The 189180-nt window shown below is 60.1% G+C and carries 177 protein-coding genes, 2 tRNA genes and 2 pseudogenes (1 of these 181 cut by a window edge); 67 read left to right on the top strand and 114 right to left on the bottom strand.

The window, feature by feature from the left end; genetic code table 11:
* A protein-coding gene (locus AEQ63_RS17140) for a LysR family transcriptional regulator (protein ID WP_064364196.1) crosses the window boundary here: on the bottom strand, nucleotides 1–312 show its 5' portion. It extends 603 nt beyond the left edge of the window; the window shows 312 of its 915 coding nt (coding positions 1–312); the start codon lies at nucleotides 310–312; its stop codon lies off the left edge, out of view.
* A 104-nt stretch (nucleotides 313–416) separates the two neighbouring features.
* Between AEQ63_RS17140 and AEQ63_RS17145 the strand changes: the two genes are divergently transcribed.
* From AEQ63_RS17145 to AEQ63_RS17155, 3 genes are all read left to right on the top strand, one after another.
* The gene (locus AEQ63_RS17145; protein ID WP_064364197.1) at nucleotides 417–1016 is read left to right on the top strand and encodes a short chain dehydrogenase; all 600 of its coding nucleotides are present in this window, start codon (nucleotides 417–419) and stop codon (nucleotides 1014–1016) included.
* A 135-nt stretch (nucleotides 1017–1151) separates the two neighbouring features.
* On the top strand, nucleotides 1152–1805 hold the full coding sequence (locus AEQ63_RS17150) for a COG3650 family protein (protein ID WP_064364198.1): 654 nt from the start codon (nucleotides 1152–1154) through the stop codon (nucleotides 1803–1805).
* 95 nt (nucleotides 1806–1900) lie between these two features.
* Nucleotides 1901–3514, top strand: coding sequence for an NAD(P)/FAD-dependent oxidoreductase (locus tag AEQ63_RS17155; protein WP_064364199.1), 1614 nt, complete (start codon nucleotides 1901–1903; stop codon nucleotides 3512–3514).
* Nucleotides 3515–3630: 116 nt separating this feature from the next.
* Here the strand turns inward: AEQ63_RS17155 and AEQ63_RS17160 are convergent, their stop codons facing one another.
* Nucleotides 3631–4725 carry a PLP-dependent cysteine synthase family protein gene (locus tag AEQ63_RS17160; RefSeq protein WP_064364200.1) on the bottom strand — a complete coding sequence of 365 codons (1095 nt, stop codon included), beginning with the start codon at nucleotides 4723–4725 and terminating at the stop codon, nucleotides 3631–3633.
* Nucleotides 4726–4975: 250 nt separating this feature from the next.
* Here AEQ63_RS17160 and nhaA point away from each other — a divergent pair, with 250 nt between their 5' ends.
* The 5 genes from nhaA (at nucleotide 4976) to AEQ63_RS17185 (ending at nucleotide 8945) form a co-directional block, all read left to right on the top strand.
* Nucleotides 4976–6163, top strand: a complete 1188-nt coding sequence (gene nhaA, locus AEQ63_RS17165; RefSeq protein ID WP_042608212.1) for a Na+/H+ antiporter NhaA — start codon at nucleotides 4976–4978, stop codon at nucleotides 6161–6163.
* A 120-nt stretch (nucleotides 6164–6283) separates the two neighbouring features.
* Nucleotides 6284–6553 (top strand): hypothetical protein, encoded by a 270-nt coding sequence (locus tag AEQ63_RS17170; protein WP_042608213.1) that lies wholly within the window; start codon nucleotides 6284–6286, stop codon nucleotides 6551–6553.
* Nucleotides 6550–7290 (top strand): zeta toxin family protein, encoded by a 741-nt coding sequence (locus AEQ63_RS17175; protein WP_064364201.1) that lies wholly within the window; start codon nucleotides 6550–6552, stop codon nucleotides 7288–7290. Before AEQ63_RS17170 ends, AEQ63_RS17175 begins: the two co-directional genes overlap by 4 nt.
* Nucleotides 7291–7489: 199 nt before the next feature.
* On the top strand, nucleotides 7490–8683 hold the full coding sequence (locus tag AEQ63_RS17180) for an S-type pyocin domain-containing protein (protein WP_064364202.1): 1194 nt from the start codon (nucleotides 7490–7492) through the stop codon (nucleotides 8681–8683).
* A 10-nt stretch (nucleotides 8684–8693) separates the two neighbouring features.
* Nucleotides 8694–8945, top strand: a complete 252-nt coding sequence (locus AEQ63_RS17185; RefSeq protein WP_042608216.1) for a pyocin S6 family toxin immunity protein — start codon at nucleotides 8694–8696, stop codon at nucleotides 8943–8945.
* A gap of 72 nt (nucleotides 8946–9017) precedes the next feature.
* Here the strand turns inward: AEQ63_RS17185 and AEQ63_RS17190 are convergent, their stop codons facing one another.
* The 6 genes from AEQ63_RS17190 to dinG form a co-directional block, all read right to left on the bottom strand.
* Nucleotides 9018–9482, bottom strand: coding sequence for a glycine zipper 2TM domain-containing protein (locus AEQ63_RS17190; protein WP_016771369.1), 465 nt, complete (start codon nucleotides 9480–9482; stop codon nucleotides 9018–9020).
* Nucleotides 9483–9658: 176 nt separating this feature from the next.
* On the bottom strand, nucleotides 9659–10306 hold the full coding sequence (pdxH, locus tag AEQ63_RS17195; RefSeq protein WP_064364203.1) for a pyridoxamine 5'-phosphate oxidase: 648 nt from the start codon (nucleotides 10304–10306) through the stop codon (nucleotides 9659–9661).
* Between the two features lie 24 nt (nucleotides 10307–10330).
* Nucleotides 10331–11434, bottom strand: coding sequence for an OmpA family protein (locus tag AEQ63_RS17200; RefSeq protein WP_064364204.1), 1104 nt, complete (start codon nucleotides 11432–11434; stop codon nucleotides 10331–10333).
* 113 nt (nucleotides 11435–11547) lie between these two features.
* Nucleotides 11548–12693, bottom strand: coding sequence for an EstA family serine hydrolase (locus AEQ63_RS17205; protein WP_042608219.1), 1146 nt, complete (start codon nucleotides 12691–12693; stop codon nucleotides 11548–11550).
* A gap of 210 nt (nucleotides 12694–12903) precedes the next feature.
* Nucleotides 12904–15372, bottom strand: a complete 2469-nt coding sequence (locus AEQ63_RS17210) for a beta-galactosidase (protein ID WP_064364205.1) — start codon at nucleotides 15370–15372, stop codon at nucleotides 12904–12906.
* Between the two features lie 95 nt (nucleotides 15373–15467).
* Nucleotides 15468–17612, bottom strand: a complete 2145-nt coding sequence (gene dinG / locus AEQ63_RS17215) for an ATP-dependent DNA helicase DinG (protein ID WP_024011911.1) — start codon at nucleotides 17610–17612, stop codon at nucleotides 15468–15470.
* A 97-nt stretch (nucleotides 17613–17709) separates the two neighbouring features.
* Between dinG and AEQ63_RS17220 the strand changes: the two genes are divergently transcribed.
* The gene (locus AEQ63_RS17220; RefSeq protein ID WP_064364206.1) at nucleotides 17710–18174 is read left to right on the top strand and encodes a CopD family protein; all 465 of its coding nucleotides are present in this window, start codon (nucleotides 17710–17712) and stop codon (nucleotides 18172–18174) included.
* A 209-nt stretch (nucleotides 18175–18383) separates the two neighbouring features.
* On the opposite strand, the gene AEQ63_RS17225 is transcribed toward AEQ63_RS17220, so the two are convergent.
* The 4 genes from AEQ63_RS17225 to AEQ63_RS17240 form a co-directional block, all read right to left on the bottom strand.
* On the bottom strand, nucleotides 18384–19142 hold the full coding sequence (locus AEQ63_RS17225; protein ID WP_042608222.1) for a collagen-like triple helix repeat-containing protein: 759 nt from the start codon (nucleotides 19140–19142) through the stop codon (nucleotides 18384–18386).
* A complete protein-coding gene (locus AEQ63_RS17230) occupies nucleotides 19135–19416 on the bottom strand; it encodes a DUF1145 domain-containing protein (protein WP_064364207.1) in 282 nt (93 codons plus the stop codon). The genes AEQ63_RS17225 and AEQ63_RS17230 overlap by 8 nt, the downstream gene beginning before the upstream one ends.
* Nucleotides 19417–19576: 160 nt before the next feature.
* Nucleotides 19577–20299, bottom strand: a complete 723-nt coding sequence (locus AEQ63_RS17235) for an OmpA family protein (RefSeq protein WP_042608224.1) — start codon at nucleotides 20297–20299, stop codon at nucleotides 19577–19579.
* Between the two features lie 90 nt (nucleotides 20300–20389).
* Nucleotides 20390–21085, bottom strand: a complete 696-nt coding sequence (locus AEQ63_RS17240) for an OmpA family protein (protein WP_024011908.1) — start codon at nucleotides 21083–21085, stop codon at nucleotides 20390–20392.
* A gap of 198 nt (nucleotides 21086–21283) precedes the next feature.
* Here AEQ63_RS17240 and AEQ63_RS17245 point away from each other — a divergent pair, with 198 nt between their 5' ends.
* From AEQ63_RS17245 to AEQ63_RS17260, 4 genes are all read left to right on the top strand, one after another.
* Nucleotides 21284–21781, top strand: coding sequence for a DUF6231 family protein (locus AEQ63_RS17245; RefSeq protein ID WP_042608225.1), 498 nt, complete (start codon nucleotides 21284–21286; stop codon nucleotides 21779–21781).
* 4 nt (nucleotides 21782–21785) lie between these two features.
* Complete coding sequence (locus AEQ63_RS17250; RefSeq protein ID WP_064364208.1) at nucleotides 21786–22262, top strand: YchJ family protein; 477 nt, start codon at nucleotides 21786–21788, stop codon at nucleotides 22260–22262.
* 121 nt (nucleotides 22263–22383) lie between these two features.
* Nucleotides 22384–22869, top strand: coding sequence for an LEA type 2 family protein (locus AEQ63_RS17255; protein WP_042608227.1), 486 nt, complete (start codon nucleotides 22384–22386; stop codon nucleotides 22867–22869).
* A 5-nt stretch (nucleotides 22870–22874) separates the two neighbouring features.
* Nucleotides 22875–23078 carry an SEC-C metal-binding domain-containing protein gene (locus AEQ63_RS17260; RefSeq protein WP_003198420.1) on the top strand — a complete coding sequence of 68 codons (204 nt, stop codon included), beginning with the start codon at nucleotides 22875–22877 and terminating at the stop codon, nucleotides 23076–23078.
* A 218-nt stretch (nucleotides 23079–23296) separates the two neighbouring features.
* Here the strand turns inward: AEQ63_RS17260 and AEQ63_RS17265 are convergent, their stop codons facing one another.
* A complete protein-coding gene (locus AEQ63_RS17265) occupies nucleotides 23297–23854 on the bottom strand; it encodes a cysteine hydrolase family protein (protein WP_064364209.1) in 558 nt (185 codons plus the stop codon).
* A gap of 201 nt (nucleotides 23855–24055) precedes the next feature.
* On the opposite strand from AEQ63_RS17265, the gene AEQ63_RS17270 reads away from it, so the two are divergent.
* From AEQ63_RS17270 to pdeM, 10 genes are all read left to right on the top strand, one after another.
* A complete protein-coding gene (locus tag AEQ63_RS17270; protein WP_064364210.1) occupies nucleotides 24056–26506 on the top strand; it encodes a penicillin acylase family protein in 2451 nt (816 codons plus the stop codon).
* Nucleotides 26507–26920: 414 nt separating this feature from the next.
* Nucleotides 26921–27952 (top strand): ligase-associated DNA damage response exonuclease, encoded by a 1032-nt coding sequence (locus tag AEQ63_RS17275; RefSeq protein ID WP_042608229.1) that lies wholly within the window; start codon nucleotides 26921–26923, stop codon nucleotides 27950–27952.
* Nucleotides 27949–29637, top strand: a complete 1689-nt coding sequence (locus tag AEQ63_RS17280) for an ATP-dependent DNA ligase (protein WP_064364211.1) — start codon at nucleotides 27949–27951, stop codon at nucleotides 29635–29637. The genes AEQ63_RS17275 and AEQ63_RS17280 overlap by 4 nt, the downstream gene beginning before the upstream one ends.
* Before the next feature lie 353 nt (nucleotides 29638–29990).
* A complete protein-coding gene (locus tag AEQ63_RS17285; RefSeq protein WP_042608231.1) occupies nucleotides 29991–30773 on the top strand; it encodes a transporter substrate-binding domain-containing protein in 783 nt (260 codons plus the stop codon).
* Nucleotides 30774–30829: 56 nt separating this feature from the next.
* A complete protein-coding gene (locus AEQ63_RS17290) occupies nucleotides 30830–31558 on the top strand; it encodes an ABC transporter permease (protein ID WP_042608232.1) in 729 nt (242 codons plus the stop codon).
* Nucleotides 31555–32265: an ABC transporter permease gene (locus AEQ63_RS17295; RefSeq protein ID WP_042608233.1), complete on the top strand. Its 711-nt coding sequence runs from the start codon at nucleotides 31555–31557 to the stop codon at nucleotides 32263–32265. Before AEQ63_RS17290 ends, AEQ63_RS17295 begins: the two co-directional genes overlap by 4 nt.
* Before the next feature lie 27 nt (nucleotides 32266–32292).
* Entirely contained in the window at nucleotides 32293–33411 is a 1119-nt protein-coding gene (locus AEQ63_RS17300; protein WP_064364212.1) for a succinylglutamate desuccinylase/aspartoacylase family protein, read from the top strand.
* A gap of 12 nt (nucleotides 33412–33423) precedes the next feature.
* The gene (locus tag AEQ63_RS17305) at nucleotides 33424–34188 is read left to right on the top strand and encodes an ABC transporter ATP-binding protein (protein ID WP_042608235.1); all 765 of its coding nucleotides are present in this window, start codon (nucleotides 33424–33426) and stop codon (nucleotides 34186–34188) included.
* A gap of 191 nt (nucleotides 34189–34379) precedes the next feature.
* On the top strand, nucleotides 34380–36869 hold the full coding sequence (locus tag AEQ63_RS17310; RefSeq protein ID WP_064364213.1) for a ligase-associated DNA damage response DEXH box helicase: 2490 nt from the start codon (nucleotides 34380–34382) through the stop codon (nucleotides 36867–36869).
* Nucleotides 36866–37519, top strand: coding sequence for a ligase-associated DNA damage response endonuclease PdeM (gene pdeM / locus AEQ63_RS17315; protein WP_442965716.1), 654 nt, complete (start codon nucleotides 36866–36868; stop codon nucleotides 37517–37519). Before AEQ63_RS17310 ends, pdeM begins: the two co-directional genes overlap by 4 nt.
* Nucleotides 37520–37562: 43 nt before the next feature.
* Here pdeM and AEQ63_RS17320 read toward each other — a convergent pair whose 3' ends face one another.
* Both AEQ63_RS17320 and dcd read right to left on the bottom strand, forming a co-directional pair.
* Nucleotides 37563–37772, bottom strand: coding sequence for a hypothetical protein (locus AEQ63_RS17320; protein WP_016771389.1), 210 nt, complete (start codon nucleotides 37770–37772; stop codon nucleotides 37563–37565).
* 107 nt (nucleotides 37773–37879) lie between these two features.
* Nucleotides 37880–38446, bottom strand: coding sequence for a dCTP deaminase (gene dcd, locus AEQ63_RS17325; protein ID WP_007940589.1), 567 nt, complete (start codon nucleotides 38444–38446; stop codon nucleotides 37880–37882).
* Nucleotides 38447–38801: 355 nt separating this feature from the next.
* On the opposite strand from dcd, the gene AEQ63_RS17330 reads away from it, so the two are divergent.
* Both AEQ63_RS17330 and AEQ63_RS17335 read left to right on the top strand, forming a co-directional pair.
* Nucleotides 38802–39011, top strand: a complete 210-nt coding sequence (locus AEQ63_RS17330) for a cold-shock protein (RefSeq protein ID WP_002554837.1) — start codon at nucleotides 38802–38804, stop codon at nucleotides 39009–39011.
* A 130-nt stretch (nucleotides 39012–39141) separates the two neighbouring features.
* Nucleotides 39142–40596, top strand: a complete 1455-nt coding sequence (locus tag AEQ63_RS17335; RefSeq protein WP_064364215.1) for a toxin-antitoxin system YwqK family antitoxin — start codon at nucleotides 39142–39144, stop codon at nucleotides 40594–40596.
* Nucleotides 40597–40646: 50 nt separating this feature from the next.
* Here AEQ63_RS17335 and AEQ63_RS17340 read toward each other — a convergent pair whose 3' ends face one another.
* On the bottom strand, nucleotides 40647–41654 hold the full coding sequence (locus AEQ63_RS17340; protein WP_042608238.1) for a DUF481 domain-containing protein: 1008 nt from the start codon (nucleotides 41652–41654) through the stop codon (nucleotides 40647–40649).
* A 165-nt stretch (nucleotides 41655–41819) separates the two neighbouring features.
* On the opposite strand from AEQ63_RS17340, the gene AEQ63_RS17345 reads away from it, so the two are divergent.
* The 4 genes from AEQ63_RS17345 (at nucleotide 41820) to AEQ63_RS17360 (ending at nucleotide 46592) form a co-directional block, all read left to right on the top strand.
* The gene (locus AEQ63_RS17345) at nucleotides 41820–42173 is read left to right on the top strand and encodes an MGMT family protein (RefSeq protein WP_064364216.1); all 354 of its coding nucleotides are present in this window, start codon (nucleotides 41820–41822) and stop codon (nucleotides 42171–42173) included.
* 43 nt (nucleotides 42174–42216) lie between these two features.
* Complete coding sequence (locus tag AEQ63_RS17350; RefSeq protein WP_042608240.1) at nucleotides 42217–43776, top strand: AmpG family muropeptide MFS transporter; 1560 nt, start codon at nucleotides 42217–42219, stop codon at nucleotides 43774–43776.
* A 129-nt stretch (nucleotides 43777–43905) separates the two neighbouring features.
* A complete protein-coding gene (locus AEQ63_RS17355) occupies nucleotides 43906–45621 on the top strand; it encodes a proline--tRNA ligase (protein ID WP_064364217.1) in 1716 nt (571 codons plus the stop codon).
* Between the two features lie 17 nt (nucleotides 45622–45638).
* Nucleotides 45639–46592, top strand: coding sequence for a hypothetical protein (locus tag AEQ63_RS17360; RefSeq protein WP_042608242.1), 954 nt, complete (start codon nucleotides 45639–45641; stop codon nucleotides 46590–46592).
* Nucleotides 46593–46686: 94 nt separating this feature from the next.
* Here the strand turns inward: AEQ63_RS17360 and dinB are convergent, their stop codons facing one another.
* The gene (gene dinB / locus AEQ63_RS17365) at nucleotides 46687–47748 is read right to left on the bottom strand and encodes a DNA polymerase IV (protein WP_042608243.1); all 1062 of its coding nucleotides are present in this window, start codon (nucleotides 47746–47748) and stop codon (nucleotides 46687–46689) included.
* Between the two features lie 279 nt (nucleotides 47749–48027).
* Here dinB and AEQ63_RS17370 point away from each other — a divergent pair.
* From AEQ63_RS17370 to AEQ63_RS17390, 5 genes are all read left to right on the top strand, one after another.
* Nucleotides 48028–48104 (top strand) — tRNA-Met (locus AEQ63_RS17370).
* Between the two features lie 221 nt (nucleotides 48105–48325).
* A tRNA-Met gene (locus AEQ63_RS17375) sits at nucleotides 48326–48402 on the top strand.
* Between the two features lie 279 nt (nucleotides 48403–48681).
* Complete coding sequence (gene mprF / locus AEQ63_RS17380) at nucleotides 48682–51321, top strand: bifunctional lysylphosphatidylglycerol flippase/synthetase MprF (RefSeq protein WP_064364218.1); 2640 nt, start codon at nucleotides 48682–48684, stop codon at nucleotides 51319–51321.
* Nucleotides 51321–52616, top strand: a complete 1296-nt coding sequence (locus AEQ63_RS17385; RefSeq protein WP_064364219.1) for a virulence factor family protein — start codon at nucleotides 51321–51323, stop codon at nucleotides 52614–52616. Before mprF ends, AEQ63_RS17385 begins: the two co-directional genes overlap by 1 nt.
* A 552-nt stretch (nucleotides 52617–53168) precedes the next feature.
* Nucleotides 53169–53480, top strand: coding sequence for a DUF3077 domain-containing protein (locus tag AEQ63_RS17390; RefSeq protein ID WP_064364220.1), 312 nt, complete (start codon nucleotides 53169–53171; stop codon nucleotides 53478–53480).
* Between the two features lie 162 nt (nucleotides 53481–53642).
* Here the strand turns inward: AEQ63_RS17390 and AEQ63_RS17395 are convergent, their stop codons facing one another.
* Nucleotides 53643–55484: a potassium transporter Kup gene (locus AEQ63_RS17395; protein ID WP_371857548.1), complete on the bottom strand. Its 1842-nt coding sequence runs from the start codon at nucleotides 55482–55484 to the stop codon at nucleotides 53643–53645.
* Between the two features lie 349 nt (nucleotides 55485–55833).
* On the opposite strand from AEQ63_RS17395, the gene rimO reads away from it, so the two are divergent.
* From rimO to tsaA, 6 genes are all read left to right on the top strand, one after another.
* Nucleotides 55834–57171 (top strand): 30S ribosomal protein S12 methylthiotransferase RimO, encoded by a 1338-nt coding sequence (gene rimO, locus AEQ63_RS17400; protein ID WP_042607049.1) that lies wholly within the window; start codon nucleotides 55834–55836, stop codon nucleotides 57169–57171.
* Between the two features lie 322 nt (nucleotides 57172–57493).
* Nucleotides 57494–57967 (top strand): GNAT family N-acetyltransferase, encoded by a 474-nt coding sequence (locus AEQ63_RS17405; RefSeq protein WP_064364221.1) that lies wholly within the window; start codon nucleotides 57494–57496, stop codon nucleotides 57965–57967.
* A gap of 184 nt (nucleotides 57968–58151) precedes the next feature.
* Complete coding sequence (locus AEQ63_RS17410) at nucleotides 58152–58862, top strand: rRNA pseudouridine synthase (RefSeq protein ID WP_042607046.1); 711 nt, start codon at nucleotides 58152–58154, stop codon at nucleotides 58860–58862.
* Nucleotides 58863–58932: 70 nt separating this feature from the next.
* Nucleotides 58933–59403, top strand: coding sequence for a DUF1456 family protein (locus AEQ63_RS17415; protein WP_064364222.1), 471 nt, complete (start codon nucleotides 58933–58935; stop codon nucleotides 59401–59403).
* Between the two features lie 129 nt (nucleotides 59404–59532).
* Nucleotides 59533–60303, top strand: coding sequence for an SDR family oxidoreductase (locus tag AEQ63_RS17420; RefSeq protein ID WP_064364223.1), 771 nt, complete (start codon nucleotides 59533–59535; stop codon nucleotides 60301–60303).
* 183 nt (nucleotides 60304–60486) lie between these two features.
* Nucleotides 60487–61185 (top strand): tRNA (N6-threonylcarbamoyladenosine(37)-N6)-methyltransferase TrmO, encoded by a 699-nt coding sequence (tsaA, locus tag AEQ63_RS17425; RefSeq protein WP_064364224.1) that lies wholly within the window; start codon nucleotides 60487–60489, stop codon nucleotides 61183–61185.
* A gap of 156 nt (nucleotides 61186–61341) precedes the next feature.
* On the opposite strand, the gene fpr is transcribed toward tsaA, so the two are convergent.
* Nucleotides 61342–62121 (bottom strand): ferredoxin-NADP reductase, encoded by a 780-nt coding sequence (fpr, locus tag AEQ63_RS17430; RefSeq protein ID WP_007908723.1) that lies wholly within the window; start codon nucleotides 62119–62121, stop codon nucleotides 61342–61344.
* 132 nt (nucleotides 62122–62253) lie between these two features.
* Here fpr and AEQ63_RS17435 point away from each other — a divergent pair, with 132 nt between their 5' ends.
* Entirely contained in the window at nucleotides 62254–63180 is a 927-nt protein-coding gene (locus tag AEQ63_RS17435; RefSeq protein WP_042607042.1) for a LysR family transcriptional regulator, read from the top strand.
* Here the strand turns inward: AEQ63_RS17435 and AEQ63_RS17440 are convergent.
* The 3 genes from AEQ63_RS17440 to AEQ63_RS17450 form a co-directional block, all read right to left on the bottom strand.
* The gene (locus AEQ63_RS17440) at nucleotides 63177–63539 is read right to left on the bottom strand and encodes a diacylglycerol kinase (RefSeq protein WP_042607041.1); all 363 of its coding nucleotides are present in this window, start codon (nucleotides 63537–63539) and stop codon (nucleotides 63177–63179) included. The two genes, AEQ63_RS17435 and AEQ63_RS17440, sit on opposite strands and share 4 nt — an antisense overlap.
* 74 nt (nucleotides 63540–63613) lie before the next feature.
* A complete protein-coding gene (gene erdR / locus AEQ63_RS17445; RefSeq protein ID WP_027611090.1) occupies nucleotides 63614–64264 on the bottom strand; it encodes a response regulator transcription factor ErdR in 651 nt (216 codons plus the stop codon).
* A 224-nt stretch (nucleotides 64265–64488) separates the two neighbouring features.
* A complete protein-coding gene (locus AEQ63_RS17450; protein WP_064364225.1) occupies nucleotides 64489–65235 on the bottom strand; it encodes a tRNA-uridine aminocarboxypropyltransferase in 747 nt (248 codons plus the stop codon).
* A 189-nt stretch (nucleotides 65236–65424) separates the two neighbouring features.
* On the opposite strand from AEQ63_RS17450, the gene AEQ63_RS17455 reads away from it, so the two are divergent.
* Nucleotides 65425–65850 carry a PA3611 family quorum-sensing-regulated virulence factor gene (locus AEQ63_RS17455; RefSeq protein ID WP_042607039.1) on the top strand — a complete coding sequence of 142 codons (426 nt, stop codon included), beginning with the start codon at nucleotides 65425–65427 and terminating at the stop codon, nucleotides 65848–65850.
* Here AEQ63_RS17455 and AEQ63_RS17460 read toward each other — a convergent pair whose 3' ends face one another.
* Nucleotides 65851–66048 carry a hypothetical protein gene (locus AEQ63_RS17460; RefSeq protein WP_039762578.1) on the bottom strand — a complete coding sequence of 66 codons (198 nt, stop codon included), beginning with the start codon at nucleotides 66046–66048 and terminating at the stop codon, nucleotides 65851–65853.
* Nucleotides 66049–66387: 339 nt separating this feature from the next.
* Between AEQ63_RS17460 and AEQ63_RS17465 the strand changes: the two genes are divergently transcribed.
* Nucleotides 66388–67503 (top strand): TIGR00730 family Rossman fold protein, encoded by a 1116-nt coding sequence (locus tag AEQ63_RS17465; protein WP_042607038.1) that lies wholly within the window; start codon nucleotides 66388–66390, stop codon nucleotides 67501–67503.
* A 60-nt stretch (nucleotides 67504–67563) separates the two neighbouring features.
* Here AEQ63_RS17465 and recX read toward each other — a convergent pair whose 3' ends face one another.
* The 31 genes and pseudogenes from recX to AEQ63_RS17615 form a co-directional block, all read right to left on the bottom strand.
* Nucleotides 67564–68034 carry a recombination regulator RecX gene (gene recX / locus AEQ63_RS17470; RefSeq protein WP_042607037.1) on the bottom strand — a complete coding sequence of 157 codons (471 nt, stop codon included), beginning with the start codon at nucleotides 68032–68034 and terminating at the stop codon, nucleotides 67564–67566.
* An 8-nt stretch (nucleotides 68035–68042) separates the two neighbouring features.
* Entirely contained in the window at nucleotides 68043–69101 is a 1059-nt protein-coding gene (gene recA, locus AEQ63_RS17475) for a recombinase RecA (protein ID WP_024011876.1), read from the bottom strand.
* An 83-nt stretch (nucleotides 69102–69184) separates the two neighbouring features.
* Nucleotides 69185–69685 carry a CinA family protein gene (locus AEQ63_RS17480; RefSeq protein WP_064364288.1) on the bottom strand — a complete coding sequence of 167 codons (501 nt, stop codon included), beginning with the start codon at nucleotides 69683–69685 and terminating at the stop codon, nucleotides 69185–69187.
* Between the two features lie 67 nt (nucleotides 69686–69752).
* Nucleotides 69753–70271 carry a lysis system i-spanin subunit Rz gene (locus AEQ63_RS17485; protein ID WP_064364226.1) on the bottom strand — a complete coding sequence of 173 codons (519 nt, stop codon included), beginning with the start codon at nucleotides 70269–70271 and terminating at the stop codon, nucleotides 69753–69755.
* Nucleotides 70250–70816, bottom strand: a complete 567-nt coding sequence (locus AEQ63_RS17490) for a glycoside hydrolase family 19 protein (RefSeq protein ID WP_064364227.1) — start codon at nucleotides 70814–70816, stop codon at nucleotides 70250–70252. The genes AEQ63_RS17485 and AEQ63_RS17490 overlap by 22 nt, the downstream gene beginning before the upstream one ends.
* A gap of 36 nt (nucleotides 70817–70852) precedes the next feature.
* Complete coding sequence (locus AEQ63_RS17495; protein WP_064364228.1) at nucleotides 70853–71068, bottom strand: hypothetical protein; 216 nt, start codon at nucleotides 71066–71068, stop codon at nucleotides 70853–70855.
* A 9-nt stretch (nucleotides 71069–71077) separates the two neighbouring features.
* Nucleotides 71078–72280, bottom strand: coding sequence for a hypothetical protein (locus AEQ63_RS17500; RefSeq protein ID WP_064364229.1), 1203 nt, complete (start codon nucleotides 72278–72280; stop codon nucleotides 71078–71080).
* Nucleotides 72281–72331: 51 nt separating this feature from the next.
* Nucleotides 72332–72763, bottom strand: a complete 432-nt coding sequence (locus AEQ63_RS17505; protein ID WP_080902454.1) for a phage tail assembly chaperone — start codon at nucleotides 72761–72763, stop codon at nucleotides 72332–72334.
* Between the two features lie 2 nt (nucleotides 72764–72765).
* A complete protein-coding gene (locus AEQ63_RS17510) occupies nucleotides 72766–73506 on the bottom strand; it encodes a gp53-like domain-containing protein (protein ID WP_042607032.1) in 741 nt (246 codons plus the stop codon).
* A gap of 29 nt (nucleotides 73507–73535) precedes the next feature.
* Nucleotides 73536–74087 carry a tail fiber assembly protein gene (locus AEQ63_RS17515; protein WP_042607031.1) on the bottom strand — a complete coding sequence of 184 codons (552 nt, stop codon included), beginning with the start codon at nucleotides 74085–74087 and terminating at the stop codon, nucleotides 73536–73538.
* Nucleotides 74088–74094: 7 nt separating this feature from the next.
* Nucleotides 74095–75191, bottom strand: a pseudogene (locus AEQ63_RS17520) (phage tail protein).
* A 122-nt stretch (nucleotides 75192–75313) separates the two neighbouring features.
* Entirely contained in the window at nucleotides 75314–75817 is a 504-nt protein-coding gene (locus AEQ63_RS17525) for a hypothetical protein (RefSeq protein ID WP_042607030.1), read from the bottom strand.
* Complete coding sequence (locus AEQ63_RS17530) at nucleotides 75814–76965, bottom strand: hypothetical protein (RefSeq protein WP_064364230.1); 1152 nt, start codon at nucleotides 76963–76965, stop codon at nucleotides 75814–75816. The genes AEQ63_RS17525 and AEQ63_RS17530 overlap by 4 nt, the downstream gene beginning before the upstream one ends.
* Before the next feature lie 13 nt (nucleotides 76966–76978).
* Complete coding sequence (locus AEQ63_RS17535; RefSeq protein ID WP_042607028.1) at nucleotides 76979–77578, bottom strand: YmfQ family protein; 600 nt, start codon at nucleotides 77576–77578, stop codon at nucleotides 76979–76981.
* On the bottom strand, nucleotides 77566–78612 hold the full coding sequence (locus AEQ63_RS17540; RefSeq protein WP_064364231.1) for a baseplate J/gp47 family protein: 1047 nt from the start codon (nucleotides 78610–78612) through the stop codon (nucleotides 77566–77568). Before AEQ63_RS17540 ends, AEQ63_RS17535 begins: the two co-directional genes overlap by 13 nt.
* Entirely contained in the window at nucleotides 78602–79000 is a 399-nt protein-coding gene (locus tag AEQ63_RS17545; protein ID WP_064364232.1) for a phage GP46 family protein, read from the bottom strand. The genes AEQ63_RS17540 and AEQ63_RS17545 overlap by 11 nt, the downstream gene beginning before the upstream one ends.
* Nucleotides 79000–79509: a phage baseplate assembly protein V gene (locus tag AEQ63_RS17550; RefSeq protein WP_064364233.1), complete on the bottom strand. Its 510-nt coding sequence runs from the start codon at nucleotides 79507–79509 to the stop codon at nucleotides 79000–79002. Before AEQ63_RS17550 ends, AEQ63_RS17545 begins: the two co-directional genes overlap by 1 nt.
* Before the next feature lie 142 nt (nucleotides 79510–79651).
* Nucleotides 79652–80695, bottom strand: a complete 1044-nt coding sequence (locus tag AEQ63_RS17555) for a phage baseplate assembly protein (protein ID WP_064364234.1) — start codon at nucleotides 80693–80695, stop codon at nucleotides 79652–79654.
* 4 nt (nucleotides 80696–80699) lie between these two features.
* Nucleotides 80700–81935: a DNA circularization protein gene (locus AEQ63_RS17560; protein ID WP_064364235.1), complete on the bottom strand. Its 1236-nt coding sequence runs from the start codon at nucleotides 81933–81935 to the stop codon at nucleotides 80700–80702.
* Entirely contained in the window at nucleotides 81922–83820 is a 1899-nt protein-coding gene (locus AEQ63_RS17565; RefSeq protein ID WP_064364236.1) for a hypothetical protein, read from the bottom strand. Before AEQ63_RS17565 ends, AEQ63_RS17560 begins: the two co-directional genes overlap by 14 nt.
* 130 nt (nucleotides 83821–83950) lie before the next feature.
* A complete protein-coding gene (locus AEQ63_RS17570; protein ID WP_064364237.1) occupies nucleotides 83951–84247 on the bottom strand; it encodes a phage tail assembly protein in 297 nt (98 codons plus the stop codon).
* Nucleotides 84244–84591, bottom strand: coding sequence for a phage tail tube protein (locus tag AEQ63_RS17575; RefSeq protein ID WP_007908779.1), 348 nt, complete (start codon nucleotides 84589–84591; stop codon nucleotides 84244–84246). The genes AEQ63_RS17570 and AEQ63_RS17575 overlap by 4 nt, the downstream gene beginning before the upstream one ends.
* A 66-nt stretch (nucleotides 84592–84657) precedes the next feature.
* Nucleotides 84658–86154, bottom strand: coding sequence for a phage tail sheath subtilisin-like domain-containing protein (locus AEQ63_RS17580; protein WP_064364238.1), 1497 nt, complete (start codon nucleotides 86152–86154; stop codon nucleotides 84658–84660).
* Nucleotides 86154–86336 (bottom strand): DUF2635 domain-containing protein, encoded by a 183-nt coding sequence (locus AEQ63_RS17585; RefSeq protein ID WP_064364239.1) that lies wholly within the window; start codon nucleotides 86334–86336, stop codon nucleotides 86154–86156. The genes AEQ63_RS17580 and AEQ63_RS17585 overlap by 1 nt, the downstream gene beginning before the upstream one ends.
* Entirely contained in the window at nucleotides 86333–86917 is a 585-nt protein-coding gene (locus AEQ63_RS17590) for a phage tail terminator protein (RefSeq protein WP_064364240.1), read from the bottom strand. The genes AEQ63_RS17585 and AEQ63_RS17590 overlap by 4 nt, the downstream gene beginning before the upstream one ends.
* Nucleotides 86918–87120: 203 nt before the next feature.
* The gene (locus tag AEQ63_RS17595) at nucleotides 87121–87966 is read right to left on the bottom strand and encodes a putidacin L1 family lectin-like bacteriocin (protein WP_065615275.1); all 846 of its coding nucleotides are present in this window, start codon (nucleotides 87964–87966) and stop codon (nucleotides 87121–87123) included.
* A 25-nt stretch (nucleotides 87967–87991) separates the two neighbouring features.
* Nucleotides 87992–88162, bottom strand: coding sequence for a Com family DNA-binding transcriptional regulator (locus AEQ63_RS27330; protein WP_082367881.1), 171 nt, complete (start codon nucleotides 88160–88162; stop codon nucleotides 87992–87994).
* 38 nt (nucleotides 88163–88200) lie between these two features.
* Entirely contained in the window at nucleotides 88201–88545 is a 345-nt protein-coding gene (locus AEQ63_RS17600) for a phage holin family protein (RefSeq protein ID WP_064364242.1), read from the bottom strand.
* Between the two features lie 139 nt (nucleotides 88546–88684).
* Nucleotides 88685–89089, bottom strand: coding sequence for a tail fiber assembly protein (locus AEQ63_RS17605; RefSeq protein WP_064364243.1), 405 nt, complete (start codon nucleotides 89087–89089; stop codon nucleotides 88685–88687).
* A 132-nt stretch (nucleotides 89090–89221) separates the two neighbouring features.
* Entirely contained in the window at nucleotides 89222–89638 is a 417-nt protein-coding gene (locus AEQ63_RS17610) for a hypothetical protein (protein WP_042607003.1), read from the bottom strand.
* A 518-nt stretch (nucleotides 89639–90156) separates the two neighbouring features.
* Entirely contained in the window at nucleotides 90157–90891 is a 735-nt protein-coding gene (locus AEQ63_RS17615) for a LexA family transcriptional regulator (protein WP_042607001.1), read from the bottom strand.
* Between the two features lie 211 nt (nucleotides 90892–91102).
* On the opposite strand from AEQ63_RS17615, the gene mutS reads away from it, so the two are divergent.
* Entirely contained in the window at nucleotides 91103–93685 is a 2583-nt protein-coding gene (gene mutS / locus AEQ63_RS17620; RefSeq protein ID WP_042607000.1) for a DNA mismatch repair protein MutS, read from the top strand.
* A gap of 163 nt (nucleotides 93686–93848) precedes the next feature.
* A complete protein-coding gene (fdxA, locus tag AEQ63_RS17625; protein WP_064364244.1) occupies nucleotides 93849–94172 on the top strand; it encodes a ferredoxin FdxA in 324 nt (107 codons plus the stop codon).
* Nucleotides 94173–94701: 529 nt separating this feature from the next.
* Here the strand turns inward: fdxA and rpoS are convergent.
* The 8 genes from rpoS to AEQ63_RS17660 form a co-directional block, all read right to left on the bottom strand.
* The gene (rpoS, locus tag AEQ63_RS17630; RefSeq protein WP_042606998.1) at nucleotides 94702–95712 is read right to left on the bottom strand and encodes an RNA polymerase sigma factor RpoS; all 1011 of its coding nucleotides are present in this window, start codon (nucleotides 95710–95712) and stop codon (nucleotides 94702–94704) included.
* Between the two features lie 106 nt (nucleotides 95713–95818).
* A complete protein-coding gene (locus AEQ63_RS27340; protein ID WP_041478115.1) occupies nucleotides 95819–96688 on the bottom strand; it encodes a peptidoglycan DD-metalloendopeptidase family protein in 870 nt (289 codons plus the stop codon).
* Nucleotides 96689–96899: 211 nt separating this feature from the next.
* Nucleotides 96900–97535, bottom strand: a complete 636-nt coding sequence (locus AEQ63_RS17635) for a protein-L-isoaspartate(D-aspartate) O-methyltransferase (protein ID WP_160768345.1) — start codon at nucleotides 97533–97535, stop codon at nucleotides 96900–96902.
* 38 nt (nucleotides 97536–97573) lie between these two features.
* Complete coding sequence (surE, locus tag AEQ63_RS17640; protein ID WP_042606997.1) at nucleotides 97574–98323, bottom strand: 5'/3'-nucleotidase SurE; 750 nt, start codon at nucleotides 98321–98323, stop codon at nucleotides 97574–97576.
* Nucleotides 98311–99369 carry a tRNA pseudouridine(13) synthase TruD gene (gene truD / locus AEQ63_RS17645; RefSeq protein WP_064364245.1) on the bottom strand — a complete coding sequence of 353 codons (1059 nt, stop codon included), beginning with the start codon at nucleotides 99367–99369 and terminating at the stop codon, nucleotides 98311–98313. Before truD ends, surE begins: the two co-directional genes overlap by 13 nt.
* Nucleotides 99366–99839, bottom strand: a complete 474-nt coding sequence (ispF, locus tag AEQ63_RS17650) for a 2-C-methyl-D-erythritol 2,4-cyclodiphosphate synthase (protein WP_042606995.1) — start codon at nucleotides 99837–99839, stop codon at nucleotides 99366–99368. Before ispF ends, truD begins: the two co-directional genes overlap by 4 nt.
* A 53-nt stretch (nucleotides 99840–99892) precedes the next feature.
* Nucleotides 99893–100738, bottom strand: coding sequence for an S-formylglutathione hydrolase (fghA, locus tag AEQ63_RS17655; protein WP_064364246.1), 846 nt, complete (start codon nucleotides 100736–100738; stop codon nucleotides 99893–99895).
* Between the two features lie 96 nt (nucleotides 100739–100834).
* Complete coding sequence (locus AEQ63_RS17660; RefSeq protein WP_064364247.1) at nucleotides 100835–101947, bottom strand: S-(hydroxymethyl)glutathione dehydrogenase/class III alcohol dehydrogenase; 1113 nt, start codon at nucleotides 101945–101947, stop codon at nucleotides 100835–100837.
* Between the two features lie 116 nt (nucleotides 101948–102063).
* Here AEQ63_RS17660 and AEQ63_RS17665 point away from each other — a divergent pair, with 116 nt between their 5' ends.
* On the top strand, nucleotides 102064–102960 hold the full coding sequence (locus AEQ63_RS17665; RefSeq protein WP_064364248.1) for a LysR substrate-binding domain-containing protein: 897 nt from the start codon (nucleotides 102064–102066) through the stop codon (nucleotides 102958–102960).
* 87 nt (nucleotides 102961–103047) lie between these two features.
* Here AEQ63_RS17665 and ispD read toward each other — a convergent pair whose 3' ends face one another.
* The 23 genes from ispD to rpsB form a co-directional block, all read right to left on the bottom strand.
* On the bottom strand, nucleotides 103048–103755 hold the full coding sequence (gene ispD, locus AEQ63_RS17670; RefSeq protein ID WP_064364249.1) for a 2-C-methyl-D-erythritol 4-phosphate cytidylyltransferase: 708 nt from the start codon (nucleotides 103753–103755) through the stop codon (nucleotides 103048–103050).
* Nucleotides 103752–104030, bottom strand: a complete 279-nt coding sequence (gene ftsB / locus AEQ63_RS17675; RefSeq protein ID WP_007964293.1) for a cell division protein FtsB — start codon at nucleotides 104028–104030, stop codon at nucleotides 103752–103754. The genes ispD and ftsB overlap by 4 nt, the downstream gene beginning before the upstream one ends.
* Nucleotides 104031–104199: 169 nt before the next feature.
* On the bottom strand, nucleotides 104200–105489 hold the full coding sequence (eno, locus tag AEQ63_RS17680; RefSeq protein ID WP_064364250.1) for a phosphopyruvate hydratase: 1290 nt from the start codon (nucleotides 105487–105489) through the stop codon (nucleotides 104200–104202).
* A 155-nt stretch (nucleotides 105490–105644) separates the two neighbouring features.
* The gene (gene kdsA, locus AEQ63_RS17685; protein ID WP_064364251.1) at nucleotides 105645–106490 is read right to left on the bottom strand and encodes a 3-deoxy-8-phosphooctulonate synthase; all 846 of its coding nucleotides are present in this window, start codon (nucleotides 106488–106490) and stop codon (nucleotides 105645–105647) included.
* A 4-nt stretch (nucleotides 106491–106494) separates the two neighbouring features.
* Nucleotides 106495–108126 carry a CTP synthase gene (locus AEQ63_RS17690; RefSeq protein ID WP_016771462.1) on the bottom strand — a complete coding sequence of 544 codons (1632 nt, stop codon included), beginning with the start codon at nucleotides 108124–108126 and terminating at the stop codon, nucleotides 106495–106497.
* A 274-nt stretch (nucleotides 108127–108400) separates the two neighbouring features.
* Nucleotides 108401–109729, bottom strand: a complete 1329-nt coding sequence (gene tilS, locus AEQ63_RS17695; RefSeq protein ID WP_064364252.1) for a tRNA lysidine(34) synthetase TilS — start codon at nucleotides 109727–109729, stop codon at nucleotides 108401–108403.
* Between the two features lie 131 nt (nucleotides 109730–109860).
* Nucleotides 109861–110808 carry an acetyl-CoA carboxylase carboxyltransferase subunit alpha gene (locus tag AEQ63_RS17700; RefSeq protein WP_016771465.1) on the bottom strand — a complete coding sequence of 316 codons (948 nt, stop codon included), beginning with the start codon at nucleotides 110806–110808 and terminating at the stop codon, nucleotides 109861–109863.
* Between the two features lie 139 nt (nucleotides 110809–110947).
* Nucleotides 110948–114469 carry a DNA polymerase III subunit alpha gene (gene dnaE / locus AEQ63_RS17705; protein WP_064364253.1) on the bottom strand — a complete coding sequence of 1174 codons (3522 nt, stop codon included), beginning with the start codon at nucleotides 114467–114469 and terminating at the stop codon, nucleotides 110948–110950.
* Nucleotides 114470–114545: 76 nt separating this feature from the next.
* A complete protein-coding gene (rnhB, locus tag AEQ63_RS17710; protein WP_042606986.1) occupies nucleotides 114546–115172 on the bottom strand; it encodes a ribonuclease HII in 627 nt (208 codons plus the stop codon).
* Nucleotides 115173–115183: 11 nt separating this feature from the next.
* Complete coding sequence (gene lpxB / locus AEQ63_RS17715) at nucleotides 115184–116314, bottom strand: lipid-A-disaccharide synthase (protein WP_064364254.1); 1131 nt, start codon at nucleotides 116312–116314, stop codon at nucleotides 115184–115186.
* A 2-nt stretch (nucleotides 116315–116316) separates the two neighbouring features.
* Nucleotides 116317–117093 carry an acyl-ACP--UDP-N-acetylglucosamine O-acyltransferase gene (gene lpxA / locus AEQ63_RS17720; RefSeq protein WP_064364255.1) on the bottom strand — a complete coding sequence of 259 codons (777 nt, stop codon included), beginning with the start codon at nucleotides 117091–117093 and terminating at the stop codon, nucleotides 116317–116319.
* Nucleotides 117090–117530, bottom strand: coding sequence for a 3-hydroxyacyl-ACP dehydratase FabZ (gene fabZ / locus AEQ63_RS17725; RefSeq protein WP_016771469.1), 441 nt, complete (start codon nucleotides 117528–117530; stop codon nucleotides 117090–117092). Before fabZ ends, lpxA begins: the two co-directional genes overlap by 4 nt.
* A gap of 106 nt (nucleotides 117531–117636) precedes the next feature.
* Nucleotides 117637–118692, bottom strand: coding sequence for a UDP-3-O-(3-hydroxymyristoyl)glucosamine N-acyltransferase (lpxD, locus tag AEQ63_RS17730; RefSeq protein WP_042606983.1), 1056 nt, complete (start codon nucleotides 118690–118692; stop codon nucleotides 117637–117639).
* A gap of 3 nt (nucleotides 118693–118695) precedes the next feature.
* A complete protein-coding gene (locus AEQ63_RS17735; protein ID WP_003222140.1) occupies nucleotides 118696–119199 on the bottom strand; it encodes an OmpH family outer membrane protein in 504 nt (167 codons plus the stop codon).
* A gap of 45 nt (nucleotides 119200–119244) precedes the next feature.
* Nucleotides 119245–121635 (bottom strand): outer membrane protein assembly factor BamA, encoded by a 2391-nt coding sequence (gene bamA, locus AEQ63_RS17740; protein WP_042606982.1) that lies wholly within the window; start codon nucleotides 121633–121635, stop codon nucleotides 119245–119247.
* Nucleotides 121636–121709: 74 nt separating this feature from the next.
* Complete coding sequence (gene rseP / locus AEQ63_RS17745; protein WP_064364256.1) at nucleotides 121710–123062, bottom strand: sigma E protease regulator RseP; 1353 nt, start codon at nucleotides 123060–123062, stop codon at nucleotides 121710–121712.
* A gap of 54 nt (nucleotides 123063–123116) precedes the next feature.
* The gene (gene ispC, locus AEQ63_RS17750) at nucleotides 123117–124307 is read right to left on the bottom strand and encodes a 1-deoxy-D-xylulose-5-phosphate reductoisomerase (RefSeq protein WP_064364257.1); all 1191 of its coding nucleotides are present in this window, start codon (nucleotides 124305–124307) and stop codon (nucleotides 123117–123119) included.
* A complete protein-coding gene (locus AEQ63_RS17755) occupies nucleotides 124304–125110 on the bottom strand; it encodes a phosphatidate cytidylyltransferase (RefSeq protein ID WP_064364258.1) in 807 nt (268 codons plus the stop codon). Before AEQ63_RS17755 ends, ispC begins: the two co-directional genes overlap by 4 nt.
* The gene (gene uppS, locus AEQ63_RS17760; protein WP_039762463.1) at nucleotides 125110–125865 is read right to left on the bottom strand and encodes a polyprenyl diphosphate synthase; all 756 of its coding nucleotides are present in this window, start codon (nucleotides 125863–125865) and stop codon (nucleotides 125110–125112) included. The genes AEQ63_RS17755 and uppS overlap by 1 nt, the downstream gene beginning before the upstream one ends.
* Nucleotides 125866–125879: 14 nt before the next feature.
* Nucleotides 125880–126437 carry a ribosome recycling factor gene (frr, locus tag AEQ63_RS17765; protein WP_007954771.1) on the bottom strand — a complete coding sequence of 186 codons (558 nt, stop codon included), beginning with the start codon at nucleotides 126435–126437 and terminating at the stop codon, nucleotides 125880–125882.
* Nucleotides 126434–127177 (bottom strand): UMP kinase, encoded by a 744-nt coding sequence (pyrH, locus tag AEQ63_RS17770; protein ID WP_003222124.1) that lies wholly within the window; start codon nucleotides 127175–127177, stop codon nucleotides 126434–126436. Before pyrH ends, frr begins: the two co-directional genes overlap by 4 nt.
* 207 nt (nucleotides 127178–127384) lie before the next feature.
* Nucleotides 127385–128248: a translation elongation factor Ts gene (gene tsf / locus AEQ63_RS17775; RefSeq protein WP_016771476.1), complete on the bottom strand. Its 864-nt coding sequence runs from the start codon at nucleotides 128246–128248 to the stop codon at nucleotides 127385–127387.
* Nucleotides 128249–128439: 191 nt separating this feature from the next.
* Nucleotides 128440–129177 (bottom strand): 30S ribosomal protein S2, encoded by a 738-nt coding sequence (gene rpsB, locus AEQ63_RS17780; protein ID WP_003222119.1) that lies wholly within the window; start codon nucleotides 129175–129177, stop codon nucleotides 128440–128442.
* A gap of 373 nt (nucleotides 129178–129550) precedes the next feature.
* Here rpsB and map point away from each other — a divergent pair, with 373 nt between their 5' ends.
* The 3 genes from map to dapC all read left to right on the top strand — a co-directional run bounded on the left by map (nucleotide 129551) and on the right by dapC (nucleotide 134476).
* On the top strand, nucleotides 129551–130333 hold the full coding sequence (gene map, locus AEQ63_RS17785) for a type I methionyl aminopeptidase (protein WP_042606978.1): 783 nt from the start codon (nucleotides 129551–129553) through the stop codon (nucleotides 130331–130333).
* 40 nt (nucleotides 130334–130373) lie between these two features.
* Nucleotides 130374–133076: a [protein-PII] uridylyltransferase gene (locus tag AEQ63_RS17790; protein WP_064364259.1), complete on the top strand. Its 2703-nt coding sequence runs from the start codon at nucleotides 130374–130376 to the stop codon at nucleotides 133074–133076.
* Between the two features lie 200 nt (nucleotides 133077–133276).
* Nucleotides 133277–134476 carry a succinyldiaminopimelate transaminase gene (gene dapC / locus AEQ63_RS17795; protein ID WP_064364260.1) on the top strand — a complete coding sequence of 400 codons (1200 nt, stop codon included), beginning with the start codon at nucleotides 133277–133279 and terminating at the stop codon, nucleotides 134474–134476.
* A gap of 46 nt (nucleotides 134477–134522) precedes the next feature.
* Here dapC and AEQ63_RS17800 read toward each other — a convergent pair whose 3' ends face one another.
* A complete protein-coding gene (locus AEQ63_RS17800; protein ID WP_042606975.1) occupies nucleotides 134523–136154 on the bottom strand; it encodes a Na+/H+ antiporter in 1632 nt (543 codons plus the stop codon).
* A 295-nt stretch (nucleotides 136155–136449) separates the two neighbouring features.
* Here AEQ63_RS17800 and AEQ63_RS17805 point away from each other — a divergent pair, with 295 nt between their 5' ends.
* The 4 genes from AEQ63_RS17805 to AEQ63_RS17820 all read left to right on the top strand — a co-directional run bounded on the left by AEQ63_RS17805 (nucleotide 136450) and on the right by AEQ63_RS17820 (nucleotide 139632).
* Nucleotides 136450–136812, top strand: coding sequence for an ArsC family reductase (locus AEQ63_RS17805; RefSeq protein WP_141681006.1), 363 nt, complete (start codon nucleotides 136450–136452; stop codon nucleotides 136810–136812).
* 31 nt (nucleotides 136813–136843) lie between these two features.
* The gene (dapD, locus tag AEQ63_RS17810; protein ID WP_042606974.1) at nucleotides 136844–137878 is read left to right on the top strand and encodes a 2,3,4,5-tetrahydropyridine-2,6-dicarboxylate N-succinyltransferase; all 1035 of its coding nucleotides are present in this window, start codon (nucleotides 136844–136846) and stop codon (nucleotides 137876–137878) included.
* Nucleotides 137879–138025: 147 nt separating this feature from the next.
* Entirely contained in the window at nucleotides 138026–139231 is a 1206-nt protein-coding gene (locus tag AEQ63_RS17815) for an aminotransferase class V-fold PLP-dependent enzyme (RefSeq protein ID WP_064364261.1), read from the top strand.
* Nucleotides 139228–139632 (top strand): SufE family protein, encoded by a 405-nt coding sequence (locus tag AEQ63_RS17820; protein WP_064364262.1) that lies wholly within the window; start codon nucleotides 139228–139230, stop codon nucleotides 139630–139632. The genes AEQ63_RS17815 and AEQ63_RS17820 overlap by 4 nt, the downstream gene beginning before the upstream one ends.
* A gap of 104 nt (nucleotides 139633–139736) precedes the next feature.
* On the opposite strand, the gene tcdA is transcribed toward AEQ63_RS17820, so the two are convergent.
* Complete coding sequence (gene tcdA / locus AEQ63_RS17825; protein WP_064364263.1) at nucleotides 139737–140555, bottom strand: tRNA cyclic N6-threonylcarbamoyladenosine(37) synthase TcdA; 819 nt, start codon at nucleotides 140553–140555, stop codon at nucleotides 139737–139739.
* A gap of 214 nt (nucleotides 140556–140769) precedes the next feature.
* Between tcdA and AEQ63_RS17830 the strand changes: the two genes are divergently transcribed.
* The 4 genes from AEQ63_RS17830 (at nucleotide 140770) to AEQ63_RS17845 (ending at nucleotide 146014) form a co-directional block, all read left to right on the top strand.
* Nucleotides 140770–143361, top strand: a complete 2592-nt coding sequence (locus tag AEQ63_RS17830) for a glycosyltransferase (protein WP_064364264.1) — start codon at nucleotides 140770–140772, stop codon at nucleotides 143359–143361.
* Between the two features lie 239 nt (nucleotides 143362–143600).
* On the top strand, nucleotides 143601–144752 hold the full coding sequence (gene dapE / locus AEQ63_RS17835; RefSeq protein ID WP_042606970.1) for a succinyl-diaminopimelate desuccinylase: 1152 nt from the start codon (nucleotides 143601–143603) through the stop codon (nucleotides 144750–144752).
* Entirely contained in the window at nucleotides 144752–145561 is an 810-nt protein-coding gene (locus tag AEQ63_RS17840; protein WP_042606969.1) for a putative RNA methyltransferase, read from the top strand. The genes dapE and AEQ63_RS17840 overlap by 1 nt, the downstream gene beginning before the upstream one ends.
* A 75-nt stretch (nucleotides 145562–145636) precedes the next feature.
* Nucleotides 145637–146014 carry a hypothetical protein gene (locus AEQ63_RS17845; RefSeq protein WP_064364265.1) on the top strand — a complete coding sequence of 126 codons (378 nt, stop codon included), beginning with the start codon at nucleotides 145637–145639 and terminating at the stop codon, nucleotides 146012–146014.
* Nucleotides 146015–146105: 91 nt separating this feature from the next.
* Here the strand turns inward: AEQ63_RS17845 and AEQ63_RS17850 are convergent, their stop codons facing one another.
* On the bottom strand, nucleotides 146106–146315 hold the full coding sequence (locus tag AEQ63_RS17850; protein WP_007908870.1) for a cold-shock protein: 210 nt from the start codon (nucleotides 146313–146315) through the stop codon (nucleotides 146106–146108).
* Nucleotides 146316–146553: 238 nt separating this feature from the next.
* Here AEQ63_RS17850 and plsB point away from each other — a divergent pair, with 238 nt between their 5' ends.
* The 3 genes from plsB (at nucleotide 146554) to AEQ63_RS17865 (ending at nucleotide 150285) form a co-directional block, all read left to right on the top strand.
* A complete protein-coding gene (plsB, locus tag AEQ63_RS17855) occupies nucleotides 146554–149055 on the top strand; it encodes a glycerol-3-phosphate 1-O-acyltransferase PlsB (RefSeq protein WP_064364266.1) in 2502 nt (833 codons plus the stop codon).
* Between the two features lie 117 nt (nucleotides 149056–149172).
* Complete coding sequence (locus tag AEQ63_RS17860) at nucleotides 149173–149568, top strand: YbaY family lipoprotein (RefSeq protein ID WP_042606966.1); 396 nt, start codon at nucleotides 149173–149175, stop codon at nucleotides 149566–149568.
* Nucleotides 149569–149595: 27 nt separating this feature from the next.
* Nucleotides 149596–150285 (top strand): DUF4197 domain-containing protein, encoded by a 690-nt coding sequence (locus tag AEQ63_RS17865; RefSeq protein WP_064364267.1) that lies wholly within the window; start codon nucleotides 149596–149598, stop codon nucleotides 150283–150285.
* A gap of 7 nt (nucleotides 150286–150292) precedes the next feature.
* Here AEQ63_RS17865 and AEQ63_RS17870 read toward each other — a convergent pair whose 3' ends face one another.
* The 3 genes from AEQ63_RS17870 to AEQ63_RS17880 form a co-directional block, all read right to left on the bottom strand.
* Nucleotides 150293–151672, bottom strand: a complete 1380-nt coding sequence (locus tag AEQ63_RS17870) for a Fic family protein (RefSeq protein ID WP_064364268.1) — start codon at nucleotides 151670–151672, stop codon at nucleotides 150293–150295.
* Nucleotides 151673–152247: 575 nt separating this feature from the next.
* On the bottom strand, nucleotides 152248–155319 hold the full coding sequence (locus AEQ63_RS17875; protein WP_064364269.1) for an efflux RND transporter permease subunit: 3072 nt from the start codon (nucleotides 155317–155319) through the stop codon (nucleotides 152248–152250).
* A gap of 6 nt (nucleotides 155320–155325) precedes the next feature.
* Nucleotides 155326–156426 (bottom strand): efflux RND transporter periplasmic adaptor subunit, encoded by a 1101-nt coding sequence (locus AEQ63_RS17880; protein WP_064364270.1) that lies wholly within the window; start codon nucleotides 156424–156426, stop codon nucleotides 155326–155328.
* A gap of 94 nt (nucleotides 156427–156520) precedes the next feature.
* Here AEQ63_RS17880 and AEQ63_RS17885 point away from each other — a divergent pair, with 94 nt between their 5' ends.
* Nucleotides 156521–157156 (top strand): TetR/AcrR family transcriptional regulator, encoded by a 636-nt coding sequence (locus tag AEQ63_RS17885; RefSeq protein WP_064364271.1) that lies wholly within the window; start codon nucleotides 156521–156523, stop codon nucleotides 157154–157156.
* A 107-nt stretch (nucleotides 157157–157263) separates the two neighbouring features.
* On the opposite strand, the gene AEQ63_RS17890 is transcribed toward AEQ63_RS17885, so the two are convergent.
* Nucleotides 157264–158046, bottom strand: a complete 783-nt coding sequence (locus AEQ63_RS17890; RefSeq protein WP_064364290.1) for a class I SAM-dependent methyltransferase — start codon at nucleotides 158044–158046, stop codon at nucleotides 157264–157266.
* 92 nt (nucleotides 158047–158138) lie between these two features.
* On the opposite strand from AEQ63_RS17890, the gene AEQ63_RS17895 reads away from it, so the two are divergent.
* Entirely contained in the window at nucleotides 158139–158759 is a 621-nt protein-coding gene (locus AEQ63_RS17895) for a hypothetical protein (RefSeq protein ID WP_042606960.1), read from the top strand.
* A gap of 3 nt (nucleotides 158760–158762) precedes the next feature.
* On the opposite strand, the gene AEQ63_RS17900 is transcribed toward AEQ63_RS17895, so the two are convergent.
* The 7 genes from AEQ63_RS17900 to ppc form a co-directional block, all read right to left on the bottom strand.
* Nucleotides 158763–159455, bottom strand: a complete 693-nt coding sequence (locus AEQ63_RS17900) for an extensin-like domain-containing protein (protein ID WP_042606959.1) — start codon at nucleotides 159453–159455, stop codon at nucleotides 158763–158765.
* Nucleotides 159456–159457: 2 nt separating this feature from the next.
* Nucleotides 159458–160294, bottom strand: coding sequence for an isocitrate lyase/PEP mutase family protein (locus tag AEQ63_RS17905; protein ID WP_064364272.1), 837 nt, complete (start codon nucleotides 160292–160294; stop codon nucleotides 159458–159460).
* 30 nt (nucleotides 160295–160324) lie between these two features.
* Nucleotides 160325–161185 carry a DUF72 domain-containing protein gene (locus tag AEQ63_RS17910; RefSeq protein WP_064364273.1) on the bottom strand — a complete coding sequence of 287 codons (861 nt, stop codon included), beginning with the start codon at nucleotides 161183–161185 and terminating at the stop codon, nucleotides 160325–160327.
* Nucleotides 161185–161493 carry a hypothetical protein gene (locus tag AEQ63_RS17915; RefSeq protein WP_042606956.1) on the bottom strand — a complete coding sequence of 103 codons (309 nt, stop codon included), beginning with the start codon at nucleotides 161491–161493 and terminating at the stop codon, nucleotides 161185–161187. The genes AEQ63_RS17910 and AEQ63_RS17915 overlap by 1 nt, the downstream gene beginning before the upstream one ends.
* Nucleotides 161494–161802: 309 nt before the next feature.
* Nucleotides 161803–162477 carry a tRNA (adenosine(37)-N6)-threonylcarbamoyltransferase complex dimerization subunit type 1 TsaB gene (tsaB, locus tag AEQ63_RS17920; protein WP_064364274.1) on the bottom strand — a complete coding sequence of 225 codons (675 nt, stop codon included), beginning with the start codon at nucleotides 162475–162477 and terminating at the stop codon, nucleotides 161803–161805.
* Between the two features lie 95 nt (nucleotides 162478–162572).
* Nucleotides 162573–163223: an adenylate kinase gene (gene adk, locus AEQ63_RS17925; protein ID WP_042606954.1), complete on the bottom strand. Its 651-nt coding sequence runs from the start codon at nucleotides 163221–163223 to the stop codon at nucleotides 162573–162575.
* Between the two features lie 300 nt (nucleotides 163224–163523).
* Complete coding sequence (gene ppc / locus AEQ63_RS17930) at nucleotides 163524–166154, bottom strand: phosphoenolpyruvate carboxylase (protein WP_064364275.1); 2631 nt, start codon at nucleotides 166152–166154, stop codon at nucleotides 163524–163526.
* Between the two features lie 212 nt (nucleotides 166155–166366).
* Here ppc and AEQ63_RS17935 point away from each other — a divergent pair, with 212 nt between their 5' ends.
* The 4 genes from AEQ63_RS17935 to AEQ63_RS28255 all read left to right on the top strand — a co-directional run bounded on the left by AEQ63_RS17935 (nucleotide 166367) and on the right by AEQ63_RS28255 (nucleotide 170756).
* Complete coding sequence (locus AEQ63_RS17935) at nucleotides 166367–166711, top strand: hypothetical protein (RefSeq protein ID WP_042606952.1); 345 nt, start codon at nucleotides 166367–166369, stop codon at nucleotides 166709–166711.
* 355 nt (nucleotides 166712–167066) lie between these two features.
* The gene (locus AEQ63_RS17940; protein ID WP_024011747.1) at nucleotides 167067–167471 is read left to right on the top strand and encodes a DUF4398 domain-containing protein; all 405 of its coding nucleotides are present in this window, start codon (nucleotides 167067–167069) and stop codon (nucleotides 167469–167471) included.
* Nucleotides 167472–167526: 55 nt separating this feature from the next.
* On the top strand, nucleotides 167527–168315 hold the full coding sequence (locus AEQ63_RS17945; protein WP_042606951.1) for an OmpA family protein: 789 nt from the start codon (nucleotides 167527–167529) through the stop codon (nucleotides 168313–168315).
* A 197-nt stretch (nucleotides 168316–168512) separates the two neighbouring features.
* Nucleotides 168513–170756, top strand: coding sequence for a hypothetical protein (locus tag AEQ63_RS28255; protein ID WP_152972385.1), 2244 nt, complete (start codon nucleotides 168513–168515; stop codon nucleotides 170754–170756).
* Nucleotides 170757–170824: 68 nt separating this feature from the next.
* On the opposite strand, the gene AEQ63_RS17955 is transcribed toward AEQ63_RS28255, so the two are convergent.
* The 15 genes from AEQ63_RS17955 to AEQ63_RS18030 all read right to left on the bottom strand — a co-directional run bounded on the left by AEQ63_RS17955 (nucleotide 170825) and on the right by AEQ63_RS18030 (nucleotide 188198).
* Nucleotides 170825–171154 carry a hypothetical protein gene (locus AEQ63_RS17955; protein WP_064364277.1) on the bottom strand — a complete coding sequence of 110 codons (330 nt, stop codon included), beginning with the start codon at nucleotides 171152–171154 and terminating at the stop codon, nucleotides 170825–170827.
* On the bottom strand, nucleotides 171151–172056 hold the full coding sequence (locus tag AEQ63_RS17960; protein ID WP_064364278.1) for an alpha/beta hydrolase: 906 nt from the start codon (nucleotides 172054–172056) through the stop codon (nucleotides 171151–171153). Before AEQ63_RS17960 ends, AEQ63_RS17955 begins: the two co-directional genes overlap by 4 nt.
* A gap of 150 nt (nucleotides 172057–172206) precedes the next feature.
* Entirely contained in the window at nucleotides 172207–173457 is a 1251-nt protein-coding gene (locus tag AEQ63_RS17965; protein ID WP_166554750.1) for a flavohemoglobin expression-modulating QEGLA motif protein, read from the bottom strand.
* Nucleotides 173458–173641: 184 nt separating this feature from the next.
* The gene (locus AEQ63_RS17970; protein WP_039762412.1) at nucleotides 173642–174355 is read right to left on the bottom strand and encodes a TetR/AcrR family transcriptional regulator; all 714 of its coding nucleotides are present in this window, start codon (nucleotides 174353–174355) and stop codon (nucleotides 173642–173644) included.
* Between the two features lie 105 nt (nucleotides 174356–174460).
* A complete protein-coding gene (lysS, locus tag AEQ63_RS17975; RefSeq protein WP_042606948.1) occupies nucleotides 174461–175963 on the bottom strand; it encodes a lysine--tRNA ligase in 1503 nt (500 codons plus the stop codon).
* Between the two features lie 114 nt (nucleotides 175964–176077).
* A protein-coding gene (gene prfB, locus AEQ63_RS28265; RefSeq protein WP_152972386.1) for a peptide chain release factor 2 occupies nucleotides 176078–177173 on the bottom strand; the annotation gives its coding sequence in 2 pieces (ribosomal slippage) (nucleotides 176078–177100 and nucleotides 177102–177173; 1095 coding nt in all).
* Between the two features lie 310 nt (nucleotides 177174–177483).
* A complete protein-coding gene (locus AEQ63_RS17990; protein WP_064364280.1) occupies nucleotides 177484–178485 on the bottom strand; it encodes a response regulator in 1002 nt (333 codons plus the stop codon).
* A 48-nt stretch (nucleotides 178486–178533) separates the two neighbouring features.
* A complete protein-coding gene (locus tag AEQ63_RS17995) occupies nucleotides 178534–179544 on the bottom strand; it encodes a chemotaxis response regulator protein-glutamate methylesterase (RefSeq protein WP_042606945.1) in 1011 nt (336 codons plus the stop codon).
* Entirely contained in the window at nucleotides 179541–181811 is a 2271-nt protein-coding gene (locus tag AEQ63_RS18000) for a hybrid sensor histidine kinase/response regulator (RefSeq protein ID WP_064364281.1), read from the bottom strand. The genes AEQ63_RS17995 and AEQ63_RS18000 overlap by 4 nt, the downstream gene beginning before the upstream one ends.
* Nucleotides 181808–182491 carry a chemotaxis protein CheW gene (locus AEQ63_RS18005; protein ID WP_064364282.1) on the bottom strand — a complete coding sequence of 228 codons (684 nt, stop codon included), beginning with the start codon at nucleotides 182489–182491 and terminating at the stop codon, nucleotides 181808–181810. Before AEQ63_RS18005 ends, AEQ63_RS18000 begins: the two co-directional genes overlap by 4 nt.
* Nucleotides 182488–183759 carry a CheR family methyltransferase gene (locus AEQ63_RS18010; protein WP_064364283.1) on the bottom strand — a complete coding sequence of 424 codons (1272 nt, stop codon included), beginning with the start codon at nucleotides 183757–183759 and terminating at the stop codon, nucleotides 182488–182490. The genes AEQ63_RS18005 and AEQ63_RS18010 overlap by 4 nt, the downstream gene beginning before the upstream one ends.
* Nucleotides 183756–184292, bottom strand: coding sequence for a chemotaxis protein CheW (locus AEQ63_RS18015; protein WP_064364284.1), 537 nt, complete (start codon nucleotides 184290–184292; stop codon nucleotides 183756–183758). Before AEQ63_RS18015 ends, AEQ63_RS18010 begins: the two co-directional genes overlap by 4 nt.
* Nucleotides 184292–185914 (bottom strand): methyl-accepting chemotaxis protein, encoded by a 1623-nt coding sequence (locus AEQ63_RS18020; RefSeq protein WP_064364285.1) that lies wholly within the window; start codon nucleotides 185912–185914, stop codon nucleotides 184292–184294. The genes AEQ63_RS18015 and AEQ63_RS18020 overlap by 1 nt, the downstream gene beginning before the upstream one ends.
* Nucleotides 185915–185991: 77 nt before the next feature.
* The gene (locus AEQ63_RS18025) at nucleotides 185992–187080 is read right to left on the bottom strand and encodes an acyltransferase family protein (protein WP_236705272.1); all 1089 of its coding nucleotides are present in this window, start codon (nucleotides 187078–187080) and stop codon (nucleotides 185992–185994) included.
* 5 nt (nucleotides 187081–187085) lie between these two features.
* A complete protein-coding gene (locus AEQ63_RS18030; protein ID WP_152972387.1) occupies nucleotides 187086–188198 on the bottom strand; it encodes an acyltransferase family protein in 1113 nt (370 codons plus the stop codon).
* A 914-nt stretch (nucleotides 188199–189112) separates the two neighbouring features.
* Between AEQ63_RS18030 and AEQ63_RS28270 the strand changes: the two are divergent.
* Nucleotides 189113–189180 (top strand): annotated as a pseudogene (locus AEQ63_RS28270) (Hcp family type VI secretion system effector); the annotation flags it as partial.

Consider the following 189180-nt stretch of genomic DNA (forward strand, 5'->3'; position numbering starts at 1 on the left):
CTCGCCGAGCGACACCGGAACGGTCATGCGCACGGGGCCAGCCATGTCGTCCTTCAACCGCGCCAAAGCCTGCCGTGCGCGTTCAACCTGAACCACCAGCGCCTGCGCTTGCGGCAGCAGCGCCGCCCCCGCCGCCGTCAGGCTCAAACGGCGGGTGGTGCGTTGCAGCAACACCACACCGAACTGCGCTTCCAGCTGGCTGATGCGCTTGGACAACTGGCCCTTGCTGCAGCCCAACTGCTGCGCCGCGAGGGTGAAACTGCCGGCCTCGATCAGTACGGCGAATGCGGCGAGGTCATCCATTTCGCTCATGGATTGTTTCCAATTGAAAACCAAAGGTTGCCCATTAGTGCGCTTATCCGCGGAAAAAACCACCCTAAACTGAAACCTCATTCACTCACTTGGGGTACAGCTCGATGAAGATTCTGTTGATAGGCGCCGGCGGCACCATCGGTTCGGCGGTGGACAAAGAATTGTCGCAACGCCACGAAGTCATCCGTATCGGTCGTAACAGCGGTGACTTGCAAGTGGATATCAGCGACAGCGCCTCGATCCGCAAGCTGTTCGAACAGACCGGCAAGTTCGATGCGCTGATCTGCGCGGCGGGCAACGTGACGTTCGCAGCGCTGGACGAGATGACTGCAGACAGCTTCGCCCTCGGCCTGAAAGACAAACTGATGGGCCAGGTCAACCTGCTGCTGATCGGTCGCGAGTACGCCAATGACGGCGCCTCGTTCACCTTCACCACCGGCGTGCTCAGCTACGACCCAATTCGCAGCGGCGCCTCGGCAGCGCTGGTCAATGGCGCAATCGACAGCTTCGTCCGCGCCGCCGCCATCGAACTGCCGCGGGGCCTGCGGGTGAACTCGGTGAGCCCGACCGTCCTGACCGAAGCTCTGGGCAAATACGCGCCCTATTTCCGTGGCTTCAAGTCGGTTCCTGCAGCGGACGTCGCATTGGCCTACGCGAAAAGTGTCGAGGGATTGCAAACCGGGCAGACGTTTCACGTCGGTTAAGAGCAAAAGATCGCAGCCTTCGGCAGCTCCTGCACAGGGCTTTATGGTTCCCTGCAGAAACTGCCGCTGGCTGCGATCTTTTGCATTTGGGGGTCAGGCTGCGTAACGTGGCAGCACTTGTCTGGAGAGCCAAAGATGCGTGTTGCCCGTTCGTTCGTCCTCGTTGCCCTGCTGCCGTTGTTTGCCGCCTGCCAGTTGTTCGACGGCCAGCGTGCAAGTGTGTCCCATGCCGGGCAGACGCGGATGCAGGGGCAACTGACCGCCGCCGACGGCAAACTGGTGTTCCAGCCGTGTCAGGAGCAGCGACAACTGGTGGTCAATGACATCGGCGGCACCAGCGTCCTGCAAGAGGCCGCCACCCTCGCCGACGAGCAAGGCAAGCTGTTTGCCGATGTGCGCGGCAAGGTCTCCGGCGATCGCCTCGACCTGGGCCAGTTGTATCGCGTCGAACGCTCGGGCACAGCCTGCGATGACCCGAATTTCAAACTGTTGATCCTGCGCGCCGCCGGCCATGGCCCGGAGTGGAACGTCAAGGTCAGCGGCAAAGGCATGGTCATCGAGCGCGACGGCCAGCCCCCGCTCGCCGTGCCCTATGTGGAAGAGCAACTGGGCGACGGCCGCTTCAATCTCAGCAGCGAAGCCAACAACCAGCGCATCGAATTATGGGTCGCGCCGCAGCGCTGCGTCAACAGCAGCACCGGCAGCGTGCAGCACATGAGCGCCGAGTTGCGCATCGACGGTCAGGTGCAGCGCGGCTGCGGCTATTTCGGCGGCGCGCGCAACGACTGATCGTTTTTCCCCCACGGATCCGCTCGCGGCGGCTTATAATCGCCGCCTTCAAACGCCCTGGCGCAGTTGTGCGCCCCGCGAATCCGGATCCCGCCATGTTACGAATCACCGAACTCAAGCTGCCAATCGACCATCCCGAAGAAGACCTGCGCGCCGCCATCGTGCAGCGTCTGGGCATCGCCAGCGATGATCTGCTCGATTTCACCTTGTTCAAGCGCAGCTATGACGCGCGCAAAAAGTCCTCCGAACTGTGCTTCATCTACACCATCGACCTCAACGTACGCGATGAGGCCCGGGTGTTGGCCAAGTTCGCCGACGACCGTAACGTCAACGTGGCGCCGGATGTCAGCTACAAATTCGTCGGTCAGGCCCCGAGCGATCTCGGCCAGCGGCCGATCGTCGTCGGTTTCGGCCCGTGCGGTATCTTCGCCGGTCTGCTGCTGGCGCAAATGGGCTTCAAACCGATCATTCTCGAACGCGGCACCGAAGTCCGTCAGCGCACCAAGGACACCTGGGGCCTGTGGCGTAAAAGCGTGCTCAATCCCGAGTCCAACGTGCAGTTCGGCGAAGGCGGCGCGGGTACATTCTCCGACGGCAAACTCTACAGCCAGATCAAGGACCCGAAATTCCTCGGGCGCAAGGTTCTGCATGAGTTCGTCAAGGCCGGCGCGCCGGAAGAAATCCTCTACGTCAGCAAGCCGCACATCGGTACGTTCCGCCTGACCGGCATGGTCGAAAACATGCGCGAGCAGATCCGTGAACTGGGCGGTGAAGTGCGCTTTCAGGAGCGTGTTTCCGACGTGCTGATCGAAGACGGCCAACTGCTCGGCGTGCAACTGGCCAGCGGCGAAACCCTGCATTCCAAACACGTGGTTCTCGCCCTCGGCCACAGTGCCCGCGACACCTTCCGCATGCTCCATGGCCGTGGCGTGTTCATGGAAGCCAAGCCGTTCTCGGTGGGTTTCCGCATCGAGCACCCGCAATCGCTGATCGACCGTGCACGTCTGGGCAAATACGCCGGCCACCCGAAACTCGGCGCTGCCGATTACAATCTGGTGCACCACGCCAGAAATGGCCGTTCGGTCTACAGCTTCTGCATGTGCCCGGGCGGCACCGTGGTCGCGGCGACGTCCGAGCCCAATCGTGTGGTCACCAACGGCATGAGCCAATACTCGCGTAACGAGCGCAATGCCAACTCCGGCATCGTCGTCGGCATCACCCCGGAAGTCGATTACCCGGGCGGCCCGCTCGCCGGTATCGAGTTGCAGGAACGCCTCGAATCCCACGCGTTCATCCTTGGCGGCAGCGACTACAAGGCCCCGGCGCAACTGGTTGGCGATTTCATCAACGGCAAGCCTTCGACCGAACTGGGCGAAGTCGAGCCGTCGTACAAGCCGGGCGTGGCGCTGGGTGATCTGGCTCTGGCGCTACCGGATTTTGCCATTGAAGCAATCCGTGAGGCTTTGCCGGCGTTCGAAAAGCAGATTCGCGGTTATTCGCTGCACGACGCCGTGCTGACCGGGATCGAGACCCGCACTTCGTCGCCGCTGCGCATCACCCGCAACGAGTCGCTGCAGAGCATGAACGTCAAGGGCCTGTTCCCGGCCGGGGAAGGCGCGGGCTACGCCGGCGGGATTCTCTCGGCGGGCGTCGACGGGATTCGCATTGCCGAGGCCGTGGCTCGCGATATCCTCGGCCTTACTGACTGATACAAAACCCTTGTAGGAGTGAGCCTGCTCGCGATAGCGGCGTGTCAGTCAGCATTTATGGCGTCTGACACACCGTTATCGCGAGCAGGCTCACTCCTACATTTGATTGGGGCGTGTCAGATATTCGCGCGCAACACAGAGGTCGGCAGCGCCTCTCCGCGCTCGGCACTCGCCGCCACCGCTGCAATCAAATCACCCAAGTCATACCCCTGTGCTTTCAGCCAATCCTGATCGTAGTACGTGTCGGCATACCGCTCGCCGCCATCGCACAGGATCGCCACGATTGACCCAGAATGCCCTGCCGCTTTCATCTGCTGCGCCGCCATCAGGGCGCCGATCAGATTGGTCCCGCTCGAGCCGCCGACATGCCGCCCCAAACGCTGCGCCAGATAATGCATGGCCGCCAGCGACAAAGCGTCCGGCACCTTGACCATCGCATCGATGACCTTGGGCAGAAACGATGCTTCCACCCGAGGCCGGCCAATGCCTTCGATGCGCGAGCCGCAGTCCAGGCGCAGGCTCGCATCACCACTCTGATAGAAATCGAAGAACACCGAACGCTCGGCATCGGCACACAACACGCGGGTGCAGTGCTGGCGATAGCGCACGTAACGCCCGAGGGTGGCGGTGGTGCCGCCAGTGCCGGGGCTGGAAATCAGCCAGGTCGGCTCAGGGTGTTTTTCGAAACGCATCTGCTGGAAGATCGACTCGGCGATGTTGTTGTTCGCCCGCCAGTCGGTGGCGCGTTCGGCGTAGGTGAACTGGTCGATGAAGTGACCGCCATGCTCGCGGGCCAGACGCTCGGATTCGGCGTAGATCTGCGTCGGATCCTGCACCAGATGGCTCTGGCCACCGTAGAAGGCAATCTGGGCAATCTTCTCTTTCGAAGTGGTCGCGGGCATCACCGCGATAAACGGCAAACCGAGCATGCGCGCGAAATACGCTTCGGAAATCGCCGTCGAGCCGCTGGACGCTTCGATCACCGGCGCGCCGGGTTTCAGCCAGCCGTTACACAGCGCGTAAAGGAACAGCGAACGGGCCAGGCGATGCTTGAGGCTGCCGGTCGGGTGGCTGGATTCGTCCTTGAAATACAACTCGATGCCGGCAAAACCGGGCAGCGGCAAAGGGATCAGGTGGGTGTCGGCGCTGCGCTGGAAATCCGCCTCGATGATGCGGATGGCTTCGCGGGCCCACTGTCGGTTGTCGCTCATGGTCTCGTTTCTCATGGAATCGGACAGGAGATGGGTCTCCTGAAAAAGGTCTTGCGCAAGCTTAGGAAATATCCCGCAGACGGCAAAGATACAGCTGAGTCTCAATGTGTCAGGCAACTGCTAGGCTCAATGCTTACGAGCCAGACAGCCTGTAACGCCATATAACAAAAAAGAATATAACTTTTGTTTTAACAACTAACGGTACGGGTTAGGGTAGCCCACCTTTTTCACCAATCGATGGAGAGCGACCTTGCCTCTGCGTAGCACTTTCACGCGTTTCTTTCAGTTGGAAGCTGCCAGCGGTCTGTTACTGATCGCCGCAGCCATTCTCGCCCTGATCATCAACAACTCGCCGCTGTCGTGGCTGTACACCGGCCTGCTCGACACCCCGGTGGTGGCGCAGATCGGCGCGTTAAAAATCGCCAAACCCCTGCTGCTGTGGATCAACGACGGTCTGATGGCGCTGTTCTTCCTGCTGATCGGTCTGGAAGTCAAACGCGAAGTGCTCGACGGTCAGTTGTCCAAGCCCTCGCAGATCGTCCTGCCCGGCGCTGCGGCGATCGGCGGCATGCTGGTGCCGGCGCTGATCTACTGGTTCCTCAACCGCGACAACCCCGCCGCCCTGAGTGGCTGGGCCATTCCGACCGCCACCGACATCGCTTTCGCCCTCGGCGTATTGGCGCTGCTCGGCAAGCGCGTGCCGGTCTCGCTGAAACTGTTCCTGATGACCCTGGCAATCATCGATGACCTCGGCGCCATCGTCATCATCGCGATTTTCTACTCTGGCGAACTGTCGACCCTTTCGCTGGGCCTGGCGGCGGCCTGCATTGCCGCGCTGGTGGCGATGAACCGGCTCGGCGTGGTCAAGCTCGGGCCGTACATGATCATCGGCCTGATCCTCTGGGTCTGCGTGCTCAAGAGCGGTGTCCACGCCACATTGGCCGGTGTGACCCTGGCTTTCTGCATCCCATTGCGGACGAAAAATGCCGAGCCGTCGCCACTGCTGACCCTCGAACACGCGCTGCACCCATGGGTCGCCTACGGCATCCTGCCGCTGTTCGCTTTCGCCAACGCCGGCCTGTCGCTGAGCGGCGTCACCGTCGAAAGCTTCACCCACGACGTACCGATGGGCATCGCCATCGGCTTGCTGTTGGGCAAGACCATCGGCGTGTTCGGTCTGACCTGGCTGGCGGTCAAGATCGGCATCGCCGCCCTGCCCCAAGGCGCCAACTGGGGCCAGGTCCTCGGCGTCGCGATCCTCTGCGGCATCGGCTTCACCATGAGCCTGTTCGTCGGCTCGCTGGCCTTCGAACCCGGCGTGAGTGATTACGCAGGAATGGATCGGATGGGCATCCTCACCGGCTCGATTCTCGCGGCGCTGATTGGTTATGCGGTGACGGCGGCGGCGAGTCGTAGGGTCACGATACAAACTTCCTGAGGTTTATTGCGGCCAATGGCATAGCCCCTCACCAGACGAGGGGCTTGGCTCTAAGCCTTGCAAATGTGCTATATCTTGCGCATCAAACAGCCATCTACGCAGCACAGCTTGGAGTCATTCATGTCGCGCAAAGCCGAAAAACGCCCAATGACTGACGATCAGATTGCCGTTCAGGAGTCGCGAATTCCTGACATCGCTCTAAAGGCCTTCAGCAACGCCTACAAAATGGCACTTGCAAACGGCGCAGCGGTGCTTGTCGCTAAAGATGGTCAGCTGCTTGAAGTGACCGAGAAGACTTCCATTGTTTTGCGGTCGATTGGCGCCTACGGCAATCTGAAAAGCGGAACGCGTCTGCACATCAAAAAATCCTCAAAACAGGTTACTTCTTGAGCACACCGAGAATACGGATATTCGCGGGACCGAACGGATCCGGGAAAAGCACATTCAATCGACTTGTCCCTGCGCATCTGCTGGGCAACTACATAAACCCTGACGACATCGAACGCTCAATTAAAGATACCGGGTATTTTGATTTCAGTTCTTATCGCATCGAAGCACACAAAGCCGAGCTGTTCGACTTCCTACGTGCTCACCCCCTTCTGAAAAAATCGCCTCATTCGCAGGCAAAGCTTGATGACCTCGCAATTGACGGAGTCCGGCTCAACTTTTCGAATACTGAAATCGACTCGTACGTGGCGTCAGCACTCTGCGACTTCATCCGTAGATCGCTGATAAAAGAGCGCATCAGCTTTACTTTCGAAACCGTCATGTCCTCCGCAGACAAAGTCAGCCTTCTCGTTGAAGCGAATAAATCCGGCTATAGGGTCTACGTCTATTACGTCGCAACAGCGGACCCGCAGATCAATATTGCGAGAGTTGCATACCGCGTTTCCCGAGGCGGGCATAACGTGCCTGCTGAAAAGATTGAGGCTCGATACTGGCGATCTCTAGAGCTTTTATCCGAAGCTATCCTGACCTCCAACCGAGCCTATATCTTCGATAACTCTGATGAAGGCAGTGAAGGTTTGACGCAGATAGCTGAAATTACGGATGGCGAACTGATAGAAATCAAATCAGACACCCAGCCACCGTGGTTCAAGCAGTTCGTGCTGGATAAATTGCTTTAGATTGGTTCTAAAATCATTTTGCCGATTGGTTACGCTGAATGTGAATAACAGACAGCCCCCCGCTCTCCGTGATTACCTCGCCCACGTCGAACAATCCCCACGTCTTTAGCGACGCGTCCTACAGCCGCGCTTTCCCCGCTTCGATAACGTCGTGCAACTCCTTTCGAGGGGCTGTCGATGGTGAACGAAGGGACGATCAGTGGCGCGGTACAAGGACATTCCCCGGGTGCAAAACCCACCGGAGGGCGACGGACATCACGTTACCTGGCGGTATATGACGGCGGCTGAACTGGCCGAGCGCGAAGCCGGGCAAAATGCCTACGATGCGATGCTGGCGCGGCAGGAGGCTTTCGAGCGCAGCCGGGAAGTGGCGGCGAAAAAACCTGAAACTGTGCGTGCCGGGTGCGTATTCGCCAAGTCCTGCAAGTTGCCGGATGCGATCATCGATTACAGCAATCCTTCCGGCATGGTGCCGACCGACAGCCTCAAGGATTACGGCGAGCTGATCCTGCTCGGCGCTCGCGAAGCCGACGCAAGCGGCGGCATTCCACTCAAGAAAATCAGCGCCAACGCGATCCCGATCGGGTTTGGCAGTCTGGCCTTGGCAGGCTCGGCTTTTGAAGCGCTGCCGGCGCTAGTCTCCAGTGCGGTGGCTGCACCCTTGGTCGGGCTGGTTGCGCTGCTGATCCCGTCAAGCCTGGGCGACAGCGCGCTGTACACCGATGAGCAACTGAGCACACTCAAACAAGCCAGAACACGCGTACGCCTGCGCGTCGAGCAACAGGCCGATGGCAGCCTCAAGGGTTACGGTTTCTACACCGGCAAGAACCGCGATTGGGAAATGGTCGATGTCGTGCAGTTCACTGCACGCGGCGACCGGTTCGTTGCCGATCTGGGTGAAGGCGTCGAACTGCTCTGGACCCCGGCGGTGGATGGCTCGGACATCCTCGGCATTCCGGCGCTGGAGGCTGCCCCGCAGGCACCGCATATCTGGGTGTATCCACCGACGAAAGCGGCGGACGGGATTCTGGTGAATCCGGTTTATCCGCCGGAGTATCGGGATTTTATTCTGGTGTTTCCGGCAGATTCTGGCGTGAGGCCGATCTACGTTGTGCTCAGCCGTGCTCGCGACCATGCTTATTACGGCCATCCAAAAACGCTGCCCGCATTCCCTGATGCAGTCAAAGTGAAATCGAAGTCGTCAGTACAAGGTGGTGGAAAACAGCGAGCACGTTGGGTAGACCGCAAAGGTCGAATTTACGAATGGGATTACAAAAGCAACGCCGTAGAAAAATACGACAAATTAGGAACGACTCATTTAGGTGAGTTCAATCACTTGACAGGTGAACAAACGGGACCCGCCGATCCAAAACGAAAAACCTCCAGAAATTAAGGATTGAAACATGCGCTTTCTTTCGATTACCGGATTCTTCCCTGACGAAGTTCAAGATGACTCCTTGCAGTTCGAGCTGGATATCACAGGCAGCGAGATGAATGAAAGAGTCGCCCAGCTCATTGAATCCAAGCCCTTGGGTGAGGTGGAACCCGGCGAGTTGTTGTTGACTCAGGATCAGGTAACCGCACTGGAAAATCTGCTCAGCGTCAGTTTCCCAAAGGGCCTCGAATACTTCATGGGGACCTGCGTCAAATACTGACTGACCCACTCACAAGCAAAGAAAAACCCCGACCAGTCACCTGATCGGGGTTTTCTTTACTCGGCTTCCCGCTTAGTGCGAAACGCGGCTGGTCCCGCCAACGGTGGAAATCCGTACCCGCTCGCCAACGCGGAACACTTCATTCTCCTGAACCTGCTGCACATAGGCGCGCATGCTGCCGTCGTCTTCGCGGACAGTAATTTCCACGCCCTGGGTGCGGGTCAGGCCTTCTTCGGTGGCCGAGCCCAGCAGGCCGCCGGCCACTGCGCCAATGACCGCAGCAACGATGCTGCCCTTGCCGCCGCCGATGGCGCTGCCGCCGACGCCGCCGACCACTGCGCCTGCTGCGCCGCCGATCGGGGTTTTGGTGCCTTCGATTTTCACCGGTCGCAGGGATTCGATGGTGCCCATGCGAATCGTCTGCACACGACGCGCTTCGTCACGGGAGTAGGAGTCGCCGGTGAGGCTCGATTGGCAGCCGGTCAGCAACATCGCCATCGTGGAAAAGGAAGCAACCAGCAGAACAGACTTACGCATAGCATCAACTCCAAAAGAACATGTGTTCATTAAACTCCGTGGCCTGGCGTCTGTCACGACACCCCCCGGATAAAATTGGCTTCCATTCAGGCTGGGTACAGATGCCGCGAGCGTTCACTTAAAGTAGCGTGAAATCACCGATCCGCCATCTCCCTTCATCCCGCTCGGTAGACTGCTCAGGGTGCCAGACGTTCAAGAATCCACTCGGCGCCCTGCAGCCGGTAGTTGAGGCGATCATGCAGGCGGCTCGAACGGCCCTGCCAGAACTCGATGCGCTCGGGCAGCAAACGGTAACCGCCCCAGTGTTCCGGGCAGTGCGGCTGACTGTCGCTGAAGCGCTGCTCGGTGGCCTTGAGCAAATCTTCCAGCTCGCCACGACCGTCGATGACGCGGCTCTGCGGTGATGCCCAGGCGCCCAGGCGGCTGCCCAATGGACGCACCTGATAATAGGCATCGGACTCTTGCGGCGTGACCTTTACCACCCGCCCTTCGATGCGCACCTGGCGCTCCAGGGTTGGCCAGAAGAACGTCATGGCGGCAAACGGGTTGGCTGCCAGATGCTGGCCCTTGGCGCTGTCGTAGTTGGTGAAAAAGGTGAAGCCCTGCTCGTCCAGGCCCTTGAGCAACAGAATGCGGCAATGCGGACGACCGTCGGCATCGACCGTAGCCAGGGTCATGGCATTGGCTTCCACCGGCGCCTGCTCGGTTTTCACCGCATCGGCGAACCACTGATGAAACAACGCAAACGGCTCGGCCGGGGCTTGCGCCTCGGTCAAACCGTCACGGGTGTAATCGCGACGCATATCGGCCAGAGCCTGGGTCATGGCGGATTCCTTTTCGTTAGCGGATCACTTTTTCGCGGCGTCGGCTGCGGCGACTTTCTTGTCGGTCGCGGCGGCTTTGGCTGGCGCAGCCTTTTTCGCCGCAGCTTTGGCCGGAGCCTTTTTCGCTGGAGCCTTGGCGGCAGCTTTCTTGGCTGGCGCCTTTTTCGCCGCCGGCACAGCGGCTTTTTTCGCAGCAGGCGCCGGGGTAGCCGGCTTGGCCACTGGTTTGACGTCTTGCGCAGCGACCATCGTTACCGGCTTCGGCGCTGGCATGTTGTATTTGCTCAGCAGTGCCACCATGGTGTTTTGCGGAGTCACCAGCAGTTCGACACGGCGGTTCAAGGCCCGGCCTTCAACGCTGTCGTTGGCCGCACGCGGCGCTTCCGAACCCATGCCGCGCAGCATCAGGCGGTCACGCTGCAAGCCGCTGAGACGGAAGATCGCTGCCACCGATTGCGCACGTTCCTGGCTCAGCTTGATGTTGGCCGGCGCAGCGCCGCTGGTGTCGCTGTGACCGAGCACCAGCACCGCCGTTTTCGGGTCGGCTTCAAGGATCTTCGCCACGCGAGTGAACGGGCCGAGGGCGACAGGCAGCAGCATCGCCGGACGGTCCGGGTTGAACGAGCCTTCTACCGGCGCCGTCACTACCAGCACGTTGTCGCGACGTTCGAGTTGCAGGTTGCTGTCCTTCACCGCTTCACGCAGACGCGGTTCGTAGTCGTGGAGCCAGGCTTGAGTCACCTTCGGATCCGGCATCGGCACGGCTTTGGCGGTTGGCTGATCCTTACCGCCGAACGGCCACCACCATTTGCCATTGGACTCGGCCTCGGCTTTGGCCACCTCGACCGGTTTGGCTTCAGGTTTGACCTCGGCTTTCAGATCAGCTTTTACCGCTTCATCGCTGGAACCGAACGGCCAGTACCACGGGTTGCTGCTCTCGGCTTTGGCCACTGGTGCGGTCGCCGCCGGTTTCAACGGAGCGGGGGCCGGAGCCGGATCTTTGGCCGCGACTTTGTCGGAAGAACCGAACGGCCACCAGCTGCCGCCGTCCGCGTCGTTTTTCGGGTTCTGTGCGCAACCGGTGATCGCTACACACAGGGCCAGGGCGAGGGTCTTTTTAGATGACATTGAAAATCCACAAAATGAAGTAATGAAAAATCAGAGCACTTTCGCCCGGATAAACAGCCGTTTTGAAACGAAAATCCCTTCGAGGTTCCGATCCTGGAACCTCAGTCGAAGCTTTACAGACAAGTGGCAAGCACCCGCGCCAGCTTTTGCGCGCGCGGATCCATCAAAACGTAAGGCCCCAAAGTATTGGTCACGAAACCGAAGGCGACATCGCGCTCGGGATCAGCAAAACCGATCGAGCCGCCCGCCCCCGGATGGCCGAACGCGCGCGGGCCGAGGCCGTAGGTGGCGTTGGCCACGTCCGGCTGATCGAGCATGCAGCCGAGGCCGAAACGGGTGCGGGTGAGCAAGGTTTTGTCGTCGCCGAGGCTGTGCTCGCGGGTCAGCTCCTCAAGCATCTCGCTTTCGAGCAGACTGCCGTCGAGCAGGCCGGCGTAAAACCCGGCGAGGCTGCGCGCATTGCCGTGGCCGTTGGCCGCAGGCTGCTGCATGCGGCGCCATTCCGGCTTGTTGGTGCTGGTCAGCACCGACGGCGGATTGGTGAAGGCGCGGGTAGTCATGGCAGTCGGTTCGCGCATGGTCACTTGCAGCAGGCGCTGCGCCGCGGCGTCGCCGGCATTGCCCTTGCCACGGGCGATGTGCGCCACGCGATGAAACTCTTCGTCGGCCAGGCCCACATGGAAATCCAGCCCCAACGGCTTGGCAACCCGAGCGACGATCGACTCGCCCGGCCCACGCCCGTCGGCGCGGCGCAGCAATTCGCCGACCAGCCAACCGTAGGTGATCGCGGCATAACCGTGACCGGTGCCCGGCGTCCACCACGGCGCTTCGGCCGCAAGGGCGTCGACCATGGTTTGCCAGTCGTACAGGGCTTCAGGGGCGAGCAATTCGCGCAGCGCCGGCAGGCCGGCCTGATGGCAGAGCAATTGGCGCAGGGTCACCGATTCTTTGCCAGCGGCGGCGAATTCCGGCCAGTAGCGGGCAACCGGGGCATCGAGTTGCAACTTGCCTTCGGCGACCAGTTGCAGCGCGGTGACGGCGGTGAAGGTCTTGGTGCAGGAGAACAGATTGGCGATGGTGTCGCTGTGCCAGGCTTCGGTGCCATCCTTGTCGGCGGTACCAGACCAGAGGTCGAGGACGGTTTCTCCACCGACCTTGATGCACAGGGCTGCGCCGCGTTCCTGGGGATCGTCGAAGAGTGCGGCGAAAGCCTCGCGCACCGCTTCGAATTGAAGCTCGTAATGTCCCTGAATCTGCACCCGCAACTCCCCCGCGAAAACGCTCTACAAAGTGGTCCGCATTGTTCCAGCCCTTGAGGGATTTGGGAACAGGCGCGGGCCAGACGGTTGATCGGCAATTTGTGTTGATCCCTTCGCGAGCAGGCTCGCTCCCACACTGGATCTCAACAGCAGCGGAGATCCCCTGTGGGAGCGAGCCTGCTCGCGAAGAACGATAACGCGGTCTGAAACCTAGTGACCATTCCCCGAATGCCCGCCCGCTTGCGCAGCCCCCGGCGCTTTGCCAGCCTCGGCCTTGCGCCCGCCTTCAGCCTCGGTATTCGGCGTTTTCTGCGCCACCTTGCCCAACTGCTCCAGCGCTTGCAGATTGCTTTTGCGCACTGCCTCGACAAATCCCTGATACGGCAGATCGGTGACGCCGACCAGTCCGAAATGGCCATTCTCGCCGTCGAGCAACCGGCCAGTCACCGGTTGGTCGAGATACTGGAACCAGTGCACGCCGACAATCGACGGCTCGCTCAGCGCCTGTTTGAGGAAGTTGGCATAGGCCGGGCCGCGATCCTCTTCTTTGGCCAATTGCGTCACGCCGCCCCAGAACGGGCCGCGGTCAGCCGAGCCGAAGTTGAATTCGGTGATCAGCACCGGTTTGTCCAGCGCTGCCAGCGCGGCGAAGTCGTAACCGTCCTGCGGCTTGAGCGTGTACATGTTGAAGCTCAACACATCGCAATACTGCGCGCAGGACGCCACGGCCTCAGGCGTGCTGATAGCGAAGCGACCGCCCAGCAGCATCTGGTTCGGCGCGTGCCATTTCAGCGAATCAGAGATGGTCTTGAAATAGGTGTCGGCGAAGACCTTCTGGAAGTAGTTGAAATCCGCTTCGATCTCCGGATGTTCAGGATTGGGCAGCGGCGGCACGAAGCCCGGGTCTTCCATCAACTCCCACGCCGGCAGCTCGATGCCCCACGCCTTGGACAGTCCGGCCTGATTGCGGTACTTGTCGCGCAATTGCTTGAGAAAGGCGCGTTTGGCCGGCACGTCCGTGGTCATTTTCAAGGTGCCGTAAGCCAGCGCGTAGCGAGCCTTCGGATCGTCACCGGGGCCGGCCCAGGCCAGCTCGTTGTCGGCGTAATAACCGATCAGCCACGGATCGTCGCGGTGATCGCGGGCGGCAATGGCTACGGCGCGCTCGGTGGCCATGGCGAAACGCGGATCGAACGGGTCCGGCATGCCGCCCCACCAGTCGCTACCGGTGCTGATGCTGGCGTAATCGCCGACGATCGACAGCGGCAAGGTGTACGGCACGCGCTCAGCGTCCGCCAAGGACGGCGCGCTCCAGTTGCCAACCGTATTGAAACCCCAGGCTTGCAGGCGGTCGAGGGTATGGCGAGCCCAGCGTTCCTCATCAATCGTGGCTGTACACGGAGCGGCTTGCGCGCTGGACGTTTGCACCGCGTCGGTCTGCGCCGCTTCGGCGATACCTGACTTCGGCTCGGCAGGCGCCGCCACAGACTCAGCCGCCTGCACCGAACTGGCCTCAGCCGCGCCTGCCTTCGCCGCTTCGGCGATCCCGGCCTTGTTGTCGCTGTCCGGTTGACACGGTTCGCCGTACAGGCGTTGCAGATTGGCGCCATAGAAGTCGTACCAGCGGCCGTTGCCGTAGCCACGCCCCTGATCGACGCCGTTACCGCCACGGTTGTCGCCCTCGCCGAAATGCGCAGCCAGCGGGTCGCCGTTCTTCGGCAGTGATTCGAACATGTATTCGCGACCCGCTACGTAGGTCTGGTTGACTTGCGGGCTGACGGTGTTGACGCCAAGCGAGTAGAACGGATGGCCTTCAGGGGTCACCAGATACCAGCGGCCATCGCGTTTTTCCGTGCGGAAGAAACCGCTGGACTTGAACGCCGGGCCCTTGTTCCAGCCGCCGAATTTGTCCAGCGAGGACTTTTCGCGCTCGGCCAGCCAACTGTTCAGTTGTTGCTGTTCTTTGCTGGCGGCGCTTTTCAGCTGCTCGTCGCTGCTGACTTTCTCCGGCCATTTGCTGCGGGTCGACTGCCCGTAAGTATCGAGCAGATTGCCGTACACCGCCTGCGTCACCGACTCGCCGTCCTGCACGCCGAAACGCTCGAGCAACAGGCTCTGCGCAACTTTCGGCTGATCCATCGACAGGCTCACCGACACCACCTGGCTGCGGTCGATCTCGCCCGTGCTGCTGGCCAGCAGGATGCGCTGGCCGTCAACGGTCATCGGCATCGGCGGCCCGGCTTTCATGCCCTGACTCAGCGGCGTCGAAGCCACCAACGGCACCAGCAAGGTTTGCGCGGGGCCGGCCGGCAGATCGACGCGGCTGAGCAAAGTCCGGCCATCGTTGCTCTGGATCTGCACATAAACCGTCACCGCCCAGTTCATCGCACTCTGCAGGCGCAGGGTCATCATCCCGGACTGCGACCAGTCCCAGGCGCCGGTCTGCGGTGTCAGGCGCAAGGTCGGCCGGGCGACCGGGTTGAATGTCACCCGACGCAGCACTTCGCCTTCCGCAGTCTGTTCGGCATTGGCCTGCGGCAGGTCGGCGTTTTCCGTGGCGACCTTGACCACATCGGCCGGGCGCACGAAGTTGAACAGCGTCTGCTGACCGGCGGGCGCGGCCAGCAACGGCGCGGCAAAGATCAAGGCGAAAACAGCGGGCAACGAACGGCGGATCATAAGAACGGAGTTCTCCCTAACGACCAGTCAAGGCCAGTGGAAAAGTGCTGGCAGAGAGATAGACAACGCGGCGGGCCAATCGGCCCACCCGTGTCTCAGGATATTTCACGACGGAAAGGCGGCAACGCATTGAGGATCGCCTTGCCGTAGCGCTGGGTGACCAGACGCCGGTCGAGCAAGGTGATGGTGCCGCGATCTTCTTCGGTACGCAGCAGACGGCCACAGGCCTGAACCAGTTTCAGCGAGGCATCGGGCACGGAGATTTCCATGAACGGATTGCCGCCGCGCGCTTCGATCCACTCCGACAACGCAGCCTCGACCGGATCATCGGGCACCGAGAACGGAATCTTGGCGATCACCACGTGCTCGCAATAAGCCCCCGGCAAATCGACACCCTCGGCGAAACTGGCCAGCCCGAACAGCACGCTGGAATCACCGCCATCGACCCGCGCCTTGTGCTTGTTGAGGGTTTCCTGTTTCGACAGGTTGCCCTGAATGAACACTTGTTTGCGCCAGTCGCGGTCGAGGCCGTCAAAGACGTCCTGCATCTGCTTGCGCGAGGAGAACAGCACGAGGGTGCCGCGCGAACCTTCGACCAGATCCGGCAGTTCGCGAATGATCGCCGCGGTATGGGCGGCGGCGTCGCGCGGATCGGCCTTGAGATCCGGCACGCGCAACACGCCGGCATCGGCATGATGGAACGGGCTCGGCACCACCGCCGTAACGGCTTTTTTCGGCAGGCCGGCGCGCATGCGGAAACGATCGAAAGTGCCCAGCGCCGTCAGCGTCGCCGAGGTCACCAGACAGCCGTAAGCGACGTTCCACAAACTGCGCCGCAAGGTTTCCGCCGCCAGAATCGGACTGGCGTTGACCTCGATGTCGAACAGCGAGCCGCTTTCGGCCAGGGTCAGCCAGCGCGCCATGGGCGGGCTGTCTTCCGGGTCTTCGGCGGTGAACGCGGTCCACAGCTCCCAATTGCCGGAAGCACGGGACAACAGGCTGCCGAACAGCGGATACCACTCTTCGGCCTGATTGCTGGCAATGCCGATATTGACCTCGCCATCCATGCCTTCCTTGAGCAGATCGGTCAGACGCTGGAACAGGTCGTTGAGGCGCGAATAGCCTTTTTTCAGCTCGATGCCCATCTCGCGCATGTCCTCGGGAATCACCCCGCCGACGAAGCGGTGACGCGGGCGCTCTCGGCCTTCGACGTCTTCGCCGGGTTTGAAATCGGCGATCTGCTCGCACGCGGTGAACATGAACTGCTGCTGGGTCTTGATCTCCCGCGCCAGCTCCGGCACCTGCTCGATGAGCTTGCCGAGATCGCCCGGCAACGGGTGCTGGGCAAGCAGTTTGGTGAGGTTCTTGGCGGTGGTTTCCAGCCAGTCGGCGGTGGAGCGCAGGCGCGTGTAATGGGCGAAGTGGCCGATGGCCTTGTCCGGCAGGTGGTGGCCTTCGTCGAACACGTAAATGGTGTCGCGCGGATCCGGCAGCACGGCGCCGCCGCCCAGAGCCAGGTCAGCCAGGACCATGTCGTGGTTGGTGACGATCACGTCGACCTTGCCCATGCCTTCGCGGGCCTTGTAGAACGCGCACTGGCCGAAGTTCGGGCAATGCCGGTTGGTGCACTGGCTGTGATCGGTGGTCAGGCGCGCCCAGTCGGCGTCTTCCAGCGCGTTCGGCCAGCTGTCACGGTCGCCGTCCCACTTATTGCCGGCGAGCTTTTCAATCATGCTGGTGAACAGCTTCTGGCTGGCCTCGTCGACTTCGATCTTGAAGCCTTCTTCCTCGAACAGCTGCGCGGTGGCGGTCTGCGCGTGGCCTTCCTGCAGCAGCATGTCGAGTTTGGACAGGCACATGTAGCGGCCACGGCCCTTGGCCAGGGCGAAACTGAAATTCAGCCCGCTGTTGCGCATCAGGTCGGGCAAATCCTTGTAGACGATCTGCTCTTGCAGGGCGACGGTCGCGGTGGCAATCACCAGACGCTTGCCAGCCAGTTTCGCCGTGGGGATCGCCGCCAGGCTGTAGGCCACCGTCTTGCCGGTACCGGTGCCGGCTTCCACCGCGACAATCGCGGGGTCGCCACTGCGCCGGCCTTCATCGTCGGTGTCGATATCGCCGAGTACCTTGGCGATTTCGGCGATCATCAGGCGCTGGCCATAACGCGGCTTGAGGCTCTTGGCCTCTAGAAAACGCGAATAGGCGCCCTGGATCGTGGTTTTGAGTTCAGTGCTGATCATTGAGTGTCGGGCGCAAAACGCTGGATAAATTTTCAGTAGTTTGGTTCGGCGGCTATCATACCCCGCTAATCGATCCCGCGCAGAACGGAGTGACCCAATGACACCTTTTAGCCTCGTTTATCCCCTGCATGTCCTCGCCGCTCTGGTGTGGGTTGGCGGCATGTTTTTCGCCTGGATGGTCTTGCGCCCTGCGGCTGTGAAGGCTCTCGAGGGCCCCGCTCGCCTGACCCTGTGGGTGGAAGTGTTTCAAGGTTTTTTCCGCTGGGTCTGGGTTGCGGTGATTCTGTTGCCGATCAGCGGCGTAGGCATGTTGCACTTGCAGCAGGTCGGCTTTGAGACCGCACCGAAGTATGTGCAGGTGATGATCGGTTTGTATGTGGTGATGACGGCGCTGTTCATCCGCATTCAGGGGTTGATGCTGCCGGAGTTGCGCAAGGCGGTCGAGGCAAAGGACTGGCCGGCGGGTGCGGCGGTGCTGGGGCGGATTCGGCGGGTGGTGGGGCTTAATCTGCTGGTCGGGTTGGTGCTGGTGGCGGTGGCTGCGGCTCGGCCGATGTTCTGACAATCTGCGACTCAAAGATCAAAAGCCCCTCACCCTAGCCCTCTCCCAGAGGGAGAGGGGACTGATTGGGGGATATTGAGGAGTTACGTCGACTTGGAAGATTTTCGCTGAATCCATAGTCGACCTGGCCTTCCAGGTCGATGGATAGCGACAGACACCTCGGTCGGCGCCCTCTCCCTCTGGGAGAGGGCTGGGGTGAGGGCTCGCCTTTAGAGACGCTGCACGGTTACGGCACCCGCCGCCCCTGTCGGCCCAGGCTGCCCATCAGCCCCGGCCTTGCCGTTCTTGCCGCCATCGGCGCGGTACACCAGGCAACCCTTGGACTTGCCGCCCTTCCCCGCTTTACCACCGACACCCGCCGGGCCGCCGGCACCGCCAGCCACGTTGACCTTGATCAGCTCGGCCGGGAAATCCCGTGGCACGGCAAGGCGCACCAGCGCACCCGGCGCGCCCGGCTGGCCATCGCTGCCGTCACTGCCATCGGCGCCGTGGCCAGCCGAACCATAGGTGCAGCCCGGATCTTCACCGTTGCCGCCGTCGAGGCCGACGAAACCCGGTGCGCCGGTGCCGCCACGGGCATCGACGGTCAATTGCGGCGCGCTCAGGGCCTGAAATTGCAGGTTCAGATTGCGCCCGGCCCGGGCAGCCTTTTCATAAGTGCCGGGGGCGCCGCGTGCGGTGATCTGGCTGCCGTCGCTCAACTCGGCGCGCTTGACCTTCAGCTCCAGCGCCTGTTCCGCCGGCACGATGGCGATGCGCGCTTCATGGCCAAGGCGCAGTTCATCGATGTTCAATTCGGTCACGTTGGAGGGGATCAGCAAAGTGCCGTAATCGGCAACTTCCAGCTTCTCCAGTTGCAGGGTGCTGGTGGTGTTGGGCAAGCGCATCAGCGAATTGCTTTGCACGTTGACGACCTGGGCGCAGGCCAGTGGACTGATGAATGCAGCGAGCAGGCAGAGTTTACGCATGGGAAGAAGCCTCCGGAGCGGCCGGGGCCGGGATGGTTTGCAGATGGAAAACGCCGAACAACAGAATGCGCCCACGATCACGCCAAGGATGCGGACGCCCCTTGAGACTGCCATTGCACAGCAGCACTTCGAGTACGTGAATCAGCAACAACAGAGCGCCAGCCAGATTGACCAGCAGATGCAGCGGATGGACGAACGGCACCAGTTGATTGGCCAGTACCACGCAGCAGAACAGCAGGGTCAGCAAACGCCCCAGCCCCCAGAACACCTTCATACGCTCCCCCGTGTTGCGAATTATTCTTTGCACGCACAGTACCGGCTTCTGCGGGGGATAAGCCAGAGGGAAAAATGAAATTTCTACAAACAGCGGGTAAAAGGCTGCCGAGCCGATGATTTCGGCCCGGCAGCTCTAGCCTGCGGACTACAGACCTTTCCTAACGATTGATGTGCAGCTCGACGCGGCGGTTTTCTGCGCGACCTTCATCGCTGGCGTTATCGGCCACCGGTTCACTCTCGCCTCGCCCTTCGCTGGTGAGCTTGTTCGGCGCCAGGCCCTGACTGAGCAGGTACGCAGCGACACTGCTGGCACGGCGTTCCGACAATGCCTGGTTATAGGCGTCGGAGCCTTTGCTGTCGGTATGCCCGATGACTTTGATGCTGACCACATCGGCATTGCGCAGCTTGTCCATCAAAGTGTCGAGCTGGGCTTTTGCTGCCGGGGTCAGATCGGATTTGTCGAAATCGAACAACACGTTGCCGGCATCGCTCAGGGTGATCACTTCGGTTTGCGGGGCCGGTTCGACCGGTTTTACTGCGACCGGATATTGCGGCCGTGGACAACCGCGGTGATCGACTTCGGTGTTTTCCGGCGTGTCCGGGCAGCGGTCGCGGCGGTCGAACACGCCGTCGCTGTCTTCGTCGCCATCCTGGGCATAACAGATCAGCCCCCCGGTGACGATGCCCAATGCCGCGCCGCCACCGGCCCAGCCGGCGCTTTCAATGGCACCAAGACCGCCGCCGACCAGGCCGCCAAGCAGGCTGCAGATCGGCCACGTACGTTGATTGAGGGGGGCGGTGCCATCGCTGTGAGTGGCACAACCGGTGAGCAAGCTGCCAAGCAGCAGCACCGGCAAGACGGACCTTGAGAAAACACGCATTTGTGAACGCTCCTGTGTACCGGCCCATACCGGTTACACAGGAGTAAAGACCCGCATCCGCGACTGCACAAGCCGCGGATGCGAGAGGGGCTAGCGGACGATTTTGATTTCGGTGCGACGGTTCTGCGCGCGACCATCGGCCGACTTGTTGTCAGCGACAGGCTGGCTTTCACCAAGGCCCGACACCGAAACGAAGCTGGCACGCGGTACGCCCTGCTGGATCAGGTATTCCACCACCGAGTGCGCACGCCGATCCGAGAGTTTCTTGTTGTAGGCATCGCTGCCGACACTGTCGGTGTGACCGGTCACGGTCAGTTGCGCGGTGGAGGACTCCTGTTTCAGGCGATCGGCGACTTTGTCGAGCACTTGCTTGTCAGGGCCGGTCAGCGTGGCTTTGTCGAACTCGAAGTGCACATCACGAATGACGATGGTTTCCTCCTTGACCACAACCGCTTCTTCGACCACTGGCGCAGGCGTCGGTGGTGGGCAACCGTCAGCATCGACCTGCACACCTTTTGGCGTGCCCGGGCACTTGTCGCGACTGTCCGGCACGCCATCGCCGTCCTCATCGCCATCACCGTGCACCCAGCAATAAGCCGCCGCCGTGCCGCCAACCAGCAGCGCACCATAACCGGCCCACGAAGCGCTTTCCGTCGCGCCGAGACCGGCACCGACCACACCACCGACCGCCGCACAGGTCGGCCAGTCGGTTTTCTGCAAACCTGCACAACCAGTCAACACACTGGTTAGCAGAACCAAGGGTAATGCTGTCCGAACTATGCTCATCTAGTTTTCTCCTGAGGGATCGGCTTGAAACCGATTCAGGGATTAAAGACCGGAGTTTTAATCTCCGCCAGCAATAGGCCACCGCTGTTTGCGACCGTGTTCACAGAGGTTTGCCACTTTTAAGGAAAACCACGCAACCGGGCGCTTTGCCGCCGCAGTCTGGCAGGCTAGTCTTGGCGGTCTGACTGAGGAGCTTCGATGAACGTCGCCATTTCTTCGCGCACGCCGCAACAGGCGCTGGCCGCTTTGCTGGATCGCTACGCCCCGGCTCGTCTGCTGCTGATCGGCGCCAGCGCATTTCCAGCCTTGGACGCCTTCAAGCAGGCGCACCCTGACACCTTGGTGGCCCACGCCGCGCCCGGCGCATTGCCTGCCGAACTGGCCGCGCAACGCTTCGATCTGGCGCTGGTAGTCGATTGCCTGGAACATTTGCCCAAGCGCGACGGCCTGAACCTGTTGGGCGGCATCCGCAATCTCAACGCCAGTCGCATCGCGGTGCTGGCTGATCTCGCGGCCAGTGGCTGGCAGGAAACCGATTTCTATTCGCTGGCACTGCAGGCCAGCGAGCGTTTCCAGCGCGACGAGCAGGTGCTGACGCTGTTCACTTACGATCTGCTTGACTACAAACAAGTCCCCGACTGGCTCAATTCACGCTTCTGGGCCAATCCGGAAAATTTCGGGAAATACTGGTGGTAATGCAATGAGTACAGCCATTTGCCCATGCGGCAGCGGCAATCTGCTGGATGCCTGCTGCGGCCCTTATCATGACGGCCACCCGGCACCGTGCGCCGAAGCCTTGATGCGCTCGCGCTACAGCGCTTATGTGCTGGGGCTGATCGACTATCTGGTGGCGACCACCCTGCCCGCCCAGCAAGCGGGATTGAACCGACAATCGATCAGCGACTGGAGTGCGCAAAGCACCTGGCTCGGTCTTGAGGTCGAAAGCTCGGAAGTCTTTGGCGGTCAGCCGGAACATGCTTTCGTCACCTTCACTGCGCGCTGGCACGATACCCAGGGCGAGCACAGTCACCGCGAGCGCTCCTCGTTTGTGCAGAACGCCGGGCGCTGGTATTTCATCGATCCGACGGTGCAGATGAAATTGGGGCGCAATGACGGCTGCCCTTGCGGCAGCGGGCAGAAGTTCAAGAAGTGCTGTGCGGGTTATTTCGGCGCTTGAGCTGAAGATCAAAAGATCGCAGCCTTCGGCAGCTCCTACACGTGATTTGCGTTCATTCTGTAGGAGCTGCCGAAGGCTGCGATCTTTTAGCGTCTAGACTGGCAACAAAGGGAGTACAACCATGCTCGGTCGCCGGCGCACATTAAATTTTCTGCTGTTGATGCTGATCGTAAACCTCGGCGGCTGTGCCTCGTGGTTCAGTGATGACAGCGTGGAACCCGCCGTGCATCTGGTGAAAGTCGAGGTGGTACGGGCCAAACTGCTCGAGCAGAAATTCATCCTGCACTTTCGCGTCGACAATCCCAACGACAGCGACCTGACCGTACGCGGTCTGGAATACCGCATCCATCTGGCCGACATGCTGCTCACCGAGGGCGAGCATGAGCACTGGTTTACCGTCGGGCCGAAGCGCAGCGCCTATTTCAAAGTGCCGATCCGCACCAACCTGTGGCCGAAGATCAAACAGGTGGTGAAACTGCTGAAAAATCCGAATCAGCAGATTCCCTATCGATTGCAGGGGGAAATGGAAACTGGTTTATTCATCGCCCACTACGTGCACCTTGAGCGCAATGGCGTGATAATCCCCGCCGATCTAACTCCGGAGTGACCTCGATGACCCAGCAACCTCATGTCCATGGCCCTGACTGCAACCACGATCATGACCACCATCACGATCACGACCATGGCCATGTCCACGGCCCGAACTGCGGCCACGCCCACCAGGAACCGGTGCGCAACGCCCTGAAAGACGTCGGCCGCAACGACCCTTGCCCGTGCGGCAACGGCAAGAAATTCAAGAAGTGCCACGGCGCTTGATGTCACTGGCGAAGATCTTCTTCGCCTGACACACCGCCTTCGCGAGCAGGCTCGCTCCCACAGTGACCGCGTACCGATCTCCTGTAGGAGTGAGCGTGCTAGCGATGGGGCCGGCACATCCGAAATTGATATCGCCTGATCAAACGCTATCGCGAGCAGGCTCACTCCTACAGGAGCGAGCCTGCTCGCGAAAGCGCCGGTCCATTCACCTAAAAACTTCAGTCTGCCGCCAACAGCTGCGCACTACTGACCACCGTCGCGTACTCCCCATGCAGATTCCCCAGCGACATCCCGTGCACCTCTTCAGCGGTACGTGGCGTGCCGAAATAATCGGCTTTGTCGAAGGTAAAACACGCATCCTCTGCCACCCATGTGTCGAACCCCAGGTTGCCCGCAGTGCGCGCCGTCGACTCAACAGAGTTATTGGTCGCCACACCAACGATGATCAGTTGCCCGATCCCAGCCTCACGCAACTGCGCCTCCAGCCCACTGGCACAAAACGCGTCCGGCAGTTGTTTCTGGATCAGCCATTCCCCGACCTGAGGCACAAATCGCTCTTGAAACTCCACTCCGGCCTGCTCGGGCCAGAACACCGAGTCAGGTGAGCGCGACAAATGCTGCACGTGAATCACCGGGCGCCCGCGCAGGCGCCACAGCGCCAATAACTCAAGCATTCGCTCTTCGGCCTGAGGATTATTACGCCGCCCCAGACGCGGATGCAAAATGCCTTTCTGCTGGTCGATGATGATCAGCGCAGCGTTGCTTTGAAGCTCCATAGCGATCTTTCTCCTGACAGGTCTCGGGACTTATTCCGTAGTTCAACATCAGCGCTTTCCCACAAGCAACTGTCACGCCTGTGACCGATCAGCCGACAACTGCACAAATAACCACTCGCCCCGCTTGCGCGGCCCTCGCGCCCTCACTAACGTAGCGGCTTTATTGCGCCCCCAGCCTTATACCCCCGCAGGAGCTTCGCCATGGCCTCGCCAGCCCTTACACATTTTCTTCCCCGGTTCGGCGTTGCCGCAGCAGTGGCCGGTGTTCTCGGTTTGTCCGGTTGCCAGACCTGGAACGCCCAGGACAGCCTGCCGCCGACCTCCGGCGTGCAACCGCTCAAGGGCCTGGCGCAGAACGTGTCGGTGCGGCGCAATGCGATGGGCATGCCGTTGATCGAGAGCAACAGCTTCCATGACGCGCTGTTCAGCCTCGGCTATGTCCACGCCAGCGACCGCATCAATCAGATGGTCACCCTGCGCCTGTTGGCCCAGGGGCGGCTGGCGGAAATGTCCGGCGCGGCTATGCTCGATGCCGACCGCTACATGCGCGCGGTCAATCTGAAGAAGAGCGCCGGCGAGCTCTACAAGGCCTCGTCGCCACGCCTCAAACGCTTCTTCGAGGTGTACGCACGGGGCGTCAACGCCTACCTGTTCCGCTACGCCGACAAGTTGCCGGGCGACCTCGCTGCCAGCGGTTACAAACCGGAATACTGGAAACCGGAGGATTCGGCGCTGATCTTTGCCCTGCTGAATTTCAGCCAGTCGGCCAACCTGCCGGAGGAAATCCAGTCACTGGTGCTCGCGCAAACCGTGACCACTGACAAACTCGCCTGGCTGAGCCCGTCGGCGCCCGATGAAAATCTACCGGTGGCCGAAGCCGACAAGCTGCAAGGCCTCAAGCTCAACGGGCAGATTCCGGGCCTGACCGAACTGAGCAGCGCCAGCCAGCAGCTGTCGGCGCTGAACCTGCTCGCCACACCGACTGCGAACAACTGGGCGATCGCCCCGCAGCGCAGCCGCAGCGGCAAGAGCCTGCTGGCCAGCGACGCGCACGGGCCGCTCGCTGCGCCGTCGTTGTGGAGTTTCGTGCAGATCCGCGCGCCGAAATATCAGGCCGCTGGCGTCACGGTTGCCGGCCTGCCGATGGTGCTCGGCGGCTTCAATGGCAAAGTGGCGTGGAGCATGACCAGCGTGCTCGGCGACAATCAGGACCTGTTCCTCGAGAAAATCCGCCGTCAGGGCAGCAGCCTGACTTATGAGGTCAACGGCAAATGGCAGCCGTTGGGCGTGCGCAACGAGACCTACTTCGTCAAAGGCCAGCGACCGATTCGCGAAGCCGTTTACGAAACCCGCCACGGCGCGCTGCTCAACAGTGCCCAGGCAGCGGCGCAAGGCAGCGGCTTCGGCCTCGCGTTGCAGACACCGAATTTCACCGACGACAAAACCCTGGATGCCTTCTTCGATCTGACCCGCGCGCAAAACGTCGAGCGCGCTTCGGACGCCAGCCGCGAAATCCGCGCCATTACCCTGAATCTGGTATTCGCCGATGCGAGCAATATCGGCTGGCAAGTCACCGGCCGCTTTCCCAACCGCCGCGAAGGCGAAGGCCTGCTGCCCTCGCCGGGCTGGGACGGTCGCTACGACTGGGACGGTTACGCCGACCCGATGTTGCACCCCTACGATCAGGACCCGGCACAAGGCTGGCTCGGCACCGCCAATCAGCGTGTGATTCCCGACGGTTACGGCATGCAGTTGTCGAAATCCTGGGCGGCACCGGAGCGCGGCGAACGCCTGGCGGAAATGGCGGGAGGCGGCAAGCACGACAGCCGCAGCGTGATCGCCATGCAGTACGACCAGACCACCACCTTCGCCGCCAAGCTGAAAAAAGTCTTCGAAGCACCGGGCATGAAGCAACCGCTGAAACAGGCGATCGACGCCCTGCCGGAAGCCGAACGCAGCAAGGCGCGCGAAGCCTTCACGCGCTTGATGGCCTTCGACGGCAAGCTCAGCCCGACCTCTGCGGATGCAGCGATTTATGAGTTGTTTCTGCAGGAAAGCATGAAGCAGATTTTCCTCGACGAACTGGGGCCTGAATCCAGCCCGGCGTGGAAAGCATTTATGACCAGCGGCGAACTGTCCTACGCGGCGCAGGCCGATCATCTGCTGGGGCGTGAGGACAGTCCGTTCTGGGACGATGTCCGTACGCCGCAGAAGGAAGACAAAGCGGTGATTCTCGCCCGTAGCCTCGCGGCGGCCATCACTGCCGGTGACAGCCAGTTGGGCGGCGATCATCGCGCCTGGCAGTGGGGCAAATTGCACAGCTATGCGTGGAAGAACAGCAATGGCCAGACCGTTCGCGGGCCGTTGGCGGCCGGCGGCGATCACACCACGCTGAACACTTCGGCGTTTGCCTGGGGCCAGGACTTCGTCACGACCCGTGCGCCGGCGATGCGTTTTATCGTCGACTTCGGCCAGAGCGAACCGCTGATGGCGCAGAACGGTACGGGGCAGTCGGGCAATCCGCTGAGCCCGAATTATCTGAACGGGATCGATGCGTGGCTCAAGGGTCAGTACATCGGCTTGCCGATGCAGCCGCAGAACTTTGACCGGGTGTATGGCAAGGCCCGTTTGACCCTGACTCCCGGCAAGTAAAGCAAAGATTAACAGCCCCTCACCCTAGCCCTCTCCCGGAGGGAGAGGGGACTGATTGGGGGATGCTTGGGTCTTGCGCCGACCTGAAAGAGAGACGGTGAATCCAACATTGGATCAGGCTCAAGGCTGTGCCGGATCCATATTCAATTCGGTCCCTCAGGTCGATGTACCTCACCAGACACTTCGGTCGGCCCCTCTACCAGAGGGAGGTGAATCCAACATTGGACCAGGCTCAAGGCTGTGCCGGATCCATATTCAATTCGGTCCCTCAGGTCGATGTACCTCGCCAGACACTTCGGTCGGCCCCCTCTCCCTCCGGGAGAGGGCTGGGGTGAGGGTAGCGCTTTAAAGCCAATCGAACTTCCAGCCTGACACCCGCCTCATAGCTAACAAGCCCCCCATTCCGGTCACAACATGGATCTTGTTATCGCCCGACCTGAAGGTCTCTACTGCCCCGCCGGGGATTTCTATATCGATCCCTGGCGACCGGTCGAGCGTTCGGTGATCACCCATGCCCATGGCGATCACGCGCGCACCGGTAATCAGCATTACCTGTCGAGCAGCGCCAGCGCCGGGATTCTGCGCGCGCGCCTCGGTCAGGATATCCAGTTGCAAACTCTCGATTACGGCCAGCGCCTCACCCACCACGGGGTCACTCTGAGCTTTCATCCCGCCGGGCATGTCCTCGGTTCGGCGCAGGTGCGTCTGGAATACGGCGGCGAAGTCTGGGTCGCGTCGGGCGATTACAAGGTTGAGCCGGACGGCACCTGCGCCCCGTTCGAACCGGTGCGCTGCCACACGTTCATTACCGAATCGACCTTCGGCCTGCCGATCTATCGCTGGCAGCCGCAGGCGCAGATTTTCGACGAGATCAATCAGTGGTGGGCGGCCAATATCGCCGCCGGCAAGGCCAGCGTGCTGTTCTGCTATTCCTTCGGCAAGGCCCAGCGGATTCTCCACGGCATCGACGAAACCCTCGGGCCGATCCTCAGCCACGGTGCAGTCGAACCGTTGAACCGCGTCTACCGCGACGCTGGCGTGTACCTGCCGCCGACGATCTACGCGGGCGACGTGAAAAAAAGCGATCCGATCATGCGTCAGGCGCTGGTCATCGCCCCGCCGTCGGCGGGCGGCAGCACGTGGATGCGCCGTTTCGGCGATTTCAGCGATGCCTTTGCCAGCGGCTGGATGCGCCTGCGCGGCACTCGACGTCGGCGTGGTGTAGATCGTGGTTTCGTCCTGTCCGACCACGCTGACTGGCCCGGCCTGCTCTGGGCGATCAACCAGACCGGCGCCGAACGGGTCATGGTCACCCACGGCTCGATCGGCGTGCTCGTGCGCCATTTGCGCGAACAGGGCCTCGATGCCCAAGGCTTCACCACTGAATACGGCGATGACGAAGAAGACATCGCCGTCGAACCCACCGTTGCCGAGACTTCCCCATGAAAGCCTTCGCCGAGTTATATGCCGAACTCGATGCGACCACGTCGAGCAACGCCAAGCTGGCGGCGATGCAGGCCTACTTCGCGCAGGCCGCGCCGGAAGATGCCGCCTGGGCGGTGTATTTCCTTTCCGGTGGGCGGCCGCGACAACTGGTTCCGGTGCGCATCCTCCGCGAGCTGGCGGTGGAAGTTTCGGGGCTGGAGCCGTGGTTGTTCGAAGAGAGCTATCAAGCCGTCGGCGATCTGGCCGAAACCATTTCTCTGGTGCTGCCGGAAAATTCGCACAGCTCCGAGGCCGGTCTCGCCGAATGGATCGAAGACAAGCTGCTGCCATTGCGCGGTGAGACGCCCGAGTACTTGGCGCGGCAACTGCCAATGTTATGGGCGGAGCTGGATCGGGCGAGCCTGATGCTCTGCATCAAGTTGATCACTGGCAGTTTCCGGGTCGGCGTGTCGAAGTTGCTGGTCACCCGCGCCCTCGCCTCGATGGCCGGGCTCGACAGCAAACGCGTGGCCCAGCGTCTGGTCGGGTACACCGATCTGTCGAACCGGCCGAACGCCGCCAGCTATCTGAAACTGATCGCCCCCGAATCCGCTGATGAGCACGCCCAGCGCGGCGGCCAGCCCTACCCGTTTTTTCTCGCCCACGCCTTGGCGCAACCGGTCGAGGAATTCGAAGCACTGCTCGGTCCGGCCAGCGACTGGCAGGTGGAATGGAAGTGGGACGGCATCCGCGCGCAAGTGGTCAAGCGTGACGGCAAGCTGTGGGTATGGTCCCGCGGCGAGGAACTGGTGACCGAGCGCTTCCCCGAATTCGATGTGCTGGTGCACGGCTTGCCCGACGGCACGGTGATCGACGGTGAAATCGTCGTGTGGAAGAGCACTCATCCGACCACCGAAGACGCCTTCGATCCGCAATCCGATGAGCCGCCGGCCGTGCAACCGTTCGCCCTGTTGCAACAACGCATCGGTCGCAAAACGCTCGACAAGAAGATTCTTGAAGAAGTGCCGGTGGTGGTACTCGCCTACGACCTGCTGGAATGGCAGGGCGAGGACTGGCGTAATCAGCCGCAAGCCAAACGCCGTGCGCAACTCGAGGAGGTGATCGCGCGCTGCAACAGCCCGGTGCTGCTGCCCTCCCCTGTACTGACCGGCGAAGACTGGTTCGATCTCGGGCGCCAGCGCGAGGCATCACGCAAACTCGGCGTCGAAGGCATGATGCTCAAGGCCCGCGATTCGTTGTATGGCGTCGGTCGGACCAAGGACATGGGCGTGTGGTGGAAATGGAAGGTCGACCCGTTCAGCGTTGATGCCGTGCTGATTTACGCACAGCGCGGACACGGCCGCCGCGCCAGTCTGTACAGCGATTACACCTTCGCCGTGTGGGACGGTCCACCCGAATCCAGCCAGCGCTCGCTGGTGCCGTTCGCCAAGGCCTATTCGGGGCTGACCGATGAAGAGATGCGCCAGGTCGACAGCATCGTGCGCAAGACCACAGTCGAAAAATTCGGCCCGGTGAGCAGCGTAAAACCGAGTCTGGTGTTCGAACTCGGTTTCGAAGGCATCGCCCTGTCGCGCCGCCACAAGAGCGGCATCGCCGTGCGCTTCCCGCGCATGCTGCGCTGGCGCAAGGACAAGACCGTCGAAGAAGCCGACAGCCTCGCTACCCTCCAGGATCTGCTCGCCTGAGCGAAACCCTGTGGCGAGGGAGCTTGCTCCCGCCCGGCTGCGCAGCAGTCGCAAAGCCTGCACAGCAGATTTCTCAGGCAAAGCGCCGGGGAGTGCTTCGCCCCCCAGCGGGAGCAAGCTCCCTCGCCACAGGTAATGGCTGCCACCAACTCAACGTGCGCTCGCAAACGGTGCAGGAAAAACGCCGCGCCCGTTTCCGGGCATCCGGTTGCCCTTGCCCCTCGTTACTGAACCTTTTAAAACACCTGTTCGGCACTCTGGTTCGGAAATTGCTACTTTCTATAGGTCGTAAGCGTTGCAGTAACAATAATTCTGCGCCACAAGCGCTCATATTGGTTCTTAGGGATTGAATAATGAAAAAAGCATTGCTGACCCTTTCTGCACTGGCGTTGTGCATGGCCGCCGGCTCCGCGCTGGCCAAGGAATACAAAGAGCTGCGCTTTGGCGTTGACCCTTCGTACGCACCGTTCGAGTCGAAAGCGGCCGACGGCAGCCTGGTCGGGTTCGATATCGACCTGGGCAACGCGATCTGCGCCGAACTGAAGGTCAAGTGCAAGTGGGTCGAAAGCGATTTCGACGGCATGATTCCGGGCCTCAAGGCCAACAAATTCGACGGTGTGATCTCGTCGATGACCGTGACCCCGGCGCGCGAGAAGGTCATCGACTTCTCCAGCGAACTGTTTTCCGGCCCGACCGCCTACGTGTTCAAAAAGGGTTCAGGCATCACCGCCGACGTCGCCTCGCTCAAGGGCAAGACCGTTGGCTATGAGCAAGGCACGATTCAGGAAGCCTATGCCAAAGCCGTACTGGACAAGGCTGGCGTGAAAACCCAGGCCTATCAGAACCAGGATCAGGTGTATTCCGACCTGACCTCCGGCCGTCTCGACGCCGGTATCCAGGACATGCTGCAAGCCGAACTGGGCTTTCTGAAGTCGCCGAAAGGCGCCGATTACGAAATCAGCCAGCCGGTCGACAGCGAATTGCTGCCAGCCAAAACGGCTGTCGGTATCAAGAAAGGTAACACTGAGCTGAAGGCGCTTTTGGATAAAGGTATCAAAGCGTTACACGACGACGGCAAATACGCCGAGATTCAAAAGAAACACTTTGGCGACCTGAATCTGTACAGCGGCAAATAATGCCCCGGCGCCCATCCTCGATGGGCGCCTTTTCCATCCGCTCAGGTTGCTGATTTATGTTTGAAACCCTCCTGCAAAATCTGGGGCTGGCCTCGTTCAGTCTGCAGGGCTTCGGCCCGTTGCTGCTGCAAGGCACCTGGATGACCATCAAATTATCGGCGATGTCGCTGCTGGTGGCCGTGTTGCTCGGCCTGCTCGGCGCCAGTGCCAAACTGTCGAAAGTCAAACTGGTGCGCCTGCCCGCGCAGCTCTACACCACGCTGATTCGCGGCGTGCCGGACCTGGTGCTGATGCTGTTGATCTTCTACAGCCTGCAAACCTGGCTGACCACGCTGACCGACTACATGGAATGGGAATACATCGAGATCGACCCGTTCAGCGCCGGCGTGCTGACGCTGGGCTTCATTTATGGCGCGTATTTCACCGAGACCTTCCGGGGCGCGATCCTCGCGGTACCGCGTGGTCAGGTCGAAGCCGCCACCGCGTATGGCCTCAAACGCGGCCAGCGGTTTCGCTTCGTGGTGTTTCCGCAGATGATGCGTTTCGCCCTGCCGGGCATCGGCAACAACTGGATGGTCATGCTCAAGGCCACCGCACTGGTGTCGATCATCGGCCTCGCCGATCTGGTCAAGGCCGCCCAGGACGCCGGTAAAAGCACCTATCAACTGTTCTACTTCCTGGTTCTCGCCGCCTTGATCTATCTGCTGATCACCAGTGCTTCGAACTTCATCCTGCGCTGGCTCGAACGCCGCTACGCCGCCGGTGCCCGGGAGGCCGTACGATGATCGAACTCCTGCAGGAATACTGGAAAGCCTTCCTATATACCGACGGCCAGAACATCACCGGGCTGGCGATGACGATGTGGCTGCTCACCGCGTCGATCGGCATCGGCTTCATCGTCTCGATTCCACTGTCGATTGCACGGGTATCGCCGCACTTCTACATCCGCTGGCCGGTGCAGTTCTACACCTACCTGTTCCGCGGCACGCCGCTGTATATCCAGTTGCTGATCTGCTACACCGGCATCTACAGCCTCGCCGCCGTGCGCGAACAGCCGATCCTCGACAGTTTCTTTCGCGATGCGATGAACTGCACGATCCTCGCCTTCGCCCTCAACACCTGCGCGTACACCACGGAGATTTTTGCCGGGGCGATTCGCAGCATGAACCACGGCGAAGTCGAAGCGGCCAAGGCTTATGGCCTGACCGGCTGGAAGCTGTATGCCTACGTGATCATGCCGTCAGCCCTGCGCCGTTCGTTGCCTTACTACAGCAACGAAGTGATCCTGATGCTGCACTCGACCACGGTGGCGTTCACCGCGACCATTCCCGATATCCTGAAAGTCGCACGGGACGCCAACTCGGCAACGTTCCTGACTTTCCAGTCGTTCGGCATTGCCGCGTTGATCTACCTGACCATCACCTTTGCGCTGGTCGGCTTGTTTCGCCTCGCCGAACGCCGTTGGCTGGCCTTCCTCGGGCCGACTCACTAGCACCGGTTTGACAATAAAGAGATAACAATGCGCCACCAGATCCATGACCTGCTGGCCCCGCTGCCGGGGACCGCACGGCAGATTCACAGCTTCCACTTCGGCCCACAGCAGGCCAAGGGCAAGGTTTACATTCAGGCGTCGCTGCACGCCGATGAACTGCCGGGCATGCTGGTCGCCTGGCACCTCAAGCAGCGTCTGGCCGAACTTGAAGCCGCCGGTCGCCTGCGCAGCGAAATCGTTCTGGTGCCGGTGGCCAACCCGGTCGGCCTCGAACAAGTGCTGATGGACGTGCCGCTGGGCCGCTATGACCTGGAGAGCGGGCAGAATTTCAATCGCTGGTTCGTCGACCTCAGCGAAGAAATCGGCAACGCCATCGAAGGCCAACTCAACGATGATGCGCAGCACAACCTTGAACTGATCCGGGCCAGCCTGCGCAACGCCCTCGCCCGTCAGACGCCGACCACGCAACTGCAATCCCAGCGTCTGACCCTGCAACGCCTGGCTTGCGATGCCGACATGGTGCTGGACTTGCACTGCGATTTCGAATCGGTGGTGCACCTGTACACCACGCCCGAGGCGTGGCCGCAGGTCGAGCCGCTGGCGCGCTATATCGAAGCCCAGGCCAGCCTGCTCGCTACCGACTCCGGCGGCCAGTCGTTCGACGAATGCTTCACCCTGCTCTGGTGGCAATTGCGCGAGCGCTTCGGCGAGCACGTCGAGATTCCCCTGGGCAGTTTCTCGGTGACCGTCGAGTTGCGCGGCCAGGGCGACGTCAATCACCCGCTGGCCAGCCGCGACTGTCAGGCGCTGATCGATTACCTGATCCAGTTCGACGCCATCGTCGGCGAAACCAAGCCGCAACCGCCGCTGCCGTACCCGGCCACGCCGCTGGCCGGTGTCGAACCGGTGACCACGCCCGTCGGCGGCCTGCTGGTGTACTGCGCAACGCCCGGCCAATATCTGGAAGCCGGGCAGCAGATCGCCGAAATCATCGACCCGATCCACGACAAGGTCACCCCCATTCATTGCACCGCCGCCGGCCTGCTGTACGCGCGCTCGCTGCGACGCATGGCCACCGCCGGCATGGTCATCGCCCACGTCGCGGGCGCCGAAGCCTATCGCAGCGGCTACCTACTTTCGCCTTGAGGATGCTCGTCCATGTACAAACTGACCGTTGAAGGCCTGCACAAAAGCTATGGCGATCATCAGGTGCTCAAAGGCGTTTCGCTCAAGGCCAGGACCGGCGACGTGATCAGCCTGATCGGCGCCAGCGGCTCGGGCAAAAGCACCTTTTTGCGCTGCATCAATTTTCTTGAACAACCGAATGACGGCGCCATGAGCCTCGATGGCCAGGCGATCCGCATGGTCACCGACCGCCACGGCATGCACGTCGCCGACGCCAATGAACTGCAACGCCTGCGCACACGGCTGGCGATGGTGTTCCAGCATTTCAACCTGTGGAGCCACATGACCGTGCTGGAAAACATCACCATGGCCCCGCGCCGGGTGCTGGGCTGCAGCAAACAGGAAGCCGAGGATCGCGCCCGACGTTATCTGGACAAAGTCGGCTTGCCGGCGCGGGTCGCCGATCAGTACCCGGCGTTTCTCTCCGGCGGCCAGCAACAGCGCGTGGCGATCGCCCGGGCGCTGGCGATGGAACCGGAAGTGATGCTGTTCGACGAACCGACCTCGGCACTCGACCCGGAACTGGTCGGTGAGGTGTTGAAAGTGATTCAGGGTCTGGCCGAAGAGGGCCGGACGATGATCATGGTCACCCACGAAATGAGTTTTGCGCGCAAGGTGTCGAATCAGGTGCTGTTTCTGCATCAGGGTCTGGTGGAAGAAGAAGGCGCGCCGGAAGAGGTGCTGGGCAATCCCAAGAGTGAACGCCTGAAGCAGTTCCTCAGCGGTAACCTTAAATAACGCCGTGCACATCTCCACTGTAGGAGTGAGCCTGCTCGCGATAGCGTCATCACATCCAATATGATGTAACTGACACACCGCTATCGCGAGCAGGCTCACTCCTACAGGGGACCGCGCAAGCCACAAAAATCAAACTTGTCGCCACGCTTCGCTGTCTCTGAAACAACACCTCCAGAGCGCACGCAGCCGGCATGGCGAAATCCCCCGACTTTGCAAAAACCTGGTTCAGCGCTCGCGCCTGGAAGCCGTTCGCCTTTCAGAAACAGGTGTGGGCGGCGGTGAAAAACGGCGAATCCGGCTTGCTCCACGCCAGCACTGGCGCCGGCAAAACCTATGCGGTGTGGTTTGCCGCGCTCAATCGCTTCGCCCGCTTGCAGCCGCCCGTGGCCACGCCACGCAAACGCAAACCGCCGGCCGAACCGCTGACGGTGCTGTGGATCACGCCGATGCGCGCCCTCGCCGCCGACACTGCCCGCGCACTGCAAACCCCAGTGGATGATTTGCAGATTCCGTGGAGCATCGGCCTGCGCACTGGCGACACCAGCAGCAGCGAACGCGCTCGTCAGGGCCGGCGCCTGCCGACCACCCTGATTACTACACCTGAAAGCCTGACCCTGCTGCTCGCCCGCGCCGACGCGCGCACGGCGTTGTCGACCCTGCGCATGATCGTCGTTGATGAATGGCACGAATTGCTCGGCAACAAACGCGGCGTGCAGCTGCAACTGGCCCTCGCCCGTCTGCGTCACTGGCAGCCGGAAATGATCGTCTGGGGCGTTTCCGCCACCCTCGGTAATCAGTCCCACGCCGAGCACGTGCTGATCCCACAGGGCGGCGGCGTGAGTGTTCAGGGCAAAAGCGAAAAAACCCTGCAGGTCGATACCCTGCTCCCACCGGCCACCGAGCGTTTTCCGTGGGCCGGACACATCGGTCTGAAGATGCTGCCGCAAGTGGTGGCCGAACTCGACGCCTGCGCCAGCAGCCTGGTGTTCACCAACACCCGCGCGCAGTCGGAGATCTGGTATCAGGCGCTGCTGGAATCGCGGCCGGACTGGGCCGGGTTGATCGCGTTGCACCACAGTTCACTGTCCCGCGACACCCGCGACTGGGTCGAGCAGGCGTTGAAGAATGGCCAATTGAAAGCCGTGGTGTGCACCTCAAGCCTGGATCTGGGCGTGGATTTCCTCCCGGTCGAGCGCGTGCTGCAGATCGGCTCGGCGAAAGGGGTCGCGCGGTTGATGCAACGCGCCGGGCGCTCCGGCCACGCACCGGGGCGCACCTCGCGGGTGACGCTGGTGCCGACCCACAGCCTTGAACTGATCGAAGCGGTCGCCGCACGCGATGCCGTCGAGCAACGGCGCATCGAGCCACGCCTGTCGCCGCACAAGCCGTTGGATGTGCTGGTCCAGCATTTGGTCAGCATGGCCCTCGGCGGTGGCTTTATTCCTGAGGATCTGTACGAAGAAGTCCGCGGCGCCTGGGCTTATCGCGACCTGACACCGGCGGACTGGGCCTGGGCATTGGCTTTCGTACGCCACGGCGGGATGTCTCTTACAGCGTACCCGGACTACCGCCGGGTCGAGCCGGACGAACACGGCGTCTGGCGTGTGCCGGATGCACGTCTGGCGCGGCGCCATCGCATGAGCATCGGCACCCTCGTCAGCGACGCGAGCATCAACCTGAAATTCTGGAGCAAGGGGGGCGGCGGCAAACAGTTGGGCAGCGTCGAGGAAGGCTTTATCGCGCGACTGGAACCCGGCGATGGTTTCCTCTTTGCCGGCCGCTTGCTGGAGCTGGTGCGGGTAGAAAACATGACCGCCTACGTTAAACGCAGCACCGCGAAAAAAGCCGCCGTGCCACGCTGGAATGGCGGGCGCATGCCGTTATCCAACGAACTGGCCGAAGCGGTGGTGGCGCGTTTCAGCGCCGCTGCTCAAGGTCATTTCAACGGCCCGGAGATGCACGCGCTGCGACCGCTGCTGGAAACGCAGATACGCTGGTCTGGGTTGCCCACCACGGAAAATCTGCTGGCCGAAGTGCTGAAATCCCGCGAAGGCTGGCACCTTTTCCTCTATCCATTCGCCGGGCGCCAAGTGCATCTGGGGCTGGCGAGCCTGCTGGCGTGGCGCGTCAGTCAGCGCCAGCCTGTGACCTTCTCGATCGCGGTGAATGACTACGGCCTGGAATTGCTCAGCGCCACGCCGGTGGACTGGGCCACCCATCTCGACGCACACCTGTTCAATGCCGATGACCTGTTGCTGGACGTGCTGGCCAGTCTCAATGCCGGCGAACTGGCGTTGCGCCGCTTCCGTGAAATCGCGCGGATCGCCGGGCTCGTGTTCGCCGGGTATCCCGGCGCACCGAAGAGTACGCGCCAGGTCCAGGCGTCGAGTGGCTTGTTTTTCCAGGTGTTCAAACAATACGACGCCGACAATCTGCTCTTGGCCCAGGCCGGGGAAGAAGTCCTGCGCGAAGAACTGGATATTCGCCGCCTGGAACAGACACTGGCGCGCATCAATCAGATGAAACTGGACGTGCATCAGGTTAAACGTCCTACACCATTGGGGTTCCCGCTGTTGGTGGAGCGGATGCGCGAGAGCATGAGTTCGGAAAAACTGGCTGACAGGATCAGAAGAATGGTCGGTGACCTGGAAAAAACTGCTGATAACGGCAAATCGTCGTGAGCGCCTACCCGGTGCGCCTCGCCGGCGAAGAATTGTGGTTACTGCCGGAGAAAGCGCTGTACTGGCCCGCGCAGGAGGCGTTGCTGATCGCCGATGTGCATTTCGGCAAAGCGGCGGCCTATCGCAGCCTCGGCCAGCCAGTGCCGCATGGTACGACCGCGAGCAATATTGCGGTGATCGACGCGCTGCTGGCGCGGCTGCCGTGTCGCCAGTTGATCTTCCTCGGCGATTTTCTGCATGGGCCCGGCTCCCATGTCCCGACCACACTTAATGCGCTGGGAGAATGGCGCGCGCGGCACGCTGACCTACCGATGACGCTGATTCGCGGCAACCACGACAAACGCGCTGGCGACCCACCGGCCTCGCTGAATATCCGCGTGGTACCCGAGCCGCTATTGCTCGGGCCATTCGCCTTGCAACATGAACCCGATCCGCATCCCGAACGGCACGTGCTCGCGGGACACGTTCATCCGGTTTATCGATTGCACGGCAGAGGCCGGCAGAGCTTGCGCCTGGCCTGTTTCAGATTGGGTGAGCGCATCAGCCTGATGCCGGCGTTCGGTGCGTTTACCGGCGGCTATCAGGTCGAGCGCGACGACAGCTGTAAAGTCTTCGTAATCGGCGACAACGAAATATGGCCCGTCAGCTAGATCGCAGATCGATCGGGTTGACGGGCCATATTAATGAGTAGGGTCAGGCAACTGGCGCCGGAGGCGGTTCGTCCGGCAGCGTTGGTTCGCCTGGCTCGGTCGGTTGTTCGTTGGGAGTATCAGGATCGGGCTGACCGGGCACGCCGCCGGACAGGCTCAACGACGGATTCGCCAGTAGCGACCAGGCCAGTACGCCTATCTGATTGGGCTCAAGCCTTGCCAGTTCAGCGCTGATTCGCGGGTCGATCTTCATAGGGCACTCCTCAGTGAAGGCCCGAATTTGTGTGTAACAAAAACGGGCAGTACACCCCATAGAGTGTCTGCCCGCCAAAGAATTCCCGACATCCGTCGGATGGTCGATCAGGTACGCGGCAAGGTCACGCCACGCTGGCCCTGATACTTGCCGCCACGATCCTTGTAGGAAACTTCACATTCCTCGTCGGATTCAAGGAAGAGCATCTGCGCCACGCCTTCGTTGGCGTAGATTTTCGCCGGCAGGTTGGTGGTGTTGGAGAATTCCAGGGTCACGTGACCTTCCCACTCAGGCTCGAGCGGAGTGACGTTGACGATGATGCCGCAGCGCGCGTAGGTGCTTTTACCCAGGCAGATGGTCAGCACATTGCGCGGAATACGGAAGTACTCGACGGTGCTGGCCAGGGCGAAGGAGTTCGGCGGGATGATGCAGACGTCGCTGTGGATGTCGACGAAGCTGCCGGCGTCGAAGTTCTTCGGGTCGACGATCGCCGAGTTGATGTTGGTGAACACCTTGAAGTGGTTGGTGCAACGTACGTCGTAACCGTAGCTCGACACGCCGTAGGAAATCACCCGGCTGTCGTCGCTGCCGCGCATCTGGCGCTCGACGAACGGTTCGATCATGCCGTGTTCCTGCGCCATGCGGCGAATCCACTTGTCCGATTTGATGCTCATGGCGGGGTTGTCCTGAATAGCGAGGTGGAAAAATTCTGTCCGGCATCTTACCGGGCGCGTCGCCGCGATCAAAGTGCGCAACGCAATTCTCGGCGAACACCCCGTATTTACGAGATGTGGCGACGAACAGCCGCACCGCCGATCCCTAAAACACAGAATCCTTTGCAAGAAACATTGGCACGTTCCGGAAAAAGGGTTAAGGTGGCGTCACTGTGTTGCTTGTGTCACTGAGAATCTCTACACGATATGTTGAATTTCGATCCAACCATCTACAAGAATTTTTCCTGCTCTTTGCACTCAGTCTCGGCCAGGGTTCTTCCTGAGTCGCAGTTATCTTTGTTCAAGGAGTTACACCATGTCTAATCGCCAAACCGGTACCGTTAAGTGGTTCAACGATGAAAAAGGCTTCGGCTTCATCACTCCACAATCCGGTGACGACCTGTTCGTTCACTTCAAAGCTATCCAATCCGACGGCTTCAAAAGCCTGAAAGAAGGCCAACAGGTTTCTTTCATCGCTACCCGCGGTCAGAAAGGCATGCAAGCTGAAGAAGTACAAGTTATCTAACTTGTAGCTTCTTTAGAAAAGAGCCCCGCCCTTAAAAGCGGGGCTTTTTTGTGTCTGTATATTTTGTTTGCCCCTCTTTTTGCCTCCGCTCTATATGATCCGCGCCCTGGAATCACATGGAAGAAGCAGGATGCAATTCATCTCTTGGAGCACATTCAACGCGTTGCTGTTGGCGTTCGCCCCCCCTCTGAATGCAGAGACCAAATCTGATCATCCGACGGTGATTCTCGACATGAACCCTCGTGCGACATATCTGGCGAAAGGACCAGAAGTCAATGGCCACTCTTCGATGCAACTCAGAGGCGCAGCGCTCCTGACGCTCTCGACTCCTCACGCCTGCGGCAGCAACGAGGTCTATTTGACTCCAGAATCATTGGGCATTCCGAACGAATCATTTCGACGAGCGCTCGGCGAAGTCCAAGACTTGATCGACCAAAAAATCCCCCTGATTCTGACGCTCTCTGCTTGCGAGCGAAAACGCGCCTTCTTCGAAAAGGTACGCCCCTGCACTCCTGAGGAGTGCGCAGACCTGACGAACCCTCTGGCAGACGACAAGCTTTATCTGGACGAGCACCTCAAGCCGATCGGCGAAGGCCTGGCGTTGTACTACCTGAAAATGCCAATGTCCTATGACGAAGAAAAACAGGCGTGGCAAGCACAAATTTTTTACCGGGACACGCGAAGTCTAAGCAGCGAGCATTACGTCGACAGAGAAGACTTCGCTTCAGCGAAACCCGTTCTGACATACAAAGCTTACTATCGAAACGGAAAACCCCGCCGGACCTACCAGAATGATGCTAACGGCCTGCGTCAGGGCGAGGCGCTGACATATTCCGAACAAGGCGTCGTCATCAAGCGTGAAAACTACCTCAACAACCATCTCGAGGGTTGGCAATTTATCTATCACGAGAATGGCAAAATCGCTGAGTCCTATAACTGGCATCTGGGCAGGCACGTAGATGGCGAGTATCTCGAATACGACGAGGACGGGGCGCTGATCGGACGCAGCAGTTATCGAAATGACGTCCTCGACGGCCCTGTCCTTAGCTACCATTCAAATGGACAGGTCAAGTACGAAACCGTTTACATCAACGGCAAAGCTCAAGGACCGGATAATTCTTATTTTGACAACGGAGCCATTGAGACTTCCCGCACCAATTTCGACAGCAAGCCAGATGGTTGGATAACCACTTACTTCATCGACGGGACTGTCAAAGAGAAGCAGTTTTATAGGAACGGCATTCAACGAAGCTATGAGCAATGGAATGAGCAAGGCAGGCAAACCTTGCAGTGGCAGTGGGATGAAAAACATCGCCAACAGGGCGACTTCAAACAGTGGTACGCGACCGGCCAGCTTAAAGAACATCGAAAATACAAAGACGGCAACCTTCACGGATCATCCACGACATGGCACGAAAACGGTGAGATGGCTTCATTTACCGATTATATCGATGGTGCCGAGCATGGACCGATGCGCTTCTTCAGGAAAGACGGCAGCCTGAGCTACCAATGCCAATATCAGATGGGCGTCAGGCAGGGAGAATGTGTTTCGATTCCCGTCAGCAAGACCAAAGCAGAAAGCTGACAATGAAAAGCCCCGCAATCACGGGGCTTTCTCCTTTCTAGCGCAGGTGTTTACCAAGCGACGCCAAACCCTGCGGTATAGCGGGTCTTGTTCAAATCGGCATCGTTGGTGCCACTGATGATGTCGCGCTCGGCCTTGAGATTGAGCGAGGCCCATTCGGTGACCTTGTAGCGCAGGCCCAGCTCGGCATCCAGTGCGTAATCGGCGACGCCCGACAACGGCTTGCCGACTTCGCCATTGGTGAAGAACTCGACTTTCTTGCCGATCAGGTAGCGGTTGTAGTCCCACTTCATCGCGACGGAATAGAAGTTGTCCTTGCTGCCATCGCGGTATTCATAGTCGGTGCGGTTAAGCAACGAACCCAGCGAGAACGCGCCCAGTTCGTCGTCCCAGAACTGGTAGCCCGGACCGGTACCGACCACACGCTGACGCGCCAGCTCTTCGATGTGATCACGCTTGTAGTTGATGCGCCCCTGCCAGAACCACTGATCGGTGAGGAAGCGGTCGAGAGAGTATTCGGCGCGCCAGTTGTTGGTGGTGGTTTCCGCATCCTGCACTTCGCGGTTGTACTCGCCCTCAGCAATATGCCGCCAGCGACCATGGCGAGCGGAAGTTTTGAAGCCAACATCGTAATCGTCGGTGTCCTTTTCGGCGCGCTGATAGTCCAGCGCCAGGTCGACGTTGCCCTTCCACACCAGGTCGGTGACGATCGGCTTGGGCTTGAGGATCTGCTGAATGCTCGCCAGCTCGACTGTCTTCGGCGCCTCGCCATTGGCCAGGGTGACCTTGCCGTCGTCGGCCGCCGTGAGCGATTTCGACACTTCGCCGGCATAGGCGTCCTGCTTCACCAGCAAGTGCTGATCGCTGTCGAGGGTCTTGACCTCTTTCCAGTCAATTGCCACGGCACCGGCGTATTTGGTCTGGATCAACAGCTTGCCGCCGTCAAAGACCGTGATAGTGCCACTCAACTTGTCGCCGTTTTTCAACCAGACGGTGTCGGCAAGCAGGGGCGTGGACGTGCTGAAAACAGCAAGGCACAACAAGGTTCTGGGGAACATAAGCAGACCGGGGGCTCAGAGTTGGCGAAAAGGGTCGGCATTATCCGTAGGATTTTGCCCATGACAAGGACTGACCGGACTATTTCAATTGAGTTCATTTCTCAACTGCGCCCCAAGCGATTACCCTTGTCACCATTGTCACGCCAATGCTCAGGAGCCGCGTACGTGAAAGACCCGCTCGACAGCGTCGAAAACGATGCGCAAATCCGACGCACGGCGCTCTACTCGACGCTCGCGCAAGTGCCCGAAGGCAAAGTCGTCAGTTATGGACAGCTGGCCGAACTGGCCGGACTGGGCCGCGCCGCGCGCTGGGTCGGGCGCACCTTGAGCCAGTTGCCCGGCGACACCAGGCTGCCCTGGCACCGCGTATTGAGTGCCGGCGGACGCATCAGCCTGCCGGTCGGCAGCCCCTCTGGTGATGAACAACGCGCGCGATTGCGCATGGAAGGCATCACCATCCAGAACAATCGTGTGGATATTCGGCGCCATGGCTGGCGTCCGGTAGAGCACAGCGGTTAGAGTGCGCGCTTTGTTTTCGCAATTTTGAGGCAGACTTCAGCCCATGCCCCGTAAAACCTGGCGCGCCGCGCTCGCCGCCTATGCCAGTCCTTCGACGCTCGTGCTGTTGTTGCTCGGTTTTGCCGCCGGCCTGCCGTACATGCTGGTGTTCTCGACGCTCTCCGTGTGGCTGCGTGAAGCGGGCGTAGCCCGTGAAACCATCGGCTATGCCAGCCTGATCGGCCTGGCGTATGCGTTCAAATGGGTCTGGTCACCGCTGCTCGACCAATGGCGCCTGCCCTTGCTGGGCAAACTCGGTCGTCGCCGTTCCTGGCTGGTGCTCTCTCAGGCACTGGTGATTCTTGGCCTGATCGGCATGGGTTTCTGTGATCCGCAGAAGCACTTGTCCTGGCTGATCGCGATTGCCGTCGTCGTCGCTTTTGCCTCAGCCACGCAAGACATCGCGGTCGACGCCTATCGCCTGGAAATCGCCGATGACAGCCGCCAGGCCGCCCTCGCCGCCAGTTACATGTCCGGTTACCGCGTCGCCGCCCTGCTCGCCACCGCCGGCGCGCTGTTCTTCGCCGAAGGTTTCGGCTCCACCGGTTTCAACTATAAGCACGCGGCGTGGACCGGCACCTATGTGCTGTTCGGCGCATTGATGGTGCCCGCGCTGCTCACCACGCTGTTCATGCGTGAGCCGCCGGTGCCGCTGCGCACGCAGTTGCAGGCCGGGCGCTACACATTCATGCATCAATTGATGTCGGTGTTCGTGCTGATCGTTTTGCTGGTTTCCGTACCGGCGATGTTCACCCAGCTGTACAACACTGATTTCGCTGGCGTGCTGTTCGGCGACATGAGCCCGCTCGACCTGCTGCTCGAAGACCGCGCCTTCCTTCGCGCCATTCTCTATACGCTGCTCACGGGGATGTGTCTGTCGGCCATGGGCCGGCGTGGATTGGCGCCGGTGCTGACGCCGGTCAATGACTTCATCCTGCGTTACCGCTGGCAGGCGCTGTTGCTGCTGGGCCTGATCGCCACCTACCGGATGTCGGACACGGTGATGGGCGTGATGGCCAACGTGTTCTACATCGACCAGGGCTTTACCAAGGATCAGATTGCCAGCGTCAGCAAGATCTTCGGCCTGATCATGACCCTCGTCGGCGCCGGCATGGGCGGCCTGTTGATCGTGCGCTTCGGCATCCTGCCGATCCTGTTTATCGGCGGCGTGGCTTCGGCGGCGACCAACCTGCTGTTCGTGATGCTCGCGGACATGGGGCCGAACCTGCAGATGCTGGTGGTGACCATTTCCCTCGACAACTTCAGCTCGGGCCTGGCGACGTCAGCGTTCGTCGCCTACCTGTCGAGCCTGACCAACCTGAAATTCTCGGCCACGCAATATGCCCTGCTCAGCTCGATCATGTTGCTGCTGCCGCGCCTGATGGGCGGCTATTCCGGCGTGCTGGTCGAGAAGTTCGGCTATCACAGCTTCTTCCTCATCACCGCTCTGCTAGGCGTGCCGACGCTGCTGCTGATTGCGCTGCACTGGTTTCAGGAGCGCCGCCGCGAAGGGCCGACACCGACGCCCGAACCCGCACCGACGCCCGCAACCGAAGAATCGTAGGACACTTCGCCGGTGACGGGAGGAATCCCGCCACCGGACCTTTGCGCCGGCCACACTTCTGTACGTCAGCAAAACTCGCCGGTACACTGCTCCGTCATTTCCAGTCATAGCAACCGACAACGGCCAAACATGCGCACCAGTCAATTTTTGCTCGCCACACAGAAAGAAACGCCTTCCGACGCGGTCGTGATCAGTCATCAGCTGATGCTGCGCGCCGGCATGATCCGCAAGCTTGCCTCGGGCCTGTACACCTGGCTGCCCATGGGCCTGCGAGTCATGCGCAAGGTCGAAGCCATCGTTCGCGAAGAAATGAACGCTGCCGGTTCTCTGGAAGTGTTGATGCCGAGCACCCAACCGGCCGAGCTGTGGCAGGAATCGGGGCGCTGGGAAGAATACGGCCCTGAGCTGCTGCGCATCAAAGACCGCCACGGTCGTGATTTCTGCGCGGGCCCGACCCACGAAGAAGTGATCACCGATCTGATGCGCAACGAGTTGAGCAGCTACAAACAGCTGCCGATCAACCTGTACCAGATCCAGACCAAATTCCGTGACGAAATTCGCCCACGCTTCGGTTTGATGCGCGGCCGCGAATTCATCATGAAGGACGCCTACTCCTTCCACGCCGACCAGGCGTCGCTGCAGATCACCTATGACCGCATGCATGAGGCGTACTGCAACGTGTTCACGCGTCTGGGCCTGAAATTCCGTCCGGTTGAAGCCGACAACGGTTCGATCGGTGGCGCCGGCTCCCACGAGTTCCACGTGCTGGCCGAGTCCGGCGAAGACGATATCGTTTTCAGCAACGCCTCCGACTACGCGGCGAACATCGAAAAAGCCGAAGCGGTGCCACGGGAAACCTCGCGCCCTGCGCCAACCGAAGAGCTGCGCCTGGTCGACACACCGGACACCAAAACCATCGCGGCGCTGGTGGAAAAATTCAATCTGCCGATTGAAAAGACCATCAAGACCCTGATCGTTCATGCCGAAGAAGAAGGCAAGCTGATCGCGCTGGTGATCCGTGGCGACCACGAACTGAACGAAATCAAGGCTGCCAACCAGCCAGGCGTGGCCAGCCCGCTGGTGATGGCCTCCGATGCCGAACTGCGTGATGCGATCGGCGCCGGCGCTGGCTCGCTCGGCCCGCTGAACCTGCCGCTGCCGATCATCATCGACCGCTCGGTCGCGATGATGAGCGACTTCGGCATCGGCGCGAACATCGACGACAAGCACTACTTCGGCGTGAACTGGGAGCGTGATCTGCCGATTCCGACCGTTGCCGACCTGCGCAATGTCGTTGCGGGCGACCCAAGCCCGGACGGTAAAGGCACGCTGGAAATCAAGCGCGGCATCGAAGTCGGCCACATCTTCCAGCTGGGTAACAAGTACAGCAAGGCGATGAAGTGCGAAGTGCTGGGCGAGAACGGCAAGCCGGTGACCCTGGAAATGGGCTGCTACGGCATTGGCGTATCCCGCGTGGTTGCCGCTGCGATCGAGCAGAACAACGACGCCAACGGCATCATCTGGAGCGACACGCTGGCGCCATTCCAGATCGCTCTGGTACCGCTGCGCTATGAAACCGAGCAGGTTCGCGAAGCCACCGACAAGCTGTATGCCGAACTGACGGCGGCCGGTTTCGAAGTGCTCCTGGACGATCGCGACAAGAAAACCAGCCCGGGCATCAAGTTCGCCGACATGGAGCTGATCGGCATTCCACACCGGATCGTGGTCAGCGACCGCGGCCTCGCCGAAGGCAACCTGGAATACAAGAGTCGTTCCGCAGCAGAGGCGCAAGCGCTGCCGGTGGCCGATGTTGTGTCCTTCCTTCAGGCCCGTATCCGCCGCTGAAACCAGATAGAGACGTCATGTTCAAGCGAAACACCTTAGGCCTCGGTGGCGCCGCCCTGTGCGGCGCCCTGCTGGTCAGCGGCTGCGCCAATCACATGTCGCAACGCAGCGAGCACGAAGAGCGGGTCGAGCGAAAGTTGCTCGATCACAGCCTGCAGATCGATGTCGGCGAGCCCAAGGTGCTCGAGCTGCCGCAGCGACGCGTGAAGATCAACGAGCAGAAGACCTTCGAAGTCACCGAGTTCGAAGTCACCCGCCGTTACGACCGCTACACGCCTTACCAACCCTGGCGCGAAGTCTATGAGATTCCGCTGGGCGCGGTGGCCGTGGTCGGTGGTGTAGGTGCGAACGTGGTCAACGTGTTCGCCCTCGGCAACCTGCCGGACAGCGTCACCAAGGATTGGCTGAGCTACGGTTTCGCCGGGCTCAACCCGTTCATGAACGCGCAGTCCAACGGTCGCGCGCAGCAGAACCTCGCGGGCATCGACGAAGTCCAGCGCGACAAGCGCACGGAGTATTCGAGCCTGCCATGGAGCGAGCGCCCGGTGCAGGTGAAGGCCGGCAAGCAGACGTTCGACATGACCACCGACCGCAACGGCGTGCTGCGCTTGAACCTGCTCGACAGTCCTTTCGCCGAACATGACCTCAATCATATCGGCCGCTTGCAGATCAGTGTCGAAGACGCCAAGGATGACGTGCACTCCGACTCGACACTGATGCTCAGCGGTCACCTGCGCGGCAAGTTGCTGGAAGCGCACGGGCTGATTTATGACGATCTGGAAGATGACGAGGTGAGCCAGTGGGTGCACCGGGTCAAACGCCTGTCGGAACTGGGCCTGGAAGAGGAAGCCAGCGAACTGGAACAAAGCCTGATCGAACTGACGCGCAATGATCCGGAGTTGCAGACTGAGTTTCTCAAGTCTTTGGCCAAGGATGCCGGGCGTTTAGTGGCTGATCCGGGGCCGAATTAAGCCTTGAAAGATCGCAGCCTTCGGCAGCTCCTACAGGGTGTACACCATCCCGGTGTAGGAGCTGCCGAAGGCTGCGATCTTTTGCTTTGACGATCTACCGCTCAAACAACTCCATCTGCTCAAACCCGCCGCGCAAATCCTCCAGCCTCACCCCCACTCCCAACAACCGCACCGGCTTGCCGCCGCGATTGAACGCCTGCGTCAGCAGCAACTGATAACTGCCCAGGTCCCGCCCTGCCCCGGCCTGTTCCAGTGTGGTCTGGGTAAAGTCATGAAATTTGACTTTGACGAACGGCTTGCCCGGTCGGTAACTGCTGTCGATCCGCGCCATGCGGTTTTTCAGGGTGTCGAGCAGCTCGGGCAATTTGTCGAGGCAGGCGCGCAAATCCGGAAGATCAACATCGTAGGTGTTTTCCACACTGATCGACTGACGCCGACTGTCGTTGTGCACCAGGCGGTCATCGATCCCACGGGCGAGATTCCACAATCGCTCGCCAAAACTGCCGAATTCGCGCACCAGCGCCAGCCTGCCCCATTCGCGCAAGTGCTGGCAGTCAACGATGCCGAGCTTGCCGAGCTTGTCGGCGGTGACCTTGCCGACGCCATGCAGCTTGCTCACGGGCAGACCGCTGACGAAATCCTCGACCTGATCCGGGGTGATCACGAACAAGCCGTTGGGTTTCTTCCAGTCGCTGGCGATCTTCGCCAGAAACTTGTTCGGCGCGACGCCAGCGGAAACGGTGATGTGCAGTTGATTGGAAACCCGGCGGCGGATGTCCTGGGCGATGCGCGTGGCGCTGCCGCCGAAATGCGCGCTGTCGGACACATCCAGGTAAGCCTCGTCGAGCGACAGCGGCTCGATCAGATCGGTGTAGTCGGCGAAGATCGTATGAATTTCCTTCGACGCTTCCCGATAAGCGTCCATGCGCGGCTTGACGATGGTCAGGTCCGGGCACAGCTTCAACGCATGCCCGGAGGCCATTGCCGAGCGCACGCCATAGGCGCGCGCTTCATAGTTGCAGGTGGCGATCACCCCGCGACGGTCCGCCGAACCACCCACCGCCAGTGGCTTGCCGGCCAGACGCGGGTCGTCGCGCATCTCGATGGCGGCGTAGAAACAGTCACAGTCGATGTGGATGATTTTTCGCTGGGTCATGTCGGAAAAAGCAACGTGGCAAGCCGGAGCGGCAGTATCTCATTGGCACCTGTATATAGCACCAGTGGTTGAATGTTCTTTTCCGACCGTAGGATATTTCCGACGAATTTATTTTCTCAATCAAGGATCGCCGCCCAATAGAGCTGAAAGCCTTGCGCGGCCTGCCCTGCGTGCCGATCACCGGATCCCGAAAAGGTCCTAAGCGCTTGAACCTCAACAGATTTATCCAGATCGAAGGTTGACACACTCGCGAACCTCTGTAGAATGCCGCCACACAGACGCGGGATGGAGCAGTCTGGTAGCTCGTCGGGCTCATAACCCGAAGGTCGTCGGTTCAAATCCGGCTCCCGCAACCAAACATCGAAAAAGGCTACTCGAAAGAGTGGCCTTTTTTGTGCGCGTCTGTTTTGTGCAACCAGCGTCGCGCGACACGGGTTGAGGAAAAACGGGATTTCTTTGGATTTCCGAAACTTAACGCGCGCCTGCGACCGTTTGCCGCGATTTCGCAGTTATTTGACCCATTCCCGGATTAGCGGTTGACACCTCGCCGTTCGCCTGTAGAATGCCGCCACACAGACGCGGGATGGAGCAGTCTGGTAGCTCGTCGGGCTCATAACCCGAAGGTCGTCGGTTCAAATCCGGCTCCCGCAACCAAACATCAAAAAAGGCTACTCGAAAGAGTGGCCTTTTTTGTATCTGTCGAAAAAGTCCTTTCGCAACAATGATCTGTCACTGTGCAGTGAACCGCTGGGGATCATCAGAAGTGCTGTGTTGCGACTATGCTTGAGTCGCAGACAGGCTTTCTGCAATCCAGGAACTGCCCTCGCCGATGCCCGACGAGAGGCGTAGTATTTTGTGATTATTTTTTTCTACAGGGATTGGTAACTTGGCTGGATACCTCCATCCTGTCGCGCACAATCCAAGAGGTGATTGATGCGCGCCAACTCGTCTGATCCACAAGACACCGTTACAGCAGAACAACCGATCAAACCCCAGCGTTTGCGCTGGCTGGATCGGTTAAGCAAATACCGTCAACCGATCGGTCTGGCGGTGACGTTGCTGCTGTTTGCCATTGCCCTGATTGCCTGCCGCCATCTGCTCGCCGAGCTCGATCTCGACGCGTTGCATGACTCGATTCTCGACGTACCGAAACCGGCCCTGCTCGGCGCCATCGGCGCGACCGTGATCGGTTTCATCATTCTGCTCGGCTATGAATGGTCGGCCAGCCGCTACGCTGGCGTGAAGCTGCCGCCGCGCACGCTCGCCCTCGGCGGCTTCACCGCGTTTGCGATCGGCAATGCGATTGGCCTGTCGCTGCTGTCCGGCGGCTCGGTTCGTTATCGTTTATATGCGCGATTGGGTGTCGGTGCGTCAGAAGTTGCGCACATGACGCTGTTCGCCAGCCTCTCGCTGGGCTGCGCATTGCCGCCGCTGGCTGCGCTGGCAACGTTGAGCAATTTGCCCGCTGCCTCGCAAGCGCTGGGACTGTCCGAAGTCTTGCTTGGTTCGGTCGCCGCCGCCGTACTGATCCTCGGTGCAGTGTTGGCGATAGGCATCTATCGCCGTCGTCTGCCGGAACAACCCTACCCCGACAATCTGCTGGTTCGCGCCGGTCGGCGGACATTGCGCCTGCCGGGTCGACGCCTGACCCTTCTGCAACTGCTGATCACCGCTCTCGACGTCGCGGCTGCCGCCACCGTTCTCTACTTGTTGCTGCCGGAAGCGCCGCCGTTTGCGCCATTCCTGCTGGTCTACCTGTTGGCGCTGGCCGCGGGCGTGCTCAGTCATGTGCCGGGCGGCGTTGGCGTGTTCGAAGCGATTCTGCTTGCCGCGTTTGCCGATAAGCTCGGCGCCGCGCCGCTGGCCGCTGCCCTGCTGCTCTATCGCCTGATCTACGTGGTGTTGCCGCTGCTGGTCGCCTGCGTGTTGCTGCTGATCAACGAAGGCCAGCGCCTGTTTCAGACCCAGACCATGCGCGCCGCGTCCGGTCTGGCGGCGCCGATTCTGGCGGTGCTGGTGTTCCTGTCGGGCGTGGTGCTGCTGTTTTCCGGCGCGACCCCGGAGATCGACACGCGCCTGGAGCACATCGGTTTTCTGATCCCGCATCGATTGGTCGACGCCTCACACTTCGGCGCCAGCCTGATTGGCGTTTTGTGCCTGTTGCTCGCCCAAGGCCTGCGTCGGCGCCTGTCGGCGGCGTGGATGCTGACTACCATTCTGCTGCTGGTCGGCGCCCTGCTTTCGCTGCTCAAAGGCTTCGATTGGGAAGAAGCCACGCTGATGACACTGACGGCGGCACTGCTGGGTGTGTTCCGCCGCTCCTTCTACCGCCCGAGCCGTTTGACCGAGCTGCCGTTCTCGCCGCTGTATCTGGTCGCCAGCCTGTGCGTGCTGGGGGCCTCGGCCTGGTTGCTGCTGTTCGCCTATCAGGACGTGCCCTACAGCCATCAACTGTGGTGGCAGTTCACCCTCGACGCTGACGCGCCGCGCGGCCTGCGCTCGCTGCTCGGCGCGGCGGTGTTGCTGGTGATCATCTCCCTGACCTGGCTGCTGCGCACCGCGCGCCCGGTGATTCATTTGCCGACGCCGGACGAACTCGACCGCGCAGCGAAAATCCTCATGGCCTCGTCGCAACCCGATGGCGGCCTCGCGCTGACCGGTGACAAAGCGCTGCTGTTTCATCCCAACGACGAGGCGTTTCTGATGTACGCCCGGCGTGGCCGCAGTCTGGTGGCGCTGTACGACCCGATCGGGCCGAGCCAGCAACGCGCGGAAATGATCTGGCAGTTCCGCGACCTCTGCGACATCCACCACACCCGCCCCGTGTTCTATCAAGTGCGCGCGGAAAATCTGCCGTACTACATGGACATCGGCCTGACCGCGATCAAACTCGGCGAAGAAGCCCGGGTCGATCTGCAACGCTTCGATCTGGAAGCCAAGGGCAAGGAGATGAAAGACCTGCGCTACACCTGGAACCGTGGCACCCGCGACGGTCTGTCGCTGGAAATCCATGAGCCGGGTCAGGCGCCGATGGATGAGCTGAAGGTCATTTCCGATGCCTGGTTGACCGGCAAGAACGTGCGCGAGAAAGGCTTCTCCCTCGGCCGTTTCAGCGACGATTACCTGAAGCATTTCCGCATCGCGGTGATTCGCTTCGAAGGCCGTCCGGTGGCGTTCGCCAATCTGCTTGAGACTTACAGTCACGATCTGGCCAGTCTCGACCTGATGCGCGCGCACCCGGAAGCGCCGAAGCTGACCATGGAATTCATGATGGTCGGCCTGATTCAACACTATAAGAGTCACGGATACGCGCGCTTCAGCCTGGGCATGGTGCCGTTGTCGGGGTTGCAACCCCGCCGTGGTGCGCCACTGACCCAGCGTCTGGGCTCGATGGTTTTCCGCCGTGGTGAGCAGCTGTACAACTTCCAAGGCTTGCGCCGCTTCAAAGACAAGTTCCAGCCTGACTGGGAACCCCGTTATATGGCCGTGCCCGCCGGACTCGATCCGCTCGTGGCGCTGGCCGACACTGCTGCCCTGATCGCGGGCGGCTTGACTGGATTGGTGAAACGCTGATGATTCAACGCTCCCTGAAGTACATCCTGGCCGCACTGATTGTGCTGGCCGTGATTGCCGGCGGCGGTTACTGGTACCTCAAACGCCCGGCACCGGAACCGACCGTCGAACAGCTCAAACCCGCCGATGGCGCGGCCATGACCCGGGTGATTCCGGGCAGCAAGCCGAAGGCTCAGGTGTTGGTGGCTGTCACCGACGAACAGAAGCTCTCCGAAAAACAACTGACCACCCTCAGCCGCAGCGCTTCGGCGCAGATCGTTCAGGTGATTCTGCCCAAGGACTGCCTGCTGCAGAGCCGCGCACTGCAATCGGGCCTGCGCGAACTGAACGGCCCGGCCACTCTGGTCAGCGGCATCGGCCCGGGCGCCGTGCTGGCGTGGCGCTGGCTGGCGGAACAGAAAGACGACAAGGCCCAGGCCATCTCCGTCGATCTGGCCCTGGAAAAGCCCGGCTGCACCCACCTGCTGCCAAAATCCGCCGCCCACGGCCACTGGCTGGTGGCGTGGAACGACAACCCGGACGACGCCAGCGCAGGTTTCGTCCGCGATCAGCCGAACGCCGAAACCAGCATCAGCGACTACGACATCAACCTGCCGCAAGTGCTGAACAACGAACTGCGCAAAATCCTCGTCGGCGGCGACAAGGCCAACGGCGGCCTGGCGATCCCGGTCGTGGAAGTTCCGGCCGGTCAGGCCAACGACACCGTGACCCTGTTCCTTTCCGGTGACGGCGGCTGGCGCGACCTCGACCGCGACGTCGCCGGGGAAATGGCCAAGATCGGCTACCCGGTGGTCGGCATCGACACCCTGCGCTACTACTGGCAGCACAAGAGCCCGGAACAAAGCGCCCTCGACCTCACCGAACTGATGCAGCACTACCGGCAGAAATGGGGCACCAAGCGCTTCATCCTCACCGGCTACTCGTTCGGCGCGGACGTCCTGCCAGCGATCTACAACCGCCTGCCAGAGAACGAACAGCAGCGCGTCGACGCGATCATCCTGCTCGCCTTCGCCCGCACCGGCAGCTTCGAAATCGAAGTCGAAGGCTGGCTCGGCAACGCCGGCAAAGAAGCCGCCACCGGCCCGGAAATGGCCAAGCTGCCAGCGGCCAAGGTTGTGTGCATCTATGGTGAAGAAGAGGCGGATGAGAGTGGCTGCACCGACAAGACTGCCGTTGGCGAAGCAGTGAAACTGCCCGGCGGACATCACTTTGATGAAAACTACCCGGCGCTGGCCAAGCGCTTGGTGGAGCTGATTCAGAAGCGCCAGAGCAAGGATTCGGTCGCCGAAGAGTGATCTGAGCCGCCGACTACAAAAGCCCCCGCCATCTCACAATAGCGGGGGCTTTTTACATTTGCGTGGATCACCCCAATCCCCTGTAGGAGTGAGCCTGCTCGCGATAGCGGAGTGTCAGCCACCTATTTGCCAACTGACACACCGCTATCGCGAGCAGGCTCACTCCTACAGGGAAACAAGTGTCCGACGTTTAGTTTCGTTTACGTCTGGTCTCGCAATATCAGATGACGCCCACAGACCTTGTAGGCAAACTCCGAAACTCGTGTTCGGGCGCTTTGCCGCTCTATTGCGCTGTTTTTTGACGGGATACTCTCCGGACGTCGCTGACCCATTCAGCGATCGGGCTTGGTAACCCGGTGGAATAAGGCGCAACAGCGCACCCGACACGACTCAGGCGAAATCCCGTCCGAGCCCCTGTGTTATGGCAGCTGTGTGTGGGACGCTTTCGAGCGTGCCGGTTTCCTTGGTTCCCCGGTTTACCAACCTGCGCACAGCTGCCACCCATTCGCTTGGTATCGGATGCGGCAGCTCTCGAAATCAAGGGAACTGACAATGAACAATCAATCTGATCTTAAAACCATCGGCTTCACCCCTTTCCTCTATAACTCGGATCAAGCGTTCTTCAACGTCCGCTCCGGCATCCCGATCATCAATGCCTTGTCCCAATCCTCCGACCTGCTATCCCTCGCCAAATCCTTCGCAGAAGACGCAGCTTTCAACAGAGACACCGACCGCCATGCCTGGGCCGCGCATTACCTGACAGTGATGGGCAAAGCCTTGATTGATGATGTAATTCAGGCGTTGATGCCACGACCTGCGCGTACGAAGACCGAGTCTGAATCAGAGATGCCTGAAAGCTTGTAGAGGTTTGCAGATCAAAAGATCGCAGCCTTCGGCAGCTCCTACATGGAATGCGAAACCTGTAGGAGCTGCCGAAGGCTGCGATCTTTTGATCTGAAGTTGCCGCCCACAAAAAAGCCCCCGCCAGCTATAAAGCTACCGGGGGCTTTTGAGTTGCGGCGGGGCTTACATCTCCACCTGCGTTCCCAACTCAATCACCCGGTTCAACGGCAAATTAAAGAACCGCAGATTGCCATTGGCATTCTTCAACATGAACGCAAACAGCGCCTCACGCCAACGCGCCATGCCCTCGAGTTTCGAGGCGATCACCGTCTCGCGACTGAGGAAGTAAGTGGTACGCATCGGGCTGAAGTCGAGGTCTTCGAGATGACACAGCTTCAGCGCCTGCGGTACGTCCGGCTCATCAGTGAAGCCGAAGTGCAGGATCACCCGGAAGAAGCCTTCACCGTGCGCTTCCACTTCGAAGCGCCGCGATGGCGGTACGCGAGGGATGTCTTCGTAGACCACGGTCAGCAACACCACCTGCTCATGCAGCACCTGGTTATGCAGCAGGTTGTGCAACAGCGCGTGCGGCACGGCATCGGAGCGGGCAGTGAGGAACACCGCCGTGCCCTGTACGCGATGCGGGGGTTGTACGCGGATGCTGCTGATGAAGATCGGCAGCGGCAGCGCGCCTTCGTCGAGGCGTTCGACCAGCAGTTGTTTGCCGCGCTTCCAGGTGGTCATCAGCACGAACAGGGCGATACCGGCGATCACCGGGAAGGCGCCGCCCTGAACGATCTTCGGCACGTTGGCGGCGAAGTACAGGCCGTCCACCAGCAGGAAGCCAAGCAGCACCGGTACCGCAAGAATCGGTGGCCATTTCCACAGCAGCAGCATGACCGCCGACACCAGAATGGTGGTCATCAGCATGGTGCCGGTCACCGCCACGCCATAAGCCGAGGCCAGTGCGCCAGAGGATTCGAAGCCGATCACCAGCAGTACCACGCCGACCATCAGCGCCCAGTTCACCGCGCCGATGTAGATCTGGCCCTGCTCGTCGCTGGAGGTGTGCTGGATGTACATGCGCGGGATGTAGCCGAGCTGGATCGCCTGACGGGTCAGGGAGAATGCGCCGGAAATCACCGCTTGCGAGGCGATCACCGTGGCCAGTGTCGACAGGCCGACCAGCGGAATCAGCGCCCAGCTCGGTGCCAGCAGATAGAACGGGTTGCGCGCGGCGTCAGGATTTTCCAGCAGCAACGCACCCTGGCCAAAGTAATTCAGCACCAGCGCCGGCAGCACCAGCAAGAACCAGGCGCGAGCGATCGGCTTGCGGCCGAAGTGACCCATGTCGGCGTACAGCGCTTCGGCGCCGGTCAGCGCCAGCACCACGGCGCCGAGAATCGCCACGCCCATGCCCGGATGCACGATGAAGAAATTCACCGCCCACATCGGATTGATTGCGTGCAGCACTTCCGGGGTATGGCTGATGCCGTACACGCCGAGGGCGCCGAGGACGACAAACCAGGTGACCATGATCGGCCCGAACAGGATGCCGATCCGCGCGGTACCGTGGCGCTGGATCAGAAACAACGCGACCAGCACGACCAGGGACAGCGGCACCACCCAGTGATCAATGCCGTCGAACGCCAGGCCGAGGCCTTCGATCGCTGATAACACGGAGATAGCCGGGGTGATCATGCTGTCGCCGTAGAACAGCGCCGCGCCGATCAGCCCGCAGACCACCAGCAACGTACGCAGGCGCTTGCGCCCCGCCGCTGCCCGCCGTGCCAGTGCGGTGAGGGCCATGATGCCGCCCTCGCCCTGGTTGTCGGCGCGCAGCACGAACATCATGTACTTGATCGAGACCACCCAGATTAGCGACCAGAAGATCAACGACAGAATGCCGAGTACGCCGTCGTGATTGACCGGCACACCGTATCCGCCGGAAAACACTTCCTTGAGGGTGTACAACGGGCTCGTGCCGATGTCGCCATAAACCACCCCGACCGCCGCGACCAGCATGCTCAGCGGTCTGCTCGCCGAACCCTCGGCGCCCGCCGCATGACTACTTGCCTGACCCATCCAACACTCCTGATCTCGATACCGGCTTCTTAGAAGGAAGCACTATGCTTTGTATTGCAGCATGCGCTGTTTTACCTGTTGTTACAGACCAATGATTGACTGCAAGAAATCGGTAAAGCTCAACGGCGCGAAGCATAGCGCAGCACTCGTCGTATTTCCCCGTATAAAGCTGGTCAAGTGCGTTGCCCGCCGCTAGAATTGCGCACTTTTTGATCAGAGGCGCGCCCTAAGCGCCCATCCGTCGGTTTGCGCATCAAGCAAGCGACGTCACAAAACACCGAGGTTAGACATGTCCACCACTCCTGCGCCGGCCAATCCCAAGGTTGGCTTTGTATCTCTGGGTTGCCCGAAAGCACTGGTCGACTCCGAGCGCATCCTGACCCAGCTGCGCATGGAAGGTTATGACGTGGTGTCCACTTATCAGGACGCCGACGTTGTAGTCGTCAACACCTGCGGTTTCATCGATTCGGCCAAGGCCGAGTCGCTGGAAGTGATCGGCGAAGCGATCAAGGAAAACGGCAAGGTCATCGTTACTGGCTGCATGGGCGTGGAAGAAGGCAATATCCGCGACGTGCACCCGAGCGTGCTCGCCGTGACCGGTCCGCAGCAGTACGAGCAAGTGGTCAACGCCGTGCACGAAGTGGTGCCGCCGCGTCAGGATCACAACCCGCTGATCGACCTGGTGCCGCCACAAGGCATCAAGCTGACCCCGCGCCACTACGCGTACCTGAAGATTTCCGAAGGCTGCAACCACAGCTGCTCGTTCTGCATCATCCCGTCGATGCGCGGCAAACTGGTCAGCCGTCCGGTGGGTGACGTGCTCGACGAAGCTCAGCGCCTGGTCAAATCCGGCGTTAAAGAGTTGCTGGTCATTTCGCAAGACACCAGCGCCTACGGCGTTGACGTTAAATACCGCACTGGCTTCTGGAACGGCGCGCCGGTGAAAACCCGCATGACCGAACTGTGCGAAGCCTTGAGCACGCTGGGCGTCTGGGTCCGCTTGCACTACGTTTACCCGTACCCGCACGTCGACGAGCTGATCCCGCTGATGGCCGCCGGGAAGATCCTGCCGTACCTGGACATCCCGTTCCAGCACGCCAGCCCGAAAGTCCTGAAGTCGATGAAACGCCCGGCGTTCGAAGACAAGACCCTGGCGCGGATCAAGAACTGGCGCGAGATCTGTCCGGACCTGATCATCCGTTCGACCTTCATCGTCGGCTTCCCGGGCGAAACCGAAGAAGACTTCCAGTACCTGCTGAACTGGCTGACCGAAGCCCAGCTCGACCGCGTCGGGTGCTTCCAGTACTCGCCGGTGGATGGCGCGCCGGCCAACGATCTGGATCTGGAGATTGTTCCGGACGAGGTCAAGCAGGATCGTTGGGAGCGCTTCATGGCGCACCAGCAGGCGATCAGCTCGGCCCGTCTGCAAATGCGCATTGGTCGCGAGATCGAAGTGCTGGTGGACGAAGTCGACGAGCAAGGCGCGGTCGGCCGCTGCTTCTTCGATGCGCCGGAGATCGATGGCAACGTATTTATCGACAATGGCAGCAATCTGAAACCGGGCGACAAGGTCTGGTGCAAGGTGACTGACGCTGACGAATACGATTTGTGGGCTGAGCAGATCTGATCTGAAGATCAAAAGCCCCTCACCCTAGCCCTCTCCCAGAGGGAGAGGGGACTGATTGAGGTGTTCTCGCGAGCTTCACCGACCTGAACCATCCAGTCGAACTCAGGTTTTGAACAGCACAAAGATCAGCTCCCTTCCCCCTCGCCCCCTTGGGGGAGAGGGTTGGGGTGAGGGGGAGAGCTCTTGCCGGCGACAGAAATAGCCAGCCAGACACCGCAACAAAAACAAAAAGCCCCGCTCTTTTTACAAGATGCGGGGCTTTTTTGCGGCTATCGTTTAGCGGGGGACGGACTCCCTTGAAACGTACAAGAGGCACACGCACATGCGTCAGCATTCGGTCATTCACACACCGAAAATCAGCGATTACCAAGAACTGACCCGGGTCTGGGAGGCCTCGGTCCGGGCGACTCATCAATTCCTGCCGGACAGCTACATCGAGCTGCTGCGCAATCTGGTGCTTACCCGTTATCTCGATGCGGTGATGCTGATCTGTACCAAAGACGCCCAGCAGCGCATCACCGGGTTTGCCGGAGTGGCGGCGGGCAAGATTGAAATGCTGTTCATCGATCCCGATCATCGTGGCCGTGGTTTAGGTAAACAGCTGCTTAAATATGCGATCGAACGGCTGAACGCCGATGAACTCGACGTCAACGAACAGAACCCACAGGCGCTGGGGTTTTACGAGAAACAGGGCTTCGAGGTGATCGGACGCTCCGAGGTCGACGGCATGGGCCAGCCCTACCCGTTGCTGCATATGCGCCTGCGGCAGTCCCAGCAGCGCTCAGGCAACGGCTGACACACCACAACCCTGTAGGAGTGAGCCTGCTCGCGATAGCGCCAGACCAGCCGACAACAATACTGAATGTCATAAAGCAATCGCGAGCAGGCTCACTCCTACAAATAACGATACCGAAATGGAACCGGGCTTAACCGCTTCCACACAGGTACAATGCCCACCCCTTTTTTGTTACGGCCCTGTCATGACTGACCCGATTCGCCTCTCCAAACGCCTCATCGAACTGGTCGGTTGCTCCCGCCGGGAGGCCGAGCTGTTCATTGAGGGCGGCTGGGTTACCGTGGACGGCGAAGTCATCGATGAGCCGCAATTCAAGGTTGGCGATCAAAAGGTCGAACTCGACAAGGACGCCAAGGCCACCGCGCCGGAGCCGGTGACCATCCTGCTCAACGCCCCCGCCGGCATGGATGTCGACAGCGCCATGCAGTCGCTCAGCGCCGAAACCCTCAGCGAAGAGCACCGCTACGGCAAGCGACCGTTGCGCGGACATTTCCTGCGGCTCACCGCCAGCGCCGACCTGCAGCCCAAGGCCAGCGGCCTGCTGGTGTTCACCCAGGACTGGAAAATCCTGCGCAAACTCACTGCCGACGCCGCGAAGATCGAGCAGGAATACATTGTTGAAGTAGAGGGTGAGATGGCTGCCCACGGCCTCAATCGCCTGCAGCACGGCCTGACCCACAAGGGCAAGGAGCTGCCACCGGTCAAGGCCAGCTGGCAAAACGAAAACCGTCTGCGCTTCGCCATGAAAAACCCGCAGCCGGGAATCATCGCGCAGTTCTGCGAGGCGGTCGGTCTGAAGGTCATCGGCATCCGCCGCATCCGCATCGGCGGCGTCTCGATCGGCAAGGTCCCGCTCGGCCAATGGCGCTACCTGTCCGGCAAAGAGAAGTTCTGACACTTCCACCGCCGTCCCACATTCCGGCAGCGCTCGCGAGCGCTGCCCACAACGCATCAGGAATACCGACATGGTTCATAACGACGTACTGCGCAGCGTGCGCTACATGCTCGACATCAGCGACAAGAAAGTCGTCGAGATCATCAAGCTCGGCGGCCTCGACGTCACGCTCGCCGATGTAATCACCTGGCTGGACAAGAAAGAAGAAGACGAAGAAGGTTTCGTGCGCTGCCCCGACGAAGTCATCGCCCACTTCCTTGATGGCCTGGTGATCTTCAAACGCGGCAAGGACGAAAGCCGTCCGCCGCAGCCGATCGAAGTGCCGGTGACCAACAACATCATTCTGAAAAAGCTGCGCGTGGCCTTCGAACTGAAAGAAGACGACATGCACGCGATTCTCAAGGCCGCCGAGTTTCCGGTGTCCAAGCCTGAACTGAGCGCGCTGTTCCGCAAGGTTGGCCACACCAACTATCGCCCGTGCGGCGACCAATTGCTGCGTAACTTTCTCAAAGGGCTCACGCTGCGCGTTCGCCCGGCCTGATGCCCTTTTGCGGTGGCGACTGATGGTCGCCACCGCAGCGCATAACCGCTCATTCCCTCTGAAAATAGTGGCTCCGCTTTTCGCGGCTGGCGACTAGGGTGTATTGATCCCTAATCTTCAGGACTCGCCATGCATCCCTACTTTTCCCTGCAAGGCCGCACCGCTCTGGTGACCGGCGGCACCCGTGGTATCGGCAAAATGATCGCCAGGGCCTTTGTCGAGGCCGGCGCCCGTGTCTACGTCTGCTCTCGCGACGCTGAAGCCTGCCATCAAACGGCTGAAGAACTCAGCGCCTTGGGCCAGTGCCACGGCGTGGCGGCGAACCTGGCGACGGAAGAAGGTGTGCAGGAGCTGGCTGCGCGCCTGGGGGAGCAGATCACTCATCTGGACATTCTGGTGAATAACGCCGGCACCACCTGGGGGGCGCCGCTGGAGAGCTACCCGGTCAAGGGCTGGGAGAAAGTCATGCAGCTCAACGTAACCTCGGTGTTCAGTTGCATCCAGCAGTTTCTGCCGTTGCTGCGCAAGGCTGGCTCGGCGGCGAATCCGGCGCGGATCATCAATATCGGTTCGGTGGCGGGAATTTCGTCGTTTGGCGAGCAGGCTTACGCCTATGGGCCGAGCAAAGCCGCGCTGCATCAGCTGTCGCGAATTCTCGCCCGGGAACTGGTGAGCCAGCACATCAACGTCAACGTGATTGCGCCGGGGCGCTTTCCGAGCAGGATGACGCAGCACATTGGTAATGATGAGCAGGCGTTGGCTGAGGACACGGCACTGATTCCGATGAAGCGCTGGGGGCGTGAAGAGGAGATGGCGGCGCTGGCGATCAGCTTGGCGAGCACGGCGGGGGCCTACATGACGGGGAATATCATTCCGCTGGATGGTGGGTTCAGCCTCTAAGATCGGCGGTGACGCTATCGCGAGCAGGCTCACTCCTACAGGGATTTTCAGCGAGCACAGATTTTGTGTACACCCATGACCCTGTAGGAGTGAGCCTGCTCGCGATGGCGTCAGCCCAGTCGCCACCTGCCATAAGGTCTGCCGGGTTATCATGCCCGCCCTACCCCGCTTCGATCCCAAACCATGACCTACAGCGTTTCCCCCATCGGCTTCGTGCGCTCCTGCTTCAAGGAGAAGTTCGCCATTCCTCGCCAGCCCCAACTGGCCCCGGCTGCCCGGGGCGTGCTGGAGCTGGTCGCACCGTTCGATCAGGGTGACGCCGTGCAGGGCCTGGAACAGGTCAGCCACGTCTGGCTGTTGTTCCTGTTTCATCAAGCCCTGGAAGAAAAGCCGCGCCTGAAGGTGCGTCCGCCCCGGCTGGGCGGCAACAAGTCGATGGGCGTATTCGCCACCCGCGCCACACACCGACCGAACGGCATCGGTCAGTCGGTGGTGAAGCTGGACAAGGTTGAAGCCCATCGGTTGTTCATTTCCGGGATCGATTTGCTCGACGGGACCCCGGTGCTGGATATCAAGCCGTATGTGCCATACGCCGATATCATCCCGGGGGCGACCAACCACATCGCCAGCGCGGCGCCGCACTTGATCGATGTGCAGTGGACGGATTCGGCGCTGCAACAGGCGCACATACACGCACAGCGCCTCGACGAGCCGTTGGTTGCGTTGATTGAACAGTGTCTGGCGCAGGATCCACGTCCGGCGTATCAGACACCGGCGCCGGAACGGGAATATGGCGCGCAGTTCTGGGATCTGGACGTGCGCTGGCATTACCCGACGCCTGCGCAGATTTGCGTGCTGGAAGTCATCCCGGCTGGCGAATGACACCCGCAAACGAAAAAGCCCGCGCTGCCTTCTCAGGCTACGCGGGCTTTTTGCTTTTCTGTAGGAGTGAGCCTGCTCGCGATTTCGGTGGATCAGTCAAGATGGATTTCGACTGACGCGGCCCTATCGCGAGCAGGCTCACTCCTACAAGGGGTGTTATTTTTCGACGAACGCACGCTCGATCAGATAATCACCCGGCTCGCGCATCCGCGCCGAGATCTTCAGGCCGAAGCTGTCGAGCACTTCGCTGGTCTCGTCGAGCATGCTCGGGCTGCCGCAGATCATCGCGCGGTCGTCCTGCGGGTTAATCGGTGGCAGGCCGATGTCGCTGAACAGCTTGCCGCTGCGCATCAAGTCGGTCAGGCGGCCCTGATTCTCGAACGGCTCGCGGGTCACGGTCGGGTAGTAGATCAACTTGTCACGCAGCGCTTCGCCGAAGAACTCGTTCTGCGGCAGGTGCTCGGTGATGAATTCGCGGTAGGCGACTTCGTTGACGTAACGCACGCCGTGAACCAGGATCACTTTTTCAAAGCGCTCGTAGGTTTCCGGGTCCTGAATGACGCTCATGAACGGCGCCAGACCGGTGCCGGTGCTCAGCAGGTACAAGTGCTTGCCCGGGTTCAGGTCATCAAGAACCAGCGTGCCGGTAGGCTTCTTCGAGATGATGATCTCGTCGCCTTCCTTCAAATGCTGCAGCTGGGAGGTCAGCGGACCGTCCTGTACCTTGATGCTGAAGAACTCGAGATGCTCTTCCCAGTTCGGGCTGGCGATCGAGTAAGCGCGCATAAGCGGGCGGCCGTTGGGTTGTTGCAGGCCGATCATCACGAACTGACCGTTCTCGAAGCGCAGGCCCGGATCGCGGGTGCACTTGAAGCTGAACAGAGTGTCGTTCCAGTGATGAACACTGAGGACACGCTCGTGGTTCATGTTGCTCATGTACGTTTGACTCCTGGAGATTGGTCTGCGCGGCTCGATGAGGCTTAACGTGCGCAATTGCATCGCATTCTAATAGCGACGACAATATCTGTTAACTGGATTATTAAGATAAGGGTTATCGGTTATATCGATATGCGATTTACTCTCCGTCAACTGCAAGTCTTCGTCGCCGTCGCCCAGCAGGAAAGCGTATCCCGTGCTGCGGGTCTGCTCAACCTCTCGCAATCGGCGGCCAGCACTTCGATCACCGAGCTCGAGCGCCAGTCCAGCTGCCAGCTGTTCGACCGCGCCGGTAAGCGCCTGAGTCTCAACGCCCTCGGTAAACAGCTGTTGCCGCAAGCGGTGGCCCTGCTCGATCAGGCCAAGGAAATCGAAGACCTGCTCAACGGCAAATCCGGTTTCGGCTCTTTATCAGTGGGGGCGACGCTGACCATTGGCAACTATCTGGCAACCCTGCTGATCGGCAGTTTCATGCAGCGCCACCCCGAAAGTCAGGTCAAGCTGCACGTGCAGAACACTGCCAATATCGTGCAACAAGTCGCGCATTACGAAATTGATCTGGGTCTGATTGAGGGCGATTGCAGCCATCCCGACATCGAAGTGCAGAGCTGGGTCGAAGATGAGCTGGTGGTGTTCTGCGCGCCACAGCATCCGTTGGCCAAGCGCGGCAGTGCGACAATGGAAGAGCTGACCCACGAGGCGTGGATTCTGCGGGAACAGGGTTCCGGCACGCGCCTGACCTTCGATCAAGCCATGCGCCACCACCGCAGTGCGCTGAACATTCGGCTGGAGCTGGAACACACTGAAGCGATCAAACGCGCGGTGGAGTCAGGGCTGGGGATTGGCTGTATCTCGCGGCTGGCGCTGCGCGATGCCTTCCGCCGCGGCAGCCTGGTGCCGGTCGAGACGCCGGATCTGGACCTCGCCCGGCAGTTCTATTTCATCTGGCATAAACAGAAGTACCAGACCTCGGCCATGCGCGAGTTTCTCGACCTGTGCCGCGCGTTTACCGCCGGGGTGCAGCGCAGCGACGAGATCGTCTTGCCGACCATCGCTTAAAGCAGAATCACCGCCCACACCAGCGCGATCATGCTCAATGCCACGAACTGCGCGGCGCTGCCCATGTCCTTGGCATTTTTCGACAGCGGATGCAGTTCCAGCGAGATACGGTCAATGGCCGCTTCCACCGCCGAATTGAGCAGCTCGACAATCAGCGCCAGCAAGCAAACCGCGATCAACACGGCCTGCTCGACTCGGCTGACATTGAGGAAGAATGTCAGCGGAATCAGCACCACGTTGAGCAGCACCAATTGGCGGAACGCTGCTTCGCCGGTGAAGGCGGCACGCAAGCCGTCAAGCGAATAGCCGGACGCGTTGAGGATGCGTTTCAGGCCGGTCTGGCCCTTGAAAGGTGACATAAAGAAGAAACCAACCAAAAAGGAGTGGGGAAGCTAGATCAACGAAAGTCAAAAAAGCGTGAAACAGCCAGTCATCACTGGCTCGGAATTGACTCAAGTTGTTGCAGCAGTAAAGCCGCTTGCGTGCGAGTGCGCACATTCAATTTGCGAAAGATCGCCGTGACGTGAGCCTTGATGGTCGCTTCCGACACGCTCAACTCGTAGGCGATCTGCTTGTTCAGCAGGCCTTCGCAGACCATGGTCAGCACGCGGAACTGTTGCGGCGTCAGGCTGGCCAGACCATCGCTGGCGGCTTTCGCCTCATCCGACACGCTCACCGCTTCGAAGGCTTGCGGCGGCCAGAACACATCGCCATCAAGCACTTTGCGCACCGCTTGCTGGATCACGTTCAAGTCGCTGGACTTGGGAATAAAGCCGCTGGCACCAAATTCGCGGGACTTGACCATCACCGAAGCTTCTTCCTGGGCCGAGACCATCACCACCGGAATCTGCGGATACTGTCCGCGCAGCATGACCAACCCGGAAAACCCGAAAGCGCCGGGCATGTTCAGATCCAGCAGGACCAGGTCCCAGTCAGACTTTTCGGTCAGGCGTGCTTCCAGTTCGGCGATGCTCGCCACTTCCACCAGCCGAACATCCGGGCCAAGGCCCAGCGTCACCGCTTGATGCAGGGCACTACGAAACAATGGGTGATCATCGGCAATCAGGATGTCGTATGTGGCCATTTTTCAAATGATCCTGTTTTTGATGGCAGACCCGGTGCATTCCGGTCTGGCCAAAACAACTCAAGATGTCGCGTTTGAAGCGATATCCACAGGGGCACGTTCAACGCCAATCAACTGCAAAAACGGCGTTTCAAACCTTGGCCGCACCCTAATCGGCGCCAAGCATGCCCAGCGAAGCCAGGGTGGTCAAGCAAGATGGCCAGCGCTGTCGACAGTATGGGCCACTATCGGGCCAACTCCGGCTGCGGCTTTCGTATATAAGGCAACAACTCGGCGTGAGCGGCAGTTGATTCATTCACGTCCAGTTGCTGCTTGGCACCCAGGTAATGCTGGCTGAACACATCGAAGTAGGCGTCCAGTGCCGATGCGGCATCGCTGTCGCCGGCCAGTTCCAGACACAGCGCGGCGACTTCAGCGGTACACAAATGCTCGCTGCGAGTCGAGCGGCGCAAGCGATAGCGCGAGAGTTTGTCGGGCAGCAGACTGAGAATCGGCAAACGATCGAAATACGGACTCTTGCGGAAAATCTTGCGCGCTTCGGTCCAGGTCGCATCGAGCAGAATGAACAACGGACGCTTGCTGCTATCGACGCTCACCGTGTTGGTTACCCGCGACGGCTCGACATATTCACCCGGAAACACCAGATACGGCTGCCATTGCGGATCGTTGAGCAATGCGAGCATATGCGGGTCAGGCTCGGTGCGCGACCAGATAAACGCGTGGTTGTCGCGCACCACGTCGGCAATCAGCCAGCCGGTGTTGCTGGGCTTGAACACTTCCTTGCCGGTCATGATCAGGCACACGCCGGAACGGGTGTCGACGCTCGGCCGCCACGCGCACAGGCAATGGCTGATGATCACTCGGCAATCACGGCAGCGCTCGGAGCGAAACCCGCGCGCCTGAATCGGCTTGATGCCTTCATCTTCGCGCTGATCGCGCAGGCGGGCCACGGCGTTGGGGGCATGGTTCATCGCAGGCGACACCGGCAGACAGGGAAACTCGACACGAACGACACTCGGCAGGGCAATAAAGGCCGGCAGTTTACCAGAGCGACGGCTACAAGCCTGTACCGTCCAGACCGGCTCCCCTATAATTCGCCGCCACTGAACGCACCGCCCCGTGACGGGTCGAACCACCAGTCACCGAATCAGGAGAGTTTCATGCTGCGCCTTATCGTTCCCACCGCTGCCATTCTGCTGGCGTCGTCCTTTACTGCTCAGGCTGCGTCCCTGAGTGAGCAGAATCTGAACCGAGAGCTGCGCAACGTCGCCGCCCAAAGCAGCGTCGGCACGCCACGGGCGATCAATGAAGACATTCTTGATCAAGGCTACACCGTCGAAGGCACGCAGCTGATCAACCATCTGAGCGTGCAGAAGAGCCACGCCGACAAGATGCGCGCCGATCCCAAGGCTGTGTACTTCCAGTTGGGCGCGTCGGTCTGCAATAACCCGTCGTACCGCAAGCTGATGGCCAAGGGCGCGATCATGCGTTACGACTTCACCGAAGTGAAAACCAACAAAGCGATCGGCTCGGCGAGCTATCAGGAATCCGATTGCCCGAAAACTGCGCCCGCCAAGAAAAAGTAATCAGCGTGAAGCGTTAGCGCGCCGCTGTTCATCCTCGGCGCGCAGTTCCGCCACCAGCGCCTGCAGATAACGCGAGCGACGCTCGCCGCCAGCCAATCGTCGGCAGCACTCTTCCTCGAGACTCAATTGATTGGTCTTGGCCGACTCCTGCAACATTCGATACAGCTGCGTATCGATCTCCAGAACCACTCTGGCCATGCATCCCGCCTCCTTGCCACCCACGAATCCATGAATTGCCGGCCTTGCGCAAACGCAAGGTTGTCTTGCGACATCTGTATTTGAGTAAATCAGAGTGATGGCCCTTCGCGACACGTTCAGACGAGCGGCGAGGCTTTGTCGCAATTCAGTAAGCGGTTGCCAGGCAAAACGTTACAGCGCACTGTTCAAGTCGGCACGAATGCGTGGGAGGGTCTAGATTCAGAGTATTCCCGATCATTCGTTAACGGCAGAAATGGAACTGCCGGCCCTGTGTGTTTTTGCAGTGCGGCTCGGACGTTCTCGTCAGAGTCACTCGCTCTGTGCAGAAGGAGACGTTGAATGCCCTATCAACCGAACGACCTCTTGAGCCGTCATTTCCAGGAACGCGGCGACCTCATCAGCCAGGTCGAAGCCCAACTCGACCATGTTTCCCCCAACAGCCCGAACATCCCCATCTACCGCGACATGATCCTGACTGTGCTGCGTATGGCTCAGGAAGACCACAACCGCTGGAACGCCAAGATCACCCTGCAAGCCCTGCGTGAACTGGAGCAGGCGTTTCGCGTGCTTGAGCAATTCAAGGGCCGGCGCAAAGTCACCGTATTCGGCTCGGCACGTACGCCAGTGGAACATCCGCTGTACGCGATGGCCCGCGAACTCGGCGCAGCGCTGACCCGTGCGGACATGATGGTCATCACCGGCGCCGGCGGCGGCATCATGGCCGCCGCCCACGAAGGAGCCGGGCGTGATCACAGCCTGGGTTTCAACATCACCCTGCCCTTCGAACAACATGCCAACCCCACCGTCGATGGCACCGACAATCTGTTGCCCTTCCACTTTTTCTTCACCCGCAAACTGTTCTTCGTCAAAGAGGCCGATGCGCTGGTGCTGTGCCCGGGCGGTTTTGGCACCCTTGATGAAGCGCTGGAAGTGCTGACGCTGATCCAGACCGGCAAAAGCCCATTGGTGCCGGTGGTGTTGCTGGATGTCCCGGGCGGGACGTTCTGGCAAGGCGCGCTGGATTTCATCCGCAACCAACTGGAAGACAACCGCTATATCCTGCCGACGGATATGAAGCTGATGCGGCTGGTCTACAGCGTTGAAGACGCGGTGGAAGAGATCAATCAGTTCTACAGCAACTTCCACTCCACCCGCTGGCTCAAGCGGCAGTTCGTGATACGCATGAACCACAAGCTCCGCGACCAGGCATTGGCGCAAATGCAAGAGGAGTTCGCTGATCTGTGCCTCAGCGACCAGTTTCATCAACACGCCTACAGTGGCGAAGAACATGATGATGCACAGTTCAGCCATCTGGCGCGGCTGGCGTTCGCCTTCAATGGCCGCACCCATGGTCGTCTGAGAGAGTTGGTTGACTTTATCAACCTGCCGGAAAACTGGGCAGACTCAAAACCGCCCACCGCACAACGCTCGCGCGAACCTTCCAACGTGATCTGAAGGCAAAAAAAAACGGCCCGCTATTTTTAAAAATAGCGGGCCGTTTTTTGTTGAATCGGTTTAATCGTCCATCTCTCGACCGCTGAACAATCGGTTGATCATCTCCATCGAGAACCCCCGATACGCCAGAAACCGGCCTTGTTTGGCTCGTTCTTTCGCATCAATCGGTAAATGCCCGGAGAACTTGCGTTGCCACGTGTCCTGAAGCTGCGCCTGCCAATTGATACCGCTTTCGCGCAGGGCGACTTCGATATCGGTACGTTGCAAGCCCCGCTGGCTGAGCTCCTCACGAATTCGCAATGGGCCATAACCGGAACGGGCTCGGTAGGAAACAAAGCTTTCAAGGTATCGCGCTTCTGAAAGCAGTCCCTCTTCCGTCAGACGGTCGAGGGCTGTTTCGATCAGCTCCGCCTCGGCGCCGCGCTGACGCAGCTTGCGCGTCAACTCGACGCGACCATGCTCGCGGCGTGCGAGCAGGTCCATGGCGGTTCGCCGCACCGCGACGAGGGTATCCAGTACGGCGGTGGTCATCGCTGCGATCAGAGGTCAGCGTCGGCCAGGTCGTCTTCGGTCTCTTTGACCGCCGAGGCCTTGGAGTCCGCAATCACTGCTGGCGACAGCAGCTTGTCACGCAGTTGCTTCTCGAGCTTCGCGGCGATTTCCGGGTTGTCCGCCAGGAACTTGGCCGAGTTGGCCTTGCCCTGACCGATCTTGGTGCCTTCGTAGGCGTACCAGGCGCCGGACTTCTCGACGAAACCGTGCAACACACCCAGGTCGATCATCTCACCGTTGAGGTAGATGCCCTTGCCGTAAAGAATCTGGAATTCGGCCTGACGGAACGGCGAAGCCACCTTGTTCTTCACAACCTTGACGCGGGTTTCGCTGCCGACCACTTCGTCGCCTTCCTTCACCGCGCCGGTACGGCGGATGTCGAGACGAACCGAAGCGTAGAACTTCAGCGCGTTACCACCGGTGGTGGTTTCCGGGCTGCCGAACATCACGCCGATCTTCATACGGATCTGGTTGATGAAGATGACCAGGCAGTTGGCGTTCTTGATGTTACCGGTGATCTTACGCAGCGCCTGAGACATCAGACGTGCTTGCAGGCCGACGTGCATGTCGCCCATTTCACCTTCGATTTCAGCCTTCGGTACCAGTGCCGCCACGGAGTCGACGATGATCACGTCAACGGCGTTGGAGCGCACCAGCATGTCGGTGATTTCCAGGGCCTGTTCGCCGGTGTCCGGCTGGGAAACCAGCAGGTCGTCGACATTGACGCCCAGCTTGCCGGCGTACTCTGGATCGAGCGCATGCTCGGCGTCGACGAATGCGCAGGTCGCGCCGGCTTTTTGTGCCTGGGCGATGACCGACAGTGTCAGTGTGGTTTTACCGGAGGATTCAGGACCGTAGATTTCAACGATACGGCCTTTTGGCAGACCGCCGATGCCGAGTGCGATGTCCAGACCCAGAGAGCCAGTAGAGATGGCCGGGATCGCCTGACGGTCCTGATCGCCCATACGCATTACGGCACCCTTGCCGAATTGACGTTCGATCTGACCCAGGGCCGCAGCCAAGGCTTTCTTCTTGTTGTCGTCCATTAAAGTCCTCACGTAATCAATAAGGCCTGACGGCCAACACCTGTATAAGTAGCCAGTATTATTCCACAGCGTTCGAAGATCGCCTACCCCTGATTTTCGATTTCTCGTGCCGCTAGTCGCACAAGCCCCTCTAGCGCGGCCTTCACCGTTTGTCGGCGGACTTCATCACGGCCGCCGGGGAAGTGCTGAACCTCACTGTAAACCGCATCGCCCACACCCCAGGCGAGCCATACAGTGCCCACCGGCTTGTTCGGCGTGCCACCGTCAGGACCGGCGACGCCGCTGACCGCCACGGCAAAATGCGCCAGGCTGTGCTGCTGCGCACCGCGCACCATGGCCTCGACGACTTCGCGACTGACCGCGCCGACCGTTTCGAACAGTTCGTCCGGCACATTCAGCTGACGGGTTTTCTGCCGGTTGGAGTACGTCACGTAACCGGCTTCAAACCAGGCCGAACTGCCCGGTATCCGCGTAATGGCCTCGGCAATCCCGCCACCGGTGCAGGACTCTGCAGTGGTGACGTGAGCATTGAGCACTTGCAGACGTCGGCCCAGTTCAGCGGCCAGTTGGGTGGTCTCTTTCACGGCGAGCTCCGGATCGTGTGGAATGTCTTCACCGTACACGAGCCGGCCATGCTTTCAATACACAGAATCATTCAAGATGTTCGGGCGCCAGTGCTCTGACATAGGCCTGACAGGCCTGCAAGGCAATCAATCCGCGGTCGCCGGTGTCGGTGATGGCGATAATTCGTTGAGCATGCGCCGGGTCAAGTCGGGCGCGTACGGTTGCAGAATCCACGCCGCCGGTGCCGGCGGGGGCTGGCACCGCGCAGCCGTGGGCAACGTCGCCGGCGTCGGGAAGGACTGACAACCGGACATCGGCAGTAGCAAGGCGATCGCGCAGGCGATCCTGATCACGTTGGGCATCGCTCAGCGCTCGATAATGGGTTTGTTCACTGGCCGCGAGTCTTTGCTCCAGCGCCAGGCGTTTATCCTGCTCGGCCTGTTGTGCGCTCGCGGCAGTTTGAGTGAGTTGATTCTGCGTCTCGGCGTTTAACCGCGCCTGCTCGGCCAATTGCTGCCCGTAGCGCCAGTCCTGAAATTGCCACGCCGCAGAGAAAACCCCGGCCGCCAGCAACAACAGGCCAATCACACGCCAGGAGCCGGACATAGCACCGCCCTCGCCCGCGCCCAGATTTCCAGACGATCCTGCAAGCCATTCAACCCGCCGTTGATTCGGCGGGTGATGGTGTTGACCTGGTCCGCGTCGGCCAGCCCGTTCAGGCCCTTCTGCGCCCAGAACCACGCCGCCGATTCGGCCGCCCATTGCGGTTGCTCGAGCAATTCGGGCAACGACAACAGACGTTCATCGCCAAACAAGCCGAGGCTGCATTGTCGGTAGTTGACGCGACCGGTGATTTGAATGAGCCCACGGCCCCGGTACTTTTGCCCGTCGCCATCCGCCTCGGGGGTATTGCCCAGACGCAGCGCCAGGGTGCCGGTGTCGTATTTGCTCAGGTATTGGTTATTGCCCAGTTCGCGCACGTAGCGCAATTGCCCCGACTCGTGACCGACCTGTGCGAGAAAGGCAGCGATGCGCTTGGGCGTATCGATGCGCTGCCTGGCCATGGCGGCGTTGAGTGGCGAAATAAAAACGCCCGCTTGGGAGCGGGCGTTGGGCATGATGTCGATAAGGTGTTTTTCAGTTAACTGCATGATGCTTGATCCTCCCTGGATGTTGTCCCGATTGAATCACGGTTGGCGGCTGATGCTTGCCAGCCATTTATTTGCCAGAGTTTTCAGGGGGCTGTTCAGGGCAGTTTCAAACGAATCGTTTGCCGGCATTACCTTGCCGCCAGATAAAAGCCAGTCTTGATAATCAAGCCAGTCGCGATTGGTTGGATCTTGCGGGATATAAGCTTCATCGCTCAGCCTTAGTACGCCGCATGTAGTCAATTGATAACTCATTGCTTACTCCTAGAGCTCGGCATCCGCAGTCCATTCAATCTGCAGTATCTGTCCCGGAACGCTGTCGACGGGCGTCGTCGTGCCAAAGGCAAAACTGCGCTCGGTCACACTCTGCACGATGGATCCAGTACATGCCTTTATAAGTGAATAATTCCAGATTTCACCGCTGGCCTCGCCGGGGCAATACATCTTGATCGTAGGCTGTACGCGCTTCTGAACCAGCAGGGTTACCGCCATCCCGGACTGGGGGGAATTCGCGGCAGCGGCCTGGGTGAACGTGGCGATACAGGTACTTGGGCCGTTGTTTGCCCGAATGGGCAAGCGGCTTGCAAAAGACTTTTCGAAGTAGCGCTGACATAACATCAGCTCTTCCGCGGCCGGACGGCTTTCGAAGGGGGTAGAAACCGGCCCTTCTTCCAGCTGAATTCTTGCCAGGTCAACCGTTTGAATCACATTCAGCGGAAGATCGAAACTCAGCCTCAGACAATCATTAGCACCGAGCATTTTCCCGGCGATCACAGGTACCTGAAAGGTGGTCGTGTACCTGGACCAAGCCGTGGTCAATTGAAAGACCTCGACCGATTTCATCACCGGCTCCGAGCCACCAGTTCCGAAGTACTGGGTTATGAATACCTTCAGCGGCCGCGCAGCATCGGAGCGCGCCCAAAAGGTCATGGTGGCGGTTTTACCGGCCAGTGTCCTGACCGACTCGATATATTGGGAAATTTTGTGTTCAGTGGAACCAACGCCGGCTGTTGTCTGCTGCCAACGCAAAAAATGAGCGGGCTCGCCTGACACTTCGGATTGGCCTGGCGCGAAATCCTGGCGAGAGATATTCACGGCAGCATTGCCGTTCCAGTCACAACGGAAACGATCAGCCACGTACCCGCCGACATTTGGCGCCTGATTGGTCGTCCCGCGTTGCCAGATATCGAATCCGCCATTGATCAGCAGATTCCGGCGATACACCTGCACCGGAAACTGTTGCAGCGGATCTGGCCTGGACAGTTGCCGGATCGCTTGAGCCAATTGATCAGTCTGCTGCTCATCCGGGCTCAACCCTGCTGCGGTAATTGCGCTGAGTATTTCCTGAGTGACACTGTTGCCCCAGCTCGCTGGAATCAGCGAGCCGGGCGTACCAGCAATGGCGTCCTCATCAACGAACTTGCCGTTGACCAGACCAGAGCCGGGGACGCTTTTTGGGTAATCCACGTGAGTATTCCTTGAAGATTCTTTGTGCGCTGCGCTTTCTCGGCGCGTAACTCAGCTGTTTGCGCGCATCGCTATTTCAAGCCAATCGGGTTCCAGCGGACGCGAGAGACTCTGCGGAAACTCCGGATCATCAGGCCAGTCGCGCAACGCTTGTCGATAAGCCAAAAGTTGTCTGTATTCCTCGGTACGAAGTGTCGTGCCGCCACCCGTTTCCAACTCTTCCATATCGCGAATCACCAACCACTGAGTCAGCTGCAACTGGTGGTCCCGCCACACACGCTCAAGGGAGGCGGCAGTTTGCTCGGCCATCAGGATTCGTTCCGGGCGTCCGTCTTTATCGAGAGAAAGAATTGTTCCCTTGGGTGCATTTGATATCAGCGCGCAATACTCGCCTTCGCTTAATTCATAAGCGTCCGCCGGTATGTTCAGGCCATGCAGTTGCGAATGATAAAAGCCGCTGGTTTGCGGAGAAAAATAATACATATTCAATACCCCACGCCGATGATTCGTGCGGAAATCGAGACATTAGCGTAATCAGGGCAACGCACATTGATGCCCACTTGTCGACTTACCGAGGACACCGCATTCCAAGTGAGAAATGTCGCCGTTGACGTCCCCTCATGGGTTGCAACCGCGAGGAACAATGCATTGGGAAATGCCAACGGCCACAAATTGAGTTCACCGTTGTTATTGTTAGCGGTCTGACTGGCACTTCCGTTGATCCATTGGATGATCAGACCGCCCATCCAGGACGGAAATACCAGGTACCCAGAGGGACCGAGTCTCACCATGAACCCGAGTCGGAGTTTCCTGGGAGTGACCATAACCGAATCACTGGTGCCAGCATTGACCTCCGCTTGAGAAGCGACTCTTGCTGTCCCGGTGATCGTCTCGGTTGCTTGCAAAACTTTCTTGCCAATGGCTTGGAAGACTCGCAACGGAGTCATCAGTTTTGTCGAACTTGAACCCGACTCCGCGTCTTCCTGAGTAGCCAGGCTTTCGCTCTGGTTCCTGGAGATCAGGGTATTGATTGCAACCCTGAGCTGAGTGTTGTCACTTTCATCAGCGGTGGCCCCGGTACTCGTGATGACTTCCATGATTTCTTGCGTAACGCCATTGCCCCAACTTGCCGGAATCAATGACCCGGGGACACCGGTGAGTGGGTTTTCATCCGCAAACTTTCCATTTACCAAACCCGCACCGGGCACACTTTTTGGATAATCCATTGCATATCTCTTTGTGAAAAATTAAGCGGTCAGGCAGGCAAAACCGGCCAATTGATCGCCTCAGGAAAACCGGGCTGCTTGTCGATGCGGTTCAACTCCACGCTGTAGAGCTTCCATTCGAGCAGCTGTAACTGTTCGTCATGGTTGGCATCACCGGCGTCTTCGGCATATTGCAAGGGCGCGATGCGGAGTAAGGCGTTGCCGAGCAGGACATCGCGCTGAGCCAGAACGACACGCTTCAGATCAGCCAGTCGCGCGACTTCGTCGAGCTGCCAGGCATTATCGATCCAAGCGTGAAAGCCGCCTGGCCAAGGCAATTCGGTGAGGCCTTCCGGCAAATCGCCCAGCTTCGTCCAGCTTTCTCTCAACCCCGTATCGGTGTGATAAACATTGCCGCGACGATCAACTTGCTGTTGTAACGAACCATTGTCATAAACCCAGGCATATCCCCGTGGAGCCGGGGCCAGTTCGATGCTCAGGGTCACGGCATTACTTGGTAATTGGGCGCCGATACCCGGTACCAACGGAAATTCGACCGGTCCTGACAACGCGCCACTGTCATCTATCAGATAATTGAACATGTGCACCTCAGATCAGTTTGATTCGGGCGGGGTAGGCAATATTTCGAGGACGGGTTTCGCCAGAAAAGTTACCGATATTGCCGATGAAGGTATCGGAGTCGAATGCAGGATTAGGGTAGGTCGTCGCCACGGTTGAAGACGTCGGAGAAAAATTCACATCAGTGGCAACGTTCCACACAGGATCTGGGATAGCAGGCGCCGGACGGAAAGAAGAGCCGGTTCCGGTAGGAAGAAAATGGTTGTGGGTTTGCAAGGAATGCATTTGCAGGCTGCCGATAGCTCGCCCGCTGTCCACGTTCCTGCTTTCACTTAGCACTCGCAAAAACTCACCGCGAATTTCCGGAATACGAAAATTCGAAGCACCATCGCCAGTGGTCCAGCCTCCCTCTCTCCCAGCGCGTAAAGCCTCGGTGGTTAACGCGCCAGACGCTTGGGCGAAATCCCACAGCCATGGCCACTCGGCACGCTTGAACAGGTCGCCGTTAGGAATACCGTAGCCACCCGGGTTGAGCAGAGTGGTCGTTTCGAAAAATGGCCGACCCAAGGCACTGGTATCAAGTCGCCCCACCGGCCACCAACTGCCAGCACCGTCACTGCGCAAATGCCACCAGTCGCCGCCCCCCATCAGTACGAAAAACGCGTAACCATTCGGCGAGAGATGAGTATGGAAACGGATTCGGTCAGTGCCGACCGCCTGTATCACCATGCGACTGCCGCTGTTGTCCACCCGACGCACAATGACATCGCGTACACCGAGGGCGGCATCGGCTGGAGGTAACAGCAAGGTGACGCTACCGGGGCTGCCATCGATCAACACCAGCCCGAGTTCCTGTTCGGTCAGCGCTTTCGAAGCAGCCAGTCGGGTAATCACCGAACGCATCGGACTGGCGCCGCCGACAATCGCCCGAATCGCCTTGAACAACTGGCCGTTGTCCGCCTCGGAAGCCTCCAGCCCCCGCCGGTAATCACACTCAGGATTTCCTGAGTCACGCTGTTACCCCACACCGCCGGAATCAACGAACCCGGCGTCCCCGCCACCGGATTTTCATCGACGAAACGGCCGTCGACCAGGCCGACGCTGGGGACGCTTTTTGGATAGTCCATGGATTGTTCGTTCCTGTGCAATGACAAATGAGCCAGCCTGCGCACTGGCAGACACAGGTCTGGTTCGGAAAATAAAAAGCCCACATCGAAGTGGGCTTGGGTGAGGCAGGACGAAAGATCGGTTAGCTGGCAAGTTCGCCAATGGCAATCAAGGCTTCATCGGCCGCGCCGCGCGCCAGATCGATCTTGCCCTTGCCCGCCTGTGCGCGGATCTGCGCCTTGGCCTTCAGGCGCAGAGTGCGTAGGGTGAGCAAGTGGTCAGTCAGCTGTTCGGCCTTGGCGAGAATCTGCTCCGCCGCCTGTTTGGCCGTGCGACCTTTGACGACCCACGCGGCAACTGCGAGAGGGACTTCTTTTTTCGGGTAACCGGCGTCCCGAAAAGCCTGAGCGTCTGCGGCTGCCTGTGCGTACTCCATGGCTTTGAGCGGGTCGCCTGCCAGTGCGCTGCGAGCGTTGTCAGCGGCGGCATCGACTTTCGCGCACAGGTGCTCGGCTTCCAAATGTTCCAGCGTCGCCAGTTTTGATGCGTCTGCCAGCCATTGCTGTCCATCCCACTCGTGTGCAAGCGAAGGCTGCGGCGGGCGCAGTTCGTCGCCAAATTGATGAAGCTCCTGAATCACCTTCATCGGATCAACTCCCACAAAAAATGAATATTGACGGCGTTACTGAAATTCACTGCGATACCGGAGGCGTAATCGGCAACAGGGTGAGTTTTGATGCCGATGCCATGCAGCGCTTCGTCCTTCGAAGCATCCATCGAGCCGAGACCATGTTGAGACTGAAATGTCTGCCACAACGAGCGAAGCTGCGTGTGATCGAACCCGGCGGTCAAGGTCGATACGGACACGTCTCCGACCGCATTATTGGAACAGATCACGATTGGATTTTTGGCTGTCCATCCTGATGGGTTGCCACCGATGATCTGCACGCCAGGGCTCGTAAACGTGTAACTGGAGCCCAACCAATTGGCCTCCGAGAACCCTACGCTGGTCAGCAGGCTGGCTGAAGGCGTCGCATTGCTGAAAATCAACCGGGCCGAACGCGCATGCGGGTCCAGTGGCAGATAAATCACACCGGTCCCACTAACGGTCTGGCTCCAGGTGAGCCGGGCCCGGTTATAGATTGCGAGTACCAGAGGGACAGTTCCCACCGCTCCGGTGAGAATCCAGGCAACGCACATGTCCAGGCTGGTCGAGCAAAATCCGCCACCGCCCACGCCATCCGCCATGCCTTTCAGGGACGCCGGGGCTGCGTCAGTCGGCGCGCCGCGCTGTACATAAAAAATCAGTGCGTCGCCGACTACTTGAGCACGCAGAAAATAACCCGTATTAGGCAACAATTCGGCGCTGGTCCAGTTCGACGTGGTAAACGTGCGCGACCTGCCCAACTGGCCAGGCACGACCTCTTGAGCGATGCTCACCGGTATACCCGGCGGCACCGAAACCTTGCCTCCGCTGGTCGCCGACGCATTGGCAGTGACGGCCAGTCGGCCCTCTGCATTCGCGACGGTCGGCAATGGCAAGGAACCGATCGGCAACGCCGAATCCAGATTCCAGCCCTTGGCCGAAACGCTGCGAATCGCCTGCAACAACTGATCGTATTTCTTCTCGTCCGGCGTCAGGTCTGCCGCCTTGATCACATTGATAATTTCCTGGGTAACCCCGTTGCCCCAGTCCGCTGGAATCAACGACCCCGGCGTCCCTGTTATGGGGTTCTCGTCGACAAACCTGCCATTCACCAGCCCGGCACTGGGCACACTGATCGGATAGTCCATCTGCTATTTCTCCCTAGTCATAATTGATATGCACCTTGGTATGCGCCGGCGCGCTGCGGTGGATCAGGCATTCCAGCGCCGAGCCGGGGTTGACGCCGAAGCGCTCCCCCCAATAGCTAGCGCCATAACGCCGACCGAGCAGCAGGCGGCCGCCGGTGTTGAGCGTCCACATGAACTGCGCTTCCCAGGTGCCCCAATGCGCCGAGCCGAAACGTGCACGGCCCATGCGTGGTGCTTCGTGTTCGGTGATGCTGGCGTTGGGGTAGCCTTGGCTTTTGGCGATGTCGAGGTAGTAGCCGACAGCCTGGCTGCCGACTGCGAGCAGGCGGCGGCGTACGGCGAGGCGGCGGTCGTCGAATAGCGGCGTGGTGCCCAGGCACGGGTCGGGCAACTGCATGACGCGTTCCCAGTCGGGCACCAGTTCGCTGACGCCGGCCGGGTCCATTTCGTTAAGCAGATCGGCGGCGCGGGCGTCGAGGCGGGCCAGTTCGACGGCCACGCCTTGCAACACTTCTTCGAGTTCCGGCACCCGTTCCGGATCCCATGCCGGGCCGCTGGGCAGCAAGGCGCGCAGTTGCGCCTGATATTGCGCGGCGGTTCTTATGCCCCCCATACGCAGCCTCCGAAGGTGAGCAGTTCGCTCTGCCCGGCCGGCACGTCGGCTGCCGGTGCGCTGAGGCTGTGGTCGTACTCGCCGCCAGCGCTGCTGATCGCTTCGCGGATATGGCTGATCAGCAGCGGCACACCCAGATCGGCCTCGCGGTTATGCAGGTCACGCAGTTGCGCTTCGACGGCGGCGCGTACCGCGGTGGTGTCCGGCTCGACGCGCTTGAAGCGATACACCACCGGCACTTGCACCGGTCGCTGCACATGTACTTCGGCGGTTACCGGGCGCAGCGGTTCGAGGTAATCCTGAACCTCTGCCAGTTGCTCATCGTTGGGCACCGGTTGCGGGTCGTCGTCGCGCATGATGAACACGGTCACCGTGCCCGGTCCGAGCAAACCACCACGACACCACGCCCGCGTCACACCCGGTACTTCCAGTGCCCAGGTTTCGTAGTCGCTGGCCGCGCCACCGTGGGGAATTACCCGATAGGATCGAATGACCCGCGAGCGCAGCGATTCCAGGCTTTCGCGGGCCACGCCGCCGCTGAGGCCCGGCGCCAGCACCACGAAGCTGTTGCCGACGATGCCGGCAATCGGCTGCACCGGGGTCAGCGTCAGACCCGCATCAGCGTTGCCCAGACTGCCGGCCTCCAGCGCCGCAATCGTGGTGCTGTTGCTGCCATTGACCGTGGTGCGCGCGGCGGTGACTTTGTAGGTGCGGCCATCGTTCGCTTGCAGCAGCGTGTCGACATCCAGCACAGCGCCGGGTGTGGCGGTAAAACTGACGCTGCCGGTAGCCGCTTGCGCGGCTTTGCGCGGCTGGTTCAGGCGCAGTGCAGCGATACGCTCAAGGGTCGACTCGTCGGCCTTGTCGGGCAGGATCTGTTCGGCAATCCAGTCGAGATAACCGTACAGGCCATAAGCGGCGCCGCCGAGGGTACGGGCCAGCACTTGCGCATCGGACTGGCGCAGCGAATCGCCGGCCAGGTCGCTTTGGGTGCGCTTGATCAGCACCGGCAGCGAAGGGGTTTCAAACGGCATAGATCACCTGCCAACTGTTATCGGGGTTGATGTCCAGACGTTCGCCGTCGGCCAGCGTCAGGACCGTGCGCAGGTTCAGGCGCTGGGCATCGAGGCGTTCGCTGATGATGTCGATGGCGCTGCAGTGGCCGTCGTCGAGCAGCCACTGCGGGGCTTCGCGGGCATAGAACTCGGCGTCCATTTGCGTCTGCCGGGTCAGCTTGACCCGGCGTAACAGCCACAGCCGCGAGCCGATGCGATCGTCTGCAACCGTAGGAAAACTGTCGCCCCACCAGCCGAAGCGTTCATCGTCATCAAGGGCGTCGTCATCGGCGGCGCGACGCCAGGTGAACAGGCTGATGAGCACGGCGCGGGTCAGTGCGGCGTGGAGGGTCTGGCTGATAAGCATCATTGGCCTCCTGCCGGTGCGCCGGTCTGTCCATTACCAGCCTGCACGCCAACATGGACGTGCTTGATCTGGCTGATGCCGCCGGCCAGTTGATCACCCGTGGAAACAATCTTGCCGGTCTGATTGATCACCGGCGTATCGAAATTCACCGCGCTGCTGGCGCGGATGTTTAGCGTGGCGGTTTCGATATCGATGATCCGCCCGCGCTTGAAATGAATCCTGTCGCCCTCGTCGGTGTAGATCGCCACTTCGCCGGCGGCGAGTGCTTGCAAGCGATAGCGGCGGTCGGCAATGACCAGGGCGATGGCGTGGGGACGGGCACCGCCGATGAAGGGGGCGATCCCTTCGGCCCCAGCCAGCGGATGGCTGGTAAAACCGGAGGGCTCGAAGTGTTCGAGGTCGTCGTTGACTTCACCGGCGGTGAGGCGCATTTGCAGCGATTGCAGTTTCGAAGCCGAATTGGCGAGCACGACAGTGCCGCGCGCCAGCAGGCGTGTCAGTAGGCTCATGGTTTTTTCTCAAAAAGGTGGGCACAACGCAATCAACTGTAGGAGTGAGCCTGCTCGCGATGGCGGCATGACAGTCGACACTTCTGTGTCTGTTGAACCGCTATCGCGAGCAGGCTCACTCCTACAGGGGGCGGTGCAAGGCTCAGGTTTGCTTCGGGGGATTCGGATCAGGATCGAAGGTATGCGGCGGTGCCACTTGCAACGTGGTCACCGAGCCCTGCGCCGACAACGAATAGGTGACCTTGGAGATCAGCATGTCACCATCGAAATCGAGCACCGGGTCCTTGACCTTCACCAGCGTGTTGTGGCGCCACAAATCGCCGTTGCTCTGCCGCCAGCCCTGGACCTGATAGGTGGTGGTCTGCGCACGGCCCATGCGGGTGGCGCTTTCCCATTGGGCACGCTGCTGCGCCAACTCAAAGGTCAGTTGCGTGCCTTCATTGATCACCGTGGTGCGCCGACGTTTGAAACTCAGGTCCGCCGCCGTCGATTCGACTTCGCTGACCGCCGCGCCGCTTTTCGCATCCGAGCCTTTTTGCTGGCCGATCACCCGGTACTCGGAAAACACCTGGCTGAAATCCATCGGCGCATTGGCCGAGAGGATGTTCTTGCCCAACTCCAGCGCATCGCTGGCGCGTCCGCCGCTGCCGGGTTTGGCCAACACCAACTGGCCCAGTTCGTTGTCGGTGGAAAACACCCGCAGCAGCGAGAGCAGCCGGTCGATCGACTGAAACACCGTTTCACCCGGCACGATGGTGTGTTTGGTCAGGCGAGTGGTTTCGCTGATTTCATTGACGACCCACAGCCCATATTCGCTCGCCAGATCGCGGACGATGCTCAGCAACGGTTGTTGCTGCCATTGGCTGGGCAGGTTGCGGGCGGCGCAATCGACCAGATCCTGGGTTTTCGAACTGCCTTCAATGGTCAGGCTGATCTGCCGTCCGTCATAGCGGATCGGCGCCTTGAACACGTAGCCGGTGAGCACCAGGTCCTTGCCGATTTTTACTTCGCAGGGGTCGCCCGGTTTGATTCTTTGATCCACGGTCTGCCCCGGCCATTGCCAGGTGATGTCGAGCTTGAAGGTGCGGAACTGACGCTCAAGATCAGCAGTGATTTCGACGCTTTTCCAGCCGCCGTATTCCATGTCGTTGACCGTCAGCGTGACGTGATTGTCCATCTCGTTCATGGCGTCACTCCCGCGAGACTTTCACGTCATTGGGCGAGAAACCGGGATGGGTGATCCCGTTGCGCTGAGTCACTTCGTCGACTCGCGTGGCGTCGCCGAACTGCTTGTAGGCCACGACCACTGCCGGAAAGCTTTCCTGAAACGACTTGCTGACTTGCCGCACGCCGGAGGACGCCACCGCTTTGAGATGAGCCACCAGCGCCTCCTTTACATCATTGATGGCCTGGAAGTGCGCAGGCCCGGCTTTCGCCAGCATCGGATCAATGGCGGCAGTCACCGCCGTGCGCAGGGCTTGCATATCATCGCTGACAGGCACTTCCTGACGGCTGACCGGTGATGTCGACTGTTGAGCCACCGACGGTGCCGACGCCAGTTTTACCGGCGTGGTCGCCACTGGCATCGAGGCCACCCACTGCGCGACTTTGACCAGCATCGTGTCTTGCACCAGATCGGCCATCGCTTGCGCTGCGGCATTGGTGTCCTTGCCGGTGGTGATCTTCGGCGCATCGGCCTTGCGAATCGCTTCGAGTTGCTGCGACACGTCGGCAATCACGCCACGGTAGCCTTCCTTGGCAAACGCTTTCAGCTCCTTGATATCGCCGAGCAAACCCTTGAATTCTGCCGCCACTTCCCTGGGCAGCTCCTTCACGGCTTTGACCAGTTCGGTGATCTGCCGATATTGCTCGATCAACGGTTTCAGTTGCTCCTTGATCACCTCGTAGACGCCGGTAAGGCTGTTGCGCAGGTTGGTGATGCCGATCCGCGCAGCCTTGATCAGCGCCATCGCCTGTTCGAAACGCGCCACCGCCGAACCCAGCAGACCGTCGGCTTTGGCCAGCAGCACTTTCTGTGTGCTGACCGTGGCCGTCGGAAACGGCAGCGGCTGATCGGGATAAAACTTCAAGGCGAACGTCACCAGCCCACCATCCTGGCGAGTGTGGGTCATGTCGCATTCGCCGACCTTGACTTGCAGGCGTCCGAGCCACGGATGCACCAGCTCGCCACGACCCTGCTCCAGCGCCTTGAGCAGCTTGTCGCGCTGCTCCAGGCAATCGGGGCCGATGATGAACGCGGTCAGATCGTGGGTCTTGGCCTGCTGGCCGAGGTCCTCGAAAAAAGGCAAGTCGCGCTGCGGGTATTCGTGCAACTGCCCTTTGCGACCGACCGGGGTTTTCGCCTGGTCGATCCAGAAACCGACACCCCGAAAGGATGCCGGCAACAAACGGTCACGCCAGTTCATTGGAACCTCCTGTCGACAGCGAGCGATAGCCGATGCGTGAAGACACGGCCAGGCCAGGTTGATTGGTTTGCGGTTGTTCGGTGCGCAGGCCCGCCGGCGCATTTTCGAAGCGCACGGTCAGACCGCCTTCGAGTTGCGTACGGTTATTGGCGGCGCTTTGCTGGATCAGCGCGCTGGAGGTTTGCGGCAACGAACCGCTTTGCAGTGCACCGTTGCCAGCAGGCGCCGGACTGGCAGCGAAGAACGCCGGTGCCAGTTCGCCTTTGCCTTCGGCATTGGTCTCGCGTTGCGCTTGGGTCAGCGTTTCGACCTTGCCGGTGACCTTGGCGATCAGTCCGGCGAAGCCACCCTCGAACAACTCCTTGATAGGCGCAATGACGGTTTGCAGCTTTTGCCACAACTCGCCGAACCACTCAGTGATCGGCCCCCAACTCTCGATGATCTGATCCAGAGGTTTCCATTCGAACAGACTGTGCAGAAAATCCACGACCGGCGCGGAAAGCGCCAACACGACGCCCCAGATCGCCGAAAAGACCTCACCGATCGGCTGCCAATACTGAGCAATCTGCTCCAGCGGCGACCACTCGAACAGGCTGGTGAAAAAGCCTCTGACCCGCTGCACAGACGTTTGCAGCGCCATCCAGATCGGTTCGAAGAACCCGACAATCCCACCCCAGGCGCTGGTGAGCATTTGCATCGGGAAAAAATCGAACAGTGCCCGCAAAGTATCCCGGGTGCTTTGCACAGCCGATTGCAGCGTCGTCAATATCGCCTGGAAATACGCAACAACGCCTCCCCAGGCGCTGGTGATCATCTGCATTGGCGAGAAGTCGAACAGCGACACGAGGAATTCTTTAGCCGGTAGCGCGACTTCTCGCAGGCCGCTGAACATCGGTTCGAAGAACGCGACAACACCACCCCACGCATCGGTAAGCATCTGCATCGGCGAGAAATCGAACAGGTTTCTGAGAAATGCCATCACCGGCACACTCAAGGCCTTGAGCAATTCCCAGATCGCCGAGAACAGGCCGGTCAGCGGCCCCCAGTTTTCAATGATCACCCCGGCAGGCGACCACGAGAAAACCGACTTGAAGAAGTCGATCACTGGCGCCGTCACGGCCATCACCTTGTCCCAGACTCCGGAGAAAAATCCCGTGACTGGTTCCCACAACGCCGCCAGTGCCGCCAGCGGTCGCCAGTCAAGTACCGAGCGCAACGTCGCCATCGCACTCGCCCCGGCGTTTTTCACGCCCTCCCACATCCCGGTGAAGAACGCGCTGATCGGCGTCCAGTTGGCCACGATCAAACCGGCCGCCACGGCAATGCCCAGGGCGATCAGCATGATCGGGTTGGTCTTGAGCACCATGCTCATGACGTCCATCACCTGCGTCATACCGGTGACCGCGGTTTGCATGGCGGAGAAGGCAATCGCCCCCGCCGCCAGGCCTTCGACCAGTTTCGGGTTGTCGGCGAGCAGGCTGCCACCCTGCGTCAGCATCGGCGCAAGCCCGACCCCCAAGGCCCCCACCGCCGGCACCAGCGCGGCGTCCACCGCCGCCGAAACCTTTTGCATCGACGCGCTGAACACGTTCATGTTCTGTGTCGCTGCTGTCGGCGCGGCGGGCAGGTCGACGGTTTTCGCCGTGTCGCTGACTTCGCTCAATTTGCCCTGGAACGCTGCGGCCGATTTGATGCCGTCTAGAAACGGCGTGATCACGCTGCCGCCGTTGAACAGACCACTGATGTCCAGTTTGCCGAGGCCGGTCTGCTCGAGATTGTTTTTAAAACTCTCAACCTTCATGCGCAGGGCGCCCAGTTTGGGCGAGAGTTCATCGATGCCGGTGATCAGCACCGGTTTCGGGGTTTTCTTCTCTTCGTCTGCCATCACTGCACCTGCTGCATCGCATTGATCCGTTGCGCGTGCTCCAGCGATTCGCGGAGCACATCCAGTGGCCTGGCCATCATCTGTTCGGGGTCAACCTTCCAGAACCAGGCCAGGTCATAGGCGACAGCGATCAGGTCGGTGATGGCGCCGACGCCGCACTCATGAAAAAACTCGCGACGGCCCAGCTCAGCGCGTTGAGGTCGGCCAGATCCAGCTGGTTGACCGACGACGGCGGGATGCCGGCGCACACGGCGATGTATTTGGCCGCCACGTCCATGTCGAGGCTGACTTCTTCGCTCTTGTCGATCTTGTACGGCAGCGCCTTGATCGTTCGCACTTCCTGCACCGTCGGACGGCGCAGGACGAGTTCGGTCAGGGGCTCGCCGTGGGCTTCGATCGCCACCTGAAGCTTCACTGCGCCGCTCATTGCCAGGTCCCCTTGATGCCCTCGAATTTCAGTTCGATGGTGGCGTCGTCGCCTTTGGAGACCGGTTCCTCGACCAGGTAAGCGCCGGCCAGTACGTAGACTTTGCCGTTGCTGAATTCGCAGGTGACGGTGATATCGGTGCCTTCGATCAGCTTCTTCAGCGGGAAGTCGGCGGTGTGCAGCGCGGTCACTTTGAACGACGGCGCGATATCGGTTTCCTTGTAGAAACCGGGCACGACGGTTTCACGTTTGACGGCCATCAGCGGGGCTTCGCAGCCGCCATTGATGGTCAATTGTGCGCCGTCGACCTTGACGTAGCAGGTGCCTGCAATCAGTTGACCCATGGTGTTTCTCCCTTCAAATAAAAAGCCCACGCGAGGTGGGCTGAATGCTGACGTCGACTGCGCAAATCAGGCCGCGTCGTCGTACTGCAGACGGAACTGGTTGAGCAGTGCGAACACGCGCAGGCCGTTGATGTAATCCGGCGGGAAGAGCACGTTCACGCGGCTCGGGTCCTGCACGTCGCGTTCGACGATCAGGTGCTCGGCGAACAGCTCGGCGTTTTCCACGTGGCCTTCCAGTTCAAGCTTGGCGTACTGCGCGATCAGCTCACCGCGAATGGTCGCTGGCGTGACGATCGGCTGGCCAGCGCCGAAGCGGGTGCCGTCGGAGGCCAGTTTGTGCCGACCGTACTTGCTGGTGATCACGCTTTGCAGACGGCGCACGATGAACGCCGACTGGTGCATGGTTTCGCTGTCTAGATAGGAGTTGTCGGCCTGACCGTAGGCGTTTTTCTGGTAGGTGGTGATCGAGCGCTGGATGCGCACATAACCGCCTTCGTAGTAAGCAGTGGCGATGCCGTAGTTGAGCAACGACTGACGCTCGGTCAGGGTGAAACGCTCGCTTGCCGGCGCCGGGTCAACGCCCGGCAGACTGCCGCTTTGCGTCGGACGGCTGGCGTCGGCGGAGATGAACACTGCGGTGCGCGCAGCCAGTGCCGCCGCTTGTACCCAGAAGGGTTGCGGTACGCCCGGTTCCAGCGCCTGAATGGTCATGTGCTGATCGTTGCGCGCCTGGCCTGCAGCGACCAGCGTGCCGACGGTGCCGCGTTTGGCACTGTAGACGTGACCGAACAATTGCTTGGCCCACGACCAGCGCCCGGTGCTGTCATCCATGACCGCTTGCCAGGTATTCAACGTAGCCAGATCGGACCATGGCAGTGCGATGAACTCGAACGGCTCATCGCCCAGTGCCGCGACGGCGGCGATCTGATCCGGCACACCGGCGCCGCCGGTCATGGCGGTGATTGCGCTGGTCAAGCCAGCCGGGGTTTCTTCGCCGTTGCTTTTGCCCAGGCGATTGAATTGCAGGCTGATGTCGTTGCCGCTGTCGCCCGTCCATTTGGCAGTCAGGGTGACGACACCTTCGGCAGCGGCAGCGCTCACCGGCAAGTCGGCAGTGGCGTTGATTTTCTGCGCCAGCGCAGTGGCCGCTTGAGCAGCAGTGGCGCCATTGACCACGGTGGCCTGCACACGCACGCCGCCGACATAAAGGTTGAGCATGCCAGCCTGGGTCGCAGCTCCGGTCAGGGTCAGTACACCTTTGGCGATGGCGCCTTCGGTGTTGTGCAGCGGCAGGCACCAGATCTCGCCGATCGGGTCAGCCTTGCGGAAGGTCTCGTACATCGAAGCGAGCATCGAGCCCTGGCCGCCGATGCTTTTCGCCAGTGCCACGCTGGAGACCAGCACCAGTTTGCCGACTTCGGTCGGGGCAATGTTGTCGTTGACCTGCGCGACGATCAAACGGCGCATGGCCGACGTCGCGCTGTTGGCGGCCGAGTTGTCCATTTCGGCATAGAACAGCGGCACACGAATGTCCGCCGGGATGTTGCTGAATCCGATCGCCATTATTTGGCTCCCTGTGGTTTAGCCGCTTTTGCGGTTTTGAGTGTGATGTCGCCGTCCGCCAGACGACGGCGCCACCAGGCGCTGTCCGACACTTCACGGCCTGTAGTCGGCAGCAGATCGCCCGCCTCCGGGTCAGGTACGACTCGGCCGGTGGCCGGCACAACAGTTATGCGGTTGCTCATGGGATTACGTCTCCAGAGAAAGTCATTTCCACCCGGCCATCCGGGCCCGGGCGTTGCAGGTTGGGGTCGGCCGGATCGATCGCGTCGACCCGCACCGTCATCCCGGTAAAGGACGACAAAGCGTCCAGTTCGCGCTCGTGCCAACTCTCCGCAGGCTGACCGGGCAGATTGCGACCGAGCTGGAACTCGGCATAAAAACGCAGGCGATAGAACACGCGGCTGGTGTTGATCGAGACCATCTCGCCGCCGTCGTAAACGATGGCGCTGTAAGTGGAATCAGGTTTGAAACCGACCAGTGCGCGCCACAGTTCGGCACGCAGGTCGTGCAACCCATCCAGCGCTTTTGTCGCGTCGGTAGCGTCAAGCACCAGGACGATTTCGAAGCGGTCGCGGATTGGTTGGGTGATGAGGTTTTGGGTGGTGCCAACACTGGCCAGATCGGCCAGCGGCAGAACGTGGGCCGAGGGTGTCGGGAGATCGGGGTTGCCCTGCAGCAACGCCAGATCGACACCCACCGAAATACGGTTGGCAAGGCTGGGGCATTGCCCACGCAGTTGCGTGAGGATCGGGGTGATCTTCATGGGGTGTTCCAGAGTTGGAGGGAATTGATGAAACCACCGCTCCCACATTGGGTTTTGTGCGGGCTCCAGGCGTTTGGGGCGCGGCGTGGCGAGTCGGTCAGGCAGCGATCGCTGTTTTCAAAAATAAATACCGCTTGGCAAATGGGTAACCAAATATCAAAAAAAGCAGCCCCGACGTTACTCGGGGCTGGCATCAGAAATACTTAAAACGTCCAGATTGGACGCTCGATAAATGGCGTCCATGGCCCGTTATCCCACTGGTAAACCCGTTTCGGCAAAATGGTGGGGGTAAAACCGAATCGGGCCCACACCGGTTTCTCGCTGACAATCGAAAAACTGCCGTTAGCCTGTACCTTGGCCATGGCACCCGGCTTGCCAGCAGTGCCGGTAAACCACAGTGGCGTATTGTTCGCGTCATAAATAACGAAGTTGCCGTCCTCCTGCATAACTGCACGGGTTGCACCTTTATTCTGAGTCCAGCTCGCCCACAGGACACCGAGCGGGCCATTCGAAACCACCAGGTTGCCGTCGGACTGGAAGACTAGAGTGGTTCCCCCCACGACATACCGTCGGTCGACTTCGAGCGTGGTACCGGCTGGAATATAGACAGATTCCACCACCGGACTGATCGGGATGGCAGAGTTACTCGCCCACACGGGCACCGAGTCAACTACGACGAGGTTGCCGTCATTTTGCAACTGCAGATAGGTGCGAATATAAGCGCCCCAAATGTCTTCATTCAGTGGCGTACTGTTGGCAGTGCCCCACATACGTCCGTGAGTCGGGTCGTTCATAAACGCGTAATACATCAGATAAAAATAAATCTTGGATTTATCAATCTGCTTACCCGAGGAGGTATACGGTTGACCGGCGGTAGCGACCCAGACCGGAGTGGCACCATCGTAAATCACCAGGTTGCCATCGGCCTGGACATCCAATTTGAAGCGCTTGTCCGGCGATTGCAGATATTGTCCGGCGGACATCTCATGTAGCGGCAGCAAAACCGAACTGCCATTTTCAGTAAACGGATAACGAGGTAGCGTTGCCATAGAGCTTCACCTATTGCTTGATAAGTTATTGTTTGCAGTCTAAAGCTGTCAGTTCGCTCACAGGCGGGGGGCCAAGACGTTCAGCCTTGGCATAGTTCAATGTCCTGCATCTAGGACATTTGATTTGAATTTGGAATACTGTGTTTACTCGGGCGAGCAAACGGTTGCATTGGCCGCAACGAAAATCGCTCAACATAAAATGACCTCCCTTTCAGATGTGTCGTAATTTGCGTATTACTCCTTGTTGGTATTGCCTGACGGCACTTCGCACACGCCAATGCGCTTGGCCGCCCAGCGTTCGTAAAGACCGATGGCGACATCGGCGCCGGCCATGGCCGTCAGGCAGCCAAACGCGCCAGCGGCCCAGATCGACAAGCCTGCGGCGTACAGCAGCATGATCGCCGATACGCCGCAGATCATGCAGGCGCCGGAGCGCAGGGCCAGACGCCGTACCAGCGACCAGCCGCGTGCGCCCTCTTTGTCGGCGCGCCACATTTCGCCGGACACCCCACCGATCACGGCGAGCAGAATGACCAGCCAGATCGGCATGTCCGCCAACGCTTGTTGCTCGTTTGTCATGTCACGCCTCCGTGGGCAGTGGGTGATAGATGGGAATTGAGTTCAAATAATGTCTCTTCAGGCAGGCATTCCAAAAAGCCCGGCCTTGCGCCAGGCTTTTCAGTAATGCGGTCCCGCCGATCGATTACTCGGGCTGGAATCAGTAAGGTGCGACTGGCCACGTGATGTTCGCCGGATAACCCGACTGCTGATCGATGTCGCTGAGGGCGATGCAGTATTGCTTGTGGGCCAACAGCCGAGCCCTGTCGTCGCTGGTGGCTGCACCGACGTCGACTTTGAACTGCAACGAGTTCATCAATAGCCAGTTGGCCGCCCCATTCAGCAATTGCCACTTCTGCAGTTCGGCTTCGTTTCGTAGCTCTTCTTCGGTCGGTGCGAAGAAGGTCCAGACCCCATTGAAGGTTGCGCTCCAACCCACCCGAATATCCGTACTGCCGGTTACATCAACCCAAACAGAGGTTGGCGAAGCGGGTGGTTCGGGCATCACTTCACTTTCCTTCAACTGGACAACTCGGTTGTATTCAACCAGTGCATAAAGACTCATTGGTTATTCCTCATTTACTCTTTGGCAGAAATGTCGCCGTGCAACTGGCAGGTATTTAAAAGCCCGGCAACGAGGCCAGGCTTTCCAGTAATGCACTGCGCATTTCAATATTGCGGATGCGCCACGTGTCGCTTATGGCACTTCAGGCCAAATGACGCTCAGTGGATAGCCCGGTTGTTTGTTGACTTGGCTCATCTCGATGAAGAACTGCTTGTAGGCGAGCAGTGCGGCCTCTTCAGCAGGTGTTGCCAGCCCCAGTTCGACTTTTTGTACCAGCGCTGACGATGCCAAGGTGAAGTTGACTTTATCGAAGCGAGTCACTCGTTCGTTACGCATGCGAATAGCCAACAGGGTCGGTTGCCCCCACATGTCGCTATCGGTAAATGTCCAGACGCCGTCGGTGTTCACCGCGTTCCAGGAATAATCGATCTTGGGCAATGCGCTGACATCCACCCAGACCTGGTCCGCCGGAAACTCATCGGTGATCGGGTTAGCGGTTTCATAAATGTTATCGACTTGGCCAGCAACGACACGTGCGTACTTCTTCATGCTCATTATCCTTATTGAGTGCCGGCATCCCGGCGTTCAGTTCCTGCCCGGGTAGGCATTCCAAAAAGCCCGGCGCTTGCACGCCAGGCTTTTCAGTAATGCGCTCCTTCGCCTTCCTTCAAAATCCTGTGTCCTGGAAGGAAGTTGACTTTTCGGCGCTACTGGCGCGGTACGAGTCCGTTCATATTGTTTTTCCGACCGCGGTCCCTGCCCGCCGGATAACTGCTTCTGGTGCTTTACGCTGCACACCCGGGTCAGTTGCCAACCCTCTGAACCGTTGAGGCCGGTTCATCGCTGCCTGTTCTTGTGGAACTAAAGAGCTTGTCTTGCCAGCCGCTTTGTCGAGCGGCTTGATGGCAAGAATATGCATGGATGCATATACAGTCAATGCATAAATGCATTTATTTATGCATTTGTTTTGCACGCATGCATGGAAGCCACGCCGGACAAGGGCGGAATGGATTTCTGCAGGCGAAAAAAAACCTGCCGAGCGGCAGGTTTCAGTTGGATCGAAAGGGTTAGCGGGCGTACATGCCCCACCAGAAGACGTGACCGAGGATAACGATCTGCTCTTCCTGGATTTCCTGGAAGCTGTAGTCCTCGTCCGGATGCTCGTCGCGATTGAAGCTGCGCAGACGGATGCCGGTGGGCAGTCGATAGAGTTGCTTCACGCGCAACTGGCCGTTGTGATTGATCGCATACAGGTCGCCATCAATGATGTCGCCAATACCGCACTTGCCGGCGTTGACGCCGACAGTCGCGCCATCGCGCAGGACCGGTAACATGCTGTTGCCGCGCACCGTTACGCATTTGGCCTGGTCGAACTGCACGCCGTTGTGGCGCAGGCTGCGCTTGCCGAAGCGCAGGCTGGAGCGTTCGCTCTCTTCGATGACGAATCTTCCTGATCCAGCTGCCAATTCAACCTCGCGTAGAAAGGGCACGGACACTTCGTCATCCTCGACGGGGGTGTCATCGTCCCACAGCATGATGTCCTTGAGTTCCGCATGCACGTCTTCGCGGGCGCCGCCCGCGGTCGATGCAACGTCCGCACGCCCGCGCAATTGATCGGTGCTGACGTTGAAGTATTCAGCGATCTTCGAGATGTGCTTATCCGAAGGATCGACAATCTTCCCGCTGAGAATCCGCGAGAGCGTGGATTGAGGCACGCCGGTGCGACGGTGGAGCTCCGTGGGGGAGATCCCGTGCTGGTCGAGCAGTGCTCTTAAGACGGAGGAAACGTTGCGTTTTTGCATAACGCGCATAGTGCTTGAAGTTTTTCGCGAAGACAAATGCTGATTTGCATAAATCGTGCATGGATCAACTTTTCTCTGCAAGTAAAGCCTCACCCGACCGCAGCGCCTGCGTCAGGCAGACCGCCCATGGTAACCTTGCGCCCATCGCGGAAAAGCCCGGCCACTGCCCGCGCTTTGCCCTACATCTTCTAACGAGTTGCCCGACAATCCGATGAATAAAGCCGTCTCCGACCTGTCCTCCCACACTCCGATGATGCAGCAATACTGGCGCCTGAAGAACCAGCACCCGGATCAGCTGATGTTCTACCGCATGGGCGATTTCTACGAGATCTTCTACGAAGATGCGAAGAAAGCCGCCAAGTTGCTCGACATCACGCTGACTGCGCGCGGGCAGTCGGCAGGTCAGGCGATTCCGATGTGTGGGATTCCTTACCATGCGGCGGAAGGGTACCTGGCGAAACTGGTCAAGCTCGGCGAGTCTGTGGTGATTTGCGAGCAGGTCGGCGACCCGGCCACCAGCAAAGGCCCGGTCGAGCGCCAGGTGGTGCGGATCATCACGCCGGGGACGGTCAGTGATGAAGCGCTGCTGGATGAGCGCCGCGATAACCTGATTGCAGCGGTATTGGGCGATGAGCGTCTATTCGGTCTGGCGGTGCTGGACATCACCAGCGGCAACTTCACCGTGCTCGAGATCAAAGGCTGGGAAAACCTGCTCGCGGAACTGGAGCGGGTTAACCCGGTGGAATTGCTGATTCCGGATGACTGGCCGAAAGACCTGCCAGCAGAAAAACGCCGTGGCGTACGCCGTCGCGCGCCGTGGGATTTCGAGCGTGATTCGGCGCTGAAAAGTCTCTGCCAGCAGTTTTCCACTCAGGATCTGAAAGGCTTCGGCTGCGAGAACCTGACCCTGGCCATTGGCGCTGCCGGTTGCCTGTTGGCCTACGCCAAGGAAACCCAGCGCACTGCCCTTCCCCACTTGCGCAGCCTGCGTCACGAACGTCTCGACGACACCGTGGTGCTCGACGGCGCCAGCCGGCGCAATCTGGAGCTGGACACTAACCTGGCCGGCGGCCGCGATAACACCCTGCAATCGGTGGTCGATCGCTGCCAGACCGCCATGGGCAGCCGCTTGCTCACTCGTTGGCTGAACCGGCCGTTGCGCGACCTCACCGTGCTGCTGGCACGCCAGACGTCGATCCGCTGCCTGCTCGACGGTTATCGCTTTGAAAAGCTGCAACCGCAGCTCAAGGAAATCGGCGACATCGAGCGGATTCTCGCGCGGATCGGTCTGCGCAATGCCCGCCCTCGCGACCTCGCACGTCTGCGTGATGCCCTCGGCGCGCTGCCCGAACTGCAAGTGGCGATGACCGATCTGGAGGCGCCGCACTTGCAGCATCTGGCGGCCACCACCAGTACCTATCCGGAATTGGCTGCATTGCTGGAAAAAGCCATCATCGATAACCCGCCAGCGGTGATCCGTGACGGCGGCGTGTTGAAAACCGGTTACGACAGCGAACTCGATGAACTGCAATCACTGAGCGAAAACGCCGGCCAGTTCCTCATCGATCTCGAAGCGCGGGAGAAGGCCCGCACCGGTCTGGCCAATCTGAAAGTCGGCTACAACCGCATCCACGGCTACTTCATCGAATTGCCGAGCAAGCAGGCTGAATCGGCGCCGGCCGACTACATCCGCCGCCAGACCTTGAAAGGCGCCGAGCGCTTCATCACCCCTGAGCTGAAAGAATTCGAAGACAAAGCGCTGTCGGCCAAGAGTCGCGCGCTGGCCCGGGAAAAGATGCTGTACGAAGCGCTGCTGGAAGATCTGATCAGCCAGTTGCCGCCGTTGCAGGACACCGCGGGCGCTTTGGCCGAACTGGACGTATTGAGCAACCTCGCCGAGCGTGCGCTGAACCTCGATCTGAACTGCCCGCAATTTGTCAGCGAGCCGTGCATGCGCATCACCCAGGGTCGTCACCCGGTGGTCGAGCAAGTGTTGACCACACCGTTCGTGGCCAACGATCTGAGCCTCGACGACAACACCCGCATGCTGGTGATCACCGGCCCGAACATGGGCGGTAAATCCACCTACATGCGTCAGACCGCGCTGATCGTATTGCTGGCGCATATCGGCAGCTTCGTACCGGCCGCCAGTTGTGAGTTGTCGCTGGTCGACCGCATCTTCACCCGCATCGGTTCCAGCGATGACCTCGCCGGTGGCCGTTCGACCTTCATGGTCGAGATGAGCGAAACCGCCAACATCCTGCACAACGCCACCGAACGCAGTCTGGTGCTGATGGACGAAGTCGGCCGCGGCACCAGCACCTTCGACGGTCTGTCGCTGGCGTGGGCAGCCGCCGAGCGCTTGGCTCATCTGCGCGCCTATACCCTGTTCGCCACGCACTACTTTGAACTGACCGTGCTGCCAGAAGCCGAACCTCTGGTAGCCAACGTGCATCTCAACGCTACCGAGCACAACGAGCGCATCGTGTTCCTGCACCACGTTCTGCCCGGGCCTGCCAGCCAGAGCTATGGCCTGGCGGTGGCGCAACTGGCGGGTGTGCCGAGCGAAGTGATCCTGCGCGCGCGTGAGCATTTGAGTCGGCTGGAAGACACCGCCCTGCCCCACGAGGCGCCGAAACCGGCAGCCAAGGGCAAACCGTCGACGCCGCAGCAAAGCGACATGTTCGCCTCGTTGCCACATCCGGTGCTGGACGAATTGGCCAAAGTGGATCTCGACGACATGACGCCACGGCGTGCGCTCGAAATGCTCTATGCACTGAAGAACCGGATATAAGCACTGAAGAAGCGGATATAACGCAAATCGCTTCAAGCTGTTAGAATCTCGCGCGGTTCGGGATGCTGCTGGCTCATAGCCTGGTCAGCAGGTATCGCTCCCGAACCTGGCGACCCCAACCGTGAAGGGGCTACGCTGCCGCCGCCTGAGGAGAAAATTAGAAATGACCTTCGTCGTCACCGACAACTGCATCAAGTGCAAGTACACCGACTGCGTAGAAGTCTGTCCGGTGGACTGCTTTTACGAAGGCCCGAACTTCCTGGTGATTCACCCGGACGAGTGCATCGATTGCGCGCTGTGTGAACCAGAATGCCCGGCTGTGGCGATCTTCTCGGAAGATGAGATCCCCAGCGGCATGGAAAACTTCATCGAGCTCAATGCCGAGCTGGCGGATGTCTGGCCGAACATCACCGAGCGCAAGGATCCCCTTCCGGATTCTGCCGAGTGGGATGGCAAGCCGAACAAGATTGAACAACTCGAACGCTGATCTGCCCCGCGTTCGAATGAAAAGGCCCCTTGCGGGCCTTTTTGCTTTTTGCAGAGATTACTTTTCTGCAGGCGAAAAAAGGGGCGGTATGACCCGCCCACATTTTTTCCCTATTCCCTGTATTCCTTTTCATCGTCCTGATGAATCGCTTCCTGCGATGTCCGTTCCCCTCTTCCGTGAAGGGCATGTCTGTCCGTCGACACAGTTGAGATATTAGAGAGTTTCTGGAGACGAGCAATTGGCCTCAGGCACGCGCTCGCGCTGTCATAAGCGCATAACATTTACATGAAACCCAATAAAAACAGACGGTTGCGTAATGGAAGCGAACGCAATCGCCTTCCACCGAAGTGTAAAAATAACGAACACTTACGACACAGTAAGCAAAGGCTTACAGCGCGAGACTACAAATTCAGAAATTGCCAACCGCTTGTCTGGTGGCTGCCGAAAGCACGATTTGCCTTGCTCGAAAAACAAAAAGCCCCGGCTGATCAAATCAACCGGGGCTTTTTGCGGGCGGTCGGGCAAGCGCTTATTGAAACAGCGACTCGCTCGACAGGCCATTTTTCTCAAGGATCTCGCGAAGGCGCTTGAGGCCCTCCACCTGGATCTGCCGAACCCGTTCACGGGTCAGACCGATCTCCAGACCTACGTCCTCCAGCGTGCTGCTTTCGTGACCGCGCAGGCCGAAGCGGCGGATCACCACCTCGCGCTGCTTGTCGGTCAGTTCCGACAGCCATTGATCAATGCTTTGCGACAGGTCGTCATCCTGCAGCAGTTCGCACGGATCGGTCGGACGATCGTCAGTGAGGGTGTCCAGCAGGGTTTTATCCGAATCCGGACCCAGCGAGACATCGACCGAAGAAACCCGTTCATTCAGGCCGAGCATGCGCTTGACCTCGCCCACCGGTTTTTCCAGCAGGTTGGCGATTTCTTCGGGTGAAGGTTCGTGATCGAGTTTTTGCGTCAGCTCCCGTGCAGCCCGCAGGTACACGTTGAGCTCCTTGACCACATGAATCGGCAACCGGATGGTCCGGGTCTGATTCATGATCGCGCGTTCGATGGTCTGACGGATCCACCACGTGGCGTAGGTCGAGAAGCGGAAGCCGCGCTCGGGATCGAATTTCTCTACCGCGCGGATCAATCCGAGGTTGCCCTCTTCAATCAGATCCAGCAGCGACAGCCCCCGATTGACGTAACGCCGGGCGATCTTAACGACCAGCCGCAGGTTACTTTCGATCATGCGCTTGCGTCCGGCCGGGTCGCCACTTTGCGACAAGCGCGCAAAATGAACTTCTTCTTCCGGGGAGAGCAGAGGGGAAAAGCCGATTTCGTTGAGATACAGCTGCGTGGCATCAAGTGCCCGGGTGTAGTCGATGTACTTGTGTTGTTTAAGTGAAGCGGATTGTCTGGATTTGGAACGAACGGAAGGTGGAGCAGCCCCTTCATCATTCGACATCGAAGATTCCGAATCGATGCCGGCCTCCATAAGGAGAACCTCATCGTCGATGTCAAACTCCGGCACTTCTTTACTGAGAGCCATTGTTATAGTCCTTTGGTGAGTTCGACCCCAAGCTCAAGCGACGCCTTTATCCTTGGCAACGCTGGAGCCTGTCCCCTCTACGCGACGGAACAGGCTGGCCTTCAAATCAACGTCTTGGCAGGAACTGCAGCGGATCCACTGGTTTACCTTGGCGGCGAATCTCAAAATGCAGTTTCACCCGGTCTGTACCCGTTGACCCCATTTCGGCAATTGTCTGTCCGACCTTGACCTGCTGCCCCTCCCGAACCAACAGCCTGCGGTTATGTCCGTAAGCACTGACGTAGGTTTCGCTGTGTTTGATGATGACCAATTCGCCGTAGCCCCTTAAGCCACTCCCGGCGTATACAACGGTCCCATCAGACGCAGCTAAAACAGGCTGTCCCAAATCTCCGGCGATATCAATTCCTTTATTCAAACTACCGTTTGAAGAGAATTTTCCAATCAGAACGCCATTAGATGGCCATCCCCAGCCGGTCGGGGCCGGGCCTGCCGGAGGCAGTGGAGCGGGTGCCGGTTTGCTCGCGACGGACGGTACAACCCCTTTGGAACCGGTGGTTGTAGTGGTGGTGGTGCCATTCGCCTGGCGCCGGATTACCGTGGTTTTACTCGACGAGGAAGGTGAAGAACTGGAGTTGCTCACCACCGCCGTCGGTGTTGAACCGCTACGGCCGTCAAAGCGAATTGTCTGACCCGGATGGATCGTGTACGGCGTAGGAATGTTGTTCCGCGCGGCGAGGGTTTTGTAGTCCCAGCCGTAACGAAAGGCGATCGAAAACAAAGTATCGCCGGGACGGACTACATACTGCCCGGTGGTAACGGTAGGACGTTGCGCCACCGCATTGTTGCGATCAACAACGCGTACGTTGCTCGATTTGGTGCTGGAGCAACCGACCAGCAAGGTGCTCAAGACAAGGCCAGTCACCAGGCGCTGAAAGCTCGTGTTACCCATACGCTGCGCAATGACTGTGAGACTCACCCGCCGCTCCCTTTGTGGTGGCTGAAAATTCTGAATGCCGCACCGCGGCATGAGGTGTCGCAAGTATAACGGGCCGAATCGGCTTTACCTTTAATGAAGCGAAATCGCCGGGCGCACACGTTTGCCAGTGGCAAGTACGCTGCGTTTAATCTCTGGCTGCCGCTGTAAGACCGACGCCGTTGAAAGGAATTCAGCGCCTGTCTGCAAATGCTCAGGCCAGTGGCCCGTTGAGCAAAGGCACGAAGCGGACGGCCCCCAGAACGTGTCGGGAAAAACCGTGTTCTTCGCGCACGATCAGCATCAGTTGTTGCACTTCACCGGAGCCAACCGGAATCACCATGCGCCCACCGGGCGCCAGTTGATCAAGCAACGCTTGCGGCACGTCGGTCGCCACAGCGGTGACGATGATGCCGTTATACGGCGCCAGCGCCGGCCAGCCTTCCCAGCCATCACCCCAGCGAAACACCACATTACGCAGGTTCAACTCGACCAGACGCTCTTTGGCGCGATCCTGCAGAACCTTGATGCGCTCGACCGAAAACACCCGCTCAACCAGTTGCGACAATACCGCCGTCTGGTAGCCGGAGCCGGTACCGATCTCCAGTACCTTGTCCAACGGGCCCGCCTCCAGCAGCAGCTCGCTCATGCGCGCCACCATATAAGGCTGGGAAATCGTCTGGTTGTTGCCGATCGGCAGCGCGGTGTCTTCGTAAGCCCGGTGCGCCAGCGCCTCGTCGACAAACAGGTGACGCGGCGTGCGGCGGATCACTTCCAGCACTTTGGCGTTCGACACGCCTTCTTCATACAGACGCTGGATCAGCCGCTCGCGGGTGCGCTGGGAAGTCATGCCTATGCCGCTGCGCAGGCGATCATCATGCTCACGCATCAGCTCAATCCTCCCAGCCAGCCATCGAGACTTCTGAACGCATCATTGAAGGTGCGATCGAGCTGCAACGGCGTGATGGACACATAGCCTTGCATGACGGCATGAAAATCAGTGCCCGGGCCACCGTCTTCGGCGTCGCCGGCGGCGGCAATCCAGTAACCGGCCTTGCCACGCGGATCGACCACTTTCATCGGCGCCGCCGCGCGGGCGCGATGGCCGAGGCGGGTCAGCTGGATGCCACGGATGTGATCGATAGGCAGATTGGGAATGTTCACGTTGAGCACCGTGCGCGGTGGCAGATCGAGCCCGGCGTGGGCCTCGACCAGCTTGCGCGCGAAGTACGCCGCCGTCGGCAGGTTATCCACCTGACGCGAGACCAATGAGAATGCAAAGGCTGGACGCTCGAGAAATCGTCCTTCAAGCGCAGCCGCCACGGTTCCGGAATACAGCACGTCGTCACCGAGGTTGGCGCCCAGGTTGATGCCGGAAACCACCATATCGGCCTCGCGTTCCAACAGGCCATTGAGCCCCAGGTGAATGCAATCGGTCGGTGTGCCGTTGAGGCTGATAAAGCCGTTGGCCAGATATTGCGGGTGCAGCGGACGGTCGAGCGTCAGCGAACTGCTGGCGCCGCTTTTGTCCTGTTCCGGGGCGATAACCACGCATTCGGTGTAATCCGCCAGCGCAGCATAAAGCGCGGCGAGACCGGGTGCGGTTACCCCATCGTCGTTAGAAATCAGAATACGCATGGGCTGTCCGTCTGCCCCACCGGCACCAGATCAACGAGCTCGCGCACCAATACGGTGGCAAAGCATCCGGCGGGGAGGACGAATTCCAGTTGCAGAATGTCAGGTTGGGGATAATGCCACGTCACCCCGCCAATGGGCAGACGCAGGATGCGACGTTCATGGCTCATGCCGGCGTGAATCAACCAGTCACGCAGATCCGCTTCGCGGGCGGCGATCGCCTGCTCCAGTTCATGGACTGCGCCAGCGGCCGGCGAGTCACCTTCGCCCCACTGCGGGCCGGTCGGGTGCAGGTCGAGAATCGCCAGACGCGGGTCGCTGCACTCGGCCTCACCGGCGGGGAAAAAACTGCGGCTGTCGGTGAACGCCAACAGATCGCCGACCAGTGCGGTATTCCAGGTGCCATCGGCGACGCGCGCCGCCAGCACTTGGTTGAAGAGATAACTACGTGCCGTCGACAGCAAGCGCGAACGCACATTGCGCTGTTCCGGCAAGGCCTTGCGTGCGGCCCAGGCACGCGCATCGACAACGTTGCCGCCGTCATGGCCAAAGCGCTGGGCGCCGAAATAATTGGGGATGCCTTGTCTGGCGATCAGTTGCAGCCGCTGCTCAATCGCGTCTTTGTCGCCATTGAATTGAGTCAGGCGCAGGGTGAAGCCATTGGCCGAATGCGCACCGCGCTGCAGCTTGCGTTTATGGCGCGTGATCTTGAGGATCTTCAGCGTGTCGTTTTCCGCTGCCGACATATCCGGATCGGCCTTGCCCGGCAGTTGCACGCTGAACCACTGTCGGGTCAGGGCCTGACGATCCTTGAGCCCGGCATAGCTGACGGTGCGCAACGGCACGCCCGCGGCCTTGGCAATACGCCGCGCCGCTTCTTCGGTATTGAGGCCGCGCTTTTCCGCCCAGATCCACAGATGTTCGCCGTCACCGCTGAACGGGATATCCAGCACTTCATCGACCTGGAAATCTTCGGCGATGGCCTTCAGTACCGCTGTGCCGAGGGGCTCGCCATAGGCCCGCGGGCCGAGCAATTGCAGTTCATTCATGCGCGCAGCAACAAGGCAACGGAGTGCACGGCGATGCCTTCTTCGCGACCGACAAAGCCAAGCTTTTCGGTGGTGGTAGCTTTGACGTTCACTTGATCCAACTCAACTTGAAGATCCGCCGCGATCAGCGCGCGCATCGATTCGATATGCGGCGCCATTTTCGGCGCCTGGGCAACGATGGTGTTGTCGACGTTACCGATTTTCCAGCCCTTGGCGTGGATCAGACTGACCACATGACGCAGCAGCACGCGGCTGTCGGCGCCTTTGAATTGCGGGTCGGTGTCCGGGAAGTGTTTGCCGATATCACCCAGCGCCGCGGCGCCGAGCAAGGCATCACTCAAGGCGTGCAGCAGGACGTCACCGTCGGAATGAGCGAGCAGCCCGAAGCCGTGTGCAATCCGCACGCCGCCCAGAGTAATGAAATCGCCTTCAGCGAAACGGTGCACATCGTAGCCGTGGCCAATACGCATAAAAAAACGCCCCGATTTTTGTCAGGGCGTGATTCTACCTGCTTTGTCAGACATTAGGCGCCTAGAGCGCGCGCGTGATGCTGCAAGTGGTCGTCAATGAAGCTTGAGATGAAGAAATAGCTGTGGTCGTAGCCCGGTTGCAGGCGCAACTCCAGCGGATGCCCCGCTTGTTTTGCTGCGTGTTGCAGGGCTTCGGGCTTGAGCTGGGTGGCGAGGAAGTCGTCGCGATCACCTTGATCGACCAGCAATGGCAACCTCTCGGCAGCATCGGCGATCAGCACGCACGCGTCCCACTCTTTCCACTTCGAGCGGTCTTCGCCCAGATAATGAGAAAAGGCTTTCTGGCCCCACGGGCAATCGATCGGATGGGTGATCGGCGAAAAGGCCGACACCGATTTATAGCGCCCGGGGTTGCGCAAAGCACAAACCAGAGCACCGTGACCGCCCATGGAGTGGCCGCTGATGCTGCGTTTGTCGGAGGCGGGGAAATGCGCTTCAACCAGTGCAGGCAATTCCTTCACGACATAGTCATGCATCCGATAGTGACGCGCCCATGGCGCCTGCGTGGCGTTCAGATAAAACCCCGCGCCGAGGCCAAAGTCCCAGGCCTTCTCTGCATCGTCAGGGACATCCGGGCCACGCGGGCTGGTGTCCGGCGCGACGATGATCAGACCGAGCTGCGCGGCCATGCGCATCGCACCGGCCTTCTGCATGAAGTTCTCATCGGTACAGGTCAGCCCCGACAACCAGTACAACACCGGCAGCTTGCCGCCCTGCTCCGCCTGCGGCGGCAGGTAGACGGCAAAGACCATATCGCAATCAAGCACTTCGGAGCGATGGCGATAACGCTTGTGCCAACCACCGAAACTCTTCTGACAGGAAATATTTTCCAGGTTCAAGGGATTCTCCCTAGCTGTAAGCGGCAAGCCGCAAGCTTCAAGAAAAAGCACGAACGCCTTTACTTGCAGCTTGAAACTTGCAGCTCGGAGCTGCTGTTAGAAATGTATGACGGTGCGGATGCTCTTGCCTTCGTGCATCAGGTCGAACGCCTTGTTGATATCTTCCAGGCCCATGGTGTGGGTGATGAAGGTATCCAGCGGGATTTCGCCGCTCTGGGCCATGTCGACGTAGCTTGGCAATTCGCTGCGGCCACGCACGCCGCCGAACGCCGAACCGCGCCAGACGCGACCGGTGACCAGCTGGAATGGGCGAGTGGCAATTTCCTGGCCGGCACCGGCCACACCGATGATGACCGACTCGCCCCAGCCTTTGTGGCAGCACTCAAGCGCGGCGCGCATCAGTTGCACATTGCCGATGCACTCGAAGGAAAAGTCGACGCCGCCGTCGGTCATGTCGACGATCACTTCCTGGATCGGACGATCGTAGTCTTTCGGGTTCACGCAGTCGGTAGCACCCAGCTGCCTGGCAATTTCGAACTTGGCCGGGTTGATGTCGATGGCGATGATGCGCGCGGCCTTGGCTTTCACCGCGCCAATCACGGCCGACAAGCCAATACCACCGAGACCGAAGATAGCCACGGTGTCACCCGGTTTGACCTTGGCGGTGTTGAGCACGGCGCCGATGCCGGTGGTGACGCCGCAGCCGAGCAGGCAGACCTTTTCCAGCGGCGCATCTTTGGAGATCTTGGCCACGGAAATTTCCGGAAGCACGGTGTATTCAGAGAAGGTCGACGTGCCCATGTAGTGGAAAATCGTTTCGCCCTTGTAGGAAAAACGCGAAGTGCCGTCTGGCATCAGGCCTTTGCCTTGGGTAGCGCGAATGGCCTGACAGAGGTTGGTCTTGCCCGATTTGCAGAATTTGCACTGGCCGCATTCAGGGGTGTAGAGGGGGATGACGTGATCGCCGACGGCGACCGAGGTCACGCCCTCGCCAATCGCTTCAACGAGAGCGCCGCCTTCATGACCGAGGATCGACGGGAAGATGCCTTCCGGATCTGCGCCGGACAAGGTGTAGGCGTCCGTATGGCATACGCCGGAAGCGACGACGCGCAGCAGCACTTCACCGGCCTTGGGCATGGCGACATCGACTTCTACGATTTCCAGGGGCTTCTTGGCCTCGAAGGCAACGGCGGCGCGTGACTTGATCATGCTGACTCTCCAGTAAATCCAGTGAATAAAAAAGCAGACAGACAGTGTAGTTCAGCGCGCCCTGAGGAATAATCCGGACGAAAGCAAAACATTATTGCCATACAGGGATAATCCAAGTGTCGGAAAACCGCTGGGAAGGCATTGACGAGTTTGTCGCCGTCGCCGAGTGCAACCAATTCACCGCCGCTGCCGAACGTCTTGGGGTTTCTTCCTCACACATCAGTCGACAAATCGTTCGGCTCGAAGAGCGTTTGCAGACGCGTCTGCTCTACCGCAGTACCCGTCGCGTAACGCTGACCGAAGCCGGGCAGACTTTCCTGCAACATTGCCAGCGCCTGCAGGACGGTCGTGAGGAAGCCTTGCGCGCGGTGGGCGATCTGACCAGCGAACCGAAAGGCATGCTGCGCATGACCTGCGCCGTAGCCTATGGCGAACGGTTCATCGTGCCGCTGGTGACGCGCTTCATGGGGCTGTATCCGCAGTTGCGCATCGACATCGAGTTGAGCAATCGCCAGCTGGACCTAGTGCATGAAGGGCTGGACCTGGCGATTCGCCTCGGTCGGCTACAGGATTCACGCTTGGTCGCGACACGTCTGGCGCCACGAAGAATGTACCTGTGCGCGTCACCTTCCTACCTTGAACGGTACGGGCGCCCACACAGTTTGTCGGAGTTGAGTCGGCACAACTGCCTGATCGGCAGTTCGGATATTTGGCAACTGGAACAGAACGGCCGGGAATTTTCCCAGCGGGTGCAGGGAAACTGGCGCTGCAACAGTGGGCAGGCGGTGCTGGATGCGGCGCTGCAGGGGGTCGGGTTGTGTCAGTTGCCGGACTATTACGTGCTCGAGCATTTGCACAGCGGCGCGCTGATTTCCTTGCTGGAGACGCATCAGCCGCCGAATACGGCGGTGTGGGCGCTGTATCCGCAGCAGCGGCATTTGTCGCCGAAGGTGCGCAAGTTGGTGGATTATTTGAAGGTGGGACTGGCGGAGCGTCCGGAATATCGGGATTGAAAAGCCAAAAGATCGCAGCCTTCGGCAGCTCCTACAGGAAATCGCATTCCTCTGTAGGAGCTGCCGAAGGCTGCGATCTTTTGGTCTTTAAGGGCGGTTCGCCCAACGCTGGCGCAACCACTCCAGATCTTCCGGCCGGGTCACTTTGAGATTATCCGCCCGCCCTTCGACCAGACGCGGCGCCAGACCGGCCCACTCCATAGCCGAAGCCTCGTCGGTAATCACCGCATCAGCGACCAGACTGTCCGCCAACGCCCGATGCAAAGCCCCGAGGCGAAACATCTGCGGCGTATACGCCTGCCAGATCACGCTGCGATCCACCGTTTCAACCACACGCCCGTTTTTATCAACGCGTTTAAGCGTGTCGCGAGCGGGAACCGCCAGTAGACCGCCCACCGGGTCATCCGCCATCTCAGCGAGCAACTTGTCAAGATCATCACGACTCAGATTGGGCCGGGCCGCATCGTGCACCAGCACCCAATCGTCATCGTCGGCACCCTGCGCATGCAGATGCAGCAAGGCGTTGAGCACCGAACCGGAACGCTCGGCTGCGCCGTCGACCCGCTGAATGCGCGAATCGTTGACGCAGGCCAGGTTCGGCCAATAAGGATCGTCAACCGCAAGACTGACCACCAGCCCCTTGAGGCGCGGGTGATCGAGGAAACAGCCGAGGCTGTGTTCGAGAATTGTGCGCCCGCCCAGTTGCAGGTATTGCTTGGGACGGTCCGCGGCCATTCGGGCACCGACGCCCGCGGCAGGAATCACGGCCCAGAAGGCCGGCAGGGAATCGATCATTGGGCCAACTGGTAAAGGGTTTCGCCGTCCTTGACCATGCCCAGTTCGTGACGAGCCCGCTCTTCAACGGTCTCCATGCCTTTTTTCAATTCGCTGACTTCAGCGTCCATCACCCGGTTGCGCTCCAGCAGGCCTTCGTTTTCGGCATGTTGATCGGCGATCTGCTGTTTCAGCTCGGCGACCTGCGCCAGACTGCCATTGCCCACCCACAGGCGGTACTGCAGACCGGCCAGCAGCAAGAGCAAAACGAGAAACAACCAGTAAGGACTGCGCATCGAATATCAGGTATCCAGTGAAAAAAGACAGCCACGCATCATGTTGCTGCATCTGATAGCACGAAGCCTGGAAAGATCCAGGCTTGTGCTTAAGGCATCAGATTAGTGGCAAATCCATCGCTGTCACGACTTTTCCGACACAATCCGGTGTCCTTTGATCAGGTTGCGCTTAACCGCGGAACTCGGCGCGGCCGTTGTACTTGGCCTTGCCGTTCAACTGCTCTTCGATACGCAGCAGCTGGTTGTACTTGGAAACGCGGTCGGAACGGCACAGCGAACCGGTCTTGATCTGGCCAGCCGAGGTGCCCACGGCCAGGTCGGCAATGGTCGAATCTTCGGTTTCGCCGGAACGGTGCGAGATCACTGCGGTGTAACCGGCAGCCTTGGCCATCTGGATGGCTTCCAGGGTTTCGGTCAGGGTGCCGATCTGGTTGAACTTGATCAGGATCGAGTTGGCGATCTTTTTATCGATGCCTTCTTTCAGGATCTTGGTGTTGGTCACGAACAGGTCGTCGCCTACCAGCTGGGTCTTCTCGCCGATCTTGTCGGTGAGGATTTTCCAGCCAGCCCAGTCGGACTCGTCCAGACCGTCTTCGATGGAGATGATCGGGTAACGCTCGGTCAGACCCTTGAGGTAGTCGGCGAAACCTTCAGCGGTGAACACCTGACCTTCGCCGGACAGGTTGTACTTGCCGTCTTCGTAGAACTCGCTCGCAGCGCAGTCCAGCGCCAGGGTCACGTCGGTGCCCAGCTTGTAACCGGCATTGGCCACGGCTTCGGAGATCACTTTCAGCGCATCTTCGTTGGACGCCAGGTTCGGTGCAAAACCGCCTTCGTCGCCAACGGCGGTGCTCAGGCCACGGGCCTTCAGCACGGCTTTCAAGTGGTGGAAAATCTCGGTGCCCATGCGCAGACCTTCCGAGAAAGACTTGGCGCCGACTGGCTGCACCATGAATTCCTGGATGTCGACGTTGTTATCGGCGTGCTCGCCACCGTTGATGATGTTCATCATCGGTACCGGCATCGAGTACAAACCCGGGGTGCCGTTGAGGTTGGCGATGTGTGCGTACAGCGGCAGGTCCTGATCCTGCGCAGCCGCCTTGGCCGCAGCCAGGGACACGGCGAGGATGGCGTTGGCGCCCAGGGTCGCTTTGTTTTCGGTACCGTCGAGCTTGATCATCGCCTGGTCGAGGGCTTTCTGGTCGCTTGGGTCAGTGCCCAGCAGCAGATCGCGAATCGGACCGTTGATGTTGGCTACCGCCTTGAGCACGCCCTTGCCCAGGTATCGGCTCTTGTCGCCATCACGCAGCTCGAGTGCTTCACGCGAGCCAGTGGATGCACCGGACGGCGCGCAGGCGCTGCCGATGATGCCGTTGTCGAGAAGCACGTCCGCTTCCACGGTGGGATTGCCACGGGAGTCGAGAACTTCACGACCTTTGATGTCGACGATTTTTGCCATTGTTGTAAACACTCCAAAGTTGACGAAAACGACGCAGCTAGAGGAAATCTTTATCGTCGGCAAGCGAGGTACAGCGGGCAGACTTGCAGACGACAGCGCTCAAGCCCGAGGGCATGAGCGACAAATCGTGCGGTACTTTACCGGAGAATCGAGCGTTACGCGGTTTCTACCGTCGGAAAACTCTTCACCAGTTCGTCCAGAGCTTTGAGCTGGGCCAGGAATGGCTCCAGTTTGTCCAGACGCAAGGCGCAAGGGCCGTCGCATTTGGCGTTGTCCGGATCCGGGTGCGCTTCGAGGAACAGACCCGCCAGCGACTGGCTCATGCCGGCCTTGGCCAGGTCCAGGACCTGGGCACGACGACCGCCGGCGGAGTCGGCACGACCACCAGGCATTTGCAGCGCGTGGGTCACGTCGAAGAAGACCGGGTATTCGAACTGCTTCATGATGCCGAAGCCGAGCATGTCGACCACGAGATTGTTGTAGCCGAAGCTCGAACCGCGCTCGCAGAGGATCAACTGATCGTTACCGGCTTCGACGCACTTGTTCAGGATGTGTTTCATTTCCTGAGGCGCGAGAAACTGGGCTTTCTTGATGTTGATCACGGCGTTGGTCCTGGCCATCGCGACAACCAGATCGGTCTGGCGCGACAGGAAGGCCGGCAACTGAATGATGTCGCAGACTTCAGCGACGAGCGCGGCCTGATCCGGCTCGTGGACGTCGGTGATGATCGGCACGCCGAAGGCCTGTTTGATGTCCTGGAAGATGCGCATGCCCTCTTCCAGGCCAGGACCGCGATAGGAGGTCACAGAAGACCGGTTGGCCTTGTCGAAGCTGGCCTTGAACACGTAAGGGATACCCAGTTTTTCGGTGACCTTTACGTACTCTTCGCAAACCTGCATGGCCATGTCACGGCTTTCCAGCACGTTCATGCCGCCGAACAGGACCATCGGCTTGTCGTTGGCAATCTCGATGTCGCCGACGCGGATAATCTTCTGTGCCATCGGGTTACGCCTTCTTCTGGTGTTGAGCCAACGCGGCTTTGACGAAACCGCTGAACAGCGGGTGGCCGTCGCGTGGGGTCGAGGTGAACTCAGGGTGGAACTGGCAGGCGACGAACCATGGATGATCCGGCGCTTCAACCACTTCGACCAGCGCAGCATCGGCGGAGCGACCGGAGATTTTCAGGCCGGCTTCGATGATCTGCGGCAGCAGGTTGTTGTTCACTTCGTAACGGTGACGGTGACGCTCGACGATCACATCCTTGCCGTAGCAATCGTGCACTTTGGAGCCCGGCTCGAGCAGGCAATCCTGCGCGCCGAGGCGCATGGTGCCGCCCAGATCGGACGCTTCGGTACGCACTTCAACAGCGCCGGTGGCGTCTTCCCACTCGGTGATCAGGCCGACAACCGGATGGCCGCTGGCACGATCGAACTCGGTGGAGTTGGCGTCTTTCCAGCCCAGCACGTTACGAGCGAATTCGATGACCGCCACTTGCATGCCGAGGCAGATACCCAGGTACGGAACCTTGTTTTCGCGAGCGTACTGAACGGCGGTGATCTTGCCTTCCACGCCACGCAGACCGAAGCCGCCCGGCACCAGAATCGCGTCGACACCTTCAAGCAGCGCAGTGCCCTGGTTTTCGATGTCTTCGGAATCGATGTAGCGCAGGTTGACCTTGGTGCGGTTGCTGATGCCGGCGTGACTCATCGCTTCGATCAGCGACTTGTAGGCATCGAGCAATTCCATGTACTTGCCGACCATGGCGATGGTCACTTCGTGCTCCGGGTTCAGCTTGGCGTCGACCACTGCGTCCCACTCGGACAGATCGGCACTGCCGCATTGCAGACCGAAACGCTCCACGACGAAATCGTCCAGACCCTGCGAGTGCAGGATGCCCGGGATCTTGTAGATGGTATCGGCGTCTTCCAGCGCGATCACCGCACGCTCTTCAACGTTGGTGAACTGCGCGATCTTGCGACGCGAGGACACGTCGATCGGGTGATCGGAACGGCACACCAGCACGTCTGGCTGCAGGCCGATCGAACGCAGTTCCTTGACGGAGTGCTGGGTCGGTTTGGTCTTGGTTTCGCCTGCGGTGGCGATGTACGGCACCAGCGTCAGGTGCATCAGCATCGCGCGCTTGGCGCCGACTTCGAAACGCAGCTGGCGGATGGCTTCGAGGAACGGTTGCGACTCGATGTCACCGACGGTGCCACCGATTTCGACCATCGCCACGTCTGCATCACCGGCACCCTTGATGATGCGGCGCTTGATTTCGTCGGTGATGTGCGGGATCACCTGGATGGTTGCACCCAGGTAGTCGCCACGGCGCTCTTTGCGCAGCACGTGCTCGTAGACGCGGCCGGTGGTGAAGTTGTTGTTCTGGGTCATGGTCGTGCGGATGAACCGCTCGTAGTGACCCAGGTCCAGGTCGGTCTCGGCGCCGTCGTGGGTGACGAACACTTCACCGTGCTGGAACGGGCTCATGGTGCCTGGATCGACGTTGATGTACGGATCCAGCTTCAGCATGGTGACCTTAAGCCCCCGCGCCTCCAGGATAGCCGCCAATGAAGCCGAGGCAATGCCTTTCCCCAATGAAGAAACAACACCGCCCGTGACGAATATGTAGCGCGTCATGAAAAACCCTAGAAGTCTGCGTTAAAGCGGAACGAGCCGCCGGGGAAAGCGAAGGAAGGCCGAAGCCCCCGATCACCTGCATTAATCACAGTGCACCTTTCGAAAAAACCGCCGCGTTGTGACAGACCGGCAGATGAAACACCGGTACGTTGCTCGCTACACATTTTTTGGAATCGCCCAGCAAAGACTGCTTGGTAATCGGCAACTCCTGCAATTCAGGCGAATCCACAGAAGTTGTATCAAGAAGGGAGCGTAGTCTACCGGAATGCTCCTTTCAGCTCAAACCTTGATCTTCGTCTGTTGGCTGCCAGTGCAATGTCCAGCCTTCGTGCATCTGACCATCGAGACCCGACAGGTTCGCCACCGCGAGCAATTCTTCGCCACGAAACAGCAGCGGCAATCTGCCACGCACGAATGCCGGCACCGCGCGCTCATTGAGCAGACGCTTGAGATCACGACGACCGCGCTCGGCCAGTTGCATGACCTCACCGCCCTGCCGATAGGCAATGCGCAAAGGCCCGAATGGAGCTTGCCCGTGAAACATGACGCGCCCGTTATCGGCCAAGCGTAGCGCTGACGTCGGGGTCTGCCAGTCGGCGCCGATCACTGGTAGGCGCAGCCAATGACCACTCAGCCACCAGATGCGGCCGGCGCTGCGGTGCAATTCGCCGTCGGCCAGCCGCCAGATCGGAGCGGCGTCGGCGCTGGCATCGCGCAGGTCGATCCAGCCCGACCAATGGTCAGCGTCTGGCAGCCGGGTCAACGGTTCGAGCCAGTGGCTGAGGGCATTTCGCTGGCGCGCGTCAGACAACGCTGCCAACGGCGCCAGCGCCAGGGATGGCACGCCGAGCCAATCAAACTCATGTGAAGTTTCAGCCTGCGCCAGATCGATCTGCGCCAGCTCATCAAGCAAGCCCTGCGCTTCACGCAGATGCGCCGCCGTACGCGCCATGCTCGCCTGCGCCTGCGGCCAGCGCTCGGTCAGCACCGGCATGATCTGGTGACGCAGATAGTTGCGCGAAAACTGCCGATCCTGATTCGACGGATCTTCGATCCAGCGCAACTGATGTGTCTGTGCATAACTTTCCAGCTCAGCGCGGCTGACATCCAGCAACGGTCGCACCAGCATGCCCTTCCCCACCGGGCGCTGCTGCGGCATCCCGCCAAGCCCACGTACACCGGCTCCGCGCAACAGGCGAAACAGCAGAGTTTCCGCCTGGTCGTCGCGGTGTTGGCCGGTCAAAAGCACTTCATTGGTCTGCGTCAGCGAATTGAACGCGGCATAACGCGCATCCCGCGCCGCCCGCTCCAGGCTCGCCCCGCCCTTCACGGTTACCCGCTCCACATGCAACGGAACATCCAGCGCCGCGCAAATGGCCTGGCAATGTTGCGGCCACGCATCGGCTGCAGCCTGAAGGCCGTGATGGATATGAATGGCGCTTAGCGCTGGGAGGGATTCGGTTTTCGCCAGGGTGGCGAGCAGATGCAGGAGGACGGTGGAATCGAGGCCGCCGGAGAAGGCGACGCGCCAGTGAGCGGCGTTGCGCCAAGGCTCAAGGTTCAGCAGAAGCTGCGACGGCAAATCACTCATGGACTGACCCATATCTAACTCTTTGCCCCAAAACAAATGTAGGAGTGAGCCTGCTCGCGATAGCGGTGTGACAGCCAACACATGGGTTGAATGTTACACCGCTATCGCGAGCAGGCTCACTCCTACAAGGGGTAGCGCTCGACTTAGAGACCGTAGCTCATCAGGCGATCGTAACGGCGCTTGAGCAGCGCTTCGTTATCGAACTGCTTGAGCATCGCCAGTTGCGAGCTCAGTTCGGCGCGGATCGACGCAGCCGCCGCAGCCGGATCACGGTGGGCGCCGCCCAGTGGCTCACTGATCACCTTGTCGACGATCCCCAGGCCTTTCAGACGCTCGGCGGTGATGCCCATTGCTTCAGCGGCATCCGGCGCTTTCTCGGCGGTTTTCCACAGGATCGAAGCGCAACCTTCCGGCGAGATCACCGCGTAGGTCGAATATTGCAGCATGTTCAGTTGATCGCAGACGCCGATGGCCAGTGCGCCGCCGGAACCACCCTCACCGATCACGGTGGCGATGATCGGGGTTTTCAGACGCGCCATCACGCGCAGGTTCCAGGCGATCGCTTCGCTCTGGTTGCGCTCTTCGGCGTCAATACCCGGGTAGGCACCCGGAGTGTCGATGAAGGTCAGGATCGGCATCTTGAAGCGCTCGGCCATCTCCATCAGGCGGCAGGCCTTGCGGTAGCCTTCCGGGCGCGGCATGCCGAAGTTGCGGCGGACTTTCTCGCGTACCTCCCGGCCCTTCTGGTGGCCGATGATCATTACCGGCTGGTCTTCCAGACGGGCGATACCGCCAACGATGGCAGCGTCGTCGGAGAAGTGACGGTCGCCGTGCAACTCGTCGAACTCGGTGAAGATGTGCTCGATGTAGTCGAGGGTGTAAGGGCGTTTCGGGTGACGCGCCAGGCGTGCGATCTGCCAGCTGGTCAGCTTGCCGAAAATGTCTTCGGTCAGCGTCTTGCTCTTGTCCTGCAGGCGGGAGATCTCATCGCCGATATTCAGCGAATTGTCATTACCGACCAAGCGCAACTCTTCGATCTTGGCTTGCAGGTCGGCGATCGGCTGTTCGAAATCTAGAAAATTCGGGTTCATAGGCGTCCGTCTTGGGTCGTGTCCCAAGTGAGCTTGGGCCGGCCGGTTGTCTATTCGCGCCCTACCTTAAGGGAGAGGCGCGCTGAGGTCGAGATTAAAAATTCAGGTTGCGGGCAAGCGCAATGATGGCACTTGCCGGTCAACGGTATTGGAGGAAGACGTTGTCTCGCCCGAACTGGTCACGCAGGGCTTGAATCAAGGCATCCGCCGGGTCGATCCGCCAGGTCTCGCCGAACTGCAGCAAGGTCTTCGCATCCGGGCTGGTGTACTCCATGGTCACCGGGCACGCGCCGCGATGACGCTTGAGCAGTTCGCCCAACCAGCGTAGCTGATCGCCTTTGAGATCCTGGGTGTGCAGCTTCAGGCGCAAACTCTCGGCCAGATTGGTCCGCGCATCCTCCATGCTCATCACGCGCTTGACCCGCAGGCGCAGGCCGCCGGAGAAGTCGTCGTTGCTGACTTCGCCCTCGACCACCACCATCGCGTCGGTCTGCAGCAGTGACTGCGCGGAATGGAACGCATCGGCAAACAGCGACGCCTCGATCCGCCCGGAACGGTCGTCGAGGGTGATGAAGCCCATTTTGTCGCCCTTCTTGTTCTTCATCACCCGCAGGGCAATGATCATCCCCGCCACAGTCTGCGTATCGCGCGCCGGTTTCAGGTCGATGATGCGCTGACGGGCGAAGCGGCGAATCTCGCCTTCGTACTCGTCGATCGGGTGACCGGTCAGGTACAGGCCCAAGGTGTCTTTTTCACCCTTGAGACGTTCCTTGAGGGTCAGCTCTTTGGCCTTGCGATGGGATGCATAAACGTCGGCATCTTCTTCGACGAACAAACCGCCAAACAGATCGGCGTGACCACTGTCGTGAGTACGCGCAGTCTGCTCGGCCGCCTTGATCGCTTCTTCCATCGCCGCCAGCAGCACCGCGCGGTTGCGGTCGATGTTGGCTTGATAGGCTTTCTGCTCGTCATGGAAATACGGGCCGAGGCGATCCAGCGCACCGCTGCGAATCAGGCCATCGAGGGTGCGTTTGTTGATGCGCTTGAGGTCGACCCGCGCGCAGAAGTCGAACAGATCCTTGAACGGACCGGCCTGACGCGCTTCGGTGATCGCTTCCACCGGGCCTTCACCGACGCCTTTGATCGCGCCGAGGCCATAAACGATACGGCCGTCGTCGTTCACCGTGAACTTGAACTCCGAAGTGTTCACGTCTGGCGCGTCGAGACGCAGCTTCATCGTCCGCACTTCCTCGATCAAGGTCACGACCTTGTCGGTGTTGTGCATGTCCGCCGAGAGTACCGCGGCCATGAACGGCGCCGGGTAGTGAGCTTTCAGCCAAGCGGTCTGGTACGACACCAGACCGTAGGCGGCAGAGTGGGACTTGTTGAAGCCGTAACCGGCGAATTTTTCCACCAGGTCGAAAATGTTACCGGCAAGGTCGGCGTCGATGCCGTTGGTCGCGCAACCTTCAATGAAACCGCCGCGCTGCTTGGCCATTTCCTCGGGCTTTTTCTTACCCATCGCTCGACGCAGCATGTCCGCACCACCGAGGGTGTAACCGGCCATGACCTGGGCAATCTGCATCACCTGTTCCTGATACAGGATGATGCCGTAAGTCGGCGCCAGTACCGGCTTGAGGCCGTCGTACTGGTAGTCCGAGTGCGGATAGGCCAGCTCGGCGCGCCCGTGCTTACGGTTGATGAAGTCGTCCACCATGCCCGATTGCAGCGGGCCCGGACGGAACAGTGCCACCAGTGCGATCAAGTCTTCCAGGCAGTCGGGCTTGAGCTTTTTGATCAGCTCCTTCATGCCGCGGGATTCAAGCTGGAACACCGCCGTGGTTTCGGCTTTTTGCAGCAACTGGTAGGTCGGCTTATCGTCCAGCGGGATAAAAGCGATATCCAGCGGCGGCTCGTTGACCTTGGCGCGGTCGCGGTTGATGGTTTTCAGCGCCCAGTCGATGATCGTCAGCGTACGCAGGCCGAGGAAGTCGAACTTCACCAGACCGGCTGCCTCAACGTCGTCCTTGTCGAACTGGGTCACCAGACCGTCGCCGGCCTCGTCGCAATAGATTGGCGAGAAGTCGGTCAGCTTGGTCGGTGCGATCACCACACCACCGGCGTGTTTGCCGACGTTACGCACCACGCCCTCGAGCTTGCGCGCCATCTCCCAGATTTCCGCCGCTTCTTCATCGACCTTGATGAAGTCACGCAGGATCTCTTCCTGCTCGTAGGCTTTTTCCAGGGTCATGCCGACTTCGAACGGAATCATCTTCGACAGACGATCCGCCAGGCCGTAGGACTTGCCCTGCACACGCGCCACGTCGCGCACCACAGCCTTGGCGGCCATGGAACCGAAGGTGATGATCTGGCTCACCGCGTTGCGGCCGTATTTCTCGGCCACGTAATCGATCACCCGGTCACGACCGTCCATGCAGAAGTCGACGTCGAAGTCGGGCATGGAGACCCGTTCCGGGTTGAGGAAACGTTCGAACAGCAGGTCATATTCCAGCGGGTCGAGGTCGGTGATCTTCTGTACGTAAGCCACCAGCGACCCGGCACCCGACCCACGGCCCGGACCTACCGGTACGCCGTTGTTCTTGGCCCACTGGATAAAGTCCATCACGATCAGGAAGTAACCGGGAAAGCCCATCTGGATGATGATATCCAGCTCGAAATTCAAGCGATCGACATACACCTGACGCTTGGCTTCGTAGTCTTCGGTGGTGTCCCTGGGCAGCAGCACCGCCAGGCGTTCTTCGAGACCTTCGAAGGAAACCTTGCGGAAATATTCGTCGATGGTCATGCCATCGGGGATCGAGAAGTTGGGCAGGAAGTGCGTGCCCAGCTTCACGTCGATGTTGCAGCGCTTGGCAATCTCGACGGTGTTTTCGATGGCGTCGGGAATATCGCTGAACAGCTCGAGCATTTCCTCGGCGCTTTTCAGGTATTGCTGATCGCTGTAATTCTTTGAGCGGCGCGGATCGTCGAGTGCGCGGCCTTCACCGATACACACGCGGGTTTCGTGGGCGGCAAAGTCTTCCTGCTTGATGAAGCGCACATCGTTGGTCGCCACCAGCGGCGCGCCGAGTTTGTCGGCCAGTGCCACGGCGCCGTGCAGTTGCTCTTCATCGTTGGGACGGTTGGTGCGCTGGATTTCCAGATAGAAGCGATCCGGGAACACCGCCATCCACTCGCGCGTCAGCGCTTCGGCTTCCGCCGGATTGCCGCCGATCATGGCCATGCCGATCTCGCCTTCTTTGGCGGCGGACAGCATGATCAGGCCTTCGTTGGCCTCGGCCACCCACTCGCGCTCGACGATGACCATGCCGTTGCGCTGGCCTTCGATGAAGCCGCGGGAGATCAATTCGGTGAGATTGCGATAACCCTGAGCGTTCATCACCAGCAGGCTGATGCGGCTCAGCGGCGCATCCGGGTCCTTGTTCGCCAGCCACAGGTCGGCACCGCAGATCGGCTTGATGCCGGCGCCCATGGCGTTTTTATAGAACTTGACCAGAGAACACATGTTGTTCTGATCGGTGACCGCGACCGCCGGCATGTTCATGGCGGTCAGCGCCTTGACCAGGGGCTTGATCCGCACCAGCCCGTCGACCAGGGAGTACTCAGTGTGCAGGCGTAGATGAACGAATGAAGCCGGCATAGTGATCCTGTCCAGTTACATAGAGACAACGAGGCCCGGATTGTACCGGGCCTCGAATAAAACATCAGCCTTGTGCCTAAACCTGCGTGAGGCTTTCCCGCGCCTCATAAGCCAGGCGGACCGGGGCGAACGAGCGGCGGTGAATCGGCGTCGGGCCGAGCCGCGCCAGCGCTTCCAGATGAACGGGCGTCGGGTAGCCTTTATGGCCGCCGATGCCGTAGCCCGGGTAGATCAATTCGAATGCCGCCATCTCGCGATCGCGACTGACCTTGGCCAGAATCGACGCCGCTGCGATGGCCGGAACCTTGCCATCACCCTGAATCACCGCTTCGGCGCGCATCGGCAGATGCGGGCAGCGGTTGCCATCGATCATCGCCAGTTTCGGCTGAACGTGCAGGCCAGCGACCGCACGCTGCATCGCCAACATGGTGGCGTGGAGAATGTTCAGATCATCGATTTCTTCGACCTCGGCGCGGGCAATGCACCAGCTCAGGGCCTTTTCGCAGATCTCGTCGTACAGCTTTTCACGCTTGGCTTCGGTGAGCTTCTTCGAATCGTCGAGACCGAGGATTGGCCGGTTCGGATCGAGGATCACCGCCGCTGTCACCACCGCGCCACACAAGGGGCCACGACCCACTTCATCGACGCCGGCGACGAGTTCTTCGACTTCGGCGACCAGGGTGAAATCGAGGCCCATCTGCATGCTTGTCTTGCTCATTGTGGTTTGCCAATCAGGTTAAGGACGGCGTCCGCCGCCTGATTGGAAGCATCGCGCCGCAGCGTGCGGTGGATCTCGTCGAAACCGCGGGTCTGTTCCTCTCCGCCTTCGATCAATGGCGACAGCGTCTGCGCCAACGCCTCGACAGTCGCATCATCCTGCAACAACTCCGGCACCAGCAAGCGCTGGGCGAGCAAGTTGGGCAGCGACACGTAGGGGCTCTTGACCATGCGTTTGAGAATCCAGAATGTCAGCGGCGCCAATCGATACGCCACCACCATCGGCCGCTTGTACAGCAGCGCTTCAAGGGTAGCAGTGCCCGATGCGATCAACACGGCGTTGCACGCGGCGAGGGCCAGATGCGATTTACCATCGAGCAATGTCACCGGCAAATCGCGGCCGACCAGCAGCGCTTCCAATTGCACGCGGCGTTCCGGATTGGCACAGGGAATGACAAAGCGTACGCCCGGACGCATGCCTCGCAGGCGCTCGGCAGTATCCAGAAACAGTGCGCCGAGGCGACTGACTTCACCGCCACGGCTGCCCGGCATCAGTGCCACCAGCGGGCCGTCGGGCAAACCCAACTCGGCACGTGCAGCGGCGCGGTCAGCCTCGAGCGGAATCGTATCGGCGAGGGTGTGACCGACGAAACGTACCGGCACGCCCTTCTCTTCGTAGAATTTCGCTTCGAACGGCAACAGCGTGAGCATCAGATCGCAACCTTCGCGGATCTTCAGCACCCGCTTCTGCCGCCAAGCCCACACCGACGGGCTGACGTAATGCACGGTCTTGATCCCGGCCTGACGCAGCTTGAGTTCGATATTGAGGTTGAAATCCGGCGCGTCGATGCCGATGAACACGTCCGGCCTGGCGCCGATCAGCGTGGCAATCAAGTCCTTGCGGCGCTTGAGCAATTCACGCAGCCGACCGAGCACTTCCACCAGGCCCATGACCGACAGGCGCTCCATGGGGAAGTACGAGGTCAGGCCTTCGGCCTGCATCAGCGGCCCGCCGACACCGATGAACTCGATCGCCGGATGTTGTGCCTTGAGCGCGCGCATGAGGCCGGCGCCGAGAATGTCACCGGAAGCCTCACCCGCCACCAGCGCAATACGCAGACTGGCCATGATCAGCGGGTGATGCCGCGGGTCGATGCCTGGATCGAATCGCGGAACACGGCGACTTCAGGGAACTGCGCAGACGGCTCGACCAGCTCGGCCAGCGCCTGCTCGACCGTCAGGCCCTGGCGGTAGACGGTCTTGTAGGCACGGCGCAAGGCGTGGATCGCATCTTCGCTGAAACCGCGACGGCGCATGCCTTCGAAGTTCATGCTGCGCGCCTCGGCCGGGTTGCCGAACACGGTGACGAACGCCGGAACGTCCTTGCCGATCGCCGTGCCCATGCCGGAAAAGCTGTGCGCGCCGATGTGGCAGTACTGATGCACCAGGGTGAAACCGGAGAGGATCGCCCAGTCGTCAACGTGCACATGGCCAGCCAGCGCAGTGTTGTTGACCAGAATGCAGTGATTGCCGATGACGCTGTCGTGACCGATGTGGGCATAGGCCATGATCAGGTTGTGATCACCCAGGGTGGTTTCCGAACGATCCTGAACGGTGCCACGGTGAATGGTCACGCCTTCGCGGATGACGTTGTGGTCACCGATCACCAGGCGGGTTTCCTCGCCTTTGTATTTCAGATCCGGGGTGTCTTCGCCTACCGAAGAAAACTGGTAGATGCGATTGTGCTTACCAATGCGGGTCGGCCCCTTGAGGATCACATGCGGCCCGATCACGGTACCCTCGCCGATTTCCACACCTGCGCCGATGATCGACCACGGGCCGACCTCGACGCCGTCAGCCAGAACGGCGGACGGATCGATGATTGCGCGAGGGTCAATCAAACTCATACTTTTTGTTCCGCGCAGATGATTTCCGCCGAGCAGACCGGCTTGCCATCGACCGAAGCCTGGCACTCGAATTTCCAGATCTTGCGCTTGCAACTGATGAAGGTCGCTTCAAGAATCAACTGGTCGCCCGGCTTGACTGGCTGACGGAAGCGCAGCTTGTCGGAACCGACGAAGTAATACAGGGTGCCGTCGGCCGGTTTGACGTCGAGCATCTTGAAACCGAGGATCCCGGCAGCCTGAGCCATCGCTTCGATGATCAGCACGCCCGGCATGATCGGATGCGCAGGGAAGTGACCATTGAAGAACGGTTCATTGATGCTGACATTCTTGTAGGCGCGAATTCGCTTGCCTTCAGTGTCCAGTTCCACCACCCGGTCCACCAGCAGGAACGGGTAACGGTGAGGCAGGTATTCGCGAATCTCGTTGATGTCCATCATTTCAGGGGAAAGCCTATGTAAAGATTGGGAGCGCGACTGACGCGCACTCCTCTAGCAAATCAAGGAGGCAGTCTAGAGGCTGTGCACACTTGATATGGAAATGGTATCAGCCATCAGATGAAGCATTGCCGTCAGGGGTCACTTCCCCTACGCGCTTTTCCAGCTGTTTCAACCGTCGCGCGATGTCATCAAGCTGACGGATGCGGGCCGCGCTTTTGCGCCATTCGGCCGCCGGTTGCATGGCTGTGCCGGAAGAATAGGCGCCCGGCTCGGTAATCGAGTGGGTCACCATGGTCATCCCGGTCAGGAAAACGTTGTCGCAGATATCAATGTGGCCGACCAGACCGACACCACCGGCGAGCATGCAGTGCTTGCCGATTTTGGTGCTGCCGGAGATGCCGACACAGGCGGCCATGGCGGTGTGATCACCGACCTGGACGTTGTGCGCAATCTGGATCTGGTTGTCGAGCTTGACGCCGTTGCCGATCACGGTATCGGCCAGGGCGCCGCGGTCGATGGCGGTGTTCACGCCAATCTCGACATCGTCGCCGATGGTGACGCCACCGATCTGGGCGATTTTCTGCCAGACGCCTTTTTCGTTGGCGAAGCCGAAGCCCTCGCCACCGATCACGGCACCGGACTGAATCACCACACGTTTGCCGATGCGTACGTCGTGATACAGCGTGACGCGAGGAGCCAGCCAGCCGCCCTCACCGATCTCGCTGCGAGCGCCGACCACGCAATGCGCGCCCAGCGTCACCTGTGCCGCAACGCGAGCACCGGCTTCGATGACCACGAACGGGCCAATGCTGGCACTCGGATCAACTACCGCGTCCGGCGCAATGACCGCCGTCGGGTGAATACCCGCAGCAGCTTTTGGCTTTGGATCGAACAAATGCGAGATACGCGCGTAGGCCAGATAAGGATCCGGCACCACCAGGGCATTACCGGCGAAACCTTCAGCGTCCGCTTGCTTGAGCAGCAGCGCAGCGGCCTGTGAACCGGCCAGGTATTTACGGTATTGGGGATTTGCCAGAAAGCTCAACTGAGCTGGGCCAGCCTCTTGCAAAGTGGCTAGCCCAGTAATTTGCGTCTCGGGGTCGCCACGCAGGGTGGCGCCGAGGTGCTCGGCCAACTGGCCGAGCCTGATAGTTACGGTCATGGGTTACTTCAGCTGATTCATGCGCTCGATAACCTGGCGCGTGATGTCGTACTGAGGTTTGACATCGATGACTGCGCCACGCTCGAACACCAGGTCAAAACCACCTTTCTTGATGACTTCTTCCACAGCGCTGTCCAGTTTCGGCTTCAGCTGCTTGAGCATTTCGCGGTCAGCCACGGCCTTGGCTTCGTTCAGTTCCTTGGACTGGAACTGGAAGTCGCGGGCCTTTTGCTTGAATTCCAGCTCCAGACGCTCACGTTCGCCCTGCTGCATCTTGTCGCCACCGGCCATCAGACGGTCCTGAATGCCTTTGGCGCTGCTTTCCAGGGTTTTCAGCTTGGTCAGTTGCGGACCGAACTTCTTCTCGGCATCCACGGCGTATTTCTTCGCCGCGTCGGATTCCAGCAGTGCCATCTGATAGTTCAGCACGGCAATTTTCATGTCGGCGAACGCCGGGCCTGCCACCAGTACGGAGGCCAGGAGAACCAATTGAGTCAACTTACGCACGATGCACTCCTACAAAATCCATTGTCGTTGTCTTGGGTCAGACGCTTAGAACGTCTGGCCGAGGGAGAATTGGAACACTTGAGTTTCAGCGTCATCCGGTTTCTTGATCGGCATCGCCAGGGCGAAGCTCAAAGGCCCCAGTGCGGTGACCCAGGTCACGCCGACACCGACGGAACTGGCCATGTTGCTCAGACTGATGTCGTTGCACTGAGTGCTGGAAGTCGAACCGGCGCTCGCGTTGGTCGTCTTGTCGCACTTGGAATCGAATACGTTACCCACGTCCCAGAATACCGAGGTCCGCAGAGAACGCTGATCTTTCACGAACGGCAGCGGGAACAAAACCTCGACACCACCCTGAATCAATACGTTACCGCCGAATGGCAGCGGATCCTGATCCGGGTCACGAAGTGTCCCCGTATTACCCGTTTCAGCTGCACCGCGGCTCGGCGTACTGCGCGGACCCAGAGTGCTGTCCTTGAAGCCACGTACCGAGTTGAAGCCACCGGCATAGTAGTTTTCATAGAACGGCAGGCCGTCAGTCGAGCCGTAACCGTCGCCGTAACCGAGTTCGGTGTGCAGCCGCATGGTGTAGTTTTCGGTGATCGGCTGGAACAGCTGACCACGGTAGTCAAGTTTGAAGAACGACAGGTCGCTGCCCGGGATGGTGGTTTCCAGGGTCAGGCTCTGGGAACGGCCACGGGTCGGCAGAACACCCTTGTTCAACGTCGACTCGGACCAACCGGCCGACGCCTTGAAGTTCAGGTACTGATCGCCTTCCTTTTTAACGAAGTCGAAAATCTCGTCAACGGTATAGCGACCGGTGTTGATCTTGTCCTGCTGGGCAGACAGACCGAACGTCAGACGCGAAGTCTCGCTGATCGGGTAACCGACGTTGACGCCGGCACCGAGGCTGTCTACCGCATAGCTGGAAATATCGGCATCGAGTTCATCGTAGTCGGTGGTGCGGTAGAACGCGTTGTAACCCAGGCTCACGCCATCGGCGGTCCAGTAGGGGTCAACGTAGCCGAAGTTGTAGCGGCTCTGGTATTCGCTGCGGGTCAGGCCGATGCTGACGCGGTTACCGGTACCGAGGAAGTTGTTCTGGGTGATCGAGCCACCGAGGATCAGACCGGCACTCTGGGCGAAACCGACGCTGGCAGTGATCGAACCGGAAGCCTGTTCTTCAACCGCGTAGTTCACGTCAACCTGGTCGTCGACACCTGGCACGGCCGGGGTTTCAACGTTGACTTCCTTGAAGAAGCCCAGACGTTCCAGACGGGTCTTGGACTGGTCGATCAGGTAGGTCGAAGCCCAGCCGCCTTCCATCTGGCGCATCTCACGACGCAGCACTTCGTCCTCGGACTTGGTGTTGCCACGGAAGTTGATGCGGTTGACGTAGGCGCGCTTGCCCGGATCGACAGCGAAGAGGATGTCCACAGTGTGGTCGTCATCGTGCGGCTGAGGCACGCCGTTGACGTTGGCGAAGGTGTAACCCTCGTTACCCAGACGACGGGTGATCAGCTCGGAAGTGGTGGTCATCAGCTTGCGCGAGAACACTTGGCCTTTCTGCACCAGCAACAGCGACTTGACCTGGTCTTCAGGAACTTTCAGGTCACCGCTGAGCTTGACGTCACGAACGGTGTACTTCTCACCCTCGGTCACGTTGACGGTAATGTAGACGTGCTTCTTGTCCGGGGTAATCGACACCTGGGTCGAAGCGATGTCCATGTTGATGTAGCCGCGGTCCAGGTAGTAGGAACGCAGACGCTCCAGGTCACCGGAGAGTTTTTCACGGGCATATTTGTCATCGTTCTTGAAGAACGACAGCCAGTTGGTGGTTTTCAGTTCGAACAGGTCGGTCAGGTCTTCCTCAGGGAATACCGTATTGCCTACCACGTTGATGTGCTGGATGGCGGCAACCGTACCTTCGTTGATCTTCACTTTCAGACCCACGCGGTTACGCGGCTGCGAGACCACTTCGGTATCGACGGTGGCCGAGTAGCGACCCTGGGCGACGTACTGACGTTGCAGTTCGTTACGGACACCCTCGAGGGTAGCGCGCTGGAAGATTTCGCCTTCGGCCAGACCGGATTGCTTGAGGCCTTTCATCAGGTCTTCAGTGGAAATCGCTTTGTTGCCCTCGATTTCAATACTGGCGACCGATGGACGCTCGACCACGGTGATGACCAGAACGTTGCCTTCGCGGCCCAGCTGGATATCTTGAAAGAAACCGGTTTTGAACAACGCACGAGTGGATTCCACCAGGCGACGATCATCCGCCTGCTCGCCGACGTTCAACGGCAAGGCACCAAAAACGCTACCCGCGGAGACCCGCTGGAGGCCATTGACGCGAATATCAGAGATAGTGAAGGACTCGGCGTGAACTTCGGCGATCATCAATACGGTGAGAACCGCAGTTAGCAGCAGACGTTTCATGAAGTCCTTTCTTATTCCAACTGGCAATAAACAAACTGCCGCAAAATGCGGCAGATTCGCAATTCAGCGAAGCGTTACAGTCGACCCAGATCGTTGACCAGAGCAAGCAACATCACCCCGACCACCAAACTGATACCGATCTGTATCCCCCAACCTTGCACCCGATCCGACAAGGGGCGACCACGCACCCACTCGATCAGATAAAACAACAAATGCCCCCCATCCAGTACAGGAATGGGCAGCAAATTCAGAACGCCCAGGCTAATACTCAGATAAGCAAGGAAATTCAGGAAATCAGCGACGCCCGACTGGGCAGAAGCGCCCGCCACTTTAGCAATGGTTATCGGTCCACTCAAGTTTTTTACCGAGAGCTCGCCGAACAGCATTTTCTTCAGTGAATCCAGCGTCAGAATGCTCATGGTCCAAGTGCGACGGGCACCCTCGCCGATTGCGGCCAGCGGGCCGTAGCTGACCTCGCGGATCATTTCCGGCGGCCAGTCGATGGCTTTGACGCCAGCGCCGAGATAACCGCTCGGCGCTTTGCTTTCACCGCGCGCCGCCAGCGTCACCGGGACGTCGATTTGAGCATTGTCGCGCTCGACGCGCAGTATGATTTTGGTATCAGGACGCGTACGAACGGTATCGACCACTTGCTGCCAGTCATCGAGCGGCTGGCCATCAAGCGCCAGCAGCCGATCACCGGTTTTCAGCCCGGCTGCCTGGGCCGGGCCTTTCGGGTCAAGCTCGGCAAGCACCGGCGGCAACGCCGGACGCCACGGGCGAATGCCCAGCGAGCGGATCGGATCCGGCTCGTCGGCACCTTTGAGCCAGTTATCCAGTGCCAGCGTGCGCGGCGACTCAGCGCTCGAACCCTGCTCGCGCACCAGCAGTTGAATGGCGCCGCTCTCACCCAGACGACGAACCAGCTGCAAATTGACCGCAGCCCAGCCCGACGTGGGTTCACCATCGATCGAAACAATCTCCTGACCGGCATTCAGACCGGCCTTGGCGGCAATGCTGCCGGACTCGACCGCACCGATGACCGGGCGCACCTGCTCGCTGCCGAGCATGGCCAGCACCCAAAAGAACACCAGGGCCAAAAGAAAGTTGGCAATCGGTCCGGCGGCGACAATCGCGATACGCTGCCGCACCGACTTGCGGTTGAAGGACTGATCCAACTGATCGACCGGCACTTCGCCTTCGCGCTCATCAAGCATCTTGACGTAGCCGCCCAGCGGAATCGCGGCAACCACGAACTCGGTACCTTGCTTGTCATGCCAGCGCAGCAGCGGCATGCCGAAGCCCACGGAAAAACGCAGAACCTTGACGCCACAGCGACGCGCGACCCAGAAGTGGCCGAATTCGTGGAAGGTGACCAGCACACCCAGGGCGATCAGGGTGCCGGCAATCATATAGAGCGCGCTCATCTACTTTCTCCGCAATCCTGTTCAGTGTCGCGTGTCGCCATTGTGTTGCAAAAACTATCGGCCGTGCCGACTCAACCATTGCTCGGCCAGCATTCGCGCTTTCGCGTCCGCCGTAAACACCGCGTCGAGGTCGTTCAGCGCCACCACTGGCTCCAGATTCAAGACTTCCTCGATCATACTCGCGATTTCCAGGTAGCGAACCCGTCCATCGAGAAACGCTGCCACTGCCACTTCATTGGCCGCGTTGAGCATCGTCGGCGCGCTGTCACCGGCTTCGGCGGCCTGCCGGGCCAAACGCAGGCACGGGAAACGGCTTTCATCGGGCGCTTCGAAATCCAGTCGCGCAATGGCAAAAAGATCCAGTGGCGGTACGCCGGAATCGATGCGCTCCGGCCAGGCCAGGGCGTTGGCGATCGGTGTGCGCATGTCCGGGTTACCCAACTGCGCCAGCACCGATCCATCGACATAATCCACCAGAGAGTGGATCACGCTCTGCGGATGAATCACCACTTCGACCTGGGCCGGCTTGGCATCGAACAGCCAGCAGGCTTCGATCAGCTCCAGACCCTTGTTCATCATGCTCGCCGAATCCACGGAGATCTTGCGCCCCATGGACCAGTTCGGGTGCGCGCACGCCTGTTCAGGCGACACATGCGCCAGCTCGGCCAGCGGCGTCTGCCGGAACGGGCCGCCAGAGGCTGTCAGCAAAATCCGACGCACGCCCACCGAACTCAAGCCGCGCGCGAAATCCGCGGGCATGCACTGAAAAATCGCATTGTGTTCGCTGTCGATCGGCAGCAGCACCGAGCCGCTCTTGCGCACGGCCTGCATGAACAGAGCGCCGGACATCACCAGCGCTTCCTTGTTCGCCAGCAGAATCTTCTTGCCCGCCTCGACTGCCGCCAGGGTCGGACGCAGCCCGGCCGCACCGACAATGGCCGCCATTACTGCGTCGACTTCAGGCGCGGAGGCGACCTGACACAGGCCCTCCTCGCCGACCAGTACGCGAGTCGGCAAGCCGGCTGCACGCAGGTCATCCTGCAAACCGCGCGCTGCGGCACCTTCGGGAACCACCGCAAATTGCGGCACATGCCGCACGCACAACGCGAGCAATTCGCTGAGCCGAGAGAAGCCACTCAAAGCGAAAACCTGATAACGCTCAGGGTGGCGGGCAATCACATCCAGGGTGCTCAGACCGATCGAACCGGTCGCACCCAATACCGTAATCTGCTGGGGACGACTCACGGTGCGGCCATCCAGAGCAATACGGCGAACACCGGAATGGCCGCAGTCAGGCTGTCGATGCGATCCAGCACGCCGCCATGCCCGGGTAGCAGATTACTGCTGTCCTTGATGCCGGACTGACGCTTGAACATGCTTTCGGTGAGATCACCGACCACAGAAATGAAGACGATCAGCGCAGCACCGATCAAGCCTTTGAGCAGCTCGGCCACAGTCCAGTCGCGCACCAGCCCGACAATCGCGGTAATCACCAGGCTCAGAGCCAGACCACCGTAAACCCCTTCCCAGCTTTTGCCCGGGCTGACTTGCGGCGCGAGCTTGCGCTTGCCGAATTTGCGCCCGGAGAAATAAGCGCCGATGTCTGCGCCCCAGACCAGCACCATCACCGCCATGATCAACCAGTTACCCAGCGGATACTGCTTGATCTGCACCAGGCCCTGCCACGCAGGCAGCAGGATCAGCAGACCAATGAGCAGCTTGGTCGCCGCCGTGGACCAATGCGCGCTGGAGCGTGGATACGTCAGCACGAGATACGTGGCAACCGCCCACCAGATCACCGATGCACCGAGCACCCAGGGAGCAAGCCCCGGCAGCACATACATGACGAACAGCATCAGAGCGACCACGGCAGCAAAACCGACGCGGAACGACTGCGCGGTAAAGCCCGCCAGTCGCGCCCACTCCCAGGCACCGAGACTGACTACCAGACCGATGAACAGCGCGAAACCGGCACCTTTGAGCAGGAAAAACCCGCACAAGGCAATCGGCAGCAGGATCAGTGCAGTGATGATTCGTTGTTTAAGCATTAAACCCGGGCTCCAGCTTCGACCTGTTCGCTCGTTTTACCGAAACGACGCTGGCGTGAAGCGAAATCGGCCAGCGCGGTGCGCATGGCTTCGTGTTTGAAGTCCGGCCAGAACAGGTCGGAGAAGTACAGCTCGGCGTAGGCCAGCTGCCACAGCAGGAAGTTGCTGATGCGATGCTCGCCACCGGTGCGGATGCACAGGTCTGGCAACGGCAGATCGCCGGTGGCCAGACACGTCTGCAGCAGATCCGGGGTGATGTCCTCCGGGCGCAGGTGCCCGGCCTGGACTTCCCGTGCGAGACGTTGCGCGGCCTGCGCGATATCCCACTGGCCGCCATAGTTGGCGGCGATCTGCAGGACAAAACGGTTGGCACCGACGGTCATGGCCTCGGCCTCGCGCATCGCTGCCTGAAGCTCAGGGTGGAAGCGCGACCGATCGCCAATGATGCGCAGGCTGATGTTGTTGTCGTTGAGGCGCTTGGCCTCACGACGCAACGCCTTGAAGAACAGATCCATCAAGGCGCTGACCTCATCGGCGGGGCGCTGCCAGTTTTCACTGGAAAAGGCGAACAGGGTCAGGACTTCGACCTTGGCCTCAGCGCACACCTCGATCACCGCCCGCACAGCATCCACGCCCGCTTTATGCCCGGCGACACCCGGCATAAAGCGTTTTTTCGCCCAGCGATTATTGCCATCCATGATGATCGCGACATGGCGCGGCACCGCGGACGGCGCAGTCTGCTTGGTCTTGTCCATTTAAAGCTCGACCCTTATACGGCCATCAGGTCTTTTTCTTTCTCGTCCGTGGCCTTGGTGATCTGGGCCTCGGATTCTTTGGTCAGCTTATCGATATCAGCGATGGCACGACGTTCTTCGTCTTCGCTGATTTCCTTGTCCTTGACCAGTTTTTTCAGCTCGCCCAATGCGTCACGACGAATGTTGCGCACGGCAACGCGTGCGTCTTCGGCGGCACTACGGGCCTGTTTGGTGAAGCCTTTACGCGTTTCCTCGGTCAGGGCCGGCATCGGGATCAGCAGCAACTCGCCCAGGTTGGTCGGGTTGAGGTTCAGACCGGCGCTCTGGATCGCCTTGTCGACGGCTGCGAGCATGTTGCGCTCGAACGCCACGACCTGCAGGGTACGCGAGTCCTTCACGGTGACGTTGGCAACGCCGCTCAGCGGGGTGTCAGTGCCGTAGTAAGGCACCATGACACTGCCGAGGATGCTCGGGTGAGCCTTGCCGGTACGAATCTGGCCGAACGCGTGGTTCAGAGATTCCAGGGATTTCTGCATACGCGCTTGGGCGTCTTTCTTGATTTCGTTGATCATTGTTGGCCTTCCTCGATCAAAGTCCCTTCAGCGCCGCCGTGCACAATGTTCAGCAGGGCGCCGGGCTTGTTCATGTTGAATACGCGCAGCGGCATCTTGTGATCGCGGCACAGGCAGATAGCAGTCAGATCCATTACACCCAGCTTGCGATCCAGTACTTCATCATAAGTCAGATGATCGAACTTCTCGGCATGCGGGTCTTTGAACGGATCTGCGGTGTAGACGCCATCAACCTTGGTGGCCTTGAGCACAACGTCGGCGTCGATCTCGATTGCGCGCAGGCAGGCTGCCGAATCCGTGGTGAAGAACGGATTGCCGGTACCGGCCGCGAAGATCACGACGTCCTTGGAGTTCAGGTGGCGCATGGCTTTGCGGCGATCGTAGTGATCGGTTACGCCGACCATGGAAATGGCCGACATGACGATGGCCGAGATATTGGCACGTTCCAGCGCATCGCGCATGGCCAGAGCGTTCATCACAGTGGCCAGCATGCCCATGTGGTCGCCCGTGACCCGATCCATACCGGCTTTGCTCAGGGCCTCGCCACGGAACAGGTTGCCACCGCCGATCACCAGACCGACCTGGACGCCGATACCGACCAGTTGGCCGACTTCCAGCGCCATGCGGTCCAGCACTTTAGGATCGATCCCGAACTCTTCCGAGCCCATCAGGGCCTCGCCGCTAAGCTTGAGTAGAATGCGTTTATAGCGAGCCTGATAACCACTGCCCTGCTGAGCCATTGCGAATCTCTCCTGCGGCGTATTTAAAATTCTTTGCGAGCTGTTTACAGCTGGCGTTCACTCTAGCTTGGCGCTGCTGCAGCGCCATCGGAACATGGCTTTGTAAGTCAGTTCCGGGTGGAAACCAAATAAAATTGGTAACCCATCTGAAAAGAGGCTGCGCGCGTAAGCGGGCAGCCTCTTTCGGGCGACAGTTGAAAAACCGTCTTATTGCTTGGCGGCAGCCAGCTGGGCAGCAACTTCTTCAGCGAAGTTGTCGACCGGCTTCTCGATGCCTTCGCCTACTTTGAAGTAAGTGAAGGAAACGATTTCAGCACCGGCTTTCTTGGCCAGTTCGCCAACCTTGACTTCAGGGTTCTTGACGAACGCCTGCTCGACCAGGCTTGCTTCTGCCAGGAACTTGCTGATACGGCCCTTGACCATGTTCTCAACAATGTTTTCCGGCTTGCCTTTGATCTTCTCTTCGTTCAGCTGCAGGAACACAGCTTTCTCACGCTCGATCGCTTCGTCGGAGACTTGCGAAGGCAGCAGGAACTCAGGGTTGCTTGCCGCAACGTGCATCGCGATGTCTTTGGCCAGCTCGACGTCACCGCCTTTCAGGACAACAGCAACACCGATCTTGTTACCGTGCAGGTAAGTGCCGACAACGTCACCCTCTACGCGTACCAGACGACGGATGTTGACGTTCTCACCGACTTTGGCAACCAGAGCTTCACGAGCCGATTCCTGAGCGGCGATCAGCGGAGCTGCGTCGGTCAGTTTTTCGTCGAAAGCTTTTTCTACGCTGGCAGCAACGAAGTTCTTGAAATCGTCTTGCAGGGCCAGGAAGTCGGTCTGCGAGTTGACTTCCAGCAGCACGGCTGCCTTGTCATTCGATTTGATGGCGATTGCGCCTTCAGCGGCAACGTTGCCGGCTTTTTTCGCAGCCTTGATGGCGCCCGAAGCACGCATGTCATCAATGGCTTTTTCGATGTCGCCGTCAGCCTTTTCCAGGGCTTTCTTGCAATCCATCATGCCTTCGCCGGTACGCTCGCGCAGTTCTTTGACCAACGCTGCAGTAATTGCTGCCATTTTCAAATTCCTCTTGGATAGGTTTTCAACCATTCCACCCGATCGAACGGGCGTTCAATTCTTCCCGAACCACCCATGTTGGCTGCCGCACATGACAAATACAGACGTGGGCGCCGACAAATGGTTTTCGAGGTGGCAAAAAGGGGGCCAAGCCCCCTTTTTGCTTACTGAGTCAACGCCAGGGGCGTCGATTACTCAGCTGCAGCCTGAGTTTCTTCAGCTGCGAATTCAACAGTACCGCCAGCAACATTGTTGCGACCACGGATCACTGCGTCAGCCATCGAACCCATGTACAGCTGGATAGCGCGGATTGCGTCATCGTTGCCTGGGATGATGTAGTCAACGCCTTCCGGGCTGCTGTTGGTATCGACAACGCCGATGACCGGGATGCCCAGCTTGTTGGCTTCGGTGATCGCGATGCGCTCGTGGTCAACGTCGATCACGAACAGTGCGTCTGGCAGACCGCCCATGTCCTTGATGCCGCCCAGCGAACGATCCAGCTTCTCAAGATCACGGGAGCGCATCAGCGCTTCTTTCTTGGTCAGCTTGGCGAAAGTACCGTCTTCGGCTTGAACTTCAAGGTCACGCAGACGCTTGATGGAAGCACGAATGGTCTTGAAGTTGGTCAGCATGCCGCCCAACCAGCGGTGATCGACGTACGGCGAACCGCAACGTGCTGCTTCTTCAGCAACGATCTTGCCAGCGGAACGCTTGGTGCCGACGAACAGAATCTTGTTTTTGCCCTGGGCCAGACGCTCTACGAAAGTCAGAGCTTCGTTGAACATTGGCAGGGTTTTTTCAAGGTTGATGATGTGAATCTTGTTACGCGCGCCGAAAATGTACTTGCCCATTTTCGGATTCCAGTAACGGGTTTGGTGACCGAAGTGCACACCGGCCTTCAGCATATCGCGCATGTTGACTTGGGACATGATAGTTCCTTGATAAGTCGGGTTTGGCCTCCACGTATCCCAATGACCAACCAGAGGCATAAAGCCCAAGGCACCCAGGTCATCGTGTCGACACGTGTGTGGATTTAAGCTTTTCGGGGCATCCCCGGAAAGCGGCGCATTTTATACCACAGGGTGCGCAGAAACGGAACCCGGAATCTGTATTCGCACCCGCGACCGGGGCGCGGCCCCCTTGGAATCGGCCTGACGGACTCCATTGTATAGAGAGAAGCCAGACATGCAGGCGCGGATTTGCGCCTCCCGTCTGGTAGAATCGCGTTTTTCAGGGTCGCACAATCCACACCTGCCACCCTATTCGTATCCGTAAGCGCCGCCGAGCGCAGAGAGAGCCTGTATGACCGTCAACCTCAAAACCCCCGAGGACATCGCTGGCATGCGTGTCGCCGGCAAACTGGCCGCCGATGTGCTGGAAATGATTGCCGAACACGTCAAGCCGGGCGTGACCACTGATCAGCTCAACCAGATCTGCCACGATTACATCGTCAATGTGCAGGAAGCCATCCCTGCCCCGCTCAACTACAAGGGTTACCCGAAGTCGATCTGCACTTCGATCAACCATGTGGTCTGCCACGGCATCCCGAATGACAAGCCGCTGAAAAACGGTGACACCCTGAACATCGACGTCACAGTGATCAAGGACGGCTACCACGGCGACACCAGCCGCATGTTCCACGTCGGCGAAGTACCGGTCTGGGCCGAGCGCCTGTCGCAAGTCACTCAGGAATGCATGTACAAGGCCATCGAGATCGTCAAACCCGGCTGCCGCCTCGGCGACATTGGCGAAGTGATCCAGAAGCACGCGGAGAAAAATGGTTTCTCGGTGGTGCGCGAGTTCTGCGGCCATGGTATCGGCAAGGTTTTCCACGAGGAACCGCAGATCCTGCACTACGGTCGCGCCGGCACCGGCATGGAACTGAAGGCTGGCATGACCTTCACCATCGAGCCGATGATCAACCAGGGCAAGGCCGACACCAAGGTACTGGGCGACGGCTGGACGGCGATCACCAAGGACCGCAAGCTCTCGGCCCAGTGGGAACACACCCTGCTGGTCACCGACACCGGCTACGAGATCTTCACTTTGCGCAGCGATGACACCATCCCGCGCGTCTCGGCCTGATTCACAGAACGCTCCCAGCCTATAGAAGGAAAGCCAATCGATGCCGCAGGTGGATCCCGAACTCTTCGACCGCGGCCAGTTCCAGGCTGAACTGGCCCTCAAAGCGAGTCCTATCGCGGCGTTCAAGAAGGCGATCCGCCAGGCCCGCGAGGTCCTCGACACGCGTTTTCGCAATGGCCGCGACATCCGCCGCCTGATCGAAGACCGCGCCTGGTTTGTCGACAACATCCTGCAAAAGGCCTGGGAGCAGTTCAACTGGAGTGAAGACGCCGATATCGCTCTGGTGGCAGTGGGCGGCTACGGTCGCGGCGAACTGCACCCCTACTCCGACATTGATCTGCTGATCCTGCTCGACAGCGCTGACCACGAAGTTTTCCGCGATTCCATCGAGCGTTTTCTTACGCTGCTGTGGGACATCGGCCTGGAAGTCGGCCAGAGCGTACGCTCGGTCGACGAGTGCGCCGAAGAGGCCCGCGCCGACCTGACCGTGGTCACCAACCTGATGGAAAGTCGCACCATCTGCGGCCCCGAGCGTCTGCGCCAGCGCATGATCGAGGTGACGAGTACCGCGCACATGTGGCCGGCCAAGGAGTTCTTCCTGGCCAAGCGTGCCGAGCAAAAGGCCCGTCACCACAAATACAACGACACCGAGTACAACCTCGAACCCAACGTCAAAGGTTCGCCCGGCGGCCTGCGCGATATTCAGACGATTCTCTGGGTCGCCCGCCGTCAGTACGGCACCCTCAACCTGCGCGCGCTCGCTGGCGAAGGCTTTCTGGTCGAGAGCGAAAACGCCCTGCTCGCCTCCTCCCAGGAATTCCTCTGGAAGGTGCGTTATGCCTTGCACATGCTCGCCGGCCGCTCCGAAGACCGGCTGCTGTTCGATCATCAGCGCACCATTGCCGGGCTGCTCGGTTTCGAGGGTGACGACGCCAAACAGGCAGTCGAAAACTTCATGCAGCAGTACTTCCGCACGGTGATGAGCATCGCCCAACTCAGCGACCTGATCATTCAGCATTTCGAGGAGGTCATCCTCGCTCCGGAAGATGAAGCGCCGTCGCAACCGATCAACTCGCGCTTCCAGTTGCACGACGGTTACATCGAAGCCCGCAATGACAACGTGTTCCGCCGCACGCCGTTCGCCATGCTGGAGATTTTCGTGCTGATGGCCCAGCAGCCGGAAATCAAAGGCGTGCGCGCCGACACGATTCGTCTGCTGCGCGAACATCGTCATCTCATCGATGACAACTTCCGCAACGATATCCGCAACACCAGCCTGTTCATCGAGCTGTTCAAGTGCAAGATCGGCATCCACCGAAATCTGCGGCGGATGAACCGTTACGGCATTCTCGGGCGTTATCTGCCGGAGTTCGGCTTTATCGTCGGGCAGATGCAGCATGACCTGTTCCACATCTATACAGTCGATGCACACACGCTGAATCTGATCAAGCACCTGCGCAAACTGCAGTACACCCAGGTCTCGGAGAAATTTCCGCTGGCCGCCAAACTCATGGCCAAGTTGCCCAAGCCCGAACTGATCTACATGGCCGGCCTGTACCACGACATCGGCAAGGGCCGGCATGGCGATCACTCGGAGATCGGCGCGGTCGATGCCGAAGCGTTCTGCCAGCGCCACCAGTTGCCGGTGTGGGACAGCCGCCTGATCGTCTGGCTGGTGCAAAACCACCTGGTGATGTCGACCACCGCGCAGCGCAAGGATCTGTCCGACCCCCAGGTGATCCACGATTTTGCCCAGGCGGTCGGCGACGAAACCCGCCTCGACTACCTCTATGTGCTGACCGTGGCCGACATCAACGCGACCAACCCGACACTGTGGAATTCATGGCGCGCCAGCCTGTTGCGCCAGCTCTACACCGAGACCAAACGAGCCCTGCGCCGGGGTCTGGAAAATCCGGTGGACCGCGAAGAGCAGATCCGCCAGACGCAGAGCGCCGCGCTGGACATTCTGGTGCGCGGTGGCACCGACCCGGACGACGTCGAGCAACTCTGGGCGCAACTGGGCGACGACTATTTCCTGCGTCATACCGCCGGCGACGTCGCCTGGCACAGCGACGCGATCCTGCAGCAACCGGTCGATGGCGGGCCTCTGGTGCTGATCAAGGAAACCACCCAGCGCGAGTTCGAGGGCGGCACGCAGATCTTCATCTATGCCCCGGACCAGCATGACTTCTTCGCCGTGACCGTGGCGGCGATGGACCAGCTCAACCTGAACATTCACGACGCCCGGGTCATCACTTCGAGCAGCCAGTTCACCCTCGACACCTATATCGTGCTCGACAACGAAGGCGAATCGATCGGCGACAACCCGGCGCGGATCAAGCAGATCCGCGAAGGCCTCACCGAAGCCCTGCGCAACCCGGACGACTACCCGACGATCATCCAGCGCCGCGTACCGCGCCAGCTCAAGCACTTCGCCTTTGCGCCGCAAGTGACGATCCACAACGACGCCCAGCGTCCGGTGACCGTGCTGGAACTGACGGCGCCCGACCGGCCGGGCCTGCTGGCGCGGGTCGGGGGAATTTTCCTCGAGTTCGACCTGTCGCTGCAGAACGCCAAGATTGCGACCCTGGGCGAGCGCGTGGAAGACGTGTTCTTCATCACCGATGCGCACAACCAGCAGCTGTCCGATCCGCTGCTGTGCAGCCGTTTGCAGGATGCGATCGTCGAACAGCTGAGCGTCAACCAGGAACCAGATATCAAACTTTCGCGGATCAGTATCTGAATCAATGAATTTTCCTGTCGGACCGACCAGCGCCAATGACAGCCTGACAATGAAACCCTGTGGGAGCGAGCCTGCTCGCGAAGCGGTCATTCAGCACACCAATGTTGGATGGACCACCCTCTTCGCGAGCAGGCTCGCTCCCACAGGGCGCGTTCCAGCCTGATATTGTGCCTGTCCCTCCGACATCGACCGAGGCCCCGATGAACAACGCTCTTAACCAGCTCCAGCCGTACCCGTTCGAAAAGCTCCGTGCCCTGCTCGCCACCGTCACGCCGAACCCGGACAAGCGTCCGATTGCCCTGTCGATCGGCGAGCCGAAACACCGTTCACCGAGTTTTGTCGCCGAAGCCCTGGCGAACAATCTGGATCAGATGGCGGTGTACCCGACCACCTTGGGCATTCCGGCCCTGCGCGAAGCCATCGCCGGCTGGTGCGAGCGTCGCTTTGGCGTGCCGAGCGGCTGGATCGATCCAGCGCGCAATGTGCTGCCGGTCAACGGCACCCGCGAAGCGCTGTTCGCCTTCACCCAGACCGTGGTCAACCGTGGCGACGATGCACTGGTGGTCAGCCCCAACCCGTTCTATCAGATCTACGAAGGCGCGGCGTTTCTCGCCGGGGCCAAGCCGCATTACCTTCCATGCCTGGATGAAAACGGCTTCAACCCGGATTTCGATGCCGTTTCGCCAGATATCTGGAAGCGCTGCCAGATCCTGTTCCTGTGCTCGCCCGGCAACCCGACCGGCGCGCTGATTCCGGTCGAGACCTTGAAGAAGTTGATCGCCCTCGCCGATCAGTACGACTTCGTGATTGCCGCCGACGAGTGCTACAGCGAACTGTACTTCGACGAGCAAACCCCGCCGCCGGGCCTGCTCAGCGCCTGCGTTGAACTGGGCCGCAACGACTTCAAGCGCTGCGTGGTCTTCCATAGCCTGTCCAAGCGCTCCAACCTGCCGGGCCTGCGTTCAGGCTTCGTTGCCGGCGATGCCGACATCCTCAAAGGCTTCCTGCTCTATCGCACTTACCACGGTTGTGCGATGCCGGTGCAAACCCAACTGGCCAGCGTTGCCGCATGGAATGACGAAGTGCACGTGCGCGCCAACCGCGCGCTGTATCGCGAGAAATTCGATGCGGTGCTGGAGATCCTCAGCCCGGTGCTGGACGTGCAGCGTCCGGATGGCAGCTTCTACCTGTGGCCGAATGTGCAGGGCAATGATGCGGCGTTCTGCCGTGATCTGTTCGAGCAGGAGCATGTGACCGTGGTGCCGGGCTCGTATCTGTCTCGCGATGTCGATGGCGTCAATCCTGGCGCCGGCCGTGTGCGCATGGCATTGGTTGCGCCGCTGGCTGAATGCGTTGAAGCCGCCGAACGAATTCGCGACTTCATCACCCGACAGCAGTGATCAGCAAACGCTTGCAGCAGCGGCCCTGCTGCAAGCGTTCAAACAGCTATTTGACCTGCCCCAGATTCGCCTCGCTCAAATCCAGTTCCCCCAGCACTTCTCGCAACACGTCATCACCGATCTGGTGCTGACGGCTCAGGCTGTAGAGCTCGAGCCGCTGCGCCCTTAGCGCTTTCAACCGCAAGCGCCGCTCAAGCAGATCCATCTGGAACGCCAGCGCCTGGGCTTCGGCGGAATCGTTGAACACATCGAGTTGATGACGATATTCGGACATGATCCGCGCCTTGAGCTCCGCTGCCAACGCCGCTTGCGCAGCATCCTGCGGCACCACCTCTTCGGTTTCCAAGGAATGAATCGCGGCTTCAGCGGTCTTGCGCCAGGCATCACGCACTTCCTGGCGACGCTTGTCGTCCGGACTTTTTTCGATACCGCGCAGCAGCAAGGGCAGCGCAATACAGGCCGAGACCAGCGACAGCAGGATCACCCCGGCAGCGATGAAGATCAGCAAGTCGCGTTCAGGAAAAGCCTCGGTGCCGATCAGCATCGGCACCGACATCACGCCCGCCAGCGTCACCGCCCCGCGCACACCGCCTACGGTCAGCAACCAGCAGGAGCGCGCCGTCGGCACTTGCGTCAGCTCGCCCTTGCCGCGCAATCGGCGCAATAACACCGACAAACGCCAGATGCTTTGCACCCAGATGAACCGCAGCAGCACCAGCGCCACGAAAATCGCCAGTACATCGAGGCAGCGATAGAACAGCGTCGGCCACAGCGTCGGTTCGTGGCTGACCACGGCTTTGATGATGTCCGGCAATTGCAGGCCGAGCAGCAAGAAGATCAAGCCGTTAAAAGCAAATTCGAGCAATGACCAGACGCTGCGATTGAGCAATCGCGTGCTGGTCTGGCGTGGCAACAGATCGAGCCAGCTCTGCATCATCCCCGCCGCCACCGCCGAAAGAATGCCCGAGGCGCCCAGACGTTCCGCCAAGACGTAAGCGGCGAACGGCAGCAGCAACATGAACACCACGTGGGTCGCCGGGTCGTCCCAGCCACGCGCGATCATCCACGCCCGCAGGCGCCCGACCAGCCAGCTCAGCGCCACGCCGACCGCCAGGCCGCCCAGCGCCACCGCGACGAACGTCAGGCTGGCATTGGTCAACGAGAACACCCCCGTGACCGCTGCAGCGAGGGCGAACTTGAACGTCACCAGACCCGAAGCGTCGTTCATCAGCGCCTCGCCTTGCAGCATGTGCATCAGCGGCGTCGGCAAGCGGTTCTGCGAAATCGCTGAAACGGCTACAGCGTCCGTCGGCGACAACACCGCCGCCAGAGCAAAGGCCACCGGCAACGGAATCGTCGGCAACAGCCAATGGATGAAATAGCCGGCGCCGACCACGGTGAACAGAACAAGGCCGACCGCCAGGGTCAGGATCGGTCCGCGCAATTGCCAGAGCGCACGTTTGGGCATGCGCCAGCCATCGGAAAACAGCAACGGTGGCAGGAACAGAAACAGGAACAGCTCGGGATCGAGGGCGACGTGCAGGCCCAGGTTCGGCCAGGCGAGCAAGGCACCGGCGGCGATTTGCACCAGCGGCAACGGCAGCGGGATGACCCGCCCGACCAGGCGCGAGACGCTGACCAGCATCAGCAGGATGAGGACGGTGTAAGCAGTTTGCATAAAGCGAAAATCTCAGGCGATCGACAGCGTTGAACTGCCATATTAGCCCCTTAGGCTGTGGCTGACCGTTGCACCTATGTCGCACGGCCGGAACGCGACCCCATTGTGGGAGCGAGCCTGCTCGCGAAAGCGGTCGTTCAGCGCACTGAGATAATGACTGACATGGCGTCTTCGCGAGCAGGCTCGTTCCCACAGGGTTTTGCATGGTCAAATCGACCTGAGGCGCCGCGAAACCGTCCGGTCATGGCATAATCCGTCACCATTTTTTTCCAGCCCCTGTAAAGGGGGCGATTCCTTGGCCGTTTCAAGTAAAACGTTGCACCTTTTCGGCATCAAAGCCTGCGACACCATGAAAAAGGCGCGCACCTGGCTCGATGAACACGCTGTCAGCTATGACTTTCACGATTACAAGACCGCCGGCATTGACCGTGAGCACTTGACCCAATGGTGCGACGAGCACGGCTGGCAAACCGTGTTGAACCGCGCCGGCACGACCTTTCGCAAACTCGACGACGAACGCAAAGCCGATCTCGACCAGCCGAAAGCCATCGAACTGATGCTCGCTCAACCCTCGATGATCAAGCGCCCGGTGCTCGATCTCGGTGACCGAACCCTGATTGGCTTCAAGCCAGATATCTACGCGGCCGCTCTGAAGTAAGCAGCCCGTCACTCTTCGTAGAGGTATTCACATGTCCAATTCCCTGTTCAGCATCGCCTTTGGTGTCGGCACCCAGAACCGTCAAGGCGCATGGCTGGAAGTGTTCTACGCACAGCCACTGCTCAATCCTTCAGCCGAGCTGGTCGCGGCGGTTGCGCCGATCCTCGGATACAGCGAAGGCAACCAGGCCATCACCTTCACCACCGCCCAGGCTGCGCAACTGGCCGAAGCGGTGAAAGGCATCGATGCCGTGCAAGGCAAGCTGCTGACCCGTCTGGCCGAAAGCCACAAGCCGCTGGTCGCCACCCTGCTGGCCGAAGACGCGCAACTGACCTCCACGCCTGAGGCCTACCTCAAGCTGCATCTGCTCTCGCACCGCCTGGTCAAGCCGCACGGCGTCAGCCTCGCCGGTATCTTCCCGCTGCTGCCGAACGTGGCGTGGACCAGCCAGGGCGCGATCGACCTCAGCGAACTGGCGGAAATGCAACTCGAAGCGCGTCTGCGCGGCGAACTGCTGGAAGTGTTCTCGGTAGACAAGTTCCCGAAAATGACCGACTACGTGGTACCGGCCGGCGTGCGTATCGCTGATGCAGCACGTCTGCGTCTGGGCGCTTACGTCGGTGAAGGCACCACCGTGATGCACGAAGGTTTCATCAACTTCAACGCCGGCACCGAAGGCCCGGGCATGATCGAAGGCCGCGTTTCCGCTGGCGTATTCGTCGGCAAGGGTTCGGACCTGGGCGGCGGTTGCTCGACCATGGGCACCCTGTCGGGCGGCGGCAACATCGTGATCAAGGTCGGCGAAGGCTGCCTGATCGGCGCCAACGCCGGTATCGGCATTCCACTGGGCGACCGCAACACCGTCGAGTCGGGCCTGTACGTGACCGCCGGCACCAAGGTTGCGCTGCTCGACGAACACAACAATCTGGTCAAGGTGGTGAAGGCGCGTGAGCTGGCCGGTCAGACTGACCTGCTGTTCCGTCGCAATTCGGTAACCGGTGCTGTGGAATGCAAGACCCACAAATCGGCGATCGAACTGAACGAAGCGCTGCACGCTCACAACTAAGCGCCTGGACGATCGATTGTAGGAGTGAGCCTGCTCGCGATAGCGGTGTATCCGTTGCGGATTTGTTGACTGACACACCGTCATCGCGAGCAGGCTCACTCCTACAGGTTTGGCGTACATCCCGCCCAATTTCACAGGGCTGAACCCATGATGATTCCCTCCCCCTGGCGCGCCGATTACCCGGCCATCGCCGCGCTGCAACGGCAAGACCAGACCTATCTGGACAACGCCGCCACCACGCAAAAACCCCAGGCCCTGCTCGACGCACTGACGCATTACTACGCCAATGGCTCGGCCAACGTGCATCGCGCGCAACACCTGCCCGGCGCCCATGCGACGCAAGCGTTCGAAGACAGTCGGCGCAAGGTTGGCCAGTGGCTGAACGCGGGTGACAGCGGGCAGATCATTTTCACCCACGGCGCCACCAGTGCGTTGAATCTGCTGGCTTACGGTCTCGAGCATCTGTTCGAGCCCGGCGATGAGATTGTCATCAGCGCTCTGGAGCATCACGCCAACCTGCTGCCGTGGCAGCAACTGGCGCAACGCCGCAACTTGAAGCTGGTGATCCTGCCGCTGGACGTAGACGGCCTGATCGACCTCGCCGCCGCCGTGCAGCTGATCGGCTCGCGCACACGTTTGTTGGCGGTCAGCCAGTTGTCCAATGTGCTGGGTGCCTGGCAGCCACTGACCGCTTTGCTCGGCATGGCCAAGGCGCAGAACGCTCTGACCGTGGTCGATGGCGCGCAGGGTGTGGTGCACGGTCGCCATGATGTGCAGGCGCTGGGTTGCGACTTCTATGTGTTCTCCAGCCATAAGCTCTATGGCCCCGATGGTCTGGGCGTGCTGTTCGGGCGCAACGCTGCGCTGGAGCAGGTGCAGCCATGGCAATTCGGCGGCGAGATGGTGCTGGACGCCAACTATCACGATTCGCGCTTTCGCCCGGCGCCACTGGGTTTCGAGGCGGGCACTCCGCCGATTGCCAGTGTCATTGGCCTAGGTGCGACCCTGGATTATCTGGCCGGGCTGGATCAGCCAGCCGTGTCGGCCCACGAAGCGGCGCTGCACGACTATCTGCTGCGCGGCCTCGCTGCTCGTAATGGCATTCGTCTGCTGGGCAAGCCGCAATTGGCGCTGGCCAGTTTCGTCGTCGAAGGCGTGCACAACGCCGATCTCGCGCACTTGCTGACCGAACAGGGCATCGCCGTGCGCGCCGGGCATCACTGCGCCATGCCGCTGATGAAAAGCTTCGAACTGGCCGGCGCGATTCGCGTGTCGCTGGCGCTGTACAACGATTCGGAAGATCTCGAGCGCTTTTTCGAGGCCCTGGATCAGGCGCTGGAGTTGTTGCGATGAGCTTGCCGGTTGAAGCAGCCGAAGCGCTGCAGACTTTTCAGAATGCATCGGGCTGGGAACAGCGAGCGCGGTTGCTGATGCAGTTTGGTGATCGTCTGCCGCCGTTGGCTGACGCGCAAAAGTGCGAGGCCAATCGAGTGCATGGCTGTGAAAGCCAAGTGTGGCTGGTGGGGGATTTGCGCGACGGGCACTGGCAGTTCAGGGCGAGCAGCGATGCGCGGATGATTCGCGGGTTGGTGGCGTTGCTGCTGTTACGGGTTAACGGGTTGTCGGCGGCTGAGTTGCGGCAGGTGGATCTGCCGGAGTGGTTCACTCAGTTGGGGTTGTCGCGGCAGTTGTCACCTTCGCGCAGTAATGGCCTCAATGCCGTGCTCACGCGGATGAATGAGTTAGCTCAATAAAAGCGGCTGCTCCGCAGCCATCGCGAGCAGGCTCACTCCTACAATTTGGAATGCGTTCCCCTGTAGGAGTGAGCCTGCTCGCGATAGCGCCCTCAGCCTCAACTTCAAGCCTGAGGTTTTACTCGGTCAGCAGGGCGCCGCACCCCCGCGACGATCTTGTCCACAGCCTTGGTCGCCGCGACCATGCCGAACGTCGCCGTGACCATCATCACCGCGCCGAACCCGCCGGCGCAGTCGAGCTTCACGCCGTCGCCGACAAAACTCTTCTGCAGGCAAATGCTGCCGTCCGGTTTCGGGTAGCGCAGCTGTTCCGTGGAGAACACACACGGCACGCTGTAGTGCCGGGTCACGGTGCGGGAGAAGCCGTAGTCACGGCGCAAGGTCGAGCGCACTTTCGAGGCCAGCGGATCGTTGAAGGTGCGGTTGAGATCGCAGACCTGAATCAGCGTCGGGTCGATCTGCCCGCCCGCGCCGCCGGTGGTGATGATCTGGATCTTGCGGCGTTTGCACCAGGCGATCAGCGCCGCTTTGGCGTTGACCGCATCGATGCAGTCGATCACGCAGTCGATGTTCGGCGTGATGTATTCGGCCATGGTGTCGCGGGTAACGAAATCGGCCACGGCGTGCACCGTGCAATCAGGATTGATGCCGCGCAGACGCTCGGCCATCACCTCGACCTTGGGTTTGCCCACGGTGCTGTCCAAGGCGTGCAATTGGCGGGTGGCATTGCTGACGCAGACGTCATCAAGGTCGAACAGCGAGATCTCTCCCACCCCGCAACGGGCCATGGCTTCCGCCGCCCAGGAACCGACGCCACCGACGCCGACGATCGCCACATGGGCAGCGCGCAGGCGTTCCAGGCCCTCGATGCCATACAAACGGGCGATGCCTGCAAACCGCGGATCTTCTGTACTCATGACCATTACCCCAAAAACCGGCGCGCATTATAGGGCTACGCAGCGGTAAGTTTTAAGCTGCAAGCGACAAGTGTAAGAACTTAAGTCAGAGTCGGATGCCCAATGTCAGGCATTTTCCCGGCAGTTGTACGACTGGTTAACCGCCGGTGTAGGATGCGCGCCCCTCGGACGTCTATCCGACCGAATCTTCGTTCCACAGCCTTTGGAACCCGAAACAGCTATGTCATCGCGTAAATTTGGACTCAACCTGGTGGTGGTGCTGGCCATCGCTGCCCTGTTCACCGGTTTCTGGGCGCTGGTCAATCGCCCGGTCACGGCGCCGAACTGGCCGCAGCAGATCTCCGGCTTCTCGTATTCGCCATTCCAGCAGGGGCAGTACCCCCAAAGGGATCAGTACCCGTCGGACGACGAGATGCGCCGTGACCTGGAAATCATGAGCAAGCTGACCGACAACATCCGTATCTATTCGGTCGACGGTTCGCTGGGAGACATCCCGAAGCTGGCTGAAGAATTCGGCCTGCGGGTCACCCTCGGCATCTGGATCAGCCCGGATCAGGAACGCAACGAACGGGAGATCGTTAAAGCCATCGAACTGGCCAACACCTCGCGCAGCGTCGTGCGGGTAGTGGTCGGCAACGAGGCACTGTTTCGCGAGGAGATCACCCCTGAGGCGTTGATCGTTCTGCTGGATCGGGTGCGCGCTGCCGTCAAGGTACCAGTGACTACCTCCGAGCAATGGCACATCTGGGAAAAATACCCGCAACTGGCCAAGCACGTTGATTTGATCGCCGCCCACGTCCTGCCCTACTGGGAGTTCATTCCCGTCGACAAGGCCGGCCAGTTCGTCTTCGACCGCGCCCGCGATCTGAAAAAACTGTTCCCGAAAAAACCGCTGCTGCTGTCCGAAGTCGGCTGGCCGAGCAACGGGCGCATGCGCGGTGGTGCCGATGCATCGCCAGCGGATCAGGCGATTTATCTGCGCACACTGGTCAACAAGCTCAATCGCCAAGGCTTCAACTACTTCGTGATCGAAGCCTTCGACCAGCCGTGGAAAGCCAGCGATGAAGGTTCCGTCGGCGCCTATTGGGGCGTGTTCAATGCCGCGCGCCAGCAGAAATTCAATTTCGAAGGCCCGGTAGTAGCGATTCCGCAATGGCGCGTGCTGGCGATCGGCTCGGTGGTGCTGGCGCTGCTGTCGCTGACCCTGCTGATGATCGACGGCTCGGCCCTGCGCCAGCGCGGCCGGACGTTCCTGACGTTTATCGCGTTCCTGTGCGGTTCGGTGCTGGTGTACATCGGTTACGACTACAGCCAGCAATACAGCACGTGGTTCAGCCTCACGGTGGGATTTCTTCTGGCACTCGGTGCGCTCGGGGTGTTCATCGTCCTGCTCACCGAGGCCCATGAGCTGGCCGAAGCGGTGTGGATTCACAAGCGCCGGCGCGAATTCCTGCCAGTGCTTGGCGACTCGGACTACCGGCCGAAAGTCTCGATCCATGTGCCCTGCTACAACGAGCCGCCGGAGATGGTCAAACAGACCCTCGATGCACTGGCCGCGCTCGATTATCCGGACTTCGAAGTCCTGATCATCGACAACAACACCAAGGACCCGGGGGTGTGGGAACCGGTGCGCGATTACTGCGAAACACTGGGCCCGCGCTTCAAGTTCTTCCACGTATCGCCGCTGGCAGGTTTCAAGGGCGGCGCGCTGAATTATCTGATCCCGCACACCGCCAAGGACGCCGAAGTGATTGCGGTGATCGATTCCGATTACTGCGTGCACCCGAACTGGCTCAAGCACATGGTGCCGCACTTCGCCGACCCGAAAATCGCCGTGGTGCAGTCGCCGCAGGATTATCGCGACCAGAACGAAAGCACCTTCAAGAAGCTTTGCTACGCCGAGTACAAAGGTTTCTTCCACATCGGCATGGTCACCCGCAACGACCGTGACGCGATCATTCAGCACGGAACCATGACCATGACCCGCCGCTCGGTGCTGGAAGAGTTGGGCTGGGCTGACTGGTGCATCTGTGAAGACGCCGAGCTGGGCCTGCGCGTGTTCGAAAAAGGCCTGTCGGCGGCGTATTACCACGACAGCTACGGCAAGGGCCTGATGCCGGATACCTTCATCGACTTCAAGAAACAGCGTTTCCGCTGGGCCTACGGCGCGATCCAGATCATCAAGCGTCATACCCGCAGCCTGCTGCGCGGCAAGGACACCGAGCTGACCCGTGGCCAGCGTTATCACTTCCTCGCCGGGTGGCTGCCGTGGGTTGCCGGTGGCATGAACATTTTTTCCCCCGTCGGCGCGCTGTTGGGGCGGGCGGCAATGATCCTCGCCCCGCAAGGGGTCGTTCCGCCGCTGCTGTTTTCCGCAACCCCGCCGCTGGCGCTGTTTGTGTTCAAGGTCGGCAAGATCATCTTCCTCTACCGCCGCGCGGTGGGGGTGAATCTGAAGGATGCGTTCTGCGCGGCACTGGCCGGCCTGGCGTTGTCGCACACCATTGCCAAAGCGGTGCTGTACGGCTTCTTCACCAGCAGCATTCCGTTCTTCCGCACGCCGAAAAACGCCGACAACCACGGCTTCTGGGTGGCGATCAGCGAAGCGCGTGAAGAGCTGTTCATCATGCTGTTGCTGTGGGGTGCGGCGCTGGGGATTTTCCTGGTCAACGGCATGCCGAGCAATGACATGCGCTTCTGGGTGACCATGCTGCTGGTGCAGTCGCTGCCGTATCTGGCAGCGCTGATCATGGCGTTCCTGTCGTCGTTGCCCAAACCTGCGGCCAAGGCTGAGCCGGCACCGGTCGTCTAAATCCGCAACGCAGCACTAAACGGCGGCCAACGGTCGCCGTTTTGCTTTAAGATAACCGCCATTTTGCGGGGCTTGGCGGCGTCCCCGGTTCGACTGACCGAACCCAATCCCTGTAGGAGTGAGCCTGCTCGCGATGGCGGTGTAACAGTCGATATGTATGTTGACTGATTAACCGCTATCGCGAGCAGGCTCACTCCTACAGTTGTCCGCGCCCACATTCATGATCTTCGGAGTTTTCCATGACGGCCCACGCCGACCTATCGCCGACCCTTCAACTGGCCATCGACCTGATCCGCCGTCCCTCCGTGACCCCGGTCGACGCCGACTGCCAGAAGCAGATGATGCAGCGCCTGGGCGACGCCGGTTTCACCCTGGAGCCGATGCGCATCGAAGATGTGGATAACTTCTGGGCCACTCACGGCAACAACGACGGTCCAGTGCTGTGCTTCGCCGGTCACACCGACGTGGTGCCGACCGGCCCGGTGACGGCGTGGCAGATCGACCCGTTCAACGCCGTGATCGACGAACACGGCATGCTCTGTGGCCGTGGCGCGGCGGACATGAAAGGCAGCCTGGCGTCGATGACCGTCGCCGCCGAGCGTTTCGTCGCCGATTACCCGAATCATAAAGGCAAGGTTGCGTTCCTGATCACCAGCGACGAAGAAGGCCCGGCGCATCACGGCACCAAGGCGGTGGTCGAGCGTCTGGTCGCGCGCAACGAGCGTCTGGACTGGTGCATCGTTGGCGAGCCATCGAGCACCACGCTGGTCGGCGATGTGGTGAAAAACGGCCGTCGCGGTTCCCTCGGCGCCAAGCTCACGGTCAAAGGCGTGCAGGGTCATGTGGCCTACCCGCACCTGGCGAAGAACCCGATTCACCTCGCCGCTCCGGCGCTGGCCGAACTGGCCGCCGAGCACTGGGACAATGGTAACGACTTCTTCCCGCCGACCAGTTTCCAGGTTTCCAACCTCAATTCCGGTACCGGCGCGACCAACGTGATCCCGGGCGATCTGGTGGCGGTGTTCAACTTCCGCTTTTCCACCGAATCGACTGTCGAAGGCCTGCAAAAGCGCGTTGCCGATATCCTCGACAAACATGGTCTGGACTGGCACATCGACTGGGCACTGTCCGGCCTGCCATTCCTCACCGAGCCGGGCGCGCTGCTCGATGCGGTGTCGTCGAGCATCAGGGACATCACCGGTCGCGAAACCAAGGCGTCGACCAGCGGCGGCACCTCCGATGGCCGCTTCATCGCGACCATGGGCACGCAAGTGGTTGAGCTGGGCCCGGTCAACGCGACTATCCACCAGGTCAACGAGCGCGTGCTGGCGGCGGATCTCGATGTACTGACCGAGATTTACTACCAGACCCTGATCAAGTTGCTCGCCTGATGCTCGCGTGTCCGATTTGCAGTGAACCGCTCAATGCGGTGGACAACGGCGTGGTCTGCCCTGCCGGGCATCGGTTCGACCGTGCGCGCCAGGGCTATCTGAACCTGCTGCCGGTGCAGCACAAGAACAGCCGCGACCCGGGCGACAATCAGGCGATGGTCGAAGCGCGACGTGATTTCCTCAACGCCGGACATTACGCGCCAGTCGCTAAACGTCTGGCTGAATTGGCGGCCAGTTTTGCCCCGGAGCGCTGGGTCGACATCGGCTGTGGCGAGGGTTATTACACCGCGCAAATCGCCGAGGCTCTGCCCCATGCGGATGGCTATGCGCTGGACATTTCCCGCGAAGCCGTCAAACGCGCCTGCAAGCGCAACCCGGCGATTACCTGGTTGATTGCCAGCATGGCCCGCGTGCCATTGGCTTCGGGCAGTTGCCAGTTTCTCGCCAGCGTCTTCAGTCCGTTGGACTGGGAGGAAGCCAAGCGTCTGCTCAGCGTCGGCGGCGGCCTGATGAAAGTCGGCCCGACCCGTGGCCATCTGATGGAATTGCGCGAGCGTCTGTACGACGAGGTGCGCGAGTACACCGACGACAAGCACCTGGCTCTGGTGCCGGCCGGCATGGCGCTGGCCCATAGCGAGACGCTGGAATTCAAGCTGACCCTGGACAAGCCCGAGGATCGCGCCAACCTGTTGGCGATGACACCCCACGGCTGGCGTGCCAGTGCCGAGCGTCGCGCGGCCGTGATCGAACAGGCCGAGCCGTTCGAGACCACCGTGTCGATGCGCTACGATTATTTCGTTCTTCAATAACTTTTGGTCTCGGGCACAGGCCCGGGGCCGGCTAAATCCGCGAATGGATTTTTCAGACCCGCAGTGAGGACATCCATGCGCCAACCGGACATCGAGATTTACCTGAAAGACGCCGACGTCGACCACAAGGCCATTTCCGCCTGGCTCGGCGCAGCGCTGGGCCCGTGCAGCGACTGGGTGCAGAAAGGCCAGACGTACAAGTGCAAGGCCGGCAACGTACCGGTGACCTGGCTGCCGAAGGCCGTGGGCAAGTGGAACAGTCTGTACCTGGAAAGCGACCAGACGCCTTGGGACGATGACATCGCCTGCGCCCGCGCAGCCTTTGCCGCGCTGAACGTCGAAGTGCGTTGCGCACCGGGAACTTGGGTCGAAGAAGAGGGTGAGGAAACCGCCGATCGCTGGATTCGCATCAGCGCAGACGGAGAAGAAGAGATCACCTGGAAAACTGCCTGAAAGCAAAAGATCGCAGCCTTCGGCAGCTCCTACGGGGTCATGTGTACACCTGTAGGAGCTGCCGAAGGCTGCGATCTTTTGGTCTTCAAGGTTACAGGCCTACAACATCCTCAGCCTGCAAGCCCTTCTCGCCGGTAATCACCGCGTACTCGACCTGTTGACCTTCGGTCAGCGAGCGATGCCCTTCGCCGCGAATCGCGCGGTAGTGCACGAACACGTCCACCCCGTCTTCGCGCTGGATAAAGCCGTAGCCTTTGGCGTCGTTGAACCACTTCACGTTGCCGGTTTCGCGTGTTGCCATCTGTTCATACTCCTTTTTTATTATTGAACAGGCTTTTCGCAGGAAAGCCTTCGAGGAACGTCAGCCTGCGTCCGACGTCCATAAAAGGGCCCCGGCGACAGACCGCCGAGTATATGACAGGTGCGAAAAGTCTCAACAGGAGATTACTTCGCCGCTTTTTTGCCGATTTTCAGCGAATCCGGCACACTATCGACCGCCCGAGCACTTGCTCGGTTTTATTCACTCACGCAGAAGCCGTATGACCCGTTCCCCGTTCCGCCGTCTTGTGTTTGGCACCCTGCGCCGCCTGCTGTATCTCTGGGTTCGCTCCGAGACCATCAATCAGTCGTCGTTCACCCTCAACCTCGACCGCAGTCGTCCGGTGTTCTACGTCCTGCAAAACCCCTCGCTGACCGATCTGGCGGTGGTCGACACCGAGTGCACCAAGGCCGGCCTGCCGCGTCCGGTGCTGGCAGTGTCGGTGGGTTCGTTGATCGAGCCGGCGGCGTTTTTCTATCTGACCCCGGACCCGGACTGGCTCGGCCGCCAGGACAAACGCGGTGCGCCGCCGACCCTGACCCGTCTGGTCAGCGCGCTGACGCAGAACGCTGCCGAAGACGCGCAGATCATTCCGGTCAGCGTGTTCTGGGGTCAGTCGCCGGACAGCGAAAACAGCCCGTGGAAACTGTTGTTCGCCGACAGTTGGGCCGTTACCGGACGCCTGCGCCGGCTGCTGAGCATCATCGTCCTCGGGCGTAAGACCCGCGTGCAGTTTTCCGCGCCGATTCATCTGCGTGAGCTGATCGATCACAACAAGGGCCACGAACGCACCGTGCGTATGGCTCAGCGCATCCTGCGGGTGCACTTCCGCAACCTGAAAGCCGCAGTGATCGGCCCGGACATTTCCCACCGGCGCAATCTGGTCAAGGGCCTGCTCAACCAGCCGCTGGTCAAACAGGCGATCCTCGACGAAGCCGAGCGCGAAAATATCTCCCTGGAAAAAGCCAAGGCTCAAGCCCTGCGCTACGGCAACGAGATTGCCTCGGACTACACCTACACCGCGATTCGTTTTCTCGAAGTGGTGCTGAGCTGGTTCTGGAACAAGATCTACGACGGCATCAAGGTCAACCACATCGAGGGCGTGCAGAACGTCGCGCAAGGTCACGAAGTGATCTACGTGCCATGCCATCGCAGCCACATCGACTACCTGCTGCTCTCGTATCTGCTGTTCCGCAACGGCCTGACCCCGCCGCACATCGCCGCCGGCATCAACCTCAACATGCCGGTGATCGGCAGCCTGCTGCGCCGTGGCGGCGCGTTTTTCATGCGTCGCACGTTCAAGGGCAACCCGCTGTACACCTCGGTGTTCAACGAATACCTGCACACCCTGTTCACCAAAGGTTTCCCGGTCGAGTATTTCGTCGAGGGCGGCCGCTCGCGCACCGGACGCATGCTGCAACCGAAAACCGGCATGCTCGCGATTACTCTGCGCAGTTTCCTGCGTTCGTCGCGGATGCCGATCGTGTTCGTCCCGGTGTACATCGGTTACGAGCGCGTGCTCGAAGGGCGCACCTATCTGGGCGAGCTGCGCGGGGCGAGCAAGAAGAAAGAGTCGATCTTCGACATCTTCAAAGTGATCGGCGCGCTGAAGCAGCGCTTCGGTCAGGTCGCGGTGAACTTCGGTGAGCCGATCAAACTGGCGGAATTCCTCGACGCCGAGCAACCGGACTGGCGCCAGCAGGAACTCGGCCCGCAGTTCAAACCGGCGTGGCTCAACGAAACCACCAACCGCCTCGGCGAGAAGGTCGCTCGACACCTGAACGAAGCGGCGGCGATCAACCCGGTCAATCTGGTGGCGCTGGCGCTGCTATCGACCACGCGTCTGGCCCTGGACGATCGCGCCATGGCACGGGTGCTGGATCTGTATCTGGCGCTGCTGCGCAAAGTCCCGTATTCGCCGCACACCACCTTGCCGGAAGGCGATGGCCGTGCGCTGATCGAGCATGTGAAAGACATGGATCTGCTCGCCGAGCAGAACGATGCGCTGGGCAAGATTCTGTATCTGGACGAGCAGAACGCCGTCCTGATGACTTACTACCGCAACAACGTCCTGCACATTTTCGCCCTGCCCTCGTTGCTGGCGAGTTTCTTCCAGAGCACCTCGCGCATGAGCCGCGAGCAGATCCTGCGCTATACCCGCGCGCTGTATCCGTACCTGCAATCGGAGCTGTTCATCCGTTGGAGCCTGGACGAACTCGACGCGGTGATCGATCAATGGCTGGAAGCGTTCGTCGAACAGGGCCTGCTGCGTTTCGAGAAGGATGTTTATCTGCGTCCGGCACCGAGTTCGCGGCATTTCGTGCTGCTGACGCTGCTGTCGAAAAGCATCGCGCAGACCTTGCAGCGTTTCTACATGACCGTGTCCCTGCTGCTCAACAGCGGCCAGAACAGCATCAGCGCCGAAGAGCTGGAAGACTTGTGCACGGTCATGGCCCAGCGCCTGTCGATCCTCCACGGCTTGAACGCCCCGGAGTTTTTCGACAAGAGCCTGTTCCGCCATTTCATCCAGACCCTGCTCGACCTCGACGTACTGCGCCGCGACGAAGCCGGCAAGCTCAGCTACCACGAACTGCTTGGCGAGCTGGCCGAAGGCGCGGCCAAGCGCGTGTTGCCGGCGGAAATTCGCCTGTCGATCCGCCAGGTCGCGCTGCACCGCAGTGAAGATGCGGCGGAGCAGGTTACCGCGTTGCCGGAAGCCTGACGCAAATCCCTGTAGGAGTGAGCCTGCTCGCGATAGCGGTTTTTCAGTCAACATCACTGTCGTCTGACACACCGCTATCGCGAGCAGGCTCACTCCTACAATTGAATGGAGTACTACATGAACAAACTGCTAACCCTCGCCGCCGCTACCCTGCTCAGCGCCTGCCAATCAACCACCCCCGGCAAGGCCAGCCTCGACGGCGAAGTCTTCTACCTGCAACGCATCGCCCTGCCGCCGAGCGCGACCCTGAGTGTCAGTCTGCAAGACGTGTCGCTGGCCGATGCGCCGGCCGTGGTCCTCGCCCAACAAAAAGGCCCAATCGAAGGCCAGGTGCCGCTGCCGTTTCATTTGAGCTACGATCCGGCGCAGGTCAAACCCGGCCACCGTTACTCGGTCAGCGCACGCATCGAGGTCAACGGCGAGCTGATGTTCATCACCACCGAAAACCACGCCGTGCAACTCGACGGCAACGACCCGCAGCCGCTGAAAATCCGCGTCGACGCCGTTCGTTAATCCATTTTTCGCCACAAGGAAGCCGCCATGCGCCGCTCTACCCTTCGCTTCGCCGCCGTCTGCGCCGGCCTGCTGATCTCTGCCAACGCCCTGGCCCTGTCGCTCAATGACCTGTCGCAGCAAGACGCCACCGGCGGCCTCAAGGACGCCCTGACCCAGGGCGCGCAGATCGCCGTGAAACAACTCGGCACCCCGGGCGGTTTCAGCAACAACCCCGAGGTGAAAATCGAGCTGCCGGGCAAACTCGGCAAAGCCGCGAGCAAGATGAAAGCCTTCGGCATGGGCGCCCAGGTCGAAGAACTGGAAACCGCGATGAACAAAGCCGCCGAATCCGCCGTGACCCAGGCCCAGCCAATCCTCGTCGACGCGGTGAAAAAAATGAGCGTGGCCGACGCCAAAGGCATCCTCAGCGGCGGCAACGATTCGGCGACCCAATACCTGAACAAATCCAGCCGCGAACAGATCCGCGCGAAATTCCTGCCCATCGTCAAACAAGCCACCGACAAGGTCGGCGTCGCGCAGAAGTACAATTCGTTTGCCGGGCAGGCAGCGGCATTCGGCGTAGTTGATGCCAAGAGCGCCAATGTTGAGAGTTACGTCACCGAGCAAGCACTTAATGGCCTGTTCGAGATGATCGGCAAGCAGGAAGAAACGATTCGTCAGAACCCGGCCGCTGCGGCGACGAGTCTGGCGAAGAAGGTGTTTGGTACGTTGTAAACGGGCATCACGCGGGGCGAAGTGATTCGACCCCGTGTCTTTTTTCTTCTACGGGCCCGCACAAAAAATACACCGCCTCCCGGCCCATCTTTCTTCTGGCGAATATTTGCAACTGCTCCAACCCTTCCAACATCGATTTCGCCTCACTGCCCGTGCAGGAAAAATTTTCCGCGACGTTGCTCGCCGTAAATTCCTTCGCTTCCCCGCTTTTAGCCACCTGATATAGGGCGCGCTGCCGTTGCGTCAGTTGCTCAAATACGCCAGAGCTGATCAGCCAACGGTCAAAATCCTCGGTGTCTGCCACGCTCTTGCGGTAAATATCGGTAAAGCCGACCACGGCTCGCAGAATGACAGAACACTGGAACTCGATGAAATAGGTCAGATCCAGCTCATCCGCCTCGGTGTGCAGATAGGAGCGCCCGTATTTCACCGGTGCATTGCGTAGCAACAGGCTGATCGTAATGTAGCGAAAGCCCGCGAACTCATGTTTGAACATGAACCAGTAAAACAAGGCTCTCGCAACCCGCCCGTTACCGTCGCGAAAGGGATGTTCGTAACCCATGGCGAAATGCAGCGTGATGGCCTTGATCAGTGGATGCAAATAGTTTTTTTCCAGGATCGAGGCATCGGGCTGATTGATCCAGCCGGACAGCCTCGCCAACCGCGAAACCAGACCCACCGCAGGAGGCGGTCGGTGCACGGTGTTGCCCGAACCATCCTGAACAACCACCTCATCATTGGTTCTGAACAATCCAGGGGAATACTGCTCGTCATCAATCCCCTCCACACCCACTCGATGGATCTCTGCAATCAGCTCAATGCTCAGAGGTTCATAACGCTTTTCCCAAGCGAAATTCATCATTCGATAATTACCCATGACCATGCGCTCATCCGGCGTCCGCGGCTGGCGCTGATGCTTGAGCATGTCCTTGGCAACACGAGTCGTGGTCGCCGCGCCCTCCAACTGGCTACTTGCGATGGCTTCGTCTTCGATCAGGTCATTGAGCAGACAAGAGAAATGCACACGTTCGCCGATCTGACTGGTCATGTAATCCAGCGCGGCCGTACTGGCGTGACGATCCACCACAGCCAAGGTTTTCTGCGCCAGCGGCGTTGGCACATATTTGCCCCACTGCACCGGCTCGCCCAACGGCAACAAACGGATGTACTGGGCTGCCCGCGCCTTCTTCACCAACGCCCAACAAAGGTTGGCGTCCAATCCCGCAGGCCAGCGATAGCGCAACGCCTCGAATGGCAGATAGCGCCCCTGATCATCGAGGGGCTTGAGCAGCGCCAGATAATCCGCAAGTCGTTGCTTGTGGGGCGAGCGGGCCAACAGGTCGAAAACAGGATCCGTTCTGCCGCTTAATGTCGGTGGCTTCTTCATGGGACAGCCTCAAGGACTCGGAAAAACAGAACCCGGAGTACAGCATTCGACGGGCAGCGCCTCAAGATCGGAGGTTTCTGAAAAAGCTGTAGGAAGGCAGCGTGAATTGGCGAGTTGAAATGAATTGGCTGTCAGACGGCCTTCGCGAGCAGGCTCGCTCTCACAGAAAAGCAAAATCAAGATCAAAAGATCGCAGCCTTCGGCAGCTCCTACACAATGAGCGCAAGCTCGAGTACCGCTTTTGATCTTGCCGTGCCGGCCCCATCGGCAGGCTGAGTGGAGGGATTGATCCGGGCGTGGGAGCGCAGCGACCGTTTGGCGCAGCCAAACACAGCGGGAGGAGGTGCAGCGAAGCAAACCGGAGACGCTGCGCCCGGATTGATCCCGGAGCGAAGGAACCCCGAGCCCCAGCGAGGGGCCGAACGCCGGGGCCCAGCGTTTTGGTTACTTTTGGGCGTCTGCAAAAGTGACCCGCTGTAAGAGCGGAACCGCCAGCCGCAACACCCAAAAAAAACGGATATTCACTCAGAACACCCAAAGCATGGTCGGCCCTCAGGCCGCCACGCAACCACAACTCAAACGGAGTCTTTGCGAACCCTGAACCAGGCCGCATACAACGCTGGCAAAAACAACAAAGTCAGCGCCGTAGCCACAATCAACCCACCCATGATCGCCACCGCCATCGGCCCGAAAAACACACTGCGCGACAACGGAATCATCGCCAGCACCGCCGCCAGCGCCGTCAACACAATCGGCCGAAAGCGCCGCACCGTCGCCTCGATGATCGCCTGCCAAGGCCTGAGCCCGGCAGCAATATCCTGCTCGATCTGATCCACCAGAATCACCGAGTTGCGCATGATCATCCCGGACAGCGCGATCGTCCCCAACATCGCCACAAACCCGAACGGCTGCCGGAACACCATCAGAAACAGCGTCACCCCGATCAACCCCAGAGGTGCGGTGAGAAACACCATCGCCGTACGCGAGAAACTGCGCAGTTGCACCATCAGCAAGGTCAGTACCACGACAATAAACATCGGCACGCCGGCATTCACCGACTTCTGCCCGCGCTCGGAATCCTCCACCGTGCCGCCGACATCCAGCAGATAACCATCGGGCAATTCGGCGCGAATCGGGTCAAGCGTCGGCATGATCTGTTTGACCAGCGTCGCCGGTTGCTCCTTGCCATAAATATCGGCACGCACGGTCACGTTCGGCAGGCGGTTGCGGTGCCAGATGATGCCTTCCTCGAAGCCATATTCCAGCGTGGCAATCTGCGACAGCGCTACACTGCGGCCGTTATCGGTCGGCACCGCGAGGCTCGGCAATAACGACAACTCAGTGCGTTCATGCACCGTGCCGCGCAGCAGAATCTCGATCAATTCGTTATCTTCGCGATACTGGCTGACCGTTGAGCCGACCAGCGAACTCTGGAGGAATTTCGCCAGATTGGCGGTGCTCACGCCAAGTGCGCGGGCGCGGTCCTGGTCGATGTTCAGATACACCACCTTGCTCGGCTCTTCCCAGTCCAGATGCACATTGACCACATGCGGGTTCTCGCGAACCTTGGCCGCCACTTTGCGCGCCAGCGCTCGGACCTCTTCAATGTGTTCGCCGGTGACGCGGAACTGCACCGGATAGCCAACCGGCGGACCGTTTTCCAAACGAGTAACCCGCGAACGCAGGGCCGGGAATTGTTCGTTGAGGGTTTCGATCAACCAGCTGCGCAGCGCTTCACGCTCTTCGATGGTTTTCGCCAACACCACAAACTGGGCAAAACTCGCCGCCGGCAATTGCTGATCCAGCGGCAGGTAGAAACGCGGCGAGCCAGTGCCGACATAGGCCACATAATTCTCGATACCGGCGTGCTCCTTGAGCAGCGCCTCGAGGCGTTTGACTTCACTGGTGGTGTTGGCCAGCGAAACGCCTTCGGCGAGTTTCAGATCAACCATCAACTCCAGCCGGTTCGAAGCCGGGAAGAACTGCTGCGGGACGAAACGGAACAGCATCACCGAGGCGATGAACAGGCCCACGGTCAGCACGATCACCGTCTTGCGATGCGCCACGCACCACTCCACCAGTCGCCGCACGCGCTGATAAAACGGCGTCGCGTACGGGTCCGGCTGACCATCGCCAGTGCCGTGTTTTGCCGCATGAATTTTCGCCAGATCCGGCAGGAGTTTTTCCCCCAGATACGGCACGAACATTACCGCCGCGACCCATGAGGCCAGCAAGGCAATGGTCACCACTTGGAAAATCGAGCGGGTATATTCGCCAGTGCCGGACTGCGCAGTGGCAATCGGCAGGAAGCCGGCGGCGGTGATCAACGTGCCGGTGAGCATCGGAAACGCCGTACTGGTCCAGGCATAACTTGCCGCGCGAATGCGATCGAAACCCTGCTCCATTTTGATCGCCATCATTTCCACGGCGATGATCGCGTCGTCCACCAGCAGCCCCAGCGCCAATACCAGTGCACCGAGGGAGATCTTGTGCAGGCCGATCCCGAGGTAGTACATGCAGGCGAAGGTCATCGCCAGCACCAGCGGAATGGTCAACGCGACGACCATGCCAGTGCGCACGCCGAGAGAGAAGAAACTCACCAGCAGGACGATCGCCAGCGCTTCGACCAACACCTGAACGAACTCGCCGACCCCGGTTTTCACTGCGGCCGGCTGATCGGAGACCTTGCGCAGCTGCATCCCGGCCGGGAGATTTTTCTGGATCCGCGAAAATTCGCCTTCCAGCGCTTTGCCCAGCACGAGAATGTCGCCGCCCTCCTTCATCGCCACGGCCAGACCGATCGCATCGTCGCCCATGAAACGCATGCGCGGCGCCGGGGGGTCGCTGAAACCGCGACGCACATCGGCGATATCGGAGATGCGGAACGTACGATCGGCGACGCGGATCGGAAAGTTCTTTATCTCATCGACTGTCTGAAAATCCCCTGAACCGCGTAGCTGCAAGCGCTCGCTACCGGTTCCGAAGAACCCCGCCGTAGAGACCGCGTTCTGCTCCTCCAGCGCCTGCTGCACCGCTGCCAGCGGCAAGCCGAGGGTGGCGAGCTTGACGTTGGACAGCTCGACCCAGATCTTCTCGTCCTGCAGGCCGAGCAGTTCGACCTTGCCGACGTCCTTGACCCGTTGCAGCTGGATCTGGATGCGGTCGGCGTAATCCTTGAGCACGGCGTAATCGAAACCGTCGCCGGTCAGCGCGTAGATATTGCCGAAGGTGGTGCCGAACTCGTCGTTGAAAAACGGCCCCTGGATTCCCGGCGGCAAGGTCTGGCGGATATCACCGACCTTTTTGCGCAACTGGTACCAGAGGTCGGGGATTTGCTTGGAGTGCATCGAATCGCGGGCAATGAAAGTGACCTGGGATTCGCCGGGGCGGGAGAACGACATGATGCGTTCGTACTCGCCGGTTTCCATCAGCTTCTTTTCGATGCGTTCGGTGACCTGGCGCGAGACTTCCTGCGCGGTCGCACCGGGCCAGCGGGTCTGGATGACCATCGCCTTGAAGGTGAACGGCGGGTCTTCGCTCTGGCCGAGTTTGGTGTAGGACAGCGCGCCGACAACGGCGAGCAAAAGCATCAGGAACAATACGATCTGGCGATTACGCAACGCCCATTCGGAGAGGTTGAAGCGCATCGGGGCTTACTCCTTGTTCGCCAGATTGACCACACGGTTGGAGCGATCCACCGGTCGCACCTGCTGACCATCGAGCAACACATGGACGCCGGCGGCCACCACCCAGTCGCTGGCGCTCAGGCCTTCGAGCACTGCCACGCTTTTCTCGCCGAACGGACCGACCCGCACCGGGGTTTTCTTCAACGTGTTGTTGCCGTTGACCACCCAGACGTAGGTCGCGCCGTTCTCAGCGGTCAGCGCCGAAAGCGGAATGGACAGCGAAACACTGTCGGCCGCTTGCACGAACACCCGGGCGCTCTGCCCCAATTGCGCCGGGACTTTGCCGCTGGTGAAGGAGATACGCGCGGCAAAGGTGCGTGAGCGCGGGTCGGCGGATGGCGACAGCTCGCGGATCTGCCCGGCGAAGCGTTGATTCTGCTGTGCCCACAATTCTACGGAGACCGGCTGACCGACCTTGAAGCGGCCGAAGCTTTGCTCCGGAAGGCTGATCAGGACTTCGCGTTCACCATCGGTGGCGAGAGTGAACACGGTTTGCCCGGCGGCGACCACTTGGCCGACTTCCACCGAACGCTTGGCCACCACACCGTCCTGTGGCGCACGCAGCACCGCGTAACTGGCCTGGTTGGTCGATACGTTGAATTCGGCTTTGATTTGTTTAAGGCGGGCTTCGCCGGAGCGGTATAGATTTTCCGCGTTGTCGTAGGCCGAGCGGCTGACCATCTGCCGCTCCATCAGGGTTTTGTAGCGATCGCGCTCGGCGCGCACCAGGTTCAGATTGGCCTCGGCGGCGGCGACCTGCGCGCGGGTGGCCTCCAGTTGCAATCGTACGTCTTGCGGATCGAGTTCGGCCAAGGGCTGATCGGCCTTGACCCGCTGACCTTCGTCGACCAGTCGTCGGCTGACTTTGCCGCCGATGCGGAACGCCAGATCAGGCTCATAACGGGCGCGAACCTCGCCCGGATAACTTTCCATCGCCTGCGCCGAAGGCTCGGGTTGCACCACCATGGCCGGTCGCACGGTGACTTTCGTCACCTCTTCCTGACCGCACGCCGATAACAGGAACGCCAGACTGACTGGCACGGCAAAGGACAACGCATGGCGGAACATGGTGACGGACCTTTCGCGAATGAGGCTTAGAATATTTATACTGGCGGGTATGGTATTAATAGCAAACTCACCAGTCCAGTATTAAAAGCGAAGAATGTCGAACAATCTTTCAGCTCCAAACGGCCCGGGCCGCCCCAAGGATCTGGCCAAGCGCCAGGCGATCCTCGACGCGGCGAAAACCCTGTTTCTCTGTCATGGCTACGCCAACACCAGCATGGACGCGGTCGCCAGCGAGGCCGGCGTGTCGAAGCTGACGGTCTACAGCCATTTCAACGACAAGGAGACGCTGTTTTCCGCCGCCGTCGTCGCGAAATGCGAGGAGCAACTGCCGCCGCTGTTCTTCGAGTTGCCGGAAAACATCCCGGTGGAAAATGTGTTGCTGAACATTGCCCGAGGCTTCCACCAACTGATCAACAGCGATGAATCAGTCAACCTGCACCGCTTGATTATGGCGCTGGGCAGCCAGGACCCGAAACTGTCGCTGATCTTCTTCGAGGCCGGCCCCGAGCGTGTGGTCAACGGCATGGAAGGTTTGCTGGCGAAGATCCATGCGAGCGGCGCGCTGAGCATCGACCAGCCACGCAATGCCGCTGAGCATTTCTTCTGCCTGATCAAAGGCGCGGGAAATTTCCGTTTGCTGTATGGCTGCGGCGAGCCGCTGACGGGTGAGGCGGCGGAGCGCCATGTGAGGGAGGTGGTGGGGTTGTTTATGAGGGCGTACAAACCCTGACAGTTTTGCGGTGCTTGTGCAGACCGCTTCGCGAGCAGGCTCGCTCCCACATTGGAATGCATTTCAACTGTGGGAGCGAGCCTGCTCGCGAATGGGGCGACGCGGTCTCAGGGCTTCAGCGCTTTTTTAGGATAAATGTCATACCGGCTCGATTTTCCATCCAGCGCATGGCTCGGTTTCGGCCCTTCGATGCACGGTGCCTTGCGCGGGCGTTTGACGACTACCCGGTGCGTGGCCAGCGCCAGCGCCGCTTCAAGCAGGGCCGGTGCATCCGGATCATCGCCCACCAGCGGGCGGAACAGGCGCATTTCCTTTTTCACCAACGCGGTTTTCTCGCGATGCGGGAACATCGGGTCGAGATAGATCACCTGCGGCGGCTCCCCTTCCCAACTGCGCATCACTTCGATGGAGTTGCCCTTGAGCAATTTCATCCGCGCCACGATCGGCGCCACGTCGAAATCTTCCGCCGCCCGCGCCAGCCCATCCTCGAGCAGCGCGCCGATCAACGGCTGGCGCTCGATCAGGCTCATTTCACAACCGAGACTGGCCAGTACAAATGCATCCTTGCCCAGCCCCGCGGTGGCATCGAGCACACGCGGGCGCACGCCTTGTGCGATGCCGACCGCTTTGGCGATCATCTGCCCGCTGCCGCCGCCATACAAACGCCGGTGCGCCGCGCCGCCTTCGACAAAGTCGACCCGCACGGGGCCCGGGGCGTCCGGACCAAGCTGCTGCAATTGCAACCCCTGCTCGCCGACCTGCAAGGCGAACTCGCCGTCCGCCTCGCCGAGCGGCAAGCCGAGACGTTCGGCCCAGTGCTCGGCTTGTGCTTGAAACGTCGGGGCGAGGGCCTGGACATGGATGCGGCAGGCCGCGGGTGACTCGATCATGAAAAAACGCTCAAAAAAGTTAAGGATCGACAAAAACCGCCGATAAACCATTCAACGCGCATTTTGCCAGAGCTGAGCGGCAACCGAAAAAAATGTCAGGCATTCTTCCCACATCGATTGGCTACGTTTCGCCCCATGGCGACTTCAGCCGTCATAACACTCAAGCACTGAGCGGCGTCAGTCACCTGTGGCAGGATTTCTTTGCCCAGGCCCTGGCCGAACAGACGAGTGAAGTGGTGCCGGCCTGTGGCACGTTTCCACCGGTTGACCTGAACAGCCCGGAAGAACCGACCGTTGGCAGCGAGCTGCACGCGCACATCGTCAGCCAGCGCGAGTGCGATGTGGTTGAAACCGAAGTTCGCCCGCCAGAGCCGTTGTTCCTGCCAATCGCTGAATTCGAAATGGAGCTGCTGGACAAGCCGTTCCCACCGTTCCCGCCAGAAGAACTCAAAGCCCAGCAAGAGCAGCAGGATTTCGACAGCAGTTGGGTGCGCCCGATCGTGATCAATAATGGCCAGCCGCTGCCTGAGCCAGGCCCCGCTCCGCAAAAACGCCCGCTGTACCTGCCGATCGCCGAGTTCGACCTGGACTTGCTGCAGAAGCCGTACCCACCGTTCCCGCCGGAAGAAATCGTCGAGCAGCAGAAGGCCCTGGACTTCGACAACGGCTGGGCTCGCCCGATCGTTCTGCAGAACCTGCGCCTCGCCGCCTGACCCTCAGCGACACACGCTCCAGCGCCCGACATCGACATGAAAGTGATTGCGATGGGCGGCGTTGTAATCCGGGCTCAACACCACACTGAATGACTCACAGGCGCCGTCACGCAGCTGACGCAAAAACTGTGCGTCCTGATTTTGTTTGGGCCAATCCTTGAGCACGCTGATCGTGCGTCCATCAGCCAGGCGGAAGCCGGCGATGTCCAGCGCGTCGGCACTGGCGTGTCGACTGAGCGCGCCGTTCTCACGGTTGTAGACATTGCGACAGGCGAAGCTGCCGAGATGGTCGACACGCGTGACTTTCTGGCCATACACCGATTGCGCGACCGGTTGCAGGGTGTGGTGTTCGAACATCGCGTAGGCCACCGCCAGCGGGCAGCTGGCGATGAAACTGCTGCTCAGCGCCACTTCACCGCCCTGCACACGCAGAGCGCCGATCAGCGGGCACTTCGCACCGGGACTGTCGGCCTGGCGGCTGACGCGCAGATCCGCGCTGCCCAGCGCCTGTGCGCACAGCTCAGGATCGCTGCGCAGACGCATGAGTTTGTAACCGGTCAGCCAGTTGGGCGCGGCTTTTACGTCCAGCGGTGCCCACGGATTCCACTGCGCTGGTACGTCCAGCCAGCCGCGCCAGACACTGACCGCTGCACCGCCGATCGCCAGCAACACCAACCAGAACAGCCAGCGCCCCATGCTCAGTCCTTGAAGAATTGATTGGCCTTGGCGTACGGCATCGACTGCGACGTGAAGCCAAACGTGCCGGACTGCTGGATTTCTTCAGCCGCGCGGAAAAATTCGCCGAACGCCGCCAGCGCCAGCGCCGATCCGGTGCTGATCCGCCGTACGCCCATTTCCTCGAGCTGTTGTACGGTCAGTTTCAAACCGCCAGACATCAACACATTGACCGGTTTCGGCGCCACGGCCTGCACCACTGCGCGCACTTCTTCGGCGCTGCGCAAACCCGGCGCATAAAGAACGTCGGCACCTGCGGCGGCAAATGCCTGCAAGCGGCGAATGGTGTCATCGAGGTCGGGATTACCGTGCAGGTAGTTTTCCGCGCGAGCGGTGAGGACAAAGGGAAACGGCAGCGTGCGCACCGCGGCGACGGCGGCTTCAATGCGCGCCACGGCGTGTTCGAAGCAATAGATCGGCGCGTCCGGACGCCCCGTGGCATCTTCGATCGAACCACCCACCGCCCCCGCCTCGGCTGCGCGCAGAAGACTCTGCGCAGCCTCGACCGGGTCATCGGCAAAGCCGTTTTCCAAATCCACCGCCACCGGCAGATCAGTCGCTGCGACGATCGCGCGGACATTGGCCAGGGTCTCGTCGAGACTCAACGCGCCGTCCGCCTTGCCTTGGGAGAACGCGTAACCGGCGCTGGTGGTGGCCAAGGCCGAATAACCCAGACTGGCGAGCATCTTCGCCGAACCGGCGTCCCACGGATTGGGAATCACGAAAGTCTCCTGACGATCATGCAGGGCCTTGAAGGCTTGGGCTTTAAGCAGTTGCGCCTGACTGGCTTGGACGTTCATCGGCGGGCTCCCGGGAAGAAAAAAACCGCCTCAGAGCAAGCCAAGCTGCTCGACGGCGGGTTCTCTGTATAGCTCAGGCAGCGCGGGCAAGCCAGGCAAACGTTGCATCAGTTGCGCGTGAAAACGTTGCGCGAGTTTCGCTGCCAACAGGTTGTCGGCGGTGTGCAGGAAGATGTACGGGGTGCGGCCCTCTTCGATCCATTCGGCGATTTTCGCCACCCACGGCACGAGAAACGCATCGTTGGCCTCAAGCTCGGGATGGCCGATGAAGCGCACCTGTGGAAACTGCGTGAACGCCGCGGGACGGGTCGGTACGCGTGGCTTTTTCGATTGCGCGTGGATCACCGAAGACTCGGTCGACAGGCAACTGAACAGCGCACGCGGGTCGAGACAGATGCGCTCGACGCCGCGATCCAGCAGCAGGCGATTGAGCAGGCGCTCGCTCTCGCCCTTGGCGAAGAACTGTTCATTGCGTACTTCCACCGCAAGCGGGCAATCCAGCGCGTCGATGAACGCCACCAGTTCCGGCAGACGCTGCGGTGTAAAGCTTTTCGACAATTGCAGCCACAGTGGCGAAACACGCTCGCCCAACGGCTTGAGTAATTGCAGGAAGGTTTCGGCAGCAGTCAGTTGCTCGCGCAAGTCGCCACTGTGACTGATGTCGCCGGGGAATTTGGCGGTGAAGCGAAAGTGCGCCGGCATGATCTCGGCCCAGCGCTGCACAGTGGCTGGCGAAGGGCTGGCGTAGAAGGAGGTGTTGCCTTCGACGGCGTTGAACACCTGGCAATAGAGAGCGAGAAAATCGGAGGTTTTTGCATCTACCGGATACAGATACTCGCGCCAGGCATTTTCGCTCCAGGACGGGCAACCGAGGTAGTAAGGCAGATCCATCAGATATACAGATCGAGGCCCAGCACGTCCGCATCCCAATCGACAAAACCGGCAGTACTCAGGTAGCTGGCCAACGCCATCGCTACGCTTTTCTTCATTGCGCGGTGGTAGATCATGTCTTGCTGACGGGCAGGCAGGTTGCTCAGGCGTTGCGCGGTGGCTTGGGCAGCACGGGCGGCCATTTGCTCTTCGCTCGGGAATTCCAGCTCGCCGTCGATGATGTCGACGGACTCATCCAGCGCCGCATTGCCTTTGCGCGGCTTGCGCTTGATGGGATAGGACTGAGTGGAAACGCCGTCTATACGCATAATGTCATGCTCGGTATCGATGATGGCAATTTAGCGGCACTTGACCGACTTAGCAAACTGCCGAGTGATAACTAGAACACAGAAAGCGCAAAAGGTTTTAAGCGAGGGGGTAGAAACTGACGATTGGCTGGATTCGGAATAAGGCACTGAATATCCGGCGGGCGCTTTTGTGGCGAGGGAGCTTGCTCCCGCTGGGCAGCGAAGCGGCCCCGTTTATTCATCAGTCAAATCGCGAATGCAGGGTTTGCGACTGCTGCGCAGCCGAACGGGAGCAAGCTCCCTCGCCATAGGGACAGCACAGACCGGAGATCAGCGGGCTTTGGGGGTGGCGACTTTATCGCGCAGGTAAACCGGTTGGGCGTCATCCGCCGGGATCGATTCGCCGCGCTCCCAGGCGAAACGCGCCAGCGTCAGCAGGTCTTCAGCGTGGGGCAACATGCCGGCGTCGGAGCCGCTCAGATTGACCGCAATGCGCTCACCATAACCCCAACCGGTTCCGGCACCGAACCAGTCGCCGCTGGCATCGGCCGGCAACGCAGCCACTTCCGGCGGCAGCACGGCTTCGGCGCCAACCAGACGCATCTCCCCCGCCGTCTCGCGATAGCAGCCCCAATACACTTCATCCATCCGCGCATCGATGGCGGCCGCGACCTGGCTGACGCCCTGCTCACGCAAGGCACGCTGCGCCAACACCGCAAGATTGGATACCGGCAGCACCGGACGATCCAGCGCGAACGCCAAACCTTGCACTACGCCGATGGCAATACGCACACCGGTAAACGCGCCCGGGCCACGACCGAAAGCGATGGCGTCGACCGCTTGCAATGTGGTGCCCGCATCGGCGAGCAATTGCTGGATCATCGGCAGCAGCTTCTGCGCGTGCAAACGCGGGATCACCTCGTAATGGCTCGTGACCTTGCCGTCATGCAGCAAGGTAACGGAGCAAGCTTCAGTCGCGGTGTCCAGGGCCAGCAAGGGGCTCATCGATGTTTCCAAAACAGGGGTGGGGAAAAAGTGCGTCAGTATAAACAACTACGGCCCGCAAGCGGGCCGTGGATTGATGCTGCGGTTCAGACTTTTCAGCTCAGCGCGGCCAGCACCTTGGCGGTGATCGCATCCACCGAACCCACGCCTGGAATGTGGCTGTACTTCGGCTTGCCACCATTGGCGGCAGACAGGTTCTGGTAGAACTCCACCAGCGGCTTGGTCTGCGAATGGTAGACCGACAGGCGATGACGCACGGTTTCTTCGGTGTCGTCCTTGCGCTGCACCAGCTCTTCACCGGTGATGTCGTCCTTGCCAGCCAGTTTCGGCGGGTTGTAGACGATGTGGTAAACGCGGCCGCTGGCTTCGTGAACACGGCGACCGGCGATGCGCTGGACGATTTCTTCGTCTTCAACAGCGATTTCCACCACGGCGTCCAGTTCGACACCGGCAGTGACCAGTGCTTCCGCCTGCGGAATGGTGCGCGGGAAGCCGTCGAACAGGAAACCGTTGGCGCAATCAGGTTGAGCGATGCGGTCCTTGACCAGCGCGATGATCAGGTCATCCGACACCAGGCCGCCGGCATCCATGATGCTCTTGGCTTGCACGCCCAGGGGAGTGCCAGCCTTGACCGCAGCACGCAGCATGTCGCCGGTGGAGATTTGCGGAATGCCGAATTTCTCGGTGATGAACTTTGCCTGAGTACCTTTACCGGCCCCGGGAGCTCCCAGCAGAATGACGCGCATCGATGTGCTCCTCAATTTTTTATATAAAAGCTTTACAAAACAAAGGATTCGCACGTAACCGGCGGATCCTGAAAATACGGGTCGTGGCCGCACAAACGGCCAAAGGCTGATCAAGATACACAGCAGGCTGCGCCCACACAAGACGCCAAAAGTCGGAGAAACCGACGCCCGCCGTGACCTCGCGACGCGGTAACCCAAGTCGCAACCCCTACATTAACTGTCGCCTCGCGGCACTTTCCTACAGCAGGAGAAGCGGCATCCGATCCTTATCGCGAATGCCGCCTGACGTGATCAGCAACCTTAGCCGGTATTCCGCAAGCCGGCGGCAATCCCCGCTACAGACACCAGCAGCGCCTGTTCCACCGGGCTGCCCTGCTCGACTTCCTGCTGCCGCGAGCGCGCCAACAACTCCGCCTGCAATAGATGCAGCGGGTCGAGGTAGGTGTTGCGCAAGCGGATGAATTCGAGGGTGTCCGGGCTGTGCGCCAGCAGCTGCGACTGCCCGGTCAGACCGAGCACCACCGAGCATGCCTGCGACAATAGGTCGCGTAACTGCGCGCCCAACGGCAGCAGTTCGGCTTCGACCAGACGCTCGTCGTAGGACTGCGCAATATCCGCGTCGGCTTTGGCCAGAACCATTTCCAGCATGTCGATGCGGGTGCGGAAGAACGGCCATTGCTCGCGCATCTGCCCGAGCAACTCCCCCTCGCCGCGCTCCAGGGCCTTGCTCAGCGCCGTCTCCCAACCGAGCCAGGCCGGCAGCATCAGCCGCGTTTGGGTCCAGCCGAAAATCCACGGGATCGCCCGCAGGCTTTCGATACCGCCGGCACGACGTTTGGCGGGACGACTGCCCAAAGGCAAACGTCCCAGTTCCTGCTCCGGGGTCGACTGACGGAAATACTCGACGAATTGCGGATTTTCCCGCACCACCTGGCGGTAAGCGCTGACACCGTCAGCCGCCAATTCGTCCATCAGATGCCGCCATTCAGGGGTCGGCGGCGGCGGCGGCAGCAAGGTCGCTTCGAGCACGGCGGCCAGATAGAGATTGAGGTTTTGCTCGGCGATGTCTGGCAGGCCGAATTTGAAACGAATCATTTCGCCCTGCTCGGTGGTCCGGAAACGCCCCGCCACTGAGCCCGGCGGCTGCGACAGAATCGCCGCGTGCGCCGGGCCGCCACCACGGCCCACGGTGCCGCCGCGACCGTGGAACAACAACAGTTCGACTTGCTGCTCGCGGCAGATTTCCACGAGGCGCTCCTGCGCGCGATATTGCGCCCAGGCCGCAGCGGTGGTGCCGGCATCCTTGGCCGAATCGGAATAGCCGATCATCACTTCCTGCGGGCCGTGCAGGCGCGCGCGATAGCCCGGCAACAGCAACAGACGTTCCATCACCGGCCCGGCGTTATCGAGGTCGGCGAGGGTTTCGAACAGCGGCACTACGCGCATCGGCCGCAGCACACCGGATTCCTTGAGCAGCAGTTGTACGGCCAGCACATCGGAAGCGGCGCCCGCCATGGAGATCACGTAGGGGCCCAGCGACGCAGCAGGTGCGGCGGCGATTTCCTTGCAGGTGTTGAGCACTTCAGCGGTGTCCGCCGACGGTTTGAAATGCGCCGGCAGCAGCGGACGACGGTTGCTCAGCTCCTCGGTGAGGAAGTTGATGCGCTGCTCTTCGTCCCAGTCTTCATAGCGGCCGAGGCCGAGGTAATCGGTGATTTCCGTCATCGCCGAACTGTGCCGCGTGGAATCCTGGCGCACATCGAGGCGCACCAGGAACAGGCCGAACGTCACCGCCCGACGCAGGCAATCGAGCAACGGCCCGTCGGCGATAACGCCCATGCCGCATTCGTGCAGCGAGTTGAAACACAGCTGCAACGGTTCGAGCAGATCGCGATTGTCGTGCAGCACATCGGCGGGGGCCGTGGTCGGCGCGGTCAACGCGGCATGCGCCCAATTGCGCGTAGCTCGCAAGCGTTCGCGCAATTGCTTGAGGACTGCGCGATAGGGTTCGGCGCTGTCGCCTGCCTTGGCCTTCAGCGCGTCGCTGGCCTGCTGCATCGACAGTTCGGCAGCGAGATGATCGACGTCGCGCAGGTACAAATCAGCGGCCATCCAGCGCGCCAGGAGTAAAACTTCTCGGGTCACTGCTGCGGTGACATTGGGGTTGCCGTCACGGTCGCCGCCCATCCACGAGGCGAAGCGGATCGGCGCGGCTTCCAGCGGCAAGCGCAGGCCCGTCGCAGCGAACAGCGCCTGATCGGCCTTGCGCATATGGTTGGGGATCGCCTGCCACAAGGAGTGCTCGATCACCGCAAAGCCCCACTTGGCTTCATCGACCGGGGTCGGTCGGGTGCGGCGGATCTCTTCAGTGTGCCAGGCTTCGGCGATCAGCCGCTGCAGTTTGGTCTGGATCTGCTCGCGCTCGGCGCTGGTCAGGTCGCGATGGTCCTGTGCGGCCAGTTGCGCGGCGATCGCGTCGTACTTCTGGATCAGGGTGCGCCGCGCCACTTCGGTCGGGTGTGCGGTGAGTACCAGTTCGATTTCCAGCCGCGCCAGTTGCCGGGCCAGAGATTCAGCGCTGTGGCCTTCACTGCGCAGGCGCGCGAGCAGTTCCGGCAATACCCGCGACTCGAACGGCGCCGGCTGCGACTCCTCGCGGCGATGGATCAGTTGGTACTGCTCAGCGATGTTGGCCAGGTTGAGAAACTGGTTGAAGGCCCGCGCGACCGGAAGCAATTCGTCTTCGCTCAATTGATTGAGGCTGGCGCTCAGTTCGGCGTCCATCGAGCCGCGCCGGTCGGCTTTGGCGCCCTTGCGAATCTGCTCGATCTTGTCGAGGAACGCCTCGCCGTACTGGTCTCGAATGGTGTTGCCCAACAGCTCTCCGAGCAGGTGAACGTCTTCGCGCAAGCGTGCATCAATATCGGTCATCAGCAGTTCTCCAGCGGTAATCGGGGACAGCGCAGAAATGAATGCTTTGCCAGAGAGTGCCGCTCTGCGCCGCTTCTTACAAGCAGGCGACGAATCGACTTAAACCTTGCGCGCGAAAGCCAGTCTCAACAGTAAGCCGTACGAAGGCCCGCCGCCGGCGCTGCCGGACACTCACCCAGGCCTGCCAGCAGCAGGCGCGAAATGAGGTCATCATGAAAATTCGTGAACTCGCCCAGCATTGGGAAGAAAACGCCAAAGGTCGCCTGACCGACACTGGCTACACGATTCACCTGGATGTGGAATCCGCTGCGCGCCTGGCGGCGATTGCCGAAATGTACCCCAAGCGTCATCCCGAGGAACTGCTCGGCGAACTGATCGGTGCCGCGCTCGAGGAATTCGAAGCGAGCCTGCCGTATGTGAAGGGTTCGACGGTGGTGGCGACAGATGAGGAAGGTGATCCGTTGTATGAAGATGTCGGCCCGACCCCGCGTTTTCTGGCGTTGTCGCGGCGGCATCTGCATGACTTGTCGTCGGCTGAGAACAAGCAGAAGCACTGACCCGACACAAATCAAAACTGTAGGAGCGAGCCTGCTCGCGATGGCGTTTTCCAGCTACCCCATGTGTGGCTGACACACCGTTATCGCGAGCAGGCTCACTCCTACTATGGATGGTAACATCCTGAATATTTACCCCGCGCGTACCGCTTCCGACCATCAAAGTTCCCGTCCCAGAGCCTTGTCCAATCGGTCAATTTAATTTTTGGCGATAGGCCATCTTTTCTGAACTTTTCAAAAATGCCGCCGGTCGGAACTGGTAACCACGCCTGGAACGAGCGTTTCAATTCGCGTCAACAAGCGATGCTTTCGGCTCCTCTGCCAGGATGGATTCAGTTGTATTTTCAGGAGATGCCTAATGGAGTTGAAGACCATGAAAACCCAAACCTCGTTTTCCCACCTACGCGGTCTGAAACTGGCCGCTCTGGCCATCGGCACCAGCTTCGTGCTGGCCGGTTGCGCGGGTAATCCACCGACCGAGCAGTACGCCGTGACCCAATCGGCCGTCAACAGCGCTGTCAGCGCTGGTGGTACCGAGTTCGCTGCGGTGGAAATGAAGCAGGCTCAGGACAAGCTGAAACAAGCTGAAATCGCCATGCACGACAAGAAGTATGACGAGGCCCGTCGCCTGTCCGAACAGGCTGAATGGGACGCTCGCGTCGCTGAACGCAAGGCTCAGGCCGCCAAGGCCGAACAGGCTGTGAAGGATTCCCAGAAAGGTGTTCAGGAACTGCGTCAGGAAAGCCAGCGCACTGTGCAGTAAGCGCGCATCCCGACCGCAAAGCTGAAACTCTTACCGATAGAAAGGACGACAAATTATGCGTAAGCAACTGATGATTCCCGCTCTTCTGGCCGCAAGCGTTGCACTGGCTGCCTGCTCCACCCCGCCTAACCCGAACCTGGAACAGGCGCGCACCAACTACGCCGGCCTGCAGGCCAACCCACAGGCAAGCAAAGTCGCGGCACTGGAAACCAAAGACGCCAGCGACTACCTGGACAAGGCCGACAAGGCTTATCTGGATAAAGAAGACGCGGCCAAGGTTGACCAACTTGCCTACCTGACCAACCAGCGCGTCGAAGTGGCCAAGCAGACCATCGCCCTGCGCACCGCTGAAAACAACCTGAAAAACGCCGCTGCACAGCGCGCTCAGGCTCGTCTTGATGCCCGTGACCAGCAGATCAAACAGCTGCAGGACAGCCTCAACGCCAAGCAGACCGATCGCGGTACGCTGGTGACTTTCGGTGACGTGCTGTTCGCCACCAACAAGGCTGATCTGAAGTCCAGCGGTTTGGTGAACATCAACAAACTGGCGCAGTTCCTCCAGGAAAACCCGGATCGCAAAGTGATCGTCGAGGGTTACACCGACAGCACTGGCGCCGCGAGCTACAACCAGTCGCTGTCCGAGCGCCGCGCCAACTCCGTGCGCACAGCGCTGGTGAAAATGGGCGTTGATCCAGCGCGTATTGTCACTCAGGGTTATGGCAAGGAATACCCGGTAGCAGATAACGGCAGCGTCTCGGGCCGTGCGATGAACCGTCGTGTGGAAGTGACCATCTCCAACGACAACCAGCCGGTAGCACCGCGTTCTTCGGTGAGCTCGAACTAAGCTTCACCCGGTAACGCAAAAGCCCCGCCTGATTTGTTTCAGGCGGGGCTTCTTTATGTGGGGGGATGGAAAATACGGACACACCTTCAATGATCTTCGGCTGCATACCGCCCCGTCTACTGTCAACTATGACAGTAGACGGGAATCTGTACCCGTAACAGGCTATCACTTGTCAACCACCTGCCAAGGTAGCCACCATGAAGCGATCAATCATCGCTGTCGGATTGTTTTCAACGCTGCTCTATTCAGTCATCAGTTGGAGTAATCCGGCGATCCCGCCTGAGCCTTTGTACGTTCCTGATGACATGATCATCAGCAGTGATCCTGAAGCACTAATACCCGTAAAAAAACGTCCAATTACGGGTATTCGAAAGGGACTCCTGGTGATCGGTCATTGGTCTGGGGAACCTGGCCTAGACGCTGGAAAAATTGCCGAACAGACCTTTTCAGCACACTGGAACTCGCTGAGTTCATACGTCTCGGCCGCGTCCGGCAACAGATTGAAACTGGAGGGCACACAGATCGCGGCAGATTTTGGTAAAAAGCCAGAGAGGTGCAGCGCCTCAGGTAGTCTTGAAGCAGCGCGCCAGGCCGCTGTTGCCCAGAACATTGATCCCGCCGCTTATCATTACCTGCTTGTGGCGGTGCCCTGTGGCGGCGGTGCGATCGCTACGATGCCGGGAAATTGGATCTGGGTAAAAGGAATGCCAGGCTCTCCGCATGTCTGGAAACACGAATTCGGTCATAACCTAGGTTACCCGCATGGCGGCTCGTTTACCAAATGTCCGGTAAGCAACGCAATTGTCAAGGCACCAGAAGCATGTAGCTATATCAGTTATGGTGATACGGGCGACTCAGTATCGGGCGGCGGAACACTCTACCCGGCCATCAACCGTTGGTTTTCCGGCTGGCTGGACGACTCACAAGCTTCGGCGATCAGCAAGACAGGATTTTATCGGCTGGGCGTACTGGGAAAGGAAGGACCTCAACTCTATTTGATCAATCGGCCGACAGAACCACGGTTGATCGCACTTGAGTACCGCCAGCCCACGCCATTCGATGAATTCTCTCCCACCGATAATCGCGTCACTGGCGTCTGGATCAGATATTCGTCATTGAACGGAACCGTGCGCAACGTCCAATTGGATGCTACGCCGGAGACTGCCACGGCAGCGGATCCGACGTTGCAGGCAGGGCGTACCCTAGAAGACGCGACGGCAAAAGTAAAAATCAAGGTCTGTGCCACCGATAAAAGCGGGGCATCAGTTGTGGTTGCATTCAACGGGCAGGGTCTACCGGATTGCACGACAGCTGTCCCGCCACCACTATTAATGACACCCCAGCAAAATGACCAGACGACGCCCAGACCTGTATTCAGCGGAACAGCACGCCCCGGAGCAACCATAAAGATCGCAGAAGCTGCAAATCCAGCGAACTTCTTTGCAACGGACGTCGCAGACACACAAGGCAAATGGTCGATCATTCATCCTGCCAGAATGCAGGCGGGGCAAAAAACCATCGTGCTTCGGCAATACTTTGGCGATGAAGCTTCGGTGGCTTCCGAACCACGTTCATTCAAAGTTACCGAACTCGTGGACTTGCAACCTCCCATTATTTCGACTCCCGTTGAGAACAGCGAGGCTGGTCTCAACCCGTTGATTTCGGGCACAGCGCTCCCAGGCGCCCACATCCGGGTCACCAAGGTCAATGGACCTTACAATGTACTGGCGGAAACAGACGCCGACGCCTATGGCAAATGGTCGGTGCAAAGTGAATGGAGCCTGCCGATCGGACCTTTTTCCATCACGGCATGGCAAAGCATCGACGGCAAGCGCTCGCCATGGAGCGCCAACCGAAAAATCACAGTTGTTGATGCACTTGTTGCGCCCATCATTGAAACACCGACGGAAAACGGTCAGACCGGGCAGCATCCAATGCTCTCCGGCACGGCTCTCCCGGGCGCCCACATCCGGGTCACCAAGGTCAATGGACCTTACAATGTACTGGCGGAAACAGACGCCGACGCCTATGGCAAATGGTCGGTGCAAAGTGAATGGGGCCTGCCGATCGGACCTTTTTCCATCACGGCATGGCAAAGCATTGACGGCAAGCGCTCGCCATGGAGCGCCAACCGAAAAATCACAGTTGTTGATGCACTTGTTGCGCCCATCATTGAAACACCGACGGAAAACGGTCAGACCGGGCAGAATCCAATGCTCTCCGGCACGGCTCTCCCGGGCGCCCACATCCGGGTCACCAAGGTCAATGGACCTTACAATGTACTGGCGGAAACAGACGCCGACGCCTACGGCAAATGGTCGGTGCGAAGTGAATGGAGCCTACCGGTCGGGCCGTTTTCCATTACGGCATGGCAGAGCATCGACGGCAAGCGTTCGCCTTGGAGCACTAGCCGGAAGATCACCGTGACATCCAACCCATAGTTTGAAGAGCACGTCACACTCCACCCCTCTGAATGCAAAGCGGTGGAGTGAGGGCTGGGCCTGCAGAATCACTGTTCCAACTGCTGCGGAGTCTCTTCGCCCATGCAACGCACGGCTTTCTTCTGCGCGTTGACCAGCACCCCGGTCAGGCCTTTCTGTTCGGTATCGAACAACACCAGCACGCCATCAATACACTGCGCCACTTGCGGCGCTGGGGTCAGCGAGACTTTGTAGTCCTCGCCCGGTACGGTCTTGAGCATGGTGAATTCGTTCAGCAGCAACGCATCCTCAGGCTTGGCGAAATGCAGATAGCCGTAGTACCACAGCGCTCCGACGGTGCCGAGGATGCTGCAGATACCGGTGATGATCAGCGGGATGGCGTTGCGTTCTTCAGTCATTGCGGGGTCTCATCTTCATTGTTCGGAGGCGGCGGATAGTTGGGGATTTCGCCGAGTCGGCGCAGGCCGTCGAAGTGTTGGGGATCGTCGAGATAGCGCAGCATGACCTGACGCCACACCGGGTCGCCGAAGGTTTGCACATGACCGCCACGAGTCAGCTGCAACACGCGCGGCGGCGGCGCTGCCTGATACAGGCGAATGCCGTTGGCCATCGGCACCAGCGGATCGTCGATGCTGTGGAAGATTAGCTTGGGCACGCCAGTCAGCTGCGCCATCGAGTTGATTGCGCTGTCGCCATCGGGTACCAGCCACGACAGCGGCACCTGCAACGGCCAGGTCAGCCATGAAGTGCTGAGGGCGAACTGGCCGACACTGCGATAACTGGCGGGCACGCCATCCAGCACCAGGGCCTTGAGTTGTTTTTGCCGTTCCGGGTGCTGCGCCAGCCAATGCACCGACATGGCGCCGCCCAGGCTTTGTCCGAGCAGCACCAACGGTTTGCCTTTGACCTCGGGCGCGTTGTCGAGCCAGGCGAACGCCGCGTCGATGTCCTGATAGATCGCCGGCAGGCTCGGCTTGCCCTCGGACAATCCATAACCGCGATAGTCGACCAGCAGCACCTGATAGCCATTCTTGGGCAACCACCAGCTCCCGCCCAGATGCATTGGCAGATTACCGCCGTTGCCGTGCAGATGCAGGACCGTGCCCTTGACCTCGACGCCGGGTTTGGCCGGCAGCCACCAGGCATTGAGTTTCAGGCCGTCGGCGGTGGTCAGGGTGACAGTGCGGTATTCGAGTCTGGCTTTGTCCGGGGTAAAGATCTGGCCAGGTTCGGGGTAGAACAGCAGCGAACTGCAACCACCGAGGGTCAAGAGCAGGCAAAGGATGCCGAGGATTCTCATCCGGTGAAACCTCGCAGAATTCAGGTTGGAATGCAGAACAAACCTGTAGGAGTGAGCCTGCTCGCGATAGCATTGTGTCAGTCGATATATCGGTTGATTGACACACCGCTATCGCGAGCAGGCTCACTCCTACAGGGGTGTGCGTTGGGTCTAGAGGATATTGGAGTAATCCGCTTCGATCCGGTCCAGGCTCAAATGGTTGAGGAAGTTGGAGAAACACATCCACGCCGACAACGCGTTCAAGTCCCGGAACTGGTCCGGCAGATACTTCGGCGGCACCACCAGCCCCTCATCCACCAGTTGCCGCAAGGTACGCATGTCTTCCAGGGTGGTCTTGCCACAGAACAACAGCGGAATCTGCTCAAGCTTGCCTTTGCGCACGGCCAACTGAATGTAGTTGTAAACCATGATGAAGCCCTTGAGGTAGGACAAGTCTTTGGTGAATGGCAGACCGGTCGGCGTCGAGCCGCGGAAAACCCGGCTGGCGTTGCCGTAGCTTTCGGCCATTTCGAAACCCTGCTCGCGGAAGAATTCGTAGATCTGCAAGAAGTCCGCGCCCTCCTCGACCATGTGAATCGCACGGGTGCGGTTGGTCAGTTTGCGCAGGCGACTCGGGTAGGAGGCGAAGGTGATGATTTCCATCAGGATCGCCAGACCTTCCTGCGTTACGGTCGACGAAGGCGGGCCTTTCGACAGGAACGTGCAGATCGGCTGGTTCAAACCGTTGAGCGTGGTGCCGACGTGCACGAGGCCTTCGTGGACTTCCAGTGCGCGCACATCGCGGTCGTTGAACAGCGCGTCGGTGCGGATCTTGATGTAGTCGGCGCCCGCTGCGGCGTCGGCGACGATGCCGTCGGACTCGAATACGCGAATGGTTTCCTCGGCCTCGCCGAATACCTTGTTGAGTCGGGTTTGCAGCAGGTGCACGGCGTCTTTGGCGGTAAGGATTTTCGGCTCGTCCTTGAGGTCGCCGCGCCCGTCGATGTTGTTCAGGTAGTCGGACATCATCAGGCCAAGATCGGCCAGGGTCGGGTCACCGGCGTGGAAGGCATCGGACGCCGCGCCGTACAGCTCTTGCGAGATCAGGCCGAAATCCTCGGTGCCGCGCGCTTCGAGCATGCGCACGACCATGCGGTATTCCTTGCACATGCGCCGCATGATCTGCCCGACCGGGTTGAACTGGCCGAGCTGGCGGGTAATGTCACGCTCGATGTTCTGGAATTCCAGTTTGACCTGGCTCGAATCGAATGACAGCGGACGGTTGAGGTAGTAGTCGCGATCCACCGCCGGCATTTCCTTGCCTTTGGCCTTGAGGAAGCCCTTGCGCACGTTGTCGTCCCACTTGACCGCATCGAGCACGCGGATCGGCGTCTGCGCCAGCACAATGCGATCGGACAACATGCGTATCGTCTGCTGGTAATCGTCCACCCGAAACTCCTGTAGAAAACGTGACGTGCTGAAACTCAGACTTTAAGCCTTTGTGGGAGCGAGCCTGCTCGCGAATGCGCTGTGTCAGACAACGGCGATGTTGAATATCAGAGCGCTTTCGCGAGCAGGCTCGCTCCCACAGGTGTAGCGTCAAGCGCTAGACCGATGCCAGCACCAGGTGCATATACCGCGTCAGAATCCCGAGCATGTCCTCTTCGGCCAGGGGCTCGGCGTCGTTGAGCAGGCCCTGATATTCCATCCGCCCGATAATCGCCGTCAACACCTTGGCATCCTGCTGCGGTTCGCGCGAGCCCAATACCTGGAACAACTGGCAAGTACCCTGCAGCAGAATCTGCTGATGCGAACGCACCAGAATCGCCAGACGCGGGTTGAGTAGCGCTTCCTGACGGAATGCCTGTTCAGCCATCAGATGCTCGCGGCGGTTGATCAGTTGCCGGTGCACGTAATCGGCCATCAGCCGCGCAATGTCATCGGCCAGTTGCGAGCGCGATTCGGGGCTGCCGTCGGCGCTGACCACCATTTCACGCAACAGACCTTCGTTGTTGACCCACAACTTGGCCATGTACGCCGCGCTGCGTTCGACGTATTGGGCGAAGGTATCGGTGAGCAGGTCATCGATATCCTTGAAGTAATACGTGGTCGCCGACAGCGGCACACCCGCCTCCGCCGCGACCGCACGATGGCGCACGGCACGTACGCCGTCGCGCACGACAATGCGCATTGCTGCGTCGAGAATGTCCTGGCGACGCTGCTCACTGCCCTGTCGGCTGGCCTTGCGGCCCTGGTACTGAACACTTTCAGCGACCGCAGTGGCGATACCCGCTGCACCTTCTTGAGCTATTGCACCCATCACGACAGCACTTCCTCTGCTATTTGCAAATTAACCAATTGATACATTTGTACCAGACAGGCAATAAAAAGCCGCCTGTTTTAGGCGGCTTTTCAACTGAAACGTTTACGCTTGCGGTCGCATGTGCGGGAACAGGATCACATCGCGGATCGACGGCGAGTTGGTCAGCAACATCACCAGACGATCGATGCCGATACCTTCACCGGCGGTTGGCGGCATGCCGTACTCCAGCGCACGGACGAAGTCGGCGTCATAGTGCATCGCTTCGTCGTCGCCCGCGTCCTTGTCGGCCACCTGCGCCATGAAGCGCTCGGCCTGGTCTTCCGCGTCGTTCAACTCGGAGTAGGCGTTGGCGATTTCACGACCACCGATGAACAGCTCGAAACGGTCGGTGACGTTCGGGTTGTCGTCGTTGCGACGGGCCAGCGGCGACACTTCGAACGGGTACTGAGTGATGAAGTGCGGCTGCTCCAGCTTGTGCTCGACCAGTTCTTCGAAAATCATCACCTGAAGTTTGCCCAGACCTTCGAAGCCCAGCACCTTGGCGCCAGCCTTCTTGGCGATGGCGCGAGCCTTATCGATGTCGTTCAGATCATCGGCGGTCAGCTCAGGGTTGTACTTGAGGATAGAGTCGAACACCGACAGACGCACGAACGGTTCACCGAAGTGGAACACCTTGTCGCCGTACGGCACGTCGGTGCTGCCCAGAACCAGCTGCGCCAGCTCGCGGAACAGTTCTTCGGTGAGATCCATGTTGTCTTCGTAATCGGCGTATGCCTGATAGAACTCCAACATGGTGAATTCAGGGTTGTGACGAGTCGAAACACCTTCGTTACGGAAGTTGCGGTTGATCTCGAACACTTTTTCGAAACCGCCAACCACCAGACGCTTCAGATACAGCTCTGGGGCGATACGCAGGAACATTGGCAGGTCGAGCGCATTGTGGTGGGTTTCGAACGGCTTGGCCGCGGCGCCGCCGGGAATGGTCTGCAGCATCGGCGTTTCGACTTCGAGGAAGTCGCGCTTCATCAGGAAGCTGCGGATGTGCGCGATCACTTGCGAACGGACGCGGAAGGTCTGGCGCACGTCTTCGTTGACGATCAGGTCGACATAGCGCTGACGGTAGCGTTGTTCGGTGTCGGTCAGGCCGTGGTGCTTGTCCGGCAGCGGGCGCAGCGACTTGGTCAGCAGGCGCACGCTGGTCATTTCAACGTACAGGTCACCCTTGCCGGAACGCGCCAGAGTGCCTTCGGCAGCAATGATGTCGCCCATGTCCCAGGTTTTCACCGCGGCCAGGGTTTCTTCAGGCAAAGTCTTGCGGTTGACGTAGACCTGGATGCGCCCGGTCATGTCCTGGATCACCATGAACGAGCCACGGTTGAGCATGATGCGACCGGCTACCTTGACCGGGATTGCAGCCTCTGCCAGCTCTTCCTTGGTCTTGTCCGCGTATTGTTTCTGCAAGGCATCGCAGTAGTTTTCGCGGCGGAAGTCGTTCGGGAAGGCATTGCCCTTGGCGCGCTCGGCAGCAAGCTTTTCCTTGCGCAGGGCGATCAGGGAGTTTTCTTCCTGTTGCAGGGCTTGCGGGTCGAGTTGTAGGTCGCTCATGTCTTTAAGTATTCCATCAGGTTCGTTGCCCCCGGGCCCTGCGGCCCGGGGATCGCCAGCAGGCTGGCTCCTACAGGGATCGAGTAGAGTCGCTCGATCCTGTTTTGGCGTCTGTTACAGGCCCGATTTCAGGCTGGCTTCCAGATACTCGTCGATATCGCCGTCGAGCACCTTGTCGCAATCGCTGCGTTCGATGTTGGTACGCAGATCCTTGATCCGCGAGGCATCGAGCACGTAAGAGCGGATCTGGTGACCCCAGCCGATGTCCGACTTGGTGTCTTCCAGCGCTTGCGAGGCGGCGTTGCGCTTCTGCATTTCCTGCTCGTACAACTTGGCCCGCAGCATTTTCATCGCGGTGTCCTTGTTGGCGTGCTGGGAACGCTCGTTCTGGCAGCTGACCACGGTGTTGGTCGGTACGTGGGTGATACGTACGGCCGAGTCGGTGGTGTTTACGTGCTGACCACCGGCACCGGAGGAACGATAGGTGTCGATCCGCAGGTCTGCCGGGTTGATTTCGATTTCCACCTTGTCATCAATCTCTGGCGAGACGAAAACGGCGGAGAACGAAGTGTGGCGACGGTTGCCGGAGTCGAACGGGCTCTTGCGCACCAGACGGTGCACGCCGATCTCGGTACGCAGCCAGCCAAAGGCATATTCGCCCTTGATGTGCACGGTCGCGCCCTTGATCCCGGCGACTTCACCGGCGGACAGTTCCATGATCGTCGCGTCGAAACCGCGTTTGTCAGCCCAGCGCAGGTACATGCGCAGGAGGATGTTGGCCCAGTCCTGCGCTTCGGTACCGCCGGACCCGGCCTGGATGTCCAGGTAGGCGTTGTTCGGGTCCATTTCATGGCTGAACATGCGGCGGAATTCCAGCTTGGCCAGATTTTCCTCGAGACGGGCCAGTTCGGCGATGACATCGCCCACTGCGCCTTCGTCGTTTTCTTCGACGGCCATCTCCAGCAGGTCGCGGCAATCAGCCAGACCGCCGTTCAGTTCGTCGAGGGTGTCGACGATCTGCGCCAGCGCGGCACGCTCGCGGCCCAGCTCCTGGGCGTATTCAGGTTTGTTCCAGACACTCGGATCTTCAAGCTCGCGATTGACTTCGGTCAGACGCTCATGCTTTTGATCGTAGTCAAAGATACCCCCGAATAGTTTCGGAGCGCTCGGACAGGTCCTTGATGGTGTTCAGGATCGGGTTGATTTCCATGACGGGCAGCACTCGTTGGCGAACTTTTGAAAGCCGGCGAGTATAACGTAATCAGGCTGTGACGGCAGCCCGTCTGGCGGGTGTGGGGATCATTAAAGCCTTTGCCCTCACCCTAACCCTCTCCCTGAGGTAGAGGGGACCGATTGGGGGATATTTGAGAGGTACGCCGACGTGAAAGGGCTTTGCCGAATCCGGAATCGCCAAGCCTGAAGATCCATAATCGACTCGGTCGATCAGGTCGATGTACAGCGCCAGACACCTCGGTCGGCCCCCTCTCCCTCCGGGAGAGGGCTGGGGTGAGGGAAAGCCGTTATTCGATCCCGACCTGGTTACGACCGTTGTTTTTAGCCAGATAAAGGCCACGATCCGCCGCCGAGATCAGCAACCGACAATCGCTACCCGCCTGCGGCACCATCGTCGCCAGACCAATACTGATGGTCAGGCTCGCCCCTTCCGCCGGGGTGTTGTGCGGGATTTTCAAGGAGGCCACGGTCTGGCGCAGCTTCTCGGCCAACAGCCGCGCGCCGCCCGGCGAGGTGTTCGGCAGGACCAGCACAAACTCTTCGCCGCCATAACGCGCCGGCAGGTCCGACGGTCGCGCGCTGGCCTCGCGGATCGCCGTCGCGACCTTGCGCAACGCTTCGTCGCCTTCTACGTGGCCAAAACTGTCGTTGTACGACTTGAAGTAATCGACGTCGATCATCAGCAATGACAGCTGCGTCTGATCGCGCAGCGAACGGCGCCACTCCAGTTCCAGGTACTCGTCGAAGTGACGGCGGTTGGACAGCCCGGTCAGGCCGTCGGAGTTCATCAGCCGTTGCAGCACCAGATTGGTGTCGAGCAATTGCTGCTGGCTGACCCGCAACGCACGGTAGGCCGCATCGCGTTGCAGCAGCGTCATGTACGAGCGCGAGTGATAGCGGATGCGCGCGACCAGTTCGATGGTGTCCGGCAGTTTCACCAGATAGTCGTTGGCGCCAGCAGAGAACGCCGCGCTCTTGATCAGCGGATCTTCCTTGGTCGAGAGGACGATGATCGGAATGTCCTTGGTCGCCGGGTGATTGCGGTATTCGCGCACCAGGCTCAGGCCATCGAGGCCGGGCATCACCAGGTCCTGGAGGATCACCGTCGGTTTGATCCGCACCGCCTGGGCGATGGCCTGCTGCGGGTCGGAGCAGAAGTGGAAGTCGATGTTTTCCTGATCCGACAGCCCACGGCGCACCGCTTCGCCGATCATCGCCTGATCATCCACCAACAACACCATGGCGGCGTTCTCGTCGGTTTTAATGTCGTCGATCTGTAAATCATTCATGAGCGGTCACCTGAGTACTGCGGGGGCCTGGATTGCCGATCAACCTGTTCATTTGGGGAAAATCTCCAGCAATCGTGGCGCTATCTTTTCCAGCGGGCGAATTTCCACCGCGGCATCGATCGCCGCGGCAGCCTTGGGCATGCCGTACACCGCACTGCTGTGCTGATCCTGAGCGATGGTCAAATAACCCTGCTGGCGCATGAGCTTAAGCCCTTGCGCACCATCGCGCCCCATCCCGGTCAATAAAACCCCGATCGCGTCACCGTTCCAGTAACTGGCCACGCTCTCGAAAAACACGTCGATCGAGGGGCGATAGATCTCGTTGACGGGTTCGGCGGTGTAGGCCAGCGTGCCGTTTTTCAACAAGCGAATATGGTGATTGGTCCCGGCCAGCAACACCGCGCCACTTTGCGGCGGCTCGCCTTCACGGGCCAGACGCACATCGAGACCGCTGGCGCTGGCCAGCCATTCGGCCATGCCGGCGGCAAACACCTGATCGACATGCTGCACCAGTACGATCGCCGCGGAAAAATCCTTCGGCAGGCCTTTGAGCAAAACCTCCAGCGCCGCCGGCCCACCCGCAGAAGAACCGATCGCCACCAGCCGCTGGCGTGACGGCGAACTGCGCGGCGAACTCGGCGCCGGGCGCGAACGTGGCGCCTTGTCGCCGATCAGCCAGCCGATGTTGAGGATCTTGCGCAGCAACGGTGCCGCCGCTTCCTGGGCATTGCCGGCGCCGATCGCCGGGGTGTCGACCACGTCCAGCGCGCCGTGCCCCATGGCCTCGAACACGCGGTGCACGTTCTGCTGGCGGTCGACGGTGACGATGACAATCGCGCACGGGGTCTCGGCCATGATCCGCCGCGTGGCTTCGACGCCGTCCATGATCGGCATGATCAGGTCCATCAGAATCAGGTCCGGGGTGTATTCGGCGCAGCGTTGCACCGCCTCGGCGCCGTTGCTGGCGACCCAGATCACCTGATGCGCCGGCTCGAAGGCCAGTGCTCGGCGCAAGGCCTCCACCGCCAGGGGCATGTCGTTGACGATTGCGATCCTCATGCCCGCGCTCCTCCAATGAGCTCGACCACTGCATCGAGCAGGGCGTCGTCATGAAAACTGGCTTTGGCTAGATAATAGTCGGCGCCGGCGTCCAGTCCACGGCGACGGTCTTCTTCGCGATCCTTGTACGACACGACCATCACCGGCAGCGATTGCAGACGGTTGTCGCGGCGCAACAGGGTGACCAGCTCGATGCCGTCCATGCGCGGCATGTCGATGTCGGTGATCAGCAGATCGAAGTTCTCCGAACGCAGCGCGTTCCAGCCGTCCATGCCGTCCACCGCCACCGCGACGTCGTAGCCGCGATTGAGCAGCAGTTTGCGTTGCAGCTCGCGCACGGTCAGCGAATCATCGACCACCAGCACCCGTTTGCGCGCCGCTTCGGCAGCCTGGTTGCCGTGGCGAGCGATGCGTTCCAGGCGCCCGGTATTGAGCAGTTTGTCCACCGACCGCAGCATGTCTTCGACATCGACGATCAGCACCACCGAACCATCATCGAGCAAGGCCCCGGCGGAGATGTCCTGAACCTTGCCCAGGCGCTCATCCAGCGGCAGCACCACCAGCGTGCGCTCACCGACGAAACGCTCGACCGCCACGCCGTAGATTGCCTCGCGCTCGCGGATCACCACGACTTTGAGGGTAGCGCCGGCGTTCTGGCTGGCCGGGCGATTGAGCAACTGACTCGCCGCCACCAGGCCGACATGGCGGCCCTCGTGCCAGAAGTGCTGACGGCCTTCGACCTGCACGATGTCTTCGGGGGCCAGGTCGCACATGCGTTCGATGTGCGCCAGCGGGAACGCATAGGCCTCTTCGCCGACCTCGACCACAAGGCTGCGCACCACCGACAGCGTAAGCGGCACCTCCAAGTGAAAACGGCTGCCCTCGCCCGCCGTCTGTTCCAGCACCACGGCCCCGCGCAATTGGCGAACCATGTGCTGAACAGCGTCCAGACCGACGCCACGGCCGGACACTTCGGTGACCTTGTCGCGCAGGCTGAAACCGGGCAGAAACAGGAAGGTCAGCAGTTCTTCTTCGCTCAATTGCGCTGCAGTTTCGGCTGGGGATAACTGCCGTTCGATGATGCTGCGGCGGACTTTCTCCAGATCGACACCATTGCCGTCATCGCTCAATTCCAGCACCAGCAAACCGGCCTGGTGGGAGGCGCGCAGGCGTATCAGGCCTTCTTCGGGCTTGCCCTTGAGCAGGCGTTGTTCCGGGGTTTCGATGCCGTGATCGACGGCGTTGCGCAGCAGATGCGTGAGCGGCGCTTCGAGCTTTTCCAGCACGTCGCGATCGACCTGGGTTTTCTCGCCTTCGATCTCCAGGCGCACTTGTTTGCCGAGGCTGCGACCGAGGTCGCGAACCATGCGTGCCTGCCCGCTCAGCACGTCGGCGAAGGGGCGCATGCGGCAGGCCAGCGCGGTGTCGTAGAGCACTTGTGCACGCTGGCTGGCTTGCCAGGCGAACTCGTCGAGTTCGGCGTTTTTCTCGCTGAGCAGTTGCTGCGACTCGGCGAGCAGGCGTCGCGCATCTTCCAGCGATTCGAGCGCTTCCAGACTCAGCGCGTGCTCCTTCAGGTGAACGTTGAGATTTTCCAGCGCGCGCAGGCCGTTGTTCTGCATGCGCTTGAGACGCTGCATGGTCGCCAGATGCGGTTTCAGCCGCTGGGTTTCCACCAGCGATTTGCTCGACAAATCGAGCAGGCTGTTCAGGCGCTCGGCGGTGACGCGCAAAACGCGCTCGCCGCCTTCGGTGGTGCGTTTGTTTTTGCGCGGTGTCGGCTCGGCGGGCTCGTCAATAATCGGCGCCGACACCATTGGCGCTGGCTCGATCTGCAAATCGGCCATCGGCGGCGAAGCAACTACAGCGGCTGCTGCCGACGGATCGAGCAAACGCCCCATCAACACCACGTAGGCTTCAATGTCAGTCGATTGCGGCGCGTTGGCCGGGGTGGCGATGCGCATCAGCAGGTCGGTGCCCTGTAGCAGCGCGTCGATGTGCTCGGGGCGCAGTAACAAACGGCCTTCCTGCGCGCTGACCAGGCAATCCTCCATGACGTGGGCGACGCTGACGCCGCTGTCGATGCCGACGATGCGCGCCGCGCCTTTGAGCGAGTGCGCCGCGCGCATGCACGACTCCAGTTGATCGGCCTGGGTCGGGTTGCGTTCCAGCGCCAGCAGCCCGGCGCTGAGCACCTGGGTCTGGGCCTCGGCTTCGAGGCTGAACAGTTCGAGCAGAGAGGCGTCGCGCATTTGCTCGGGGGTCATGTCAGGCTCCGGGTCACGGCAGACAACAGCTGTCCTTCATCCAGCCAGCGCAGGCTGCGACCGCGATATTGCAGAACGCCACGGGTGTACCTGGCACTGGTCTGCGCACCGGACTGCGACGCGGCATCAAGGATACGTTCGTCGATGGCATGGATGCCGTCCACCTCATCCACTGGCACCACCACTGGCCCGCCGTGTGCGGCGATGATCAGCATGCGCGGCATGACTCGTCCGCCGCCGACCGGCGCAACGCTGCCGTCAAGGTCGAGCAATTCCACCAGCGACAGGCACGCGACCAGTGCACCACGCACGTTGGCCACGCCGAGCAGGGCGCGCGAGCGCTGGTGCGGCAGCGAATGAATCGCCTGCAGCGGCGCGACTTCAACGAGGCTGCGCGTCGCCAGTCCGAGCCATTCCTCGCCGAGGCGGAACATCAGCAAAGAGCGGGTCTTGACGTCGGTTTCGACTTTGCTGACCACCGCGTCGCGCTGGTCCTGCTGCAACGAATAGCGGTCGAGCAGGCGCGTGGCGGCGGCGGAATACACCGAGCAATTGCGGCAATGGATGTGCTCTTCCAGCAACGGGCAGGACTTGTCGCCATGAATGCCGATGCGGTTCCAGCAATCGTCGATGGCGCGGGCGTCTTCGTGGGTAACGTTCAAGGTGTCGGACGCGCTCATCGTTTACGCTCACTGTCGGCGGTGCGCCCGCTGCGGGCGGCGCGCTCCTGCAATCGTCGGGCACCCACCGAGTCGCCCTGGGCCTGGAGCACCGCGGCCAGGTGCATCAGTGCTTCGGGGTGTTGCGGTTCGAGATACAAAGCCTTGCGGTAATAACCCTGGGCTTCGAGGCTCAGCCCGGCGACATCGCTGAGCAGGCCGAGCCAGTAGAACACCTGCGCCACCGGTTCATGACTGCGCAGATACTGTTCGCACGCGGCACGGGCCTCGGCGCTTTTGCCTTCGTTGGCCAGTGCAGCAATCTGCGCCAGCAATGTCGCGGCGTCCGGGTCGGCGGTTTTTTTCGTCACTGGCAAAGCGGTCACGGCGGCAAACGGACGGCTGCGCACTGGTGCCGGCGGGGTGCTGCGCAGTGGTTGGCTGACCGGCACGGCGAGCGGTTTGGGCGTCGGCAGCGGTTCGGGATGCGGCTCGCTATGACGGCTGAAGGCAAAGGACTGCGCGATACCAATCGAGCGCATGCCCAAGCGCCCGAGCAGACTGCCCTCCGCCGGGCCGATAAACAGCACGCCGTCGACATGAGTCAGGCGCTTGAGCACTTCGAACACCTGCTTCTGGGTCGGTTGGTCGAAGTAGATCAGCAAGTTGCGGCAGAACACGAAATCGAAGGCAGGCTCGTTCGCCAACAGCGTCGGATCGAGCACATTGCCGACCTGCCAGCGCACTTGTTCGCGAACGTATTCGTTGACCCGGTGGCCGTCCTGCTCGGCAAAAAAATGTCGTTCGCGGTATTCCAGATCCTGACCGCGAAACGAATTCTTGCCATACAACGCACGCCGCGCCTTTTCCACCGAGAGCGGACTGATGTCCATGCCATCGACCTTGAATTGATGCGGCTGCAATCCGGCATCAAGCAAGGCCATCGCAATCGAATAGGGTTCTTCGCCCGTGGAGCACGGCAGGCTGAGGATGCGCAACGCGCGCATGTTGTTGAGTTCTTTAAGCCGAGCTCGCGCCAGTTTGCCTAACGTGGCGAAGGATTCCGGGTAGCGGAAAAACCACGTCTCCGGGACGATCACCGCTTCGATCAGCGCCTGCTGTTCATCCCGCGAGCCTTGCAACAATTGCCAATATTCGTCGGCGTGGGCGGCCTGGGAAAGTGTGGTGCGCTGGCGTACGGCACGTTCGATGATCGCCGCGCCCACCGAGGCGACATCGAGGCCGATGCGTTCCTTGAGGAAATCAAAAAAGCGCTGATCACCACTCATGGCAGCGCCTCAAGCTGCGCCGGATCGCGCGGCGGATCGGGGAACAGCAAACTGCGCACGGCGTCATCGAGCAAGTCATTGACCCGCACCCATTGCAGCAATCCCTGCGCATCTTCGCGCACCGGGCCGAGGTACGGCGCCTCGCGGTTGTCGAGGCCGTAGGGCTGAAAATCTTGCGGATGACAGCGCAGTGTGTCGGTGGCCTGTTCGAGAATCAGCCCAAGCCATTGCGCGGGCTGCGAGTCATCCGGCTGATAATTGACCAGCACCAGCCGCGTGCTGGTGCGCGCCTCGGCGGGCTGGCCAAATGTCAGCGCGCTGAGATCGATCACCGGCACCACCGCGCCGCGATAGGCGACCACCCCGGCCACCCAATGCGGCGCGCGGGCAATCGGTTTCAACGGCAGGCGCGGCAGCACTTCGGCCACTTCGGTGGCGCGCAGGGCATAGCGTTCGCTGCCGATGCGAAACAGCAGGAACAGCGCCGGTTTCGCCACTGGCGCGGCGCCACGCTTGGCGATGATTTCGCTCATCAGACTTTGAATCGCGAAACGCCGCTGCGCAGGCCGACGGCCACCTGGCTCAGTTCGTCGATGGCGAAACTGGCCTGACGCAGCGATTCGACGGTCTGGCTGCTGGCATCGCCCAACTGCACCAGCGCGTGGTTGATTTGTTCGGCGCCGGTCGCCTGGGCCTGCATGCCCTCATTGACCATCAACACTCGCGGGGCCAGCGCCTGCACCTGATGGATGATCTGCGACAGCTGCTCGCCGACCTGCTGCACTTCGGACATGCCACGGCGCACTTCTTCGGAAAACTTGTCCATGCCCATCACCCCGGCCGACACCGCCGACTGGATCTCGCGGACCATTTGCTCGATGTCATAAGTGGCCACGGCGGTCTGATCCGCCAGACGCCGGACTTCGGTAGCGACCACGGCGAAACCGCGGCCGTACTCGCCCGCCTTCTCGGCTTCGATCGCCGCATTGAGCGACAGCAGGTTGGTCTGATCGGCCACTTTGACGATGGTCACCACCACCTGATTGATGTTGCCGGCCTTCTCGTTGAGGATCGCCAGTTTGGCGTTGACCAGATCGGCCGCGCCCATTACCGAGTGCATGGTGTCTTCCATGCGCGCCAGGCCTTGCTGGCCGGAACCGGCGAGCACCGAGGCCTGATCGGCAGCTGTGGACACTTCGGTCATGGTGCGCACCAGATCCCGCGAGGTCGCGGCGATCTCGCGAGAGGTCGCGCCGATTTCGGTGGTGGTCGCTGCGGTTTCGGTAGCGGTCGCCTGTTGCTGCTTGGAGGTGGCGGCGATCTCGGTTACCGAGGTGGTCACCTGCACCGAAGAGCGCTGCGCCTGGGAGACCAGCGACGTCAGCTCGGTCATCATGTCGTTGAAGCCGGTTTCGACCGCGCCGAACTCGTCCTTGCGATCGAGGTTCAGGCGCGAGCTCAGGTCGCCGGTGCGCATGATGTCGAGGATGGTCACGATCCTGTTCATCGGCGCCATGATTGCGCGCATCAACAGCAGCCCACAGAGGCCGGCGGCCAGCACCGCGACCAGCAGGGAAATGACCATGCTGACTTTGGCCGTCGCCACCGCGTCGTCGATGTTGGCCATGGCGGTATCAGCGACGACTTTGTTTTCGCCAATGATGTCGTTGAGTTTCATGCGCCCGGTGTACCAGGCCGGAGTCAGTTTTTCGTTGAATAACTTGACCGCATCCGCTTCAAGATTACGACTGCGCAGGTCCAGTACAGCGTTTTGAATCTCGATGTAGGTATCGTGATATTTCTCGAACAGGGCGAACTCGGAACGGTCTTCGTCGGTAGCCATGGTTTTACGATAGTTGGCCATCTGCTCTTGCAGACGCGCCTCGAATGCCTTGTAGTCCGCCGCATCTTCGCTGGAAATGCCCTGGCCTTCCTTGAGGCCGAGCAGCTCCTGGGTCTGCAAATAACTGTCGACCCACGCGCCGCGAATCATCGAGCTGTAGTAGACGCCGGGGATGGCATCGTCGCGCACGCTGTTTTCACTGGCCTCGATTTTCAGCAACCGCGAGTAGGACAGCACCACCATCAACAGCATGATGGCGATAATCACCGCAAAGCTCGCCAAGATGCGTTGGCGCAACGTCCAGTTCTTCACAGTGAATCCTCGTGCCTGATCGAAATGCGGGGAGTATAGCCGAGGGCGGTGTTTCATTTATAAGACGCTCTCGATCCTCAGGCCTGCGCTCTTTTGCTGGCGCCGCCCTGCAATTTCGAATTGATCGCCTTGGCCAAGCCAATACCTGGTTTTTCCAGCAATGCATAAACGACACTGGCCATTACCAGCGTCGCCAGCAAGTAGCTCAGAAAAACCACAACATCGAATTGTGCCTGCAGGTCTGTCGCATACGCCGCCCACTCCAGAAAGAACGGGTGTATCAGATACATCGAATAACTGATCGTGCCCAGGAACGTCAGGCTGTTGATGCTTTTGCGCAGGAACAACGTCACCACAAGGGCAATGGCCATACCGATCAGATAACTGGTCATATAAACCAGCGGATTTTCCTTGTAGCCCTGATCGGCGCTGTAAGCCAGCAGGCAGATAATCGGAAGCAAACACGCGAATAATGCCAACCAGACAGCGACGTATCGGTGAGCTTGCCCATGCGCCAGGCCCAGGCTGACATCCCGCCACAGACTGCCGAAAAACATGATTGAGAGGCACAACGGCAGCGCAACGGGGATCTTTTTGGCCAGATAGAACCTGGTGATCGCAAAGATCAGCGCCACTGCCAGCAACCCGATTGCCGCGCTGAGTCGCACCCAGGCTTTACCCAGGAGGCCGACGCTGAATAACGCCGCGCAAGCCACGTAGAAAAACATCTCGATGATCAGAGTCCAATACACGCCGAACAGATCCGGTGTTTGCACAGCGGCCTGCAGCATCGTCATGTTGATCAATACTGTGGAGAGCGGTACGGGCGTCGACAAAAACCAGTCCGAACTCGCAACCGCCAGAGCTATGGAGAACCAATACGCCGGATAGAGTCTGAAAAACCGGGAAACGGCGAAAACCGCCAGCGCATGCCGGCCCTGTTTCAAACTATAAGGAATGACCATCCCGCTGATCACGAAGAAGATCACCACCCCTACCTGCCCCAAGTTCACATGAGCAAAGAAGAAAGAGTCCCTGAGCGGGGTTCGTTCGATGAAGTGTGCTACCACCACGAACATTGCAGCGATGCCTCTCAAGGCATCCAGATGCGTCAGTCGATCTACCGGACTTGCTGCCCCGTCAGTAGCAAAGGGTAAGATTTTCAAGGATCTCAGACTCCCGCTTCGATCGATGATGCCTTCGCTGCGCCGGCCGCTTTGCTGTTCGTCAATCGCGCATCAAGAATTGCATTGATATGCTGGCCCAATCGAATCGAGCGCTTCTCTATCAAGAAAAAACAAAGTGATGAGAAGACAAGCGTGCTCAGACAATAAATAACAAAAACAGGAGCATTGAAACCGTTCTGAAGATGCACCTTCGAGTCAGCCAACTCCAGGAAGAACGGATGGATCAGATAGACTGAATAGCTGATCGTCCCTAGAAAAGCGAGCACCCGGCTTTCCAGTTTCAACACCGTGGTAGCCAACACAAAGAACACCAGCGCAGCAAAATAACTACCGGTAAAATTCCAGGCACTTTCTTGCAGCCCTTGATCGATATCGTAAGCCAGCAGTGCGATGATCGGAAATGTGGTAACAAACATAGCGATCCAGATCACGCTGTATTTCTTTCCCGACGGATTTCGATCGATTTGATAGTTGCGCCATATCCCTCCAAACAACATCAATGAAAGCGATGACAGGATTCCAACAGGGGCCGAGACAGAGTAATAATGTCGTGCCGCCGCTCCGGTTAGCGCAAGTAATAGGAGTGATATTGCCAACCAGAAGCGCGTTTTCAGGCACCCCAGCATTCCGAATACACTCAGCGCGATACAAAGACCATAGAAAACCAGCTCGACAAATAAGGTCCAATACACACCAAACAAGTTGGCGTACCCTAACACTGCCTGAACCATGGTGATGTTTGCCAATACCCTGCTCTCTTCAAGCTCCCCCGAAATAAAAAAAACAATAGCAAAGCAGGCCAATATTACTGAGAGCCAATAGGCAGGGTACAACCTGAAAAACCTTGAAATCATGAACCGCCGGTTCTTTCCGGGATAATCCTTGAAACTGAACGGAATTACGAAACCGCTGACCATAAAAAAAACCACGACGCCGAACTGCCCCGGCCGAAAATAATCGAATACCACCCAGCTGAGGAGTGGCGTTCTTTCAATATAGTGAGAGCCCATGACTGTCAGTGCCGCCAGGGCCCTGAGCGAATCGAGGTAAGTCAAACGATGACTGCTGACCATTCTGCTTGAAATATCCTTTTTCAATGACCTGCTCCGTTGAACAAATGACTAGGAGTTATATGTTTATTAATTGCGTTGATCTCACTGCAATAACAATCCGAAACGTGGCCCCGCTTGAGTAAGCGATCGGGTTAATCCACTCGTATTGATGTTCGGTCTCCAAACAAGGGTTACCCGGACCTCGAGCCTTCAGCCTGGATCGAAAATTTCCCTGCTCTGCGCTCAAGTGTGCTTCCAGATGTTGCTTGCGCTCTGAAGAGGCGCTCACAATCATGGTTGGCGTCAACTCTCGCCGCGGGCCGTTGAGCAATGGGCTATCTGCGACACTTTGCACTGCAAACAACCTATGTCATTCGTCAGGCTCGGTCAGGTTCCGCGAAGAGCGGAGCATCCGCAGCGATACGTGCACTTAGAATGAATAATGGAAAAAGCATCGTTTGGGGGGCATTTCGCTGAAGCGAGTGCAAAAACAGGAATTTCCTACAGACATAGCCGTGCCGAAAATACTCGATTTCCTACATTCAGCTTTTACATAGTGCTTCTGCGATCGCGCCATCGAAAGTTTCGAGGTGCGCTAACGCTTCCCGGCACACCAAAATTTCCTGCTCGCGAAGCAGTCACCTCGGTCCCGGCAAATCCCCAACTGCGCAAGAAGTTGCGCAGTAGGTCGTAATATTTCAGGGCCTAAATCCTCTGTAGCCCAGGCGCTGTAAGCCCTGCAGCCAAGTGCGCAAGAAGTTGCGCAGTACTGCGCAACTTCTTGCGCACTTTCTCCTGATTATTCCGCTGAAAATCGCCCCGAAAGATGACCGACCACCATGGCGAGCCCGCCACCCGGGCACCTCTCCAAACCTGGCACGCTCCTTGATAACCCTCAGCCACCCACCGGGCGATTTCGCCTCCGGGCACCCTCAATTTATCCGCAAGGAGAGCACCCCATGGCAACACCAGCGTACATGTCGGTTACCGGCGAAAAACAAGGCCTGATCACTGCCGGCGCGTTCAC

Source organism: Pseudomonas sp. RIT-PI-o (assembly GCF_001297215.1).
GTDB lineage: Bacteria > Pseudomonadota > Gammaproteobacteria > Pseudomonadales > Pseudomonadaceae > Aquipseudomonas > Aquipseudomonas moraviensis_A.

Coding starts and splice junctions, on each gene's coding strand:
- AEQ63_RS17145 (WP_064364197.1), top strand. CDS start 417: ATGAAGATTCTGTTGATAGGCGCCGGCGGCACCATCGGTTCGGCGGTG.
- AEQ63_RS17150 (WP_064364198.1), top strand. CDS start 1,152: ATGCGTGTTGCCCGTTCGTTCGTCCTCGTTGCCCTGCTGCCGTTGTTT.
- AEQ63_RS17155 (WP_064364199.1), top strand. CDS start 1,901: ATGTTACGAATCACCGAACTCAAGCTGCCAATCGACCATCCCGAAGAA.
- AEQ63_RS17160 (WP_064364200.1), bottom strand. CDS start 4,725: ATGAGCGACAACCGACAGTGGGCCCGCGAAGCCATCCGCATCATCGAG.
- AEQ63_RS17170 (WP_042608213.1), top strand. CDS start 6,284: ATGTCGCGCAAAGCCGAAAAACGCCCAATGACTGACGATCAGATTGCC.
- AEQ63_RS17185 (WP_042608216.1), top strand. CDS start 8,694: ATGCGCTTTCTTTCGATTACCGGATTCTTCCCTGACGAAGTTCAAGAT.
- AEQ63_RS17190 (WP_016771369.1), bottom strand. CDS start 9,482: ATGCGTAAGTCTGTTCTGCTGGTTGCTTCCTTTTCCACGATGGCGATG.
- pdxH (WP_064364203.1), bottom strand. CDS start 10,306: ATGACCCAGGCTCTGGCCGATATGCGTCGCGATTACACCCGTGACGGT.
- AEQ63_RS17200 (WP_064364204.1), bottom strand. CDS start 11,434: ATGTCATCTAAAAAGACCCTCGCCCTGGCCCTGTGTGTAGCGATCACC.
- AEQ63_RS17210 (WP_064364205.1), bottom strand. CDS start 15,372: ATGATCCGCCGTTCGTTGCCCGCTGTTTTCGCCTTGATCTTTGCCGCG.
- dinG (WP_024011911.1), bottom strand. CDS start 17,612: ATGATCAGCACTGAACTCAAAACCACGATCCAGGGCGCCTATTCGCGT.
- AEQ63_RS17220 (WP_064364206.1), top strand. CDS start 17,710: ATGACACCTTTTAGCCTCGTTTATCCCCTGCATGTCCTCGCCGCTCTG.
- AEQ63_RS17225 (WP_042608222.1), bottom strand. CDS start 19,142: ATGCGTAAACTCTGCCTGCTCGCTGCATTCATCAGTCCACTGGCCTGC.
- AEQ63_RS17230 (WP_064364207.1), bottom strand. CDS start 19,416: ATGAAGGTGTTCTGGGGGCTGGGGCGTTTGCTGACCCTGCTGTTCTGC.
- AEQ63_RS17235 (WP_042608224.1), bottom strand. CDS start 20,299: ATGCGTGTTTTCTCAAGGTCCGTCTTGCCGGTGCTGCTGCTTGGCAGC.
- AEQ63_RS17240 (WP_024011908.1), bottom strand. CDS start 21,085: ATGAGCATAGTTCGGACAGCATTACCCTTGGTTCTGCTAACCAGTGTG.
- AEQ63_RS17245 (WP_042608225.1), top strand. CDS start 21,284: ATGAACGTCGCCATTTCTTCGCGCACGCCGCAACAGGCGCTGGCCGCT.
- AEQ63_RS17250 (WP_064364208.1), top strand. CDS start 21,786: ATGAGTACAGCCATTTGCCCATGCGGCAGCGGCAATCTGCTGGATGCC.
- AEQ63_RS17255 (WP_042608227.1), top strand. CDS start 22,384: ATGCTCGGTCGCCGGCGCACATTAAATTTTCTGCTGTTGATGCTGATC.
- AEQ63_RS17260 (WP_003198420.1), top strand. CDS start 22,875: ATGACCCAGCAACCTCATGTCCATGGCCCTGACTGCAACCACGATCAT.
- AEQ63_RS17265 (WP_064364209.1), bottom strand. CDS start 23,854: ATGGAGCTTCAAAGCAACGCTGCGCTGATCATCATCGACCAGCAGAAA.
- AEQ63_RS17270 (WP_064364210.1), top strand. CDS start 24,056: ATGGCCTCGCCAGCCCTTACACATTTTCTTCCCCGGTTCGGCGTTGCC.
- AEQ63_RS17275 (WP_042608229.1), top strand. CDS start 26,921: ATGGATCTTGTTATCGCCCGACCTGAAGGTCTCTACTGCCCCGCCGGG.
- AEQ63_RS17280 (WP_064364211.1), top strand. CDS start 27,949: ATGAAAGCCTTCGCCGAGTTATATGCCGAACTCGATGCGACCACGTCG.
- AEQ63_RS17285 (WP_042608231.1), top strand. CDS start 29,991: ATGAAAAAAGCATTGCTGACCCTTTCTGCACTGGCGTTGTGCATGGCC.
- AEQ63_RS17290 (WP_042608232.1), top strand. CDS start 30,830: ATGTTTGAAACCCTCCTGCAAAATCTGGGGCTGGCCTCGTTCAGTCTG.
- AEQ63_RS17295 (WP_042608233.1), top strand. CDS start 31,555: ATGATCGAACTCCTGCAGGAATACTGGAAAGCCTTCCTATATACCGAC.
- AEQ63_RS17300 (WP_064364212.1), top strand. CDS start 32,293: ATGCGCCACCAGATCCATGACCTGCTGGCCCCGCTGCCGGGGACCGCA.
- AEQ63_RS17305 (WP_042608235.1), top strand. CDS start 33,424: ATGTACAAACTGACCGTTGAAGGCCTGCACAAAAGCTATGGCGATCAT.
- AEQ63_RS17310 (WP_064364213.1), top strand. CDS start 34,380: ATGGCGAAATCCCCCGACTTTGCAAAAACCTGGTTCAGCGCTCGCGCC.
- AEQ63_RS17320 (WP_016771389.1), bottom strand. CDS start 37,772: ATGAAGATCGACCCGCGAATCAGCGCTGAACTGGCAAGGCTTGAGCCC.
- dcd (WP_007940589.1), bottom strand. CDS start 38,446: ATGAGCATCAAATCGGACAAGTGGATTCGCCGCATGGCGCAGGAACAC.
- AEQ63_RS17330 (WP_002554837.1), top strand. CDS start 38,802: ATGTCTAATCGCCAAACCGGTACCGTTAAGTGGTTCAACGATGAAAAA.
- AEQ63_RS17335 (WP_064364215.1), top strand. CDS start 39,142: ATGCAATTCATCTCTTGGAGCACATTCAACGCGTTGCTGTTGGCGTTC.
- AEQ63_RS17340 (WP_042608238.1), bottom strand. CDS start 41,654: ATGTTCCCCAGAACCTTGTTGTGCCTTGCTGTTTTCAGCACGTCCACG.
- AEQ63_RS17350 (WP_042608240.1), top strand. CDS start 42,217: ATGCCCCGTAAAACCTGGCGCGCCGCGCTCGCCGCCTATGCCAGTCCT.
- AEQ63_RS17355 (WP_064364217.1), top strand. CDS start 43,906: ATGCGCACCAGTCAATTTTTGCTCGCCACACAGAAAGAAACGCCTTCC.
- AEQ63_RS17360 (WP_042608242.1), top strand. CDS start 45,639: ATGTTCAAGCGAAACACCTTAGGCCTCGGTGGCGCCGCCCTGTGCGGC.
- dinB (WP_042608243.1), bottom strand. CDS start 47,748: ATGACCCAGCGAAAAATCATCCACATCGACTGTGACTGTTTCTACGCC.
- mprF (WP_064364218.1), top strand. CDS start 48,682: ATGCGCGCCAACTCGTCTGATCCACAAGACACCGTTACAGCAGAACAA.
- AEQ63_RS17385 (WP_064364219.1), top strand. CDS start 51,321: ATGATTCAACGCTCCCTGAAGTACATCCTGGCCGCACTGATTGTGCTG.
- AEQ63_RS17390 (WP_064364220.1), top strand. CDS start 53,169: ATGAACAATCAATCTGATCTTAAAACCATCGGCTTCACCCCTTTCCTC.
- AEQ63_RS17395 (WP_371857548.1), bottom strand. CDS start 55,484: ATGCTGGTCGCGGCGGTCGGGGTGGTTTATGGCGACATCGGCACGAGC.
- rimO (WP_042607049.1), top strand. CDS start 55,834: ATGTCCACCACTCCTGCGCCGGCCAATCCCAAGGTTGGCTTTGTATCT.
- AEQ63_RS17405 (WP_064364221.1), top strand. CDS start 57,494: ATGCGTCAGCATTCGGTCATTCACACACCGAAAATCAGCGATTACCAA.
- AEQ63_RS17410 (WP_042607046.1), top strand. CDS start 58,152: ATGACTGACCCGATTCGCCTCTCCAAACGCCTCATCGAACTGGTCGGT.
- AEQ63_RS17415 (WP_064364222.1), top strand. CDS start 58,933: ATGGTTCATAACGACGTACTGCGCAGCGTGCGCTACATGCTCGACATC.
- AEQ63_RS17420 (WP_064364223.1), top strand. CDS start 59,533: ATGCATCCCTACTTTTCCCTGCAAGGCCGCACCGCTCTGGTGACCGGC.
- tsaA (WP_064364224.1), top strand. CDS start 60,487: ATGACCTACAGCGTTTCCCCCATCGGCTTCGTGCGCTCCTGCTTCAAG.
- fpr (WP_007908723.1), bottom strand. CDS start 62,121: ATGAGCAACATGAACCACGAGCGTGTCCTCAGTGTTCATCACTGGAAC.
- AEQ63_RS17435 (WP_042607042.1), top strand. CDS start 62,254: ATGCGATTTACTCTCCGTCAACTGCAAGTCTTCGTCGCCGTCGCCCAG.
- AEQ63_RS17440 (WP_042607041.1), bottom strand. CDS start 63,539: ATGTCACCTTTCAAGGGCCAGACCGGCCTGAAACGCATCCTCAACGCG.
- erdR (WP_027611090.1), bottom strand. CDS start 64,264: ATGGCCACATACGACATCCTGATTGCCGATGATCACCCATTGTTTCGT.
- AEQ63_RS17450 (WP_064364225.1), bottom strand. CDS start 65,235: ATGAACCATGCCCCCAACGCCGTGGCCCGCCTGCGCGATCAGCGCGAA.
- AEQ63_RS17455 (WP_042607039.1), top strand. CDS start 65,425: ATGCTGCGCCTTATCGTTCCCACCGCTGCCATTCTGCTGGCGTCGTCC.
- AEQ63_RS17460 (WP_039762578.1), bottom strand. CDS start 66,048: ATGGCCAGAGTGGTTCTGGAGATCGATACGCAGCTGTATCGAATGTTG.
- AEQ63_RS17465 (WP_042607038.1), top strand. CDS start 66,388: ATGCCCTATCAACCGAACGACCTCTTGAGCCGTCATTTCCAGGAACGC.
- recX (WP_042607037.1), bottom strand. CDS start 68,034: ATGACCACCGCCGTACTGGATACCCTCGTCGCGGTGCGGCGAACCGCC.
- recA (WP_024011876.1), bottom strand. CDS start 69,101: ATGGACGACAACAAGAAGAAAGCCTTGGCTGCGGCCCTGGGTCAGATC.
- AEQ63_RS17485 (WP_064364226.1), bottom strand. CDS start 70,271: ATGTCCGGCTCCTGGCGTGTGATTGGCCTGTTGTTGCTGGCGGCCGGG.
- AEQ63_RS17490 (WP_064364227.1), bottom strand. CDS start 70,816: ATGCAGTTAACTGAAAAACACCTTATCGACATCATGCCCAACGCCCGC.
- AEQ63_RS17495 (WP_064364228.1), bottom strand. CDS start 71,068: ATGAGTTATCAATTGACTACATGCGGCGTACTAAGGCTGAGCGATGAA.
- AEQ63_RS17505 (WP_080902454.1), bottom strand. CDS start 72,763: ATGTATTATTTTTCTCCGCAAACCAGCGGCTTTTATCATTCGCAACTG.
- AEQ63_RS17510 (WP_042607032.1), bottom strand. CDS start 73,506: ATGGATTATCCAAAAAGTGTGCCCGGTGCGGGTTTGGTAAATGGAAAG.
- AEQ63_RS17515 (WP_042607031.1), bottom strand. CDS start 74,087: ATGTTCAATTATCTGATAGATGACAGTGGCGCGTTGTCAGGACCGGTC.
- AEQ63_RS17525 (WP_042607030.1), bottom strand. CDS start 75,817: ATGAAGGTGATTCAGGAGCTTCATCAATTTGGCGACGAACTGCGCCCG.
- AEQ63_RS17530 (WP_064364230.1), bottom strand. CDS start 76,965: ATGGACTATCCGATCAGTGTGCCCAGTGCCGGGCTGGTGAATGGCAGG.
- AEQ63_RS17535 (WP_042607028.1), bottom strand. CDS start 77,578: ATGGGGGGCATAAGAACCGCCGCGCAATATCAGGCGCAACTGCGCGCC.
- AEQ63_RS17540 (WP_064364231.1), bottom strand. CDS start 78,612: ATGCCGTTTGAAACCCCTTCGCTGCCGGTGCTGATCAAGCGCACCCAA.
- AEQ63_RS17545 (WP_064364232.1), bottom strand. CDS start 79,000: ATGCTTATCAGCCAGACCCTCCACGCCGCACTGACCCGCGCCGTGCTC.
- AEQ63_RS17550 (WP_064364233.1), bottom strand. CDS start 79,509: ATGAGCCTACTGACACGCCTGCTGGCGCGCGGCACTGTCGTGCTCGCC.
- AEQ63_RS17555 (WP_064364234.1), bottom strand. CDS start 80,695: ATGAACGAGATGGACAATCACGTCACGCTGACGGTCAACGACATGGAA.
- AEQ63_RS17560 (WP_064364235.1), bottom strand. CDS start 81,935: ATGAACTGGCGTGACCGTTTGTTGCCGGCATCCTTTCGGGGTGTCGGT.
- AEQ63_RS17565 (WP_064364236.1), bottom strand. CDS start 83,820: ATGGCAGACGAAGAGAAGAAAACCCCGAAACCGGTGCTGATCACCGGC.
- AEQ63_RS17570 (WP_064364237.1), bottom strand. CDS start 84,247: ATGAGCGGCGCAGTGAAGCTTCAGGTGGCGATCGAAGCCCACGGCGAG.
- AEQ63_RS17575 (WP_007908779.1), bottom strand. CDS start 84,591: ATGGGTCAACTGATTGCAGGCACCTGCTACGTCAAGGTCGACGGCGCA.
- AEQ63_RS17580 (WP_064364238.1), bottom strand. CDS start 86,154: ATGGCGATCGGATTCAGCAACATCCCGGCGGACATTCGTGTGCCGCTG.
- AEQ63_RS17585 (WP_064364239.1), bottom strand. CDS start 86,336: ATGAGCAACCGCATAACTGTTGTGCCGGCCACCGGCCGAGTCGTACCT.
- AEQ63_RS17590 (WP_064364240.1), bottom strand. CDS start 86,917: ATGAAGATCACCCCGATCCTCACGCAACTGCGTGGGCAATGCCCCAGC.
- AEQ63_RS17595 (WP_065615275.1), bottom strand. CDS start 87,966: ATGGCAACGCTACCTCGTTATCCGTTTACTGAAAATGGCAGTTCGGTT.
- AEQ63_RS27330 (WP_082367881.1), bottom strand. CDS start 88,162: ATGTTGAGCGATTTTCGTTGCGGCCAATGCAACCGTTTGCTCGCCCGA.
- AEQ63_RS17600 (WP_064364242.1), bottom strand. CDS start 88,545: ATGACAAACGAGCAACAAGCGTTGGCGGACATGCCGATCTGGCTGGTC.
- AEQ63_RS17605 (WP_064364243.1), bottom strand. CDS start 89,089: ATGAGTCTTTATGCACTGGTTGAATACAACCGAGTTGTCCAGTTGAAG.
- AEQ63_RS17610 (WP_042607003.1), bottom strand. CDS start 89,638: ATGAAGAAGTACGCACGTGTCGTTGCTGGCCAAGTCGATAACATTTAT.
- AEQ63_RS17615 (WP_042607001.1), bottom strand. CDS start 90,891: ATGCAAAAACGCAACGTTTCCTCCGTCTTAAGAGCACTGCTCGACCAG.
- mutS (WP_042607000.1), top strand. CDS start 91,103: ATGAATAAAGCCGTCTCCGACCTGTCCTCCCACACTCCGATGATGCAG.
- fdxA (WP_064364244.1), top strand. CDS start 93,849: ATGACCTTCGTCGTCACCGACAACTGCATCAAGTGCAAGTACACCGAC.
- rpoS (WP_042606998.1), bottom strand. CDS start 95,712: ATGGCTCTCAGTAAAGAAGTGCCGGAGTTTGACATCGACGATGAGGTT.
- AEQ63_RS17635 (WP_160768345.1), bottom strand. CDS start 97,535: ATGACTTCCCAGCGCACCCGCGAGCGGCTGATCCAGCGTCTGTATGAA.
- surE (WP_042606997.1), bottom strand. CDS start 98,323: ATGCGTATTCTGATTTCTAACGACGATGGGGTAACCGCACCCGGTCTC.
- truD (WP_064364245.1), bottom strand. CDS start 99,369: ATGAATGAACTGCAATTGCTCGGCCCGCGGGCCTATGGCGAGCCCCTC.
- ispF (WP_042606995.1), bottom strand. CDS start 99,839: ATGCGTATTGGCCACGGCTACGATGTGCACCGTTTCGCTGAAGGCGAT.
- AEQ63_RS17660 (WP_064364247.1), bottom strand. CDS start 101,947: ATGATCAAGTCACGCGCCGCCGTTGCCTTCGAGGCCAAGAAGCCCCTG.
- ispD (WP_064364249.1), bottom strand. CDS start 103,755: ATGATCGATTCCCTGCCGGCCTTCTGGGCCGTGATTCCTGCCGCGGGC.
- ftsB (WP_007964293.1), bottom strand. CDS start 104,030: ATGCGCAGTCCTTACTGGTTGTTTCTCGTTTTGCTCTTGCTGCTGGCC.
- eno (WP_064364250.1), bottom strand. CDS start 105,489: ATGGCAAAAATCGTCGACATCAAAGGTCGTGAAGTTCTCGACTCCCGT.
- kdsA (WP_064364251.1), bottom strand. CDS start 106,490: ATGGCACAGAAGATTATCCGCGTCGGCGACATCGAGATTGCCAACGAC.
- AEQ63_RS17690 (WP_016771462.1), bottom strand. CDS start 108,126: ATGACGCGCTACATATTCGTCACGGGCGGTGTTGTTTCTTCATTGGGG.
- tilS (WP_064364252.1), bottom strand. CDS start 109,729: ATGGGTCAGTCCATGAGTGATTTGCCGTCGCAGCTTCTGCTGAACCTT.
- AEQ63_RS17700 (WP_016771465.1), bottom strand. CDS start 110,808: ATGAACCCGAATTTTCTAGATTTCGAACAGCCGATCGCCGACCTGCAA.
- dnaE (WP_064364253.1), bottom strand. CDS start 114,469: ATGCCGGCTTCATTCGTTCATCTACGCCTGCACACTGAGTACTCCCTG.
- rnhB (WP_042606986.1), bottom strand. CDS start 115,172: ATGCAGATGGGCCTCGATTTCACCCTGGTCGCCGAAGTCGAAGAACTC.
- lpxB (WP_064364254.1), bottom strand. CDS start 116,314: ATGGCCAGTCTGCGTATTGCGCTGGTGGCGGGTGAGGCTTCCGGTGAC.
- lpxA (WP_064364255.1), bottom strand. CDS start 117,093: ATGAGTTTGATTGACCCTCGCGCAATCATCGATCCGTCCGCCGTTCTG.
- fabZ (WP_016771469.1), bottom strand. CDS start 117,530: ATGATGGACATCAACGAGATTCGCGAATACCTGCCTCACCGTTACCCG.
- lpxD (WP_042606983.1), bottom strand. CDS start 118,692: ATGACCGTAACTATCAGGCTCGGCCAGTTGGCCGAGCACCTCGGCGCC.
- bamA (WP_042606982.1), bottom strand. CDS start 121,635: ATGAAACGTCTGCTGCTAACTGCGGTTCTCACCGTATTGATGATCGCC.
- rseP (WP_064364256.1), bottom strand. CDS start 123,062: ATGAGCGCGCTCTATATGATTGCCGGCACCCTGATCGCCCTGGGTGTG.
- AEQ63_RS17755 (WP_064364258.1), bottom strand. CDS start 125,110: ATGCTTAAACAACGAATCATCACTGCACTGATCCTGCTGCCGATTGCC.
- uppS (WP_039762463.1), bottom strand. CDS start 125,865: ATGGACAAGACCAAGCAGACTGCGCCGTCCGCGGTGCCGCGCCATGTC.
- frr (WP_007954771.1), bottom strand. CDS start 126,437: ATGATCAACGAAATCAAGAAAGACGCCCAAGCGCGTATGCAGAAATCC.
- pyrH (WP_003222124.1), bottom strand. CDS start 127,177: ATGGCTCAGCAGGGCAGTGGTTATCAGGCTCGCTATAAACGCATTCTA.
- tsf (WP_016771476.1), bottom strand. CDS start 128,248: ATGGCAGCAATTACTGCAGCGTTGGTCAAAGAACTGCGCGAGCGTACC.
- rpsB (WP_003222119.1), bottom strand. CDS start 129,177: ATGTCCCAAGTCAACATGCGCGATATGCTGAAGGCCGGTGTGCACTTC.
- map (WP_042606978.1), top strand. CDS start 129,551: ATGACCGTCAACCTCAAAACCCCCGAGGACATCGCTGGCATGCGTGTC.
- AEQ63_RS17790 (WP_064364259.1), top strand. CDS start 130,374: ATGCCGCAGGTGGATCCCGAACTCTTCGACCGCGGCCAGTTCCAGGCT.
- dapC (WP_064364260.1), top strand. CDS start 133,277: ATGAACAACGCTCTTAACCAGCTCCAGCCGTACCCGTTCGAAAAGCTC.
- AEQ63_RS17800 (WP_042606975.1), bottom strand. CDS start 136,154: ATGCAAACTGCTTACACCGTCCTCATCCTGCTGATGCTGGTCAGCGTC.
- dapD (WP_042606974.1), top strand. CDS start 136,844: ATGTCCAATTCCCTGTTCAGCATCGCCTTTGGTGTCGGCACCCAGAAC.
- AEQ63_RS17815 (WP_064364261.1), top strand. CDS start 138,026: ATGATGATTCCCTCCCCCTGGCGCGCCGATTACCCGGCCATCGCCGCG.
- AEQ63_RS17820 (WP_064364262.1), top strand. CDS start 139,228: ATGAGCTTGCCGGTTGAAGCAGCCGAAGCGCTGCAGACTTTTCAGAAT.
- tcdA (WP_064364263.1), bottom strand. CDS start 140,555: ATGGTCATGAGTACAGAAGATCCGCGGTTTGCAGGCATCGCCCGTTTG.
- AEQ63_RS17830 (WP_064364264.1), top strand. CDS start 140,770: ATGTCATCGCGTAAATTTGGACTCAACCTGGTGGTGGTGCTGGCCATC.
- dapE (WP_042606970.1), top strand. CDS start 143,601: ATGACGGCCCACGCCGACCTATCGCCGACCCTTCAACTGGCCATCGAC.
- AEQ63_RS17840 (WP_042606969.1), top strand. CDS start 144,752: ATGCTCGCGTGTCCGATTTGCAGTGAACCGCTCAATGCGGTGGACAAC.
- AEQ63_RS17845 (WP_064364265.1), top strand. CDS start 145,637: ATGCGCCAACCGGACATCGAGATTTACCTGAAAGACGCCGACGTCGAC.
- AEQ63_RS17850 (WP_007908870.1), bottom strand. CDS start 146,315: ATGGCAACACGCGAAACCGGCAACGTGAAGTGGTTCAACGACGCCAAA.
- plsB (WP_064364266.1), top strand. CDS start 146,554: ATGACCCGTTCCCCGTTCCGCCGTCTTGTGTTTGGCACCCTGCGCCGC.
- AEQ63_RS17860 (WP_042606966.1), top strand. CDS start 149,173: ATGAACAAACTGCTAACCCTCGCCGCCGCTACCCTGCTCAGCGCCTGC.
- AEQ63_RS17865 (WP_064364267.1), top strand. CDS start 149,596: ATGCGCCGCTCTACCCTTCGCTTCGCCGCCGTCTGCGCCGGCCTGCTG.
- AEQ63_RS17870 (WP_064364268.1), bottom strand. CDS start 151,672: ATGAAGAAGCCACCGACATTAAGCGGCAGAACGGATCCTGTTTTCGAC.
- AEQ63_RS17875 (WP_064364269.1), bottom strand. CDS start 155,319: ATGCGCTTCAACCTCTCCGAATGGGCGTTGCGTAATCGCCAGATCGTA.
- AEQ63_RS17880 (WP_064364270.1), bottom strand. CDS start 156,426: ATGTTCCGCCATGCGTTGTCCTTTGCCGTGCCAGTCAGTCTGGCGTTC.
- AEQ63_RS17885 (WP_064364271.1), top strand. CDS start 156,521: ATGTCGAACAATCTTTCAGCTCCAAACGGCCCGGGCCGCCCCAAGGAT.
- AEQ63_RS17890 (WP_064364290.1), bottom strand. CDS start 158,046: ATGATCGAGTCACCCGCGGCCTGCCGCATCCATGTCCAGGCCCTCGCC.
- AEQ63_RS17895 (WP_042606960.1), top strand. CDS start 158,139: ATGTCAGGCATTCTTCCCACATCGATTGGCTACGTTTCGCCCCATGGC.
- AEQ63_RS17900 (WP_042606959.1), bottom strand. CDS start 159,455: ATGGGGCGCTGGCTGTTCTGGTTGGTGTTGCTGGCGATCGGCGGTGCA.
- AEQ63_RS17905 (WP_064364272.1), bottom strand. CDS start 160,294: ATGAACGTCCAAGCCAGTCAGGCGCAACTGCTTAAAGCCCAAGCCTTC.
- AEQ63_RS17910 (WP_064364273.1), bottom strand. CDS start 161,185: ATGGATCTGCCTTACTACCTCGGTTGCCCGTCCTGGAGCGAAAATGCC.
- AEQ63_RS17915 (WP_042606956.1), bottom strand. CDS start 161,493: ATGCGTATAGACGGCGTTTCCACTCAGTCCTATCCCATCAAGCGCAAG.
- tsaB (WP_064364274.1), bottom strand. CDS start 162,477: ATGAGCCCCTTGCTGGCCCTGGACACCGCGACTGAAGCTTGCTCCGTT.
- adk (WP_042606954.1), bottom strand. CDS start 163,223: ATGCGCGTCATTCTGCTGGGAGCTCCCGGGGCCGGTAAAGGTACTCAG.
- ppc (WP_064364275.1), bottom strand. CDS start 166,154: ATGACCGATATTGATGCACGCTTGCGCGAAGACGTTCACCTGCTCGGA.
- AEQ63_RS17935 (WP_042606952.1), top strand. CDS start 166,367: ATGAAAATTCGTGAACTCGCCCAGCATTGGGAAGAAAACGCCAAAGGT.
- AEQ63_RS17940 (WP_024011747.1), top strand. CDS start 167,067: ATGGAGTTGAAGACCATGAAAACCCAAACCTCGTTTTCCCACCTACGC.
- AEQ63_RS17945 (WP_042606951.1), top strand. CDS start 167,527: ATGCGTAAGCAACTGATGATTCCCGCTCTTCTGGCCGCAAGCGTTGCA.
- AEQ63_RS28255 (WP_152972385.1), top strand. CDS start 168,513: ATGAAGCGATCAATCATCGCTGTCGGATTGTTTTCAACGCTGCTCTAT.
- AEQ63_RS17955 (WP_064364277.1), bottom strand. CDS start 171,154: ATGACTGAAGAACGCAACGCCATCCCGCTGATCATCACCGGTATCTGC.
- AEQ63_RS17960 (WP_064364278.1), bottom strand. CDS start 172,056: ATGAGAATCCTCGGCATCCTTTGCCTGCTCTTGACCCTCGGTGGTTGC.
- AEQ63_RS17965 (WP_166554750.1), bottom strand. CDS start 173,457: ATGTTGTCCGATCGCATTGTGCTGGCGCAGACGCCGATCCGCGTGCTC.
- AEQ63_RS17970 (WP_039762412.1), bottom strand. CDS start 174,355: ATGGGTGCAATAGCTCAAGAAGGTGCAGCGGGTATCGCCACTGCGGTC.
- lysS (WP_042606948.1), bottom strand. CDS start 175,963: ATGAGCGACCTACAACTCGACCCGCAAGCCCTGCAACAGGAAGAAAAC.
- AEQ63_RS17990 (WP_064364280.1), bottom strand. CDS start 178,485: ATGAATGATTTACAGATCGACGACATTAAAACCGACGAGAACGCCGCC.
- AEQ63_RS17995 (WP_042606945.1), bottom strand. CDS start 179,544: ATGAGGATCGCAATCGTCAACGACATGCCCCTGGCGGTGGAGGCCTTG.
- AEQ63_RS18000 (WP_064364281.1), bottom strand. CDS start 181,811: ATGACCCCCGAGCAAATGCGCGACGCCTCTCTGCTCGAACTGTTCAGC.
- AEQ63_RS18005 (WP_064364282.1), bottom strand. CDS start 182,491: ATGAGCGCGTCCGACACCTTGAACGTTACCCACGAAGACGCCCGCGCC.
- AEQ63_RS18010 (WP_064364283.1), bottom strand. CDS start 183,759: ATGAGTGGTGATCAGCGCTTTTTTGATTTCCTCAAGGAACGCATCGGC.
- AEQ63_RS18015 (WP_064364284.1), bottom strand. CDS start 184,292: ATGAGCGAAATCATCGCCAAGCGTGGCGCCGCGCCAGTGGCGAAACCG.